The 230686-nt window shown below is 64.3% G+C and carries 183 protein-coding genes and 1 pseudogene (2 of these 184 cut by a window edge); 129 read left to right on the plus strand and 55 right to left on the minus strand.

The genetic code is table 11. From position 1 onward, the window contains the following. On the minus strand, positions 1-822 hold the 5' portion of the coding sequence (locus ELEN_RS01580; protein ID WP_015759912.1) for a helix-turn-helix domain-containing protein. Its footprint begins 153 nt before the window's first position; 822 of the gene's 975 nt are visible here — the first part of the coding sequence; it begins with the start codon at positions 820-822; its stop codon lies off the left edge, out of view. A gap of 203 nt (positions 823-1025) precedes the next feature. Here ELEN_RS01580 and ELEN_RS01585 point away from each other — a divergent pair, with 203 nt between their 5' ends. The 19 genes from ELEN_RS01585 (at position 1026) to ELEN_RS01675 (ending at position 21637) form a co-directional block, all read left to right on the plus strand. Beyond that, complete coding sequence (locus tag ELEN_RS01585; protein ID WP_009305892.1) at positions 1026-1673, plus strand: MptD family putative ECF transporter S component; 648 nt, start codon at positions 1026-1028, stop codon at positions 1671-1673. 7 nt (positions 1674-1680) lie between these two features. After that, positions 1681-2406 carry an energy-coupling factor transporter transmembrane component T family protein gene (locus ELEN_RS01590; protein WP_009305893.1) on the plus strand — a complete coding sequence of 242 codons (726 nt, stop codon included), beginning with the start codon at positions 1681-1683 and terminating at the stop codon, positions 2404-2406. Beyond that, entirely contained in the window at positions 2406-3878 is a 1473-nt protein-coding gene (locus tag ELEN_RS01595) for an ABC transporter ATP-binding protein (protein WP_009305894.1), read from the plus strand. The genes ELEN_RS01590 and ELEN_RS01595 overlap by 1 nt, the downstream gene beginning before the upstream one ends. A 157-nt stretch (positions 3879-4035) precedes the next feature. Beyond that, positions 4036-4647 (plus strand): TetR/AcrR family transcriptional regulator, encoded by a 612-nt coding sequence (locus ELEN_RS01600; RefSeq protein WP_009305895.1) that lies wholly within the window; start codon positions 4036-4038, stop codon positions 4645-4647. A 91-nt stretch (positions 4648-4738) separates the two neighbouring features. Continuing rightward, complete coding sequence (locus tag ELEN_RS01605) at positions 4739-5389, plus strand: MptD family putative ECF transporter S component (RefSeq protein WP_009305896.1); 651 nt, start codon at positions 4739-4741, stop codon at positions 5387-5389. Positions 5390-5405: 16 nt separating this feature from the next. After that, entirely contained in the window at positions 5406-6158 is a 753-nt protein-coding gene (locus tag ELEN_RS01610) for an energy-coupling factor transporter transmembrane component T (RefSeq protein ID WP_015759913.1), read from the plus strand. Further along, positions 6155-7630: an ABC transporter ATP-binding protein gene (locus ELEN_RS01615; protein WP_015759914.1), complete on the plus strand. Its 1476-nt coding sequence runs from the start codon at positions 6155-6157 to the stop codon at positions 7628-7630. The genes ELEN_RS01610 and ELEN_RS01615 overlap by 4 nt, the downstream gene beginning before the upstream one ends. A 108-nt stretch (positions 7631-7738) precedes the next feature. Further along, positions 7739-9598, plus strand: coding sequence for an ABC transporter ATP-binding protein (locus ELEN_RS01620; RefSeq protein WP_015759915.1), 1860 nt, complete (start codon positions 7739-7741; stop codon positions 9596-9598). A 1-nt stretch (position 9599) separates the two neighbouring features. Then, the gene (locus ELEN_RS01625; RefSeq protein ID WP_009305901.1) at positions 9600-11345 is read left to right on the plus strand and encodes an ABC transporter ATP-binding protein; all 1746 of its coding nucleotides are present in this window, start codon (positions 9600-9602) and stop codon (positions 11343-11345) included. Between the two features lie 151 nt (positions 11346-11496). Beyond that, the gene (locus ELEN_RS01630) at positions 11497-11868 is read left to right on the plus strand and encodes a metal-dependent transcriptional regulator (protein ID WP_009305903.1); all 372 of its coding nucleotides are present in this window, start codon (positions 11497-11499) and stop codon (positions 11866-11868) included. A gap of 348 nt (positions 11869-12216) precedes the next feature. After that, a complete protein-coding gene (locus tag ELEN_RS01635; protein ID WP_015759916.1) occupies positions 12217-12783 on the plus strand; it encodes a DUF1062 domain-containing protein in 567 nt (188 codons plus the stop codon). 195 nt (positions 12784-12978) lie between these two features. Beyond that, positions 12979-13404, plus strand: a complete 426-nt coding sequence (locus tag ELEN_RS01640) for a 6-pyruvoyl trahydropterin synthase family protein (RefSeq protein ID WP_009305907.1) — start codon at positions 12979-12981, stop codon at positions 13402-13404. Further along, positions 13401-14021, plus strand: a complete 621-nt coding sequence (locus tag ELEN_RS01645) for an NAD(P)H-dependent oxidoreductase (protein ID WP_009305909.1) — start codon at positions 13401-13403, stop codon at positions 14019-14021. Before ELEN_RS01640 ends, ELEN_RS01645 begins: the two co-directional genes overlap by 4 nt. Before the next feature lie 71 nt (positions 14022-14092). Then, positions 14093-14731, plus strand: coding sequence for an MptD family putative ECF transporter S component (locus tag ELEN_RS01650; protein WP_009608046.1), 639 nt, complete (start codon positions 14093-14095; stop codon positions 14729-14731). Then, positions 14731-15459: an energy-coupling factor transporter transmembrane component T gene (locus ELEN_RS01655; RefSeq protein WP_009305913.1), complete on the plus strand. Its 729-nt coding sequence runs from the start codon at positions 14731-14733 to the stop codon at positions 15457-15459. The genes ELEN_RS01650 and ELEN_RS01655 overlap by 1 nt, the downstream gene beginning before the upstream one ends. Continuing rightward, complete coding sequence (locus ELEN_RS01660; protein WP_009608148.1) at positions 15459-16940, plus strand: ABC transporter ATP-binding protein; 1482 nt, start codon at positions 15459-15461, stop codon at positions 16938-16940. Before ELEN_RS01655 ends, ELEN_RS01660 begins: the two co-directional genes overlap by 1 nt. A 3-nt stretch (positions 16941-16943) precedes the next feature. After that, positions 16944-17921, plus strand: coding sequence for a helix-turn-helix domain-containing protein (locus tag ELEN_RS01665; protein WP_009607963.1), 978 nt, complete (start codon positions 16944-16946; stop codon positions 17919-17921). A gap of 118 nt (positions 17922-18039) precedes the next feature. Then, positions 18040-19827, plus strand: coding sequence for an ABC transporter ATP-binding protein (locus ELEN_RS01670; RefSeq protein WP_009305919.1), 1788 nt, complete (start codon positions 18040-18042; stop codon positions 19825-19827). Continuing rightward, on the plus strand, positions 19820-21637 hold the full coding sequence (locus tag ELEN_RS01675) for an ABC transporter ATP-binding protein (RefSeq protein ID WP_009305920.1): 1818 nt from the start codon (positions 19820-19822) through the stop codon (positions 21635-21637). The genes ELEN_RS01670 and ELEN_RS01675 overlap by 8 nt, the downstream gene beginning before the upstream one ends. A 26-nt stretch (positions 21638-21663) precedes the next feature. Here the strand turns inward: ELEN_RS01675 and ELEN_RS01680 are convergent, their stop codons facing one another. Next, positions 21664-22635 (minus strand): helix-turn-helix domain-containing protein, encoded by a 972-nt coding sequence (locus ELEN_RS01680; RefSeq protein ID WP_009305923.1) that lies wholly within the window; start codon positions 22633-22635, stop codon positions 21664-21666. A 221-nt stretch (positions 22636-22856) separates the two neighbouring features. Between ELEN_RS01680 and ELEN_RS01685 the strand changes: the two genes are divergently transcribed. From ELEN_RS01685 to ELEN_RS01695, 3 genes are read left to right on the plus strand one after another with little or no spacing between them, the layout of a single operon-like run. Beyond that, positions 22857-23468 (plus strand): MptD family putative ECF transporter S component, encoded by a 612-nt coding sequence (locus ELEN_RS01685; RefSeq protein WP_009305925.1) that lies wholly within the window; start codon positions 22857-22859, stop codon positions 23466-23468. After that, positions 23465-24181: an energy-coupling factor transporter transmembrane component T gene (locus tag ELEN_RS01690; protein WP_009305927.1), complete on the plus strand. Its 717-nt coding sequence runs from the start codon at positions 23465-23467 to the stop codon at positions 24179-24181. Before ELEN_RS01685 ends, ELEN_RS01690 begins: the two co-directional genes overlap by 4 nt. Positions 24182-24191: 10 nt before the next feature. Continuing rightward, positions 24192-25685, plus strand: coding sequence for an ABC transporter ATP-binding protein (locus ELEN_RS01695; protein ID WP_009608063.1), 1494 nt, complete (start codon positions 24192-24194; stop codon positions 25683-25685). A gap of 54 nt (positions 25686-25739) precedes the next feature. Here ELEN_RS01695 and ELEN_RS01700 read toward each other — a convergent pair whose 3' ends face one another. From ELEN_RS01700 to ELEN_RS01725, 6 genes are all read right to left on the minus strand, one after another. Continuing rightward, complete coding sequence (locus ELEN_RS01700; protein WP_009607971.1) at positions 25740-27473, minus strand: ABC transporter ATP-binding protein; 1734 nt, start codon at positions 27471-27473, stop codon at positions 25740-25742. Next, positions 27470-29278, minus strand: coding sequence for an ABC transporter ATP-binding protein (locus ELEN_RS01705; protein ID WP_015759917.1), 1809 nt, complete (start codon positions 29276-29278; stop codon positions 27470-27472). Before ELEN_RS01705 ends, ELEN_RS01700 begins: the two co-directional genes overlap by 4 nt. 52 nt (positions 29279-29330) lie before the next feature. After that, positions 29331-30821, minus strand: coding sequence for an ABC transporter ATP-binding protein (locus ELEN_RS01710; protein WP_009305931.1), 1491 nt, complete (start codon positions 30819-30821; stop codon positions 29331-29333). Positions 30822-30826: 5 nt separating this feature from the next. Further along, a complete protein-coding gene (locus ELEN_RS01715; RefSeq protein WP_009608071.1) occupies positions 30827-31588 on the minus strand; it encodes an energy-coupling factor transporter transmembrane component T in 762 nt (253 codons plus the stop codon). Then, positions 31585-32235 carry an MptD family putative ECF transporter S component gene (locus ELEN_RS01720; protein WP_009305933.1) on the minus strand — a complete coding sequence of 217 codons (651 nt, stop codon included), beginning with the start codon at positions 32233-32235 and terminating at the stop codon, positions 31585-31587. Before ELEN_RS01720 ends, ELEN_RS01715 begins: the two co-directional genes overlap by 4 nt. A gap of 137 nt (positions 32236-32372) precedes the next feature. Next, positions 32373-32987 carry a TetR/AcrR family transcriptional regulator gene (locus tag ELEN_RS01725; protein ID WP_009305934.1) on the minus strand — a complete coding sequence of 205 codons (615 nt, stop codon included), beginning with the start codon at positions 32985-32987 and terminating at the stop codon, positions 32373-32375. A 261-nt stretch (positions 32988-33248) separates the two neighbouring features. Here ELEN_RS01725 and ELEN_RS01730 point away from each other — a divergent pair, with 261 nt between their 5' ends. From ELEN_RS01730 to ELEN_RS01740, 3 genes are all read left to right on the plus strand, one after another. Further along, entirely contained in the window at positions 33249-36833 is a 3585-nt protein-coding gene (locus ELEN_RS01730; protein ID WP_015759919.1) for an ABC transporter ATP-binding protein, read from the plus strand. A 172-nt stretch (positions 36834-37005) separates the two neighbouring features. Next, on the plus strand, positions 37006-38670 hold the full coding sequence (locus ELEN_RS01735; protein WP_015759920.1) for an MDR family MFS transporter: 1665 nt from the start codon (positions 37006-37008) through the stop codon (positions 38668-38670). A gap of 139 nt (positions 38671-38809) precedes the next feature. Beyond that, positions 38810-40045, plus strand: coding sequence for a sensor domain-containing diguanylate cyclase (locus ELEN_RS01740; RefSeq protein WP_227101023.1), 1236 nt, complete (start codon positions 38810-38812; stop codon positions 40043-40045). A 9-nt stretch (positions 40046-40054) separates the two neighbouring features. On the opposite strand, the gene ELEN_RS01745 is transcribed toward ELEN_RS01740, so the two are convergent. After that, positions 40055-41491 (minus strand): response regulator transcription factor, encoded by a 1437-nt coding sequence (locus ELEN_RS01745; protein WP_015759921.1) that lies wholly within the window; start codon positions 41489-41491, stop codon positions 40055-40057. Between the two features lie 217 nt (positions 41492-41708). Here ELEN_RS01745 and ELEN_RS01750 point away from each other — a divergent pair, with 217 nt between their 5' ends. Further along, on the plus strand, positions 41709-43382 hold the full coding sequence (locus ELEN_RS01750) for an FAD-dependent oxidoreductase (RefSeq protein WP_015759922.1): 1674 nt from the start codon (positions 41709-41711) through the stop codon (positions 43380-43382). A gap of 358 nt (positions 43383-43740) precedes the next feature. On the opposite strand, the gene ELEN_RS01755 is transcribed toward ELEN_RS01750, so the two are convergent. The 3 genes from ELEN_RS01755 to ELEN_RS16475 are packed head-to-tail and all read right to left on the minus strand — an operon-like array spanning position 43741 to position 44412. Beyond that, the gene (locus ELEN_RS01755) at positions 43741-44061 is read right to left on the minus strand and encodes a type II toxin-antitoxin system RelE/ParE family toxin (RefSeq protein WP_015759923.1); all 321 of its coding nucleotides are present in this window, start codon (positions 44059-44061) and stop codon (positions 43741-43743) included. Beyond that, entirely contained in the window at positions 44051-44209 is a 159-nt protein-coding gene (locus tag ELEN_RS16470; RefSeq protein ID WP_015759924.1) for a hypothetical protein, read from the minus strand. Before ELEN_RS16470 ends, ELEN_RS01755 begins: the two co-directional genes overlap by 11 nt. Before the next feature lie 2 nt (positions 44210-44211). Then, a complete protein-coding gene (locus tag ELEN_RS16475; protein WP_015759925.1) occupies positions 44212-44412 on the minus strand; it encodes a prevent-host-death family protein in 201 nt (66 codons plus the stop codon). 441 nt (positions 44413-44853) lie between these two features. On the opposite strand from ELEN_RS16475, the gene rplM reads away from it, so the two are divergent. From rplM to ELEN_RS01845, 17 genes are all read left to right on the plus strand, one after another. After that, positions 44854-45288 (plus strand): 50S ribosomal protein L13, encoded by a 435-nt coding sequence (gene rplM / locus ELEN_RS01765; RefSeq protein ID WP_015759926.1) that lies wholly within the window; start codon positions 44854-44856, stop codon positions 45286-45288. Positions 45289-45291: 3 nt separating this feature from the next. Continuing rightward, on the plus strand, positions 45292-45684 hold the full coding sequence (rpsI, locus tag ELEN_RS01770) for a 30S ribosomal protein S9 (protein ID WP_015759927.1): 393 nt from the start codon (positions 45292-45294) through the stop codon (positions 45682-45684). A 99-nt stretch (positions 45685-45783) separates the two neighbouring features. Beyond that, positions 45784-46353, plus strand: coding sequence for a GNAT family N-acetyltransferase (locus tag ELEN_RS01775; protein ID WP_015759928.1), 570 nt, complete (start codon positions 45784-45786; stop codon positions 46351-46353). A gap of 357 nt (positions 46354-46710) precedes the next feature. Continuing rightward, complete coding sequence (locus ELEN_RS01780; protein WP_256998789.1) at positions 46711-47220, plus strand: winged helix-turn-helix transcriptional regulator; 510 nt, start codon at positions 46711-46713, stop codon at positions 47218-47220. 236 nt (positions 47221-47456) lie between these two features. Continuing rightward, positions 47457-48152, plus strand: coding sequence for an EthD domain-containing protein (locus ELEN_RS01785; RefSeq protein ID WP_015759930.1), 696 nt, complete (start codon positions 47457-47459; stop codon positions 48150-48152). 185 nt (positions 48153-48337) lie between these two features. Continuing rightward, entirely contained in the window at positions 48338-49639 is a 1302-nt protein-coding gene (locus ELEN_RS01790) for an MFS transporter (RefSeq protein WP_015759931.1), read from the plus strand. A 139-nt stretch (positions 49640-49778) separates the two neighbouring features. After that, on the plus strand, positions 49779-51092 hold the full coding sequence (locus tag ELEN_RS01795; protein ID WP_229026872.1) for a C4-dicarboxylate ABC transporter: 1314 nt from the start codon (positions 49779-49781) through the stop codon (positions 51090-51092). 256 nt (positions 51093-51348) lie between these two features. Continuing rightward, positions 51349-52050, plus strand: coding sequence for an EthD family reductase (locus tag ELEN_RS01800; protein ID WP_015759933.1), 702 nt, complete (start codon positions 51349-51351; stop codon positions 52048-52050). A 70-nt stretch (positions 52051-52120) separates the two neighbouring features. Next, on the plus strand, positions 52121-54220 hold the full coding sequence (locus tag ELEN_RS01805) for an oxidoreductase (protein ID WP_015759934.1): 2100 nt from the start codon (positions 52121-52123) through the stop codon (positions 54218-54220). 27 nt (positions 54221-54247) lie between these two features. Continuing rightward, positions 54248-56308: an oxidoreductase gene (locus ELEN_RS01810; protein ID WP_015759935.1), complete on the plus strand. Its 2061-nt coding sequence runs from the start codon at positions 54248-54250 to the stop codon at positions 56306-56308. Between the two features lie 184 nt (positions 56309-56492). Beyond that, positions 56493-57728 (plus strand): L-lactate MFS transporter, encoded by a 1236-nt coding sequence (locus ELEN_RS01815; RefSeq protein WP_009305954.1) that lies wholly within the window; start codon positions 56493-56495, stop codon positions 57726-57728. Between the two features lie 127 nt (positions 57729-57855). Further along, positions 57856-58554 carry an EthD domain-containing protein gene (locus ELEN_RS01820; RefSeq protein ID WP_009305955.1) on the plus strand — a complete coding sequence of 233 codons (699 nt, stop codon included), beginning with the start codon at positions 57856-57858 and terminating at the stop codon, positions 58552-58554. Between the two features lie 64 nt (positions 58555-58618). Further along, complete coding sequence (locus ELEN_RS01825; RefSeq protein WP_009305956.1) at positions 58619-59515, plus strand: SDR family NAD(P)-dependent oxidoreductase; 897 nt, start codon at positions 58619-58621, stop codon at positions 59513-59515. A 100-nt stretch (positions 59516-59615) separates the two neighbouring features. Further along, positions 59616-60371 (plus strand): SDR family NAD(P)-dependent oxidoreductase, encoded by a 756-nt coding sequence (locus tag ELEN_RS01830; protein ID WP_009305957.1) that lies wholly within the window; start codon positions 59616-59618, stop codon positions 60369-60371. Between the two features lie 26 nt (positions 60372-60397). Further along, complete coding sequence (locus tag ELEN_RS01835) at positions 60398-61147, plus strand: SDR family NAD(P)-dependent oxidoreductase (protein WP_009305958.1); 750 nt, start codon at positions 60398-60400, stop codon at positions 61145-61147. A 12-nt stretch (positions 61148-61159) separates the two neighbouring features. Beyond that, positions 61160-61651 (plus strand): nuclear transport factor 2 family protein, encoded by a 492-nt coding sequence (locus ELEN_RS01840; RefSeq protein ID WP_015759936.1) that lies wholly within the window; start codon positions 61160-61162, stop codon positions 61649-61651. A 44-nt stretch (positions 61652-61695) separates the two neighbouring features. Then, on the plus strand, positions 61696-62430 hold the full coding sequence (locus ELEN_RS01845; protein WP_041691694.1) for an EthD domain-containing protein: 735 nt from the start codon (positions 61696-61698) through the stop codon (positions 62428-62430). A 373-nt stretch (positions 62431-62803) separates the two neighbouring features. On the opposite strand, the gene ELEN_RS01850 is transcribed toward ELEN_RS01845, so the two are convergent. Continuing rightward, positions 62804-64507 carry an FAD-dependent oxidoreductase gene (locus ELEN_RS01850; RefSeq protein ID WP_015759938.1) on the minus strand — a complete coding sequence of 568 codons (1704 nt, stop codon included), beginning with the start codon at positions 64505-64507 and terminating at the stop codon, positions 62804-62806. A gap of 241 nt (positions 64508-64748) precedes the next feature. On the opposite strand from ELEN_RS01850, the gene ELEN_RS01855 reads away from it, so the two are divergent. From ELEN_RS01855 to ELEN_RS01865, 3 genes are all read left to right on the plus strand, one after another. Continuing rightward, a complete protein-coding gene (locus ELEN_RS01855) occupies positions 64749-66233 on the plus strand; it encodes a helix-turn-helix transcriptional regulator (protein WP_015759939.1) in 1485 nt (494 codons plus the stop codon). A 70-nt stretch (positions 66234-66303) separates the two neighbouring features. After that, positions 66304-66588: a type II toxin-antitoxin system RelB/DinJ family antitoxin gene (locus tag ELEN_RS01860; RefSeq protein WP_015759940.1), complete on the plus strand. Its 285-nt coding sequence runs from the start codon at positions 66304-66306 to the stop codon at positions 66586-66588. Next, positions 66572-67015 carry a type II toxin-antitoxin system VapC family toxin gene (locus ELEN_RS01865; RefSeq protein ID WP_015759941.1) on the plus strand — a complete coding sequence of 148 codons (444 nt, stop codon included), beginning with the start codon at positions 66572-66574 and terminating at the stop codon, positions 67013-67015. The genes ELEN_RS01860 and ELEN_RS01865 overlap by 17 nt, the downstream gene beginning before the upstream one ends. Before the next feature lie 150 nt (positions 67016-67165). On the opposite strand, the gene ELEN_RS01870 is transcribed toward ELEN_RS01865, so the two are convergent. Next, a complete protein-coding gene (locus tag ELEN_RS01870) occupies positions 67166-68935 on the minus strand; it encodes an FAD-dependent oxidoreductase (RefSeq protein ID WP_015759942.1) in 1770 nt (589 codons plus the stop codon). Between the two features lie 173 nt (positions 68936-69108). Between ELEN_RS01870 and ELEN_RS01875 the strand changes: the two genes are divergently transcribed. From ELEN_RS01875 to ELEN_RS01885, 3 genes are all read left to right on the plus strand, one after another. Next, positions 69109-70659 (plus strand): LuxR C-terminal-related transcriptional regulator, encoded by a 1551-nt coding sequence (locus tag ELEN_RS01875; RefSeq protein ID WP_015759943.1) that lies wholly within the window; start codon positions 69109-69111, stop codon positions 70657-70659. After that, positions 70649-72943, plus strand: a complete 2295-nt coding sequence (locus ELEN_RS01880; protein ID WP_015759944.1) for an N-6 DNA methylase — start codon at positions 70649-70651, stop codon at positions 72941-72943. The genes ELEN_RS01875 and ELEN_RS01880 overlap by 11 nt, the downstream gene beginning before the upstream one ends. A 185-nt stretch (positions 72944-73128) precedes the next feature. After that, positions 73129-75219, plus strand: coding sequence for a glutamine synthetase III family protein (locus tag ELEN_RS01885; RefSeq protein ID WP_009305965.1), 2091 nt, complete (start codon positions 73129-73131; stop codon positions 75217-75219). 101 nt (positions 75220-75320) lie between these two features. Here the strand turns inward: ELEN_RS01885 and ELEN_RS01890 are convergent, their stop codons facing one another. The 3 genes from ELEN_RS01890 to ELEN_RS01900 all read right to left on the minus strand — a co-directional run bounded on the left by ELEN_RS01890 (position 75321) and on the right by ELEN_RS01900 (position 78675). Further along, entirely contained in the window at positions 75321-76598 is a 1278-nt protein-coding gene (locus ELEN_RS01890) for an MFS transporter (RefSeq protein ID WP_015759945.1), read from the minus strand. Positions 76599-76669: 71 nt separating this feature from the next. Then, positions 76670-77968, minus strand: a complete 1299-nt coding sequence (locus ELEN_RS01895; RefSeq protein WP_015759946.1) for a sensor histidine kinase — start codon at positions 77966-77968, stop codon at positions 76670-76672. After that, positions 77962-78675 carry a response regulator transcription factor gene (locus ELEN_RS01900; protein WP_009305970.1) on the minus strand — a complete coding sequence of 238 codons (714 nt, stop codon included), beginning with the start codon at positions 78673-78675 and terminating at the stop codon, positions 77962-77964. The genes ELEN_RS01895 and ELEN_RS01900 overlap by 7 nt, the downstream gene beginning before the upstream one ends. 196 nt (positions 78676-78871) lie before the next feature. Between ELEN_RS01900 and ELEN_RS01905 the strand changes: the two genes are divergently transcribed. The 3 genes from ELEN_RS01905 to ELEN_RS01915 all read left to right on the plus strand — a co-directional run bounded on the left by ELEN_RS01905 (position 78872) and on the right by ELEN_RS01915 (position 82791). Then, a complete protein-coding gene (locus ELEN_RS01905; RefSeq protein ID WP_015759947.1) occupies positions 78872-79816 on the plus strand; it encodes a polyphosphate polymerase domain-containing protein in 945 nt (314 codons plus the stop codon). A gap of 51 nt (positions 79817-79867) precedes the next feature. Continuing rightward, complete coding sequence (locus ELEN_RS01910) at positions 79868-80563, plus strand: DUF4956 domain-containing protein (RefSeq protein ID WP_015759948.1); 696 nt, start codon at positions 79868-79870, stop codon at positions 80561-80563. A gap of 338 nt (positions 80564-80901) precedes the next feature. Then, positions 80902-82791, plus strand: a complete 1890-nt coding sequence (locus tag ELEN_RS01915) for a carbohydrate-binding domain-containing protein (protein WP_256998778.1) — start codon at positions 80902-80904, stop codon at positions 82789-82791. Positions 82792-83405: 614 nt separating this feature from the next. Here the strand turns inward: ELEN_RS01915 and ELEN_RS01920 are convergent. Further along, on the minus strand, positions 83406-84794 hold the full coding sequence (locus tag ELEN_RS01920) for a helix-turn-helix domain-containing protein (protein WP_158539333.1): 1389 nt from the start codon (positions 84792-84794) through the stop codon (positions 83406-83408). Between the two features lie 291 nt (positions 84795-85085). Here ELEN_RS01920 and ELEN_RS01925 point away from each other — a divergent pair, with 291 nt between their 5' ends. The 3 genes from ELEN_RS01925 to ELEN_RS01935 all read left to right on the plus strand — a co-directional run bounded on the left by ELEN_RS01925 (position 85086) and on the right by ELEN_RS01935 (position 87985). Next, entirely contained in the window at positions 85086-86009 is a 924-nt protein-coding gene (locus tag ELEN_RS01925; RefSeq protein ID WP_015759951.1) for a branched-chain amino acid transaminase, read from the plus strand. Positions 86010-86097: 88 nt separating this feature from the next. Then, complete coding sequence (gene cimA, locus ELEN_RS01930; protein ID WP_015759952.1) at positions 86098-87681, plus strand: citramalate synthase; 1584 nt, start codon at positions 86098-86100, stop codon at positions 87679-87681. Between the two features lies 1 nt (position 87682). After that, positions 87683-87985, plus strand: coding sequence for a YerC/YecD family TrpR-related protein (locus ELEN_RS01935; RefSeq protein WP_009305977.1), 303 nt, complete (start codon positions 87683-87685; stop codon positions 87983-87985). A gap of 451 nt (positions 87986-88436) precedes the next feature. Here the strand turns inward: ELEN_RS01935 and ELEN_RS01940 are convergent, their stop codons facing one another. After that, the gene (locus ELEN_RS01940) at positions 88437-89408 is read right to left on the minus strand and encodes a hypothetical protein (RefSeq protein WP_009305980.1); all 972 of its coding nucleotides are present in this window, start codon (positions 89406-89408) and stop codon (positions 88437-88439) included. Between the two features lie 216 nt (positions 89409-89624). Here ELEN_RS01940 and ELEN_RS01945 point away from each other — a divergent pair, with 216 nt between their 5' ends. The 6 genes from ELEN_RS01945 to ELEN_RS01970 all read left to right on the plus strand — a co-directional run bounded on the left by ELEN_RS01945 (position 89625) and on the right by ELEN_RS01970 (position 95099). Then, positions 89625-90587, plus strand: coding sequence for a DUF5692 family protein (locus ELEN_RS01945; RefSeq protein ID WP_015759953.1), 963 nt, complete (start codon positions 89625-89627; stop codon positions 90585-90587). Positions 90588-90662: 75 nt separating this feature from the next. Further along, the gene (locus ELEN_RS01950; protein WP_009305982.1) at positions 90663-91340 is read left to right on the plus strand and encodes a TetR/AcrR family transcriptional regulator; all 678 of its coding nucleotides are present in this window, start codon (positions 90663-90665) and stop codon (positions 91338-91340) included. A gap of 199 nt (positions 91341-91539) precedes the next feature. After that, positions 91540-92622 (plus strand): C40 family peptidase, encoded by a 1083-nt coding sequence (locus ELEN_RS01955; RefSeq protein WP_009305983.1) that lies wholly within the window; start codon positions 91540-91542, stop codon positions 92620-92622. A 13-nt stretch (positions 92623-92635) separates the two neighbouring features. Further along, positions 92636-93196 carry an NAD(P)H-dependent oxidoreductase gene (locus ELEN_RS01960; protein WP_009305984.1) on the plus strand — a complete coding sequence of 187 codons (561 nt, stop codon included), beginning with the start codon at positions 92636-92638 and terminating at the stop codon, positions 93194-93196. A gap of 83 nt (positions 93197-93279) precedes the next feature. Continuing rightward, entirely contained in the window at positions 93280-94557 is a 1278-nt protein-coding gene (locus tag ELEN_RS01965; RefSeq protein ID WP_009608177.1) for an HD-GYP domain-containing protein, read from the plus strand. Next, positions 94554-95099 carry a cysteine hydrolase family protein gene (locus ELEN_RS01970; protein WP_015759955.1) on the plus strand — a complete coding sequence of 182 codons (546 nt, stop codon included), beginning with the start codon at positions 94554-94556 and terminating at the stop codon, positions 95097-95099. The genes ELEN_RS01965 and ELEN_RS01970 overlap by 4 nt, the downstream gene beginning before the upstream one ends. 30 nt (positions 95100-95129) lie before the next feature. Here the strand turns inward: ELEN_RS01970 and ELEN_RS01975 are convergent, their stop codons facing one another. The 4 genes from ELEN_RS01975 to ELEN_RS01990 form a co-directional block, all read right to left on the minus strand. Then, entirely contained in the window at positions 95130-95747 is a 618-nt protein-coding gene (locus ELEN_RS01975; RefSeq protein WP_015759956.1) for an NUDIX hydrolase, read from the minus strand. A gap of 45 nt (positions 95748-95792) precedes the next feature. Then, on the minus strand, positions 95793-96539 hold the full coding sequence (locus ELEN_RS01980) for an NAD-dependent protein deacylase (RefSeq protein ID WP_015759957.1): 747 nt from the start codon (positions 96537-96539) through the stop codon (positions 95793-95795). 199 nt (positions 96540-96738) lie between these two features. Beyond that, positions 96739-97194: an Hsp20/alpha crystallin family protein gene (locus ELEN_RS01985; protein WP_009305994.1), complete on the minus strand. Its 456-nt coding sequence runs from the start codon at positions 97192-97194 to the stop codon at positions 96739-96741. 126 nt (positions 97195-97320) lie between these two features. Beyond that, positions 97321-98910: a helix-turn-helix transcriptional regulator gene (locus ELEN_RS01990; protein ID WP_015759958.1), complete on the minus strand. Its 1590-nt coding sequence runs from the start codon at positions 98908-98910 to the stop codon at positions 97321-97323. Positions 98911-99216: 306 nt separating this feature from the next. On the opposite strand from ELEN_RS01990, the gene ELEN_RS01995 reads away from it, so the two are divergent. From ELEN_RS01995 to ELEN_RS15850, 4 genes and pseudogenes are all read left to right on the plus strand, one after another. Then, on the plus strand, positions 99217-100899 hold the full coding sequence (locus tag ELEN_RS01995) for a molybdopterin-dependent oxidoreductase (protein ID WP_015759959.1): 1683 nt from the start codon (positions 99217-99219) through the stop codon (positions 100897-100899). Between the two features lie 15 nt (positions 100900-100914). Continuing rightward, the gene (locus ELEN_RS02000) at positions 100915-101997 is read left to right on the plus strand and encodes a molybdopterin-dependent oxidoreductase (protein ID WP_015759960.1); all 1083 of its coding nucleotides are present in this window, start codon (positions 100915-100917) and stop codon (positions 101995-101997) included. A gap of 148 nt (positions 101998-102145) precedes the next feature. Next, positions 102146-102676 carry a metallophosphoesterase family protein gene (locus ELEN_RS02005; protein ID WP_015759961.1) on the plus strand — a complete coding sequence of 177 codons (531 nt, stop codon included), beginning with the start codon at positions 102146-102148 and terminating at the stop codon, positions 102674-102676. 237 nt (positions 102677-102913) lie between these two features. Continuing rightward, a pseudogene (locus ELEN_RS15850) lies at positions 102914-103198 on the plus strand (SPFH domain-containing protein); the annotation flags it as partial. 87 nt (positions 103199-103285) lie between these two features. On the opposite strand, the gene ELEN_RS02010 reads toward ELEN_RS15850, so the two are convergent. From ELEN_RS02010 to ELEN_RS02020, 3 genes are all read right to left on the minus strand, one after another. Then, complete coding sequence (locus ELEN_RS02010) at positions 103286-103858, minus strand: beta-class carbonic anhydrase (protein WP_015759962.1); 573 nt, start codon at positions 103856-103858, stop codon at positions 103286-103288. Between the two features lie 167 nt (positions 103859-104025). Beyond that, the gene (gene ngr, locus ELEN_RS02015; protein ID WP_009306007.1) at positions 104026-104628 is read right to left on the minus strand and encodes a nigerythrin; all 603 of its coding nucleotides are present in this window, start codon (positions 104626-104628) and stop codon (positions 104026-104028) included. Between the two features lie 268 nt (positions 104629-104896). Beyond that, positions 104897-108169 (minus strand): ABC transporter ATP-binding protein/permease, encoded by a 3273-nt coding sequence (locus tag ELEN_RS02020; RefSeq protein WP_015759963.1) that lies wholly within the window; start codon positions 108167-108169, stop codon positions 104897-104899. Between the two features lie 53 nt (positions 108170-108222). Here ELEN_RS02020 and ELEN_RS16115 point away from each other — a divergent pair, with 53 nt between their 5' ends. Together ELEN_RS16115 and ELEN_RS02025 are read left to right on the plus strand one after the other, a co-directional pair. After that, a complete protein-coding gene (locus ELEN_RS16115; protein WP_143924730.1) occupies positions 108223-108507 on the plus strand; it encodes a hypothetical protein in 285 nt (94 codons plus the stop codon). Between the two features lie 226 nt (positions 108508-108733). Beyond that, on the plus strand, positions 108734-110296 hold the full coding sequence (locus tag ELEN_RS02025) for an aminopeptidase 1 (protein ID WP_009608033.1): 1563 nt from the start codon (positions 108734-108736) through the stop codon (positions 110294-110296). A gap of 113 nt (positions 110297-110409) precedes the next feature. On the opposite strand, the gene ELEN_RS02030 is transcribed toward ELEN_RS02025, so the two are convergent. From ELEN_RS02030 to ELEN_RS02040, 3 genes are read right to left on the minus strand one after another with little or no spacing between them, the layout of a single operon-like run. After that, positions 110410-111078 (minus strand): methionine ABC transporter permease, encoded by a 669-nt coding sequence (locus ELEN_RS02030; protein ID WP_009306010.1) that lies wholly within the window; start codon positions 111076-111078, stop codon positions 110410-110412. After that, positions 111068-112081 (minus strand): methionine ABC transporter ATP-binding protein, encoded by a 1014-nt coding sequence (locus ELEN_RS02035; protein ID WP_009306011.1) that lies wholly within the window; start codon positions 112079-112081, stop codon positions 111068-111070. The genes ELEN_RS02030 and ELEN_RS02035 overlap by 11 nt, the downstream gene beginning before the upstream one ends. Positions 112082-112108: 27 nt before the next feature. Beyond that, positions 112109-112984 carry a MetQ/NlpA family ABC transporter substrate-binding protein gene (locus ELEN_RS02040; protein WP_009608184.1) on the minus strand — a complete coding sequence of 292 codons (876 nt, stop codon included), beginning with the start codon at positions 112982-112984 and terminating at the stop codon, positions 112109-112111. 464 nt (positions 112985-113448) lie between these two features. On the opposite strand from ELEN_RS02040, the gene ELEN_RS02045 reads away from it, so the two are divergent. Continuing rightward, complete coding sequence (locus ELEN_RS02045) at positions 113449-114840, plus strand: sodium-dependent transporter (RefSeq protein WP_009306013.1); 1392 nt, start codon at positions 113449-113451, stop codon at positions 114838-114840. A 71-nt stretch (positions 114841-114911) separates the two neighbouring features. On the opposite strand, the gene ELEN_RS02050 is transcribed toward ELEN_RS02045, so the two are convergent. Further along, positions 114912-116792, minus strand: a complete 1881-nt coding sequence (locus tag ELEN_RS02050; protein WP_009306014.1) for an FAD-binding protein — start codon at positions 116790-116792, stop codon at positions 114912-114914. Between the two features lie 276 nt (positions 116793-117068). Between ELEN_RS02050 and ELEN_RS02055 the strand changes: the two genes are divergently transcribed. Both ELEN_RS02055 and ELEN_RS02060 read left to right on the plus strand, forming a co-directional pair. After that, the gene (locus ELEN_RS02055; RefSeq protein WP_015759964.1) at positions 117069-118529 is read left to right on the plus strand and encodes a helix-turn-helix transcriptional regulator; all 1461 of its coding nucleotides are present in this window, start codon (positions 117069-117071) and stop codon (positions 118527-118529) included. 281 nt (positions 118530-118810) lie between these two features. Then, entirely contained in the window at positions 118811-120331 is a 1521-nt protein-coding gene (locus tag ELEN_RS02060; protein WP_009306016.1) for an IMP dehydrogenase, read from the plus strand. Positions 120332-120569: 238 nt separating this feature from the next. On the opposite strand, the gene ELEN_RS02065 is transcribed toward ELEN_RS02060, so the two are convergent. Next, a complete protein-coding gene (locus ELEN_RS02065; RefSeq protein ID WP_009608146.1) occupies positions 120570-121493 on the minus strand; it encodes a LysR family transcriptional regulator in 924 nt (307 codons plus the stop codon). Between the two features lie 275 nt (positions 121494-121768). On the opposite strand from ELEN_RS02065, the gene ELEN_RS02070 reads away from it, so the two are divergent. Together ELEN_RS02070 and ELEN_RS02075 are read left to right on the plus strand one after the other, a co-directional pair. Then, on the plus strand, positions 121769-123112 hold the full coding sequence (locus ELEN_RS02070) for a phenylacetate--CoA ligase family protein (RefSeq protein ID WP_009306018.1): 1344 nt from the start codon (positions 121769-121771) through the stop codon (positions 123110-123112). 67 nt (positions 123113-123179) lie between these two features. Further along, positions 123180-123839, plus strand: a complete 660-nt coding sequence (locus ELEN_RS02075) for a LysR family transcriptional regulator substrate-binding protein (protein ID WP_009608016.1) — start codon at positions 123180-123182, stop codon at positions 123837-123839. A gap of 288 nt (positions 123840-124127) precedes the next feature. On the opposite strand, the gene ELEN_RS02080 is transcribed toward ELEN_RS02075, so the two are convergent. Next, positions 124128-124718 carry a TetR/AcrR family transcriptional regulator gene (locus ELEN_RS02080; RefSeq protein WP_015759965.1) on the minus strand — a complete coding sequence of 197 codons (591 nt, stop codon included), beginning with the start codon at positions 124716-124718 and terminating at the stop codon, positions 124128-124130. A gap of 228 nt (positions 124719-124946) precedes the next feature. Between ELEN_RS02080 and ELEN_RS02085 the strand changes: the two genes are divergently transcribed. From ELEN_RS02085 to ELEN_RS02095, 3 genes are all read left to right on the plus strand, one after another. After that, a complete protein-coding gene (locus ELEN_RS02085; RefSeq protein ID WP_009306021.1) occupies positions 124947-126188 on the plus strand; it encodes an agmatine deiminase family protein in 1242 nt (413 codons plus the stop codon). Between the two features lie 106 nt (positions 126189-126294). Continuing rightward, positions 126295-127359 (plus strand): ornithine carbamoyltransferase, encoded by a 1065-nt coding sequence (locus ELEN_RS02090; RefSeq protein WP_009306022.1) that lies wholly within the window; start codon positions 126295-126297, stop codon positions 127357-127359. Between the two features lie 226 nt (positions 127360-127585). Further along, positions 127586-128767 carry an MFS transporter gene (locus tag ELEN_RS02095; RefSeq protein ID WP_226844269.1) on the plus strand — a complete coding sequence of 394 codons (1182 nt, stop codon included), beginning with the start codon at positions 127586-127588 and terminating at the stop codon, positions 128765-128767. 118 nt (positions 128768-128885) lie between these two features. Here ELEN_RS02095 and ELEN_RS02100 read toward each other — a convergent pair whose 3' ends face one another. Beyond that, a complete protein-coding gene (locus ELEN_RS02100) occupies positions 128886-130559 on the minus strand; it encodes a lipopolysaccharide biosynthesis protein (protein WP_009608163.1) in 1674 nt (557 codons plus the stop codon). Between the two features lie 297 nt (positions 130560-130856). Here ELEN_RS02100 and ELEN_RS02105 point away from each other — a divergent pair, with 297 nt between their 5' ends. The 5 genes from ELEN_RS02105 (at position 130857) to ELEN_RS02125 (ending at position 135619) form a co-directional block, all read left to right on the plus strand. Continuing rightward, positions 130857-132044, plus strand: coding sequence for a 2-oxoacid:acceptor oxidoreductase family protein (locus tag ELEN_RS02105; protein WP_009306025.1), 1188 nt, complete (start codon positions 130857-130859; stop codon positions 132042-132044). After that, the gene (locus ELEN_RS02110; RefSeq protein ID WP_009306026.1) at positions 132041-133249 is read left to right on the plus strand and encodes a transketolase C-terminal domain-containing protein; all 1209 of its coding nucleotides are present in this window, start codon (positions 132041-132043) and stop codon (positions 133247-133249) included. Before ELEN_RS02105 ends, ELEN_RS02110 begins: the two co-directional genes overlap by 4 nt. Positions 133250-133251: 2 nt before the next feature. After that, positions 133252-134145 (plus strand): thiamine pyrophosphate-dependent enzyme, encoded by an 894-nt coding sequence (locus tag ELEN_RS02115; protein ID WP_015759967.1) that lies wholly within the window; start codon positions 133252-133254, stop codon positions 134143-134145. Positions 134146-134277: 132 nt separating this feature from the next. Next, positions 134278-134847: a helix-turn-helix domain-containing protein gene (locus ELEN_RS02120; RefSeq protein WP_015759968.1), complete on the plus strand. Its 570-nt coding sequence runs from the start codon at positions 134278-134280 to the stop codon at positions 134845-134847. 1 nt (position 134848) lies between these two features. Beyond that, positions 134849-135619, plus strand: a complete 771-nt coding sequence (locus ELEN_RS02125; RefSeq protein ID WP_015759969.1) for a zeta toxin family protein — start codon at positions 134849-134851, stop codon at positions 135617-135619. On the opposite strand, the gene ELEN_RS02130 is transcribed toward ELEN_RS02125, so the two are convergent. Next, positions 135616-137166 carry a helix-turn-helix transcriptional regulator gene (locus ELEN_RS02130; protein WP_035584186.1) on the minus strand — a complete coding sequence of 517 codons (1551 nt, stop codon included), beginning with the start codon at positions 137164-137166 and terminating at the stop codon, positions 135616-135618. The two genes, ELEN_RS02125 and ELEN_RS02130, sit on opposite strands and share 4 nt — an antisense overlap. A 241-nt stretch (positions 137167-137407) precedes the next feature. On the opposite strand from ELEN_RS02130, the gene ELEN_RS02135 reads away from it, so the two are divergent. The 12 genes from ELEN_RS02135 to ELEN_RS02195 all read left to right on the plus strand — a co-directional run bounded on the left by ELEN_RS02135 (position 137408) and on the right by ELEN_RS02195 (position 152368). Beyond that, entirely contained in the window at positions 137408-139828 is a 2421-nt protein-coding gene (locus ELEN_RS02135; RefSeq protein ID WP_015759971.1) for a DMSO/selenate family reductase complex A subunit, read from the plus strand. A gap of 10 nt (positions 139829-139838) precedes the next feature. Then, on the plus strand, positions 139839-140459 hold the full coding sequence (locus tag ELEN_RS02140; RefSeq protein ID WP_015759972.1) for a DMSO/selenate family reductase complex B subunit: 621 nt from the start codon (positions 139839-139841) through the stop codon (positions 140457-140459). A 112-nt stretch (positions 140460-140571) separates the two neighbouring features. Beyond that, complete coding sequence (locus ELEN_RS02145) at positions 140572-141201, plus strand: 4Fe-4S dicluster domain-containing protein (RefSeq protein WP_015759973.1); 630 nt, start codon at positions 140572-140574, stop codon at positions 141199-141201. Between the two features lie 11 nt (positions 141202-141212). Beyond that, the gene (gene dmsD / locus ELEN_RS02150) at positions 141213-141866 is read left to right on the plus strand and encodes a Tat proofreading chaperone DmsD (RefSeq protein ID WP_015759974.1); all 654 of its coding nucleotides are present in this window, start codon (positions 141213-141215) and stop codon (positions 141864-141866) included. A 9-nt stretch (positions 141867-141875) separates the two neighbouring features. Continuing rightward, on the plus strand, positions 141876-142742 hold the full coding sequence (locus ELEN_RS02155; RefSeq protein ID WP_015759975.1) for a dimethyl sulfoxide reductase anchor subunit family protein: 867 nt from the start codon (positions 141876-141878) through the stop codon (positions 142740-142742). Between the two features lie 1112 nt (positions 142743-143854). Continuing rightward, positions 143855-144568, plus strand: a complete 714-nt coding sequence (locus ELEN_RS02165) for a LytR/AlgR family response regulator transcription factor (protein WP_015759976.1) — start codon at positions 143855-143857, stop codon at positions 144566-144568. Between the two features lie 17 nt (positions 144569-144585). Next, positions 144586-145473: a hypothetical protein gene (locus ELEN_RS02170; protein WP_015759977.1), complete on the plus strand. Its 888-nt coding sequence runs from the start codon at positions 144586-144588 to the stop codon at positions 145471-145473. 26 nt (positions 145474-145499) lie between these two features. After that, the gene (locus ELEN_RS02175; RefSeq protein ID WP_226844274.1) at positions 145500-146411 is read left to right on the plus strand and encodes an ATP-binding protein; all 912 of its coding nucleotides are present in this window, start codon (positions 145500-145502) and stop codon (positions 146409-146411) included. Positions 146412-146419: 8 nt separating this feature from the next. Continuing rightward, positions 146420-147172, plus strand: coding sequence for a peroxide stress protein YaaA (gene yaaA, locus ELEN_RS02180; RefSeq protein WP_015759978.1), 753 nt, complete (start codon positions 146420-146422; stop codon positions 147170-147172). 311 nt (positions 147173-147483) lie between these two features. After that, complete coding sequence (gene leuS, locus ELEN_RS02185; RefSeq protein WP_041691696.1) at positions 147484-150057, plus strand: leucine--tRNA ligase; 2574 nt, start codon at positions 147484-147486, stop codon at positions 150055-150057. 566 nt (positions 150058-150623) lie between these two features. After that, positions 150624-151310: a DUF559 domain-containing protein gene (locus ELEN_RS02190; protein ID WP_227791208.1), complete on the plus strand. Its 687-nt coding sequence runs from the start codon at positions 150624-150626 to the stop codon at positions 151308-151310. Then, complete coding sequence (locus ELEN_RS02195; RefSeq protein ID WP_015759981.1) at positions 151307-152368, plus strand: NADH:flavin oxidoreductase; 1062 nt, start codon at positions 151307-151309, stop codon at positions 152366-152368. Before ELEN_RS02190 ends, ELEN_RS02195 begins: the two co-directional genes overlap by 4 nt. Before the next feature lie 3 nt (positions 152369-152371). On the opposite strand, the gene ELEN_RS02200 is transcribed toward ELEN_RS02195, so the two are convergent. After that, on the minus strand, positions 152372-153877 hold the full coding sequence (locus ELEN_RS02200; RefSeq protein ID WP_015759982.1) for a response regulator transcription factor: 1506 nt from the start codon (positions 153875-153877) through the stop codon (positions 152372-152374). Positions 153878-154118: 241 nt separating this feature from the next. Between ELEN_RS02200 and ELEN_RS02205 the strand changes: the two genes are divergently transcribed. Both ELEN_RS02205 and ELEN_RS02210 read left to right on the plus strand, forming a co-directional pair. After that, positions 154119-155819, plus strand: a complete 1701-nt coding sequence (locus tag ELEN_RS02205; RefSeq protein WP_015759983.1) for an FAD-binding protein — start codon at positions 154119-154121, stop codon at positions 155817-155819. 241 nt (positions 155820-156060) lie between these two features. Further along, positions 156061-156708 (plus strand): SanA/YdcF family protein, encoded by a 648-nt coding sequence (locus ELEN_RS02210; protein ID WP_015759984.1) that lies wholly within the window; start codon positions 156061-156063, stop codon positions 156706-156708. Between the two features lie 37 nt (positions 156709-156745). On the opposite strand, the gene ELEN_RS02215 is transcribed toward ELEN_RS02210, so the two are convergent. Together ELEN_RS02215 and ELEN_RS16655 are read right to left on the minus strand one after the other, a co-directional pair. Beyond that, complete coding sequence (locus ELEN_RS02215) at positions 156746-157405, minus strand: aspartate/glutamate racemase family protein (protein ID WP_015759985.1); 660 nt, start codon at positions 157403-157405, stop codon at positions 156746-156748. A gap of 5 nt (positions 157406-157410) precedes the next feature. Continuing rightward, a complete protein-coding gene (locus ELEN_RS16655; RefSeq protein ID WP_009608078.1) occupies positions 157411-158991 on the minus strand; it encodes a response regulator transcription factor in 1581 nt (526 codons plus the stop codon). Between the two features lie 172 nt (positions 158992-159163). Here ELEN_RS16655 and ELEN_RS02225 point away from each other — a divergent pair, with 172 nt between their 5' ends. Genes ELEN_RS02225 through nrfD (ELEN_RS02240) form a run of 4 tightly spaced genes read left to right on the plus strand, consistent with a single transcriptional unit; the run spans position 159164 to position 163498 of the window. Then, complete coding sequence (locus ELEN_RS02225) at positions 159164-159895, plus strand: molecular chaperone TorD family protein (protein ID WP_009306060.1); 732 nt, start codon at positions 159164-159166, stop codon at positions 159893-159895. Further along, positions 159892-162087, plus strand: a complete 2196-nt coding sequence (locus ELEN_RS02230; RefSeq protein ID WP_009607965.1) for a molybdopterin-containing oxidoreductase family protein — start codon at positions 159892-159894, stop codon at positions 162085-162087. The genes ELEN_RS02225 and ELEN_RS02230 overlap by 4 nt, the downstream gene beginning before the upstream one ends. A gap of 1 nt (position 162088) precedes the next feature. Further along, positions 162089-162625 carry a 4Fe-4S dicluster domain-containing protein gene (locus ELEN_RS02235; RefSeq protein WP_015759986.1) on the plus strand — a complete coding sequence of 179 codons (537 nt, stop codon included), beginning with the start codon at positions 162089-162091 and terminating at the stop codon, positions 162623-162625. A gap of 6 nt (positions 162626-162631) precedes the next feature. Next, positions 162632-163498 carry an NrfD/PsrC family molybdoenzyme membrane anchor subunit gene (nrfD, locus tag ELEN_RS02240; RefSeq protein ID WP_009608086.1) on the plus strand — a complete coding sequence of 289 codons (867 nt, stop codon included), beginning with the start codon at positions 162632-162634 and terminating at the stop codon, positions 163496-163498. Positions 163499-163797: 299 nt separating this feature from the next. Here nrfD (ELEN_RS02240) and ELEN_RS02245 read toward each other — a convergent pair whose 3' ends face one another. Beyond that, on the minus strand, positions 163798-165402 hold the full coding sequence (locus ELEN_RS02245) for a helix-turn-helix domain-containing protein (protein WP_009608191.1): 1605 nt from the start codon (positions 165400-165402) through the stop codon (positions 163798-163800). A 252-nt stretch (positions 165403-165654) separates the two neighbouring features. Here ELEN_RS02245 and ELEN_RS02250 point away from each other — a divergent pair, with 252 nt between their 5' ends. From ELEN_RS02250 to dapB, 10 genes are all read left to right on the plus strand, one after another. Next, positions 165655-166239, plus strand: a complete 585-nt coding sequence (locus ELEN_RS02250; protein ID WP_229026908.1) for a molecular chaperone TorD family protein — start codon at positions 165655-165657, stop codon at positions 166237-166239. 87 nt (positions 166240-166326) lie between these two features. Beyond that, positions 166327-168522, plus strand: coding sequence for a molybdopterin-containing oxidoreductase family protein (locus tag ELEN_RS02255; RefSeq protein ID WP_015759988.1), 2196 nt, complete (start codon positions 166327-166329; stop codon positions 168520-168522). A 1-nt stretch (position 168523) separates the two neighbouring features. Beyond that, entirely contained in the window at positions 168524-169060 is a 537-nt protein-coding gene (locus ELEN_RS02260; RefSeq protein ID WP_009306074.1) for a 4Fe-4S dicluster domain-containing protein, read from the plus strand. Between the two features lie 6 nt (positions 169061-169066). Beyond that, the gene (nrfD, locus tag ELEN_RS02265) at positions 169067-169933 is read left to right on the plus strand and encodes an NrfD/PsrC family molybdoenzyme membrane anchor subunit (protein ID WP_009608189.1); all 867 of its coding nucleotides are present in this window, start codon (positions 169067-169069) and stop codon (positions 169931-169933) included. Positions 169934-170086: 153 nt separating this feature from the next. Beyond that, on the plus strand, positions 170087-170734 hold the full coding sequence (locus ELEN_RS02270; protein WP_009608127.1) for a 4Fe-4S dicluster domain-containing protein: 648 nt from the start codon (positions 170087-170089) through the stop codon (positions 170732-170734). 15 nt (positions 170735-170749) lie between these two features. Then, a complete protein-coding gene (gene nrfD / locus ELEN_RS02275) occupies positions 170750-172087 on the plus strand; it encodes an NrfD/PsrC family molybdoenzyme membrane anchor subunit (RefSeq protein WP_009607940.1) in 1338 nt (445 codons plus the stop codon). Beyond that, the gene (locus tag ELEN_RS02280) at positions 172071-175334 is read left to right on the plus strand and encodes a molybdopterin dinucleotide binding domain-containing protein (protein WP_009607978.1); all 3264 of its coding nucleotides are present in this window, start codon (positions 172071-172073) and stop codon (positions 175332-175334) included. The genes nrfD (ELEN_RS02275) and ELEN_RS02280 overlap by 17 nt, the downstream gene beginning before the upstream one ends. A gap of 560 nt (positions 175335-175894) precedes the next feature. Beyond that, entirely contained in the window at positions 175895-177388 is a 1494-nt protein-coding gene (locus ELEN_RS02285) for an MDR family MFS transporter (protein ID WP_229041097.1), read from the plus strand. Beyond that, complete coding sequence (locus ELEN_RS02290; RefSeq protein ID WP_009306086.1) at positions 177385-177873, plus strand: CBS domain-containing protein; 489 nt, start codon at positions 177385-177387, stop codon at positions 177871-177873. The genes ELEN_RS02285 and ELEN_RS02290 overlap by 4 nt, the downstream gene beginning before the upstream one ends. A 60-nt stretch (positions 177874-177933) precedes the next feature. After that, positions 177934-178734 (plus strand): 4-hydroxy-tetrahydrodipicolinate reductase, encoded by an 801-nt coding sequence (dapB, locus tag ELEN_RS02295; RefSeq protein ID WP_009306087.1) that lies wholly within the window; start codon positions 177934-177936, stop codon positions 178732-178734. A gap of 15 nt (positions 178735-178749) precedes the next feature. Here dapB and ELEN_RS16260 read toward each other — a convergent pair whose 3' ends face one another. After that, positions 178750-178923 carry a hypothetical protein gene (locus tag ELEN_RS16260; RefSeq protein WP_009306088.1) on the minus strand — a complete coding sequence of 58 codons (174 nt, stop codon included), beginning with the start codon at positions 178921-178923 and terminating at the stop codon, positions 178750-178752. A 206-nt stretch (positions 178924-179129) separates the two neighbouring features. Between ELEN_RS16260 and ELEN_RS02300 the strand changes: the two genes are divergently transcribed. Further along, a complete protein-coding gene (locus ELEN_RS02300) occupies positions 179130-180077 on the plus strand; it encodes a dimethyl sulfoxide reductase anchor subunit family protein (protein WP_009306089.1) in 948 nt (315 codons plus the stop codon). Between the two features lie 1353 nt (positions 180078-181430). Here ELEN_RS02300 and ELEN_RS02305 read toward each other — a convergent pair. Further along, entirely contained in the window at positions 181431-184643 is a 3213-nt protein-coding gene (locus tag ELEN_RS02305; RefSeq protein WP_015759990.1) for a peptidase, read from the minus strand. A 676-nt stretch (positions 184644-185319) separates the two neighbouring features. Continuing rightward, entirely contained in the window at positions 185320-186948 is a 1629-nt protein-coding gene (locus ELEN_RS02310; RefSeq protein WP_015759992.1) for a helix-turn-helix transcriptional regulator, read from the minus strand. Between the two features lie 247 nt (positions 186949-187195). On the opposite strand from ELEN_RS02310, the gene ELEN_RS02315 reads away from it, so the two are divergent. The 5 genes from ELEN_RS02315 to ELEN_RS02335 all read left to right on the plus strand — a co-directional run bounded on the left by ELEN_RS02315 (position 187196) and on the right by ELEN_RS02335 (position 192636). Next, complete coding sequence (locus tag ELEN_RS02315) at positions 187196-189625, plus strand: DMSO/selenate family reductase complex A subunit (RefSeq protein WP_015759993.1); 2430 nt, start codon at positions 187196-187198, stop codon at positions 189623-189625. 30 nt (positions 189626-189655) lie between these two features. Next, positions 189656-190270: a 4Fe-4S dicluster domain-containing protein gene (locus ELEN_RS02320; RefSeq protein ID WP_015759994.1), complete on the plus strand. Its 615-nt coding sequence runs from the start codon at positions 189656-189658 to the stop codon at positions 190268-190270. A 170-nt stretch (positions 190271-190440) separates the two neighbouring features. Further along, complete coding sequence (locus ELEN_RS02325) at positions 190441-191091, plus strand: 4Fe-4S dicluster domain-containing protein (protein ID WP_015759995.1); 651 nt, start codon at positions 190441-190443, stop codon at positions 191089-191091. Then, entirely contained in the window at positions 191088-191747 is a 660-nt protein-coding gene (gene dmsD / locus ELEN_RS02330; RefSeq protein ID WP_015759996.1) for a Tat proofreading chaperone DmsD, read from the plus strand. The genes ELEN_RS02325 and dmsD (ELEN_RS02330) overlap by 4 nt, the downstream gene beginning before the upstream one ends. A 10-nt stretch (positions 191748-191757) precedes the next feature. Then, entirely contained in the window at positions 191758-192636 is an 879-nt protein-coding gene (locus tag ELEN_RS02335; RefSeq protein WP_009607929.1) for a dimethyl sulfoxide reductase anchor subunit family protein, read from the plus strand. A gap of 2 nt (positions 192637-192638) precedes the next feature. Here the strand turns inward: ELEN_RS02335 and ELEN_RS02340 are convergent, their stop codons facing one another. The 4 genes from ELEN_RS02340 to ELEN_RS02355 all read right to left on the minus strand — a co-directional run bounded on the left by ELEN_RS02340 (position 192639) and on the right by ELEN_RS02355 (position 201399). After that, positions 192639-196430, minus strand: a complete 3792-nt coding sequence (locus tag ELEN_RS02340; RefSeq protein ID WP_015759997.1) for an EAL domain-containing protein — start codon at positions 196428-196430, stop codon at positions 192639-192641. Positions 196431-196840: 410 nt separating this feature from the next. Further along, on the minus strand, positions 196841-197710 hold the full coding sequence (locus tag ELEN_RS02345) for a dimethyl sulfoxide reductase anchor subunit family protein (protein ID WP_015759998.1): 870 nt from the start codon (positions 197708-197710) through the stop codon (positions 196841-196843). Then, entirely contained in the window at positions 197710-198342 is a 633-nt protein-coding gene (locus ELEN_RS02350) for a 4Fe-4S dicluster domain-containing protein (RefSeq protein ID WP_009306099.1), read from the minus strand. The genes ELEN_RS02345 and ELEN_RS02350 overlap by 1 nt, the downstream gene beginning before the upstream one ends. A gap of 3 nt (positions 198343-198345) precedes the next feature. After that, positions 198346-201399: a molybdopterin-containing oxidoreductase family protein gene (locus ELEN_RS02355; protein ID WP_015759999.1), complete on the minus strand. Its 3054-nt coding sequence runs from the start codon at positions 201397-201399 to the stop codon at positions 198346-198348. A gap of 387 nt (positions 201400-201786) precedes the next feature. Between ELEN_RS02355 and ELEN_RS02360 the strand changes: the two genes are divergently transcribed. The 7 genes from ELEN_RS02360 (at position 201787) to ELEN_RS02390 (ending at position 208424) form a co-directional block, all read left to right on the plus strand. Further along, entirely contained in the window at positions 201787-203253 is a 1467-nt protein-coding gene (locus ELEN_RS02360) for a response regulator transcription factor (RefSeq protein WP_015760001.1), read from the plus strand. Positions 203254-203257: 4 nt separating this feature from the next. Continuing rightward, a complete protein-coding gene (locus tag ELEN_RS02365; protein WP_009608208.1) occupies positions 203258-203824 on the plus strand; it encodes a LysR family transcriptional regulator in 567 nt (188 codons plus the stop codon). A gap of 109 nt (positions 203825-203933) precedes the next feature. After that, the gene (locus ELEN_RS02370) at positions 203934-205796 is read left to right on the plus strand and encodes a DEAD/DEAH box helicase (RefSeq protein ID WP_015760002.1); all 1863 of its coding nucleotides are present in this window, start codon (positions 203934-203936) and stop codon (positions 205794-205796) included. A 171-nt stretch (positions 205797-205967) separates the two neighbouring features. Further along, a complete protein-coding gene (locus ELEN_RS02375; protein WP_015760003.1) occupies positions 205968-206762 on the plus strand; it encodes a hypothetical protein in 795 nt (264 codons plus the stop codon). A 14-nt stretch (positions 206763-206776) separates the two neighbouring features. Continuing rightward, on the plus strand, positions 206777-207472 hold the full coding sequence (locus tag ELEN_RS02380; protein ID WP_009306105.1) for a TorD/DmsD family molecular chaperone: 696 nt from the start codon (positions 206777-206779) through the stop codon (positions 207470-207472). Next, positions 207472-208113, plus strand: a complete 642-nt coding sequence (locus tag ELEN_RS02385) for a 4Fe-4S dicluster domain-containing protein (protein WP_009306106.1) — start codon at positions 207472-207474, stop codon at positions 208111-208113. Before ELEN_RS02380 ends, ELEN_RS02385 begins: the two co-directional genes overlap by 1 nt. Positions 208114-208118: 5 nt before the next feature. Further along, on the plus strand, positions 208119-208424 hold the full coding sequence (locus ELEN_RS02390; RefSeq protein ID WP_009306107.1) for a 4Fe-4S binding protein: 306 nt from the start codon (positions 208119-208121) through the stop codon (positions 208422-208424). 138 nt (positions 208425-208562) lie between these two features. Here the strand turns inward: ELEN_RS02390 and ELEN_RS02395 are convergent, their stop codons facing one another. Continuing rightward, complete coding sequence (locus tag ELEN_RS02395; RefSeq protein WP_015760004.1) at positions 208563-209783, minus strand: IS110 family RNA-guided transposase; 1221 nt, start codon at positions 209781-209783, stop codon at positions 208563-208565. Between the two features lie 251 nt (positions 209784-210034). Between ELEN_RS02395 and ELEN_RS02400 the strand changes: the two genes are divergently transcribed. The 3 genes from ELEN_RS02400 to ELEN_RS02410 all read left to right on the plus strand — a co-directional run bounded on the left by ELEN_RS02400 (position 210035) and on the right by ELEN_RS02410 (position 212912). Continuing rightward, on the plus strand, positions 210035-210664 hold the full coding sequence (locus tag ELEN_RS02400; protein WP_015760005.1) for a 4Fe-4S binding protein: 630 nt from the start codon (positions 210035-210037) through the stop codon (positions 210662-210664). A gap of 3 nt (positions 210665-210667) precedes the next feature. Then, positions 210668-211864 carry a 4Fe-4S dicluster domain-containing protein gene (locus tag ELEN_RS02405; RefSeq protein WP_009306110.1) on the plus strand — a complete coding sequence of 399 codons (1197 nt, stop codon included), beginning with the start codon at positions 210668-210670 and terminating at the stop codon, positions 211862-211864. A gap of 190 nt (positions 211865-212054) precedes the next feature. Next, entirely contained in the window at positions 212055-212912 is an 858-nt protein-coding gene (locus tag ELEN_RS02410) for a hypothetical protein (protein ID WP_009306111.1), read from the plus strand. Positions 212913-213256: 344 nt separating this feature from the next. Here ELEN_RS02410 and ELEN_RS02415 read toward each other — a convergent pair whose 3' ends face one another. Then, on the minus strand, positions 213257-213751 hold the full coding sequence (locus ELEN_RS02415; protein ID WP_009306112.1) for a hypothetical protein: 495 nt from the start codon (positions 213749-213751) through the stop codon (positions 213257-213259). A 161-nt stretch (positions 213752-213912) separates the two neighbouring features. Here ELEN_RS02415 and ELEN_RS02420 point away from each other — a divergent pair, with 161 nt between their 5' ends. After that, positions 213913-215526 carry a helix-turn-helix transcriptional regulator gene (locus ELEN_RS02420; protein ID WP_015760007.1) on the plus strand — a complete coding sequence of 538 codons (1614 nt, stop codon included), beginning with the start codon at positions 213913-213915 and terminating at the stop codon, positions 215524-215526. Positions 215527-215619: 93 nt separating this feature from the next. Here ELEN_RS02420 and ELEN_RS02425 read toward each other — a convergent pair whose 3' ends face one another. Next, complete coding sequence (locus ELEN_RS02425; RefSeq protein WP_015760008.1) at positions 215620-217338, minus strand: FAD-dependent oxidoreductase; 1719 nt, start codon at positions 217336-217338, stop codon at positions 215620-215622. A gap of 234 nt (positions 217339-217572) precedes the next feature. On the opposite strand from ELEN_RS02425, the gene ELEN_RS02430 reads away from it, so the two are divergent. From ELEN_RS02430 to ELEN_RS02440, 3 genes are all read left to right on the plus strand, one after another. Continuing rightward, on the plus strand, positions 217573-218901 hold the full coding sequence (locus ELEN_RS02430; protein ID WP_015760009.1) for an L-cysteine desulfidase family protein: 1329 nt from the start codon (positions 217573-217575) through the stop codon (positions 218899-218901). Between the two features lie 532 nt (positions 218902-219433). Beyond that, positions 219434-221254, plus strand: a complete 1821-nt coding sequence (locus tag ELEN_RS02435) for a flavocytochrome c (RefSeq protein WP_015760010.1) — start codon at positions 219434-219436, stop codon at positions 221252-221254. Between the two features lie 171 nt (positions 221255-221425). After that, complete coding sequence (locus ELEN_RS02440; RefSeq protein WP_015760011.1) at positions 221426-222832, plus strand: helix-turn-helix transcriptional regulator; 1407 nt, start codon at positions 221426-221428, stop codon at positions 222830-222832. Positions 222833-222935: 103 nt separating this feature from the next. Here ELEN_RS02440 and ELEN_RS02445 read toward each other — a convergent pair whose 3' ends face one another. From ELEN_RS02445 to ELEN_RS02465, 5 genes are all read right to left on the minus strand, one after another. Further along, positions 222936-224774 (minus strand): UvrD-helicase domain-containing protein, encoded by a 1839-nt coding sequence (locus ELEN_RS02445; RefSeq protein ID WP_009608027.1) that lies wholly within the window; start codon positions 224772-224774, stop codon positions 222936-222938. A 218-nt stretch (positions 224775-224992) separates the two neighbouring features. After that, the gene (locus ELEN_RS02450; protein WP_009306119.1) at positions 224993-225991 is read right to left on the minus strand and encodes a 4Fe-4S binding protein; all 999 of its coding nucleotides are present in this window, start codon (positions 225989-225991) and stop codon (positions 224993-224995) included. A 9-nt stretch (positions 225992-226000) separates the two neighbouring features. Then, positions 226001-226642, minus strand: a complete 642-nt coding sequence (locus ELEN_RS02455; RefSeq protein ID WP_009306120.1) for a 4Fe-4S dicluster domain-containing protein — start codon at positions 226640-226642, stop codon at positions 226001-226003. Positions 226643-226667: 25 nt separating this feature from the next. After that, positions 226668-227378, minus strand: a complete 711-nt coding sequence (locus ELEN_RS02460; RefSeq protein WP_009306121.1) for a TorD/DmsD family molecular chaperone — start codon at positions 227376-227378, stop codon at positions 226668-226670. 2 nt (positions 227379-227380) lie between these two features. Then, on the minus strand, positions 227381-228271 hold the full coding sequence (locus ELEN_RS02465; protein ID WP_009306122.1) for a hypothetical protein: 891 nt from the start codon (positions 228269-228271) through the stop codon (positions 227381-227383). A 241-nt stretch (positions 228272-228512) separates the two neighbouring features. Between ELEN_RS02465 and ELEN_RS02470 the strand changes: the two genes are divergently transcribed. Further along, positions 228513-229697, plus strand: coding sequence for a 4Fe-4S binding protein (locus ELEN_RS02470; protein WP_009608142.1), 1185 nt, complete (start codon positions 228513-228515; stop codon positions 229695-229697). Here ELEN_RS02470 and ELEN_RS16265 read toward each other — a convergent pair. Further along, the gene (locus ELEN_RS16265) at positions 229694-229864 is read right to left on the minus strand and encodes a hypothetical protein (RefSeq protein ID WP_158539340.1); all 171 of its coding nucleotides are present in this window, start codon (positions 229862-229864) and stop codon (positions 229694-229696) included. The genes ELEN_RS02470 and ELEN_RS16265 overlap by 4 nt on opposite strands. A 134-nt stretch (positions 229865-229998) precedes the next feature. Beyond that, on the minus strand, positions 229999-230686 hold the final stretch of the coding sequence (locus ELEN_RS02475) for a helix-turn-helix transcriptional regulator (protein ID WP_015760012.1). It continues 845 nt past the right edge of the window; the window shows 688 of its 1533 coding nt (coding positions 846-1533); its start codon lies off the right edge, out of view; it ends in the stop codon at positions 229999-230001.

Consider the following 230686-nt stretch of genomic DNA (forward strand, 5'->3'; position numbering starts at 1 on the left):
GCGCGCGTCCGCGACGAACGCCGCGGGCGAGGTGCCGTACGCCGCCTTGAACGCGGCCTTCAGCTTCGTCTGCCCCATGCACGCGCGGCGTGCGAGCTCCTCGCAGGACAGGGCGCCCGCGAGATTGCCGTTGATGTGGGCGCTCAGGTCGTCGAGGGCCGCGCGATCCTCCTTCGACAGCGACGGCGCGCTCCCTTCGGCGCGCTCCGCCTCGATGGCCGCCGCGCGTTCGATGACCAGCGCGAGCGCCTCGGCCACGGCGCCCTCGTAGAACAGGGTGGCCGCCATGCCCGTGCCCTGATAGGCGCGCACCTGTTTGAACAGGGCGACCAGCTCGGGAAAGTCGGTGCGGCCGTCAACCAGCGCGAAGGCGCGCCGCACGTCGGGGATGTTCCCGAAGCGGGCCTGCAGGTAGTCGCGGTAGTAATCGGGCGAGATGGTGATGGAGGTCGCGCGGGTCGCCGAACCCGGCTGGTAGAGCGCCACGTACTCAGCGCCTTCCTCGGCGAGGTAGGTGGATATGGCCCCGGCGCGCAGCGTGCTGCCGCCGCTCTGCACGATGAGGTCGGCGGCTTCGTAGTATCCGATGGACAGGTGCTCGGCGTGGCGGTAGCGCATGACGCCGGCGTGCTCGAACGTCATGTCGAAGGCGTTGACGGCGAAGAGGTTGTCGTGGAAGTAGGCCCAGTATTCGCCGTGCCCGCAGCCGTTCGCGAACCGGTAGACGCTGCCCGCCGAACCGTATCCCGGCACCGTGCCGGCGGGCACCATGTCCCAGAGGCGGAACGCCTCGTCGTACATGTCGTCTTTGATGCTGCGCATTCGCTTCCTCCTCCGTCTGCCCCCGGGCTGCCGATCGCGTGCGTTCCGCACTGCCCGAAACGGTCGTTTCGCTACCGTGAATCGTCGCGCGCGCCCGTCGTCGCTGCTGCCGTCCGGCTGATTCGCTCATTATACCAAAAAGTTACCGAGGGTTAACAACGCGCTGCCGGTTGGCGGCGTTCGACGGGAAAGGAGCGTGCGCAATGGCATCGAACGTGGCAAACACGCAGGGGGAGAGGGCGGCTTCCGCGACGGCGAACCGGTGGACGACGCGGGATGTGCTCACGTTCGTCATCTTCAACATCGTCATCATCGTGGCGACGATGGTCGTGAAGCTGGCGGAGGACGCGGTGCTCTCGCCGCAGAACACCTTCTTCGTGGGATCGTGGCTGTTCCCGCTGGTATCCACTCCGTTCTACCTGGTCATGGCCGATCGCATCGGCAAACGCGGCGTGCTGGGCGGCTCCATCCTGCTGTTCGGCGTCCTGTACACGTTCATGGGCGGCCTGTACTGCGCGCCCGTGGCCGTGGTGGGCGCCGTGATCGGCGAGCTGGTGATGTGGGGGAAGGGGTCGTACCGCAGCATCGTGCGTTCGGCCGTGGGCTTCTTCGTGTACTGGGCGACGTTCGCCTGTTACGGCATTATCCCGTATCTCCTGTTCAAGGATGCGTACATGGAGCAGCTGGGCGCGTATTACAGCGCGAGCGACGTGGCCGCCATGGTGTCGCAGTACACGGAGCTGCCGTGGATCCTGCTCATGCTGGCGATGTTCGCCGCCGGCACGGCGCTCGGCGCGGTCATCGGCGCGAAGTTCCTGAAGAAGCACGTCCGCAAAGCGAAGATCGCGTAAGCGCCCGATGGAGACGAGCTCGCAAGCGCGCCCCTTCGCGCGCCCCGACCTGCGCGCGGGCCTGTTCGGCCTCGACCCGCGCACGCATCTGCTGGCCGTCGTGGCGTTCGGCGTTGCGTCCATCGTGCTCACCGGCTTGCTGGAGACGGCGTTGTTGCAGGTGGCTGCCGCGTTGTACCTGGCGGGCAACGGGCGCGCTCGCTTGGCGCTGCGCTCGTGCGCAAGCTTCGCCGTCGTCGCGGGCCTCAGCTTCCTGCCGCTGCCGGGGCTGTACGGGGTGCTGTTCGTGAGCCTGCTGCACATGGTGCCGCCGTTCACGGCGGGCTGCGCGTTGTTCTCGCTGTCTCCTTCGGCTATCATGTGCGCGCTCGCGCGGTGGCGCGTGCCGCAGCGCGTGCTCGTGGGCGTGTGCATGCTGTTCCGCTTCGCGTCGGTGCTCTCGTTCGAGGCGCGCTCCATCGTGCGCGGCATCCGGCTGCGCGGGGTGTTCCCGCGCGCGATCGACGTGGCGCTGCATCCCGCCCTCGCCTACGAGTGCTGCTACACGCCGCTTGTCATGCGCTGTTTGCGCCTGTCGGCCGAGCTGGCCGCGTCGGCGGAGCTGCGGGGCATCGAGGCCGACGGCGTGCGCACGTCGGTGCATCATGTGGGATTCGAGGCGCGCGACGCCCTTGCCGCCGTGGCGGTGCTGGCCGTGTGCGCGGGGCTGTGCGTGTGGGGGAAGGTGGCGTGATGGCGCAAGCGCAGGACAGCGAGCGGGCGGCGGCCGTGCTGCTCGACCGGGCTTCGTTTCGCTACGTGGACGAATCCGAGCGGGGGTTGGAAGCGGAAGCGGGTTCTGCCGCGCCCGCATCGGGCAGCCGCGTGGACGACGTGTCGCTGTCGGTGGCTCCCGGCCGCTGCCTCGTGCTGTGCGGGCGCTCGGGCGACGGCAAGTCCACCGTGTTGCGCCTGGTGGACGGGTTGGCGGGCACGTTCTTTCCCGGCGATCTGACGGGCGTCGTGGAGGTGTGCGGCGCCGACGTGCGCCGGCTCGCACCGCGGGAGCGCACCGAGCGCCTCGGCGTGGTGATGCAGGACCCGCGCAGCCAGTTCTTCATGGGGACGGTGGGTGACGAGATCGCGTTTTCGGCCGAGAACCTGGGGGTGGACCCCGCCGAAACCGTGCGCCGCGTGCATGCCGCCGCCGAGACGTGCGGCGTGGAAGGGCTTCTGGGCGAGAAGCTGTCCGAGCTGTCGAGCGGCCAGAAGCAGCGGGTGGCCCTCGCCGCCGCCATCGCGTGCGGTCCGGCCGTGCTCGTGCTGGACGAACCCACGTCCAACCTGGACGCGCAGGGCTCCGAGGCGCTCGTGCGCATCCTGGCCGAGCTCAAGCGCCGCGGCACCGCGGTGGTGGTATCCGAGCATCGGCTCCACCAGCTGCTGCCGGTGGCCGACGCCTACGTGTGCCTGCGCGCCGGCCGCGTCGTTGAGCGGTGGAGCGCCGACGCGTTCGCACGGCTCGGGCTGGAGGACGCGGCGGCATACGGCTTGCGGCATCCGGACATGGCCGCGCCCGCGCCGGGCGTCGGCGGCGTTGCGCCTGCAGCGAGCGGTTGGCGGGTCGAGGGGCTGACGTACCGCTACCCGTCCACGAAGCGGGGCATCCGCGACTTCGATGCCGCGTTCGCCTGCGGGGCGGTGACGGTGATCGAGGGCCCGAACGGGGCGGGCAAGACCACGCTCGCGAAGGTGCTGTGCGGCGCGACGCGCGAGCAGGCGGGGCGCGTGACGTTCGACGGCCGCCCCGTGCCGCGCCGCGAGCGACGGCGGCGCAGCTACTTCGTCATGCAGGACGCCGACTACCAGCTGTACGCCGGCAGCGTGGCCGACGAGGTGGTGCTGGGGCGGCGCGTGGACGAGGCGCTGAAGGCGCGCGCATGGGAGGCGCTCGAGGCGTTCGACCTGGTCGATCTGGCCGATCGACATCCTGCGAGCCTGTCGGGCGGTCAGAAGCAGCGCGTGACGCTGGCGGCGGCGTACTGCTCGGACGCCGACCTCATCGTGCTGGACGAGCCCACGAGCGGCCTCGACGGCCGCGGCGTGCGCGAGGTGTCCGCGTGGTGCCGCACCCTGGCCGCCGGCGGCAAGGCCGTGGCGATCATCACCCACGACAACCTGCTGGCCGCTCTCGCCGGCGATGCCGTCGTGGAGCTGAAAGGCTAGGCACCCGACGGGGAAGGCGGGCGAGCCGATTGCCCGTGCGCTGTCGATCGCGAACCGCGCCGCAAGTTCGGGCTTGCAATCCGCCCGGAGCGCCTCTATACTGATAATCACATTATCGATAATGAAATTATCAGTAGAGGGAAAGGCGGTTGGAAGCTTGTCGAAATCCGACGCGAGCATCGACCCTCGCATCCTCGACAGCGCACGGCGGGAGTTCCTCGCCCGCGGCTTCGAGGGAGCGTCCTTGCAGAGCATCTGCGCGGACGCCGGCGTGACGACGGGTGCGCTCTACAAACGCTACAAGGGGAAGGCCGATCTGTTCGAAGCCGTGGTAGCTCCCACGCTCGCCGACATCCGCGCGCTTGAGGAAGAGGCGAAGCGCCGCGATTACGCGCTCATGGACGATAAGAACCTTCGCGAGCTGTGGGCTCTGTCCGAAGATATCCATCGCCAGTGGATGATCTACTTCTACGAGCGCTACGAAGGGATGCGGCTCCTGTTGTGCTGTGCAGAGGGCACGGCCTATGCGAACTTCCTTCACGACTTCGTGGCGCGCAACACGGCGTTGTGCATGGAGTTCGTGAACGAGGCGCGTCGGCGCGATTTGCCGGTGAGCGACATCGACGCCGACGAGTTGCACATCCTGCTCACGGCGTACTGGTCCACCGTGTTCGAGCCCCTCGTCCACGGGTTCCCCCTGGAAAAGGCGCTCGGATACTGCAAGCGCATCGCCGGGTTCTTCAATTGGCAGGTGGTGTTCGGCTTCTAACATGCGGTGAGGAAACGGAAGACGAGGCGGACGGGATCCGCCTTTTCTCGAACCAAAGGTTACCCTAATCTAACATTTGAAAGGAAACGCCATGCAACAGAACGCAGGGCAGGCGCAAGCCATGCCCGAAACCGAGGCCGTGCCCGCGGGAAAGCGGCCGGGAGCGCGCAACGAGCGCCTGAACGTGCGCGACTTCGTGACCATCGCGGTGCTCACCGTGCTGGAACTGGTGGTGTATTTCAGCATCGGCATGATTGCGGGCTCGACGCCCATCGGCTGGTGTTTCACGCTGGGCATCCAGGCCATCCCGTTGGGCATCATCTTCATGCTGATGTACGCGAAGGTGAACAAGCGCGGCGTCGTGCTCATCTCGGGCGTGCTCGTGGGGCTGCTCGTGGGTATGAGTTTTTGGCTTACCGGCCTCGTCATCGCATTGGGCGCGCTGGCTGGCGAGGTTATCTGGAACGTCGCCAACCGCAAGCGCTTCGCCACCATGGCCGCCAGCTTCACGTCCATCATGGTGGGCTGGTATCTGGGCGCGTTCGCCCCGCTCGTGCTCATGAAGGACTTCTTTTTGAACTCGGTGCCCACGATGGCTGAGTTCTACGGCAGCGTGTTCGATATCGTGGCGGGCCCTCTGTTCTTCGTCTGCCTGGGCGTTACCGCGCTTGGCGGCGTTCTGGGCTCGCTGCTGGGACGCGCTGTGCTGAAGAAGCACTTCGAACGCGCGGGGATCGCCTGATATGGAGGCCGCGCGCATGCAGAACGCGACCGCCGTGCCTCGCGACGGGGGATCGGGCGTGCCGGCGGTGAGAAACCTCGACCCGCGGATGAAGCTGCTTATCGTCCTCGTGGTGGGGTCGGCCGCGCTGTTCAGCCCGCATCGTGCCCTGTTGCTGTGGTGCTATGCGATTATCGCGGCGCTGTGGCTGCTGTCGGGCGAGGCGCGTCGCGCGCTGGGATTCGTGGCCGTGCTCGCGGCGGTGGCGCTTGCCGAGTGGGGCGCGGGGTTCATCCCCAACGCCACGGTGGCGGGCATGGTGGGTTTTCTCTTCTTCATTTTCGCGCGCTCGCTGTCTACGTTTGCGCTGATCATGTGGATGTCGGTGGGGTTGCGCATCGATGATCTCATCGCGTCGCTGCAGCGCTTGCGCCTGCCGCGCGGCCTCGTCATCACCATCGCCGTGGTGTTTCGCTACCTTCCCACGGCTGCCGACGAGTTCCGGAAGATCAGCGCCACCATGCGGCTGCGCGGTGTGGAGCTCTCGGCGCGCAACCTGGTGCTGCATCCCGGCCGCTCGCTCGAGTACGTGCTGGTGCCGCTCATCATCCGCACCATCAAAATCGCCGACGATCTGGCCGCTTCCGCCATGACGCGCGGCCTCGACCTCGTGGGTGCGCGCACGACGTACCGCGACGTGCGCATCGGAGCGTCGGGGGCGCTCGTGACGGCGGCGGTGCTCGTCTGTACGGCGGCCGGTTATGTCGCGTGGGCGGTGAACGTGCTATGACGGCCAACGAGGTGGTGGTGGCAGGTGCGACGTTTCGTTACGCCCACGATGGCCAGCCTGCGCTGCGCGGCCTCGACCTGCGCGCGGGCGGCGGGAAGCTCGTGCTGCTGCTGGGCGCGAGCGGGTGCGGTAAAACCACTGCGACGCGCCTGCTGAACGGGCTGGTCCCCCATTTCTTCGAGGGAGGCGCGCTCGACGGCTCGGTGGACGTGTGCGGCATGGAGCCGGCTTCCGTCAGCGTGCAGCGGCTGGCCGGCGCGGTGGGGTCGGTGTTCCAGGATCCGCGCAGCCAGTTCTTCGCCACCGACGTGTCGTCCGAAATCGCGTTCTCGTGCGAGAACCTCGGCGTTCCCGCGCTCGAGATGCGCCGACGCGTGGCCGAAGCGGCCGGAGCGTGCGGCGTCGCGCACCTGATGGACCGCAGCATCTTCGACCTGTCGAGCGGCGAGAAGCAAGCGGTGGCGGTTGCGTCGGTGCTGGCGATGCGCCCGCGCGTGGTGGTGATGGACGAGCCGTCGGCGAACCTCGACGAGGTGGCCACCGCTCGGCTGCGCACCATCGTCGAGACGCTGCTGCACCGCGGCGTGACCGTGGTGGTGTCCGAGCATCGGGTTCACTATCTGGCCGACCTTGCCGACGAGGCGCTGCTGCTGCGTGCAGGGCGCGTGGAGCGGCGTTTCGCCGCGGGAGAATTGGCGCGTCTTACGCCCGAGGCATCGCACGAGCTGGGCTTGCGCGCGTCGAGCCTCGACGAGGTGCGCGCCGTGCCGCGCGCGGAGGCCCGGGGGCCTGCGGTCCTTGAAGTGCGCGACGTGAGCTTCGGCTATCGGGGCGCGCCGCCCGTGCTGAAGGGAACGTCGTTCTCGGTGCGGGAGGGCGAGGTCGTGGGCATCGTCGGACGCAACGGCGTGGGCAAAAGCACGCTGATCGACCTCGTGTGCGGTCTCAAGACGGAGTGTGCGGGCACGGTGTCCATCGGCGGCGTCGCGTTGCGGCCGAAGGAGCGCGTGCGGGCAAGCTACCTGGTCATGCAGGATTCGGATTGCCAGCTGTTCGCGGAAAGCGTCGAAGCCGAGCTGCTTCTGGGCGAGCGTGCCGACGAGGCGCGCACGGCGCGAGCGCGCGCAGCGCTTGCGCGCATGGGGCTTGCGGGGCTGGAGGACCGTCACCCGGCATCGCTGTCGGGAGGCCAGAAGCAGCGGCTGTCCATCGCGGTGGCCTACATGAAGGATGCGAAGGTCGTGTGCCTCGACGAGCCCACGAGCGGCTTGGACTGGGCGTCGATGATGGGCGTGGCGCAGCTGTTGCGGGACCTGGCCGAAGAAGGGCGCGGCATCGTGGTGATCACCCACGACTACGAGTTCTTGCTGGCGGCGTGCGACCGGGTGCTGCGCATCGGCGAGGGCGGGTCGGCGGTCGAGGTCGGCTTCGACGGCCCTGGCGATGCGAGTGCGCTCCGCAACCCCGAATAGTCGTTTCGGTGCCGCGATGCGGCGGGAGTCCCTCGATCCTGTGCCGGCGGGCGCGCGTTTCGGGCATTCTGAGCGAAGTTTGATAAAGCTAACTTGAGGAGTTGACCAATGGAAGTTTCTCCGGCGAACCGCGACGTGCGGCCAAGCGCGTTCGCGAAGCTGTACTACTTCATGCGGCCGGATCGCGGGCGCATGGTGTGCTCGCTCGTGCTGGCCTGTATCGGCGAGGCCGTGGGCATGGTGCCTTACGTGGTGATCGCGCTGTTGGCGGCGGGGCTCATCGAGGGCACGCTGACGTTCGAGCGCGCGGCCCTCCTGGCGGCCGTCGCCGCGCTCGCGCACGTCGCGCGCTTCTTCTGCACGTGGCGCTCGTCCATGATGAGCCACCGCATCGCGTTCAAGGCGCTGGCCACCATGCGCGACCAGATGGCGGAGAAGATGGAGCGCGTTCCCATGGGCACGATCATCGACACGCCCACCGGCACGTTCAAGAACCGCTTCGTCGACAACGTGAACCAGCTGGAAGACGCCATCGCCCACTTCATGCCCGAGCTGCCGTCGAACGTGTTCGGGCCGTTGCTGGCCATGGTCATCGTGTTCGCGCTCGACTGGCGCATGGGGCTGGCCGGGCTGGCCACCATCCCTCTGGGCGTGCTGTTCTATGCGGCCATGATGCGCGATTACAAGCCGAAGATGGCCCGCTACATCGGCAGCGAGCAGCGGATGAACTCGTCGCTCGTGGAGTACGTGAACGGCATCCAGGTGATCAAGGCGTTCGGGCGTACGGCCAGCTCGTACGGCGGATTCTCCACCGCGGTCGCCGAGTACCACGACTCGACGCTCGCGTGGTTCAAGCAGAGCTGGGTGTGGATGGCGGCCGTCAAGTCGGTGGTGCCGTGCACGCTGCTCGTGTCGCTGCCGCTGGGCGTGTGGCTCATGTCCGCAGGCCAGCTGACGCTGCCGATATTCCTGACGTGCATCGTCATCCCGCTGGGCTTCATCGCGCCGCTGCTGAAGTTCGCGCAGGCGGGCGGCCAGATCTCGCGCATGGACGTGTGCCTCAACGTCATCTGGGACTTCCTGGGCACGCCCGAGCTCGTGCGCCCCGCCGAGCGCGTGCGGCTGGACGGCGAGTCGTTCGCGTTCGAGAACGTGTCGTTCTCCTACCACGAGGGGGCCGAGGTGCTGCACGGCGTCAGCTTCGAGACGCATCCCGGGCAGATCACGGCCATCGTGGGGCCCAGCGGTTCGGGCAAATCGACCGTGGCGAAGCTCATGGCCGGGTTCTGGGATGCAACGGACGGGCGCGTCGCGTTCGACGGGGTCGATGTGCGGAACATCCCGTACCAGCAGCTCATGGAGCATATCTCCTACGTGGCGCAGGACACGTTCCTGTTCGACCGCACGCTTGCCGACAACATTCGCATGGGGCGTCCTGCCGCTTCGCAGGTCGACGTGGAGGCCGCCGCCCGCGCGGCGGGTTGCCACGAGTTCATCAGCCGCTTGCCGCAGGGCTACGACACGCGCGCCGGCGAGGCGGGCGAGAGGCTGAGCGGCGGCGAGAAGCAGCGCATCGCCATCGCACGCGCCATTTTGAAGAACGCGCCCATCGTCATCCTCGACGAGGCGACGGCCTACGCCGATCCCGAGAACGAGGCGCTCGTCGAGCGCGCCATCAGCAAGCTCGTGGTCGGGAAGACGCTCGTCACCATCGCGCACCGCCTGTCCACCGTGACGGGCGCCGACCAGATCCTCGTCATGGACACCGGCCGCATCGTCGCCCGCGGCACGCACGACAAGCTGCTGGAATGCTGCCCGCTGTACCGTCGCATGTGGGAGCAGCACAGAAGTTCCGCTGTTCTACGAACAGCGGAACTGGCCGACGCTGCGGCTTCCCCCGGTGGCACCGGGGAAACCCTCGCTGACGTTTCGACGACGGGCGACAACGATATCAAGGAGGCGATGTAGCATGTTCGCGCTCATCAAACGCGTGCTCGACCTGGCTGGCAGCTTCTCTCCGGCGGCGCGGCGCAGCCTGACGTGGGGCATGGTGTGCAACATCCTGAAAGCGTTCTTCATGGCCGGTATGCTGGGCGCGGTGTTCTGGGCGCTCGAGAACCGCGACCACCTCGACGCCGTCGTGGCGCTGCAATGCCTGGGCATCTTGGCTGTCAGCGTGATCGGGCAGTACGTGTTCCAGTACCTCGTGGACATCACGATGGACGCGCAGGGCTTCCACATCTTCCGCGACCTGCGCCTGCGCGTGGGCGACCGGCTGAAGGCCGCGCCCATGGGCTACTTCTCCGAGCAGCGCCTGTCGGCCGTCACCACGACGCTGACCACGACGGTGCACCAGCTGGAGGAGTTCATGACCATCTGCCTGACGGGTCTGACGGGCGGCGTGGCCATGGCGGTGATCATGAGCCTGTTCTTCCTCGCCGTGGCCTGGCCCATCGCGGCCATCACGTTCGCGGGCATCGCCGCGGGCCTGTGCGTGCTGAACGTGCTGCGCCGCCGCGCCACCAGCGTGACGCGCGAGGTGACCGCCGCGCAGGAGGCCATGGCTGACAAGGTGATCGAGTACGCTCGCGGCATGGCCGTGCTGCGCACGTTCGCCACGCCCGACGAATCGCTGGCCGCCGCGAAGGCGTCGTTCCAGCAGAAGCGCGCGGCCGATTACCATCAGGAGGCCGCCGCGCAGGGCATCCTCAAGCTGTACGCGCTCGTGTTCAACCTGGCCAGCTGCGCGGTGCTGTTCACCGCGTGCGCGCTGTACCTGAACGGCGCGCTGCCGCTGTCGTGGGCGCTCACGCTGCTCGTGGCCGCGTTCATGATCTACGGCGAGCTCATCCACGCGAACGATGCGGCGTTCCTCACGAAGAAGATCGAAGGCGAGCTCGACCGCGTCGACGAGGTGTGCGACATCCCGAAGCAGAACGCGACGGACGCGCCGCTCGCGCCCGCCGATTTCGGCATCGAGATGAACGGCGTCTCGTTCGGTTACGACGCCGACCGGCGCGTCATCGACGACGTGTCGCTGCGCATCCCGCAGGGCACGAGCTGCGCCATCGTGGGGCCCAGCGGCTCGGGCAAGACGACGCTCGTGAACCTCATGGCCCGATTCTGGGACGTGGACGCCGGCGCGGTGCTGCTCGGGGGCCAGGACGTGCGCAAGGGCACGGCCGAGAGCCTGCTCGCGCACGTGTCGATGGTGTTCCAGAACGTGTATCTGTTCAACGACACCGTGGAGAACAACATCAAGTTCGGCATGCCGAACGCCACCCATGCCGACGTGGAGGCCGCCGCCAGGCGCGCCCGCTGCCACGAGTTCATCATGCAGCTGCCGCAGGGCTACGACACGGTGCTCGAGGAGGGCGGCGCCAGCCTCTCGGGCGGGGAGCGCCAGCGCATCTCCATCGCGCGCGCCATCATGAAGGATGCGCCCATCGTCATCTTGGACGAGGCCACGAGCTCGGTCGATCCTGAGAACGAGCACGAGCTGATCGCCGCCATCGGCGAGCTCACGCGCGGCAAGACCCTCGTGTCCATCGCGCACCGCCTGAACACGGTGGCCGGCGCCGATCAGATCCTCGTGGTGGACGAGGGCCGCATCGTGCAGCGGGGCACGCACGACCAGCTCATGGGCGAGCAGGGGCTCTACCGCGACTTCGTGAACCTGCGACGCGAAGCCGCCGGCTGGCGCCTGGCGGGGTAGGGCGCGCGCCGTCGCGCGCCGCCTGCGAAATGTCCGATCGGAGTAGGCGCGCGGCTGTTTGGAGCGGAACGGGCGGCCCGTTTCTGCTATACCGGAGGGAAGGGAAACGCACTGCGCGCGCGGCGGCCGCCCGCGCGGAGAGGAGGTGCAGGTGAAGCAGCCTGTTCATGAGTCTGCCGAAGACTATCTGAAAGCCGTGTTGGCGCTGGAGCGCGAGCACGGCTACGTCCGCGCCGTGGACGTAGCCGGCCGGCTGGGCGTGTCGAAGGCGAGCGTGTCGAAGGCGCTGTCCAAGCTGGAGCGCCAGAAGCTCGTGCACGTGGTGGCCCACGACGTGCGGCTCACCGCCGAGGGGCGCGCCGTGGCCGAGCGCGTCAGCGAACGCCATGCGTTCTTCCGCGCTCTGCTGCGCGCTGCGGGCGTGGAGGCCGTCGTCGCCGACGAGGAGGCGTGCCGCCTCGAGCACTGCCTGTGCGAGGACTCGTTCCGGAAGCTGGTAACCGCGCTCGACGCGCGCGGCTGAGAGCGCTCGGTTGACGCGCGGCGGGTCGCCCGGTATGATGGCGGCCCGGGCCTCATGGCCCGCAACCCAACGAAAGGCTCTCCTCTCATGACTGTTCCTCCCAACCGCTAAACCACGCGACACATCCGTCCCATCCGCTGCCGCGCCGCGCGCGGCCGCTTCGTGATGGGCGCTGCCCGTCCGCCTGCCGCCGCTGCGAGCGGCCGTTTTGCGATGGGCCGTCCGGTTGAGATGCACAGACAATCAGAGAGGTTCCCTGTATGAAAAAGCTGAATAACGGCGTGGTGCCGCCCGTGCCCACCTTCCATTTCGAACGTATTCGGATTGCGAAGGAAGGCAACAACCATCATGAAAACGAGTATATGGCGCGTGGAGGCGACCGCCGCGCCGGTCGCGCTGCGCCCTTGTGGGACCTGCGGTGCTGACGCGGAGTTCGCGTCCACGGGCCTGTTTCGCGTGAACGCCCAGAAGAAACGTCTGGACGTGTGGCTCATCTACCGGTGCGCCACGTGCGGAAGCGTGTGGAACAGCGCCGTGATCAGCCGTGGGCGTCCGGGAAGCATCGACCGCGAAGAGCTCGAGCGGTTCACGGGCAACGATCCCGTGATGGCGCTGTGGTGCGCGCTCGACGTCGGCTTGCTCAGGCGCAACGGCGCGCGCCGGGGCAAGGTCGCCTTCGTCGTCGAAGGCGACCGGCCCGCCGGCGGCGAGGACTGTCGGGTTGAAATCGACGGCGGCGACCTTGCGGGCCTGCGCCTGGCCGAGGTGCTGCGGGCCAAGTTGGGCGTTTCGCGCAGCGGCTTGGAGCGCCTCGTGGAGGCGGGCGACGTGAGCGCCGCCGACGGAGCCGACGTCCTCGCCGCGAAGCTCCGTCCGCACCAGACGATCCTCGTGCGCGGGCGGCGCGAGCAGTAGGCGGGCAGGCGGCCCGGGACCACGCTCCCGGGCCGCTCCCGGCCCCCTGCCCCCCCACCGCGCCCGCCACCGCGGATGCCCGGCCCCTTTCCCGATGTTTCACGTGAAACATTCGTTCTATGCGCACAGGTGGGGTGCGACCGTGGGAGTGTGCTATCATGACGGCGAACACAGCGGCCATGCAAAGGAGCCATCATGTACGGATTGAAAACCGAGGCCAGCTTCGACTCGGCCCACTTCCTGACCGATTACTACGGCAAGTGCGAGAACCTGCACGGCCACCGGTGGAGAGCGGTGGTGTACCTCGAGGTCGCCGACCTGCAAGCCGACGGCACGATGAAGGACATGGTGGTTGATTTCGGCGTGTTCAAGCGCGCGGTGCGCGACCTGGCCGAAGAGCTGGACCACACCTTCCTCGTGGAAGAGGGCTCGCTGGCCGCGACGACGCTGGCCGCCCTCGAGGCCGAGGGCTTCAGCCTGACCGTCCTGCCCTTCCGCACCACCGCCGAAAACCTGGCGCGCTACGTCTGCGACCGGCTGACGGAGCAGGGTTTCCCCGTGTCCCAGGTGGACCTGTACGAAACCCCCAACAACTGCGCCATCTACCGGAGGACGGCATGAACGTTTCGGTCATCCTGGGGCATCCCTACGACGGCAGCTTCAACGCGGCCATCGCCCAGACCGTGGTGCAAACGCTGGAGGAGGACGGCCATGCGGTGGCGTTCCACGATTTGCACGCGGAGGGCTTCAACCCGGTGATTCCCCCGTCCGAGCTGGTCAGCGATGTGCCGGCCGACGATCTGACGGCCCTGCACCAACGCGAGATCAAGGAGGCCGACGGCATCGTCGTCGTGCATCCCAACTGGTGGGGACAGCCGCCCGCCATCCTCAAGGGATGGGTCGACCGCGTGCTGCGGGAGGGCGTGGCCTACGGGTTCGCCGAGGGCGATTCCGGCGGCGGCCTGCCCATCGGCCTGCTGAAAGCCCGCGCGGTGCTCGTGTTCAACACGTCGAACACGCCGGAAGCGCGCGAGCTCGAAGCTTTCGGCGATCCGCTGCAGCGGCTGTGGCGCGACTGCATCTGCGACTTCTGCGGCGTGACCACGTTCGATCGGGTTATGTTCCGCGTCGTTGCCGACAGCACGCCGGCCGACCGCCGCACGTGGCTTGAGCAGGCGCGCACCATGACGCGCGAAAGTTTCCCGTCCGAATGGAACAGCGCTGCCCGATCGGACTAGAACCGTCTGCCCCGTTGCCGCATACTGTCTCCGATATAAGTAACCCTTGGCTAACAAGTAAGGAGACCTTCATGGCAAGCAGCGTCGCATCGACGGCGAGCCCGGCACCTTCCCCGAGCGAGGGGAAGGTGCTCAAGGGCCGCGACCTCATCAACATCGGCATCTTCACGGCCATCTACTTCGTCATCCAGTTCGTGTTCATGCTGTGCGGTGGCATCCATCCGGCGCTGTGGGTGTTCATGCCGGCGCTCGACGGGTTGTTCGCGGGCATCCCGTTCATGCTCATGTGCGCGAAGGTGCAAAAGCCCGGCGCCGTCGTCATCATGGGGCTCATCGTGGCGCTCATCTACTTCGCGACGGGCATGTTCACGCCGCTCATCCTGGCCATGATGGCGGCATCTTGCGTTGTCGCCGAGGTCATCCGCGCGGTTGCGCGCTACCGCAGCTTCCTCGGCAACGCGGTGGCGTACGCGGTGTTCGGCCTGGGCATGTGCGGAAGCCCCCTGCCGCTGTGGGTGTTCCACGACTCGTTCGTCTCCCAGATCGCCGAGCAGGGTATGGGCGCCGACTACCTGGCGTCGCTTGACGCGCTGTCCACGACGCCGATGCTGATCGCCATGTTCGCCGTCACCATCGTGGCGGGCCTCGCGGGCGCGTATATCGCGCGCTGCCTGTTCAAGAAGCACTTCGAGAAGGCGGGGCTCGTCTAATGCAGGCCACCTACGCGCTCGAGGATCGTCGCGTGCTGGGCCGGGCGCCGCGCTCCGGCGTGCTCGACCTCGACCCGCGCACCATCATGGGCGTGCTGCTGGCGGCGTCGGTGGTGGCCTTCATGTCGAAGAGCCTCACGGTTGAGCTGGGCCTCGTGCTGGGCGTGGCGCTGCTGCAGGCGCTGACGGGGCACGTGAGGATGGCGCTTGCGTTCGCGGGCGGCTACGCGGTGCTGTGGGCGGTGCTCAACCTCGTGTTCCCGCACGTCGGAGGCGTTGCAGCCACCATGTTCACCATCAGCTTCACGTTCTCGCGCAAGATCTTCCTGTGCCTCATGGTGGGCTCGCTGCTGGTGGCCGAATGCTCGGTGCACCGTCTGACGGCCGCGCTCGAGCGCCTGCGCGTGCCGCAGGTGGTGCTCATCCCGCTCACGGTGACCATGCGCTACTTCCCGGCGCTCAAAGACGAGATGGCGCACATCCGCGACGCCATGCGCCTGCGCGACATCCCCGCTTCCGAGCGGCTGGAATGCTTCGTGGTGCCGCTCATCATGTCGGCCACCACCACGGCCGACGAGCTGTCGCGCGCCGCGACCTGCCGGGGCATCGAGAACCCGGTGCGCTCTACCGACACCGAGCGGCTGCGCATGCACGCCGCCGATTGGGCGGTGCTCGCGGCGTCCGCGGCGGCGGTCGTGGTCGTGGCGCTGTGGGGAGGGGCGTACTGATGGCGGCGGCTCGGCAGTGCGCTGAGGCGCGCGGCGGCGGGCGCGCCGCGGCGCGCGGCGACGAGGCGCCGGTCGTCGTCCGCCTGCGCGATGCGTCCTGCCGCGGGGCCGGCGACGCGCTCATCCTGGACGGCGTGGACCTCACCGTGCGCCGTGGCGAATGCGTGCTGCTGTGCGGGCGCTCGGGCATGGGAAAGACCACGGTGACGAAGCTGATCAACGGCCTCATCCCGCAATTCGAGCCCGGGGTCGAGCGCACGGGCGAGGTGGAGGTGTGCGGCTTCGATCCGGCGCGCTGCGCCATGCACGAGCTCGCGCGGCACGTGGGCAGCGTGTTCCAGAACCCGAAATCGCAGTTCTTCAACCTCACCTCCAACGATGAGCTGGCGTTCGGCCTGGAGGCGGCGGGGGTCGACGCCGACGCGATCGAGGAGCGCATCCGGGCGACGGTGGGGGCGCTGCACGTCGAGCACCTGCTCGACCGCGGCGTGACGAAGATGTCGGGCGGCGAGAAGCAGAGCCTCGTGTTCGCCTCGGTGGACGTGATGGACCCCGACGTGTACGTGCTGGACGAGCCCACCGCGAACCTCGACGCGCGCGCGATCCGCGTGCTGCACGACCAGATCGCCGCCATCCTCGCGCGCGGCAAGACGGTGATCGTCGCCGAGCACCGGCTGTACTTCGTGGCCGATCTCATCGATCGCGCGGTGCTCATCGAAGGGGGCCGCGTCGCGCGCGAGTTCTCGCCCGAGGACTTGCGCGCGCTGTCGGAGGAGGAGCGCGCCCGCCTGGGCCTGCGCGCAGTCGACCCCGCCGTCGCGATGGCCGTGACGTGCCCGGCGGCCCCCGCGTGCGCGACGGGTGCGCTCGAGCGCGGGCTGTCGCTGCGCGGTTTCGCCAGCCTGCGCAAGAAGCGACGCGTGTTCGCCCCGGTCAGCTTCGACGTCCCGCGCGGCGCGGTGGTGGGCGTGACGGGCGCGAACGGCGTGGGGAAGTCGACGCTCGTGCGCGCGATGGCGGGCCTCGAGCGCGCGACGGAGGGGGAGCTGCGCTTCGACGGCGCACCGCTCGATGCCCGCGCGCGCCGCCGCCGGTGCTCGCTCGTCATGCAGGACGTGAACCATCAGCTGTTCAGCGACAGCGTGCGCGGGGAGTGCGAGCTGTCGGCGGGCGGCGTCGACGCGGCTCGCGTGGACGAAGTGCTGGCGGCCCTCGACCTGGAGCATCTGGAGGCGTGCCACCCCATGGCGCTGTCCGGCGGCCAGAAGCAGCGGCTGGCCGTGGCCTGCGCCCTGCTCGCCGGGCGGGAGGTGCTGCTGTTGGACGAGCCGACGAGCGGGCTTGACTTCGGGCATATGGTTGAGGTAAGCCGGTTGGTGAAAGGGCTGGCTGAACGGAACATCTGCATCGTCGTGGTCACGCACGACTGCGAATTCCTCAGCCGCAGCTGCGATTTCGCGTACGAATTGGAGGCGGGCTGATCGATGGGCGAGGCGGGCGATGTGCTGTCGTGCGTGATGGCGGGTGGCGAAGGCGTCGTGGAGGAGCGGCCGGGAGGGGCCGTGCTCCGTGTGAAGAACGACACGGGCGAGGGATCCATGGCCTTCTGCCAGGTGTTCGACGGCGTGGGACTCTCGTTCAACGACTTCCGGCTGGACGCGTACGATTCGGGGTTCGTGGCCGGCCCGGACATGCTGTGCATCGACCACTGCCGCGAGGGGCGCATCGAGCAGCCCGTCGCGGGCGGCGCTTACTCCTACGTGGCGTCCGGCGACCTCAAGATAGACGACCGCTCCCGCCATACCGGCATGTTCGTCCTGCCGCTGGGTCACTACCGCGGCATCACCGTGTCCTTCGACCTCGCCCGCGCCGAGCGCTCCATCGCCCAAGCGCTCGGCGGGTTCCCGGTTGATCTGCGCGCGCTGCGCGATCGCTTCTGCCGCGGCGGCGACCCCTTCATCATGCACGACGCACCGGGCGCGGAGCACATCTTCTGCGAGCTGTACTCCGTGCCCGACGAGATCCGCGCGACGTACTTCCAGCTCAAAGTGCTGGAGCTGCTGCTGTTCCTGCAGGTGCTCGATCCCGGCCCCGTGCGCGAGCGTCGGCCGTACTTCTACCGCGCGCAGGTGGAGAAGGTGAAGGCGGCGCGCGACTTCATGGTGTCCGACCTCACCGTCGAGCACACCATCGACGAGCTGGCCGACCGCTTCGATCTGCCGCCCACGGCGTTCAAGACCTGCTTCAAGGGGGTGTACGGCCTGCCGCCGTACGCGTACCTGCGCACCTTCCGGATGGAGCGCGCCGCCGCGCTTCTGCGCGAAACCGACCTGCGCGTGGCCGACATCGGCCTGGCCGTGGGCTACGACAGCCCCTCCAAGTTCACCGCCGCCTTCAAGGCCGTGATCGGCCAAACCCCCACCGTCCACCGACGCGACCGCGCAAGGTACGTGCGACGTTAGTGAGCTGCGGCGAACTTCCCACCTGATTGGAACAGGGCTGGCTTGATGGAGCGGAACGTGCCTGCTGGGAGCCGTATAGTCAGGAGCGTTCGCATTCCCAACTGAGAAGGTGGTTTTGGTGGCTCCTGTGACAGAAACGCCCGCGAAGGCATCGTGGCTGGCCGTGCTGCTTTCGTACGCCGGCCGCTGCCGGGGGAAGATGGCGGTCTCGCTGCTGTGCTCGGTGGCCAGCGTGGCGGCCGGGCTCGTGCCGTTCTACGCGGTGTACCGCATCATCGACGAGGTGATCGCCCCCGCGCCCGACGGCGGTGCCGTGCTGGCTTGGGTGGGCGCGGCCGCGGCGGGCTACGTGGCGTCGAAGGTGCTGTTCGGCGCATCGACGCTGCTCTCGCACGTGTCCGCGTACACCATCCTCGAATCGCTGCGCGACGACGTGGTGGAGAAGCTCATGAAGACCTCCCTCGGCACCGCGGCGTCGAAAAGCATCGGCCAGATCAAAAACGTGTTCGTCGATCGCATCGAGGGCGTGGAAGTGCCGCTGGCGCACATGATCCCCGAGCTTTCGGGCAACGTGCTGCTGGCGGCTGCCATCGCGGTGTGGATGGCACTCATCGACTGGCGCATCGCGCTTGCGTGCCTGGTCACCGTGCCCATCGGGCTGGTCGTGTTCGCAAGCGGCCTGGGGGCGTACAACAGGATGTACGCCGCCTACATGGCCGAGGGCAACCATGTGAACAGCGTGATGGTGGAGTACGTGGAGGGCATCCAGGTGATCAAGGCGTTCAACCAGGGTTCGAACTCCTACCAGAAGTACGCCAACGCCGTCCGCTCGTTCAAGGACTTCACCCTGGGCTGGTTCAAGGCCACCTGGGTCAGCATGAACCTCGCGTTCTCCATCCTGCCGACCACGCTGCTGGGCGTGCTGCCCGTCGGGCTGGCGCTGTACCTGGCGGGAGACGTCACCCCGGCCGAGCTGGGGTTGGAGTTCGTGCTGGCGCTGGCGGTGGTGGCGCCGCTCATGAAGCTGTCATCGTTCCTCAACGAGGCGAAGGCGATGGAGTACGCCGTGGCCGACGCGAGCGAGTTTCTCGACCTGCCCGAGCTGCCGGAGCCTGCGCAGCGCGCGGCCGTGCGCGACGAGGGCGTGGAGTTGGCGAACGTGTCGTTCTCCTACGAGAGCGGGGAGGAGGTGCTCCACGACGTGAGCCTGCGCGTGCCGCGCGGGTCGTTCTGCGCGCTCGTGGGGCCGTCGGGCTCGGGCAAGTCCACTCTGGCGCGCCTGATCGCGCGGCATTGGGATGTGGGCGCGGGCGCCGTGCGCGTGGGCGGCGTGGACGTGCGCGACATGCCGCTGGACCAGTTGTCGCAGCTCGTGAGCTTCGTGGCGCAGGACAACTACCTGTTCGACTGCTCGCTTCGCGAGAACATCCGCATGGGCAAGCCCGACGCCACCGACGACGAGGTGCTGGCCGCCGCGCGCGCCGCTTGCTGCGACGACTTCATCGGCCGCCTGCCGCATGGCTACGACACGCCGGCCGGCGAGGCGGGGCACGCGCTGTCGGGCGGCGAGCGCCAGCGCATCTCCATCGCCCGCGCCATCCTCAAGGACGCGCCCATCGTGGTGCTCGACGAGGCCACGGCCTTCACCGACCCGGAGAACGAGGAGCGCATCCAGCAATCCATCGCCCGGCTGACGCGCGGCAAGACCCTGCTGGTCATCGCGCACCGCCTGTCCACCGTGGCGGCGGCCGACGACATCGCGGTGGTGGATCACGGGCGCATCGTCGCGCACGGCACGCACGACCGGCTGCTTGCCGCCTGCCCGCTCTACGCGTCCATGTGGCAGGCTCACGTGTGCGCGAAGGCGTGGTCTGCCGTTTCCCGAAAGGAGGCCCTCGATGCTTAAAGCGCTCAAGCGCATCATCGCGTGGACGGGACCGTACCGGCGCAACCTGTACCTGGGCTGCGTGTGCTCGTTCTTCATGACGTGGGCCACGGCGGCCCCCGTGATGCTGGCCGCGTGGATGCTCGCGCAGGTGGTGGACGACGCGCGCGGCGTCTCGACGCTCGACCCGTCGGCGGTGTGGCTGTCGCTGGCGGCCATCGTCGCGTGCATCGCCGCCCGGTTCGCGTTCTCGTACGGCAAGAACCGTCTGCAGGAGAGCATCGGCTACGAGGTGGCGCCCGAGGTGCGCATCCGCATCGGCACCATCCTCAAGCGCGTGCCGCTGGGCTACTTCTCCCGCATGAAGACGGGCGACATCCTCGCGACCACCACCACCGAGCTGGGCATGCTCGAGCTGAACGGCATGAAGATGATCGACGCCGTGGTGAACGGCTACGTGTCGGTGGCGGCCGTCATCGCGTTTCTGGCCGTGATGGACTGGCGCTGCGCGCTGGCGGCGCTGGCGGGCGTGGGGCTGTCGGCGCTCGCGCTGGCGGGCATCAACCGACGCAGCCGGAAGCTCACGCCGGCCACGCACGAGGCTTCCGAGCGCCTGTCCGGCGCCATCGTGGAGTTCGCGCGCGGGCTGGGCACGGCGAAGTCGTACGGCCGCGGCAGCTCCGCGCTGCAGCCGATGTACGCGGCGTGCGCCCAGGCGAAGAAGGCCCGCGTCGACGTGGAGTTCGGCTTCACGCCGTTCAACGTGGCGCACCTCGTGGCGCTCAAGCTGGCCAGCGTGGCCCTCGTGGGCTTCGCGGCCTGGGCGTGCCTCGGCGGGACGCTGCCGCTGTGGATGTTCTTGGCCATCGCCCTGCTCTCGTTCACCATCTTCGGCGGCGTGGAGGGCGTGGCCGACTCGGCGCACATGCTGGGCGACCTGAACGACGTGCTGGACCGCCTCGACAAGATCGAGCAGGCGCGCTTCATCGACGAGGACGGGCGCGCGCTCGACCTCGACCGCTTCGACATCGCGTTCGAGGACGTGGCGTTCTCCTACGACGAAGGTCCCGAGGCGCGCACGGTGCTGCACGACGTGAGCTTCGCCATACCCGAGGGCACCACGTGCGCCATCGTGGGCCCGTCCGGCTCGGGCAAGACCACCATCGCGAACCTCATGGCGCGCTTCTGGGACGTGAGCGCCGGCAGCGTGCGGGTGGGCGGCCACGACGTGCGCGAGTTCACCTGCGACAGCCTGCTGGCGAACTTCTCGATGGTGTTCCAGAACGTGTACCTGTTCAACGACACGGTGGAGGCGAACATCGCGTTCGGCTGCCCCGGCGCCTCGCACGACGAGGTGGTGGCCGCCGCGAAGCGCGCGTGCTGCCACGGCTTCATCGAGGAGCTGCCGCAGGGCTACGACACCGTGGTGGGCGAGGGCGGCAGCAGCCTGTCGGGCGGCCAGAAGCAGCGCATCTCCATCGCGCGGGCGCTGCTGAAGGACGCGCCCATCGTCGTCCTCGACGAGGCCACCGCCAGCGTCGACCCGGAGAACGAGCAGCTCATCCAGCAGGCCATCGGCCAGCTGACGGCGGGCAAGACCGTCGTGGTGATCGCGCACCGCCTGGCCACGGTGGAAGCGTCCGACCAGATCCTCGTGGTGGACGGCGGCACGGTGGCGCAGCGGGGCACGCACGACCAGCTCATGGCCGAGGGCGGCACGTACCGCCGCTTCGTGGAGATCCGCCGGCGCGCCGAGGGCTGGCGGATCGCGAGCGACGACGCGGTCGCTCCTGCGCCCGCGGAGGACGCGCCCATGCCCGCGGCGTCCTAGCGGCTCCGCCCCGGCCGCCGCGCCTCCTACCGCTCCAGTCCCCGGCGGTACTCGCTGGGCAGCAGGCCGGTCTCGCGGCGGAACAGCTCGCTGAAACGGCTGGCGCACGTGTAGCCCACCGCGTGCGCCACCTGCTCGATCGACAGGTCGGGCATCCGCAGCAGCCCCTCGGACTGGCTGATGCGGCGGCTCTGCACGTAGCGCGTGAGCGTGGAGCCGGTCACCGCCTTGAAGCACTCCTTGAACTTTGTGGGGCTCATGCATGCGGCCCGCGCGAGGTCGTCCACCGTGAGCGCGCTCGCGCAGTGGTCGTCGATGTACAGCGCCACGGCCTGGATGCGCTCGCGGTCCTCGGGCGCGACGGCGCGTCCCGACGTGTCCCGGCGCGCTTTCGTGCGCTCGACGATGAGCCCCATGGCCTCGAACACCTTGCCCTCGTAATACAGCTGGCTGCGATGCTCGTCGCCCGGGCGGGGCCACAGCCCGGCCAGCAGCGCGCGCAGCTCGGGGGAGTCGCCGTCGTCGCTCAGCGAGGCGAACGCGTCGCGCACGCGCTCGAACTGCCCGTCGTACTCGCGCTCCAGGTACGCGCGCGACATCTCGGGCCGCACCTCGATGGACACGGCCTTCACGGGCACGCCGCCGTGCACGAGCCCGCGCCAGCCCCCGTCGCCGCTGTAGAATCCCCAGATGCTTTTCGCCCGCAGCCGCCGATACGGCGTGAACTCCTCTCCCGAAATGGACTCGTACCAGGCCACGCTCAGGTATTCGGGCAGCTCGAACTCCATGACGGTGTCGTGGAGCAGCGTGAAGTCGTGGATGGCGATCTGCCAGCGATCGGAGGGTGCGAGGATGTGGAAGCTGCCGGACGTTTCGCCTTCGCCCCGGTACGAGCGCCACAGGGGGCAGAAGCCCTCCGGCGGCTCATATTCCTCGAAGCCGATCTGCTCGAGCGACGGGGCGTGGATGATGTCGTGCGAGGGCGGGCGGTGCTCCATGGGTTCTGCTCCTTCATGCGGTTGCTCGCGGCGGCGCGGCGGTCGGCCGCAGGGACGTGCGCCGCAGGGGCGTGCCGCGTGCGACGATCGGACGCGGCGGTGCGACGTTCGGACGCGCGGGCGCGCATGCGCGACGTCGTTTCCGCCCCTCCGCGTATGATACACCATTGTTAACCGAGGCTATCTTTTCCGCATGAAAATGAATCAGAAGGAGGTCTGTCATGCGTTCAGCCATGCAATCCGACAAGAAGGGGCTCACCGCCCGCGACCTGGTGACGTGCGGCGTGTTCATCGCCCTGTACTTCGTGTTCATGATGGTGGGCAGCATGCTGTTCGCCCCGAACCCCGTGCTGACGTTCCTCATGCCGGCGGGTGCGGCCCTGCTCACCGGCCCCATCTACCTGCTGCTGGTGGCGAAGGTGCCCAAGCACGGCCCCATCATCATCCTGGGCGTGGTGGAGGGGCTCATCATGTTCGTGACGGGCATGTACTGGCTGTGGGCGGTAGCGCTCGTCGTGCTGGGCGTGGTGGCCGACCTCATCGCCGGCGCGGGCCGGTTCCGCAACAAGAACCTCAACCTCGTGAGCTTCCTCGTGTTCTCGCTCAACCCCATGGGGTCCTACCTCATGCTGTGGATCGATCCGTCGGGCTACACCTCCTACCTGGCCGGGAAGGGCACCGAGCAGGCGTACCTCGACACGATGGTGTCCACGGGCGCGGGCTGGGTGCTGCCGGGCATGATCGCGCTGACGCTGGTGTGCGCCCTGGTGAGCGCGCTGGTGGGTCGCCGTCTGCTGAAGAAGCAGTTCGAGAAGGCGGGCGTCACCGCATGATCGATCGCGCGTTCCGGCCCGATCCGCGGGCCAAGCTTGCGCTGCTTCTGCTGTGGGCCGTCGCGGTGTTCCTGTCGCCCGGGCTGTGGTTCGAGGCGCTCCTGATGCTGCTGAGCGTGGCGCTGGGCATCGCGCTGGGGAAGGGGCGGCTCGCGCTGGGCATGCTGGGGCTGTACGCGGTGATGATGGCGTGCATGCTGGCCACGGCGCAGCTGGACACCGGCGTGCTGAAAACGATGCTGTCGTCGTTCTTCATGCTGGTGCGCAAGGTGTTCCCGTGCGGGCTTCTGGCGGCCGTCATCGTGTCCACGACGCACGTGAACGAGTTCATGAGCGCGTTCTCGCGCATGCGCGTGCCACGCCAGGTGACCATCCCGCTGGCCGTGATGCTGCGCTACGTGCCGGCCATCCGCGAGGACTGGCGCTTCATCTCGGACGCCATGCGCATGCGCGGCGTGAACGCCAGCCTGGCCGGATTCCTGCGTCGACCGGGCATGACGGTGGAGTGCCTGTACGTGCCGCTCATGATGAGCGCGTCGAACGTGGCCGACGAGCTGTCGATGGCCTCGGTGGCGCGCGGCATCGAGAACCCGGCGCAGCGCACGTGCTACACGCATATCGAGTTCCGCGCGTCCGACGGGCTGCTGGTGGCCGCCGGCGTGGCCGTGGTCGTGGCGGCGCTTGCGTGCAGCCTGTTGGGCGTGGGGAAGTGAGGTCGAGACGATGATCGAGTTTGACGATGTGAGCTTCGCGTACCGCGCGCCTGCGGAAGGCGCGGGCGCGCCCGAGGGGGTGCGCGGCATCGACCTGCGCGTGGAGGCGGGCCGGTGCGTGCTCGTGTGCGGCGCGTCCGGCTGCGGCAAGACCACGGTGACGAGGCTGGCGAACGGGTTGGCGCCCTCGTTCTTCCCGGGGACGCTCGAGGGACGCGTGCTGGTGGACGGGCGCGACGTGGCCGACCTCGAAAGCTGGGAGGTGGCCGCATGCGTGGGCTCGGTGTTCCAGAACCCGCGCACGCAGTTCTTCAACGTGGATTCCACGGGCGAGGTGGCGTTTTCGCTGGAGAGCATGGCGTGGCCCGAGGAGCGCATACGCGAGCGCACGCACGATACCATCCGCCAGCTGGGGTTGGAGGAGCTGGCCGACCGCAGCATCTTTTCGCTGTCGGGCGGCGAGAAGCAGCGCATCGCGTACGCCAGCTCGTGGGCGCCCCATCCGGCGAACCTCGTGCTGGACGAGCCGACGTCGAACTTGGACGAAGCGGCCATCGCGGCGCTGCGGCGCTACCTGCTGGACGCGAAGGCGCAGGGCGCGGCCGTGCTCGTGGCCGAGCATCGCCTGTGGTGGCTGGCCGACGTGGCCGACGAGGTGGTGGTCATGGAGGAGGGGCGCATCGCGCGGCGCTTCGACGGCGCGACGTTTCGGGCGCTGCCGTCGTCGGAGGTGCGCGACCTGGGGCTGCGGGTGCGCGCTTTGGCCGACGAGCGGGCGCGCGAGCGGCGGGCGCCGGGCGATGCGCGCGAGCCGCGGGCGCCCCTCGTGCGCCTGCGCGGCGTGCACGCCTCGTACGGCAAGCGCGAGGTGCTGCACGGCGTCGACCTCGACCTGCGCGAGGGCGAAGTGGCGGCGCTCGTGGGCGCCAACGGCGCGGGGAAGTCCACCCTGTGCCGCACCATCGTGGGGCTGCATCGGGAAAGCGCGGGCACGACGACGATCGACGGTGAACCCGCAGGGCCCAAGCAACGCCTGCGCGCCTGCTCGATGGTGTTCCAGGACGTGAACTACCAGCTGTTCGCCGACAGCGTGCGCACCGAAGTGAGCTTCGGGCTGACGGACGCTGAGGCGCCCGACGCCGCGCGCGTGGACGAGGTGCTCGACGGCCTGGGGCTGGCGGCGTACGCCGAGCGCCACCCCGCCACGCTGTCGGGCGGCCAGAAGCAGCGCCTCGCCGTGGCGGCCTGCATCGCCACCGGCAAGCGCCTCCTCGTGTTCGACGAGCCCACGAGCGGGCTCGACCTGGGCAGCATGCGCACGGTGGCGGCGCTCGTGCGCCGGTTGGCCGACGAGGGCCGCGCCGTGCTCGTGGTCACCCATGACCTGGAGTTCATCGGCCAAGCCTGCGACAAGGCCGTTCGCGTGGAAGCCGGCCGCATAGCCGCCGAAGCCGTCGTGGAGGGCGACCTGCAAGCGGTGAGAGAGCTGTTGGCGAAGGGGTGATACGAGGGTTGCCGAGGGAGCGCGGCGCTTTGCCCCCCCGCTTTCCTGTGCTTCTTATGCCGTCCAGCTGCGGGCTTTTTCCTGTTCGGCGATGGCGTGGGCGTACCAGCCGCCCTGCGCGAGCAGCTCGTCGTGGGTGCCCCGCTCGCGTACGCGACCGTCGTCCAGCACCAGTATCTGATCGGCGCGCTCCACGGTGTCCAGGCGGTGGGCGATGACGATGACGGTCTTGTCCGCCATGAGCACGTCGAGCGCCCGGTTGATCTCGTGCTCGTTGTCGGCGTCCAGGCTCGAGGTCGACTCGTCCAACAGCACGATGGGAGCGTTCTTGATGAGCGCTCGCGCGATGGAGATGCGCTGCTTCTCGCCGCCGGAAAGCGTGGAACCGCCTTCGCCCACCAGGGTGTCGTAGCCCTGCGGCAGCGCCTCGATGAAGTCGTGGCAGTGCGCGGCGCGGGCGGCCGCTTCCACTTCCTCCTGCGTCGCATCCGGCTTGCCCACGCGGATGTTGTTCGCCACGGTATCGGCGAGCAGGTACACGTCTTGGAACACGACGGCCACCTGCTCGGCCAGCGCGTCGGGCGCGATATCGCGCACCTCGTGCCCGCCTACGCGCACGCTGCCGCTGCTCGCATCCCAGAACCGCGAGATCAAGCTGATGACGGTGGTCTTCCCGCTGCCCGAAGGTCCGACGAGCGCGGTGCGCGTCCCGGGCTGCGCCGTGAACGTCACCCCGTGCAGCACCTCCTTGCCGTCGGCGTATCCGAACCGCACATCGTCGAACCGCACGTCGAAGCTCGTGAAACGGGGGTTGCCGTCGCGGTACGCAAGGGGGCGTTCGGCCTGTATTCGCTCGATGCCCTCCGCCGCTTTGGCCAGGTAGTTCAGCTCGGGGTAGATCACGCCGAGCGTGGTCATCATGCTGGAGATGGATACGGCGATCATGACCGCCGCGATGAGGCGGGGCGCGTCGAGCTGGCCGTCCATGAACATGAGCGTGCCCGCCACGAGCCCGAGCGGAACGATGAGCGAGGTGGCCACGGAGAACAGCACCGAGAACGGCATGATGGACAGCTCCATGCGAATGGATTCGCGCTTCAAATCGGCGAAGCTGCGGTCGAGCCGCTCGAAGCGCCGGCCGGTGAGATTGTAGAGCTTGAACGTCTTGATGCCGTTGATGTACTCGATGATGCGGGATATGACCGCGTGGACGCTTTCGCGATAGCGGACGCCGCCCTTGCTTGCCGCGCGCCCGCCCAGGCGCGCAAGCGGCAGGGAGGCGACGACGATCGCGAGGATGATCAGCCCGTAGAGCCAGTTGATGGCGAAGGCGAACGCGCATGCGAGCACGCTGAAGCAGACGACCTTGAAGAAGCTCGCCAGCGAGGTGGTGATGGTCTGCTCGAAGTCGCTCACGTCGGTGGTGAGAACCGATGCGAGCTGGCCGATGCTGTTCTTGTCGAAGTACCCCAGGTTCAGCCTGCGCAGGTGGTTGCCGATCGAGAGTCTCAGGTCGGCGGTGATGTCCGCGCCCCGGAACTGCGTTTGGGCGTAGTTCGTCACGTACAGCGCGGCGCGCACGACGAACAGCACGACGAGCGCGCCGCTGTAGAACGCAAGCAGCTCGGCGTTGAACGCGCCGGCGACGAGGTTGATGATGGCTGCGATCATGACGGCGAACATGCCCATGTGCAAAAGCGAGTCCGCGCAGGAAAGCGCGATGGGCAGCACGAGGGTCTTGGCTTTGTCGCCCGCTACGGTTCGGACGGTTTTGATGAGCGTTATCATGCCAGCGACTCCTTCTTCTCCGTGCGGTGCGTGTAGGCGTCCCACATGCGGGCGTAGGCGCCGTCTTGCTTGATCAGGGAATCGTGCGTTCCTCGTTCTCGCAGGCGGCCGTGGTCGAACACGCATATCTGGTCCGCATGCACGATGGTGTGCAGGCGGTGGGCGATCATGATGCAGGTCTTGTTCGTCAGCAGGTGCGAGAGCGCAAGCTGGATCCGGTGCTCGTTCTCGATGTCGGTGAAGCTGGTGGCTTCGTCGAACACGATGATGGGCGCATCCTTCAAGATGGCGCGAGCGATGCACACGCGCTGCCGCTCGCCGCCGGACAGCTTGACGCCGTTCTCTCCCAGCAACGTGTCGTAGCCGTTCGGCAGGCCCTCGATCGTGTCGTGGATCTGCGCGGCCCGCGCGGCGGCCTCCACCTGCTCGCGCGTGGCGTTCGGTCGGCCGAGCCTGATGTTCTCGTACAGGGTGTCGTCGAGCATGAAGGCTTCTTGGAACACGAAGGACACCAGATCCATGAGGTTGTCGGTGCGCAGTTCGGACAGGGCATGCCCGTCGATGCGCACCGCGCCTTGGCGCGTTTCCCAGAACTTGGGGATGAGCTGGGCTGCGGTCGTCTTGCCGGCGCCCGAGGGGCCCACGAACGCGGTCAGGCTGCCGGCGGGCAGATCGAGGCTGACGTCGGTGAGCGCGTTGGTCTCGGCGGCGCCGTAGCCGAACGTGACGTGATCGAACGCCACCGCGTGCGGTTTCGCCGGATCGAGCGCGAGCGTGCCTTCGGAAGCCTCGGGCAGGTCCATGATGTCCTGTATGCGCTCCATGCCGCTCATGATCTGGTTGAACGTCATGGCGAACGTGAGCAGGTTCAGGAGGCTGGACAGGAACACCATGCTCATGATCATGAAGAACAGGTAGTCGGCGGCCGAAAGGGAGCCCTGCAGGTACAGCACGCCGCCCAAAGGCAGCACGAACAGGATGCCGCTTTCCACGATGGCCACGAACACGCCGTAGGAGTAGCCCTGGCTCTTGGTGCACTGCTTCCAGAACTCGTTGTACTCGGTGACGGCGTCGGCGTACTCGCGGTAGCCTTTCGCGTCCAGACGGTAGGCCTTCATCACGGGCATGCCGTTGATGAACTGCATGATGGCCGCATTGAGCTTGGCGAGCAGCCGGTGGTACGTGGGCATCTGCTTGCCGGTGGCCGCCATGGCGAACAGCTGCACGGCAACGCCCAGCACCACGGGGACCAGCATGCCCAGAGCCATGGGCACGTTCAAGGTGAGCAGGTAGCAGAACATGATGGCGGGCGTGCAGGCGGCGGCGACGATGTCGGGGATCTGGTGGGCGAGAAACTTCTCGATGCGCTCGACGTCCTCGATGATCACCTTTTTGAGAGCGCCCGAGGTCGTTTGATCGAAGAACCCGAGGTTGACCTTCGCGATGTGCCGGCTGATCTGCGCACGCACCTGGTACAGGGTGTTGAAGGCCCCGATGTGCGAGCACGCGCCCGAGGCGATGGCGAACGCGAACTTGCCCACGATGGCCACGGCGGCGATGATGCCGTACTGGAGCGCCGCGCCCGCGTCGGCGTTCCCCTCGATGAGGAACAGCAGCACCTGGTACACCATGACGAACGGCACGAAGGAGCACAGGGCGCTCATCACGCTGAACAGCGCAGACAGCGCCAGATGAAGGCGGTAGCGTCCTGCCAGGTGGAGCAGGTAGGCCATGCCGGAGCGCCGCTTGGCGGGTTGCTCGGCTTCGGGGCGTTTCTGGGTGCGGGCGTTCTCTTCCGGGTGCATGGTCGCACCCCCTTTCTCGATGGGGTAGGGGCGTTGGAATCGGATGGCGCGGTCACCGCATGGCGGCGAGCAGCTCTTCGGCGTCGCGGAGGGGGACGTCCTGCGCGACCCGCCCGTCGCGCAGGTGCAGGACGCGGTCGCACGTGGCAACCGCGCACTCCACGTCGTGCGTGATCATGAGGATGACGCGGCCCTCGTGCGCGAGCTTCTCGATCTGCCTGCCGACGGAGCGCATGCTCTTTCCGTCCAAACCGCTCGTGGGCTCGTCGAGCACGATGACGGAGGCGTCGTGCATGAGCGCGACGCCCAGGGCGAGCCGCTGCTTCTGCCCTCCCGAAAGCGTTGCCGGGTGGCGGTCGGCAAGCGCGCCCAGGCCCAGCGCATCGAGCACCTCGTCGGCGCGGGCCGTCCGCTCGGGCGTTGCCTTCTGCCCGCACAGCAGCTCGTCGCGCACGCTTTCGCCGAACAGCTGGCTGTCCAGATCCTGCATGATGTACCATATGCGTCCTCGGCGCCGTCCGGACGCGAGCTTCTTCCCCTCCACGCGCACGGTGCCGCCGTCCTCTTTCACGAGGCCGGCGAGCAGCTTTCCCAGCGTGCTCTTCCCGGTGGCATTGGGGCCCACCACGGCGACGATCTCGCCGGGGCGGCAGGCGAAGCTCACACCGTCGGCCACGATCCGCTCGCCGAAGGACTTGCGCAGCCCCTCGACTTCGAGCAGCGGCGGCACGTGCGGGGCCGCGCAGGTCCGTTTCCTGGCAGGTGCGGTCAGGCCCTCGAGGTTCGCGCTGCGCAGCCCGAGGGCCTCGATGCGCGCGGGGTCGAGGGCGACGAGTTCCGCAGGCGTGAACGAGTCGGCGATGCGGCCGTTGGCGAGGTAGACGATGCGGTCGGCGATGCCGCGCAGATAGTACAGGCGATGCTCGGCCAGGAGCACGGTCTTTCCCTGCTGCTTGAGCGCGCGTATCAGGTTGCCGAGCTGCTCGGTGGCCTCGTGGTCGAGGTTGGCGGAGGGCTCGTCCATGACGTAGAGGGGCGGGTCGATGGCCTTCGCGGAGGCGATGGCCACGCGCTGGCGCATGCCGTACGACAGCAGGCGCACCTTCTCCTCGAGCAAGGGGGCGATGTCCAGCTCGCTTGCCGCCCCGTGCACGCGCTCGACGATCAGCTCGTGATCGAGCCCGTAGTTCTCGCACCCGAACGCGATCTCGCCCGCCACCTCGTTCGCGAAGAACTGGCTGCGGGGGTCTTGGAACACGTTGCCCGCCGCGAGCCCGCGTTCCCACGAAGGGATGTCGTCGACCTCGCGCCCGAACAGGCGCACCGTCCCGGTCAGCTCGCCTTCGTAGAAGGACGGCACCAGGCCGTTGACCACGCGGGTCAGCGTGCTCTTGCCTCCGCCCGAGGGCCCGGTGAGCACCACCACCTCGCCGGGTTGGACGGTCAGGTTCACGTCCTCGAGCTGGGGAGCGGAGCCTTCGTAGGCGAAGGTCAGGTGCGCGAGTTCGATGGCCGGCGCCTGCGGGTCGTGGTTCGGCATCATGTCGCTCACCCCACCACGATCAAGATCGAGGCGATCGCGAACCCCGCCATGAGCGCTCCGTCGCCGATCCGCATGCCGTGCGCATAGTAGCTCTGCTTCGCGCAGGGGCTCTCGATGCCGCGCACGATGCAGGATGAAGCCAGCTCGTCGGCGATGGTGAGCGAGCGGAACACCATGGGCACCACGCCGAACTCGAGCGTTGCGAGCGGATGCGCCAAGACGTGCGCCGGCGAGCGGAGGAAGCCGCGGGTGCGCATGGCGTCGCGCACGTCGGCCAGCTCGGACAGCATGGTGGGCATGAAGCGCAGGATGACGATGACGGCGAGCAGCACGGGGGAGGGGATGGGCAGCTGGCGCAAGCTTGCCATCAGCTTTCCCGAGGGAGCTTGCACGAGCAGGTACACCGGCATGAGGAGGGGTAGCATCTCCAGGACGAAGGTGAACGCCATGGGCGAGGGGAACCCGATGTCGAAACGCACGTTGAGGGCGAGCCATGCGTGCGTCACCGCGAACGCGAGCAGAAACCCGGCGCCGGCCCTTGCGAAGCCCATCGCGGCCATGAGCACGAAAAGGGCACAGGTGAACGCGACGTGCAGCATCGTGCTGGTGGACAGGAAGGTCACGGCGCACGTGCACACGATGATCGCGAGCAACGAGAGGACGTTGACCTCGCGGATGCGGGCGTGCTGCCGGGTTGCCCCGTCCCGACGGGTCGGCGCGCTCAGAGCGGCCTCGGCTGGCGCGGCAGGGTGCACGGCGCCGCTCATTTCACGATACCCGCCTTCTTGAAGTGCTTCCTGAGCAGGCGGTTGCCGAACAGGCATCCAAGCACGGCCAGCACGGCGGTGATGGCGCAGGCGCCCAGCAGGTGCAGCGGGTTCGACAGCAGGTCGAGCTGCATGGTCAGAACCGGGGCGGTGAAGCCGTCGGTCGTCGCTTTCGCCACGTAGGCGTCCCACGCAGCCCAGACGGGCACGGCATTGCCGATGACCATGCCGACCGCCCAGATGGTCCAGCCGACGGTGTTGCGCACGGGGCTGCGGTACGCATCCTTGCCGATCATGGCCAGCTCGCAGATCGCCGCGACGCCGGCGAAGTAGGGAAGCAGGAACACGTAGCCTGAAAGCGCGAGCACCGTGCCGTACACGATGCCCCACACGAGGAAGACGCCATGCTTGTTCAGGCGATTCGCCACGACGAGGTAGAACGTCGCGCAGAGGAACATCTGGATGCCGGCGCACAGGTACAGATACACGAACGGGAACGGCATGGTCAGGGGTCCCGTGACCATGCATACGAGGAACGTCAGCACCATCATGGCCGCGACGGTCATGACGTCGCGGGTTGCGATGCTCTTCTTGGAGGCGCGCCCGCGTGCGCCTCGGGTGGTGTCGATGGTTTTCTCGGTGCTCATGCTGCTCTCCTTTCGGGTGGGCCCGTCGGGCCGGGCTGGTGGAAATCGGGCGCACGAAGGAAGGCCCGTCGTGCGCGGGTGTTCGAGCGGACTGCTTTTGTTAGTTTGAGCTAACTAGTGGTCATGGAAAGACGGCATCACCCGCCGAAGAGGTTCTCCCAGCCGGGGCGGAAGAAGTCGACGATGAGTTTGATGCGCGCAACGGCGTCCTCTTTCGAGGTGTCGTGGCGAACGATTTCGAAGAATGCGTAGTATTCCGCGCTCACGAGCGCATGGAGGTCGTCGTGGGACGGGCTCGCGCAGGCAAGGCCGCGCTCGCGCATGGCGTCCAGGTAGGCGAGCGATTGGCTGACTTCTTCCTCTACGAGATCGTCGAGGAAATGCTCGTAGCCGCTTCCCGCCGCGTGGTTTATCAGCAGGTCGAACGGCTCCTTGTGCTCGAAGATGTAGTCGACGATGCGGGTGATCACGTCTTCGGAGGTGCTCCACATGTCTTCGGGGCGCCCTTCGTCCAGCTGCTCGAACCCCTGGTCGTTGCCCGTGCGGAAGAGCCCGAGCAGGTGCGCGGATACGGGCTCGACCAGCGCGGCGAACAGCGCGCTTTTGTTCGGGAAGCGCACGTACAGCGCGCCGGTGGTCACGCCGGCGTTCTGCGCGATGCTGCGCAGGCTCGCCTTCTCGTATCCCTTGTCCAGAAACTCTCGCTGCGCGCTTTGCAGCACGAGACCGCGCGTTTCCTCAACCTGCTTCACATCCTGATCCCTTCTCATCAATAACAATGTTATCGATAACGACGTTACGAATAATGTCATACACGGTTAACTCTGTCAAGGAAAAGATGGGCGATCGTCCTCGAATCGCGGCGTCTCCGTTGCCGGTGACGGAACGCTTCGGTACGACGATCGGACGGCGGTTGAGTTGCATCGGACGCGCGAAGTTGCAGTGGGCAAACTTCCTTTTCGCGTGTTCTATCCTTGCAGCCGAACGATATGTCACAGGTGCAAGGAGTCTGCATGAACAGTCCGATCAGATTGATATTGAAGTGGGCGGGACCCGACCGGAAGTACTTGATCGCGGCCGTCGTGTTCGCGTTCGTTTCGGGGCTTATGGCCATGGTGCCGTACTACGGCGTGTACGAGATCATGAAGGCGGCCTACGAAGGGACCTGCACGTGGGAGGTCATCACGTCGAACGCGCTCGTCGTAGCGGTGGGCGTGTGCATCCAGTACGCGTGCTTCGGATGCGCGGGCGCGCTGTCGCACAAGGGCGCGTACAACACGCTGTTCCGCGTGCGGTGCCGCGTCGTGGACCATCTGGCGCACGCGCCGCTCGGGCAGCTCGACGAGCGGTCGACCGGCTCCATCAAAACCGTCCTGTCGGACGACATCGAGAAGCTCGAGCTGTTCCTGGCCCACAACATCACCGAGGCGATCATGTACCTGACCGGCCCCGTCGCGGCGTTCATCTTCCTGTGCTCGGTGAACGTGCCGCTGGCGCTGGCGACGCTCGTGCCGTTCGCGGCGGCGTTCGTCGTGATGGGCGTCATCTTCAAGCGCATGGCCGGCGTGATGCCGCGCGCGAGCGCGGCGTTGTCGCGGATGAATGCGGTGATGGTGGAGTACGTGCGCGGCATGCGCGTCATCAAGGCGCTGAACATGGGCTCGAAGTCGTTTCGCCGCTTCCAGTCCGCCGTGGACGAGGAGCACGCCGTGTGGTGCGACATCGCGCGGAAAACGGGTCCGGGCTTCGCGGCGTTCGTCATCATCATCGAGTGCGGCATGCTCGTGATGGTGCCGCTCGGCGGCTTCCTGTTCTCCACGGGAGCCATCTCGGGCAGCACGTTTCTGCTGTTCGCGTTCGTCGGGTCGCTCTACCTGACCGAAATTCGCCTGCTTCAGGAAATCGGCAGCAAGTACGCCCAGGTGAAAAGCGGGGCGATCAAGGCGCAAGAGCTGCTGGACCTGCCCGCCTTCGCCGGCGGCGCGCCGTTTCCCGCCAAGAGCGACGTGCGGCTCGAGAACGTGCGCTTCAGCTACGACGGCACGCGCGAGGTGCTGCACGGCGTGAACCTCGCCGTGCAGCAGGGCGAGCGCCTGGCCGTGGTGGGGCCCAGCGGCGCGGGGAAGACCACCATCGTCGAGCTCGTGTCCCGCTTCTACGATGCGACCGAGGGCACGGTGCGTATCGGTGGCGTGGACGTGCGCGACCTCGATTACGACGACCTGCTGGCGCACGTGGCCGTGGTGTTCCAGAAGACGTTCCTCACGAGCGGCAGCATCCTCGAGAACATCCGGATGGGCAAGCGCGCCACGCTGGACGAGGTGCGCGAAGCGGCGCGGCAGGCGCGCATCGACGACTTCATCATGGGGCTCCCCCGCGACTACGACACCGAGATCGGCACGCTGGGCGAGCGCCTGTCGGGCGGGCAGCGCCAGCGCATCGCCATCGCCCGCGCCATCCTCAAGGACGCGCCCGTGCTCATCCTCGACGAGGCCACCAGCGCGGCCGACCCCGAGAACCAGGTGCAGATCGACGAGGCCATCGCCAACCTCTGCGCGGGCCGCACGGTGGTCATCGTGGCGCATCGCCTGGGCGTGGTGCGCACCTGCGACCGCGTGGCCGTGGTGGAGGACGGCGGCATCTCGGCCGTGGGGACGCACGACGAGGTGCTTGCCGCGTGCCCGTACTACCGCAAGGCATGGGCGGACTACGAGCGGACGCGCCGCATCACGTTCGGGTTCGGCGCCGCGGCGGCGGAAGCGGAGCCGCGGCAGCGCGCCGCAAGCGATTCCGTCCACCGTGCCGCCGCGCAGCCGCAGGGCGCATCGTCGGCGCCCGCGCAAGCGCCCTCGAGCCCGACCCTGGATCCGGCCCCGGCCCCGGCCTCCGCCTCCGCCTCGACCTCGGTGTTCGCGAAGAACCGCGACTTCTCCGTCTCGGTGGCGTGCACCGTCATCGAGGGACTGCTGTCGGGCTGCAACTTCGGCCTCATCTTCCTGGTGATGCAGCAGGTGTTCAGCGGCGCGGCCGACTTCGGCACCCTGCTGGGATTCACCGGCGCCCTTGCGCTCGTGTTCGTGCTGCGGCTCCTCATCTACGGCTACGGCTACGTGCGCGGGCAGATCGGCGGGGCGCAGGTCAGCCGCAACCTGCGCCAGTACCTGGGCGACAAGATCAAGCGCATCCCCCTCGCGCGGTTCACCGAGCGGTCGAGCGGCGACTACCTCAACGCGCTCACCGCGAACGTGAACGATTACGAGCAGATCCTCACCCACCGCACCGGATCCGTCGTCAAAGACATCACGCTGGCCGTGATGCTCACCGGCTTCGTCTGCTGGCTCTACCTGCCGGCCGGCGCGGTCGTGGCGCTCTCGTTCGCGCTCATCGTGCCCGCGATGGCGCTGTCGTGGCACCAGGTGCGACGCTACGGCACCCGCAAAAGCGACATCTGCGCCGCGAACACGAGCCGCACCGTCGAGCACGTGACCGGCATGCAGACGCTGCGCGCCTACGGCATCGGCGGCGTGAAGAACGAGGCCATCGTGGACAGCATGCGGGAGTACTCGGACGTCAGCTTCTGGTACGAGGCGGCCCTCATCCCCCTCGGCGCGGTCATGTCCATCATCGTGGGGCTGTGCCAGCCGCTGCTGTTCCTCATGTGCGGCGCGGCGTACCTCGACGGGGCGCTGGGCGCGGTTCCGTACCTGCTGATCATCATGCTGCCGCTGTTCATGAACAAGGTGTGGAACAGCATCTTCGTGAACCTGACGGCCTACAAGAACCTCATGATCGCGAAGCGCCGCATCCAGGCGGTGGTGGACGAGCCGGAGGAGGCGGGCAGCTTCGACGCGCTGCCGGCGACGGGATCGCGCATCGAGTTGGCCGACGTCGGGTTCGCCTACTGCAAGGGCGAGCCGGTGTTCGAGGGGCTGCGCCTGACGTGCGAAGACGGCAAGCTGACCGCGCTCGTGGGCGACTCGGGGTGCGGGAAGTCCACGGCGCTCAACCTCATCGCCCAGTACTACCGGCCCGCGCGCGGCACGGTGCGCATCGGCGGCGCGGACACCGCGGCCTACGCGCCGGAAAGCGTGCTGGCGGGCGTGTCCGTCGTCGATCAGAACGTGTTCCTGTTCGACGATTCGGTGATGGACAACATCCGCTACGCCCGGCCCGGCGCCACCGACGACGAGGTGCGGGAGGCGTGCCGTCTCGCGAACGCCGACGGGTTCGTGCGCGCCCTGCCCGAAGGCTACGCCTCGCGCATCGGGGAGAACGGCGGCCGGCTGTCGGGCGGCGAGCGCCAGCGCCTGTCCATCGCGCGCGCCATCCTGCGCGACGCGCCCATCGTGCTGCTGGACGAGGCGACGGCCTCGCTCGACATCGAGAACGAGCTGGCCGTGAAGGAGGCCATCGCCAACCTGCTGGCGAAGCGCAAGACCGTGGTGATGGTGGCGCACACGCTGGCCATCGTGCGCGGGGCCGATTCGATCGCGGTCGTCGGCGACGGCCGCGTGCTCGAGCAGGGCACGCACGACGAGCTGGTGGCCGCGGGCGGCAAGTACGCCCGCATGTGGGCGGCCGATCGCGAGCTGGCGTGATGCCGCCCGCTTCCCGCCCCGCGGGAGTCGCGCTGAACGGAACCGCTCACCTGCGGTAACGAGCGGGCAACAGCCCTTGACGCGCGTTCCTCCCCTCTGCAAAGCTTGCCCGACTGGATGGGCGCTCCGGCGCCGTGGACGAGGGCGCAGGCGAGCGAGGACGGAGCAGGCGATGGCGAACGACGGGCAGGCGGAGGAGGGGAGCGTCTCCGGCGGCGGCCGGCAACCCGCCGCGGGCGGCGGCTGTCCGACGGCTCTCCCGGCTTCCGATCCGCCGCTGTCGCGGCGCTCGGTCGCCGCCGTGTTCGCGGGGCTTCTGGTGGCGATGACCGTGGGGACCCTGAACCAGACCATCGTGGCCACCGTCCTGCCCACCATCGTGGGCGAGCTGGGCGGCGTGAACCGCATGCTGTGGGTGACCACGTCCTACGTGCTGGCCGCCACCGTCACCATGCCGTTGTACGGCAAGATGGGCGACCTCATCGGCCGCAAAGGGCTGTTCATCGGCGCGCTGGCCCTGTTCGTGGCGGGCTCGGCCGCGTGCGCGCTGGCCCCGTCGATGGAAGGGCTCGTGATCGGCCGCGCCGTGCAGGGCTTGGGCGGCGGCGGGCTCATGGTGCTCTCGCAGGCCATCGTGGCCGACGTGGTGCCGCCGCGCCGCCGCGCGCTCTACCTCAGCATCATGGGCGTGGCCTACGCCGTGCCCATGCTGGCCGGCCCGTTGCTGGGCGGATTCTTCGCCGACGCGGTGGGCTGGCGCTGGGCGTTCTGGTTCGACGTGCCGCTCGCGCTGGCCGCCATCGTCATCGCCGCCGTCTTCCTGCCGAAACCGCGCCGCACCGCGGAGAGGGCGCCGTTCGACGTCGGCGGCGCCGTGACGCTCGTGGCCGCCGTGACCGCGCTCACGCTGGCAACCTTGTGGGGCGGCAACGAGCACGCGTGGACCTCGCCGACCATCATCGGCCTGCTGGTTGCCACCGCGGTTGCGAGCGCGCTGTTCGTGCTGGCGGAGCGCCGCGCACGGGAACCGCTCATGGCGTTGTCGCTGTTCAAGAACAGGAACTTCGACATCTCCATCGTCGCAAGCTCCATCACGATGTTCGTCATGATCGGCGTGCTCACGTACCTGCCCACGTACTTCCAGATCGTCGACGACCTGAACGCCACCGCCGCCGGCTACCTGGTGGCGCCTATGAACGCGGCCTGGTTCGCCGCCTCGCTGCTGTCGGGCTACCTCGTGAACAAGCTGGGCACGTACAAGAAGCTCATGGTGGTCAGCTTCGCCGTGCTCGTGGCGGGCATGGTCGGGTTCATTGCCGTGGACCAGGACCCGTCGGCGGTCGTCGTCGGCGGCCTGCTGGCCGTCATGGGCTTCGGCGTGGGCCTGAACTTCGAGATCCTCGTGCTGGTGGTGCAGAACGAGTTCCCGGCCTCCGCCGTGGGCATGGCCACGGCGGCGACGGGCTTCTTCCGCAAGGTGGGGTCGGTGCTGGGAACCTCCGTCGTGGGCGCGCTGTTCACGAGCGGCCTCGCGCGCGCCCTGGCCGAGCGCCTCGCGCCGGTCGGCGGCGTCGGGGCGCTCGGCACGGACGCGAACTTGCTCACGCCGGCCATCGTGCACGCGCTGCCCCCGGACGTGCGCCATGCGGTGGGCGCCGCCTACAGCGACGCGCTCGCGCCCGTGCTCTGGCTCGCGTTGCCGCTGGCCGTGGCGGGCCTCGTGCTCATGCTGTTCCTGCGCGAGACGCGGCTGGCCACCACCGTGGACGGATCGGGGCATGGGGCCGACGAAGGCGCGGACGACCCCCGGCGGCGGCAGGGCGCGCGACGCCGCTAGCCCGCGCGGCCGGCGCGGGCGTCAACCTACGCTCACAGGTCAAGGTTGTGGTTGCTCCTGTGGCTTGGGGGGGGGGTATACTACTTTTATGAGCGAACTGTTTTTTGATACGATCGACGAATCCGAAATCCCCGCAGGGATGGCCCGCGTGCGATACGAGGCGGGCGCGGTCGAGCCGCTGTACGCCAACGACGAGTTCTTCAGCCTGCTGGGCTACCAGCGTCGATCCCCCGACGATTTCTACCCCCTCGACGTGCGGAACTCGCACGGTTGGCGCGCGTTCTGCGGCCAGCTGCGCGCGCATATCGAGGCAGGCGAGACGGACTTCGAGATCGAGGTGAACCAGGAGACGGCAACCGGCACGCTGCTGTGGACGATGGCGCGGTGCCGTCACGACGCGCGGCGCGGCACGGTCACCTGCCTCGTGCTGGACGTCAGCTCGTGGATGGACACCTCCGAGCGCCTGCGCATGAGCGAGGACGCGTTTCGCATCGCCGCGCAGATGAGCGGCAAGAACATCGCCACGTTCGACCTGGCCGACCGCGCGCTCACCATGCAGGGCGCGGTGGAGGGCTACCTGACGGCGCCCGCGCGCATGGTGAACGTGCCCGACAGCGCCATCGCCGCCGGCATGATCGCGCCTGAGCACGTGGAGCTGTACCGGTCGCTGTACCGCGACATGGAGACGGGCGTGCCGCGCGGGGGCGTCATGCTGCGCATGCGGGACTTCGACACGCGGCGGTTCCGCTGGTACCAGGTCGATTACTCGCTCGTGTTCGACGGCGAGAACCGTCCGGTGTACGCCGTCGTCGCGTTCGGCGACACCACCGAGCGGCACGAGCGCGAGCTGGTGCAAAAGGCGCGGGCCGAGCGCGACGCGCTCACGGGCGTGCTGAACCGCGCGACGTTCGAGGACGGTTGCACGCGCATCATCGAGCGGTCCGAAGTCGACCACGGGCACGCGCTCATCATGGCCGACCTCGACCGCTTCAAGACGACGAACGACCGCTACGGCCACGTGGCGGGCGACCGCGTGATCGTGGAGTCGGTGGCGGGCGTGGTCAGCGCGGTGCGCGACGACGACCTCGTGGGACGCGTGGGCGGCGACGAGTTCATGGTGTGCCTGCGGGGCATCTCGTCGCACCTCATGGTGGAGGCCGTCGCGCAACGCATGTGCGCGGCGGTGCGCGAGGCCGCCGAGGCCTCCGACGACGACCACGGGCCGGTGTCCATCAGCCTGGGCATCGCCCTGTATCCGCAGGACGGCGTCACGTACGAAGAGCTGTACCGCAAGGCCGACAAGGCCCTGTACTGCGCCAAGCGCGCGGGCGGCGGCACCTACGCGTTCTACCGCGACGAGCCGGCGGCGTCCTAGCGCCCGGCGCTACTCCCAGCCCGGCTTCCCCACGCCGCCCTGCTCGATGGTGTCGAGCAGCCCTTGGCGGTCGAACACGCCCACCTTGCGGTAGATGTTGCTCACGTGGTGCTTCGCGGTGCCCTGCGCGATGGACAGCTCGTCGCAGATATAGCGCACGGTGCGTCCGCGGGCCAGCAGCACGAGCACCTCGGCCTCGCGGTTCGTCAGGCGGCACATCCGCGCGATGGCGGCGCACTTCTGCTCGAGGCTGGCGTCGGCGGTTTCCTCGCGCGAGGTGGCGTAGAGCTTCTGCACGTCGGTTTGCGTGAAGAACAGCATGCCCACCAGCACGAGCGCCAGCACGCCCACGAGGAACACCTCGGAGCGCAGCGCCTCCGACCACAGCGCCGCGTTCAGCAGCTGGTCCGCGGCGAACGACCCGATGAGCGTGCTGGTGCGGGCGCAGAGGATGACCAGGCCGAACGACAGCGCCACGGGTATGCGTCCGCGAAACGCCACGTCGGTGGACACCAGCATCATGAACATGTCGAGGCAGTACACGCCCATGATGACCAGCCCCGCGCCCAGGAAGCGGTACGGCGCGGGCAGCAGCAGAAGCAGGATGAGCCCCGCCACCATCGCGGGGATGACCGGGCGGTACAGCGCGATGGGCTCGGCGGCCGAGGGCGCCACCACCATCGACAGCGTGATGGCGGCCAGCGCGCAGCCCGCCAGCAGCAGCGCCTTCGCGGTGAACGCGGCATCGCCCTCGGCGAACGTGTTCACCATGCCCTGCGAGGCCCCGTACACGATGCTGATCACGAGGATGCAGGCGAAAATGCGCCCCACGGGGATGGTGCGCACGTCGAGCGGCAGCACCGAGGGCTCGCGGCGCGGCTCGCGCTTGCAGGCCACCAGCACCGCGGCTGACACGATGGGCAGCGCCGCCGTGAACGCCACGGCCGCCGCCTCGGGCAGCGCGTACGCGACGAAGAACAGCACGAACGCGAACGTGTACGACACGTACAGGTGCCGCCCGACGCGCCCGGTGGCCAGCGCGCTCCACAGCTCGCCCCACATGATGAGCAGCAGCGCGTTGCCCAGCGACAGCGACACGGTGCCGGCAAGGAACCAAGCGAACCCCGCGGCTCCTGAGCCCAGCGTCAGCGCGATGGGCAGCGTCACGGTGCCCGCGGCGGTCAGGCCGCCCGCAGCGAGGAAGCTTGCGCGATGCGTGAGGAACGGCGAGAGGCGCCGCGCGAGCGCCACCACCACGAGGTAGCCCACGGTGGTCAGCACGAGCACCCACAGCGTGGTGTTGCCCGCGAACGGGAAGCGGTCGGTGGTGGGCAGCAGCACGTCGGTGCACATGCTGATCATCCACCAGGCTTGCCAGAATCCCAAACCCAGCAAGCGCCAGCCGGAGAAGCCAACGTGGTCGTCATCCTGCGGTTTCGTGCGCATCGCTCCCCATTCCCATCCCTCGTCGCGTCGCTTCAAACCTAGCAAAACAGGCGGGGGAGCGCAAGCGGGAACCCTGGTTGAGGCATGGGCCGCAACGGCCCATGTTGCGGGTTTCGGCGAAAATGGGCCGCTTCGCCAGATGCCCGCGCGCGGCCGTTCGGCCAGGATGGGGCTATGCGGAACAAGGGATTCCGCTCATCGAGGGAAGGGGTTTCCAATGACCGACATCATGAAGAACGGGCTGTCCCGCCGTGCGTTCCTGGGCCTGGGCGCCACCGCGGCCGTCGCCGCCGGCGCGGGCCTGGCCGGCTGCTCGCCCGCGGCGAGCGCAGGCGACGCGAAGGCCGGCGGCGACGCGGCCGGAAGCGCGGCGGCGAGCGCGGGCGAGACGCAGTACGCGTGGGAGGCAGTTCCCGATCCCATCACCGACATCACGTCGACGGTGGACACCGACATCCTCGTCATCGGCGCCGGTTTGGCCGGCTGCGCGTGCGCCGCGGCGGCGGCCGAGAAGGGCGGCAAGGTGACCGTCGTCGAGAAGACGTCCAGCTGGAACGGCCGCGGCGGCGGCTTCGGCGCCATCAACTCGCACTACATGGACGAGCTGGGCATCGAGGTGGACAAGGTGAACGCCAAGCAGCACTGGATCGCCCAGTGCGCGAGCCGCGCGAACGAGGACCTCATCGTGAAGTTCTTCAACAGCTCCGAAGAGGCGTCCAACTGGCTGCTGGCCAAGGCCGAGGCCGTGGGCGGCTCCGCGATGGTGGGCGCGTTCTACAGCCACGACGACGTGTACGCCGAGCAGCCGGGTTACCACATGCTCATGATCCCCGAGGAGGCCGGCCTCACCTCGACGGGCTTCGCCGGCGCCGAGCTGTGCTACAACGACGCCGTGAAGGACGGCGCGGAATTCGTGTTCGATTCGCCGGCCGTGCAGCTGGTGAAGGACGGCACGAAGGTGACCGGCTGCATCTGCGAGGGCAAGGACGGCTACGTGCAGTACAATGCCAGCAAGGGCGTGGTGCTGTGCACGGGCGACATCGGCGGCGACCTCGAGATGTGCAAGGCGTACGCCCCCATCTGCGCCGAGTACGGCCAGCCGCGCAGCCAGTACACGCCCGTGGGCGTGAACACGGGCGACGGCCACAAGATGGGCATGTGGGTTGGCGCGCAGCTGCAGGACCTGCCGCTGCCCACGATGATGCACCCGCAGGCGTTCTGCTGGTTCCACGGCCCGTTCCTGTTCGTGAACGACAACGGCGAGCGCTTCATGTGCGAGGACACCTGGGTGCAGGGCAAGTCGCTGGCCATCAATCGCCAGCCGAACGGCGAGGCGTGGTCCATCTTCGACGCCAACTGGAAGACCGACCTCGTGAACGGCCTGCCCTACGGCGGCGGCATGTTCTGGGACTCGTTCCGCCCCTACGGCAGCGACCTGGAGCTGGCGCCCCAGTACTTCGAGACGCAGATTCCCGAGTATATCAAGGCCGGCAACGCCTATCAGGCCGACACGCTCGATGAGCTGGCGAAGCAGATCGGCTGCGACGCTGCCACGTTCAAGGCCACGGTGGAGCGCTACAACGGCATGTGCGAGGCGGGCGAGGACACCGATTACTACAAGAAGCCCGTGTTCCTGACGCCGGTGAAAGAGGGGCCGTTCTACGCGCTCAAGGTGGGTCCCGCGCTGCTCGCCGTGCCCGGCGGCCTGCGCACGAACAACGACTTCCAGTGCCTCGACGCCGAGGGCGCGCCCATCGAGGGCCTGTACGCGCTCGGCAACGTGATGGGCGACATCTGCGCCGTGGACTATCCCATCAACGTGGCCGGCAACAGCCACGGCCGCTGCATCACCTACGGCTACCTGTTGGGCCACGAGCTGGCCGGCGCGTAAGCGCCCGGCGCTCGCGGGTGCGCTCAGCCTGCAACCCTCCCCGAGCCCTGCGCCACCTCCCTCCCGGCGCAGGGCTTTTTCGCGCCCGCCCGCCCCAGCGTCCCGCCCCAAATGTTTCACGTGAAACATTCGTTCTGATCTCCCGTTTGGAACGCTATGCCTGCTGCGCATCCCTCTGCCGCCGAAATGGCGAGAAATCACCGGATTCGGCAAAAGCAGCCCGCTCTACGGAGGCGAGGAACGCCTCCAGCGGGACAAGGTGTCACCACGACCAACCCTTATGCGAGAAGGGATCGTTCCCGACGTACTCGCTCCCCGCCCCGAATGTTTCACGTGAAACATTCGTTCGCTGGTGAGGCTAGTTTCCGAAATGGATGCGGTTGAAGTCGGCTTTCGAGTGGAGGATGCGCTCGACACACACGATGCCCTCGCCCTCGTCGATCCGGTAGAAAGCCGCATATTTTCCATCGATCGGCTTCCGGCGCAGCGCCTCGGTGAACCCGTACGGCTTTTCGGGATTGCGCGCGGGGAAGGTGCGAAGAGCCTGTTCGATTTCGTCGACGGCAGCGTCAAGTCGATCGTATGCCTTGTCGACGGAAAACGTGAATTGCACTTCGTAGAGTGCAAGATTCGAGACGTCTTCGGCAAAACTATCTTCAAACGAGATGTCATAGATCATGGCCGGCCAGCTTTTCTTCGGCTCGACGACGCATTTCCGCTTTCACTTCTTCCGCGGTATACGTTTTCGGATGCTGCTTGTTGTGCTCGATGGCCTCGTCGACGAGCAGGCCGACGTAGCGATCGTAGTCGAACGCGGCCGCGTCCATGACTACGAGCGATGCACGGCCGCCTCGTCGACGAGCAGGCCGACGTAGCGATCGTAGTCGAACGCGGCCGCGTCCATGACTACGAGCGATGCACGGCCGTTCTTCGTCAGATAGATGGGCTTGCCCGTTTCCTTTGCAAGCGCTTCGATGCTGTTGTAATCACGACGGATGTCGGTGGAGGAGCGGATGATGGGTGCAGACATGATGGTATCCTTTGCGTATATGCTGAAAATAAACATATTATAATATGTTCAAAAGCAAAGGAAAAGATGCGTCGAGAAATCGAATGTTTCACGTGAAACATTCGTTCGCTGGCGGGGCTTGGGAGGCTTGGGGACTTCGGACTCTTTGTGCAGATCGCGCGCAACGTGGAGGATTTCCGTTGACTTCTGGCGAAACACCCGTATACAATGCAAAGGTTCGCTTTCGAAAGCCCCGTGCATGCAGTGAGAAGCGGAAGCGCGAGCGAGGGAGTCCAGACCCAAGATCGTGCGTCGGCGTAGGAACCCGGCATCCGATCGACCTGCACTTTTGAAACCGATCATTCGCCGCATCGCGGTCGGCCCGTTATCGTTCGAGCCGCCAACAGGCGACGGAGACCCGCCCCGCACGGCGGGGTAGGACAGGATTTTTGGAGGAAGATAGTGAAGACGTATTACGCGAAGCCCAACGAAGTTGAGCGCGAATGGGTCTTGATCGACGCTGAGAACCAGGTTCTCGGTCGCGTCGCTGCCAAGGCCGCTCAGATTCTCAAGGGCAAGCACAAGCCGCAGTACACGCCGCACGTCGACACCGGCGACTTCGTGGTCATCATCAACGCGGACAAGATCCGCGTGACGGGCACGAAGGCCCAGTCGAAGAGCTACTACCGCCACAGCGGTTTCCCCGGCGGGCTGAAGTCCGAGACCTTCGAAGAGGCCATGGCCAAGCATCCTGAGCGCGTCATCGAGCATGCCGTGAAGGGCATGCTGCCGAAGAACACGCTCGGTCGCGCCATGGGCAAGAAGCTCAAGGTGTACACCGGTGCGGAGCATCCGCACATGGCTCAGCAGCCTCGCGAGATCAAGATGGAGGGTTAACCCATGGCAGGTGAAGCTTTGTACTACGGCACCGGCCGCCGCAAGAACGCCGTCGCTCGCGTGCGCCTCGTTCCCGGCACCGGCAAGGTTACGATCAACGGCCGCGACGCCCTTGCGTACTTCGGTCGCCAGGCGCTCGTGAACTACGCCTTGACCCCGTTCAAGGTGACGGACACGACGGATCATTTCGACGTCATCGCCACGCTCAACGGCGGCGGCATCTCGGGTCAGGCCGGCGCGCTGCGTCACGGCATCTCCCGTGCGCTGCTGGCTGCTGGCGACTACCGCGGCGAGCTCAAGAAGGCCGGCTACCTCACGCGCGACTCCCGTATGGTGGAGCGCAAGAAGTACGGTCTGAAGAAGGCCCGCAAGCGCCCGCAGTTCTCGAAGCGCTAGGATCGCGTTCGCGAACAGCACGTTTTCTGCAGAGCCCGCTTCCTTTGGAGGCGGGCTCTTTTTGCATAAGGAGCACGGACCCTACGAAGGGAGCTACGCATGGCGACGAAGGCGACGTTGACGATCAGGCAGGCGCGGGTCGACGAGTTCGACCAGGTGATGGACTTCTACACGAAGATGATCGACGAGATGCGCGACACCGACTTCGACGTGTGCTGGGAGCACGGCGTGCACCCGTCGCCGGCGTTCCTGCGCGCCTCGGTGGATGCGGGCGAGGCGTACGTGGGCCTCGTGGACGCGGGCGCGGACGGTGCGGGCGAGGACCGCGCGCCGCTCATCGCGTCGGCCATGGTGCTGAACGGCGAAGGCGATGCCGGCTACGAGCACGCGCCCTGGCGCGTGACGGCCGAACCCGATGAGGTGCTGGTGGTGCACGTGCTGGGCACGCTGCCGGCCTACCACGGCCGCGGGTTCGCGCGCGCCATGGTGGAGGCCTGCATCGACGTCGCGCGCGCAGCCAGCAAGAAGGCCGTGCGCCTCGACACGTTCACCACCAACGTGCGCGCCCAGAACCTCTACGAATCGTGCGGCTTCGTGAACTGCGGCATCTACGAGGGGTTCTACGACTTCCTCGGCCTCTCCGCCGTCATGTACGAGCACGCCCTGTAGGCTGCGCGCTTGCGGCGCGGTTCTTCTGAGCCCGTCTCCTCGGAGGCGGGTTTTTCGTATGCGAGGGGGAGAAACCGCCGAGGGAGGTTACTTTCAAGTGCGTTCTTGCATGACTCGTTTTCGCTGTGGATACTAAACTCAGGGGTCGCCTAAAATGGGGTGCTCACAAGGTGCTTTCCGGGGCGAACGCCGTGCGGCGGCAGCCGCGGGATTTTGAGGAGAGAGGACAACGCTTCTGGAACGCGTTCGCGTCATGCCGATGGAATCGCTAGCTTGGCGATCCTCCGTCTTCTCTATAATCAATCACGCTGTCCGTTGAATCGCTAGTTGAGGGAAGTAGGTTGTATGCTTGAGAGAATGGACGATTTAACTTCATGCTCCCTTTCGTATGTCGCTTCGATATTGGGAGGCAAGTGGAAACCCTTTATCGTGTGGTATCTGAGCATGGCTCCCGGCAAGAGGGCGCGTTACAGCGAGTTGAGAAAAAGCATTCCGTACGACATATCGCACAAGATGTTCAGCCAGCACCTCAGCGAGCTCGAGCAGGTGGGGATCATCGAGCGCGTTGTCGTCGAGGTCAAGCCCCTGCGCGTCGACTATCTGCTCACGGAAAAGGGCATCAGCTTCGCGAACGTCCTGTACTTCATCCGCGATTGGGGCGCGGCGTACGGCGGCTTTTCTGCGGAGACGCTGCAGCGCACGAAGGGCACGATGGGCGAGGGCGTGCTGGTGTACGGCAGCGCCGACGACGGCTCCGAGCAGGGGGCTGCGGAGCGTATCACCTGGCAATTCGATCCTTCGACGTTCGACGTGCGCACCGGCTCGCGCGAAGGCGACGCACGCGAAGGCGACGCGCCCGAAGCGTAGTCTTCGGGCGCTCAAGCGAGGGCCCTGCCAGGGCGCTCTCAGGGCTTGCCGACCGCCTTGCGGCCCCTCTCGGCTTTCTTTCGATTACCCGTCTGTCTCACTTTCAGGTAAGAAGCGCACTTATAAGTGCATTATTGCGCCAGTATTCCCGCGTCAACAGAATACGAGGTAAGAACCGCATCTCGAAATGATCTGCGGTGCAAGGACAGGGGTACGTTTCAGAAAGGATGATCGGCATGATTTCAAGAATCAACTTGCTCAAACGGAAAGAGGGACTGACTGCTGAGGAGTTCGCCGCGTATCTGACGCAGGCTCATGGGGAGCTTCTGGCCACGATGCCCTTCCTCAAAGGGTGCGAAACGAACGTGGTGGTGGACAACGAGCAGCGCTCGCCGTTCGACCGCGGCTCGACGGAAATCGACGGGTACACCGAGATGTTCTTCGACAGCTACGGCGACATGGTGCGCGGCATGGCCGCTCTCGAAGAGGCGCTTGCGACCGACTACGCCCAGTTCGCGGCTCCCGGCATCCCGGCTCTTGTGGCGGTGAAGAAGGTCGACACGCCGGTTCCCGCCTATCTGGACGACGTGAAGCTGATCAAGCGCATGTCGTTCCTCGGGCGAAAGGACGGCGTGAGCGCGGCGGTGTTCCAGGACGAGTGGTGGCAGATGCATTCCGCGCTGGTCAAGACTATGACGGGCTATGCGGGGTACAACCAGAACCTCGTCATCGACCGCATCGTGGACGGGGAATCGGTGCCGTTCGAAGAGCTGCCCATCGAGGGCGTGGTGGAATTCTGGTTCGAGAACATGAAGGCGTTCGACGAGTGCTACGGATCTCCGGCCTTCAAGCGCACGGGCGCGCACGGCACGGAGTTCATCGACAACATCACGACCTACTTGGTGGAGGCGCAGCCTATCGCGATGGCGTAGGCCGCCGCGCCGGGGGTTTCGAGAGCTGCAACCCGGAATCCCCGGCGCGCACGTTGTCCGGGGAGGGGTGCGAATCGATGTTGGATGGCAGGGGGCATGGGAGGTTCGAGAGCTACCGACTGAACGTCCGTGAACCCATTGCGAGCAACATGATCGTCTCAGGCTTTTTCGGGAGAGGATGAAACATGGTGGCAGCTACAAAGAAAAAAACTTCGTTAGCCAGGGCGGTGTTCTCGGGGAGCCTTGGGAATATGCTGGAATGGTTCGACTACGGGTTGTACGGGTACTTCGCAGCGATCATTTCCGCAGATTTCTTCGTTGCCGACGACCCGATCGTCGGGCTCTTGCTCAGCTTCCTGGTCTTCGGAACGGGCTTTCTCGTACGCCCCATCGGCGGTATTCTGATCGGCGCGTACGCCGACAAGCACGGAAGAATCAAGGCTTTGACGTTGACGATCCTGTGCATGGGCATCTGCACCATGCTCATGGGATGCTTGCCAACGTATTCCCAGGTGGGACTTTTGGCACCCATCCTGCTGACGGTGCTGCGCCTGCTGCAGGGCCTGGCAACGGGCGGCGAGTTCGGCTCTTCGCTGACGTTCATCTCGGAGTACGGAACGCCGAACAACAGGGCCTTCCTGTGCAGCTGGCAGCCGTTCAGCGTCGGTTGCGGCCTGCTCCTGGGGTCCACCGCGGGGCTGCTCGTCACCACGCTTCTGCCTGAAGCGGCGCTGTACGAGTGGGGATGGCGCGTGCCGTTCCTCTGCGGAATCCTGATCGCCTTCTACGGCGTGCACATGCGCAAGAACGTCCCCGATTCCCCTGAGTTCCTGAAGGCGAAGGCGGAAGTGAAGGAAGAGGACCATACGCCGGTCAAAGACCTGTTCCTGCGCTACAAGAAGTCCATCATCACGGTGATCGGGCTGCTCGTCGGCTCCAGCGCGACCTACTACATCCTGATCACCTATATGCCGACGTACATCTCGCAGTTCATGGGGACGTCGTTCTCGAGCGCGTTCGTCGTCAATACGTCGGTCATCGCGATCAACTTGCTGCTCTGTCCCATCGTGGGCCTGCTCATCGACAAGGTGGGAAGGCGGAAATGCCTGATCATCGGCTGTCTCGGGTTCCTTATCCTGTCTTATCCGGTGTTCTACGTGCTGATCCAGCAGACCAACGCTCTCTTGATGATCGGCTTGCTGGGAGTGCTGATCGTGTTCCAGACGATTCTCGCCGTCGCCATCGTGGTGGTTTCGGCCGAGGTGTTCCCCACCAAGCTCCGCAACAGCGGCATCGGCTTCTCCTACAATATCGCGGCGGCGGTCTTCGGCGGCTTGGCGCCCCTTGCGGCAACGGCGCTCATCGCGGCCACGGGCGATCGCCTGTCCATCACCTACTTGATGATAGGTTCCGTCCTCATAACGCTCTTGACCACGATCTTCCTTTTGAAGGGGTATTACGTCAAGGGAAAGAACGCGTCGAGCTAGCAAAGAAGCACGGGGGAGGCGATCCCCCGTGCTCCCTCGCGCGAGGATGGCGGATGGGGAAGAAGGGGGCATGGGCAGCGTAGGGAGACTCGCTCGCACTGCGAGAAGCGTGATCACCTTTTGCTTGGGCATAAGCTATATGGCGAACGTGCTCCTCGGATCGCCGCTGATCGACGATCTCAACCTGGTTTTGATGGCCGTTGTGATCGTCCTGAGCTTCGCGGCATCAACCGGGTCGGCAAGGACGATCGGAGCTCTGCTGTTCTCCTTGAGCATCGCTTTGCTGGTCTACTCGCAGGCGCCGCTCGATATCTGGAAGCAGGCGTTGCGGGAGAACGCGTACCTCATCGTCATGTTCATCATGGTGCCGCTGCTGGGGATTCCCGTGCAACATGGAGGATACAGCGAGTCGTTGCGCGGGATGTTCGCTCGTTACGCGAGCACCGGCAGCCGGTATTATGCGCTGGTGAGCATCATGTCCGCGTTCGTCGGCGTGCTGATCAGCATTGCGGCAGTTCCGCTGACCTACGAGATGTCCCGAGCGAGCCGCCACAGCGACGACAAAAAGCTTCTCAGCTCGGCGCTCAGCCGGGGGTTCGTCACCTGCATGATATGGGCGCCGACCTCGGCGACCATCGCCCTGGTCGTTCAGCTGACGGGCATCGATTGGGTGGACTTCTTTCCCTGCGCCCTTGCGTGCGCGCTCGTGGCGGGCACCGTCGGCTTCCTGATGACCCTCGCGAGGGAAAAGACGGCCGATGCCCCTTCCGGCAGGGTGGAAGAGCCCGTCGGCGCTTTCGATGCGAGGAAAGTCGTCGAGCTGGGCGCAGGCGCTTTGCTGCTGATCGCTTCCATTGCGACGGTGTCCCAGCTGGGCGGGCTTTCGATCATCATCGTCGTCGCCATGGCGTCGCTGGTTTGCCCCGTCGTGTGGATGGCGATCGTCAAGCGATTGCCGACGTACGTGAAGGAGTTCAAGGGTGACTATTTCAACAACAAGCTTCCGCAGGTCAAGAATCAGATACTGCTGTTCGCCGGAGCCGGGTTCCTCGCGCAGAGCATCGGCTACTCTCACGTGGGCGATGCCATGGCCGAGGTTCTCTTGCAGCTCACCGGGCAAAACGTGCTGTTGCTCACCATAGCGATAATCGCCGTCACCCTGGCGACCTCGGCCGCCGGCATCCACCCCATCGCGGTCGTCGCCGTGGTGGGAGGGGCAATCAGCGCTTCGGAGTGCGGCGTTACGCCCGTCTACCTGGCTCTCGTCTTGTCGATCAGCTGGGCCATGGGAAACGCGCTCAGCCCCGCATCGGCGAACGTCATAGCCGTTTCCGATATGGTCGGGCAGTCGCCAATCAAGGTTGGCTTGCGGTGGAACGGGCCTTACGTGCTGGTGACGACGACCGTGCTGATCTGCGTTCTCACGCTTTCGAGGGCGGTGGGACTGCTGTAGGCGGAGGCCCAAACATCGCCGCCCAACAGGGGTTTACCACTTACTTACAGGTGCCCTTATGACTTTAAAGTGCGTTATTGAGGCCGATTTCGAATCATCATAGTATGCGGGTATGCAGAGGTCGCGAGCCGCCCGAGCTCTTTGGACGGGCCCCGGCGCGGCAGCCGCCGCGATGCGGCGATGTTCATGCAGGCGAGGCGCTGGGGGCGCCGAAATTCGTAGCCGTTCGCACGTTCGATTCAGGGAGGATGATCGCATGATCAGCAGATGTGGATTGATGCAGAAAAAAGACGGAATGGGCATGGAAGAGTTCAAGGACTACTGGCTGAACGTCCATGGTCCCATCGCAAGCAAGATGGCGAATCTGCGCAAGTACGACCAGCACGTCGTAGTCGATGCCGAGCATCGCCATGCTATCGGACGGGGTTCGGTGGTTATCGACGGGTATTCCGAGCTGCAATTCGACAGTTACGGCGACATGGTCGAGGGCGTGGAGTCGCTGCACGGCGAAGGAGCGAACGATGTCCCGATGTTCGCCAACCCCCATTGCCAAATTCTCGTGCTGGCCAAGCGCGAAGTCATTCGGATCCCGGAGTACCTGCGCGGCAGGAAGCTCATCAAGCGCGTGTCGTTTCTCGGTCGCGCCGACGGCGTTACTTCCGAGCAATTCGTCAAAGAATGGTGGAACGTGCACGACCGCTTGGTGCAGACCGTTCCCGGGTGCGTGGGGTACAACCAGGATCTCGTCATCGACCGCATCGACGGCGGCGTATCCGTTCCGTACGAGGAGCTTCCTGTAGAAGGCGTCGTGGAGATGTGGTTCGAAACGAAAGAAGCGTTCGACGAGTACTACGCTTCCCCCGAATTCGCGCGCGCCTCTGCGCACAGCTCGGAGTTCATCGGGGCGATCAACACCTACCTGACCGAAACCTATCCGGTTGCCTTGCCGTCTGCATAGGAGCCTGCGATCTTCCGTCAAAAAAGCTGCGTTTCAGTAAAGAAGAAGCACGAGAAAAAGGATCAACGATATGAAAGCTTACGAGAAGTTGCTAGAGCCGATAACCATCGGTACCCACCAGTGGAGAAATCGCATGGTCAAAGCGCCGTCGTCCGCGATGTCGTGGGATCCGGGCCAGTTCTGCAACGAGAGGATCATCGGCCTGTACGATGCGATTTCCAAGGGCGGCGCTTCGGCGATCATCTTGGGCGGCATGATCTGCGACGATCCTGCCACCTTGATCGACGATGCCGACGGCGGCGTGTACACCGTGGAAACCTACCCGCTGGGCGGTTTGTACGATGACAAGTTCATTCCCGGCCTTTCTCAATTGGCCGACGCCGTGCACGGGAACGGATGCGAGCTCATCGCCCAGATATTCCAGAACGGTGCCGCCATCAAGACCAAGGGCGGAGCCTGGTGCTCTTCCACGTTGACCGCAGACGAGCTCCCGAGCCCCGAACCGTACTGCAACCCTACGCGCGGCCTTTCGCTCGAAGAGATCGAGGCGTTCAAAGATCGCTACTTCGCAGCGGCCGAGCGCGCCAAGAAGGCCGGTCTCGACGGCATCGAGGTGCACGCGGCGAACGGCTACTTCCTGCTGAGCTTCGTGTCGCGCGTATGGAACCATCGCGACGATCAGTACGGTTGCCAGTCCGTCGAGAACCGCACGCGTTTGGTATGCGAGATCATCCGCGGCGTGAAGGAGCGGTGCGGCGAGGACTTCATCGTGGGCGTTCGCACGAATGGCCAGGAATACGGGCATCCCGATGCCATCACCATCGAAGAGGGCGTGGAGATCGCGAAGTTCTACGATGCTGCCGGAGCCGACTACATCAGCGTGACGGGTTACGGCTACGGTCCGGTTCCCATGCAGTTCGCTCTGGACTACTGGATGTACCCGTCTCCCGACGAGGATATGAAGCAGTTCCTCGATCGTCTGGACGGCGAAGGCCTCTCCATTCCCCCCGCTGCCGCCATCAAGCAGGCCGTGTCGGCTCCGGTGTTCGGCGTCGGCTTCGCAACGCCTGAAAAGGCCGAGGCGGCGCTTGAGAAGGGCGAGATCGACCTGGCGATGTTCGCACGCGCTCTGTGGGCCGACCCCGACATGCCCAACAAGATCGCGGAAGGGGCACCCGAGGACATTCGCCGTTGCAACCATTGCGCAACGTGCGACGAGCTGCGCATGAACGAGACGCCGCACCGCCGTTGCCGCGTGAACCCGGCGTTCCTGCGCGAGCGGGAAATGGCCGTCGTGCCTGCGGAGACTAAGAAGAAGGTGCTGGTGGTAGGCGCTGGCGCCGCGGGTCTCGAGGCTGCCCGCGTCGCCGCCGAGCGCGGCCATGAAGTCACGCTGTGCGAGAAGGAATCCGTCCTGGCCCTCGAGCTCAACCTGGCCACCATGGTGAAGGGCACGGTGTGCGAGAACGTCCCTGCGCTCATCGATTGGCTGACGTCTCAGGCCAAGAAGACGCCGGGGCTTACCATCAAGACCAAAACGACGGTGACGCCCGATTTCGTGCGCGCCATGAAGCCCGATGCGGTCATCGTCGCGACGGGAGGCGTGTACGGCGCGCCCGACGTTCCGGGCATCGACTTGGGTATCGTCTCCACGGTTCCCCAGCTCACCCGCTTGGCCGAAAAGCCGCTCAAGCTCTTCGGCGCAAACGCCATCAACAAGCTCTCCCAGATCGCCCTGCCGGGCATCGGCAAGAACTGCGTCGTCCTCGGAGCTCAGATCGAAGGCGTGCAAGGCGCGATCTTCCTGCGCAAACGCGGAAAAAACGTCACGGTGCTCGAAGATTTGGACACGGTGGGAGAGGGGTTGCCGCCGCGGTACAAGAGCAGGTCGCTTAAGTGGCTGCGGGAAAACGACGTGGAGACGATCACCGGCGTCGAGTACCGCTCGATCGACAAGCGCGGCATCACGTACGTCAAGGACGGCGAAGAGCGCTATCTCAAGGCTGACAGCATCCTGGTGTTCAAGTCTCCCGGTTCCGGCCTGAGCTTGTACGACCAGCTGAAAGACCTGGCCCCCGAGGTGTATCCCATCGGCGCATGCCAGGGACCCGGATCCACGCTCATGGTCGACGCGGTGGGCCAGGGCCGAGCCGTCGCCCTGAAGCTGTAATCGCGAGACGAAGGGAGGGGAGTTTGCATGAAAGGCTTCGAGAAGCTTTTGTCTCCGATTGAGATAGCGCCGAATTTCGTGTTGAAGAACCGGATGATCAAGGCTCCTCAGTCGTCGTGGCGCTGGAACGAGGACTGCACCGCCGACGGCAGCGATGCCATCGCCATGTACGAGAACATGGCGGAAGGGGGAGTTGCGGCTATCGATGTCGCGGCCATACTGTGGGAACCTGCGGGAGGCATCTACCTGGGCGCTTACGACGACAGGTTCATTCCCGGCATGATCGAGCTCAACGAGGCCGTTCACAAGCACGGGTGCCTCACCATCGGTCAGTTGCATCATATCGGTCCTTCGGCCGGCCCGACCCCTGACGGGCCTCCCCCGATCTCGTCCTCTACGTTGTCCGAGGACGAGATGCCGGTTCCCAAGCCGTGGTGCCAAGCCCCTCGCGGCCTGACGGTCGAGGAGATCCACGAGAAGCAGCGCTTGCAGATCGAGGCTGCCGTGCGGCTGCAGAAGGGCGGGTTCGATGCCGTCGAGGTGCACGTGGCTCACGGGTACTTTCTCGACAGCTTCGTCAGCCCGCTTTGGAACAAGCGCGATGACGAATACGGTTGCCAGAACGTCGAGAACCGCACGCGCATCGTGCGCGAGATCATCGAAGGCATCCGCGAGGCGTGCGGCCCCGACTTCGTCATCGGCTGCCGTCTGAACGGGCGCGAATTCCATCCCACGAAGCAGGGTATCACGGCCGAGCAAGCTGCCGAGAACGCCCGAGCGTTCGTGGAGGCCGGCGCCCAGTACATCAGCATCGCCGGATACGGGTACGGTCCCACGCCGTTTCGCTACTGCCCCGACTACTTCCCGTACCCGGAACCCGATCCGTTCATGGAGCCCTTCATGGACGAGTACCGCGGGGTGGGTCTGTGGACGGCCGTTGCTCGGCGGATCAAGGATGCTGTGGACGTGCCGGTCATCACGGCGGGCCGCATGGACGAGAACTTGGCAGAGCGCGTGCTCGAAGCCGGCGATGCCGACGTCATCGCGCTCGGCCGCACGCTGTGGGCCGATCCGTGGTTCGCGCGCAAGGTGGACGAGGGGCGTATCGACGAGATCATGCGTTGCACGCGTTGCGCGAGCTGCGAAGATCCGGTCACGCAACCGCGCATCTGTCGCGTGAATCCCACCTTGGGTCAAGAGCGCCAACTAGCCGCCAAGCCGGTGGCGAAGAAGAAGCGCGTGATGGTGGTAGGCGGCGGTCCGGCGGGCATGGAATGCGCGTGCACGCTCTCCGAACGAGGGCACGAGGTGACCTTGTACGAGAAGGCGGGCGCTTTGGGCGGACGCATCAAGCTGGCGGCCATGATCAAGAGCGGCGGATGCGAAGAGGTCATGCATATCTTCAACCACTTGACCGCCATGATCGAGAAGTCTGACGTCGAGGTGAGGCTGAAAACCGAAGTTGACGAGCAGCTCATCCGCCAAGAAGCTCCTGATGCGGTGGTCGTGGCCACTTCGTCGCCGTATCGCATCCCCGATATTCCGGGCATACATCGCAAGAACGTGTTCACCATCCCGATGATGTCGAAGCTTGCGCAGGTACCGCTCAAGATGTTCGGTCCGGACAAGCTTGCTTCGATGAGCGAGAAGTTCTTCCCCGTAGGCAAGAGGATCGTGATTTGGGGTGCAGGCGCCGAGGGCGCTCAATGCGCCGAGTTCATGCGCAAGCGCGGCAAGGACATCGTGCTGGTCGCCGAAGATGGGGATGTGGGCGGTTTGATTCCGCTCAAGTACAAAGAACGTATCGAGCCGTGGTTCAATCGCGCAGGGGTTCGTGTTGTACGCGATGCCACGGTGGCTGAATTCGGCAAGCAAGGGGCGCTGCTGAGGTTCTCGCAGGGGGGAGAAGAGCTGGTGCCGTGCGATTCCATGATGGTCATGCTGCCTGAGCAGCGCGACCCGGCGTTTTTCGACATGGCCGCGTCGCTCGTCGACGAGGTGTACGAGATAGGCTCGACGCTCGGCGGCGAGAACGCGTTCCTCAAGCATGCGTTCGCCGACGGACGCCGCGTGGGCTGTCTTCTGTAAGGCATCATCCCGTGTCCCGTCGTGTCAATGCGCGCGACTCGGCGGGACACGGAGTGCATGAAGGGAAACCGGAAGCGACGCGAACCGAGGGAGGTGACTGCCGGGCGAAGCCAGGGTTTCGCACGAGACGGACCGCTGTTCGTTTCGGAATGCAATTTCGAAGGTAAACAAGGAGGAAAGAACAATGTCGGTTAAAACTTATCGTCGCGGGGTCATCCTGATCTGCGCGGCCTTGTGCGGTGCGCTGACGGCGTCGTTGAATATTTGGAGCATCTTCCAGAAGCCCCTGATGGAAGCTTATGGCTTCTCGCCTCAGTCGGTGTCGTTCGCCTACACCATCGTTATCGCTATGATCGGTTTGAGCGGTCCCATCGGCGGATGGCTGCAGCGCAAGGCGCCTGCGCATATCATCATGACCGTTGCCGGCATCGGCTTCGGCCTGGGCTGGTTCCTGACGGGCTTTGCCAGCACCATCCCGGTGCTATACATATCGTTCGGCCTGCTGGTAGGCGTGTGCGACGGTATTTGCTACAACCTTGCCCTCGCTATCGCTACGCGGTGGTACCCTGACAAGCGCGGTTTCGCCAACGGCGTGGCTCTGGCCATCATGGCCATCTACCCGTTGTTCACGGCTCCTATGGGCAACATGATCATCGAGAACTTCAACGTGAGCATCGCGTTCAACATCGTGGGCGTGTTCTGCATCGTCGGCTTCATCGTGTTGTCCCGCTTCCTCAAGATGCCTGCTGCTGATTTCAAGCCCGAGGGTTGGAATCCGCCGGCCGAGAGCGATACGAAGCGCGTGAAGAACTACACGTCCGGTCAGATGCTGAAGACCCCGTTCTTCTGGACGCTGCTGCTGTTCTTCGGCACCGTTGCCTGCACCGGTTGCGTGATGCTGTCCACGGTTTCGCTGGTGGGGCAGGTCCAAGCCGGCATGGATGCTGCGACGGGCGCGCTCATGGTGGGCATCTTCGCCATCGCCAACGGCACGGGCCGTTTGGGTCTCGGCGCCATTTCCGATAAGTTGGGGCGTTTCCAAACCATGTTCGTCGCCGTTGCGGTGACGGCGGTCATCCACCTGTTCCTGTTCGCTAATGCAACGAGCACCGCGATCTTCATCGTGGAGGCATGCATTCTGGGTATCTGCTTCGGCGGCATCATGGCCATCATGCCGTCGGTATGCGCCGATGCCTACGGTCCCGGCAATGCGGGCCAGAACTACGGCTTCATGTTCATCGGCTACACGCTGGCCTCGTTCATCGGCCCGGTGGTTTCCGCCAACGCGCTTGCCACCACGGGCAGCTACAGTTCTGCATTCCCGTTCCTCGGTGCCCTCTGCATCGTCGGTCTCGTGCTGCTGTCGCTGGCGTGGATGTTCTTCAAGAAGATGAAGGCTAAGGACGCCGCTGAAGCGTAAAACGCGTATGTGCTGGTCGGATGCATCTTACCAATAAGTGAGTTGCGCACTTTCAAGTGCGTTGTTGAAGGCGCCCAACAGCTGCCGGATACTAAAATTCCCGAACGATCTGAGGAAGGGGTAGGACATGATTTCCAGGATTAGCTTGCTGAAGTGCAAAGAAGGGGTTTCCGAAGAGGCGTTTCGCGAGGGCATGATGGGGGATGTGCGCGACGTGATCGCCCGCATGCCCCAGCTGCGGAAGTGCGAGATCGATTTCGTGACCGATCGCCAGCAGCGCTCTCATCTGGGTCGCGGCGCCATCGACATCGACGGCTTCATCGAGATGTTCTTCGACAGCTACGGCGACATGCAGCAGGCGATGGACGAAGCGGGGGATGCTCTGCTGGCTGCTCTGGAGCCGCTCGTGGAAGAGCCCGTTTCCACGCTGGTTGCGGTGAAGAAGGTGGACACGCCCGTTCCCGCCTACCTCGACGGCAAGGCTATCAAGCGCGTGTCTTTCTGCGATCGCGCGGAGGGCGTCGATGCCGCGACGTTCCATGACGAGTGGTGGTACACCCATTCCCTGCTGGTGAAGCTGATGAGCGGGTACTGCGGCTACAACCAGAACCTGGTCATCGACCGCATGGTCCAAGGCGCGTCCGTCCATTACGCCGACCTGCCGGTCGAAGGCATGGTGGAGTTCTGGTTCGAGGACATGGACGCGTTCGACGAGTGCTACAGCACGGTCGGTTTCAAGCTGCGCGCGAGCGTGCACGCAGCGGAGTTCATCGGCACCGTCACGACGTATTTCGTCGAAGCCGTGCCTGTGGAGCTGCAGAACTAGACGAAGTTCGGACTGCATCGCGAACTCGGCGTGATGCAGTCCTTTTTGGAAGGGGAGCGTTGCTATGAAGTCAAAGCGAGCAGAGTTTTTCGATGATGCCGTTGTCTCGGGTCCTGATCAAAAGGCTTTCGAGGAGAAGATCTACGCCGAAGCGCAGGCCAAACGTTGGCCGCGCGTAGCGGAAGGCACGGGTAAATTCGAAGGTCAGGTGGTCATCGTGACCGGCGCCGCGGGCGGCCAGGGCGAGATGGAAGCCAAGATGATCGCCCAGCAAGGTGCCAAGGTGTACATGGCCGACATCGAAGAAGAGGGATTGAAGCGGGTCGAGGCTGCCATCATTGCCGACGGCGGAGAAGCCGTGGCGTTTCCGATGGACGTTGCCGACGAAGGCTCCTGGCAGGAGCTGGTGAAGAAGGTCGTGGACGAGAGCGGTCGACTGGACGTGCTCGTCAACAATGCCGGGATGTGCCAGAACGGCACCGTCCTCACCGAGACCCGCGAGTCCCTGAACCGCATCATGGACGTGGATTGCTGGGGCGTGTACAACGGCATGCACTATTGCGCACCCGCCATCATCGAAGCGGGCGGCGGCACCATCGTCAACACGTGCTCCTACCAAGGCACGCATTTCGGACCCGGGAGCTTCATCGGCTATGCCATGGCCAAGGCCGCAGTCATGGGCATGACGCGCGCCGCCGCCACCGACCTCGGGACCTACGGCATACGCGTGAACGCCGTGAACCCCGGCCTTGTGCTTTCGGGGATGACCTTGCCGCGCGGCCAGAACCGCAAGGGTCTGGTGGACGCCTCGTCGATGAAGCGTTACGCGCTGCCCGAGGAGATTGCCTCAGTGGTCATGTTCCTTGCTTCGGACGATTCCAGCTTTATCAACGGCGAGTTCATTGCCGCCGATGGCGGTGCCACGACGTATCTTCATCTGGCGACGGCCGACGCAAAGTAACGGCGCGTTCTGCGTCGATGAAGGCGTGCGCCAAAGGGGGAGGGTTGGCGCACGCCGATCGGCGCGCTCGCGGTAACTCATTAAGGAGAAGGGGTGTGTCATGGCTCGGTTCGATAACAAGATCGTGCTGGTCACGGGTGCGGCGAACGGTATCGGGCGTTGCATGGTCAAGTGTTTCCTTGCGGAAGGCGCCGAGAAGCTGGTTGCCGTCGACATCGAGCACGATACGTTAGAGGATGCGTTCGGCGACGAGGATCGCGTTCATACCATACCGTGCGATATCACCGATTACGATGCCGTGCACCGCATGGTCGACGAGGCCGTCGAACGCTTCGGCCGCATCGACATCCTCATGAACAACGCGGGCATCAGCATCAAGGACGGGCAGAAGTACGGTATGCTCACCTGTCCTAAAGATGCTTGGGATCGTGTGATCGCCACCAACGTGAACGGGTCGTTCTACGTGGCGCAGGCCGTTGCCCAGGCCATGGTGGCGAAGAAGACGAAGGGCGTTATCGTGAACACGTCTTCGAACACCTTCCGTTTCATACCGAAGTACCTTGGCGCGTATCCCGCATCCAAGGCGGCCATCGCCGTGTTCACCAAGCAGTTCGCAAAAGAGCTTGCCGAATACGATATACGCGTCAACGCGTTTGGACCCGGTACGACGAAAACCCGCATGAGCGAGCCGACGCGTTTGAACCCGCACATGAACGAGCAGTTCTTGAACGATATTCCCATGCACCGCTACGGCGAAGTGAAGGAGGCCGTGGATGCGGCGCTGTTCCTCGCTTCGGAAGAGTCTTCCTTCATGTTGGGGGAGATCATCTTCGAGGATGGTGGGCAGAGCCTCTAGCTGTGCGTTAGATTAGGAGGACGACAATGGAAAGAGAGCGGTTTGTTGACAAGATAGCCCTGGTAACCGGCGGTGCCAACGGTCTTGGGCGCGGCATGGTCGAGCAACTCGTGAAGGAGGGTGCCCAGGTTGCCATCTTCGACATCGAGGACGATACGATGGAAGAGGTGTTCGGGGGCAACGATCACGTTTTCTGCGTGCACTGCGATGTGCGCGACTACGATCAGGTGCAGGAAAGCGTGCAGAAGGTCATCGATCGATACGGGCGTATCGACGTTTTGATGAACAATGCCGGCATCTGCCATCGGGAGCCGTTTCTGGAGTGCAGCAAGGAGGGATGGCTCGATGTGATGGCCACGAATCTGAACGGCGAATTCTACGTCGGCCAGGCTGTTGCGCGCACGATGGTCGAGCTTGGCGTGAAAGGCTACATCGTGAACACGAGCTCGAACAGCTCCCGCAAGACCATCGGCGGCATCACCCCCTATTGCCCCTCGAAAGCCGCCGTCAAAATGCTTACGCAGGTGATGGCGCTCGAGCTGGCGAAGTACGGCATTCATGTGAACGCGATAGCTCCCGGCACGTCGAAAACGCGCATAGCCGCCGGGACGATCAACGATCCTGAGCGGAGCGCTGCGTTCTTGGCGAAGATGCCCTTCGGACGCTACGGCGAAGTTCGCGAGACGGTCGACGTCGCGCTGTTCCTGGCTTCGGAAGACGCTTCGTTCATTACGGGCGAAACCATCTACAACGAAGGCGGTTTCAGCTTGACCTAGGAAGAGGGAGTTATGGCAACTGTTGAGGAGCTTGAGAAGCGCATCGGGGACTTGGAGGACATGAGGGCGATCGAGCGGTTGCAGGCCGAGTATTGGGATACCCTCGATGCCAAAGACTGGGATGGCCTGAGGGCATGCCTTGTGGAAGATTTCGTGTTCGTCAACAACACGACAGGAGGGCTCTACGAAGGACGAGAGGGGATGCTCGCCACGATGCGAGCCAAGTTCGCAGACGGCGTTACGTCGAGCCATCAAGGACACCATCATTGGATCGAGCTGACGGGCGAAGAAACGGCGCGTTCGCATTGGTCGCTCCAAGACGATCTGTACGACGCGCAGCGCGGAGGCGAGTTCGTGGGCCGTGCCCATTATGATAACGAGTACGTGAAGATCGACGGACGATGGTACTTCGCCAAGATGTCGCTGACGTATCTGCGGGGCGAGGCGAACATCAAAAAGCGCTACGAAGACTGCGCGAACGCCTACCAGGTTTTCATGATGTGAGGGTTGGCTTGATGAAGACCCTGTCCAACGAAGGGAGCGAGCACGTGATTGTTCGGTGCGGATTGCTTAAGAGGAACGACAAGTTCACCCAGGAATCGTTCTCGCATCATTGGCTGCATATCCACGGGCCGATTGCTGCGGGAATGAAGAACCTGCGCGTTTACAACCAGAATCTCGTCATTGACAACGAGCATCGTCACCCGATTATGGGAGGCGCCATCGATATCGACGGGTATTCGGAGCTTCATTTCGATACGTACAGCGAAATGCTCGAAGGGGTTCAGTCGTTGGATGCCGAAACCGGTAACGCCCTTCTCGACGACGCCGAGATCCTTTTGCAGAAGCGCTTGTGCGACATCCTGGTGTTTTCCCGCAACGTGGTGCGCGAAGTTCCTCCGTATCTGCGGGGAAAGAACCTGGTTCATCGCGTGTCGTTCTTGAATCGGGCGGAGGGGGTGAGCGTGGCCGAATTCCGTCGAGAGTGGTGTTATGCTCACGCGAAGCTGGTGGAGGCTGTTCCCGGCCATGCGGGCTACAATCAAAACCTCGTGATCGACCGATTCGTAGACGGGGCGAGTGTTTCCAGCGAGAAGCTTCCCTGCGATGGCATGGCCGAGTTCTATTTCGAGGACATGGATGCCTTCGAGTGCTTCTATGATTCCAAGGAATTCCAACGATTGACGGCTCATGGATCCGAGTTCATCGGCTCGGTTGACACCTACCTCGTCGAGACCCATCCCGTCGTGGCCGGGTCGGCGCGCGGAGGGTACTGCCTATAGGCTGATAATGCGAGACGGACCGACAGCCCGCTTCCTCGGAGGCGGGCTGTCGGTTTTTGAAGCGAAGCGAGGGGTTTGTCTCGCCTCGCTCCCGTTTCGACCGCTCCCTCGCTCCGAGTTGTCCCCGAATGGCAAGCTATGACAAAGTTTGTTTTGGAGAACTTGGCTTTTTGCGAGTGGTGGAATTCGTGACCTGGCCTTATAGGGAGGTCTTTTCCCCGCGGTCGGCTCGAGGCGCTCCAAACTGCGTCGAAGATCGTCACAGGCCCGGTTTTGCGTCCGCACGCTCAGCGAGCGCGGAGAGAAAACGACGAAGACTCCGCTGTTGGTGGCGGAGCCTTCGCGGGGAGGGGACGCGCGATGAAACGTGCGGTTACGCTTTGTCGCCCAGCACCTGGCCGACGGTGTAGCCCATAAGACAGTTTCGGGTGTGGCTCAGGCAGTTCAGGTTGTGCGGATACGTGTTGAAGAACATGCCGCCCGACGTGAGGCCGATGGCGAACAGGCCGTCGATGGGCTGGCGATCCTTGTCGAGCACGCGGCACTCGGTGTCCACCAGCAAGCCGCCTGCCGTGCACAGACCGTCGGCGAACTCCTTCGTAGCGTAGTAGGGCGGCGTGTCGATGGTCATCATCATCTCGCCAGGGAAGTTGAAGTCCTCGTCCTTGCCGGCGGCGGCCATCTCGTTCCAGCGCTCGATGGTGGCGACGAACTGGGCCTCGGGCACCTCCATGAGCTTCGCCAGTTCCTCCAGCGTGTCGGCCTTGAGAGCCTTCTCGCTCATGGCGGCCGCGGTCCACACTTCCTTCGGGCCGTAGCACGAGGAGCTGGGCGTCCAGATCTTGTCGATCTTCTCGCCGATGGCGCTGTCCACCACGTAGAAGTCGTACGTGCCCGGTTGCGCCTGGATGGCCAGCGCCAAATGCCCGTACGGCTCGTACTCGGGCGTGAAGCGCTCGCCCAGCTTGTTCACGCGCAGATACGGCATGAGCTGCTCGGGGTCCAGCATGATGGCGTGCGGGAACTCGTCTTCGGCGGCGCCCACCGCCAGGCCCATCTGATGGCCGTCGCCGGTGTTGCCGAACGCGCCCGTCAGCCAGCTGCCCGGCACGCCGCGCGGACGGCAGCGCTCCTTGAGCATCTGCTGGTTGAACTCGTAGCCGCCGGTTGCCAGCACCACGCCCTTCGCGCAGTTGTACTGCTCAAATCCCTGGTCGCTCTGCACGATGACGCCCGTCACCTTGCCCGAGTCGTCGGTGACCAGCTGGCAGGCGGGGCAGCTGTAGCGGATTTCCACGCCGGCCTGCTCGAGGATGCCGGCGAGGATGCCCGCCAGCTCGCCCGGAGGGTAGGGCAGGTTGAGCGACGTGTTCCACGAGCGCGACAGAGAGGTCTTGTCCCATTCGTCGCGGAAGTCGGGAAAGTCGCCCGCGGCGAACGTCAGCGGGTAGTCGTCGAGGTTCTGGTTGTCGAAGTGGCTGATGTACCAGTCCACGGCTTCGCCGTTCTTCTCCAGCCAGTGGCGGTACAGCTCCATGTCGCCCTGGAAAGCGCAGTCGATCATGGCGTCGCTGATCCAGGCATCGGTGTCGTAGGTCATGCCCCAATGCTCGTGCAGTTTGGAGTTCGTGCCGCCGATGGTGGCGGAATTGTAGTTGCCGGTGGTCTGCTTCTCCACGGCCACCGTCTTGAGGCCCTGTTCGGCGCAGGCCAGCGCCGCCGCGTCGCCGGCGGGGCCGAGGCCGCACACCACCACGTCCACGTCGTGCGTGGCCACGATATCGCTTGCTGCGATGGGCTCGGCCACGAAGGCGATCTTGCCCTCGCCGGCGGCGCCCACCTCCACCTCTTCCACCACGGGCCACACGGCCTGGGCGGGGTCGGTGGTCTGCATGGCGCCTGCCGAGGCGCTGCCGGACGCCGAGGCGCCGGATGCGGTTGCCGCGTTCGCGGCATCGCCCGTCGTGCTTTGCGGCGCGCAGCCGGAGAGTCCCGCGAAGGCGGCGAGGCCGGCCGTGGCGGCCGCTCCCGTCAAAAACGAACGGCGGCTGAGCGTGCTCTTGTCAGGCTGGTTCATGGTTCCTCCCTTGATCGATTGAAGCCGCAACGGCGGTCGACGTGTTCGGCCTCGTGCCCCTCGGCGTGGCTTCCTTGCATCACAGCATGGCAAACGACGGGTCGAGCCGCATCTGACGAAACGGTAGATTTTTGCATTTTCCCAGGTGAGCGTCAATTGTTGTCGCGTCCTGACGAGCATGCATGCGGTAGGATACCCGTAAGCGATCTGATGGGCATGCGCGAGGCTGGGGAGGGGGCGCATGATGCGCGCAAACAACATGAGGGTGGTTTTAGGCTCGGCGCTGCTGTGGGCGTGGGGGTTTCTCTGCTTTCTCAGCCCGGCGCTGTTTCCCGAGCGCGGCGGTCTCGATGCGAGCATCGGCTTGGAGTACGGGTTCTTCGCGTCGCAGGCCTCGGTGCTGGTATGCGCCGGCGTCGTGGTGCTTGTGTCGCGCTGGCGGCGCTTCATCGTGAAGCGTGGGGCGTTCTTCGTCGCGGCGCTGCTGGTTGCGCTGACTACGCTTGTGCTGACGTGGGCGGTGCGCGCGGATGCGCTGGCCGTGATCGTGGCTTGCGGGGTGATTGACGGCGGTGCCGTCATGCTGCTGGGCGTGGCGTGGGGCGCCCGCTACTCGCTGGGCTCTCAGCGCATGCGCTCGCTCGTGGTGCTGTCGTTCCTGGTGGCGTATCTGCTGTACCTCGTGGTGGCGCAGATTCCCGGTCCGACGAGCATCGCGCTCGTCTGCGCGCTGCCCCTGGCGTCTTGGGCCTTGTGGCGCAGCGATGCGGTCATGCGCCATGAGCTGTCGTCGGAGGTGTTCCCCTCGCGTGCGGCGGCCGGGGAAGCCGCGACGCCCGGCGAGTTGATGGCCGGCTCGTGGGAGGCGCGCGTGCTTCCGTGGCGTGCCGTCAGCGTGCTGATCGCGGCCACGTTCATCGGCAACCTCATGGCGTCGGTGCTGATGGGGCGCTCGTATGCGGGTGTGGACAGCCTGTTCTTCGGCGGCATCGTGGTGTGTGCGAGCATCGCGACCATGATGCTCGTGCCCCTGACCGCGCGCCGCGCGTCGATTTCGGTTGACGGTGTGTACCGCATCACTGTCACGTTCACGGCGGTGGGGCTTGTCGCCATCATGGTGTTTGGGACGGCGGCCGTGCCCGTGGGCGGAGCGCTCGTGCAGGGCAGCGCGTTCTTCCTCCAGGTGCTCGTGTTCCTCGTCATCACCCAGAGCACGCAGGAGCTGGGACTGTCGCCGCTGCTGTCGTTCAGCGTGGGGCAGGGGCTCGTTTCGGGAGTGGTGTTTGCCGGCAACGTAGTGGGCAAGCAGGTGTACGCCCTGTTCGGTTCCGGCGATTTCGTGCTGGACGTGATGTGCGGCCTGGGGCTGCTGGCGTTGTTCTTCATGCTGGTGCGGCGTGCGGGCGAAGCAGAATCGGCAGGCGTGCGCCTCTCGGCCGACTCGCCGGCGCTCGTCGAGCCCTCGGGCGACCCGGGCGAGCCTGTGGCCGCCGATCCGGAGTCCGTCGTGCTCGAGCGCGCGACTCGTTTCGCGCAGAGCTACGGCCTGACGAATCGCGAGACCGAGGTGCTGGGCTATTTGGCGCGCGGCCGGACGCTTCCCTACATCGCCGACGCCCTGTTCGTGACCACCGGTACGGTGAAGACCCACACTACCCACATCTACCGCAAGCTCGATGTGAACTCCCGCCAAGAACTCCTCGACCAACTGGACGCGTTCGGGTAGGGAGAGTTCTTGCGATCTACGACGTTTCCCTCAATACTGTAGTACATGTAATACGTCGAAGGGAGGCGCGATGGAGTCGGTTATGACCGTGCGGTTGAACGGCGATATGAAGGAGCGCGCTGCCGCGATCATGCGGCGTGAAGGCTACACGCCGTCCTCGGCCGTCAGGCGCCTGTTCGAATACACCGTGAAACACGACGGCCTTCCTTTCGAGAAGAGCGAGAAGCCCGATAGGGACGAGTTGCGCCGTCGCATCGAGGCGTTCGATCAGGTGCACACGAAGCGCCCCTTGACGATGTCCGACGAAGAGCTGCGGGAAGCGCGTTTGAAGGATCGCTATGGATTTGATGCTTGATACCAACATCATTCTCGACCATATCGGTCGACGCGAACCGTTTTACGAGCTGTCGCGCCGCGTATGCCTGCTGGGAGTGGTCCAGGAAGCGTCCACCTACATTAGCGTGAATATGCTGACCGACATCTACTATCTGCTGCGCAAGGACTACGGCAGCGATGCTGCCCAGGAGATGATCGAGCATAATCTGTCGTTCCTTCAGATCGTAGGGGTATCGCCGGAGGATGCAAGGCGGGCCCTCGGCTTGTGCTGGGCGGATTTCGAGGATTGCCTTGTCGCCCAATGCGCCGCGAAAATCAAAGCGGACTACATCGTCACGCGCAACGTCAAGGACTTCAAAGCGTCTCCTGTCGAAGCCGTCACCCCCGAAGAGCTGTTCGCCCGTCTGCGCGAGCAGGGCTTGGACTACGAAGAAGTGGAGTGGTAGCGCGTTCGAAAAGAAGCCCCGCGCGGTGGGAGAGCCAGCGATGCCCAGGTTTGGAGCGCGCTGGAGCCGAGGGAGGGAAGATGGCCCCAGCGCGTTCTGGGGAGAGCGCGGCCGGCGGGCATAAGCGCGAACCGGCCGCCGGGAATTCGGTTACGCTTCAGCGAGATCCTTGCCCAGCATGTAGGCGAAGGTGTTGCAGTTCATGCCCAGGTTGTGGCCGCAGATGGCGAAGTTGTAGCAGTTCGCGTAGCTGTCGCCCACCATGATGCCCAGGTTGTACAGGCCCTCGATCGGCTCGTTCTGCTCGTCGCACACCTGCATGTTTTCGTTGGTGCGCAAGCCGCCTGTCACGCAGAGGAAGTTAGCGGGGCTCATCTCGAGCTTGCAGCCGTAGAACGGTCCTTCCTTGATGGGCGCGAGGAGCGTCGCGCTTTTGTGGAAGTCGTCGTCATACTTGGCTTCGCACAACTCGTTGTAGCGCTCGACCGACTTCTTCGCGTTCTCGGGATCGAGCCCATCGAGTTGCGCGATAACCTCTTCGATGGTGTCGCCCTTGACGAACGTCCCTTTCTCCACATTGCTGTCCCACGAGGCGAGATACCCCTCGGGCGTAGTCGCGTTCTTGCCCTCGTTCTCCACGATGGTGGTGCCGAACGTTTCCCAGGTATCGAACCAGTTCGCGTAAGCGGTGTCCCAGATGCCGTAGCGCGTCATGTCGGGTTGCATCATCATGGCGTAGGTTCCGTACGAGAAGATGACGTCTTCGTTCGAGTAGCGCTCGCCCTTTTTGTTGAGCAGCAGTCCCGAGAAATCAGCGATAGACTGGCGGTAGGGCATGGGTCCCACGGCGTCGATCATCGGTGCGTTCGGAAGCGTTTGCTGCCAGGCGGCGCCCACCCACAGTCCCATCTTTTGGCCGTCGCCGGGGCCGAGGCCGCCGAACTGGAACATGGCGTCGTAATCAACTTCGTTGTACTGCAAAAGCGGTGCGACCCAGGAGCAGTACTTCGCCATCATGTCCTGGTTGGCGGAGAAGTCGCCCGTCGCCAGCACGATGGCCTTTCTGCCCACATATTTCACGTAGTTACCGTCGGGGTCCTTGGCGACGATAGCGGAAACGCGCCCGGTGTTGTTATCCTCTCGGATAAGGTATTGGCCGATAGTGCTGTAGTGTATCTGGCCGCCCTGCTCCTTGATCTTCTCTTCGTACATGGCGATGACGAGGTTCTCGCCCGTGGCAGCGCCCGACTCTTTGCCGTCGGCCTGCTCCACCCAGTTATGGGAGCCGGGGTGCGCCGTGAACACGCCCTCGGTGTCGGTGTAGCCGATCTCCATCGTAGTGGTGTAGCCCTTCGCTTCCATGAGATCGATGAGCCAGTTCATGGTGGAGGCGCTGTTGTTGATCCACTTGTACCATTTCTTCTGGTCCACGCGATAGCCGTTGCGCGCCAGCTCTTGGCGGATGAAGCCGTCGATGGTGTCCTTCGTGTAGTCGGTAATGCCCAAGCGCTCGTGGAACTTCGTGCCGATGCCGTGGTTGGAGCCGCCGCGCGCAACTGGTTGGGAACTGGCGGCGAACAGGATCACGTCGGCTCCCTCTTCCGTAGCGGATGCCGCGCAGGCCAAGCCGGAGACACCTGCGCCCACGACGATGATGTCGGCCTCGTAGGCTTGCGCGATCTCGCTGTCGGCTACGGGTTCGGGCGCGATCTCGAACGCCCAGGTCCCCTTGCTGATGGCCTCGGCGCTCAACTGCCCTGCGGTGCCGGAACTTGCCGAAGCGTTCGACGATGCGCCGCCGCTCGCGCCGCCCCCGTTCGCTGCGCAGCCTGCCAATCCGAATGCGGCGGTACCCGCACCTGCGAGCATCGCGCCTTTGAGGAAGCTGCGGCGGTCGAACGCCGTTCCCTTGGTGATCATACGGTCCTCCTTACCCCGAGCATGCGGTATTGCATGCTTGTTCAACGATTCGCAGTGTACGAATATCCCGTCGGCAAACCTCACATAGCATGGGTGAATTTCGCCGTTTTCACCCACGGAAGGGGGTGGGGAAGGTATGGTGGCATCATGGGAAGAGCATCGGGGAGGGTGCCATGTTGAGGAAGATCTCGCGCGCGTTCGACGCATACAGCGTCGGGTTCGCTATCTACCTGGTTTTGAGCTCCACGTCGGCTTGGGGTTTGCTTCATATCGCATCCATGACGTCGCTTTCGTTCAGCGGTATGAGCGGCGGCGAGACCGCACGGTCTATTGGCTACATCGGCATTTTGTTCGCGTTCGGGTTGGGGTGCCTCTACTTCCCGTCCCAATGCAAGCGCGATACCACCTACCATTCCACCGTGTGCCTTGCGCTGGGATATGCGGGGCTGTTCGCGACGGTATTCGTGCAGAACGCGGCGCTGCAGAACCTTTCGGCGTTTCTTGTCGGAGCGGGGTCGTCGCTGTCCTTCGTGATGTGGCAGCGGCTGTTCGCCGAACAGGGTGCGGACGATGCAGCGCGCCGGATCATCGTCGGATCCGCATTGTCGGCGGTGTTCTACCTTGTCGTGACATGCATCGCTTGGTTTTGGCTGTACGCGATCGTGGTGTTCTGCGTTGTTGCGCTCAACGCGCTGTTCCTGCGACGCTGCCGCGGCAACGTGTTTCAGCGGGAGCCTTCGGGCATCGTTGTCGGGCAGAGCGGTGGCACGACGCTTGCTAACATCGTGTCCAGCACATGGCGCTACATGCTGTGCATTGCCGCAATCGGGTATGTCGGCGGGGTTTCGCGTATGTTCGCCCAGCAAAGCGGAAGCGATTCGTCTGTCTTGAACGTGACGCTGGCTCTTGGCATGCTGGTTGCGGCCGGCGGCCTGGCTTTGGTGTGGGACAAGGTGCGAGGTCGTCTGTCGTTTCCAGCGGTGTACACCGCGGTGTTCCTTGCGGTGATGACCGGCTTTTTGTTTCTGCCGTTCTTCGATGCGGGCTATCGCATGTTGTTCGCCGGGATGGCGAACGCGGCATTCTCGCTCGTGTCTATCTTCATGATGGTGACCTGCATCAAGATCGCCCATTTGCGCCAGGTGGACCCTATAGCCGTGTTCGGCGTGTTCTCGAGTATTGTGTACGGCGGGGTGTTGATCGGTCGCGCGGTGGGCGACGCTTTGGGACGGACGTACGACATCTCCCAGATTCTCGTAATTGCGCTCATGTCGACCTACGTACTATCGTTCGCGGGGGTTGTGGTCAACATGCGGCGCAAAGGAAAGGTTGATCGGGAGTTCGACCCGATCGGGGGAGCCGCTGAATCCGAGCCTGAGGGCAAGGAGTTCTCGGGCGAAGGCGGCGCGGTTGCGCGCCCATCGGACGAGCGCCCTGCGCCCCGTCCTCTTGTGCGCAACGTCATCGTGGCGCAGGATATGGTTCCCGTGTACAGCCGTCTGCTAAAAAAGACCTACGGGCTGTCAAATCGCGAGACCGACGTGCTTGAGCTGATCATGCGCGGTCGCGATGTGGCGCGCATGTCGGAAACGCTGTTCGTGTCGGAGAACACCGTGCGCTCGCACTGCAAGAACCTGTACCGGAAGCTCGATGTGCACAATCGTCAGCAGGTTTTCGACCTGGTGGAAGAGTTCAGGAAGAGAGAGGAATGCGATGTCGATTAAGATGAAGCGCCTGGAAGAGGTTGCCTGCGTATTCGATGATCGGTGCGCGCCCGTGCGAGGGGCGCAGCGGTTGCTGCGGAAGGGGCCGTACCGGCTTTATGTCGAGACGGGTTTCATCCCCTTCGACGATTATGCTTTCGATGGACGGTTCCTCTTGCTGGGATCAGTGTGCAACGTGGAGGCTCCCAGCGGGTGTTTGCAGGTGACGGAAGCACGTGGAAAGTTTTCGGCGACCGATTTGTACCATGTGGTTGCATGCGACGACGATGCCGACACGGTTTATCTGCGTCACGTCCTATCGCGCATCCCAGCTGCCAAGCATGCGGACATGAGTGGGCATACCGTGCGGCTCACGGAGAGCAGTCTGCGACATATTTCCGTGCCGTGGCCTGATGCGGACGTTCGTCGCGCCGTGGCGCGGTATCTGGACGAGTGCGAATCGCGCTGCCGTGACCTTGCGGCACGTAATCGAAGCTTGTTCGAGGAGGGGGTCGAAGCTTATCGTGAAGCCGCGAGACGCTCTTCGAAGACGATGAAGCTGGGGAACGCGTGCGCTATGCGCGAGGGCTCGTTCCTTCCGGCTGAAAAGCGCAGTGCGAAGGGCGCGCTCCCGGCCGTCTCTTCGCAGGGCGTTATGGCGTACACCGACGAGGAGGGCGTACGAGAGCAGTGCGTAGTCGTAGGGCAGGCGGGGCAATACCTTGTGGCCCGCATGATGCCTGAAGGCGCGTATCCTTTGGTCGACACGATTGCCTTGACGACGGATGCGTCTGACCCTTTGACGGTGGATGCGCTCGTGTTCGCGCTCGCCTCGCTCGGTATTCGCCCGCGTCTTCGCGTTGTCGATCGTGCGGTGGAGGCGCTGGCGCTTCCGCTCGAGGAGCTTGTCGCGTTAGAGATCCCCTTGATCGAGGAGGGCGAGCGGGACGCGCGATATTCCGAGATGCGGGCGATTCTGGAATCGATCGAAAAAGGAGAGCGCGAGGCGAAAGAGGCGCACGCAGCCGCCAAGGTGCTGGTTGACGGCTTGTTTGCGGGACGCGAAGAGGCGCTCAAGCGCTTTGTGGAACCCGCGCCGCATGAGGTGCTTGAAGCGCTCGTTCAGGATGTGCGATCGGATCTCGCCCATGTCGAGGGCGTTGCGGCGTCGGCGTTCGATGCGGCGTGGGAGGTGCTGCCGTTGCTGTTCGTGCGCTTGGTTGACGACGGCGCGGCTTGGGCGCGCGTTATCGCAGCCGAGGATACGCCGGCTCAGATCGATGTGGAACTGGAGCGTTTTGCGGCCCAGGACGAGGGGCTGTCGTTCTTGAGCGGTTTCGCCTTGAGCGCATCGTCGTTGGACGAGTCTTCGCAACGACGCATGATCGATCGGATAGGCGATCTGCGGCTTGACGGCTATAACGGGGAATTGCTCCGTTGGCTCGCTCTTGGAAACGAACCCGAGCCGGACGCGCCGTGCCCCGCTGCCGTGAGCGATCTCATGGCGCGTATTGCGCTAGCGTTCAATCCCTCTGCTGCGCAAGCATACGATCCTTGCTTGGGTGTCGGTGATACGCTGGCGGCGCTTCGGCGTTTTGCCCCGACGATTCGCTGCGGCGGCCAGACCGTCCGTTTCCCCGATGCGCTTGTGGCGAAGCTGGCTGCGCGCTGCGAAGGGTGGTTCTTCGACGACGGTGCGTTGGCGGTGGGATCCGCGCTGGTCGAAGACGAACTCGCGGGTAAGCTCGCTGATGTGATCGTGTCGGTGCTGCCTCCCAATCAGGGAGAATGGACCGACCATGCACCCGATCCCAGCGACACGCGTTGGGCGTTCGGCGTTCCTCCGCGGAATAAGGCGAACCTTGCGTGGGTGCAGCAGGCGTTTGCCCATCGAGCACCGGGCGGCATCGCGGTTCTGGCGGCCAGTAATGCCGTGCTGCACGAATCGCGAGGCTGCGAGCCTGGAGTACGTGCCGCCCTGATCGAATCGGGATGCGTTCGTGCAGTCGTTTCACTTCCAGGGGGTCTGTTCAGCGACGGGAGGGTTCCTTTCAGCATCATCGTTTTGGGCGACAAGCGCTCAGTGCCTTTTGAAACCCTGTTCGTCAATGCCCTGGAATACGGCGTGCCGAACGTGACGAGGGCGGGGCGCGGGCTTCCGATGGATGCGCGCGATCGCGTCGTGTCGACGGTGGAGCGGTGGATTGCGACCGGGTCGAGCGTATTCATCCCTGGATTTGCGCGCAGCGTGCCGGAAAGTGAGATTGTTGCGCTGGGAGACCTGACGCCTTGGTCGTACGTATAGCTACGAAAGAGCTTGGAAGCCGCAGGTTCGAAAACTTCTTGAAACATTTCGCCGTTAGTTTGATTACGGCGTATTGATCATGCGGTTTGACCTGCGGCCGTGCTATCGTATGCGGGTGGTTCATCCGCGCGCGTCGCGGGAGGCCGCGCACCGCCTTGAACGCAACGAGTAAGGAGCTCATTCTCATGGCGAAGGTTTCGGAAATCTACGGCTCGATGGTATTCAACGAGCATACGATGCAGGAGCGTCTGCCGTCTGCCACGTACAAGAGCCTGATCAAAACCATGAAAGAGGGCAAGCCCCTCGAGATCGAGGTAGCGAACGTCGTGGCCCACGCCATGAAGGAATGGGCCATCGAGAAGGGCGCCACCCACTTCACGCATTGGTTCCAGCCCCTGACCGGCATCACGTCGGAGAAGCACGACAGCTTCCTCGACCCCTGCAGCGACGGCCGAGCCATCATGAGCTTCTCCGGAAAAGAGCTGATCCAGGGCGAGCCCGACGCCTCCAGCTTCCCGTCCGGCGGCCTGCGCGCCACGTTCGAGGCCCGCGGCTACACCGCTTGGGATCCCACGTCCTACGCGTTCATCAAGGACGAGGTGCTGTGCATCCCGACGGCCTTCTGCTCCTACACCGGCGAGGCCCTCGACAAGAAGACGCCGCTTTTGCGCTCGATGAGCGCGGTGGAGGAGCAGGCCAACCGCGTGTTGGCTCTGTTCGGCGAGCCGCGCCAGCGCATCGTGCCCACGCTGGGCGCCGAGCAGGAATACTTCCTCGTGTCCGAGAAGGCCTATGCCAAGCGCCAGGATCTCATCATGACGGGCCGCACCCTGTTCGGTTACGCCCCCTGCAAGGGCCAGGAGCTCGACGAGCATTACTTCGGCGCCATCCGCCCCACCGTCAACGAGTTCATGAAGGAACTGGACAACGAGCTGTGGGCGCTCGGCGTGCCGGCTCGCACGAAGCACAACGAGGTGGCTCCGGCGCAGCACGAGCTGGCTCCCATCTTCACGAACGTGAACCGCGGCGTGGATGAGAACCTTCTCACCATGGAGAAGATGCGCCTGCTGGCCAGCCATCACGGCCTCGTGTGCCTGCAACATGAAAAGCCGTTCGAGGGCATCAACGGCTCGGGCAAGCACAACAACTGGTCGCTGTCTGCCGGCAAGAAGAACCTGTTCGACCCCGGCGAGAGCCCCATGGACAATCTGCGCTTCCTCGTGTTCCTCGCGGGCGTCATCCAGGCGGTAGATGACTACCAGGAGCTGCTGCGCATGTCGGTGGCGTCCGCGGGCAACGATCATCGCCTCGGCGCCGACGAGGCGCCGCCGGCCATCATCTCCATCTTTCTGGGCGACGAGCTGGACGCCATCGTGGACGCGCTTATCGACGACCACGAGTACACGAACGCCGAGAAAGTCGCCATGGATCTGGGCGTGGCCGTGCTGCCGAACTTCCTCAAGGACAACACCGACCGCAACCGCACCTCGCCGTTCGCGTTCACCGGCAACAAGTTCGAGTTCCGCATGCCCGGCTCGGGCGTGAACCTGTCGGATTGCAACATGATCCTGAACACGGCCATGGCGAAGAGCCTCAAGGACTTCGCCGACGCGATGGAGGGCAAGGCCGGCGAGGAATTCGAAGCCGCCGCCATCGATTACATCCGCGACGTGCTGACGGCGCACCAGCGCATCATCTTCAACGGCAACGGCTATTCGGAAGAATGGACGCGGGAGGCGGAGCGCCGCGGCCTGGCGAACCATCCTACGACGGCCGACGCCCTGCCGTGCTTCGTCGAACCGAAGAGCATCGCGCTGTTCGAGGAGTTCGGCGTGCTCACGGAAACCGAAGTGCGCAGCCGCTACGAGGTGAAGCTGGAGAAGTACAACAAGCTGCTGAACATCGAGGCGCGCACGATGAAGCGCATGGTGCGCCGCGCCTACCTGCCCGCCATCAACAGCTACGCCGCCGAGGTGGCCGGCCACATCAACGCCATCCGGTCGGCTTGCGCCGGTGCCGACACCGACCAGCAGGAAGAGCTGCTGCGCCGTTTGCTGCTGGGCATCAAGGAGATCGACACGCAGCTGCGCGCCCTGGGCAAGCTGCACCACGAGACGCTGGAGATCGAGAGCGAGCAGGAGAAGGCGAACACCTACGCGCACGAGGTCATCCCCGTCATGGACAGGCTGCGCGCCGCCGTCGACGGGCTCGAAGTCCTCGTCGATCGCGACCACTGGCCCGTTCCCACGTACAACGACATCCTGTTCTACGTGTAAGCGAAACGCTTCCAGCGGCCCCGGCTATGCCGGGGCCGCTTGCACGCTCGCCCGAAAAACACGCTTTCGGGCATGATTCCGTGTTTTTCGGGCGAACATGCCTAGCGTTCTTGCGGGGCAAGGTCGCTGTCGGGTGCCGCTGTTGGTTCGTCTCCTGCATCTTTGATGCCTCGGAGCGGTACGTTCGAGCGCAGCAGAGCCACCCAGCCGGCGATGGCGACGCCCATCGAACCGACGATGATGACGCCCACGCCTACCACGTAGTTCGGCCACGGCAGTACGGCGGCAAGCATGCCGACGCAGCCGATGGCGGTGTGCGCGAAGTTGATCAGCGACGATGCGGCTCCGGTATCGCCTTCCTGCTGCGACAGCAGGACGTTGGTGCTGTACGGCCGAACGGCAGCCTCCGTCAGCGCGAACGCAAGGAACGTGATGCAGAACAGCTGCGGGCTCGCTTGGCCCACGGCCAGCATGGCCGCGCCGGACGCCAGCGCGATGCCCAGCAGGATGCTGGTGAACCGCCGCGCGGACATGAACCGCGAGGCCGCAAGCCAGATGAACGGCCCCGCAGCCGTCAGCAGCGCGGCGAACGCGAAGTACATGCTGTACTCCAGCTCGGTCAGCCCGAAGAACGTGATGTACACGTACGAACCGACGGCGATGTACGCCATGAACGGCAGGTTGTACAGCCCGACGATGCCCAGGAACGCCGAGAACCCCTTGTTGCGCGCCACCGCGCCCAGCTGCTTCACGCTTCCCAGCACGGTGCCCTCGTAGCGTTCGCTGACGGGAAGCGTCTCGTCGAACAGCAGCGCCAGCCCGGCGCACAGAAGGCCGATGCCCGCCAGTACCCAGAACGTCATGCGCCAGTCGGCGACCTGCAGGATGAGCGCGCCCGCCACCGGCGCCAGCACGGGCCCTACCACGAACATCACCTGCACGACGGACAGCAGAGCCTCGCGCCGTTCGGGGACGACGGCGTCCTTCACCACCGCCGTGGACACCGCGCTCACCGCCCCGGCGCCCAAGGCTTGCAGGATGCGCGTGGCGATGAGCATGACGATGTCCACTGACAGCGCGCATAAAGCGCTGGCCAGCGCATACGTGAGAATGCCTGCCAGCAGCACGGGTTTGCGTCCGTAGCGGTCGCTTGCGGGCCCGAACGCCAGCAGCCCGACGGCGAAGAACAGGAAGTAGCCCACCAGCGTGAGGTTCACCATGCTCTCCGACGTGTTGAAATGCTCGGTCATGTGCGGGACGGCCGGCGTGTACATGTCCAGCGAAAGCGGCGTGACCAGCGACGTGATGACCAGCAGCACGATGAGCCCCAGCGGCCCCAACCGCCGTTGAGGCCGTGCGAGCCACGAGTGTAGTGCCATGTGCGTAGATCTCCTTGCGAAGCAGATGCGTTCAGGTTGAGCTTCCAGTATAGAAGACTTCGCCAGCGTCGTCAGGCGGGCAAGGTGGGCAGCGTGAGGGTGAACGTGGTGCCGCGCTCGTCGTCGCTGGCGGCAGCGAGGTTGCCGCCGTGCTCCTCGGCGATGGCGTGCGCGATGGCCAGCCCCAGGCCGTAGCCGCTGTCGTCGCGCGTGCGCGCCTTGTCGGCGCGGTAGAAGCGGTCGAACACGTGGGGGAGATCCTCGGGCGCGATGGCGAAGCCGGTGTTGTGCACCGCCAGCTCGATGCGGCGCACGCTTTGGCGCAGCGATACGTTCACGCTGCCGCCGTCGTCGGCGTACTTGCATGCGTTGTCCAGCAGCGTGCCCACCAACTTGCGCAGCCTCATCGCATTGCCGCGCACCATGACGCTCTCGTCCAGCTGCGATTGCAAATCGACGGCGCGCTCGAACGCCACGGACTCGAACTGCAGCAGCTCGCCTTCCACCAGGTCGGTGAGGTCGAGCCGCTCCATGGGCGGCGGCGCGGCGCCCTCGTCGACCTGCGCGAGCAGCAACAGGTCGCCTACCAGGCCCTGCATCTGCTGCGCTTCGTGCTGGGTGCTCTCGATCCACTGGCTCTGGCTGGCGATGCTGCGCTCGGGATGCTCAAGCAGGATGGACGTGTTCGCGAGGATCACGGTGAGGGGCGTCTTCAAATCGTGCGAAGCGTCGGCTACGAACCGGCGCTGCTGGCGCCATGCGCGATCCACTGGCGCCAGCGCCCACCGCGAGAAGAACATGCTGATCACGAAGAACGCAGCCAACGCCGCCGCGCCCACGCCCGCCAGTGTGACGGCCAGGGTCTGCCAGCCGCTTGCGGCGCTCATGTCCGCGAACGCGAGGTACGCGGCGCCTCCCACGGTGCGCTTCTCGTAGAACAGCCCTAGGCCGACCAGGCTGCCGGAGCCGTCGGGCTGATCGGCCAGCGCGGCCGCGGCCTGCGCCAGCACGTCGTCGGCGATGGACGCCGTAGTGCGCGTTTGAACAGCTGCCAGCGAGCCGTCGGCCTCCACCGAGAACACCGCTACGGGAATGGCGGGATCCGATCCGCCGCGCTTGCCGCCGATCTCGGGGGGCATTCCGTTTGCACGGGCGGCGTCCGCTGGCACCTGGGCGCCGGGCTGGGTGCCGCTCGACGGGCCGCCGCCCGCGTCGCCTGCGTGGGCAAGAGCAGCGTCGAGCGTCTCGTGCACGCGCGCGACGCTCTGCTGGTAGTCGATGACGCAGATGGCGGTGAACACCACGGCCAACACCACGGCAACGGTGGCCATGTTGAGCGCGATGAACTTGACGCGCAGCTTCTTCAGCATGGAAGGCCCGCGCTTTCCGAGGCGTCGTCGGGCGCGGCATCGGCCACGAACCGGTAGCCCGCGCGCCGCAGCGTCTCGATGCGCGCCGTCGATCCCAGGAACTTCATCTTCTTGCGCAGAAACGACACGTAGGCCTCCACGTTGTTGTCTTCGGCGCTCGACTCCACGCCCCACACCTTCGCGATGAGCATGTCTTTCGACACCACCTGCCCGGCGTTCGCCATGAGCACCTTGGCCAGCGAGAACTCCTTGTAGCTGAGGTGTATGGACTTCGACCCGCACGCCAGGTCGTAGCTTTCCAGGTTCAGCACGAGGTCGCCGGCGGCCAGCTTCTCGAACAGCACTTCGCCCTGGCGGCGCGTGAGCGCGCGCAGGTGAGCCAGCAGCTCGGCGGGCGCGAACGGCTTGGTCATGTAGTCGTCGGCGCCGCTGTCGAGGCCGGTGATCTTGTCGGGCACGGCGTCGCGCGCGGTGAGCAGCAGCACCGGCACGCTGATGCTTTTGCGGCGCAGCTGGGCCACCACGGCGAAGCCGTCCATCTTCGGCAGCATCACGTCGAGGATGATCACGTCGTAGTCGCCGCATTCGGCGTAGGCGAGGCCGGAGGCGCCGTCGTGCACGACGTCCGTCTGGTAGCCGTTCTCGGCGAGTATGTGCGCCAGCGCCTGCGCCAGGCGCACGTCGTCTTCAACGATGAGGACTTGCATGGCGACCTGCTTTCTTTCGCGCGTCCTAGCTTCCATTGTACCGTCAGACCTGAAAAGCGTCTGAAAGAAACAGGCGAAGGCCCTTTTCGCGAGCGTGTTGCTTCTGCGCGAGCGCTCGGGCGGAGGCAGGCCCTTTCAGGGAACTTTCAGGCAGCGCGGCTAGGATGCGGTGTCTGATGGAAAGGACCGGTATCCCATGACAACGTTCACCGACGTATTCGAACGCAAGGAAGTGAAGTACCGCCTGGACGCGCGCCAGCACCGCGCGATGGCAGCCGCGTTACGCGGTCGCATGGCGCCCGACGCGTTCGGCCGGACGCGCATCGTCAGCCGCTACTTCGACACGCCCGAGCGCGCGCTCATCGAGCGGTCGTTGGACAAGCCGCTGTACAAGGAGAAGCTGCGCTTGCGCAGCTACGGGTCGCCGCAGGCTGGCGACCGCGTGTTCGTGGAGATCAAGAAGAAGTACAAGGGCATCGTGTACAAGCGACGGGTGGGCTGCTCGTTGGCTGCGGCCGAAGCCTACCTGGGCGGAGAGTCGTACGAGCAGGCCTGCGCGCGATTCCCGCTGCCCGACCCGGCGATGGCCGCCGAGTCGCTGTCGCCGCGCAGCGTGCAGATCGCACGCGAGGTCGACGAGTTCATTGCGCGGTACCGGCCTCTGCGGCCTTCGATGCTCATCGAGTGCGAGCGCGTTGCGTACGCGTCGATAGCGACGATCGCCGCGGCGGCAGGCGGCGGCGCAACCGGCTTGCGCGCGCTGGGCGATGTGCCGGACGACTTGCGCATCACCTTCGATGCCGGCATCGCCTACGGCGATCTGTTCGCAAGGGATGCCGGTGCTGCATCGCATCCGCTGCTCCCCGACGGCGATGCCGTGATGGAGATCAAGTCGTCCGGCCCGTTTCCGCTGTGGCTCGTTCGCGCGCTCGATGCGTGCGAGGCCTACCCGACGTCGTTCTCGAAGTACGGGGAAGCGTATCGGGCCTGCATGGCCGCTCATCGCGGTGCGTCGTCGTTTGCGACAGCGCGCGCGTCCCAAGCAGCCGCCGAGCAGAAGGCCGAGCGGTTCGCCGCAGCGTTGCGCGGCCGCCGCCCTCGTCGCTTCCGTGCGCCGTCGCACACGCCTACGCGCTGCTGAGGTGCCTGGCCGTTCGATAGCCCCTCCCTCTCTACCCGAAAGGAACCAACTGTGCTCGATACTGCATTGACCTCGATATTCGGATCGACGGAATCGCTCGTTGCGGGCGTGTCCACCGTCGATTTCCTGCTGTGCTGCCTCGCGTCCATCGTGCTGGGCGCGGCGGTGGCGCTCATCTACATGTTCCGCCACACGTACTCGAAGAACTTCGTGGTGACGCTGGCGCTGCTGCCGCTCATCGTGCAGATGGTGATCACGCTGGTGAACGGCAACCTGGGCGCAGGCATCGCGGTGATGGGCGTGTTCAACCTCGTGCGCTTCCGTTCCATCCCCGGCAGCGCGAAGGACATCGGCAGCGTGTTTCTGGCCATGGCCATCGGCCTGGCCACGGGCATGGGCTTCATCGTGCTGGCCGTGCTGTTCACCATCATCGTGGCTATCGTGAACGTGGGCTACATGCTGTCGCCCTTCGGCAAGCAGAAAGAGCCGGAGAAGACGCTGAAAATCACCATTCCCGACGACTTGGAGTACGACGGCGTGTTCGACGACGTGCTGAAGCGCTATACCGACGAGCACGAGCTGACGATGGTGCAAACCACCAACATGGGAAGCCTGTTTCTACTGGAATATGCGGTGCGGATGAAGCAGCCGGGAACGGAGAAGCGCATGATCGACGAACTGCGCTGCCGTAACGGCAACTTGAAGATCACCTGCGGGCGCGCTGCTGCGAGTAAGGACGTGTTGTAATGGAATGGACAGACGCTAAGTCGACTGGCGAGGGCTGGGGAGATACCCAGTCGCTCAAACAGTCCTCGCTTCGCTGCGGAACTCGCTTGGTGGGCATCACCCCAGCCCTCTTCGTTCGATTGTCTCTGTTGAAAAAAGGAGTTGTCGATGCCCTGATAGCCGGACTGTTCGCAGTGATGCTGACCTGCGGATTGGCGGGGTGTTCGTCGGATCTGGGGGGCGGGGGGTCGGCTGCTGGGGCGGCCGTTGATGGGGGTGGGGGGTCGGACTCTTCCGGGTCTGCTTCCGACTCTGGCGAGGCTGCTTCGTTTGCCGAGGTTGCGGCGGCTTTCGACGCGTTGGCGCTCGATCTCGACTACAGCAAGCGCGATGCGGATGCTTCTTACGACGATGCTTCCGCCGTGCATATCGTGTTGGGCGGAGGGTCGGCGAGCGTAGAGGGCGATGGCGCGACAGTTGACGGCTCTACAGTGACCATCTCTACCGAAGGCGTCTACGTCGTGTCGGGTTCGCTCGACGACGGGCAGCTGGCGGTGGAAGCGCCTGAGGACGCGAAGGTGCAGATCGTCCTTGCGGGCGCGACCATCCACAACGAGGACGGGCCCGCCGTGTACGTGAAGCAGGCCGACAAGTGCTTCATCACGCTGGCCGACGGGACGCAGAACGCGCTCACCGACGGCGCGGAATACGTGCTCGAAGACGGCTCCGACGAGCCGTACGCCACGCTGTTCAGCCGTGCCGACCTCACGTTGAACGGAACGGGAGCCTTGACGGTGACCAGCGCGTACCGCCATGCGGTGTGCTCGAAGGACGACCTTGTGATCACGGGCGGCACCTATGTGGTGAACGCGGTGGAAGACGCGCTGCGCGGACGCGACTGCGTCAAGATCGCGGACGGCGACTTCACGCTGATCGCAGGCGGCGACGGCATCAAGTCGAACAAGGATACGAAAGCCACGAAGGGATTCGTGTCCATCGACGGCGGCACGTTCGTCATCGAGGCCGGCGACGACGGCATCCATGCGCAAACCTACCTGCGTATCGCGGGTGGCGACATCTCCATCGCTGCGGTGGACGACGCGCTGCACTCCAACCTCGAGGGCCTGCTGGCGGGCGGCGCGCTCGATATCGAAGCGGGCGACGATGCCTTCCATGCCGAGACGAAGCTCGTTATCGACGACGGCACGGTGAACGTGAAGGCGTGCTACGAGGGCTACGAAGCTGAGAAGCTGTACATCAACGGCGGCGACACCCATATCGTGGCCAGCGACGACGCCATCAATGCGGCTGTCGCCGATCTCGGCGACGACGGTGCCGACGCTGCGGCCGATGCGTCGGCCGAGGCGCCCGGCTCCGAGGGCGGGACGCTGCCCGACGGCATGGAGGCGCCTGAAGGTGCTCCCGACGGGATGACGCCTCCGGACGGGGTGAACGGCATGGACGGCGAGGCTCCCGAACTGCCCGAAGGCGCGGAGACTCCCGATGCCACGGGCGGCACGCCGCCGTCCGGCGCTCCGCAGCGAAACGGCGAGGGCGCCAACGAGCGCGAGCTCAACGGCGGCGCGCCCGACAATGCATTCGCCGAAGGCGGCGCGGGCGGCATGGGCATGGGCGACGAAAACTGCCTCATCCAGATCAACGGCGGCTACACCGTGCTCGATGCTCAAGGGGACGGCGTGGACAGCAACGGCTCGGTGGAGATCACGGGCGGCGTGCTGCTGGTCTGCGGCCCCACGAGCAACGGCGACGGAGCGTTCGACTACGATCTGACGGCGACGGTGACCGGCGGAACGGTGCTCATGGTGGGTTCCAACGGCATGGCGCAGAACTTCACCAGCGGAGAGCAGCCTTTCGCGTTCGCCGCGGTCAGCGGCTCGGCCGGCCAGAACGTGGCCGTCGTAGACTCCGACGGCACGGTGGTCGCCTCGTTCACGGCGGCCAAGCAGTTCGGCATGGTGCTGGCCACCAGCCCCGCGTTCGTCGAAGGCGGCACGTATTCGCTGGTCATCGGAGGCACCGTGACCGGCGCGAACGCCGACGGCTACACCGACTCCGGCACGGTGGAGGGCGGCTCCACCACCGAGATCGCCGCGTCAACCACCGCATCCGGCGGCATGGGCGGCCTCGGCGCAGGAGGCGGCGGTATGCCCGCCGGCCAAGGCGGCGACGTCCAGCGCGGCATGCGCGGCGGCGCGGGTAGCGGCTTCGGCGGCGGAGCGGCGGCGTAGCCAGCACCCGTTCCAGCGGCGGCCCCGACGGAGTGTTCGTCGAGGTCGCCGTTTTTGGCGCGAGGTCGTCGGTCTGCCTCCTCGATTCTGGCACGAATTTACGGGTATGGCACAGATTTTGCAGAAAGAGTAAGGCCGTGAATCGCAAGCAATAGCAAAACGCCTGGTCGCGAAAACGTCTCCGCCCAATTTCCCCAATCGCTTCTGCCCAACCCGTAAATTTGTGCCAGATTTTTCAAGGTCGAACCGTTGGTAGCCGATTGCATTTGTCGTTCGCAGGTGTGTGAAATTCAGGAACAGCTGGCTCTTTGTCTGCGTTATCGCATATCGCTGGCTCATCTCTAGTAGTGCGGGATTTCGGAAATCCCGTGGGTTAGCCTTCGAACATCATGGCTTCGCGCATATCTGTTGCGTGATCGATTCGATGTGGTTTCGGGCCACCACCAGCAAGGCGATTATCGCCGCCGTCGAAGATGCCATGAGCAAGACGTAGGCCTATTCCGCGATAATCTTACGATCGGAACCTGCAAGGGCGTCGAAGCGGGCTTGCAGGTTCCGACCATGCATCCGCATCCTGGGCTTCGCCTCATGGTTCCGATCTCCTTGCGGAAGCGTTATCGTCCGGGAAACAGCAGCCGGCGTTCTGCGGCCAGATCGTTCACCGTTTCTATCTGCTTGGCGGTCTGACGTTGGACGGCTTCGATGAAGCGCTCGTCAAGCTGGGCGTTGAGACTCAACACGTCAGCTATGTCATCGAGGAACCCGTCGAGTGAGGACGAATCGTACCACGACAGGTCCTCCACGAGCGCCAGCTGCTGAGAAGGATAGGGGCGAAACGGATGGGCCTCCCACAAGTAGCGCCCATGCTCCAGCTCGTCCGTGGTCGCGCGGCTGTAAAACCCGCATCCGTTGTCGAACAGGGGTGCCACCCGATACCGATCGAGGGTTTCCACCTCGCGCATCAAACCGAAATTGTGCGTATGGCGGTCGAAGTTCGCCATAAGATGGTCGGCAACGATCATCTTGCTCACGGCGCGTCCGAGGTTCGACACGCCCAGCGCTTGCCCGGCTTCAAGGTATCCGCGATGGAGGTCGCGCCCCTCCGTCACTCCGAAGGCGGTAAGCACGTCGGCTGCGGGGATGAGCTCGGTTTCGGACGTTACGAAGGTTGGGCACGTCGAGTAGGCGCGCCCGTGCCGTTCGGTCAGTGAGTAGGCAACGAAGTCTTCGTCGTCCAGGAGCCGTGCGAGCAGCTTGGTTGCCAACAGCTCGTTGTACGGCTCGCGGTTCTCGTTGCCCGTTCCGCTTTTCACCAGGAGGTTCGTTCCGTCGCGGTGAATCCATGTCTTCGACAGCATGCCAGGCGTGGCGGTGTCGGGCGAGTGGGTTATGCGGGCGGTCGAGGTTCCTGCAGGGGCAGAGCCGCCGAGCAAGGTTTCGCCCAGTGCTTCTTCGTAACCGTTTTCGAAGTAATTGACGTCATGCCAGTCCACGTCGATATCAACGGGCTTGAACCAATACTGATCGGACAGATTGAGTCCCCAGGAATCGAACATGAGGTCGATGCCATGTCGGGCTGCCAGCTCGCGCAACACGGGGGCGAGGTTCGGACGCATATCGGGAATGGAGCGTGAGGCGATCCATGCAGCTAAATCGTATCGGTTCGGCGTTCGCTCTCGAAGGCCGATGCCTAATGGCTTCCAGGCGATTCCTTCGCGCGGCACGATATCGGCCGTTTCGCGCGTGCGTCGGTTGTACACGAAATCGAGCACCGGATGGTTGCGATTCATCAGCGTGAACGGGGCGAGGTTGCGCTCGTTCTTCTCGTTCATCTTCGGGCGGCCTGCGGTTCTGCCCCGCTCGGCTCGCTCGTGGACGGAGCGCTCGTCAAGCATCCAAGATCGTCCGAACCGCTGGGCCTCGAGATCTCCAGACGCTATAAGCGCGTTCACGCGCCTCATGCTGATGCCCAAACGCTGCGCCGCTTCCTTGGTCGTGTACATGGCTCCTCCCATCCGTTCATTTCCTAAAATTATACCAAACAAAGAATAAATAATTCTCAGATGCTGTAGAAAAAATATTCCTTAATCGGAACATTTTCTGGAGGTGCCTGACGGTCGTATGGAACACTTGCGCGGTTTTGTCCCGAAGGATTTGCTCCTTTCGTCGAATCGGTGACCCTTCGCCGGAAAGCTTCGCGCGCTTTAGCCGATTGGAGTACAATGGGCGAACGAATAAGGAACGAACCCGCACGTCAGGCTGGGGCCGGGCGCCATGCAAGAAGGGATGCGAACATGGCAGACATCACCGAAGTGGATTACATCTGGAAGAACGGGGAGATGATCCCCTGGGCCGAGGCTACCACGCATGTCTTGTCCCACTCGCTGCATTACGGCTCCGGCGTGTTCGAGGGCATCCGCTGCTACCAGAATCCCGAGACGAAGAAGAGCTACGTCTTCCGTCTGCGCGACCATATGGAGCGCCTGCATCGCAGCTGCAAGATCTCTCTGATCGACCTGCCGTACTCGGTGGACGAACTGTGCGACGCGACGATCGAGCTTATCCGCAAGAACAAGCTGCCGTCGTGCTACATCCGTCCGATCGTGTACCGCGGCTACGGCGTGATGGGCGTCGATCCCACCGGCGCCCCCACCGACGTGGCTATCGCCGTGTGGCCGTGGGACACCTACCTGGGAGACGGTGCGCTCGACAACGGCGTGGCCGTGGGCGTGTCGTCGTGGCGCCAGCGTACGAACAACTCCATTCCGCCTGCGGTTAAAGCCACCGCTTCCTACATGAACTCTATCCTGGCTAAGCTCGAGGCGAAAGAGCACGGCTATGTTGAGGCCATCATGCTGAACGAGGCGGGGCTCGTGTGTGAGGGCACCGGCGAGAACCTCTTCGTCGTGCGCGACGGCATCTTGTCCACGCCGCCGCTGTCCGACGGACTGCTGGAGGGCATCACGCGCGACACGGTGCTGTGCCTGGCCGACGACCTGGAGATCCCCGCCATCGAGGAAAGCCTCACGCGCAGCGACCTCTACATCGCCGACGAGGTGTTCATGACCGGCTCCGCCGCCGAGCTCACGCCCATCGGCAGCGTCGACGGCCGTGTGGTGGGCAAGCCGGGCGAGATCACTCGCTTGCTGCAGGATCGTTTCTTCGCCGTGTGCTATGGCAACATCGAAGAGTACTCGGAATGGCTGACTGAGATCTAAGTCATAGGTTGGTATGTCGCGAAGCCCCCACCGTCCGCTGCTTGCGGCCGGCCGGAGGGCTTCGCTTTTTGAGCGAAGGAGCGCCTCTGTGAATCGAATCCTCACGTATGACAGCACGCTGCGAGACGGAGAGCAGTGCGAGGGCATCACGTTGTCGCTTGAGGACAAGCTGCGCATTGTCGAGCGCTTGGACGCGTTCGGCGTCGATTTCATCGAGGGCGGGTTTCCGGCATCGAACCCGAAAGACATCGCGTTCTTCCAGCGCGTGCAGGAGATGCCGCTTAAGCATGCGCGCATCGTGGCGTTCGGCTCAACGTGCAAGAAGGACGTCGCCGCCGAGGACGACCGCGGGCTGGCCGACCTCGTGGCCAGCGGCGCCCCGGTGGTCACCATCGTGGGCAAAACGTGGGACGAGCAGGTCACGCGCGCGCTGCTGACCACGCTCGACGAGAACCTGCGCATGATCCGCGATTCCGTGGCCTACCTCAAGGCGCAGGGTCTCACGGTGGTGTTCGACGCCGAACACTTCTTCGACGGCTACAAGGCGAACGCCGACTACGCGATGGCCTGCGTGCGCGCGGCAAGCGAGGCGGGCGCCGACTCCATCGACCTATGCGAGACGAACGGCGGCGCGCTGCCTCACGAGGTGGATGCCGTCGTGGCCGCGGTCGCGCGCGAGCTGCCCGGCCAGCAGCTGGGCATCCATTGCCACAACGATTCGGGCTGCGCTGTGGCGAACTCGCTTGCCGCTGTGCGCGCCGGCGTAACCCAGGTGCAGGGCACGGTGAACGGGTTCGGCGAACGCGTGGGCAATACCGACCTGCTCACCGTCATCGCCGACCTCGAGCTGAAGATGGGCTGCACGTGCGTGGGCGAGGAGCGGCTGCGCGACCTGACCAGCGTGGCGCAGTTCGTGGCCGAAACGTGCAACCTGTCGGTGCCGAACCATCATCCCTACACGGGCGCGTCGGCGTTCGCGCACAAGGGCGGCCTGCACGCCAGCGCCATCGCGCGCTTCCCCGAGGCCTACGAGCACACGCGTCCCGAGGCGGTGGGCAACACGCAGCGCATGCTGGTCAGCGAGCTGGCCGGCAAGGCATCGCTCATCGCGAAGGCGAAGAACTTGGGCATCGATCTGGCCCAGCACCCCGACAAGACGCAGGAGATCCTGGACGACATCAAGCGCCGCGAAGCGGTGGGCTACTCCTACGAGGTGGCCGACGGGTCGCTTGCGCTGCTGCTGCAATGGCATCTCGGCGCGTACCGGCCGCACTTCACGCTGGAGAGCTTCCGCGTCATCGTGGACGACCACGAGGACACCGGCGCGCTGGCGAAGGACGCCATGTCGGAAGCCACCATCAAGATCCACGTGGGCGACCAGCGCTTCGTGGCCACGGGCGAGGGCGCGGGTCCTGTCGGCGCGCTGGACAACGCGCTGCGCATGGCCATCGTGGCGTTCTATCCTGAGGTGGCCGACATCGAACTGGTGGACTACAAGGTGCGCATCCTCGACGAGAACGTGGGCACCGACGCCATCACGCGAGTCGTCATCACCACGCGTGACAAGCGCGGCAGCTGGGGCACGGTGGGCGTGTCGGAGAACATCATCGAAGCATCATGGAATGCGCTGGTCGACTCCATCGAGTACGGCCTGATGCGGATTGGGGAGTAGCATGAGCGATCTCAGAACGCCCGAAGTCGAAGATCTCCTGCGCGTGTTCGCGGCGCTCGACGACGAAGACGTGATCTTCTCCCTGCTGGAGGACTTGTTCACCATTCGCGAGATCAAGGAAACGTCCCAGCGCCTGGCCGTTGCGCGCCAGTTGGATGCCGGCAAGTCCTACTCCGCCATCGAAGAGGCCACCGGCGCGTCGGCCACCACCATTGCCCGCGTGTCGAAGTGCCTGAGCTACGGTGCCGGCGGCTACAACGCCGCTCTGAACGTCCTGGACGACGCCGAGAAGAAGCGCCGCTAGCGCGGTCGCGTGCTTCCGGAATCCTGCCGCAAGCTCGATTCTGCCCGGTTCCCGCCACGGATTGCCTCACGCGTTCGGCAACCAGGTGAACTCGGGCCGCGAGGCTGCGAACAACGTTGCGGAGTTCCTGAAGGCGTAAATCCACTCTTTTCCGAAGCTGGGGCGCGGAATCTCTCCCTCCTCGCCGTCGTCCCGGCTTCGGAATTCTGCGTCTGGGCGCAAACGGGCACCCATGACAATTATGCGAGCAGAAAAGAGCCCCAGGCGGCGGAAGGATTTTCTGTCACCTGGGGTTTCTCTAGTTGCTCTGCGAGGGCGGCTGCCGTTTCGCCCTCCCGGATTGTCATGGGTGCCCGTTTGCGCCCACGACATGGGATTGCTGCGTCGGATTGTCATGGGTGCCGTTTTGCGTCCATGACATGGAACCTTGCGGCGCGCGGAATGGCTCGCGTCACCCGGCGACGGGCGCCGCGTCCTCGTCCGGCCTTGCGGGCGGTTTCGCGGCGCTTCCGTCGCTCGACCCGCTCGCCGGCAGCGCCACGGGATCGCCGTACTCGTCGATCGTCCCGTTCGCACGGCCCTCGATGTAGGCTGTGCGCGCCTTGCCGCGCCTAAACGTCACGGGCGCCTTCCCCGAGCTCAGCTGGTAGCAGTACCAGAACACGAACGGGATGCCGATGATGCCGTTCGCCATGCCCCACCAGTACATCACGTCGGGGCTGAACCATGCAGCCGAGTTCATGATGGTGGGGAACAGCAGCGGGAAGCAGCTGCGCAGCAAGAGGTGCGCGCCCAGCGTGTAGATGCGCCCGGTGATGTACAGCTCGGGACGGCGCATGATGATGGGGTACAGCTCGGCCGCAGCCAGGATGCAGCAGGTGGACGCGAAGAACTCGTGTCCTTCGGCGTACACGAAGCACGCGTTCCACGTGGTGTACAGGAAGTTCCACATGGGGACAGTGTAGGACAGGATCTCGCCGTGGCTGGACGTGTCGTACTTCCAGTACTTGTCGCCGAACGGCATGGTGACGCACAGGATGAAGCCGGCCAGCGCGTTCATCATGTTGCCCATCTGCATGTCGCGCAGCGTGGCCTCGGCAATGTTGCAGAACACGATGCCGTACAGCGTCCAGCGCACCCAGCGTTTACGCATGAGCCGCCAGAACGGCGTGTCCTTCTGCTGCACGGCGGCGATGCGGCCCAGACCTGCGAAGATGAGCGGCAGGATGACGGAGAGGTTTTTCGCCCACCGGAACCAATCGTCTCCGGGGATGTTGATGATCCATAGCGGAATGGTGACGAGCGACACCACCCACACCCACATGGACGTTCGATAGTGCCGTCGCATGAACTCGGTCAGCAGCATGAGCAGCACGGTGTACACGACCATCGATATGGGAGTGATCCAGACGGGCACGGTCATGAGAAACCCCTTTCCCCAGGTAGCGCTATTATTGTCAGTCTATCATCGGGGGTGGTGCCGCTTCTTTCACAAACGACCTCTTGATGTGAAAGACTTCCACGCCCGAGCTTCGTATACTCGCTTCAAGGCGCTGTGCGTCGTCGATGGGACGAGGGCCATGTGTCCGAACTGCCGCCAGGCAACGGCGGGAAACGAGGGAGCGAAGGGGGCTTCATCATGGGTATTCTGTACCAAGCGGCCGACCCGCTGTACTGGGTCATTTGGCTGTTCATTTTGTTCGCGCTTATGGCGTTCAACGAGTTGGGACGCACGTCGCTGTGGGCAGGCATCGCGCTGTTCGCGGTTGTTCCCATCGTGCTGACCGTCTTCGTGTGGCCCACCACGGCGGCTCCCGGCAACGAGTACGGCACGGGCACGTGGTTCAACTGGGTGAAGACATATTCGGCACTTGCCGGCTGCTTGGGCTTCATGGCGCTGCGCTTCGTGAAGTGGCGCGGCGCGGACGGCACGACGCACCACCTGTACGAGAAGCGCTGGGCGCTGTGCTTTCCGCCGCTCATCCTGGCCGTCAACATCGCCGAGGCCGTCGTTCGCGACTTCCAGGTGTTCAGCTTCGGCCTGTGGCAAGGCGGCGTGGTCGAGAACCTGTGGACTATGTCGGGTCCCTGGAACATCATGAACGGCATTGCCGGTATCCTCAACATCGTCACCATCTGCGGCTGGTTCGGCATCTTCATCTCGAAGGATTCGTCGAAGGACATGATCTGGCCCGACATGATCTGGGCGTGGATCATCGCCTACGACCTGTGGAACTTCGCCTATACGTACAACTGCATCTCCGACCACTCGGCCTACGCCGGCCTCGCGCTGCTGCTGGCGTGCACTATCCCCACGTTCTTCATCAAGAAGGGCGCCTGGTTGCAGCATCGCGCGCAGACGCTGGCGCTGTGGATCATGTTCGTGATGACCGTTCCGCAGTTCGCCGATGTGCTGGCGCCCATTCCCACCACGCACAACCCTACGGCGTTCTTCGCGGTCAGCTTCCTGGCGCTTGCGTCGAACGTGGCGTTGGCGGCGTACCAGTTCCGTAAGATCCGCAAGCTCAAGTTGAACCCGCTCAAGGACGAGCTGTACGCCGACACGAAGTCGTATCAGGAGCTCGAAGAGGCAAACCGCTAGAGAACCCCGTATAATGGACGCCAAGCGTAATCGTTGCGCGCGGCGTCCATGCGCGCCTGAACGCAGGAGGGCGCGATGCGGCTCGACAAAGAGAATCAGGGAATCCGCCCGCCGGGGCGCGAGCGTTCTGCGGTCGAAAGCAGGAGGCTCGGCGGCCCGGCGGGCGAGATCATGCTGGCGGCGCGCACGTTGTTCGAACGGCGCGGGGTGGGGAAGACCACGGTGAAGGACATCGCCGCCGAGGCGAACGTCACGCGCGAGCTGGTGTACTACTACTTCGAGAACAAGCAAGCCGTCATCGATGCGGTCATCGACGATTATGTGGAGGACCTCGTGGAAAGCGTGCTCGTGTGGAACGAGTCGCGCGTGTTCGGCGACACGGCAGGGTCGCTGCGGTCGTGCATCGCGGCGTTTCGCCGTGCACTGTACGACGCGAACGGGCTTCGGCCCATGATTCGCGTGTTGGAGGAGCTGGGCGTGCGCGACGCCTTCGACGTGCGCGCGGTGCGCGAGACGGTGGATTGCCTGAGCGGTCGGGTGCTGGTCGAATACGCCGAGTACCATCAGGTCGAGATCGAATTCGTATACGAGATGTTCTGCGTGGTGATCTTCGGGCTGGTAGGCCTCGTGAAGATCGACCCCGACATCAGCGACGAGGCTCTCATGAAGGTGGTGGAGCAGACGCTGCACCTCGACATGGAGCCGCTTGCGCTGGATGTCTCGGCCAAGCGGCAGGACAGCGCATCGGTTTAGGCACCTCCCCTGTTCTTTTAGATGACGCCAAAATCGTGTATTCATCTGCGACTACGTTCAGCGCGTGGAGATCGCGTGACCGTTACCCGGTCGTGCTATAGTTGTTGCGAATTCGTTGTTCGCTGCGGTGCCGAATCGTCAAAATACGAGCATGAGAGTCAAGCATGAGGCATACGCGGCGGATTCGAGGAGGTTTTGCATGACTGATTTCACGCGCGGCCTCGATCGCCGCACGTTTATATTTGGCGCGGCTGCCCTGGGTGCGGCCACGCTGTTGCGGCCGACGCTCGCTTTTGCCGAGCCCACGTCCGCAGACAAGTTCGCCGAGGCCGATTCCGTTCGCGCTCGCATCAACGAGATGCAGGAGCAGCTGACCATCGCCGGTGAGAACTATTACAAAGCGCTCGACGAGCACGAAGCGGCCGTCCAAGCCGTTGCCGACGCCCAGGCGCGCATCGACGAAGCGAACGCCCAGATCGCCGAGTTGCAGGACAAGCTGAGCAAGCGGGCGCGCAGTATGTATCGCAGCGGCCAGACCACGGCGCTCGACGTCATCTTGGGAGCCACGACGTTCGAGGAATTCGCCACAAGCTGGGATTTGCTGAACGATATCAACGACAACGATGCCGCGATGGTGCAGCAGACGAAAGACCTGCGCGCCGAGGTGGAGGCGGCGAAGATCGAACTCGAAAAGCAAGAGCGTATCGCTGCCGAAAAAGCCGAAGAGGCGGCGCGCATCAAAGCTGAGGCAGAGCAGACCATCCAAACGCTGGAAGCCACGCTGCAACAGCTTGACGCCGAGGCTCAGGCGCTGCTGGTCCAGGAACAGGAAGCGGCACGTGCTGCCGAAGCTGCCGCTGCGGCAGCCGAGGTCAAGCGCACGTACGCCTACAGCACGCCGAGCGCGTCCATCCCGTCCCAGGGCTCGGTGGTGGACTACGCGCTGTCGCGCATCGGCTGCCCCTACGTGTGGGGTGCCGCCGGTCCGAACGAATTCGACTGCTCCGGATTGGTGACGTGGGCATACGCTCAAGTGGGTATTTCGGTGCCCCATCAGACCGAGTCGATGTACTATGCCGCCGCCGCGCGTTTGCCGGTCTCCGAAGCGCAACCCGGCGATGTGCTGTGGATCAGCTACGGCGACGGGTACAACGGACATGCTGGCATCGCCTGCAATGCCGGGGGCACGCACTACGTTCACGCCCCCACGTTTGGCGCGCGCGTGCGCGATACCGATCCGCTGAGCTGGGCCGGGTTTACGCATGCGCTCCGATTCGCATAAGAAGGAGAACCAAGTGACCACGCTGTTTGTGAACGCGTGCATGCGCGGCGAGGCATCGCGCACGCTCGCGCTGTGCCGCGAATACCTGGAGCGCTTCGACGACGTCGTGGAGGTTGACGTTGCGGCGCTCGATCTCAAGCCGTTCGACGCCGATCGTGTGGCGTACCGTACGGAGAAGCAGAGGGCAGGGGAGTGGGACGATCCCATTTTCAGCCTATCGCGCCAGTTCGCGGAAGCCGACGACATCGTCATCGGTGTGCCGTACTGGGATCTTTCGTTTCCGGCTGCGTTTAAAACGTACCTTGAACATGTCAGCGTGTGCGAGTTGACGTTCCATTACACCGAGGACGCGCGCTGCGAGGGCATCTGCAAAGCGAAGCGCATCACGTACATCACCACGTGCGGCGGCTTCGTAGAGGGTGCAAACTTCGGTTACGAGTACATCGTTGGCATCGCCAAGATGTTCGGCATTCCCGAAGTCCGCTTCGTGGCGGCCGAGGGGCTGGACATCGTGGGCATCGACGTCCAGGAGCAGATGGACAAGGCTCGCGCCCAGATGGCGAAACTCGATTGAGCGAGTCCGGCAAAACCTATGCAGGGGGACCGACGGTTTCTCGTCGGTCCCGATTTTCGCATCCAGAGGGGTTCGATGACGGCTTGTCCATCATCGCGGTATCCATTATGGTGCAGCGCGCTCTCAACTGCGTGGATCCTCGACTTGTCGACCACGGGTTGCGGGTGGCCGCGGTGCTCGATGCCATGCTGGAAGCGAAGGGCGTGACCGATCCAACGCAGCGCCGCGCAGCGTACCTCGTGGCGTTGCTGCACGATGTAGGCGCCTATCGCACGGAGGAAATCGACCGTATGGTGGCGTTTGAAACGGAAAGCGTGTGGGAGCACTCGTTTTACGGATATCTGTTCTTCAAAGAGCTTACGCCGCTCGGCGCCTATGCGGACGTGATCCTGTACCACCACCTGCCTTACGATCGGTTCACCGACCAAGATCCGTACGTAAAATTCCTGGCCGGGGCCGTGCATGTGGCCGACCGGGTGGACGTGTTGCTGCTGGAGCGTCCTCAAGCGGATGTCGTCGAGGTAGAGCGTCTGCTGGCTGCATCGCGACCTGGCGCGTTCTCGCCCGAGGCGGTCGCCCTGTTTTTCGAGGCGCAGCGGCGTTTCGACGTGCTCGCTCGTCTGAGGAGCGGTGTGAAACAGCCTGACCGCTCGCATATCGTGGACGATCCGGACGGTACCGGTTCGGCGTCTTCGTTCCTCGACATGCTCGTGCATGTCATCGATTTTCGCAGCCGGCATACCGTCACCCATACGGTGACCACGGCATGGGTTGCCTATGAGTTGGCGTTGCGCCTGATCGGCGACCAGCGCGCGGCTGCTCGCGTGTACACGAGCGCGCTTGTGCACGATGTGGGCAAAATCGGCATTCCGCTGTCCATTTTGGAGAAGCCGGGGAAGCTCGATGACGAGGAAATGAAGGTCATGCGGACGCACGTGGAGCTGACCGAGGATATTCTCGAGGGTTGCATAGAGCCCGTGCTGTTGCAGGCGGCTGCCCGCCATCACGAGAAACTCGACGGATCGGGATATCCGCGCGGTCTTCATGCGGCTGAATTGTCCATGCCCGACCGCATCATAGCCGTGGCCGACATCGTGAGCGCGCTCGTGGGCACGCGTAGCTACAAGAAGGCGTATCCTAAGGAGAAGGTGCTCGAGCTGCTGGCCTGGCACGTCGAGACCGGCAAGATCGATTGCATCGTGGTCGAGACCATGACGCGCGACTACGATGCCATCATGTTGTCGGTCGCCGCAGCGTGCCAGCCAGTGGCTGCCGCGTATGAGCGCGTGCAGAGCGCTTATGCGCTGATGCTGGGAAAACTGAAAAGGTGGCAAGCTGAAAACGAGGGGAGAAGCGCATGAAGCGCCTGTTGATCGTAGTGGACTATCAGAACGATTTCGTGGACGGATCGCTGGGCTTTCCCGGTGCCGAGCTTCTGGAGGAGCCCATAGCCGCGAAAATCGAAGAGTACCGCAGCGCGGCCGACGTGATCGCGTTCACGTTCGACACGCATCGTTGCGACTATTTGGAAACCCAGGAAGGGCGCAACCTGCCGGTGGAGCACTGCATCGAGGGCGCGCCCGGACACGCGCTGTACGGGCGCATCGCCGAGCTCATCCGTCCGACGGACGAGGTGTTCGAGAAGCCTTCGTTCGGTTCGGCAGACTTGTTCGAATGGTTGCGCGCAGCGCAGCCGCCGTTCAAGAGCATCGAGCTGGTGGGCCTCGTGTCCAACATCTGCGTGATCTCGAACGCCGTGCTGGCGAAAGCGGCCTGCCCCGAGGTGCCCGTCATCGTGGACGCCGCCTGCACCGCTTCGTTCGACGACTCCCTCAACGAGAAGGCCCTCGACGTGCTGGAGGGCCTGCAGGTCCAAGTGACCAACCGGGTTTCGGCGGCCTAGCGGCCTGTTGAAGGCCTGAGCCCGGTTCGGCTAGCGGCGGCGGGCGAAGGCTTCCAGCACGAGCTGGGCGCGGATGCCGATGGGGGTTTCGTTCTCCGCGAGGAAACGGGGGACGTCGGCGATGGGCAGCAAGAACGGCTCGATGAACTCCGCCGGCTCAGGCTGCGCGTCGGCCACCTTCTCCACCTGGGCGAACACTACGTGCACGGTTTCATCCGTGAGGCCGGTGGACGAGTAACCCGCTTGCGGCAGCGGGTCGAGCGCGGGCGCGTCGGCGTCGGCGTCGGTGCGCAGGGCGTAGCCCGTCTCCTCGCGCAGTTCGCGGTCGACGCAGGTTGCGAGGTCCTCGCCCGGCTCCATGAGACCGGCCGGGAACGCGATGCACCAGCTGTTCAGAGGATAGCGGAACTCGCGGATGAGCAGCAGCTCGCCCGTCGCGGTTTGCGGCACGATGCACACGGCGTCGGCCGCGCACGCCCGACCTGCGGCATTGCCTTCCAGCTCGGCGCGGTAGGCGTCGAGGCTCTTGCGCGACGCGCTTTCGTATTCGTACGTCGAGCCGTCGGGCATAGTGTAGGCCAGCACGTACTTCTTGATCCATCCGTCGGAAACCTGGCGGATGTTGGAAAGCTGGGGAACGGCTTGCATGGGAAAGCTCCTGTTCTTGGGTGCTGATAGGCGGCGCGCGAGCGCTTAGAAGTCGAAGACGTCGCCGACGTTGGCGGCGATGCAGAGGTCGGCTTGGCGGTCGCGCGGGGTGGGGGTGCGGTTGACGATGACGAGGCGGCGCCCTGTGAAGAAGTCGATGAGGCCGGCCGCCGGGTACACGGCCAGCGACGTTCCCGCCACCACCAGCAGGTCGGCCTGCGCGATGGCATTCACGGCGCCGTGCACCGTGCGTTCGTTCAGGGGCTCCTCGTACAGCACGACGTCGGGTTTGACGATGCCGCCGCAGGCGGGGCATCGCGGCACGCTGTCGTCGGACTGCGCGCGAAGGGCCAGCAGGTTGTCTACCGAGTAGGCTGCGCCGCACGCCATGCAGAAGTTGCGCAGCACGCTGCCGTGCAGTTCGAGCACGTTCTTGCTGCCCGCTTTTTGATGGAGGCCGTCGATGTTCTGCGTCACCACGGCGGCCAGCGTGCCCGCTTGCTCGAGTTCGGCCAGCTTGCGATGCGTGCGGTTCGGCTGCGCGTCGAGCGCCAGCATGCGGTCGCAGTAGAAGTCGAAGAACGCGCTGGGGTTGGCGTCGAAGAAGCTGCGGCTGACCATCTGCTCGGGAGGATAGGGGTACTTCTGCGCGTACAGGCCGTCCGGGCTGCGGAAATCGGGGATGCCGCTCTCGGTGGACACGCCTGCGCCGCCGAAGAACACCAGGCCGCCCGGCGGCGTGTCGGCCACCCAGCTGCGGAACGTTTCGATAGCGCGCACGGTTTCGTCCATAGCTCCTCCTGTCGGTTTCGACCCATGATACCACGCTTCTTGCGTCCGGATGTTTCACGTGAAACATGCGTTCTGATCGGCCTGTTTTGCTCTTGAACGCCTGTCATCCCGAGCGCAGACGACGAAGCGTGCCTTTGGGTGAAAACAAGGAAGGCGGCCACGGTGGCCGCCTTCCGGTGCGCTTGCGTTTCGCGAAGGATTAACCCTCGATGGAGATGGTCTTCTTCTCCTCGAGCTTGGGCTGCTCCTGCTTCTTCGGCACGGCGATCTTCAGCACGCCGTCCTCGAACTTCGCCTTGATGTCGTCTTCCTCGATGTCGTCGCCCACGTAGAACGTGCGGCTGCACTTGCCGCTGAAGCGCTCCTTGCGGACGTACGTGCCCTCTTCGTCCTTGTCCTCGGACTCGGACTGGGTCTGCGCCGTGATGGTGAGGTAGCCGTCCTTCAGCTCGGCCTGGACGTCGTCCTTCTTGAAGCCCGGCAGGTCGATGGTCAGCTCGAATCCTGCGTCGGTCTCCTTGATGTCGGTGCGCATGAGCGTGGGCGACATCTTCTGCATGGGAGCCGAGGCGGCGTTGAAGAACGCGTCGAAGGGGTCGGTCATCAGCTCGCTCAACAGGTTGCGGTTCCTGCGCATGGGTACCATCATTGCCATGTTCGATCATCTCCTCTAGTCGTGCGGGGAGGCGGTGGTTCCGGGTGCGCCGAAACGCCGCCTTGCTTGGTATGCCTGGTATTCTACGACGCGTTTTAGCACTCTACAACCGAGAGTGCTAAATGGTTACTTTTTCGTTATGTAGGAGTGGGGGCTTGCCGCGCGGCCGGCCTCTTCGGTGGCGCCTAAGACGAGGTCCATCATCTCCTGACGATTGCCGATGCCGAGTTTCGCGTAGATGTGGGCGATGTGCGTTTTCACCGTGTTCTCGGCAAGCACCAGTTCTTCCTGGATGAGGGTTCGCGTTCTTCCCTGAGCGAGGAGGATGAATATCTCCGTTTCGCGGGGCGAAAGCTTGTTCGCGACGGCGATGTCTTCGCATCGAACCGCGATGGCGCGTGATACGTGCTCTCCCGTGAGATCGCCGCTTGAAGGGTGCGCAGTCGTGGGTTCGGGATTGCCCGCTGCGCTTTCCTTCTCCGTCGACTCCAGGCGCCTTGCCCCGATCCACTCGCTGAGAATGGCGGCGATCGTGAGGGAGTACGCGGCGCCCAGCATGATCATGCTGCTGAAAGCCACTCCGCTGCCCAGCAAGGCGACCCACAGCACGGAGCTGAGCGCGTAGACGGCTGCTGCAACGCCCATCACTCGGTACGAGGGCATGGTGAGCGCATCGATGGCGGTGACCACGACGATCCAGAACAGCACGTGCGCACACGAGTCGTCCAGCCGCATAAGGGCGTCCAGCAGGGCGGCGGGTATCCCCGGGGCGGCGTTTTGGGACACCACGAGAAACAGACCGCCGATGACGATGATGAACGCTGGCTGAAACCTCAAATCGAGGCGCCATCCGGTTATCTTCACCAGCGTGGCGAGTGCGAAGAGGGCAAGAAACGCTGTTGAGACGAGGGAGAAGACGACCTCTGCCGCGATCCCTTGCGCTGCGACGGCCTCGCTGCCCCATAATCCGATCGAACTGAACGACCGTACGGTCGCAAGCAGCAGCGCAGCTGCAGCGATAAGCACCAGCAGGCTTCTTCGACCCTCTCTTCCCGCCGGCAGCACGGCGCGCCGAGGTTGAGCCGCGAGCGCTTCCATCCTTGCTCCGGGGAGGTCGGCGCGCCGGGTTATATTCTGGGCGGATTCGGTAGGCGCAGAGCTCCGGGCGGCTTTGAATAGCGCGGCGAAAACGAGCGGCAGCGCGATGGTGACGGCGATCTGCCAGACGGGAGGCACCGCATAGCGGGCGATGGGAAGCACGAGCGTTTCCATACCCAATGCCGCCACGATGCACCAAGCGGTGCAGGCGAAAGTCTGCGTTCTGGCTAGCAGCAAATAGAATCGCGAGGCGATCCAGAAATAGCCCGCGCCGAACATGATCAGGCCGGCGATGGCAAGGAAAATAGGGTCGAAGAGGCTTTGATTGGAGGCGAGGGCGAAACTCGCGGTGCCTATCGAGGATGCAAGCGGTAGAACGTAGGAGAAAGGTTGGTCGCGTTCGCGGAGCCATCGGGGGCCTACTGCGAACGCAACTCCCACGATGAGTATGCCCAGCAGGAAGAAGATACGCGGATTGACGGCGGGATCGAGGTCGTGCAGGGAGGAGGGGAACCCTCCGGTATGCCCGGCCAGCGTGCACCAGAGCAGGTTCGTGCTTAGTCCCAAGGAGGCAAGAACTGCGCTGCGGTTGACGCGCACGCCGGCGGGTGTTTCCATGATCGATCCCCCTGTTTCTCTTCCCGGCGCGGTTGCGAGCAGATATTCGAAAGTCCTCTGAACAGCTGGCCATTATATACGATTCTCACGATAGGCGAAAACCCGGCGCGCCTCTATCAACCAAACCGGGGGATACCCGTTCGAGCCCTTCGTCATATTCACCCGGATACGTCGATGGCGGTGGGCATCCCGTGCTTCTACCATCTTCCGGGTGTGCGGCGTGCGCGCCTGTTCCAGGTTGGAAGGAGGGGCAAGCGATAAGGCGGAACTGCCGCACGCACGACAAGAGAGGATGGAGGAGAGATCATGAGAAACATGCGACTGAAGGCCGCGCTTGGAATGGCGGGGGTGTTGGCGATGACTGCAGCTTGCTGCGTGGTTGGTCCGGCGCTTGCGGCCGATTCTGCGTCGACTGCAGACGAAATAGTGCGCGGAGGGGAGCCGGACGGCGATGTTCAGTATCCCGGCAAAGAGTACATCGTCGAGAATTACGACAAGTGGGACAAGATCGCCGAGGAGTACGCGCCCGAGATCATTCGATATTCGAACGGGCAGCTGGTTCAGCGTACCCCGACCGAGTACGAGTGCCCCCATTGGATGCAGCAAAGCTGGACCATTTCGTACAACACGTACTACCTCGACGCGGACAACCGAGGGTGCAATTCGTGCCATGCTGATATGAATGCGATGATCGAGAACATGGAGTACAAGCATGCCACGATCGACAACAAAGCGCTCGAGACGTACAGCGACGTGAACCAGTGCATCTCGTGCCATCGTGACAACGGCGACGATTTCGGCCGCCTCATACATGCCATCCACTACAACGAGCGCAGCGGGAACAAGTTCGCCGAGGGCTCGAACGGCACGTGTCAATCGTGTCACGACGCGACTGCGGATGGCAACGGCATGCAGCTGTGGGACAACGTGAAGCATGAGGCGCTGCAAGGCATCAACAAGGTTGAAAACGTGCAGGGCGAGTTCGCATCCACCCAGGACAAGGTGCAGACGCAAGACGAGCTGTACAGCTACGACTTCGTTCATGGCTATTACGACCATATGCGTTACGCATGCGGGCCTAACGGGCTTGACATCGACCTGCCCCAGAGCATGTTCGACGAGTGGGAGTTCACGGTCGACGGGAACGTGAACGCGCCCTACACGAAGAAGCTGCCCGAGCTGGTGGCCGAAGCTGAAGCCGCTGGCGTGGTGGTCACGAAGCCCTCGAAGATGGTGTGCGAGCTGAATCCGATCGGCGGCGGCGGAATCGGCCAGGCCGAGATCACCGGTATCCCGGTCAGCTGGCTCATCGAGAAGGCTGGCGGCTACACCGAAGACACCAACAGCGTGCGCGTCATTCGCGCAGACGGGTCTTCGCGCAGCGGGTTCGACCTCTCGGTCTTGGACAAAGGGTATCTGGTGTACAAGATCGATGGCGAATACCTCAGCGCACGTCACGGCTTCCCGGTCATGCATTGGCAGGAGACCTACGATGCCCAGATCTTCTCGAAGCAGATCAACGGCTACCACGTGTCGTCCGATGTCATGGACGAGCGTGTGTGCGGCCAGGTCAACCAAGAGGATGCCCATGTGAACCGTCCCAACGTGACGGTGTGCGGCGTGCCCGAAGGTCTCATCATCCAGAACGGCAAGCCGTTCACGTTCAACGGCTATGCCGACGCGTTCGACCATCCCATGAAGACGGTGGAATTCTCCATGGACGGCGGCGAGACGTGGACGTCGTTCGACGTGGGAGACGTCGATCCGGCGAAGTGGCTGTGGTGGAGCTTCACGTTCACGCCCGAGAAAGAAGGAGCGTACGTGCTGAGCGTGCGCGGCACGGACATCGACGGCGAAGTGAGCTACCGCAACCACGAGGTGCTGGTGAACGCGAAGGACGAGATGCCGTCCGAAGACGAGATCACCGAGATAGGGAAGATCGTCGATCCGGCCATGGCCAACGGCGATGCTTCCGGCGATCAGCAGTAAGCGAGGATGATAGACATGACGCAACGAAATACCCGAATGTTCGCCGGTGTTGCCGGAGCTGCGCTGCTGCTCACCGGGTCGGGCTTGGCGCTGAACGCTTTGAATCCGAACAGCGCCGATGCATCCGATGCGGCGAGCGGGACGACGCACTCGTTCAACGAGAACGTGGTTGAGGCTTCGTGGGTGAACGTCGACGACGGCTCGTACGTACGGGTGCCGAACGTGCAGGGAAGCTTTGTATTTAACCAATTGGGAACGACCCCGAACGACGAGCTGTTCAACGTATTCGGTGCTGCTTTGACCTCGATGTGCTCTAAGCCTGCGGTCGAGTTCGAAGCGCAGACGGGCGGCGTGGCCAATTTCTACGTGAACGTAGGGGGCCATATCAAGAAGAACTTCACGGTGGATGTAAGCGAGTTGTCCGAAGATGCCAGCGAGGAGGCGCTCATGGCGTGCTCGTGCGCTACCGGCTCTCCGTTCGGACAGGCTGCGGTGCTCGGCGTGCCGCTGGCGTCCATCGTGGAAATGGCCGATTTGGAGGAAGGCGTGAACACCGTGACGGCGTATGGCGCCGACGGGTTCGGCCAGCCTTTGCCGCTGCGCTACGCTTTGGAGCATGATGCGATGCTCGTCTACCAGGTGAACGGCCAGGAGCTTACGTCGGCGACGGACGGTTCCAGCATGCAGCTGTGGATGCCCGAGACGGTAGCGCGGTACTTCACGCGCAACATCACCGACATCGAGCTGACGCGCGAAGACGCCGAACCCGATGTGCAGCAGGTCGATCCGTGCTACCGCAACAAGATCAACATCATGAACTACGCCGACGGATGCACGTTCGTCGCAGGCGACGAGATCACGTTCGAGGGCGTTGCCGACGATCTAGGAAGCCCGATCGAGGCTATCGAGTTTTCGTTCGACGGCGGCGCTACTTGGACGTCGTGCGCGACCGAGGGAGCAACCGCGGACAAATGGGTGAATTGGCAGTTCTCCACTTCGTTCGAAGATGCAGGAGACTATCGTATGACGGTGCGTGCCAAAACTGCAGACGGCATGGTTTCGCCGCTTGCGGCGACGCTGTTGTTCCAGGTCTCGTAAGAGGGCTTATCGGAGGGCGCGCAATCCGGGCGCGCCCTCTTTTTCGGGCGTCCGCTTGCAGTTTGGCAATGGTTTAATGGGTCGCGTGAAGGCCGGCGTATGATCTATACTTGCCATTCGATCGGTTGATGCAAAGAAGGAGCTCGTCATGACCGTTATCGGCCTCATATCCGACACGCATGGACAGTTGCCCGACGAGGCGCTCGCGGCCATGGCGGACGTCGACCATATCATCCATGCGGGCGACATCGGCGGCCCCGAGATTCTGCATGCGCTCGAGGCGTTGGCGCCGACCACGGCGGTGCTGGGCAACAACGACTTCGACGAGTACGGCTCGCGCGTGAGCCGTTTCGCGCATCCGGTGATCGACGGCGTGCGCTTCCTCGTGGCGCACTATCCGCGCGACGTGCAGATCGGGTTCAACGGCTGCGCGGGTCTGGCGGCGGGCGATCCCATCCCGCAGGTGTGCGTCCACGGGCACACGCATGTGCCCGAGCTGGTGTACGGACCCGAGGCGCGTCCGGCATCGTACGTCGTCTGCCCCGGCGCGCCGTTCCGGCCTCGCGGCGGGTTTCCGAAGTGCACGGGCCGCATGCTAGTGGACGACGGGCGCGTGCTGGGCGTGCGCATCGCGTCGTTGGACGGGCAGACCGTGTTCGAAGCGGGCGAGGGCGCGTAAGGCGAAAGCCCGGTGCATTCCATGCGCATTGTCGCCCGAAGGCCTCGTTTTCAGGCGCGATTCCGCGGCTTTCGGGCGACAATGCGTGCAGGGGCGCGCAAGGCGACCGAAGCGGCGTGCTTGGCGGTGTCGCTTTGCATGAGGGCTTGGGGCTGTTGGTTCCCTTGGCCGTCGAAGCGTTCGTCACGGCGACGAAGCGGCTGGTGCGCGCGCTGCCGGTGGACCTGTTGTGCATCGCGGGAGCTGCAAGAGGTCATGTCCACCGAGGCCCAGGCCGAGCGCGAGAAGAACGCCCGCAGGTGCTGGCCGAGGTGGAGAAGGACGTCTCGTCCATGCGTCGTGGACGCGGCGCACGTGTACGAGCAGAACGAGGTGGCCCTGCGCCTGCGCACGATGCACCTCTTGTACGAGAGCGTGAAGGGTTCCGGCGGCACCGTGGTCATCCCGAGCGCCTAAAGCGAAGGCTTCAGCGACGCCGCCCTGAAGAACATGGCCGACTCCCTGAAAACCCCGAAGGGGTAGCGAAGGCCGAAGTTCGCGGGCCCAGAAAAGCAAATGACGGTCAAATGAAAAGCAAGGACGACGGTGAGTCTGGACGACGTCGCCTGCTTAGCAGATCACCGAAAGCTCACCGGTGTCGGAGTCCATGATGAATCCGATCACGCGCACGTGGGGCGGCATGACGGGGTGGTTCGCCACCATGTCGACGCTTTTGCGCACGGCTTCCTCGGTGTCGCCGAAGCCGGCCAGCCATTTGTCGAAGTCGATGCCGCAGTGCCGCGCGAACTCGATGCGCTCGGCCGATACGCCGAGGCGCTCCATGTTCGCTACCATCTCCTTGCCGCTCATGTGCTGTGCGCCGCAGTTCGTGTGCGCCACGATCATGATGTCCTCCACGCCCAGCTCGCATACTGCGATCAGCAGCGAGCGCATGACGCTGCCGAAGGGGTGGGCCACCTCGGCGCCGGCCACCTTGATGATTTTCGCGTCGCCGTTCTTCAACCCCAGCGCCGCCAGCAGCAGCGCGGTGAGGCGCGTGTCCATGCACGAGACGATGGCCAGCTTCTTGTCGGGGTACTTGTCGGTGGTGTAACGTTCGAAGTCGCGGCGCTCCACGAACGCGCGGTTGTGCGCGAGGATGCCGTCGATGGTGGGGGAGATGGTCGCCTGCTGCTGATCCATAAGAGCCTTCTTTCGTCCGAAGCCCTTATGATAGCGCAACCTGCTCCCGCGCAATGTGCGAACGAATGTTTCACGTGAAACATTCGGTGAAGATGCAGGTCGCAGACGTGGAAACGGCCGCCCGAGGGCGGCCGTTTCTGGCAGATGGAAAAGCTGGGTGCGACGGTTTAGAACGCGCGGAAGGAGGCCTTCGGGCAGAAGCAGATGGGGCACTTCTCGAAGTTCTCGCCCTTGTGGATGTAACCGCAGATGGGGCACAGGTAGAACTTGTCGTCGTCGGGAGCGTCGATGTCGTTGTACGCCGCCAGGTAGCGCTCGGCGTGCACGGACTCGGCCAGCTTGGCGCGGGTGAACACCTGCACGGCCTTCGTGTTGCCCTCTTCCTGAGCCTTCTTGATGAAGGCCGGGTACATGTCGGACGTCTCGAAGATCTCGCCCTGAGCGCCCATGATGAGGTTCAGGTCGGTCTGGATGCCCTCGGCCTCAGGGGCGGCCGGCTTCTCGAAGCCCGGCTCCATCTCGGCGACGAGCGCGTACTCGAGGCCGATGTGGATCTGCTCGGCAGCGGACGTTGCCTCGAACAGGCGAGCGATCTGCTCGTAGCCCTGCTCCTTGGCAGCCTGGGCGAACGCGGCGTACTTGGCGGAAGCGCCGGTCTCGCCGCCGATGGCGGCCTTCAGGTTCTCGAGCGTGGTGCCGACTTCGCAGGTGCCGAAGCCGTCCATGTTCGTGGTGTTCTCGGCGGTGGGGATCTCGGAACGTACCTTCATGGGTGATACTCCTTCTCGTCTTACGTTTTCGTCTGTGCACTCTTATTGAGAATTAATCTCAATAAGTAGAATACTCCGAAGCCGAACGAGACGCAAGGGGGTAATCGATGGCCGTCGGGTATTTCGCGAAACGTCCACAAAAGCGTCCGCGGCAAGCGAGAGGGGCGATGGAAGACGCCGCCCCTCTCGTCTTGGCGAGGAAAAGAGGCGCTCTTGCAAAACAGGAGCGCCTCTTCGGTTTGCTCGGGCTTGTGCGGTGCAGCTTCGCTTACTCGCTTCTCAGCGCTTCCACCGGGTCTTTCCTGCTGGCGGCGCTGGAGGGGATGAGGCCGGCCAGGAACGTGAGGAACACGCTGATGGCCACCAGGATGACGGCGGCCTGCCACGGCAGCGAGGCCACGTTCGCCACGTCGAACAGCGAGTAGACGATGGCGTTGGCGGGTATGCAGGCCAGCATGGTCAGGCCGATGCCGATGACGCCGGCCGTGAAGCCCACGATGATGGTCTCGGCGTTGAACACGCGGCTGATGTCGCCCTTGCTGGCGCCGATGGAGCGCAGGATGCCGATCTCCTTCTTGCGTTCCAGCACCGAAATGTAGGTGATGACGCCGATCATGATGGACGACACCACCAGCGAGATGGCCACGAACGCCACCAGCACGTAGCTGATCATGTTCACGATGTCGGTGACCGAGGCCATGAGCGTGCCCACGAAGTCGGTGTAGGTGATCACCTTGTCGTCTTCGCCGTCGGCGGTCATGCGGTCGTTGTAGGCGTCGAGGATGCCGATGACCTTCTCTTTGCTCTCGAAGTCGATGGGGTAGATGTCGATGCCGCTCGGCTTGTTGAAGTCGGCGTAGCCCAGCTTCTTCAGGTTGTTGTCGTAGGAGGCGTCCTCCTTGCCCATCATCGACATCATGAGCTCGGTGAGGTCGTTCTCGTCCATGTTCATCTGGAACGCGTTGGCGAAGGCCGACTCATCGATGCTCATGGCGTTAGACATGTTCGCGGCGATCTGGTTCATGGACTGCTGCATGGCAGCGGACACCTGCGTTTCCAGCGCGGTCTGCATCTGCTGCATGTACGCGCCCAGCACGTTTTGCATGTACGAGCTCATGGCCGTGGTGATGGACGCCTGCAGCTGGCTCTCAAGCGCCTGCGCCATGGCGGGGACGGCTTGCTGCATCTTTGCCGACAGCTGCTGCTGTAGCTGGGTTTGCAGGGCTTCGGTGGCCTGCTTCATGTCGATGGATCCCATGATGGCATCGGCGATCTTCTTCTGGACCTCCTCGCTTTCGAGGTAGGCTTTCGCTCCGTCTTCCATGGTGGGAACCTTACCTTGCGCGACCTGTTCCTGCGCCCAGTTCGCGTACCACGGGTTGAACCCTGCCATGATGTCTTCCATGGCCGCCTGCATCTTCGCCGAATCCATGGTCGGCTGCACATCGCCCAGATCCAGCTTGATGTCGCTGAAATCGACCAGGTTGCTCATGTCGATGCTGCTGGGATCAAGCGCGATGGACGAGCCGTCGAACGCCGGCAGCGATCCCATGTCCAGCGACAGCCCCGACAGGTCCAGCGACATGCCTGACAATCCGCTGGTCAGCGCGCTCTCGTCGAACTTGAACGCCGCCTGGATGGCATCGCCGTCGATAGTGAACAGCGACTGCATATCGAAGCCCTCGCCGTCGTCTTCCTCGCCGAACGGCTTGTCGGTGAACACGTTGGTGTCGGGATGAGCCAGCTGGTCCTTCACGATGGTGCTGCTGGCGGCCTGCTCGATCACGTAGTCGGTCAGCGTGGAGGGGTAGTTGATGCCCGAGCTCAGCATGGTGGCGGTGGCGTCTTCGCGCGGCTGCACGATGCCGACGATCTTCACGTCCTCGCCGTTGTTCACCAGGTTGCGCATGTAGTCGGTGTCGTCCGTCTTGTCTTTCCACACGTTGAACTCGTCGTCGTGCACGTAGTAGTCCGTGGCCTGCACCAGCTTGAACGTGATGCCCAGGATGTCGTCGTAGGTGGGCTGCTCGATGTTGTCGGGCGTGGTCACCTCTTCTTCGGCCGCGAACTTCTTAACCATGTCGTCGAACTCGTTGGCGTCGCGCAGACCCAGCGTGTACAGCATGAAATCGCTGATGTTGCCGTTGCCTGTGAGCACGAGCACCACCTCGTTGTGGTTCTCGGGCCAGTGTCCTGCTTTCACGTCGTACTGGCTCTCGTACAGGTTCGGGTCGCTGGGCATCTCGTAGAACACGTCGGTGCTCATCGACATGGACATGAGGCTGTTCGAGGATGCCGTTGAGCCCAGGCCCAGCGCGGACAGCGACTTGTCGGGGTTCACCTGGCGAAGCTTATCGGTGTTGGAGCTGTATATCTGCGGAGCCACGTTGTAGGTGTATTCGATGGCGTTCGTGTACTGGTCGATGTCGCTCTGACCGCTGTCCAGGTACTCCTTCAGCGACGCCAGATCGTTCGAGCCGATGCTGGAGAACATGTTGGTGACCATCTCGGTGACGCCTACTTTGTCCTGGTTGCCGTCGCCTTCGGTTTCCCCCGTGTTGCCGCCTGCCCCGGTGGCCGCGCCCAGCATCATGGAGGTCATGTCGAAGCCGGTGCTCTGGATTTGCAGCGGGTACTCCGATAGCGTCTCCTCTTCGACGGACTTGATATAGTTGTTCACGCCGTTGGCCAACGACAGGATGGAGGCGATGCCGATGATGCCGATAGAGCCCGCGAACGCCGTCATCAGCGTGCGGCCCTTCTTCGTCATGAGGTTCTTGAACGACAGCGAAAGCGCCGTGAGGAACGACATCTTCGTACGGCGCGCGGGCTTCTCGCTCACGCGCATGTCCTCGGCGGTGGGCTCGTAGGGGTCGGTGTCGGAGCGGATGACGCCGTCGGTGAGCGTGACGATGCGCGTTGCGTAGTCTTCGGCCAGCTCGGGGTTGTGCGTGACCATGATGACCAGGCGGTCGTTCGCGATCTCGGTGAGCAGGTCCATGATCTGGACGCTGGTTTTGGAGTCGAGGGCGCCGGTGGGCTCGTCGGCCAGCAGGATCTCGGGATCGTTGATCAGGGCGCGCGCGATGGCGACGCGCTGCATCTGGCCGCCGGACAGCTGGCTGGGCTTCTTGTTCACGTGATCGCCCAGGCCCACCTTCTGCAGCGCGGCCACCGCGCGGTCGTGGCGTTCGGCGCGCGACACGCCCGACAGCGTCAGCGCCAGCTCCACGTTGGACAGCACCGTCTGGTGGGGGATGAGGTTGTAGCTTTGGAACACGAAGCCGATGCGGTTGTTGCGGTAGGCGTCCCAGTCCTTGTCTTTATACTGTTCGGTGGAGATGCCATCGATGATGAGGTTCCCCGAGTCGTAGTGGTCGAGGCCGCCCACGATGTTGAGCAGCGTGGTCTTGCCCGAGCCGGAGGGCCCCAGGATGGCCACGAACTCGTTGTCGCGGAACGACACCGACACGTTGTCGAGCGCGGTCTGGGTGAAGTCGGCCGTCGTGTACGACTTGCAGATGTTGAGCAGTTGCAGCATGGGGTGCCTTTCGGTGCGTTCCTCGCGAGGAGGCGAAACGCAGGTGTTACGCAATGGTTGATGCTTCGTTAATCATGGTTGATTTTCCTGCTTTCCCTTCTTGGGAAAGAGCAATCTTCACCGAGTTTACCGAACGGTTACTTTTGTGGCGGGAAGCGGGCGCGATGCTGCTGGAAGGCGGGGCGGCGTTGGCGTTTGGAGCGCGTTTTCCTACGGGTGCACCGATTCGCAGCCGTTTTGCACAAAAATCGGCGACGTTTGATGCGGGCGGGTGCCGTCTTCGGTTGGTCTTTGGTTGTTCCGATGGTGGCACCGGCGAAATCCCAGGTCGCAAATAGCACTTGCGCGATATCGTCCGAGAGGTGCCTTCCGTGAAGCGATGCGAGGCGTTTCGAATGTCGTGCGTCGCGGGTTTTTGTGCATCGGAAGGAGTTTTTCGTGCAGCGCGCCTCCCACGCCCGCTTGCTTACGATTTGCGGGAGATTGCGCTTTCGGGGTTTCGCTGGCGCTGGGCTTGGCGATAATGGGGCGGAATAAGAAAACGGCGGCGAAAGGACGCATGACATGGAACGCGACGTGGCATGGAAGAAATACGACGAAGCCGACCTCGAGGCGCTGGAGCATCTGGCTGCCGAGTACATCGACTTCATCTCGGACAACAAGACCGAGCGCGAGTGCGCGGCTTCGGCCGTCGCGCTGGCGGAAGAGCACGGCTACCTGCCGCTTGACCAGGCGGTGCGCGAAGGGCGCGCGCTCAAGGCCGGCGACAAGGTGTGGGCGCAGGCGCACGGCAAGGCGCTCATCCTGGCGCACCTCGGGCAGCGGCCGCTGGAGCAGGGGCTCAACATCCTGGGCGCGCACATCGACAGCCCGCGTCTCGACCTCAAGCAGAACCCGCTGTACGAGTCGAACGGGTTCACGCTGTTCGACACGCATTATTACGGCGGCATCAAGAACTACCAGTGGGTCACGCTGCCGCTGGCGCTGCACGGCGTGATCGCGAAGAAAGACGGCACCGTGGTGGACGTCAAGGTGGGCGACGACCCGGACGATCCGGTGTTCTGCGTCACCGACCTGCTGATCCACCTGGCCGGCAAGCAGATGGCGAAGAAGGCCAACGAGGTGGTGGAGGGCGAGGACCTGGACATCCTCATGGGCAACCGGCCTTTGACCTGCGGGAGCGGGAGCCTCGACGGCACCCAGTCGCTCGGCAGTCCTGGCTCGCACGGACAGTCCGCTGGACTGTCCGGCTCGTGCGGAACTCGCTTGGTGGGCACCGCCGAGGCTCCCGGGGAATCTGCAGCAAGCGTAGCGACAAGCGAGGATGTTCAGGCTCCTGCTGATGGAGAAAAGGAAGAAGAGAAGGAGCCCGTCAAGGCGTTCGCGCTTAAGCTGTTGGCTGAGAAGTACGGCATCGAGGAAGAGGACTTCTTGTCGGCCGAGATCGAGGTCGTGCCCGCTGGACGCGCCCGCGACCTGGGATTCGACCGCAGCATGGTGATCGGCTACGGGCAGGACGATCGCGTGTGCGCCTACACGTCGCTCGTGGCGCAGCTCGCGCTCGCCGAGACGCCGGAGAAGACGGCCGTGTGCGTGCTGGTGGACAAGGAAGAGATCGGCAGCGTGGGCGCAACCGGCATGGCGTCGCAGTTCTTCGAGAACGCCATGGCCGAGATCATGGAGCTTGCCGGCGAGGGCGGCCCGCTGCCGCTGCGCCGCGCGCTGGCGGCGTCCAGCATGCTGTCGTCCGACGTGTCGGCCGGCTTCGACCCCGCCTACGCCAGCGCGTTCGAGGCGAAGAACTCCGCGTTTTTGGGGCGCGGCCTGGTGTTCAACAAGTACACGGGCAGCCGCGGCAAGAGCGGCTCCAACGATGCGAACGCCGAGTACGTGGCGCGCATCCGCCGCGTCATGGATGACGCCGGCGTGTCGTTCCAGACCGCTGAGCTGGGCAAGGTCGACGTGGGAGGCGGCGGGACCATCGCCTATATTCCTGCCAAGTACGGTATGGACGTCATCGACTCGGGCGTGGCCGTGCTGTCGATGCACTCTCCGTGGGAGGTCACCAGCAAGGCCGACATCTACGAGGCCTTCAAAGGCTACGAGGCGTTCCTGAAGAACGCGTAGGGGCAGCCTGCGGGCAATGAAGCATCAGAATCGCGAACGGGGGCGGGGACGCATCGAGCGTCCCCGCCCCCGTTCCGTCCGCGCACCCGCCGCCCGTCTCGCTATGCTTGCTCTTACGAGCGTCTCCGCTCGATGCGGTTGACGTACCAGTCTCCTGCTGCCTGGATGATCTGAACCAGCACCACCAGCACCGCGATGCACGCGATCATGATTCCCATGTTGTAACGCTGGTAGCCGTAGCGATACGCGAGGTCGCCCAGGCCTCCGCCTCCCACAAGACCTGCCATGGCCGAGAATCCCAGCAGCGAGATGGCGGTGATCGTAATGTCTTTCACCAGCGGCACGTGCGCTTCCGGCAGCACGATGCAGAACATCGTTCTCAGCTTGCCGGCTCCGCTGGCGAACGCGGCCTCGATCATGCCCTTGTCGACTTCGGCCAACGACGCCTCGCTCAGCCGCGCGAAGAAGGCCACCGCCGCGACGGCCAAGGGGATCACCACCGCCTCGGTGCCGATTTTGGTGCCCACTACCAAGGCCGACAGCGGCAGCAGGAAGATGAGCAGAATCAAAAACGGGATGGAGCGCACCACGTTCACCGTCGCGCCCAGCACCTTGTTGAGCAAGGGGCTGTTTATGAACAGGTGCGTGCTGGAAGCGTAGAGCAAAATGCCCAGCGCGCCGCCAGCCACGATGGCGATGACCAGCGCGATGCTGCACATGAACGCGGTCTCTCCCAGCGTTTTGCCCACCTCGAGTAGAATCTCGCTGATGTTATCCGGCATGCTTCAACACCTCCAGATGCTCGACCTGCCCTCTCAGATGCGCGGTCGCTCGGTCGATTTGGTCGTTGGCGCCCTCGGCTCGCACGTACAAAATGCCGAAGGGCTTCTCGTTGATGTACTCGATCTTGCCGTGCAGGATGGAAAGGCGCACGTCGAACAGCTTCCCTGCATCGAATAGCACGGGTTCGGTGGCGTTTTCTCCCGCGTAGGTGAGCTTGATGATAGAGCCGTTTTGCTCGAACGCGCCGCTTGGCAGGGCGAAGTTCTGGGAGTGCCGCACCAGGCCTCGCAGCATCTCGGACTGCGGGTTGGAGAACACCTCGTAGGTTTCGCCTTGCTCCACCACGCGTCCGCCGTCCATCACTGCGATGCGGTCGCAGATGCCTTTCACCACGTCAAGCTCGTGGGTGATGACCACGATGGTCACGCCAAGTTGCTGGTTCACGCGTTTCAGCACGTCGAGCACCGATTTTGTGGTTTCGAGATCGAGCGCGCTGGTGGGCTCGTCGCACAGGAGGATGCGCGTGTTGGCGGCCAGTGCGCGTGCGATGGCCACGCGCTGCTTCTGTCCGCCGCTCAGCGTTTGGGGGTACGCGTCGCGCTTCTCCTCCAGGTTCACGAACTCCAGCAGCTCGACGACGCGCTCCTCGATGTCCTGCTTGCTCCAACGGGCGCACTTCAAAGGAAAGGCAACGTTGTCGTAGACGGTCTTGGCATTCCATAGGTTGAAGTGCTGGAAGATCATGCCGATGCCGCAGCGCGTTTCGCGCAAACGGGCGCCGGTCTGCCCTACGATGGATGCGCCGTCGATCACGATATCTCCCGACGTGGGCTTTTGCAGGAGGTTGATGGTGCGCACAAGCGTCGACTTGCCGGCACCGCTCGACCCGATGATGCCGAACACCTCGCCTTCCAGGATGGTCAGGCTCACGTCGTCGACGGCCGCGGTGGCGGAAGCCCCGTCTCGGGAAAACTCGACCTGGATGTTCTTCAGCTCTATCATGGAACGACCTTCCTTTGCGACGATTGCCTAGTACGAGCTGGGCTTGCCGAAGCCGGCGAAGATGTTGTCGGGGTCGTCGATGACGCTTTTGAACGCATCGGATTGCACGATTCCTTTCACAGCCTGGGCGAATTCGGCGTCGGCATCGGCGCCCTGCACGGCGATGACGTTGTAGTATCCCTCGGACAGCTGCTCGACGTAAGCCGCGTCGGCAAGGTCGAGGCCGGCGCCGATGGCGTAGTTGCCGTTGATCACCGCGACGTCCACGCTGTCCAGCACGGTGGGCAGCACTTCAGCGTTGACCTGCTGGAAGGAAAGGCCACGCGGGTTCTCCGCGATGTTGTTCACCCCTGCTTTCGCGGGGTCGACGGAGGCATCCAGCGTGATGAGGCCCGCCTGCTGCAGCACGCGCAGCGCTCGCGACAGGTTGGTGTCGTCATTGGGAATGGCGACGGTTGCGTTCGGGGGCAGTTGATCGAGCGAGCCGGCTTTGCCCAGGAACACGCCCATGGCGGCGGTGGGCACCTCGACGATGGATGCGAGGTCGAGGTTGTGCTGTTTGGAGAAGCTCTCCAAATAGGTCGCATGCTGGAACAGGTTGAGGTCGATCTCGCCGTCGGCCAGAGCATTGTTCGGCTGCACGTAGTCGGAGAATTCGACGTACTTAACCGAGTAGCCCTGCTCGGTCAGAGAGGGTTCGATGGCCTGCTCGAACATGTCTTGATAGGGTCCTGCGCACACGCCGACTCGGATAGTTTCGGCATTGGAGCCGCCGGTCGACGTACAGCCGGGCAGGATGAGCAGGGCGACGGCCAAGCAGGCGACAAGGGCTGCGGCGGCGCGGCGGGCTCGCGACGAGCGCGATCCGGCGGGGGTTTCATGTGAAGCGGTGCGGATAGTCATGGGTTTGGTCCTTTGTCTCGATGAGGGGTGCTAAGGGTAAAAAAAGAAGCCATAGGCTTCCCGTCTTCGCATGCAATGCTCTCGGCGCGCTTATGGCAGCGGGAGAACTGAATGCAGATGAAGGCAGGCACCAGGGCGCGTGGGTTGGGGCGATTGCATTCGCATGAGCACGGGCTCTCCTCTCTTCAGTGGGGTGAAAGCATTATCAACGGATGCCTAGATTGAAACAAGGGGTTTGGTCATTCGTAGTTTTGGACAGCAGTCATCTGATAAACAGATAACTCGGTTAACGGTAAAGTCGTCTACGCAGGTAAAGGGCGGGCAGGTGCACGGTTAGGGCAGGCCGTGCACCGTGCGCTGCCGAACTGCCAATTGGCTTCATTGCCGTCTTCCGCTACACTGCTCGCATTGTTTTTTGCGCGTCCGGACTGTTCAGTCTGGGCGCTTTCGATAAGCGAGGACGTATGGTACGTGAGAAATTCGGATCCCGTTTAGGGTTCATCCTGATCAGCGCGGGATGCGCCATCGGGCTGGGGAACGTGTGGCGCTTCCCTTACATCGTGGGGCAGTACGGGGGCGCGGCATTCGTGCTTTTGTATTTGCTGTTCTTGGTGGTGTTCGCGCTGCCCATTCTCGTGATGGAGTTCGCGGTGGGCCGGGCGAGCCAGAAGGGCGTCGCGCGCAGCTTCGACGAGCTGGAGCCGGCCGGGTCGAAATGGCATCGGTTCAAGTGGGCGGCCCTTGCGGGCAATTACCTGCTGATGATGTTCTACACCACGGTTGCCGGATGGATGCTGGCGTTCATGGCGTTCAGCGGCGCGGGCACGTTCGAGGGCCTGGACGCCGGCGCCGTCGAAGGGGTGTTCAACGGGCTTCTGGCCGACCCGCTTATGATGGTCGCGTTCATGCTGGTCGTAGTGCTGATAGGCGTGTTAGTGACGCGGGCCGGCTTGCGCAACGGCGTGGAGCGCATTACGAAGACGATGATGGCCGCCCTGTTCGCCGTCCTTGCCGTGCTGGTGGTGCGCGCGGTCACGCTTCCGGGCGCCGAAGAGGGCCTGTCGTTCTATCTCATGCCCGATTTCGCGAAGCTGTTCGAAGGCGGGTGGGGGACGTTCGTCGATGCCGTGTTCGCGGCTATGGGCCAGGCGTTCTTCACGGTGTCGGTGGGCGTGGGGTCCATGTCCATCTTCGGCAGCTACATCGATAAACGCTACCGCCTTACGGGCGAGGCGCTGCGCGTCGCGGGGCTGGACACGCTCGTGGCCATCATGGCGGGCCTCATCATCTTCCCGGCGTGCTTCGCGTTCGGGGTGGAGCCGGGCAGCGGCCCCGGCCTGGTGTTCATCACGCTTCCCAGCGTGTTCAGCCAGATGCCGGTGGGGCAGCTGTGGGGCACGCTGTTCTTCCTGTTCATGAGCTTCGCCGCGCTGTCCACGGTGGTGGCGGTGTTCGAGAACATCATGAGCTTCAGCATGGACGAGTGGGGCTGGTCGCGCAACCGCGCTTGCCTGGTGAACGGCATCGCGCTGGCGCTGTTGTCGCTGCCGTGCGTACTGGGCTTCAACGTGTGGGCGGGCGTGGAGGTGCCGGGTATCGGCAATATCCAGGCCATCGAGGACTTCCTCATGTCGAACAACGTGCTGCCGCTGGGCGCTCTGGTGTTCCTGCTGTTCTGCACGTCCAAGCGGGGCTGGGGTTGGGATGCGTTTCTGCGCGAGGCCGACACGGGCGAGGGCACGCGCTTTCCTCGCTGGGCTCGCGGCTACGTGCGCTTCGCGCTGCCCGTGCTCATCCTGGCGGTGTTCGTGGCCGGCTACGTACCCATCGTGCAAACCTGGCTGGGGCTGGGGTAGGCCCGCGGCGCCGGAGGGAGGGCGCCGCGGGCCGAGCGGAGCGGGGAGAAGTCTAAAGGTTTCGGTGCAACTTAGATCTCGCCCTTCACGGTTTCTGCCATGAGGTAGCCGTAGTTCATGGCGGCGTCGAAGCCCATCGCGTAGGGTCGGCCGTCCTTCTCCTCGATGGATCCGCATACGTCGCCCGCCGCGTACAGTCCGGCGACGGCTTCGCCCGAGTCGCTCAGCACGTGTCCTTCGGTGTCGATGGCCAAACCACCCGTGGTCAAGTAGAACGTGGGGATGCAGGACACTACCCAAACGCCATCATGCGTGTCGAGGTAGGGCAGCTTCTTGCGTCCGAACTCGTCTTCCTCGCCGGCGAGCGCGTGGGCGTTATGCGTATCGAGAGTGGCAGCGAGGTCGGTCAGCCCCAGCTCCTCGGCAGCAGCCTCCACGGAATCGTAGTGCACCATGTCGCCACGGTGCTCGAGGCATTTGTAGGTATCCATGGCGTACAGCTCGTTCTTGTTCGTGGTGATGCGGCCCGCTTCGTCGGTGACGTAGAAGAACTTCCCCCCGTTCGTTTCATCGAGAAGCGCCCGCCCAAGCACGCCGTGGTTATCCGACATGATATTGCCGAACTGCTTGCCCGACGCGTTCACGAGGATGCCTGGCGTGGTCTGGTACAAGAAGGCGATCTCGAAGTTCGATCCGGCCTGGTTCGTGGTGGACAGGAATGCGCCTAGGTCGCGACCCATGCACTCGATAGCGCCTCCCGCCTTCTGTCCCAGCTCGATGCCATCGCCGGTGGAGCCGGGTGCGCAATTGAACTTGAAGTCGGCGTACTGAGGGTAGTGCTCCTTGATCATGTCCGGGTTGGCCGCGAACCCTCCCGACGTGAGGCATACGGCCTTCGCCGTGACGGTCCAGGTAGAGCCGTCACGCCCTTCAGCTTTGAGCCCGGTCACGCGACCGTCGGCATCCTGCACGAGTTCGGTCACCTTCGTCGCGTATACGATCTGTCCGCCAAGCGCACCGATGCGATCGACCAGGTAGTCCTTCGCGTATCCGCAGCCGCCCATGTAGCAGCCGGGAGCCAAATACGGCGTCACGCCGTACGCCTTGTTCACGCCCAAGCTGTAGAAGCCCACGCCGATGCCGTGCATCCAATCCACCAGTTGTCCGGAGTTCGAGTACATGGCCGTTTGGTACGGCATCGCGCCGTCGAAGCGGTCGTTTTCGGGAACGAGGTACTTCTGCATGACTGCCAACATAGCTTGCTTGTTGTACATGGGATTGTCGTCGGCCCTGCCGAGCGCGTAGTTCGCTTGCAGCTGCGATTCGGCGGCGGCGACGCCCGAGTACGTCATGGGCATGGAGCCGCCGGCAATGTCCTGCTTCTCGAAGAGCACCACCGTTTTCCCGGCTTCCAGCAGTCGCGTCGCTGCAACGAGGCCTGCGGTGCCGGCGCCCATGAACGCCACGTCCACGTCGGCGGTCTGCGCGGCGCCGCCGCTGGGGGTTGCGGCGCCTAGGCGGAAGTCCTTCGGATTACCGCCGGCGTTCGTGATGGCGTCGGCTACAGCGCTTTGCACGGCCATCGATGTGGTGGTGGCACCGGTGACTGTGTCCACGTCGATGTTCTTGGCTTCGAGAATCCTCGTTGCCATCATCGGAGCGGCCGTGGATCCGATGCCGATGGTGTCGTCGCAGCGCAGCACGCTGATGCCTGCGATGTCGCCGCCCGCGACGGTCACCTGCACGAACAGGTCGTCGTCGTGGCCCATAGCCGAGCCTATCCATTTGCCGTCGGTGAAGCTGTCGGGCACGCTTTTCTTCTCCGGTTTGGCGTCTTTCGCCGAGTCGTTGCTCGCCTGTTGCGGCGTCGCGCATCCCGCTAGACCGCCCAGTGCGGCGACGCCGCCGAATGCGAGCGACCCCTTGAGAAAGTCCCTGCGATTGAGTTCCATAGTGTTGCTCCCTCCTCGATTGGTCGGCGTGGCTTCGTGATCGCCGTGCCTCGCCGAAATGAACAACGCGAGTATCGCCAGGCGAGGTTGTCGGAGTCGACCCCGATTATCGGTGCATGTATCGAAACGGACGGTTTCCGCCTCGCCCATTTTCGGTTATTTTTTGCATCGTGCCTGGTCAATGTCATTCGTATATGAAGGCTGCAGACGGTTTTCCATTCGACGCCCCCGTCGCCGCGCGCAAGATAAGGTACAATGCGTTCGGGAGGAAATCGCGTGACAAGCAAGCATGCAGGCATAGCCCTTGGGGCGCTCGGTTTCGGTCTGTGCAAGACCGCGATTTCGGTTGCCTACATTACGGCGATGGGCTCGGTGTCCTCTACTGTCGGATTCGTGTCCGAGCTTGATTTCATGTTCGCGATGAACGCGATTTCGTTTGCGACGGCGCTTGCGATCATCGCGCTCGTGCGCGCAGGACGGCTTCGTCCGGGTGCGCTATCGCAAGTTCCGGCTGTGATCGCGTTGCTCGTCGGGTTCTTTTTGAGCGCTACCGGCGTAATGGCGGGGCTGCCGTTCGCGGCGACGGCCGTGTTCTACGGCGTGCTGTGCGGGTTCGCGCTCACGGTGCTCAATGCTGCATGGCTCGAGGCGTTCGTTGCGGAGCCCGATGCCGCTTACGGCGTCTACCAAATCGTGGGTGGGCTGATCGTTCAATGCGTGCTGGTGTCGGTGCTACCGCTTTTGGGGTCGCTTGCGGCAAGCGTGCTCTCCATTGTGGCGGTGGTCGTTTCGGCCTGCCTGCTCGTGCGACTCAAGCGCATGCTCTCGTTTGCCGAGCGCGACGAGCTTCTTCCGGCGAACCGCGGCGATCGCCTCTCGTTGCTGCAGGCGTTCTTATGCCTGTTCGTGCTCGTGGGCGTTGTGGGCATCCTGCACACCACGGTACTGGGCTCGCAGTCCGAGAGCATCGTAGGCGATGTGAACATGTGGATGCCGCTGGTGGCGGCCACGGCGATCACCGCGTTGGTGGCAGGGCTCACCATGCGACATCCCGATCCCACGGCCGTCTACAAGGGTTGTCTGCCCGCGATGCTGGCGATCCTCTCGTTGCTGCCGTTTTTCGGCGAAGCGCTCGGCGGGCTGGCCGGTCTCGTCATGATCACGTGCTACGACGTGTGCGGCATGGTGTTCCTGCTGTTCATAGTCGATCGTGCACGCACGTTGCGCATGTCGAGCTATGTGCTGTCAAGCGTGTACCTGGGCGGCTCGGGTCTGTTCTTGGTGATCGGCCTGTCCATAGGCGGCGTTCTGGGCGCGCTCAGCGCCGATTACGGGCTGTCGTTGTTGACGCTGCTCGCGTTCGCGGCCATCTACCCGTTGGCCATCGTGCTGGTGGTCGCGTTGCGCCGCGCGCATCCGCAAAGCGCTTCCCATGCTACGGCGAGCGAACGCGAGGCGGGTGCGCCAAGCGCGGGCTCCGTTCCTACCGTCGATGACGCGCTGGGTGCTGGCGTCGATGCCGTTGCGGCGCGGTTCGAGCTGACGCCGCGCGAACGCGAGATATTGGGCTACTTAGCGCGCGGTCGCTCGGCCAGGTTCATCGCCGAGACGTTGATCATTTCGGAGAACACCGTATGGGCACACATCAAGCGCGTCTACGCGAAAACAGGCGTCCATTCCAAGCAAGAGCTTATGAGCGTCGTCGAGCGACAAGGGAGAAACGGGAAAGACGGGTAGAAAGCCTCAAGGACGACGGAGAGGGGCCGGCGTTGGCGTCAAGCCGTGCGCGCAAAGCGTCGCATCGGCAACGGAACGCTCTGAGTGAAGGCGCAAGAAGCGCGGCCGCGTCGGCTCGAGCAACGTACCGCATATTTTTCTCCATATTCCTTGGGGATTGCTCGCGTGAGCGGGGTTTGCGTGGCTATAATAGCGGGTAACACCTGAGTAACGGATGCACGGCGAAGCGATATGCGCCTCGCGGCACCCCGACACCGCACCGACCGCAGATGGAGGAGTTCATGGCATACTATTTCGACGAGCCGTCCCGAACCTTTAACGAGTACCTGCTCGTTCCCGGCTATTCTTCGGCCCAGTGCATTCCCGCCGAAGTCAGCCTGAAGACGCCGCTCGTGAAGTTCAAGCGCGGCGAAGAGCCCGCCATCTCGTTGAACATCCCCATGGTGTCCGCCATCATGCAGGCTGTGTCCGACGACGGCATGGCCATCGCGCTTGCTACCGAAGGCGGCCTGTCGTTCGTGTACGGCTCCCAGACCATCGAGGACCAGGCCGCTATGGTCGCTCGCGTCAAGGACTACAAGGCCGGCTTCGTCACCAGCGACGCGAACCTCTCTCCCGAGATGACGCTGGCCGACGTGGTAGCCCTCAAGGAGGAGCACGGTCACTCCACCATGCCCGTCACCGCCGACGGTTCGGCGCACGGCAAGCTGGTGGGCGTGGTCACCGATCGCGACTACCGTTTGTCCCGTATGTCCATGGACGCGAAGGTGGCCGACTTCATGACCCCGCGCGAGAAGATGATCGTGGCTCCGGCCGACACCAGCCTCAAGGTTGCCAACGACATCATCTGGGACAACAAGCTGAACTCCCTGCCCGTGGTGGACGACGACGATTGCCTCATGTACCTGGTGTTCCGCAAGGACTACGACTCTCATAAGTCGAATCCCAACGAGATGTTGGACGCGCACAAGCGCTACATGGTGGGCGCGGGCATCAACACGCGCGACTACGCCGAGCGCGTGCCGGCGCTGGTGGAGGCCGGTGCCGACGTGCTGTGCATCGACAGCTCCGAGGGTTATTCCGACTGGCAGAAGTTCACCATCGAGTGGATCCGCGAGCACTATGGCGACGACGTGAAGGTGGGCGCGGGCAACGTGGTGGACGCCGAGGGCTTCCGCTTCCTGGCCGATGCGGGCGCCGACTTCATCAAGGTGGGCATCGGCGGCGGCTCCATCTGCATCACGCGTGAGCAGAAGGGCATCGGCCGCGGCCAGGCCACCGCTACCATCGAAGTGGCGAAGGCACGCGACGAGTACTTCGAGGAGACGGGCGTGTACATTCCCATCTGCTCCGACGGCGGCATCGTGTACGATCATCATCTGACGCTTGCTCTGGCCATGGGCTCCGACTTCGTCATGCTGGGCCGCTACTTCGCCCGTTTCGACGAGAGCCCCACGAACAAGGTGAACATCAACGGCTCCTACATGAAGGAGTACTGGGGCGAGGGTTCGGCTCGCGCGCGCAACTGGCAGCGCTACGACCTGGGCGGCGACAAGAAGGGCATGTCGTTCGAGGAGGGCGTCGACAGCTACGTGCCGTACGCCGGCTCGCTGAAGGACAACGTCGACCTCACGCTGTCGAAGGTGAAGTCCACGATGTGCAACTGCGGCGCGCTGACCATCCCCGAGCTGCAGGAGAAGGCGAAGCTGACCATCGTCTCGTCCACGTCCATCGTCGAGGGCGGCGCCCACGACGTGGTGCTGAAGGACAAGACCCCCTACGTGAGCAGCAGCATCCACTAAACCTGTCTGCTTGGAACACGCACTGGAAACGCCGCCCGGACGAACGGGCGGCGTTTTTTTTGCGTGCCGAGAGGGATGGGGGCTTCGAGGGTGCCCGAGCTCGTTGGGCCGTGAGGGGCGGGAGCGCACGCGAGTCGCGATGGGAGCGCGCCCAGCTGCGATGCTCCGGGGCTTCGAGGACGGGCGTGCGCACGGGCCGCGAGGGGGCGTAACAAGAGTTTCATGTGGAACACTTGTGCTAAAGGTGCGGCTCTACGGTGGGGTCGGCGCCGATGATGGCGTGCAGCTCGTCGATGTAGCGCAGCAGCAGGTCGCTCGGGCGGCGCTCGTTGTGCATGATGTAGCCCACCTGCATTGTCTCGTCCACGTCCAACGGGATGCTGGCGATGCCCGAGTGCATCTCGGCCGACAGCACGCCGGTGGACAGGGTGTATCCGTTGTAGCTGGTCAGCAGGTTGGTGAGCGTGCCGCGGTCGGAGATGCGGATGTTGCGCTTGTGCGGCAGGTGGCTGAGCGGCTCTTCGGAATAGTAGAACGAATTCGTAGTGCCCTGCTCGAACGAGTAGCGCGGGTAGTCGGCCAGGTCGTCGGGTCGCAGCAGCGTGGCGCCCGCCAGCGGGTGGTGCTCGCCCACGAACACGTGCACGCGCGCGTCGAACAGGGGAGCGTAGGCCACGTCGGCGTCGTCGAACGCCTTCTGCAGCACGCGCCGGTTGAAGTCGTCGGTGTACAGGATGCCCACTTCGCTGCGGAACGTGCGCACGTCGTCGATGATCTCGGCCGTGGTGCTTTCGCGCAGGATGAACTCGTACTCCTCGCCCTTGCAGCCTTCCACCACGTTCACGAACGCCTGCACGCTGAACGCGTAGTGCTGCGTGGACACGGCCAGCCGCAGGTGGGTGGAGCCTTTATCGGCGTAGCGCATCTCCAGCATGTCGGCCTGCTCGATCACCTGGCGCGCGTAGCCTAGAAGCTCGGTGCCGTCGTTCGTCAGCGTCACGCCGCGGTTGCTGCGCGTGAACACGGTGATGCCCAGCTCCTGCTCAAGCTCCTTGATGGCGGTCGAGAGGTTCGACTGCGACGCGTACAGGTTCTGCGCCGCCGCGTTGATGGAGCCGTACTCCGCGATGGCGATGAGGTAGCGCAGCTGCTGCAAGGTCATTGAAGATGCCTTCCGAGTTGGGACGTCAGGTGGTTCGATCTACGTTCTTTCTCTCATTGTACCCAGCTATCTGCTGAATCGATAGCAAACCATCAAAACATCGAATGACCCGAAAGGTTGTGTTTGAGCCGCGTTCGTGGTTTCATGCAATACGCTGCATTGCGCGCATATGTCCTGGTAGCGAACGAATGTTTCACGTGAAACATTCCGAAGCTCAACTCGGCGGGGCGAACGCGCTGGCAGCGACGAAACCGCATGACGAACAAGGAGTAACCATGGCGAAGGACATCCCCTACGATCAGAAGTACTATGATCCGGAGATCGAATGCATGCCGCGGCCGGAGCTTGAGGCGCTGCAGCTTGAGCGCCTGAAGGACATGGTGGCCTACGCATACGACAACACGGTGTACTACAAGCGCGCGTTCGACGAGGCCGGCGTGAAGCCGGGCGACATCGAATCGCTCGACGACATCGCGAAGTTCCCCTTCTGCGACAAGAAGACGGAACGCGAGACGCAGCATGTGGGCAGCTTCTTCGGTGAGATGTGCTCCGTGCCCGAGGAAGAGGTCATCTTCATGGCCACCTCGTCCGGCTCGACGGGCGTGCCCACGGTCAGCCCCTTCACGCAGGAGGACTTCGACCTATGGCAGGACACCGAGGCTCGTTTGTTCTGGCAGGCGGGCATGCGCCCGAACGACCGCTACGTGCACGGCCTGAACTTCGCCCTGTACGTGGGCGGCCCCGACGTCATCGGCGCGCAGCGCCTGGGCGCGCTGGCCATCTGGGTGGGTGCCGTGCCGTCCGACCGCCTGCTGTTCGTGCTCAAGCAGTACCAGCCCACCATCATCTGGACGTCGCCGTCCTACGCGTGGCACCTCGGCGAGATCGCCAAGGAGAAGGGCTTCGACCCCAAGGAAGACTTCAACATCCACACCATCATCGTGGCCGGCGAGGCGGGTGGCTCCATCAAGTCCACGCGCGAGGCCATCGAGAACCTCTGGGGCGCGAAGGTGGTCGACTTCTACGGCCTGTCCGATATCTACGGTGCCTGCGCCGCTGCGTGCGAGGCGCACGACGGCCTGCACATCGTGGAGGACCAGATCCTCGTGGAGACGGTGGATCCGACGACCGGCGAAGTGCTGGCTCCGGGTGAGACGGGCGAGCTGGTGTACACGACGCTGTGCAAGAAGGCTCGCCCGATGATCCGTTTCCGCACGGGCGACATCGGCTACGTGAGCACTGACACCTGCGAATGCGGCCGCACGCTGGCGCGCATTCACGTGACCGGCCGCAAGGACGAGATGTTCATCGTGGGCGCCGTCAACGTGTTCCCCAGCGACATCGAGTACGTGGTGCGCGGTCTGGACGGTCTCACGGGCGAGTACTCCATCCGTGTGTACGAGAAGAACTTCACCTGCAAGTACGAAGTGTCCGTGGAGCGCTCGCTGGGCAGCGACGAGCCGTACGACGAGGTGGCAAGCCGCACGGAAGCTGCGCTCAAGGCGCACACCGGCGTGCGTCCTGCCAAGGTTATTGTGTATGATGCAGGCAAGCTGGGCACGTCGTCCGAACACAAGGCCTCCAGGTTCATTGATGAACGTGGCTGCGTTACGCGATAACCCCCCGTCATCCTGAGCGGAGCGCCGTAGGCGCGGAGTCGAAGGATCTTGCTGAAAGGAACCACTTATGACTGTTGAAACCACCTTCGCCGTTTCCGGGCAGCACTACCTGTTCAACGTGCAGACGTTCGCCCACACCGTGCTAGCGCTGGGCGGCGACGCGTACGCCTACGCGCTGCGCGACCGCACTACGCAGGGCGTCATCGACGACGTCGCCGGCGGGAAGAGCGACTTGGGCGTGCTGTTTCAGACTTCGGCCACGGCTGACGAGGTGAACGCTGCACTGGATGCCGCGGGTCTCGAATTCGTCGAGCTCATCCAGTCGGCGCCGCGCGTGGCGCTGCCGAAGAGCCACCCGATGGTGAACGCCTCCAGTCTCTCGCTGGAGGATATGGAGGATTTCCCGTACCTGTATTTCGAGCAGGACGAGGATTCGCCGGTCGCGTTCGCCGAGGAAGCGCTGGCCAGCGTGCCGCGCGCCAAGAGCATCGCCTGCACCGACCGCGCGTCGCTGTCCGAGCTGATCGTGGCGCTGAACGGCTACACCGTGACCAGCGGCATCCTCGTGGGCATCTCCGACGGCGCGGGCCTGAACACCGTGCCGCTGGACACCGACGTGAAGCTGCACCTGGGCTACGTGGTGCGCAAGGGCGAAGCGCTCAGCGACATCGGCCAGCGCTTCGTCGACACCCTCAAGAAGAACCTCGAGAAGTACGCGCGGTTCTAGGGTTTCGGCGGCCTGCCGGCCGCCGAAACAAGCCGACGCTGCGGGCCGCTCTGGCACCCCATCTTCGCGCGATCCCGCAAGCTCGCGTACCGAAGCATCCCCTGCGGGGACTTCCTGCGGGGCGCGTGTCGTCTGCGATCCGCAGGTCGAGCAACAGCGAACGGATGTTTCACGTGAAACATCCGCGGGTTGCGCTCTCGTTCGCGGCGCGTGAACCCTCTTGCCTGCGCTTGTCCTAAAAGGGGACAGCCCCTTTTAGGACAAGCGCGCGTCGCATCTCGGCGTTTGCTATTGCCGCTTCGCGTCCAGAAGGAGCAGGTCGACTGCTTTGTTCCACACGGCGACAGCGTCGACGTCCGCATTCTGCGCCACGAGCGTGCTGAAACCCGAAGTGATGACGTACAGGTATTGCGCCGCGTTCTCGACATCGAAGCGCGGGGGGAGCGCTCCGATGTCCGCGCCGTGCTTCAAAACGGCGGCGAACGCTTCGATCGTGGTCTTCGTGAGCCGTTGCTGATGCTGGGCTACGGCGGGTATTCTCGTCGCCTGCATGTCGATTTCCGCGAGAACGCGTCGGCGCTCTTCGTCCCCGTGGTAGCTTGCGAGGATCGATCGGCCCATCGCATGCAGATACGAATAGTACTCTCCCCGGTCGTCGATCGAGGCGAATTCCGTATCGTCCGGATCGAGCACCGGATGCAGGCTTTTCACCATGTCCAAGAACAGCTCTTCTTTCGATGCGAAATAGTAGTACAACGCCGGTTTGGAGACGCCGACGGCGGCACATACCTGGTTCATGGATGCCTTGTCGTAGCCTTTTTCGGCTACCAAGGCGTACATGGCGCTCACTATCTTGTCTCGAGTGCTAGGTTCGCTCACAGCTCAAGCCTTTCTTCAAAAGGGGCTGGTACAACAATAGCATATACGTGAGCAGGACGGATATAGTTGCTCGCCTGCTCGCCCGGCTGCCGCGCATCTCCTGTTTTTCATGTTGACGAAGGGATCTTCAGTTGCTATAGTACTACTTACTTACCGGTAGGTAAACACTATACGAAGTGTTGGAAGAGGACGAACTCGTTCGCTTCCCATGGCACGGAGGAGGAACCCGTGTTGGAAAACTATCGGCATCCAGGGGAATTCGAACCCCAATCAGACGTTTTCATGGAATGGATTCCCGACGCGTATCAGATGAAGGGCTACGACAACAGCCGGTCGTGCGCCGAGATCGTCAAAGCGCTGCAGGAGTTCGGGGGCGTGACGCTCCATATCAACTGCGGTGCGGAAGGCGTTCTCGAACGTGCCAAGTCGAGCTTGGCGGAGAAGGGGGTCGATACGGCCGACATCCGCTTCGTGCAATTCGCCGATCCGAACTTCTATGTGCGGGACAACGGCCCGACGGTTATGGTGGACGATCGAGGCGGCAGAATCCTGATCAACCCGAATTGGAGCTACTACGGCACGCTGCCGCCCGACGACCCGTACTGCGTGCAGTCGCGCATCGCCGCCGTGCAGATGGGGGTGTCCTTGGGCATCTTCGACGTGGTGAATTCCGATGTGGTGTCCGAAGGAGGGGATCGGGAGTTCAACGGTCAGGGCGTCATGATGTGCATCGAGGACACGGAAGTGCGCAAACGTAATCCGGGTCTTACGAAAGAGCAGGTAGAAGCCGAATTCAAGAGACTCTACAACGTGGAGAAGATCATCTGGATCCCACAGCCTTTGCTAGAAGACGACGATTTCAGGATGGGGCCGTTGGAATACCGCGACGGCGTGCCGTACCTCGGCTCCAGCTTCGCGGCCCATATCGACGAGCTGTGCCGCTTCGTGGATGCGAACACCGTCGTGCTTGCCGAGGTGACCGACGATGAGGCGGCGGAAAGCGCGATCGGCGCAGAGAACAAACGACGCATCGAAGCCGCCTACGATGTGCTCTCGAAGGCGACGGACGTCCATGGCAACCCGTTCGCCATCAAGCGCATGCCCGTGCCTATCTCCATCGATTACGTCTTGACCGAGGACGACGAGAACTACGGGCTGTACGAGGGGCCCGTGATGGAGATGGGCGGCGCCTTCGCCGACGGCACGCCGTGGCCCGGCGGCCCCATCCATCTCATAGCCTCGACGGGGTACTGCAATTTCCTCATCTGCAACGGCGTGGTCATCGGCCAGCGCTACTGGCATGAGGGGATGGATCCGGCAATCAAGGGGAAGGACGAAGCCGCCCAAGCGGTTCTCGAGGAGTGCTTCCCGGATCGCACGGTGGTGATGGTGGACAGCTTGGCGCTGAACATGACCGGCGGCGGCGTGCATTGCTGGACGAAGAACGTTGCGGCGTCCGAGCCGCGATGAGACGGGCGCGAACCCGTATGACAAGGCAAGCCGCGCGGGTGTTCTTGGCAGAAGCCGCGCGACCTGCACGTAAAGCAAACCTATAGTATCAGAAAGGCTCGAAACTATGAACAGCAACCTTGTTGGACGCGATATCCTGAACCTACGCGATCTTACGCCCGATCAGTTCCGCTATCTGATCAATTTGTCATGGGAGCTGAAGGCCCAGAAGAAGTCGGGCGTCGACCAGCGTCATTTCTGCGGCAAGAACGTCGTCGCGAACTTCATGTGGAGTTCCACCCGCACGCGATGCGCCTTCGAGACGTCGTGCAACGATCTGGGCATGGGCTTCACGTACCTCACCAACTCCCATATGGGCTACGATGAGAGCATGAAGGACGCGATCCGCGTGCTGTCCGGCATGTACGATCTGCTGGTCATCCGAGCTCAGCTGCGCGAGGAGTTCCTGTACGAAATCGCCGATTATTGCGATATTCCCGTCATCAACGCCCTGACGCTCGACGACCATCCGACGCAGATGCTGGCCGACGCCCTTACGATGGAAGAGCAGTGGGGCGGTTTGGGCTCGAGCCGCCATAAGACGATGGCCTACGTGGGCAATTGCTCCGGCATGCCGTATTTCTACGGCCGCCTGTGCGCCATCCTGGGCATGAACCTGCGCGTGATCGGACCTGAGAACCCGCGTTACCGCCTTCGCCAGCCTTGGGTCGACGAGATCGCCGAGCTTTACAAGCGTTGGAGCCCTGATTGCGAGTTCACGGTGACGACCGACGCGTCCGCTGTCGAGGGCGTCGACGTCATCACCACGGAAGTTTGGCGCTATCGCAGCCCTGATGTAAGCGATCAGGTTCTCGATCCGGAGGCGTACGATTCTTGGATGGGCGACGTGAACGATCTGCTTCCGTACCGCGTTTCAAGCGAATTGTGCGAGCGCACGGGGAACAGGGACGTGTTCTGCATGCACGAGCTTCCTTCCGTGCACAACGCGGAGCACGAGATAGGCCGAAAATTGCTCGCCCAGGCGCCGAACGATTTTGAGCGCACGGTCATCGAGGAGGGGCTCGAGATCACCGACGAGTGCTTCGAAAAGAACGCCTCGGTGATCTTCCGCGAGGCGGAAAACCGTCAGCATACCATCAAGGCGATCATGGCCGCTGTGCTGGGATTGTAAAAGCGCATGCCGAAGCCGTTTTGCGCGCCGTGTCCCTGTGCGGTCCCAAGCAAGGGCCGGCGCGCAGAACAGCGGTTTCGACGCTATCGTTTGAAGGGAAACGATACTTATGGAAAGCTCGCATGCTCTGAAGAACTCAGGAAAGTTCGCTTGGATCTTGGTGCTCGGCCTTGGACTCATGTCGGCGGGCACAACCGGTTCCTATAGCGTCGTCGCAGGCTGTTTCATGACGCCGGTCTGCGAGGATCTGGGAATCGACTACAACATGTTCTCCTACTATTTCACGGCAACGCTGGTGGGGGTCGCCGTCGGCATGATGTGCGTCGGCAAGATCTTGCCGAAAGTGGTCGGTCGGTGGACCCATGTCGCGGTGGCAGCGGTTCTACTGGCGGCTGGCGCGGCCATGGCGTTTTACTCGAATGTCTGGCTGTTCCTGCTTTCGGGGCTCATCATCGGATTCGGCATGTCCTTCACCACGGGGCTTTGCATGTCAGCCGTCATCGATCAATGGTTCAGGAAGAAGGCGGGCCTCGCCATCGGCTTGGCTTGGACGGTCAACTCGGTGTACATGGTCGTCATGAGCCCGGTCATCACCGCCGTCATCGAATCTGTGGGTTGGAGGAACGGGTACCTGGTGCTCGCTGCCGTCTCGGCCCTCGTAGTCATACCGTCTATCGTGTTCATCATCCGGTTCAAGCCCGCGGATAAAGGCATGCTTCCCTACGGTTACAGCGAAGCCGAATCGATCGGTCAAGATGCAGGGGTGGAAATCGCGGCCACGCGAGGCGTGCCGTTCAAGGTTGCGGTGAAGTCGCCCGCGTTCATCGCCTGCGTCTTGTTCCTCTGCCTCGTGCAGATCACCGTGTGCATGAACCAGCTTTTCCCAACATATGCAGTGGAGGTCGGCCTTGGCGCGATGACGGGCGGAATCATGGTTTCAGCTGCGTCCATGTTCGATATCTTCCTCAACCCTGCCGTAGGGTCCTCATGCGACAAGCTCGGCTCGTTCATAGCCCTGGTGCTGTGGGTAGTCGTGAGCATCCTGTCGTTCGTGATGCTCATATTCGCAGCTGGCCAACCGTGGCTCGCCATTCTGGGAGCAGGCGTGAACGACGTTATGTACGTGGTGGCCGGAGCTGGCCTTACGTGCCTGCTCATGAGCGTGTTCGGCTCTCGCGATTACGGTCGGATCTTCGGTATCGTCTGCGGCGTGGCTTATATCGCCGGGGCGTTCGGCATGCCCATCATGACCGCTGTCTACTCGGCAACTGGAACGTTCAATGCGGTGTTCGGGCTGTGCATCGTCATGAATGTCGCCATAATCGGATTGATCTTGGTCATCAAGGCTACCAGCAAGAAGCTGCAGTGGGTCGAGGGAGAGGACGAAACGCCTGTCGCTCTGCATTGAGCGCTAACCTGGGGCGGTGCGCCTTCGAATTAGAGGTGCACCGCTCTGCGCGCTACTCTTGTGCAAGTCCTCCGTCGTCCATAAAGACATCCGCACATTCCTGCTTGAAACCGACAGGCTACTGAAGTAACGGGTCGTCGTCCTCGTCGAGCGCGCGATGCCTGCCGGCCAAGTCGAGGGCGTCGTCGCTGATGGGCGGCGCGCCGTGAGCGCCCCACTTCGCGCGCACCTGCTCGCGGCGGGCGCGCTCGGCACGCGCCTCGCTGGGACGCATTGGCCGGGGCATCTCGGCCGTTGCCGTCTTTTCGTGCGACAGCGCCATGCGGATGCGCATGTATTCCCAGATCAGCAGCACGAGCAGGATGCACATCACGATGAGGTAGCCGATCACGGCACCGGGCAGCCCGGTGAAGTTCACTAGCAGGATGGGCACGAACAACGCGAATCCGAACGTGATCACGTACAGCTTCGTGACGGAGCGCTGCTGGCGCAGCACGGTGATCACTTGGTACAGGAAGTCGATCGCCGCCGTCACGCCGCCCGCTGCCAGCATGATGTAGCATAGCCCGCGGAATTGCTCGAAGTCCACGCCGTACAAGAAGCTCATCACGGGAATGCCGATCCATGCCATGGCAAGCGCCGTGACGCCGGTGACCGCGACGATGACCGCCATGATCACGACGATGATCAGGTCGAACCGCTTGCGCTTCGCAGGGTCGGCCCACACGTTCGCCATCTTCACGAGCAGCGGCTTGTAGATGAACCCGACGGTCAGCAGGATGCCCTGCGCGGGGAAGTACAGCGCGTTGAAGTACAGCTGGTTGTCGTAGCTCAGTACGCCTTCCATTACGAACTTCGGCATGTTGTCGATGAATGCGTACAAGAACAGCGCGATGAACAGGGGGAAGCACTGTTTGAACAACTCGACGATGCTGCCGACGTTCCAACGTTTCGACCTTGGCGTCTCGAACATGGCCAGCGGGAACGTGAGCACGATGAAGGTGGCGAACGCCGCGACGGCCATGACCACGCACGACACGGCCAGGTTGCGGGTGATCAGCAGGCACAGCGAGAACGCCACGAGCACCACGACGGAGCGGAACGCCTGCGACACGCCCGACAGATACAGCTTGTCCACCTGTTGCAGCCGCCCCTCGTACACGTCGGCCAGGCCGTCTACCATCTTGTAGAGGTACACGCCCAGGCTGATGGTGAACATCTGGCTCTCGTAGCCGCGCACCGTGCAGTACACCACGCCGACGAGCACCATGAACGCGCAGGTAATCCACCGGTTGATCTGATAATCCGAGAACGAATGCTCCTCGGTCACGTCGGACACCTGGTAGGTGCGCACGCCGTAGTTGGCCAGGATCATGAGCAGCGTGCCGGTGACGAACGCGAGCGAGAACATGCCCGCCTGCTCCACGCCCACGAGCTGCGTGACCACGACGGTGAGAATGGGGAACACCATGCCCCATGCGCCCACGCCCACCGTATTCCACACGTAGTCGCGCGTGGTGCGGTGCGCGGCGTACTCTTCCTCCTGGTCGGCAAGCGAGCGCTCGGATACCGCGCCCAGCAAGCGGTTGCACCAGCGGTTGACGCCTTTCGTGATGAAGTTGGGCTTACGCCGCTTGCTGGTTGCCTGGCGCTCACGCGAAGAAGCGCCGAGGAACGGCGTCGTGTCAGATGGCGCGGGCGTTTCATCGATCACGGTGTCGTCGTGCAAGGGCTCCGTCGGTTGTTTTGCGTGCGAACCGTGTTTGGTGTCGTTGCGCGTAATGCGATCCATGATGTCGCGTCAGGCTCCTTCGCTGCGTCGCATGCCCATTCTCTCTCAAGGAGCATTATAAGTTCGCATGTGGGCGCTACGCCAAGATTCATACCAGCAGCAAACGGAAGCGCTCCGCTTAGCGAATCCATGGCGCGCTCACGTGGATGCGGAAAGAGACGGAAAGCGCGAGGGGCGAGAGGCGCTCTGCCCAATTGGGGGAGTTTGACGGCATGTGGGCGAGCGCGAAGCCGTCCGCGCTCGTGCGCAGCGGTATACTTGCATGACCAACGTGCAAAGATGCGAAGGGGAGAGTCCATGATCGAAATACTGTGGCACGGTCGCGGCGGCCAAGGCGCCTTCACGGCTGCGCGGCTGCTGGGCGCGGCGGCATCGCTCGACGACGGTCGGCATGCTTTGGCGTTTCCGTCGTTCGGGCCCGAGCGGCGCGGCGCGCCGATGCGGGCGTTCACGAAGCTGTCTGACGAGCCCATCGGCGACCGCAGCGCCGTGGCGAAGGCCGACTACGTGATCTACCTCGACGATACGCTGCTGGGCGAGGGCTGGGAAACCGAGCTGAAGCCCGGTGGCGTCGTGCTGGTGAACAGCGTGCGTATGTTCGACGACGAGCGCATCGCGGCGCTCGATGCCGACGGCATCTCGGCGGCCGTTCTGGGCCGACCGATTCCGAACACGGTGTTCCTCGGCGCGCTGTCGGCGCTGTGCGATCGGGTGAGCGTCGAGAACGTGCAGGAAGCCATCCGCCAGTACATGCCGGCGAAGCTGCATGCGAAGAACATCGCGATCGTGGATGCGGCACGGGAGGCGATGGGCGAAGCCCAGGAGCCGCGTGAAGAGGCCCCTGGTCATCCTGAGCGCGCGCAGCATGAAGACGAAGGCTCCCGCGCGACGCCAGCTGAAAGCGCTCCGAGTCTGACCGCCTGCGGCGGCTCCGCTCAGGACGACGTCGTCGTATCTCCGCGTCCTGCGTCTCGCATCCCCGCCCTTCGCTCCGCCAATCTCGACCCTGCTGACTTCGCGCATTCCACGTGCTTCGACGCAGGCTACCTTACGGTGAAGAACGCCGGCTGGCGCAACATGCGTCCCGTGATCGACGCGGCGTCGTGCACGGGATGCCTCCAGTGCTACCTCTACTGTCCCGACGGCACGGTGTACAAGGTTCCGTCGGCTTGCCAGCCGACGGAAGCAGCCGACGCTGCGGCTTCCCCCGGCACCCGATCTCGCGGCGATGCCGAAGGCTCGCGTACCGAAGTATCCCCTGAGGGGACTTCCTGCGGGGCGCGCTTCGCCTCCGCCATCCCCACGATCTCGGACACCGGGGAAACGCTCGCTGACTCACTGGGCGAACCTGCGTGCGCGTCCATGCAGCCCACGGCTCCCGTCGCCATCGACCTCGACTTCTGCAAGGGCTGCGGCATCTGCGCGAAGGCGTGCAAGTTCAACTCGATCACGATGATCCTTGAAAGCGAGGCGGATGCCCGATGAAACGGTTCCTTTCCGGCGACGAAGCGTTCGCCGAAGGCGTGCGCTTGGCGCGCCCGCAGGTGATTTCCGCGTATCCCATCACACCGCAGACGGTGGTGGTGGAGCGACTGAGCGAGATGGTCGAGGACGGCTCGCTGGCCGCCGAGTACGTGCACGTTGAAAGCGAGCATTCGGCGCTGTCGTGCGCCATCGGCGCGTCGGCTACGGGTGCGCGCACGTTCACGGCCACGTCGAGCCAGGGTTTGCTGTACATGGCCGAGTGCCTGACCTACGCGGCGGGCGGACGGTTCCCCATCGTGATGATGAACGCGAACCGCGCAACCGCGCTGCCGTGGAACATCTACGGCGACCAGCGCGACTCGCTGGCGCTGCTCGACCATGGATGGATCCAGGTGTACGCCGAAGACAACCAGGAGGCGCTCGACCTGGCGCTCATGGCGTACGCGGTGGCCGAGAACCCTGCGGTGGCAACGCCCGTTATGGTGAACCTCGACGGGTTCGCGCTCACGCACACCTACGAGACGGTTGACGTGCCCGAACCCGCCGAGGCCGACGCGTTCCTGCCACCCTACGAGCCTGCGGGCAACCGGTTCGACTTCGAGCATCCCGTGAACATCGGCTTCTCGGCCGGTCCCGAGTACAACCGCTACTTCAAGTACTGGGAGCATCGCGACATGCTGGACGCGCCCGCTGTGGTCACCCAGGTGGAGCAGCGGTTCGCCGAGGTGTTCGGTCGGCAGTATCCCGGCATGATCGAGACGCTGGACTGCGACGATGCCGATGTGATACTGGTCACGCTGGGATCGGCGGCCGGGCTGGTGCGCTCGGTGGTGCGGCAGCTGCGCGACCAGGGCGTGCGCGCGGGCATGCTGCGCATCCGCTACCTGCGTCCCATGCCGAGCGCGCTCATCGCCGAGGCGCTGCGCGGCGCGAAGGCTGTGGGAGTGCTGGAGAAGGACGTGTCGTTCGGCGCCGAGGGCACCGTGTTCACGAATGTGAACTCCGCGCTGCAGCAAGCGGCCGTGGGCGTGCCCACGTACAACTTCGTGGGCGGCTTGGGCGGCGACGATATATCGGAAGCGCAAGTGCATGGCATGTACCGCATGCTCGTACAGGCGGCCGAGGGGACGGGCGAGCTGCCGCGCGTATCGTTCCTCGGGATCGATTCTCCGGCGGATGCGCTCGGTGCGGAAAGGGGGCGGTAGCCATGGCCGTCAACGCCAAGAACATCACGGACGACGAGTTCTTCTTCGGTCATAAGGCGTGCGCCGGATGCGGCGGGTCGTTGGCCGTGCGCGCGGCACTCAAGGTTCTGGGGCCGAACGCGGTGTGCGCGCTGCCTGCGGGTTGCATGAGCGCCGTCGGCTTCAACTTCCCGCAGCTCAGCTTCGCCAACAACGCGATGATCACGCCGTTCGCAGCCACGGCCAGCGTGCTCACCGGCATCGAGGCCGGCCTGCGCGCGCAGGGCAAGAAACCCGACGATTGCACGGTGGTGGGCTTCGCCGGCGACGGCGGCACCGCCGACATCGGCATCCAGGCGCTGTCGGGCGCCATCGACCGCAACGACGACGTGCTGTACATCTGTTACGACAACGAGGCGTACATGAACACGGGCATCCAGAAAAGCTCGCTCACGCCGTTCGGCGCCAAGACCACCACCACGCCTGCCGGGTCGAACATGCGCGGCTGCCTGACGCAGAAGAAGAACATGTTCGAGATCGTGGCCGCGCACGGCATTCCCTATGCGGCCACGGCGTCCATCGGCTACCTCAACGACTTCATGCGCAAGGTGGAGCACGCCGCCTCCATTCGCGGGACGAAGTACATCCACGTGATGGCGCCGTGCCCGACGGGCTGGGGCTGCGGCGTGGACGAGACGGTGGACATCTCGAAGGACATCGTCGACTGCGGCCTGTGGTACCTCGCCGAGTACGAGGGCGGGGCGTTCAAGCTCAACCGCAACCCGCGCGAGTTCGCCAGCGTCGAAGCCTACCTGCGCCGTCAAGGCCGCTTCAAGGCTCTTACCGACGAGGATGTCGCCAGCGTGGTTGCCGCGCGCGACGCGAAATGGGAGGTCATGCGGAGAGACTGGGCGTAGCGAGACCCAATATCGGCACGAGCAAGATGAAGGGCGTCGTTTGCAGCGGCGCCCTTCATTTTTATATTCTATCGGATACAAAACAAATCATATGATATACTCCTACCAATCAAACGATTGATAGGAGGACTCATGTCGAAGGATTTGACGGCTCAAGACATCAAGCGCATTCGAAGGAAGTACGGCTTGACGCAGCAGGGTTTCGCTCGTTTGCTTGGATTGGGTGAGGCGAGCGTCGTGCGCTACGAGAACGGGCAGACGCCCAGCAAGGCGAACGCGAACCTCATTCGCGCAGCCGACAACCCGGCCTTCATGCGGGATTGCTTCGAACGCGACGGAGATTTGCTGTCGCACGAGCAGCGCGGCAAGGCCGAGCAGATCATCTACGCTCTGGTAACCTTCGACGAGGACGGGGACATCATGGATATTAACGAAATGTACGAAATCACGCTGCAACAAGAAGTGCTGAACGAACAGGCTGCGCAACTCATGGGCGATACGATCAATTTGCTTCTTGCCGCACGTGAGCAAGAGGATGCGATTGCTGAAGCGGTGTACGAAGATGTACTTAAGCAGATTTCTCACATCAAGCCACGCATCATTTCAGAAGGGCACTTGAATACAGTGAGGCTTTCAGAAATCAGAGGGCAAATCGAATGTTTGAAGAATATGGTGGATAGTCGTCAAGCTAAGGCAGCTTAGTATGACGGATCTCGAAAGCTATTCGGATAGAGAATTTCTTGCAGCGCTTAAGCCGCTTATCGGTACTCTTGTTATCGACAAACGGCTAGCTCCGTCAGATAACCCGCGTGCGGTTTTGCTAGGAGGCCAGAGCGGTGCGGGCAAAACAACGCTGCACGATGTCTTTCTCGCACTTGAGGAAAGCAATGCTATTGTGATTAACGGTGATGACTACCGCTCCGTCCACCCGCGGTTTCGTCAGATCTGCGCCCAATACGGCATCGACTCGCCTGCACATACGGCGGCGTGGGCCGGTCGGATGGTCGAGGCGATTGTCGATGCGCTCTCCATCATGGGATACAACCTCATTATCGAAGGGACGTTGCGCACGTCCGAAGTCCCCCTGAAGACTGCGCGGCTCCTACGTGATCGCGGGTATAGCGTATCGCTGGCGCTCATGGCGGTTAAGCCGGAGATATCGCTCATCAGCTGCCAGTTGCGATACGAGCAGATGCGCATCGCCGGAACGGAGCCGCGCGCGGTCGATCCTGCCCATCACCTTTCCATCGTCAAGAGCATCGTCGGCAACTTGAAGGTGCTGGAAGAGTCGGGCATGTTCGACGATATCGGCCTGTACTCGCGCAGCGAGCAGCGCCTCTTCTCTAGCGCGGACGATGGTGGGCAAGCGAGCGAAGCGCTCGAGCGGATCCTCTTCGGAGCATGGACCGCCGAAGAAAGCGCTCACTACGAATATCTCAAGCAACGCCTCGAACAAGCAAGAGCCCTCGGCTAGCTTCCTGGTTCGGGGTCGAACGAGTCTACGAGGTCGATGAGGTCCTGCTTTTTGTGGATGTCGAGCTTGGCGTAGATGCGCTTCGAATGCATGCGCACGGTGTTCTCGGAGATCACCAGCTCCTCGGCGATGCGCACCACGGTCTTGCCGCGCACGATGTGCTCCATGACCTCGGCTTCTCGTGCGCTCAGGCGGAACTCCTGGCAGATGCGGGCCGCCTGCTTGGAGATGCGGTCCTGGTAAACAGGCTCGCCATCGGCATGTTTGCGAGCTGGTCGGACGGTTCCCTCTCGCTTTGCGGAACCGTCGGGCGTCGGTCCCAGTGACACGAGCTCGACGTCCGGAACCGATCGATGTGCGCCGCGCAAGGCGCTATGGAAGCCGCCCTGGCCGAAGAAGTACATGAATCCCAGCAGGTACCCGGCGCCGAGCGCAACCACAGCGTGCGACGACAGCCCCGGAATGGCCACCTGTCCCGCAAGCGTTCCGCCGATGAACCCTGCATCGTGCAAGGCGTACACCACGCCGCCGAAGAACCCGTACACGAACACGGGGTTCGTCCCGTGGTCGCGCGACGACTGGGCACATTGGATCATCATGAGCATGATGGTGACGCTGTACGCCGCGTACAAGACGGCCGCGAGCCAACGGGCGTAGACGTCGCCCAGAAACGGGAGCAGCACGAATCCGGTGATGATCACCGGAAACACGATGCGGAACAGCGAAACTACGTTGAGCCGCACGCTCTTGAACTGCCACAGCACCATGAACGCGACGGCGGTAACCAGCGATGCGCCCATAGACAACGCGTTCACCAGCGATCCGATGGCCGGATCGTCGATGGCCAGCGCGCGGATGAGCCCCGCGCACAACCCGAGTGAGCCCACGCACAGCGCCGGGCGCGCAAGGGTGGAGATTGCCTGGCGGTACACGCCTCTGTTCTTCTTCGGCACGTCCTCGAACATGGGCTGGTCGAAATTGATCTCGCGGCTCTTCAACGATATCGCCAGAGCGAAAAACGGTGTGATAACCAGAGGAATCAGGTACACGGTGACTGCGCGGGGGATGAGGTGCAGCGCGAAGTATAGCACCGAAGCGTACGCGGTGCCGAGGATGAGGTCATGGTTGCCCGCGTCCGAGTCCTGGCTTGCGAACAGTCGTTGCCACAGCATGTAGAAACCGGCCGATCCCACGCCGATGAACCCGCCGCCCGCGATGACGAGGGGCAGCGTCCATGCGTCCAGATACATGGCGCCGATAAGGCAGAACCATCCCAGCAGATACGGCACGGCCGACAACCTGACGATGAACAAGCGCGTGGGCCCCGGCAGATGGTACGAGCCTACTACGCTCAAAAAGAAGCAGGCGGCGAACACGAGCGACTGCACGAGGAAGAACCAGAACAGCGTCTGCGGTTCTTGAAGCTTCATCGGCAAGAACGGGAACACGCCGCCCCACGCTCCGGCGGCATTCACGGCAAGGAACGACGCATAGCCGAACAGCGTGGTATTCGGTTTGAAAGCGCGCAGTACGGTCGTCGCGTTCACTACGATCCTCCCCTGGATGATAGCCTTCGACGGGTAGAATATCCCCTGCATCAGTATAGCGGGGGCGCTGGCGCGAATGCGGGGGAATCCGATAGCGGTTTCGCACATCGTGAGCTTCTGAACAGGCTAAACGTAAAATGTACATATTTCATGTAACACGCGATTGCGCCGATCGGCCTACAATGCGCGGTGTTTCGTCCCGACGGAACGCATGAGCAGACGAGGGAATCAAGGAGGGATCATGACGAAAACGAAAGAGCATGCCGTTTCTCGCCGCACGTTCGTGAAAGGCTCGGCCCTGGCCGGCCTGGGCGCCGCCGCACTGGGCACCGGCACGCTGTTCGCGTGCTCGCCGCAAGGAACCGATGAAGTTTCTGGCGGGGCATCGGAGACGGTCGACGAGAAGGTGGTTTGGGGCCATTGTTCCGTCAACTGCGAAGGTCGCTGCGCGCTGCGCCTGCATGTGACGAACGACGAAGTTGCGTGGGTGGAGAGCGACAACACGGGCGATGACGTGTACGGCGATCATCAGATTCGCGCATGTCTGCGCGGTCGTTCCATCCGGCGTTGGATTAATCATCCCGACCGCTTGTCTTACCCTATGAAGCGCGTCGGCAAACGCGGCGAAGGCAAGTTCGAGCAGATTTCCTGGGACGAGGCCTACGACCTCATTGCCGATAACTATCAGCGTATCCTCGACGAATACGGTCCTGAAGCCATCTGGAATCACTATGCTTCGGGCGTCAACGCCAGCAACATCGGGTCGTTCCTTTCTCGTTTCATCAACATGAACGGCGGATGCCTGGGGCGCTACGGCAGCTACAGCTCGGCTCAGATATCCGCCGCCCTTCCGTATCTGTACGGCAAGCGTGCCGCCAACTCGAACTCCGACATCGTGAACGCGAAGCTCGTCGTGATGTTCGGCGAGAACTCCGTCGAAACGAAGGCTGGCGGTGCCGGGCCTACGTACCACTTGGAACAGGCGCTCGAGCAGGGCGGTGCAAAGGTCATCGTCATCGATCCGCGCTACAGCGACACGGTGGCGACGCGGGCCGACCAGTGGATCCCCATTCGTCCCGGCACTGATGCGGCGCTCGTCGATGCCGTAGCCCATACCCTCATCGAGGAAGATCTAGTGGATCACGACTTTCTGGCCACCTACTGCATCGGTTACGACGAGGATACCATGCCGGAATCGGCGCAGGGGCAGAACAAGTCGTACAAAGCCTACATCATGGGTCAAGGCGTAGACGGCGTCGAGAAAACGCCCGCATGGGCCGAAGGTATTACGGGGATTCCCGCCGATACCATTGTCGAGCTGGCACGCGAGATCGGCACTGCGAAACCCTGCGCCATCTACCAAGGCAAGGGTCCGCAGCGCCAATCGAATGGCGAGCAGACGGCACGCGCCATCTGCATGCTGCCGGTTCTCACGGGCAACGTAGGCATCAACGGCGGCAACACGGGTTCCGACCTTGACGGATTCTATTTCTCGTCGTTCTCGGTGCCGTCGGACAAAAACCCGGTGCAAACGTCGATCGCTACCTTCACCTGGACTGATGCCATCGATCACGGCACCGAGATGACGAAACTCGCCCATGGCGTGCGCGGCAAGGACAAGCTCGATGTGCCCATCAAGATGATCTTCAACTACGCGGGCAACACGATCACGAACCAGCACAGCGACATCAATCGCACGCACGAGATCCTGCAAGACGAAAGCAAGTGCGAGTTCATCGTGGTGTGGGAAACGTTCATGACCGATTCCGCCAAGTACGCCGACGTGCTGCTGCCCGATCTTATGCCGGTCGAGCAGCCGAACTTCGTCTCGAACGACTATGCCGGCAACATGGGCTTTATCATCATGGGCGAGCCGGTCACCTCGCCGAAGTTCGAACGGCGCACGCTGTACGCCGATCTGCGTGAAATCGCCAAGCGCATGGGCAAGGAGGAAGCGTTCACCGAGGGCCGCGATGAGGAGGCTTGGCTTCAGTTCTGCTACGAGGAAGCTCGCAAGGAGGACGCAGATCTTCCAACGTACGACGAGATGAAGGAAATGGGCGTTTATCGTCGTAAGGATCCGGACGGTCATCAGGTTGCGCTCAAGGATTTCCGCGATGATCCGGTAGCGAACCCGCTCAAAACCCCATCGGGCAAGATCGAGATATACTCCGAGCAGTTGGCGGAGATCGCCGAAACATGGGAGCTGGCCAAAGGCGACATCATCGACCCGTTGCCCGTATACGCGCCGGGCGTAGAGGGTTGGGACGATCCGCTTCGCGAAACGTATCCTCTCCAGATGCCAGGCTATCACTATAAGGCGCGTGCTCATTCGTCTTACGGCTGCATCGACGTGCTCAAGCAGGCGAACCCGCAAGAGCTGTGGATGAACCCGCTGGACGCCAGCGAGCGCAGCATTAAAGATGGCGACAAGGTTCAAGTGTTCAATGATCGCGGTACCGTCGAGATCGTGGCGAAGGTCACGCCGCGCATCATGCCCGGCGTGGTGTCGATGGGCCAGGGAGCTTGGCACGACGCCGACATGTCCGGAAACAAGGTGGACAAGGGCGGCTGCATCAACACGCTGACCTCTCCTCGCCCGACGCCTTTGGCGAAGGCTAACCCGCAACACACGAACCTCGTCGAAGTCAAGAAGGCCTAGGGGGTAGACCATGACTCAGTATGGATTTCATTTCGATGGCAAGCGCTGCACGGGATGTAAGACCTGCGTGCTGGCCTGCAAGGACAACAAAGACCTGTCGGCCGAGATCTCGTTCCGGAAGGTGTATGAATACGGCGGCGGCACGTGGAGCCAGAGCGATGGATTGTGGTCCAACGACGCGTTCGGCTATTACGTCTCCGTCGCGTGCAACCATTGCGATAGCCCGGCTTGTATGGCGAAGTGCCCGCAGGGGGCCATCTCGAAGGACCCCGACACGGGCATCGTGAACAACGATCCCGAGAAGTGCATCGGGTGCGGTACGTGCGCCATCGCGTGCCCGTACAGCGCGCCGAAGGTGGACGAGGAGATAAAGAAGGCGGTACGGTGCGACATGTGCGCCGATCGCGTGGCCGAGGGCAAGCAGCCCATCTGCGTGGAGGCGTGCCCGCTGCGCGCGCTCGACTTCGGCGAGATCTCCGAGCTGCGCCAGAAGTACGGCGAGATGGCCGACATCGCCCCGCTGCCCAGCGCCGACGAGACGAAGCCGAACATCGTGATCACCGAGCCGGTGAACGCGAAGCCGGCTGGAGATGCGACGGGGTCGGTGCTCAACGAGCGCGAGATCGCGTAGAATCTTCTGAGCAGTATCAAGCGGGTGCCGCGCGGTCTGACGGCGCGGCACCCGGTGCGCTGCAGGGGGACGCGCGGCGCGTCGGCATGGCCGACGATCGGGGGAGGACACGGTGGAGCAATTCGGTTTCTACTTCAACGCGAAACGATGCACGGGCTGCAAAACGTGCATGCTCGCGTGCAAAGACTACCGCAATCTGGACGCCTCCGTGTCGTTTCGCCAGGTGTATGAGTTTGTCGGCGGCAGCTGGTCGAAGGACGAGCGCGGGTGCTGGGCGCAGGATTGCTTCGCGTTCTACGTGTCTTCGGCGTGCAATCATTGCGCGAGCCCCGCCTGTATGGAAGTATGCCCCACGGGTGCCATGGGCAAGAACGAGCTGGGACTCGTGAGCGTGGACGAGCATCGGTGCATCGGCTGCGGCTACTGTGCGCTGTCGTGTCCGTACCATGCGCCCAAGGTCGATCGGACCGTGGGGCACAGCGTGAAATGCGACGGATGCTCTCAACGTGCGCGAGAAGGGAGCGCTCCCGTCTGCGTGGAAGCTTGTCCGCTGCGGGCGCTTGAGTTCGGGCCTATCTCCGATTTGCGGGCGCGTCACGGTCGTGTCGCCGACATGCCCCCGCTTCCCGATTCATCGAAAACCGCACCTAATTTGGTGTTGAGCCTTCCTGTGCGCTTGGAAGAGGACGAGAGCCGCGTGCTTGCGGAAGGCGCGGTTTGCAATATTCGCGAACTAGTGTGAGGGGAGCACCTATGGACGATCGCATGGATGCCGTCAAGGCGGAACTCGAGGCCGTGTCTTTCGTGGGCGAGACGCTCGCCCCGTTTTTCTTGCAAGATCCCCGCACCGGCACGGCGGGCGCTGCGTTTCAGGCGGTGGCGCAGCTCCGTGCACAGGAAGCGGCTGATGCGTGGCCTTTCGCCGACGGGGCTGAAGCGCGTCACGCTTTGAGCTTGATGGTGAACGGTTTGGCCGACGGCATCGACGCCGACGACCTCGTGTGGGAGTACCGCCGTCTGTTCGTCGGTCCCGCTCCGAAGCCGGCCCCGCCCTGGGGCTCGGTGTACACCGACCGCGAATGCGTGGTGTTCGGCGAGGGCACGTTGGAGCTGCGCGCGTGGATGCGCGCGCACGGCGTGAGGCGCACGACCGATGAGCGAACCCCCGAGGATCACATCGGCCTCATGCTGGCGCTCATGTCCTACCTTGCGCGCAACCAGCCCGACGACCTGGACGAATTCTTGCAAATCCATCTGCTTACCTGGTCGTCGCACTTCCTCGACCAGCTGGTCGAGGCGGCGGATCACCCGTTCTATGAAGGGCTCGCCCGGCTTGCGAAGGCCTCGCTCGAAGGCATTCAGCAAGCACGCGACATCGACGTGACGTATCCGCGCTTCTATCGGTAGGCTTTGGCGATGACCGGCTTTGCCACCGCGCTCAACGAGATCACGCTCGTGTTGTTCACCACGCTGGCCCCGTCGGGCGCGGTGGCGTACGTCATCATGGGCATGGCGGCGCTGCGCGCGCAGGGCGACGAGCGCAAGCGGCTGAGCGGTGCGCTTCTCATCCCGTTTCTCGTGACGCTGGTGGGGCTCGTCGCCTCGGCTACGCATTTGGGCAATCCCGATAACGCGCTGTACGTGTTCTCGCGTGTAGGTGCGAGCCCGCTATCGAACGAAGTGTGCGCGGCCGTGTTGTTCCTGGGCATATCGGGTCTTCATTGGCTCTACCAGTTCGCCGAGCATGCGCGCCAGCGGGTGCTGAACGTGCTGCTGGGAGCGGCCATGGTCGCATCGCTCGCGTTCCTGATCTCGGTGGCGTTCGCCTACGCCAGCAGGACGGTGGTCACCTGGGACACGCCCTTCGTTCCCGTCGCGTTGTGCTTGAACGCGCTGGTGGGCGGCCCGGTTCTGACTCTTTTCTGCTTGCGGTTCTCGCGGTGGTCGCCGTTAGAAAGCCGGGTGGGCGGGATGCTGCTCGCCCTCTCGTCCGCAGCTCTCCTAGCGAATGCGGGCGTGTACGTCGCCCAAGGCATGAGCGTACTTACGATGAGAAACTACCTTGTGTCCGCAGAACAGCTTGTACCGACGTATGGCGCGATGGCGACGGTTTTCTTCCTGCTTGCGGTAGCCGGGGTTGCAGTGGACGCTCTTCCGCTCATGCGCGGGCGCGGCATCTCGGTTGCATCGGCCGCCATCGCGTCTGCGCTGGTGTTCGCCGGCATCTTCGTGATGCGTTTCGCGTTCTACATGATGCATATGACCTACGGCATCAGTTTATAGCGCTGTTGGCGTGGTACCCTGCTGGGGACAGACCCGGTTGAAGGAGTTTCGATGATCGCGGATGCATCCGCCAAAGCCGCCCACCTGCGAACAATGAGCACCCTCGTCGTGCCTTGTGTTGTCGCCTCTCTGGAGGCTTAGAGGGTATGCATCTGTCGAACACGATGCTCGACGTACTGGGCACTGCTCCGGTGGAAGCGGTCATCATCTACACCTGGAGCCGCGTGCTGCATATGCGCAACAGGGCCGCATTCTACCTTCTTATGTCAAGCTGCATGCTCGTGGTAGTGTTGACGCGCGGCGATGCGGGAACAGGGATGCGCTTCGCCTACCTCGTGTTCACGGGAGGCGTGCTGCCCTTCCTCATGGCAGACGAGCGTCCTGCGCGAAAAGTGTTCGTCATTGCGCTCATGAACGTGGCAATCATGATCGCCGAAGTGCTGGGGACGGCGTTGTGGTACGGCATGACGGGAATCGACATCATCGATTACGACAATACGCGGGCGCATCTCGGAGAGTTCGCGATTATGCACGCGGCCCATCTCGTCTTGATGATAGCGCTGTTCGCCGCGCTGCGCCTCGCTCTACAACGCGGCGAGTCTGCGGGATCGATGAATTTGCGGCTGTTCCTCTGGTTTCCGGTCGTGCAGGCTCTTCTGCTGACGGTTCCCCTGATTGCAGGGTGTATGCCCGCCTGGGTTCCAGCATGCTCTTCTACGGCATGTCGGTGCTTGCGATCGGGTGCTTCGTCGTGGATGCGATGCTGTTCGCTTCGATGGACCGCTACGCTCGCAAGCGGCATGAGGATCAGCGAGCCGCGCTGTTGCAGGGTCAGCTGGATGCGTGTCTTGCGCAGTGCAATGCGTTCGTCTTGGAGGTCGAGCAGACGGCGAGGATGCGCCACGACGTGCGAAACCAGGCTCATGCGGCTATGGTGCTTGCCGAGAGAGGCGACTATGCGCGCGCCCGTGATCATATATCATCGTTTCGGTCATTATATTTGCCGAAGTGACCGAAAAACCCGGAAGGGGCAAAAGGCTTCATCGTATATAATCTCGTGGAGCGCAGCACGCTTATCCCCTCCATGCAAACCAGAGACGTTAGCCGATGCCATGTACCAGGTCGTAATAGTAGAAGACGATGCCGCCCAAGCCGAGATCATCCGGAGCATGATCGAATGCTCCCCGCGTGGCGGCGAGCTCGCCATCGAGCATGTTGTCGACGCCGAATCTTTGACGGCGCGTCTTGCGGAGGAACCGGCCATTGACGTTCTCGTGATGGATATCGAGCTGGGCTCGGAAGACGCGAACGGCATCGACCTCGTGAAGCGGTATTTCCCCGCAGGGTGCGGCACGCAGGTGATCTACGTCACCGGCTTCGTCGAATACTGCACGAGCGTGTACCGCACAGAGCATCTGTATTTTCTGGTAAAGCCGTTCGCGCAGGACGACTTGGACGACGCGCTGAGCCGCGCGCTCGAGCGGCTCGAGGCCGACTCGAGCAAGCCCCTGAGCGTTCGGCTTGGAAGCAGGGTAGTGCTTGTCGAGCCGAGCAGGATCAGCTATATCGAAAGCGATCGGCGCAAAGTACGCATCCATGCGGGAGCCGAGGAGATCGAAGCGTACGCGTCGTTGTCCGACCTCGCTGCCGAGCTGCCCGCTTCGTTCATCCAATGCCATAAGAGCTTCCTGGTAAACATGGATCACGTCAAGGAGCTCAAAGCGGACAGCGTGGTGCTCTCGTCGAACCAGGTTGTGCCTGTGAGCCAGAAGCGCCGCAAATTCGTGCGCGAAGCTGTCTTCTCGCGCGTGCAATCCAAGCTGTAGGACGGCGAGGCTCTCGTATGCCCGATGCTCTCCTCGACATCATCGGGGTCGTTCCCGTGCAATTGGTGTTCGCCTATGCGCTCACCAAGATGCTCAATATTCGCAGGCTCTACCTGTTCTGGGTGCTGGAACTTGTTTTCGTGCTGCTTATCTCCTCGTTTCGTTCAAGCATGAGCGTCGAGTTCAGATTGGCGGCCTCCGTGCCGCTCGCCCTCATTCCCATATTCCTATCGCAGGGAAGCCTCGCGCGCAGGATTCTCGTCGTGACGCTGGCGCATCTGGTGCTTTTCTTTGCGGAGCTGCCCGGCGGCGCCCTGTGGATGTCGATGACCGGCACGCCGGTCGCCGATTACGAGGCCGTTCGAACGCATCTTGGCGCTTTTTTCCTGACTCATGCGGCTCATATGGCTCTGCTCGTTCCGCTTCTCGCGATGCTCTGCATGCTGCTGAACCGTTTCGGCAGCGCTCAGGAACGGGGAATGGGCGAATGGCTGCCCGTGCTTTTTTCCTTGGTACAGCTTGTTCTGGTGAACGTGATGATCCTTTTACCGCTCGGCTACATCCAGGAATCGATGACGTATTACGGCGCAAGCGTGGTGCTGGCGCTTGTCGGTTTCGCGGTCGATCTGCTGCTGTTTGAGGCTATGGGTCGCTTCGCCCAAAAGCGGCGCGACGATGTCCGTGCGACGATGCTCGAAGAGCAGCTGGATCGGTATCTCGCGCGTTGCGGGGAGTTCGTTTCGGACATTGAGCATACCTTGAAGGTGCGGCACGATATGGGCAACCACGTACAGGTGGTGCTTGCCCTGTCGGAACGCGGCAACTTTCAAGAGGCCCACGAACATCTTGCCTGCATGGCCGAGGTGCTTAACGATACCCGCCGAAGCGAGGAGGCAGTCTTATGATCGTGCGGATGATCATCGCGGTAGGCGTGCTGCTGCTGATGTGCGCGATTATGGCGGTGCTGGCGCGCCGGCTGCGCGGCGTGCCCCCGACGCGTCTTTTGATTAACCTTTTGTTCCCGTTCAGCCAGCTGTGCATCGTTGCGTTCCTCTTTTATTATGCGATTGCCTACGAGCTGCCTTTTTGGATGTTCGCGCTGGTCGCGGTCGTGGGCGCCCTGTGCGGACCGGTCGATCTCGTGCTGTTCAAAGCGTTGGAGGAGTCCGAGAAGCGCGAGCTGTCCCGCGAGCGTGTGCGTCTGCTGGAAGAGCAGTTGCAAGCGCAGGAACAGTATTTGCGGCGTTTATCGGCGGACATCGATGAAGCGCGCCGCGTTCGCGAAGACGTCGCACGCGAGCTAGCGGCGGTGGACGATCTGCTGCAACGGCAAGAGGCCGAACAGGCATCGCGGGGGCTGATGAAGGCGGTCGGCATCATGGATTCGTCCTGCAAGCGCTCGTGCGAGCACCAGGTGGTCGATGCCCTCGTCTCGATGAAGGCTGCCGTATGTGCGGAGCGAGGCATTCGACTCGAGCTCGATCTGGCGCTGGCCGACGATGTCTCTCTGCCGAGCGTGGAGCTGTGCGCGGTGTTCTCGAACCTGCTGGACAACGCTGTCAGCGCATGCGGCAAGGTGCCGGAGGGCGCGCGGTTCATCAAGCTGAAAGCACGTGTGGATGCCGGCTATCTGGCAGTGCGGATGGAGAACAGTTGCGCGCCGGCTGAACCTGGCGAGGCCCGTCGCGCTCCGCGCCGTTCGCGCGGCGACCGCCTTCCCGAGCACGGCTGGGGCCTGAACATCCTCAAAACCCTCGCCGACCGTCACGACGGCACGTTGGAAACCGTGCAGGAAGATGGCGTGTACCGCACAACGGTGTTGCTGAAACTGGATGCAAGGTGAGGTGGGATATGAGGTTCATCGTTTCTCCTGCTAAGAAGATGAACGTGGTCGACGATGCGTTTGGATGGCGCGATCTGCCGATGTTCGCGGATCGGGCTGCGCGTCTGGCCGATGCGGTGCGGGCGCTCTCGTACGACGAGGCGAAGGCGCTGTGGCAGTGCAGCGACGCGCTGGCCGAACTCAACTTCGAACGCTTCCGCACGCTCGACGTGCGCTCCGGCGCGTTGACGCCGGCGGTGCTGGCCTACGAGGGCATCCAGTACCAGAACCTTGCGCCGCAGGTGATGACGATGGAGCAGTTGGATTACCTGCAGGAGCATCTGCGCATCCTCTCGGGGCTCTACGGCGTGGTGCGCCCGCTCGACGGCGTGGCGCCGTACCGCCTGGAAATGCAGGCGAAGCTCGCGGTGGACGGCGCGCGCAATCTCTACGAGTTCTGGGGCGACAGCCTGAGCCGCGTGCTCGCGGCCGAAACGGACGTCATCGTGAACCTGGCATCGGTGGAATACGCGAAGGCCGTCGTTCCCTCTGCGGATCGCTGCGGGGCAAGAGTGCTCACCTGCCTGTTCGGCACCGTCGACGCGCGCGATCGCCTCGTGCAGCGCTCCACCGCCGCGAAAGCCGCGCGCGGTACCATGGTGCGCTGGTGCGCCGAGAACGCCATTAAAGAACCTGCCGACCTGCAAGCCTTCGATGCGCTCGGCTACGCGTTCGATCCCGCTCGGTCGACCGACGATTGCTATGTATTCGTTCAGAAATAGCCATGCATAACCTCAAATAATCAAACAAACGGTTTTGACTCGAATTGATGACTCCTCTGAGCGCAAAGCTTTGCGAGAAGTTCTCGTGAATCGCCTGACGAATGCGGACCACCATGGACGACGAGGTCTTGTCGTGTTGCGCACGCCGGAGTGCATCGAGCTTTCGAATCCCGGCGGTTTTCGGGTGGATGTGAAAGCCGCCATTTCGCGCATCGGACAATATCACTATAATAGGAACATTCGCGAACAATTGGCCCACCCGTGCGGACGCGCATGGGCGGGCGACGGCCTGACGAGGAAAACCAATGACCATGAAACCGTACAACCCGCACGAGATCGAACCCCGCTGGCAAAAGGAGTGGGACGATGCCGACCTGTACAAGGTGACCGAGGATCCCTCGAAGTCGAAGAAGTACGTGCTCGAGATGTTCCCGTACCCCTCGGGCGACATCCACATGGGACACGTGCGCAACTACACCATCGGCGACGTCGTCGCGCGCTACTACAAGATGCGCGGCTTCGACGTGCTGCATCCCATGGGTTGGGACGCGTTCGGCCTGCCGGCCGAGAACGCGGCCATCAAGTGCAACAGCCATCCGGCCAAATGGACCTACGCCAACATCGACACGCAGAAGGCCAGCTTCAAGCGCATGGGCTTCTCGTACGACTGGGACCGCACCGTGGTGGCGTGCGACCCCGAGTACTACCGCTGGGGCCAGTGGATCTTCCTGCAGTTCTGGAAGCGCGGTTTGGTCGAGCGCCGCAACAGCCCGGTGAACTGGTGCCCGAACTGCGCGACGGTGCTCGCGAACGAGCAGGTCACCGAGGGCGAGTGCTGGCGTTGCCACGGCGCGGTGGAGAAGCGCGACCTCACGCAGTGGTACTTCAAGATCACCGACTACGCCCAGGAGCTGCTGGACGACCTCGACCAGCTGGACGGTTGGCCCGAGCGCGTCAAGCAGATGCAGGCGAACTGGATCGGCCGCTCCGAAGGCGCCGAAATCGACTTCGTGCTGTGCGGGCCCGACGGCGAGGCTCCTGCCGAGCCGACGGCCGACGACGTGATCACCGTGTTCACCACGCGTCCCGACACCTTGTTCGGCTGCTCGTTCTTCCTGCTGGCGCCCGAGTACAAGGGTCTTATGGAGCTGGTGGAGGGCACTGAATACGAAGCCGCCGTGCGCGAGGTGGTGGAAGGCGTCGCCAAGGTGAGCGCCGTCGAGCGCGCCCAGGGCGACCGCGAGAAGCACGGCGCGTTCACCGGTCGCTATATGGTGAACCCGGTGAACGGGGAGAAGGTGCCCGTATGGGTGGCCGACTACATCGTCAGCGACTACGGCACCGGCGCGGTCATGGCCGTGCCGTGCGGCGACCAGCGCGACTTCGAGTTCGCGCGCAAGTACGACCTGCCCATCATCCCCATCATCCTCGGCGAGGACGATCCGCTGTATCCCCAGCTCAACGGCGTGCAGGAGCGCCGCGTGACGTCGGTCGATTGGGAAGCGGCCTACGATGCCGAGGGCGTGCTGGTGCAGTCCGGCAAGTACACCGGCATGGTGGGCGGCAAGCATTCGCCCGCCGTCGATGCGATCATCGGCGACCTCGCGGCCGAGGGCAAGGGCAAGAAGACCGTGCAGTTCCGCCTGCGCGATTGGCTGATCAGCCGTCAGCGCTACTGGGGCAACCCCATCCCGGCCGTGCACTGCCCGGAATGCGGCCTCGTGCCCGTGCCGGAGGAGGACCTTCCGGTGCGCCTGCCCGAGGACATCGACCTGGCCGCAGGCGAGACGCTTGCCACGCACGAGGCGTTCGTGAACACGACGTGCCCGGTATGCGGCGGCCCGGCGAAGCGCGAGACGGACACGATGGACACGTTCACATGCTCCAGCTGGTACTACCTGCGCTACACCGATCCGCACAACGAGGAGCTGCCGTTCGCGCCCGAGAAGGCGAACCGTTGGATGCCCGTCGACCAGTACATCGGCGGCATCGAGCATGCCATCCTGCACCTGCTGTACAGCCGCTTCTACACGAAAGTGCTGCGCGACCTGGGGCTGCTTGAGTTCGACGAGCCGTTCTCGAACCTGTTGTGCCAGGGCATGGTGAAGGACGAGCACGGCGAGACGATGTCGAAGTCGAAGGGCAACGTCATCGCCCCCGAGGACATGATCGCCGAGTACGGCGCCGACGCCGTGCGCGCCTACATCCTGTTCATGGCCCCGCCCGACAAGGACCTGCTGTGGGACGAGGGCGGCCTGGCGGGCATCTACAAGTTCATGAACCGCGCATGGCGCATCGTGAACGACCTGATGGGAGCCGCCGACGAGGAAACGCTGTACCAGCCGGGCGCGTCCGAGGACGAGGGCATCAAAGCGCTCGAACAGCTGGTGCGCGAGCGCCATCGCGTGGTGGGCAAAGTCGTTGACGATTTCGACCGCAACAACTTCAACACGGCGCTTGCCGCCATCATGGAGCTGACGAACGCGGCGAGCGACTATCTGCGCAAGTGCTCGCCTGAAGAGCGTGCCGGTTGCGAGGGGTCGCGGGCGGTCGATGCCGAGGTGGCCGAGGTGTTGGTGAAGCTGCTGGCTCCGTTCGCGCCGCATTGGGCCGAGGAACTGTGGCATGCGGTGCTGGGCAAGGACGGTTCGGTGCACACGCAGCCGTGGCCTGAATTCGATCCCGAGCAGGCCAAGGCTGACGAGGTCGAGCTGGCTGTGCAGGTGAACGGCAAGGTGAAGGCCAAGATCATGGTGGCCGCCGATGCTGCCGAGGACGACATCAAGGCCGTAGGCCTTGCAGCCGTCGAAGCGGCGCTCGAGGGCAAGGACGTTAAGAAGGTCGTCGTGGTGCCCGGCCGCCTGGTGAACATCGTCGCGAAGTAGAGGACGGGCGGCGCGCCTGCGGGTGCGCGCGTTGTGACATAGGAATGCGAGGGCGGCTCGGGTATTCGGGCCGCCCTCGCTGCATTCGGAACGCGGGCTGGCTGATTTTGGCACAAATTCACGGGTAGGGGAATGATAGGGGCCGAATCGGCCAGGTTTGAGCGAGTGGGACGAGCGTATGGCCAGGTCGGCCCCTCGCGCCCGGCAACCTGGCGGCCGGATGATTCCCCTACCCGCAAATTCGTGCCAGAATGTGGTATCGTGCGTTCATGGATATGCTTATCGGACATATATCGGCGCTTGAATATTGGCGCACGGTGGGCGAACGTTTCTTGCGAACGGGTCGCCAGCGCCGAGCCGCTACGAGACAGGCCCGCGCCGTGATGGCGGCGAAGGAGAAGCCCCGCATAGGCGAAGGGAATCGGCGTCCTGCAGGATGCGCCCTTCCCTTGCACGTGCTGATTGCCGATGCATGCGTTCGCACCGAAACCGAGGGAGTGGTCACGCATACCTGGGGAAGCCCGTTTCCCGACACCGCATTCGCCGAAGCGGGGGAGGGGTTTTTGATGAGCACGCCGGAATTCTGCTTCTTGCAGATGGCGGGCTGCTTGTCGCTCGTCCAACTGATTCAGCTGGGATTCGAGCTGTGCGGCACGTACGCCCTCGTCGGGGGCGCCCCGGCGGTTCGCCGTGCCGCCCCGTTGACGACGAAGGTCAAGCTAGCTGCTTTTGTCGAGCAGTCATCCGGGGCGCGCGGTTGCAAGAAGGCGGCTCGTGCCGTGCGGTACGTCCAGGACGGCGCAGCCTCGCCGATGGAGACCATGCTTGCCATGATGCTGTGCCTGCCCTACGGTCTGGGCGGTTACGGTTTGGAGAAGCCGCTGATCAACCATCGTGTCGACGTGCCTTCCAGCTCTAAAAGGCTGGCCGATCGCGCGTACTGCGTATGCGATCTTTGCTGGCCGGAGGCGAAGCTGTGCGTCGAGTACGATAGCGCGCGGTACCACGTCGACCCCGATCGGCAAGACAGCGACGCGCGAAGGCGCAGCACGCTGATCGCGTTGGGCTACACCGTGGTCACGGTGACGCGCGGCCAGGTGATGGACGCCGGCGCGTTCAATCGCTTGGCGCATCAGCTGGCCAAGCAGACGGGCAAACGGCTTCGGTACAGCGACCCGGATTTCACGCGCAAGCACCGCGCATTGCGGTCGGAGTTGTTGCAGACATTCGCACTCAAGGAGGATGCGCGATGAGCGTGTTGTTCGAGGAGATGGAAATAGGCTCGTTGCGGGCGAAAAACCGACTGGTGCGAGCAGCCACCTACGAGGCGTTAGCCGATGACGGTGGGCATATGACTCCTGAGCTGACGGCGATCTACGAGGAGCTTGCCGATGGCGGGATAGGTACGATCATCGTGGGGTATGCACGCGTTATGCGAAACGAACAGCCGAATCCTCGGATGCTGGGCATCTACGACGACTCGTTCGTTCCCGAATTCCGGGCATTGACGGACATGGCTCACGCGCATGGGACGGCTATCGTATCGCAGATCGTATACGGCGGCTCGGCGACGAAGCTCCAGCCGCCCAGCAGGCGCATCCTCGGGCCGTCGGCCGTCGCCAACCCGAAGACCGGCATCGTGCCGGTGGAGGCCACGGTTGCCGATCTGCATGAGCTCGCCCAAGCATTCGCCGACGCGGCGGCCCGTGCTCAAACTGCCGGATTCGATGGCGTCGAGCTGCATGCGGCGCACGGCTACCTGCTCAGCCAGTTCTTGAGCCCCTTGCTCAACAGGCGCCGCGACGAGTACGGCGGTGCCCTGCGGAACCGTGCCCGCTTCCTTGTCGAGGTCGTCGACGCTGTGCGCTTGCGAGTGGGTGCGACGTTCCCGCTGATCGTGAAGCTGAACAGCTCCGACGGCGTGGAGGGCGGCCTGACTGAGGACGACAGCATTGAAGCGGCGAAGCTGCTGGCGGCTCACGGCGCGTCGGCTATAGAAGTGAGCGGGAACTGGCGGAACTGCCGTGTGCGCGACTTCGATGGAGAGCCGTTCTTCGCCGCCTACGCGCAGCGGCTTGCCCGCGCGATCGACGTTCCCGTCATTCTGACGGGCGGCAATCGCAGTTTCGAAGCGATGGATCGCCTTGCGGTGGAAAGCGAGGGTCGCATTGCGGGATTCGGCCTGTGCCGTCCGCTTATCTGCGAACCGCGACTGGCGCGACGCTGGCGGGTCGATCCGCAGGCGAAGCCCCGCTGCGTTTCGTGCGATAAGTGCAGCACGATGCCGGGCCATCGCTGCATTCTCCCCTAGGCGCTACGCGTCCGCGCCTTCCACGATGTCGATGAGCTCCTGCTGGGAGTGAATGTCCATCTTGGCGTAAATGTGGCGGACGTGGGTTTTCACGGTGTTGTGCGACAGGAACAGCTTCTCCTGGATCACCGGGCTCGTTCTGCCGCGCGCCAGCAGGCGTAACACGTCGCCTTCGCGCGGGGTCAGCCCGAACCGCCTGATCACGTTCTCGCATGACTCTTCAAGCTGCGACGTGTCGGGGTCTTCGCCAGCTTCGTCCGCCGCTGCGCGCGCCGGTGTCGGATGCGCCGGGCGCACCCCTTTGATGGCATCCTCGAAACTGAATCCCCGCATAGCCACGAAGTTGTACGTCATGAACAAAAACGTGACGATGGCCGACGACCAGAGTAGCGTGCTGCCGTCGAGCGCGCCGAGCGCTTCGATGCTTTGCACCAGCAGCGCGCCGCAGCCGATGCCCAGCCAACCGGCCGCAATCGCAAAAGCCGAGGTAGACAACGCGCCGGCGGGGTTGCGCGACCCGACGGCGGCGATCAGGTAGTAGGTGAGCACGCTGAAGCAGTCCGACCCGGCATACAGCAGCATGCTTGACATGTGGAACCCGGCGGGCCTGTCGAGACCGTTGAACGATAGCGGCACCAACAGAAATCCCGCGAACACGAGCAGCGCCGAAACGCGGTACAGCGCATCGGCGACAAGACGGGCGCGCGCAGCCACCACGATGAAGAACACCACGACGACCGGGACGAACGACAGCAGCGTGGCAGCTTGCGGCATCATCTGCCCTTGGCTTCCGAACGCATACCCGCATGCGGCGTTGAACAGGAAGACGGACACGTACACGAGGCTGGAGAACGGCAGGAACGACGAGGGGTTCGTCGCGTCCAGCACGGTTGGCGAAGCGCTTTCGCGAATGGCGGTGATCATGCGGTGCACTCGCGGGCGAATGAGCAAGTACGATGCAGTCGTGCACGCGAAATACAGCACGAGCGCCGCCAAAAGGTCCAGCGCGTCGCCCATGAGCACCAGTCCGAACTGCACGGCGTACTTCGCCACGAAGGCGGTGGGGATCACCACCATGCTGCGCTTCGTCCCCAGCTTGACAAGCGCCAGACCCACAAGCACCGAGAACCATACCGATCCGATGCCGCCGAACGGGCTGCCCAACGCGACAAGCAGAGGGCTGTCAGCCATCAGCCCGGCGCCCAACATGGCCAATCCTACGGCGAACAGCCCGAGACACGTGAGCGACCAAGGGTTCTCGCGAAACACCGCCGGCTGTCGATACGACGCGACCGCGACTACGACGGAGAACCCCACCCCGCAGTACGTGGAAATCTCGCGCCCGGCAGGGAAGAGGAAGGCGACGCTGGGGAAGATGTACGCGTTCAGCAAATAAGCCGCAATCAGCAGCAGCGCGAGCGATCCGCAGGTTGCGAGGTCGTCGGATCCCAGCCGAAGACCGGCCTCCTCCTCGCCGGATGCGGTATCGCGTGCTTCGACGTGCCTCATGCTTCTCCTTTCGACTCTTCGTAGTGTACCGGAATCGGTTTTCGAGCACATCATCCGTTCGGAAATCGCCTCACCCTCAGAAGGCGAGATTTGCCGTTGACGATGAAGAACCGCCAGATCGCACGGGGGAAAAGAAAGCTCGCGCCCGCAGGGTGAAGCCAGAGGGGCGACCGGGGGGTAAGGTTCGCTCATCAAAACGGCGGCCGGAGGGGCCGTCGGAGGACGAATGCAGGAGGGAACGATGAACGAACAAACGAAGCGTGCGGGATTGTCGCGTCGCGGTTTCTTGGGCCTGGGCGCGCTTGCGGCCGCGGGCTCGGTTATGGGGCTGGCGGGTTGCGCGCCGCAGGGGCAGGGCGCTCAGGCGGTCGCCGAAGAGGGCTCGCAGGGCGCAGCGGTCGACTGGCTGGGCGCCGAACCGGAAATCGCCGCGGGTGACATCGTCAAAACGGAAGACACCGACTTCCTCATCGTCGGCGCGGGCGCGGCGGGTATGTGCGCGGCCGGCACGGCAAGCGATTTGGGAATGGATTTCATCCTGTGCGAGAAGAACGATTCGGTTCAGGAAACCCGCGAGTACCTGGGCGTGGTGAACTCGAAGGCGGCTCTGGCGCAAGGCGGCGAAGTCGACACGATGAAGCTGCTCAACGAGTTGACGCGCTATGCGTCCGGCAAATGCCGTCAGGACGTCATCAAGGTTTGGATCGACGAAAGCGCCGAGCTGCTGGACTGGGTCGATGCGAAAATGCAGGTTACGGGCAAGCAGCTGGTGGTGGACATGCCGCTCGCGCATGCCACCGGCGGCACCGACTACTACCTGCCCGTGCTTCAGCACGTATGGCTTACGCCTTACGAGCCTCCCACCCGCAACGAGGTGCTGCAGGCCTCCATCGAGGAAGCCGGCAACCAGATCCGCTTCAGGCACGCGCTGGTGAAGCTGGTGCACGACGACGGCAAGGTGACGGGTGCCATCTTCGACACTGACGACGGCTACGTGCAGATCAACGCCAAGAGCACGCTGCTGGCAACCGGCGGCTATCCGGCGAATCCCGCGATGATGCGCGCGCTGCAGCCGTCCGCGCTGGCGTGCTGCACGGCGTCGAGCTACGCCATCAACGACGACGGCTACGGTCTGAAGGCCGGCATGTGGGCTGGCGGGGCGAAAGACCCCGATGCCGCGCCGATGATCTTCGACCGCGGCGCCGTGGCTCCGGGCGTGGATGCCGGCTACGTGGGCGAGGGCGACAAGGCTGCGCTGCCGGGCACCATCTTCCAGGAGAACATTGGCAGTCAGCCGTTCATGAAGGTGAACCGCAACGGCGTGCGTTTCGCGAACGAGTCCACGCCCTACGACTTCCTGTGCTTCCAGGCTGCCCAGCAGCCCGGTGGCGTATGGTGCCAGGTGTTCGACGGCAACGCGTCCGAGGACATCCTGCGCTTCTCCACCATCGGCTGCGCGGCGTTCGCCAACCAGATGATGGCTTTGGGCATGCCGGTGGAGGAGTTCTGCAAGGCGGCGCTCGGGCAGGGCATCATGCAGAAGGCCGAAACGCTTGAAGAGCTGGCAGACAAGCTGGGCTTCGAGGGCGAGGCCAAGCGGGCCTTCCTCGACCAAGTGGAACGTTACAACGCGCAGTTCGATGCGCAGAAGGACGACGACTTCGGCAAAGAGGCCTACCGTCTGTCCGCGCTGCGCACGCCTCCGTTCTACGGTTGCTGGTTCGGCGGGTCGATGTTGACCACGCTCGATGGTCTGCGCATCAACAAGGACTGCCAGGTGCTTGACGCCGACGACCAGGTGATCGACGGTTTGTATGCGGCGGGCGACGTGTCCGGCAGCTTCTTCAGCGGCAACTACCCCGAATACATTGTAGGATGCGCCTCGGGCCGCACGTCCACCCAGGGTCGCCACGTCGCGCGTTTTCTGGCCGGCGATCTGTAAGCGCTTGCTTTCCAACCTGCCCTCCCTCCCTGTGAAGCGCCGCCCCGTGCGGCGCTTCGCGCGCATGGGCGGCGAGCAAACCTCGTTCCCTTGTCTCCCTTGTCTCCTCGAACCCGCGCAATTCTCATGTAATCGGCTTCAAGTTTCGATGACGGCCGCGGAATGCGTAGCGGGTTCGGTGCGGGATTTGCTATCATCGACGCTTATGACGCGACGCAAGAAACATGGATGGTTGAAGACGATGCTGGGTTTGATGCTCGGATGCATGCTCGTGGTCGTCGCCGTGTTCGCGGCGACGAACGTGGCGACCATCGCCACGACCAAAGATCGTATCGTCGAGCCGCAAGCGGCGGTCGGCTTCGATGCCGACGCGATCGTTGTGCTGGGCGCATCCGTGTTCGCCGACGGCACGCCGTCGGGCATCTTGCGGGATCGGCTGGACGACGGCATCGCGCTCTACAAGGAAGGTGTGGCGCCGAAGCTCATCATGAGCGGTGACAACAGCACCGTGTCGTACAACGAGGTGCAGGTTATGAAGGATTACGCCATTTCCCAAGGCGTGCCGAGCTACGACATCTTCTGCGACCATGCAGGCTTCTCCACGTACGAGAGCATGTATCGTGCGAAGCACGTGTTCGGCGCCGAGCGCATCGTGGTGGCCACCCAGACCTATCATCTGTATCGTGCGCTGTACGCCGCGCAGGGTCTTGGCCTCGATTCCCTCGGCGTGGCCAGCGACTACCATGACTACTCCAAGCAGCTCCAGTACGATCTGCGCGAGATCCCCGCGCGCACGAAGGACTTCTTCAAGACGCTGTTCAAGGTACCTTCGACGTTCGTGGGCGACCCCATCAGCCTCGATCAGTCCGGCGACGTCACCGAGGGCTGACGGGGAGTGTCAGAGGTGCGTCAGGCGCGCGCGATTCTTACGCTAGCAGCGCCAACAGCGCCTGCGCTTCGCAGGTCACCGGGTCGAGGACGGGGATGCCGGCGGCTCGTTCGAGCTGCGGCGCCAAGCCGATAGTCGAAAACCCCGTGCAGGCGAGCGCGATGACCGCTGCGCCTTCTTCGCGCAGGCGTCGAGCCGTCGTGATAGCGGCGTGTTGACCTGCGGGCGTGTTCAGATCGCGCGTGTCGCGAACGCCGTCGGGCACGAGGTTCGCCAACAGACGCTCGCCCAAGATGCGCGGGAACGCGGGCGGCGCGTCCGGCGTGATGCCGATGACGCCTACCGGCCCCTCGTGAAGCGCCGCGGCGGTGGCCATGCTTTCGCCCGCGCCCACCACCGGCACGCCCACGATGGCGCGCGCTTCGGCTACGCCGGGGTCGTCGGCGCAGCTCACTATGATGCCGTCCGCGTCCTGTTCGACCAGCTGACAGGCAAGCGCAATCACTTTAGGTTCGGCAGTGCGCTTCGTAGCGGCATCGTGCACGCCCTCGGGTTGATCGGGAATGCAGCGCGACACGACGCGCACCTGAGGAAACGCACGCTCGATGAGCAGCCCATGCGCGTCAGCCTGTTCTTGATCCTGCGTGATGACGCGGATGACTCCTACAGTCCAGGTGGGGTGAAAAACGGTATCCATGGCGATCACTCGTACTTTTCGATAAGGTCGATGAGATCCTGCTTCGAATGCAGGGCGGTCTTTTCCAGGATGCGCCGCGTGTGCGTGCGCACGGTGCTCTCGGACACGAACAGCGCCTCGGCGATCACCTTGGCCGAGCGCCCGCGCGCCAGGTAGGGGAGCACCTCGGCTTCGCGGCGGGTCAGCCCGTAGTACGAGGCTATCTGCTCGAGCACGTCGCCGTCGGGCTCGGAGGCGGATTCGTCGCCTCGCGCTTCGTCGGCGGAGGCGATCTGCTGGCGGGGGCAGGCGGCTCCGCATCCCGCTGCGCACGAAACGGCCGCGGCTTTCCCTTCGGCGTCTTTCGCCTTGCTGGCGCCGAAGCTCAAAAACGAGAACCGATTGCCGCCCTGCTGGAACAGCGCCAGCATGGCCAGCACGTAGACCGCGCCCACCGACACGCCGATGACCAGCATGGATGGGCTTTCGGGGATGAGCATCACCACGTAGCCGATGCCGATGCCCACCAGTCGTGCGATGATGGACACCCCTCGCACGATGCCGCCTACCACGAAGCCCGACACGCTGAAGTCGTATGCGGTCGACGCCACCATATACCAGATGATCACGTCGAATACGCCGTAGCACGCGCTCATTACCGTGTTGAGCTCCACCGGGTACGTACTCCAGAACATCGGCATGAGCGCGAACAGCACCACGAGAATGGGCACGATCACCTTGAACGTAAGCGCCAGATCGGTGCGGCGTCGCGCGAACAGCACGAGCCCGATGAGCGCCACGGCGGCCACGATGTTGGCGATAAGCGGCAGCCGGTGAGCCTCGTAAGCCGAGTCGACTGAAGCCACGGTCATCTGCCACACGTAGCCGAACAGGCACGACAGCACGAGGCTGGCCACGATGAGACTGACCAGCGAGCCGAGCGCCGTGCGGTAACGCCCCGAGTCGGCCGTGATTGCGGGCCGATCGTCGGTTTCTTCGCGGTTGCAGCGCGTCAAGCACAGCTGCGAGAGCACGGGCAGCGGCAACATGAGCAGCAGCGCCGGAACCCCCAGCTCCTCCGAGCAGAACGAGAACGCGACGAACAACAGCGCGGTCAACAACAGCACAACGGGCAGATAGAACGAAGTGCGCGACGGATGCATGCGCCCGAGGCACTCGGCCCAGCTTCCCCAGAAGTAGCCGTATCCCACGCCGGCTAGAACGGAGCCCAGCACGAGCGGGACGACGGCCATCGTCTCCGTCAGCAATCCGGCGCTTCCGGCCATGCCCGAGCCTGTCATCAGCACGAGCCCTGTCACGATGCTCACCGTGAACGCCGAAGCGGGCAGTTTGTCGTAGAAGGAGTGGTCGCGTTCCGTGCGCGAGGCCACCAGGAACAGCGTGGTCATGTTCGCGACGAACGAGATGATCACGACGAGCGTCTGATATCCCGTGGTGTTCATCGGCCCCGACAGCAGGATGGAGCTGCGGAACGTGAGCATGCTGCATGCCCAGAAGAAAGCGAGGCCGAGGTGGCGTATACGAAGCGTTTTCCACACCATGCGCATGCTGCGTCGATCGCGCGGGCGCGACAGGCGTTCAGGCATGAACAATCCCTCCTCGTCCTTGGCGCCGCCTGTTTCTCTGAGAACGGCGCATGGCTCCCTTTCATCTTGGAAAAGCTTATCATCAGCGCAAACAATCAAATCATCAATAATTGATGATACTGTCCCGAGACCCTCATCATAGCATTGCCCACGCCGAAGGAAGGGGGCTGCGATGATCGACGGGCAAAATGATACCATAGTAATAGGATTACAGGCGTGCGCTCCGGTTTTCGCGACCGGCTCGATTGACGACGCAGCGGAGGCCGGCGAAGAGGGCTCGTGCTGCAACGGGTTCCAAGTCGATTGGCTGTCCGAAGACGTTCGCCGCTTGCTCGCTGCTCACGGCTTTACCGCCCCCGATCCAGTGGATAGCGTCGCGCGCCGCATGGTGGAGCGCGAGGTGCTCACGCCGGGCATGCCGCTTGCGGCCATGCCGGTGGAATCGCTCTACAAGCCGTGGACGTCTTTGCCGGGCTCGCAGTTCGGCGGAGCGCGAGGGCTGTACTTGGGCGATGCGGCGCGCCATGTGCAGGCGCTCTACGAAGCGCTTAAGGTGGAGATTCCGAAGCGTTTCGCGGCGATGCCCGACCACCTGTCTCTTCTGTGCGAGCTGCTTGCGCTCTACATGGAAGCCGGCAACAAGGAGGCTGCCCGCCTGCTTGCACAGGATCACTTCGACTGGCTCGACGCCTACGACGCGGCGCTCGACGAGCGCGCGGAGCGGGCGGCCTCGGCTTCGGCCTTCGACGAGGAGGAGCGCGCCGCTCTGGCGCGCGGCATCGGCCAGGTGCGCGCGTACGTTGCGCTTCTGGGCGAGCTCGCGCGACATGCGGGGCAGGGCGCACCGACGCCGAACGAGGCGAAAACGGCACCAACAAGGGAGGAAAGAAAGGAAGCGAAATGAACTCATCCGTAACACGGCGGACGTTCCTCAAGGGGTCGGCGGCCACGGCGGCGCTGGCTGCGACGGGCGCGGGCGTGTGCTCTCTCGGCGCATGGCAGGCCGAGGTGGCTCACGCCGAAGGCTCGTACGAGCGCAAAGAAGGCGCATCGCTCTGCAACGGCTGCTCCAGCAAGTGCGGCCTCGTGGCCACCACGCTGGGCGGCCAGCTGTTCACGCTGCGCGGCAGCGACGTGCATCCCTACGCCAAGGGCACCATCTGCGGTCGAGGTCACGGCGTGGCGCAGATCGCCTATTCCGACGAGCGCCTGACCCAGCCCATGCGCCGCGCGGCCGACGGTTCGTTCGAAGCTATCGACTGGGACACCGCGTTTTCCGAAATCGGCGCCAAGGTGAAGGACATTCTGGCCAAGAACGGCCCCGAAGCCCTGGCAATCGTCCAGGATCCGCGCCCTTCGGGCAAGGAGTACTCCAAGCGCTTCATCAACGCGCTCGGTTCGGCCAACATCTACACGCACGGCGCGGCCTGCAACTCCTCGAAGGAGGCGGGCTTCGCGCAGACCATCGGCACGGGCAACTTCTCGGTCGATTTCGGCAACTCCAAGATGGTCGTGTTCATCGGTCGCAGCTACGGCGACGGCATTCGCCCCTCGTCGGTGCAGAGCCTGGCCGCCGCGGCCGACAAGGGCACGCGCATCGTCATCGTGGATCCGCGCCTCAACAACTCGGGCATCTTCGCCACCGACTGGGTGTCCATCAAGCCCGGAACCGACCTGGCGTTTCTGCTGGGTATCTGCAACGTGCTCATCGAAGAGGACCTGTACGACCATGAGTTCGTCGAGCAGAACGCCGTGGGCTTCGACGAGTTCGCCGCGCAGGCCAAGGAGTACACCCCCGCGTGGGCCGAGCAGCAGTGCGGCGTGCCGGCGGCCACCATCGAGGAGATCGCCCGGGCGCTTGCCAAGGCCGCTCCGGCCGCGGCCGTCGAGGCTTCGTGGCGCGCGGCGTTCGGATGCGCGCATCAGAACTCGTTCGACACCGCCCGCGCGGTGACGGCGGTGAACGCGCTTCTGGGCAGCTGGGGCGCGAAGGGAGGCGCGCTGCTCACGTCCTCGCCGAAGGCGGGCGACATCGACAAGCAGAAGTTCCCCTCCGCTCCGAAGCCCGAGGCCAAGCGCGTGGGCGACAAGGAGTACCCGCTCGCTCCCAGCGGCATGGGATCGAACCTGGCCGTGCTGCAGGCGGCGCTCGACGGCGCTATGAAGGGCGTGTTCTTCTACAACTCCAACGCCGTGCAGGGCTACGCCCAGCCGAAGGTGTGGCGCGAGGGGTTGGAGAAGACCGATCTCGTGGTCACCATCGACGTGCAGATGTCCGAGACGGCGCTCGCGTCCGACTACGTGCTGCCCGAGTGCACCTACCTCGAGCGCATGGAGCTGCCCGAGTTCATCGGCGGCAAGAAACACTACGTGGCCATGCGCACGCAGGTGCTCGAGCCCATCCACCCCGAGACGAAACCGTGCGATGAGATCTTCGCCGGCCTGGCCGAGGCGTGCGGCGTGGGCGAGTACTTCCCGTTCACGGTGGAGGAGCTTGCAGCCGCCCAGCTCGAGACGGTGGGCGTGAGCCTGGACGAGCTCAAGGAGAAGGGCATCGTGGAGCTTCCCGATCCCGGCTTCGAGTACAAGACCCCCAAGTTCAAAACCCCGACGGAGAAGTTCCAGTTCTCGTCCGAGGCGGTGGGCGAGGCGGGCCTCAACCCGGTCATCGGTTGGATGCCGCGCCTCGTGGAGCCCAAGCAGGGCGAGTTCTACCTGGTGGGCGGCAAGCAGGGCATCCACTCGCACACGATGACCCAGAACGTGGCCACAATGAACGCCATCTCGCGCGAGTACGGCTTGGAGCGCGCGTGGATCTCGGCGCAGGATGCCGCCGACCTGGGCATCGCCGACGGCGATATGATCGAGATCGCCTCGAGCGAGCATACCGGCCAGGTGGCGGCGCGCGTGACGCAGCGCATGCGCCCGGGCGTGGTGTTCCTGCCCACGCACTACGGCGGATCGTCGCCGTACCAGAGCCGCGCCTACGAGTTCGGCTTGAACATGACCGATTTCGTGCCGTTCCACATGGAGCCCGGCACGGGTGCCACCATGAGCCAGGAAGTGGCCGTCACGGTGAGGAAGGTGGAGGCGTAACATGACCCGCTACGGAATGCTCATCAACACCAAGAAATGCGTGGGCTGCTACGCCTGCCGCATGGCGTGCCAGATGATCAATAAGCTGGAACCCGAAGAGGCGTTCATCAGCTACAAGGAGATCGAGCAGGGAACGTATCCCAGCGTGTACGCCGAGACCGTGCCCGTGCAGTGCATGCACTGCGAGAACGCCCCCTGCCAGCAGGTGTGCCCGACGCACGCCACCTACACCACCGATTCCGGCGTGGTGCTGGTAGACGAGGAGAAGTGCATCGGCTGCAAGTACTGCATGGCGGCGTGCCCCTACGGCGTGCGCATCCAGATCGAGAAGACCGGCGTCATCGAGAAGTGCCGCTTCTGCTGGTACGAGGGCGAGCCGGGCAACCCGCCGGCGTGCGGGGGCACCTGCATCTCGGGCGCGCGCGTGTTCGGCGACCTCGACGATCCCGACAGCGACATCTCGCGCGAGATCGCCCGCACGAACGCCCAGCCTATCGCGGGCGACCTGACCGAATCCAAGATCTATTACGTGAGGTGATGAACCATGGTTTGGGGACCTATGATCGCATGGTACCTGTTTCTGGCCGGCGCGTCGGCAGGTGCCTTCCTGACCTCGGCTTTCGTTGAGGTGAAATATCCCGAGAGCGTGAAGATGCGCGTGGCCGGCCGTATCATCGCCCCAATTTTCCTGGGGATCGGCCTGGTCATGTTGATGCTGGACGCCGAAGCCGGCCTGCACAACCCGCTGCGCTTCTTCTGGCTCATCGCTAACCCCGGTTCCGTGATGACGCTGGGCGTGTACTTCATCTGCGTGTTCATGCCGGTGGCGCTGGTTTCCGCGCTGCTGGAGGTGCTGAAGAAGCCCGTGCCGAAGTGGCTCACGTGGATCGGCATCGTGTTCGCGTTCGCCGTGGCGGCCTACACCGGCTTCCTGCTGGGCGTGGTGAAGGCGTTCCCGCTGTGGAACAACGCGGTGCTGCCCATCCTGTTCGTGGTGTCGGCGCTGTCGGCGGGCCTTGCGGCCACGTCGCTGGTGGGCCTGCTGGTGGATCGCGAGCGCTTCGAGCAGATGTGGCTGATCAAGAAGTCGCACGTCATCCTGTCGGCCATCGAGATGGTGGTGCTGGCCACGATGCTGGTCATCGTGAGCGCCGGCAGCGTCGAAGGTGCGGCGTCGGTCTACTCGCTCGTGGCCGGGCAGTACGCTCCGGCGTTCTGGGGAGGCATCGTCCTTCTGGGCCTCGTGGCACCGTTCATCATCGAAGGCTACCCGGTGTTCATCACGAAGCGCGTCGAGACGTCGATGACCTCGATGGTGGTCAGCGTCATCGGCGAGGCGGGCGTGCTGGTGGGCGGCTTCATGCTGCGCCTGCTGGTGGTTCTGTCGGCGCTTCCGGTGCTGTACCTGTAAGCTTTGCCTATTCCGACAGGCGCCGCAACCCCCTCTGCGGCGCCTTGCACGAAGCGGGCCCTCGCACGATGCGAGGGCCCGTCGTGCGTGAAGGGCTTGGCATGCGGCGCAGGGAGGCCTCTTCCGCAGAGCGCCCGGCGGCGCCCTCGGTCCGCCGGGGCTCGGGAGGACTCGCATATCGGCGCGATCTCTGCCAACACTCGCGGGTTCTTGCGCGGGTGCAGCAAAGGTGTGACAAAGGGACGGGTGATTCGACACCCTTTACAGTGTGTCGAATCACCCGTCCCTTTGTCACGCGGCTACCGGTATTTCTCGATGAGGTCGATGACCTGCTGTTTGGAGTGCAGGTCGGTTTTCTCCAGAATGCGGCGGGTGTGGGTGCGGATGGTGTTCTCGGACACGAACAGGGCATCGGCGATGACGCGCGCCGAACGGCCGCGCGCGATGAAAGGCAGCAGCTCGGCCTCGCGTCGCGTCAGGCTGAAGTCCTCGGCGATCTGCTCGAACACGGCTTCTTCGCTGAGGGGCGCGTCGTCCGGCCGGGTTTCGGGAGCTGCAGGGGCAATGGAGGCTGCGGGAGCTTCAGCCGCCTGCACGACGGGGGCGATGACGGCGGCCGGCGCGTTCGCCGGCTCTGCGGGCGGTGCGTTCGTCGCAGGTGCGGCCGCCTTCTTTTCGATCGGCTCGTCCTCCACCACGATCGGCATGCCCTTGCGACGCGTGCGGTAGAACAGTCCCAGCATGGCAAGCACGTACACTGCGCCCACCGATATACCAACGATCAGCAACGACGGGCTTCCCGGCACGAGCATGAGCAGATAGCCGATGCCGATTCCCAGCAGGCGCGCCAGGATTGACAATCCGCGCACCAGAGCGCCGATGACGAAGCCCGAAACGGCGAAGTCGTAGGAGGCCGACACCACCATGTACCAGATGATCACGTCGAACGTCCCGTAGCATGCGCTCATCACGGCGTTGAGCACCACGGGGCTCGTCTCCCAGAAGAACGGAAGCACGGCGAACAGGATGACGATGACGGGCACGATGACACGGTATGCCAAGGCCAGGTCAAGACGCTTGTGGGCGTATAGCACAAGCCCGATCAGGCATACGGCCACCACGAGGTTCGCAACGAGCGGCGCCTGGTGCGCCTCGTTCACCGATCCCACCGACAACACCGTCATCTCCCACACGAGCCCGAACAGCAGCGATAGCACGAGGCTGGCCACGATGAGCGTGACCAGCGAGGCGAGCGCCGTCAGGTAGCGTTTCGAATCCACGGTGCGCGCGTAGCGCCCGTCGGGAACCTCTGCATGGCACCGGCGCAGGCAGACGAGCGACAGCACGGGAAGCGGCAGCATCAACAGCAGCGGCGGGGCGCTTTCGTATTCGGCCGAGAGCGAGATGATCAGGAACAGCGCAGCTGTCAGCAAAAACGCCATCGGCACGTAGAACGACGTGCGCGAGGGGTGCATGCGCCCGAGGTACTCCGCCCAGCTTCCCCAGTAATAGCCGTAACCCACACCCGTCAGCACCGATCCTCCCACCAGCAGCGCCATCATCGTCGCGTCGCTTCCCAGGCGTCCGGCGACGTCGATGACCACGAGACCGATCATGATGAGCGCGCAGAACAGCCATCCGGGAAGGCGGTCGAACGTATGCGGATCGCGTTCCATGAACGCGGCGATGGCGAACAAGGTGGTCATGTTCGCGATGAACGAGACCAGCACGACGAGCGTCTCGAGCTCGGGCGTGTTCGCGGGCCCCTGCAGCAGGATGGAACTGCGGAACGTGAGCATGCTGCACGCCCAGAAGAAGGCGAGGCCGACGTGACGGAATCGCAACGTCTTCCAAACCATCCGCATGCTGCGGCGGTCGCGCGCGACCGCGATCCGAGTGCTCACATTCCTCCCTTTCCCGGTCGACGAACGGGTAGCCGTTCCGTGTCGAAGCCGCTTAACAACCGTGCTGATGACCCTATTCATCAGGTAAAACGTTCAAATCACCAGAAACTGATTACCCGACCCGTTCCGGTCGCGCCTAGGATTGGCGATGACGAGAAAGGACGGATCGTGTCCGTTATGACGAACGTAGCCTACATATTATCGCTCATTGCACCGCTTTTTTCCTACCTGAAAGAAGAGGATTACGTCTCCATGCAGCAAAACCTTGCATGGCTGGACGTGCGCGCGGCGGCAGGCGCTCCGCTGCAAGAGGCACTGTCGCTTCCGACATGGCCCGCTCGCTCGTCGTTTCAGAATGAACTGCTGGTGCCAGGCATGCCGCTGGCCGCTATGCCGGTGGAGTCGCTGTACAAGGCGTGGTCCACGCAGCAGGGCAACGCGTTCGGCGCTACGCGCGGGCTGTACTTAGGCGATCCTGCGCGGCATTTGTCCCAGGTGTATCGAGAGCTGGCCATCGAAGTCCCCGCGGAGTTCGCCTCGATGCCGGACCATCTGACGCTGGAGCTGGAGCTGCTGGCGCTGCTGCTGGACGCGGGCAACGGAGAAGCCGCCCGCCAGCTGGCTGCCGACCATCTCGATTGGCTTGACGAGTACGACGCTGCGTTGGCCGACCGCGCCGACATAGTGGCGCATAACGAAGCGCTCCCGTCGGTGCGCCGCCGGAACCTGCTGGACGGCATCGCGTTTTTGCGGGCTCTCGCGGCGCTCGCGCAGCGGACGGTGGGCGAAGCGCTCGCCTTCGCGAACGCCGCCGAAGGAGAGGCCGTCGCCGTATGACCTACCCGGCGTCCGCTGCTGCAAGCAGGCGCCGTGCCCATAGGTGAACAAGCAAGACGAGTGAACGATAAGAAAGGGAGGAAAGGAATGAGGGAGACAACGGTATCGCGTAGAACGTTTCTCAAGGGTTCGGCCGCTACGGCTGCGCTCGCCTGCGCCGCGGGTTCCATCTCGCTTGGCTCATGGCAGGCCGAGCGCGCGGCAGCGGCCGAACCGGCGGTCACGGCCACGGCCCCGTCGCTGTGCAACGGTTGTTCCAGCAAGTGCGGGCTTATCGCCACGACGGTGGACGGCCAGCTCTGGACGCTCAAGGGCAACGAGGTCCATCCGTACTCGAAGGGACGCATCTGCGGGCGCGGCCACGGTCTTGCCCAGATGGCGTACTCCGACGAGCGGGTCACGCAGCCTTTGCGTCGCAAGGACGACGGCACCTTCGAGCCCATCGACTGGGACACCGCGTTCAAGGAGATCGGCGCGAAGGTGCAGGACATCATCGCCAAGAACGGGCCTGAATCGCTGGCTATCATCCAGGATCCGCGTCCGTCGGGCAAGCAGTACTCCGCCCGCTTCATGAACGCGCTGGGTTCGGCGAACGTGTACGCGCACTCTTCTTCGTGCAACCTGTCGAAGGAGAGCGCCTACCAGCTGACCATCGGCGCCACCGGCTATTCGAACGACTTCGCCAATGCGAAGATGGTCATGTTCATCGGCCGCAGCTACGGCGACGGCATCCGTCCCTCGTCGGTGCAGAGCCTGGCCGACGCCGCCGAGCACGGCACCCGCGTGGTCATCGTCGACCCGCGCCTCAACAACTCCGGCATCTTCGCCAGCGACTGGGTGCCCATCAACCCCGGCACCGACCTGGCGCTGCTCATGGCAATGGCGAACGTGCTCATCGAGGAAGACCTCTACGACCACGATTTCGTGGAGCAGAACACGTACGGCTTCGAGGAGTTCGCCGAGCAAGCCAAGGAGTACACGCCCGAGTGGGCCGAGAAGATCACCGACGTCCCGGCCGAGACCATCCAGGAGCTTGCCCGCTCCATGGCGAAAGCGGCTCCGGCGGCTTCCATCGAGTCGGGTTGGCGCTCGGTCATCGGCTGTTCGTACAAGAACTCGTTCGAGACGGCGCGCGCCATCACGGCCATCAACTCGCTTCTGGGCTGCTGGGGCGCGAAGGGCGGCGCGCTGATCACGTCCTCGCCGAAGGCCGGCGCTATCGAGGACGCCCGCTTCAAGGCGCCCGCGAAGCCCGCTGCCAAGCGCATCGGCGATGCGGAGTACCCGCTGGTCCTGGCCAGCGCCGGCACCAACGTGGCTGCGTTGCAGGCGACGCTCGAGGGTGAGATCAAGGGCCTGTTCTTCTACAACTCGAACGCGGCGAAGGGCTACGCGCAGCCGAAGAAGTGGACCGAGGCTCTGGAAAAGACCGACCTCGTGGTCACCATCGACGTGCAGATGTCCGAGACGGCTCAGCAGTCCGACTACGTGCTGCCCGAGGTCACGTACCTGGAGCGCCTGGAGCTTCCGGAGTTCGTGGGAGGTAAGAAGCACTACGTCGGCATGCGAACAGTGGCCTTGGAGAAGATCCATCCCGAAACGAGGACGTGCGACGAGATCTTCAACGGCCTGGCGGAAGCGTGCGGCGTGGGCGAGTATTTCCAGTTCACCGCCGAGGATTGGGCTGAGGCGCAGCTGGCAACCGTGGGCGTGTCGCTTGACCAGATGAAGAAGGAAGGCGTGGTGGAGCTGCCTGACCCGCACTTCGAGTACGGCGTGCCCACGTTCAAAACGGCGTCGGGCAAGTTCGAGTTCAAAACCGACAAGGTGGGCGAGGCCGGCCTCAATCCGGTGATCGGCTGGATTCCGCGCAAGGTGACGCCCCAGAGCGGCGAGTTCGCCATCGTGGGCGGCAAGCAGGGCATCCACTCCCATACCATGACCCAGAACATCGAAGCCCTGCACGCCATCTCGCGCGAATACCACATGGAGCGCCTCTGGATGGCCGCCAAAGACGCTGCCGACCTGGGCGTGCAGACAGGCGACACCGTGGAGGTGTCGTCGAGCGAGCACACCGGCCAGGTGGAAGTGCGTGTGACGCAGCGCCTCAAGCCCGGCGTCGTGTTCCTTCCCACGCACTACGGCGGCGACGCGCCTGCACAAACCCGCGCATACCATTACGGCATCAGCCTGACCGACTTCATCCCGCTGGACGCGGAGCCGGGCGTCGGCTCCATGATGAGCCAGGAAGTTGCAGTCACGGTGAAGAAAGTGGAGGCGTAACATGACCCGCTACGGAATGCTGATCAACACGAAGAAGTGCGTCGGCTGCTCGGCCTGCCGCATTGCTTGTCAGATGAAGAACCATCTGGATCCCGAAGAATCGTTCATCAAGTACCACGAGATCGAGACGGGGGAATACCCCAACGTGTACAACGAGATCGTCCCCACCCAGTGCATGCACTGCGAGGACGCGCCTTGCGCTGCCGTGTGTCCGACGCATGCCACCTACATCACCGATTCCGGCGTGGTGCTGGTGGACGAGGAAAAGTGCATCGGCTGCAAGTACTGCATGGCTGCGTGTCCTTACGGCGCCCGCATCGTGCAGGAGAAGACCGGTGTGGTGGAGAAGTGCCGCTTCTGCTGGGACGGCGAAAAACCGGGCAATCCGCCGGCGTGCGTGGGAACCTGCATTTCGGGTGCGCGCATCTTCGGCGATCTGGACGACCCGGATAGCGAGATCAACCAGGCTATCGCGAAATACCACGCACAGCCGCTCGCTGACAACCTGACCGTTTCGAAAATCTACTACGTGAGGTGATGAACCATGGTTTGGGGACCTATGATCGCATGGTACCTGTTTTTGGCCGGCGCGTCGGCGGGAGCGTTCCTGACGTCCGCGTTCGTCGAAGCCAAGTACCCCGAGAGCGTGAAGATGCGCGTCGCTGGCCGCATCATCGCTCCCATCTTCGTCGGCATCGGCCTGCTCATGCTCATGTTGGACGCCGAAGCCGGTCTGCACAACCCGCTGCGCTTCTTCTGGCTCATCTCGAACCCCGGTTCCGTGATGACGCTGGGCGTGTACTTCATCTGCGTGTACATGCCGGTGGCGCTTGCCGTGGCCGTTCTCGAGATACTCAAGAAGCGCGTGCCGAAGTGGCTCACGTGGATAGGCATCGTCGCGGCGTTCGCCGTGGCGGCCTACACCGGCTTCCTGCTGGGCGTGGTCAAGGCGTACCCGCTGTGGAACAACGCCATATTGCCCATCCTGTTCGTGGTGTCGGCGCTGTCGGCGGGCCTCGCTGCCACGTCGCTCGTGGGGCTGATCGTGGATCGCGAGCGCTTCGAGCAGATGTGGCTGATCAAGAAGAGCCACGTCATCCTGTCCGCCGTTGAAATGGTCGTGCTGGCCACGATGCTGATCATCGTGAGCGCCGGCAGCTTCGAAGGCGCCGCGTCGGTCTACTCGCTCGTGGCCGGGCAGTACGCTCCGGCGTTCTGGGGCGGCATCGTCCTTCTGGGTCTTGTCGCGCCGTTCCTTATCGAGGGCTACCCGGTGTTCATCGCCAAGCGCGTGGAAACGTCGACGACCTCGATGGTGGTCAGCGTCATCGGCGAGGCCGGCGTGCTGGTGGGCGGCTTCATGCTGCGCCTGCTGGTGATTTTGGCCGCCCTGCCCGTGCTGTTCCTCTAGCTCACCCGTGCGCCCCGCCCACCCCCTGGCGGGGCGCTGGCGGCCGGATTCCCCCTCCCTTTCTCTTCCGGCCGCTTTTCCTCTTTCATGGGCGCTGCGCACTCCCCCTCCGCGCAGCGCCCGTCTGTATTCCGACGAATCGAGGTGGCATCTATGGAAGAATCCCACGTTCCGCATTGGGGCATGGTCATCGATCTTGCGAAGTGCGTCGGGTGCGATTCGTGCACCGTGGCGTGCAAGGCCGAGAACCGCACGCCTCCGGGCGTCACGTACAACGTGGTGCTGGAACAGGAGACGGGCGCGTATCCCAACGTGCGTATCGAGGCGATCCCCCGTCCCTGCATGCAGTGCGAGAACCCCGCCTGCGTGTCGGTATGCCCGGTGAGCGCGACGTACCGCGGCGATGACGGCATCGTGGTCATCGACGCCGACCGTTGCATAGGCTGCAAATACTGCATCGCCGCGTGCCCGTACGGCGCGCGCTCGGCCGACGAGGGTTCGTCGTACGCAGTCGAGATGCAGGCGGCCGATCAGGTGACGGCGCCCGAGTACGGCGTGGACCACGGCGCGCGCGGGAAGTACCGGGGCACGTACGGCACCGTGCGCAAGTGCACGTTCTGCGCGCACCGCATCGCCGAGGGCGAGGCGCCCGCGTGCTGCGAGACGTGCATCGGCGACGCGCGCTACTTCGGCGATCTGAACGATCCGTCGTCGAAGGTGGCGCAGCTGGCCGCTTCGCCGCGGGCGTTCCGCCTGCGCGAGGAGCTGGGCACGAACCCGTCCGTCTACTATCTGAAATGAGCGAGGTGAGCATCTATGGCATCTGAAACGAAGCGCAGGCGCTGGCTGCCGGCACCGTTCTCGCGCCGTGCTACCATCGTGTGGGCGGTGATCGTAGCCGTGCTGCTGGTTGCGGGCGCGTACTTCATGTACGACCGCTTGGCGAACGGACTGGGCATGGCGGGAGCCACGAATTCCGTGCCCTGGGGCTTGTGGGTGGTCGTCTACATCTGGTTCTCCGGTTTGGCGGGCGGCTTGTACCTCCTTTCGGCGCTGGTCTACCTGCTGAGGATTCCCCGCTTCGCGCCCGTCGCGCGCATGGCGCTGGGTTTGAGCGTGGTGTCGCTTGTCGTGTCGATGATATTCATCGGCATCGACCTGGGCGCCATCCGGCATTCGCTGGGAACGCTGCTGTTCTTCCATTGGTCGTCGCCGTTGGCCTGGGAGATCAAGGCGTATATGTTCTTCATGGTCGTGGCCGTCGCACAGTTCGTGCTCGTGCTGCTGAACGACAAGCGAGCTGCCGAGGCTGCTGGCGAGCCCAGCATGGAATCGCTTCGGCGGCGCGGCAACGTGAACCTGGCCATCCGCGTGCTGGCCGGGGTGGGCGTGGCCACGTCGTTCGTGGGCCCTCCGGGCGGTACGGGCATGTTCTTCGCTGCGGTGAAGACGCGCGGGCTGTGGGAGGGCGGCATCACGTCGGTGCTGTTCTACGTCATGGCCGTGGTGACGGCTGCCGCGTTCCTGATCGTCGCATATCGGCTGCTCGCGCGGCTGCGCGGGGCGCGGCCGGACGGTAGCGCGCTCGTGGGTCTGAACCGCGTGCTGGCGGCGTCGCTGTTCGCGCTGGCGTTCTGCGTGTTCTTCCAGATCGCCCCGCCGTTGCTGTCGGGCGATCCGGCGTCGGCGACGGCCGTGGGCGTGATGGTGTCGGGTTCTTTGGCGCCGCTGTTCTGGATCGGCGAGATCGGCCTGGGACTGGCGGTGCCCGCGGCGCTGTTGGCCGTGGGGGCGTTTCGTTCGCGCTGCGCGGCCGGCGGCGTTTGGACGGTCGCTGCTGCCGTCTCCGCCATGGCGGGCATCCTGGCGCTGCGCTACGTGCTGGTGGTGGCAGGGTTCTCGGTTCCGCTTCTGGGCGGCATGCCCCTGCCTGCGTACGTGCCCACTTTGGGCGAGGCGATGGTGACGCTGTTCGTTCTGGGATTGGCCGTCGGCTGCTACGGACTGGCTGTGCGCCTGCTGCCGCTCGAGCGCAGGAGCGCGAGCGAGGGCGAGGCGCGGTTGGAAAGCTCCTACGAGGGCGCAGGTTCGGCCGCCGTGTCGTGCGGCGGGGTTTCGACGGGCAAGGAGGTGCGCGATGGAAGCGCAGCATAAAGACGGACGGCGATGCGATGCCGCAAGCGAGCCTCAGCGTTCGAGCTTGTTCGGAACGCCTTCGCGGCGCGCCGTGGTCGGCGCCGGTTGCGCGGTCGCCGCAGGCGCCTTGGTCGCCGGAGGCGGGCTGGGCGCGTACATGGCCGCTGATGACCCGCTGACCGACGAGCCTCACGGGCGCGGCAACGCCACCGGCGCGTGCGCGGCCGACGACGTCATCCTGTCCATGTGCAACAACTGCAACAGCTACTGCACCATCAAGGTGCGCGTGACCGATGCGGCCGACGGCAAGCAGGCGAACGACGGCGCCACCGCGCTGGTGCGCAAGATCGCGGGCAATCCGTACTCGCCGCTCAACTCGCAGCCCTACGCGCCGATCCCCTACGCTACGCGGCCCGAGGAAGCGCTCGCCCCCGGCGACGACATGGCCGTGGCCGGTCGCGCTTCGAACGGGGGCATGATATGCCTCAAGGGCCAGGCGGGCATTCAGCTCGTGCACGACCGGTTCCGCATCACGCAGCCTTTGCGCCGCGTGGGGGAGCGCGGGTCGGACGAGTGGGAGACGGTCAGCTGGGACACGGCCCTCGACGAGATCGTGAACGGGTCGCCCGCGCTGGGCACGCCGGGCATCGCCGAATGGTACGCCTACGCGCCGAAGAAGCAGGTGGAGGCCGATGTCGCGCTTGTGGAGTCGGGCGAGATGACCAAGGACGCCTTCGCGGCGAAATGGGCCGACAAGCTGATCGACGTGGAGCATCCCGACCTGGGCCCCAAGTCCAACCTGTTCTGCTCGGCCGGCGGCGACCGCATGTTCCTCATCGGGGACCGCTTGACGCAGCTGGGGTTCGGCTCGGTCAACAACTTCAACCACGGCGGCGTGTGCGGCATGACGGGCGTCATGGCCAACGTGCGCACGCACCCCACGACGAACCATAAGCGCATGTACGCCGACATCGACCATTGCGAATGCCTTATCATCTGGGGCACCGAGCCCATGACGGCGAACAAGGGTCCGTCGTGGCTGGCTCCGCGCCTGTCGGTGGCGCGCGAGCGCGGCATGAAGCTGTACGTGGTCGACCCGCGCCAGGGGCGTAGCGCCTCGAAGGCCGACGTGTGGCTGCCCGTGATTCCCGGCAAGGACGCCGAGCTGGCGTTCGCCATGATGTCGTGGATCATCGCGAACGAGCGCTACGATGCGGCCTACCTGTCGGCGCCTTCGAAGAAGGCAGCCGCGGCGCTGGGCGAGCCCACCTGGTCCGATGCGACGCACCTCGTGGCCGTCGACCTGCCGAACCGGCCCATCGTCACGGCCAAGGCGCTGGGGCGCGCGGGCGAGGTCGGCGCGAACGGCGAGGCGCTGGCCGACGACGCGCGCTTCGTGCTGGTGGACGGCGAGCTGACTCTCGCCGATGCCGCCGAGGGCGCCGCCGATCTGCTAGTGGACGCAGAGATCGACATCAAGGGAAAGCCTGCGCGCGTGAAGAGCGTGTTCCAGCTTTTGAAAGAGCGCGTCGAGGAGCGAACGCTGGAGGAGTACGCCGCCGATGCGGGCATCGAGCCCTCCGTGGTGGAAGAGGTGGCGCGCGAGTTCACGTCGCACGGCAAACGTGCCTGCGTCATGAGCTACCGCGGCCCGGCTATGCACGCCAACGGCTTCGATGCGGTGCGCGCCGTGGGGTATCTCAACTTCCTCATCGGCAACCACGATTGGAAGGGCGGTCACATCGCCGCCGCGGCGAAGTTCGCGCCGTTCGAGGGCCGCTACGACTTGAAGACCGTGCCGGACGCGCATGCCGGATGGGGCATTCCCATCACGCGCCAGAAGACCGAGTACGAGAAGACCAGCTACTTCAAGCAGGACGGCTATCCGGCGCCGCGTCCGTGGTACCCGCTGCCGGGCAACCTGTCGCACGAGATCGTGCCCACCTTGCGCGCGGGCTACGTGTACGATCATTTGGGCGCGCTGTTCATCCATCGCCATTCGCTGGTGGACTCCACGCCCGGCGGGCGGCGACTGGCCGACGTGCTGGGCGACCAGGACAAGATCAACCTGCTGGTGTCGTTCGACGTGGAGATAGGCGACACGTCGCGCTTTGCCGACTTCGTGTTACCGGACAAGGTGTACCTCGAGCGCTTCAGCCAGGAATCCATCTATCCGAACCAGCAGTACCAGCTCATCCAGCTGGGGCAGCCGGCGGTGCGCGCCTTCGACGGCCCGCGCTCGGTGGAGGACGTGTACTTCGACATCATGCAACGCCTCGGGCTGCCGGGCGTCGGCGAGCATGCCGTGCCGGTGGGCAAGGACGGCGACGGCGGCACGGCGGCCCTTTCGACCGAGTACGACTACTGGTTGAAGATGGCCGCGAACATCGCCTACGCCGGCGAGAAGCCGGTGCCGGACGCCGACGACGACGAGCTCGCCCTGTTCGAGCGCGCCCGCAAGCGCGCGCTGGGCGAGGCGTTCGATCTGGAGGCGTGGAAAGCCGCCGTCACCGAAGAGGAATGGCCGAAGGTGGTGTACGTGCTGAACCGCGGCGGGCGGTTCGCGTCGGCCGACCCTGCGAAGGGCGACGGTTACGACGGAGATCTGATCAAGACGAAGTACGCCGGCTTGTGCGCGTTCTACGACCCGAAGACGGCTTCGCTGAAAGACGCGTTGACCGGTGAGAACTTCGACGGATTGGCCCATACGGCGCCGATCGCCTTCGCCGACGGCACGCCGATGGCGCGGCCGGCCGACCGACCGTTCGCGTTCATCAACTGGAAAGCGCGCACGAACGGCACGCACCGCACCATCGCCGCGTCGTGGCTGCGCGAGACGACCACCGAGAACTTCGTATGGATGTCGCCGTCCGACGCTGCCGAGCGCGGCTTGAAGAACGGCGATGCCGTGGAGGTCGTGGGGCCTGAAGGCACGCTTTCCGGTCACGTGCGCGTGACCGAGGGCATTCGTCCCGGCGTGGTGGGGGCCAACTACTCGTTCGGCCAGCAGGGCTACGCCGCGCGCGCGGTCACCATCGACGGCATGTTGACGGGCCCGGCTCCCGATTACCTCGAAGAAGAGGGCATCCTCGACGGCGACGAGCCCGGCAAGCAGAAGACCGGCTTCGCCGGCGGGCGGGGGCGCGGCTTCTGCATGAACGAGCTGCTGCCCGAGGAAACGCTTGCCGGAGGCGGTGGCGTGACCGATCCTATTGGAGGCGGCGCCGCCCAGTTCGACCTCTGGGTGGACGTGCGGAAGGTGTAGGAATTCGGCGCACTCTAGGGCGCGGGGAAGGCCATGCGGTCCAGCGATCTTCCCCGCGCCGATTCGTGATGGGCGCGGCGTGCGGTCGGCGCGGCGTGCGACGTTCGGTTCCCCGGAACCTCTGCCGCTGCCGTGGAGGGGGATGCGCTATGAGGGAGGGCGCGGCAGCCGCGCGCTGGGCGCGAGCTGGTTTGTGAATTTCGCTTGGAGCGGGCCACTTTCTCGAAGATACGGGGGTTTCGGCTTCCGCTATACTTGCCCGCTGTGAAATCGCTTCTGTACATATTCGAGCGCTACACCAGCCTTCGCCAGCTTTCGCGGCGACGCTCGCGCACGGCTGCGTTCCGCGCGCCGGGCGAAGTGGGTCCTGGCGTGTGGCAAGGCCATCGATGAGCGGACTCTCGTAAGCGGACGACCTCGTTCGACGGCCTCCGCGTTTTCGCTTTCCTCATTCATATTCCCCGATCGATCGCCGGCCGTTCTCTTTGTGCGCTTACCTGCGCGCGAGCGAGGGGATGGGCTCGGTTGTCGACGCGTCCGCAAAGGAAGTCGATGCGCTCTTGAACGAACAACAATTGGTTGCTGAACAGCACAAAGTAACCCGCAAGGAAATCACCGTCATCGGCATCGTGCTGGCAGGTGCGTTCCTTGCCATCCTGAACCAGACCGTCCTGTCGCCCGCGCTGCCGAAGCTGATGGACGCGTTCTCCATCTCGGCCGGCACCGCGCAGTGGGTGACGTCCATCTACATGCTGGTCAACGGCATCATGGTGCCCATCACCGGGTTCCTCATCGACCGCTTCTCCACGCGCAAGCTCTTCTTCGTCTCGCTGATGTCGTTCATCGTGGGCACGGCGCTGTGCGCGGGGGCCCCGACGTTCGAGCTGCTCATCGTAGGCCGCGTGCTGCAGGCGGCCGGCGCGGGCGTGCAGCTGCCGCTCGTGGGCGTGGTTCCCATGCTCATCTTCCCGCCCGAGAAGCGCGGCACGGCCATGGGCATGGCCGGCATCGTGATGAGCTGCGCGCCTGCGGCCGGCCCGGTGCTGGCCGGGGGCATCATCGACGCGTGGGGCTGGCGCATGATGTTCTGGGCGATGATCCCGCTGGCCATCCTCGTGCTGGCGGTGAGCTTCTTCCTACTTACGAACGTGGGGGAGCTCAAGCGCCCGCACCTCGACGTGCCGTCCATCGTCCTGTCCACGTTCGCGTTCGGCGGCCTGCTGTACGGTTTCTCCAGTGCAAGCACGCTGGGCTGGGGCAACGCCGTGGTCGTCGGCAGCATCGTCGTGGGCGTGGTCGCGCTCGCGTGGTTCATCCATCGCCAGCTGCATATCGAGGAGCCGCTGCTGCAGCTGCGGGCCCTCAAAACCCCCACGTTCGCGTACTCGGCCGTCATCGTGACGGTGGTCAACTCGGCGCTGGCCGTGGGCAGCGTCATCCTGCCCATCTACCTGCAGAACGTGCTGGGGCTGACGGCGTTCGAAACCGGCATCCTCATGACGCCCGGCGCGGTGGCCACCATCTTCCTGAGCCCGGTCAGCGGCATGCTGTTCGACCGGTTCGGGCCGCGCGTCATAGCCATCATGGGCTTGACGGGGCTCACCGCTTCGCTGGCGGCGCTGTCCCTCGTCGACGACAAGACGATGGTCGCGTACCTCGTAGCGTTCTACGTCATCCAGTCCTCCGGTCTGACGCTGGCGAACATGCCGGTCACCACCTGGGGCATCAACGCGCTGCCGAACGACATGATCGCGCACGGCAACGCCATCAGCAACACGGGCCGCCAGGTGGGCGGCGCAGTGAGCACGGCGCTCATCGTGACGGTGATGACCATGGTGACCGCGGCGAACGCCGAGGCAGGCCCCGTGCTGTCCACGGCGGCGGGCATCGACGTGGCGTACGGGATCTCCGCGGCCGTGGCGTCTGTCGCGCTGGTCATAGCCGTCTTGAAGGTGCGCAACGTCAAGAAGCAGGCGGTCGCCTCGCCTGCATCCCGGGCCGAAGCGCCGCTTGAGATCGAAATGGAAGAAGCTCGGGAAGGAGCTGCACGATGAATCGGACGATCGGCGACATCATGGAGCGGGACGCGTACACGTGCCGCTACGACCAGAACCTCGGCGAGGTGGTAACCCTGTTCAACGAGCTGGGCACGAGCGGGCTCGTGGTGATCGACGAGGATCGCCATGTGGTGGGATTCATCAGCGACGGCGACATCATGAAAGCGGTCGCCGCGCAGAAGACGCGCTCCATCTTCAGCGGTGGGTACTCCAACATGGTGCTGTACGACAGCGAGTCCTTCGAGGAGAAGGCCCGCGCGCTCAAGCGCCGCAACGTCATGGAGCTGGCCGTGCAGCGGGTGCTGTGCGCCACGGCCGACCAGACCATCGGCGAGATCGCCGACGTGCTGGCGAAGAAGAAGTTCAAGAAGGTGCCGGTCATCGATGAGGACGGCAGGCTCATCGGCATGGTGCGCCGCGCCACCATCACCCGCTACCTGTTCGATGTGCTGTTCGGCGAGGAAGAGCCGAGCGCCGAGTAGCGCCGGGGCTTATACTGGCGGCATCAACCGCATCGGTGCGCGTCGAGAAGGGAGAACGTCATGAAGGTGATCGTCGTCGGATGCCACGGGCAGATGGGGCAGCCCATCAGCCGATTCGTCGCCGAGCGCGAGGGTATGGAGCTGGTGGGAGGCGTGGGCCCTGCGGGACGCGACTACATCGGCCGCGACCTCGGCCAGGTGGTGGGCCTCGGACGCGATCTGGGCATCCCCGTGGCGGACGACCTCTCGTCCGTCATCGACGCGTGCGACGCGCTCATTGACGTTTCCAGCGTGGAGCAGTGCCTCGAAACGCTCGACTTGGCCGTGGCGCATGGGAAAGCTCTCGTCACGGCCAGCACGGGGTTCTCGCCCGAACAGTTCGAACGATTCGAAGCGGCCGGCCGGCACATCCCGATCATCTTCAAATGCAACACCTCGAAGATGGTGAACGTGATGCTGAAGTTGGTGGAGATCGCGGCGCGGGCGCTCGTGGACGAGACGGATATCGAGATCATCGACCAGCACGACCGCGATAAGCTGGACGCGCCCAGCGGCACCGCCGTCATCATCGGCAACATGATCGCGGAGCTCAAGGGCACCACGCTCGACGAGCTGGCCGAGTACGGCCGCGAGGGCCACGGCGCGCGCAAGCCGGGCGGCGTGGGCTTCCATTCGCTGCGCGCCGGCGATATCACGAGCGACCACAAGGTGTACTTCGGAGGCATGGGCGAGCGTTTGGAGATCACCCACTACTCCTACAGCGACGACTGCTTCGCCCGCGGCGCCGTGGACTGCGCCGCGTATCTCCAAGGAAAGCCCGCGGGCGTTTACAGCATTAAAGACGTGTTCGACCTGCGTTAGCGTACCGCCCGCCTTCTAGGGGCGGCGGGCTTGGCGGGCGGCCGTCACGAAGAGGGCGCAGGCGATGAGCGCGAGCGCCGCCGCGGGCGCAAGCGGCATCGTGCCACCGAGGAACAGGGCGATCGTGCAGGCGAACAGGGCGCCGGCCAGCACGGCGGCCACCGCCCAGCCTCTTTGGATGCGGGTCATGGCGGCCCTCCTTTCGTCGAAGCATCTACGGTACCAGCTTGCCTTGCAGGGGTGGGGGCGACGCGCTGACATCGAAGTCACGATCGGGCAACACCTTCTCAAACGGGGCGGCGGGTCAGCTGCCCTGCCTGTGCGCGCTCCTAGGATGAGGGCTGTTTATATGACAGCTAGGGGATTCGTCGTGAATCCTGAGGAGGTGAAATCGTATGGATCTCGCATTGCTTCAAATGCCGATGGTTCTGTTCACCACGCTCGTGCCGATGGCTTCGGGCGCGTTCATCGGCCTGGCGCTGGCGTTTCTGACCACGCGTTTCAGCAAGGAGCGCCTCGCCCGCATCGACCGCTGGACGCTGCTTCCGATGGCGATCCTCGCCGTGGGCTACATCGCGTCGTTCGTGGCGCTCTCGTCGCCGCAGTATTCGATGAGCTTGTTCCAAGGCGTCGACATCGCGCCGTTGTCCTTCGTGGGCATCGCTGGCATGCTGTTAATCGCGCTGGCCGTGGTGTACTGGATCATCGCGATGACGGGCAATCTGGACGGGCGTCCGCGCAAGGTGTTCGCCACTGTGGTGGGCGCGGCTTCGCTGCTGCTGTCGCTTAGCATCGGGGTGATGTACATGGGCTCCGCGGTGCTCACCTGGAACTCTCCGCTCGTGCCGCTCGGCATCATCGGGTTCTGCATCGCAGGCGGCGTGCCGCTCGGCGTGCTGGTCGTCGCTCTCGCGGGTGGGATGCCCGAAGCGCGCTTGACGCGGTTGCCAACGGTAGCGCTGGTCACGGCCTTTATCGGCGTGGTGGCGGCCATCGTCGCCGTCAGCGCGCAGCTGCTGTTCGCCCAGTCCACGTTCAACGCGTTCTTTCCGGGCTCCGACGTGCTTCCCGGTTCGTGGGTGTACCTCGTGATATCCATCGTGGGGTTCGTTGTTATGCTGGCGACTCTGCGCGCCACGCTCATGCCCGGCGGCCGCAATGTGGCGGCGATGGGAAGGACGGCGGGTGCTGCGGCGGCCATCCCGCTGCGCGATCGCGAGGACGTCGATGCTGATGCTCCCGTGGGCGTCCGTTCGGCCATCCCGCTGCTCGTGGCCGGCAACGCGGCCGTGCTCATCGGCATCTTCGTGGCGCGCCTCATGTTCTACGCGCTGCAGGTGTAGAGGCTTCGGCCCTCGAGGACCTTCAAGCCGCCGACGCCGGAAAGGCCGTCGGCGGCTTTTTTGTTTTTGTCGCACGCCTGAGCTTGTCGCGTGGCGGCGCGTGTCGCGCGGCGGCACGCGCAGTGGCGGTGGGGGCGCGCGAAGGGGGCAGGCGCGCTGGTGATGCAAATTGTCCCGCGGAGCGGTAAAAACAAGTCAGTTTGGCAATTATGATCGATATAATCATTAAATAGCACATCGCGCTGATCAGGCATTTTGAAAGCACGCCTGACATTTCAGCCCAAGATAGGTGCCAACCGGGCTGAAATCGCGCTCTCGAAATTGCCAAACCGGCTTAGTTTTACCCTCGGAAACGAAATTTCGCCTCATCGGGCGTCGGCGGCGACCCTTCGCTCGCGCTAGCCCTTCGACCGCATGTTGTCCGCTGCTTCGGCGTTTGATCGGCGCTGGATTGGGATGTGACACGCGTGGAAACGACGTTGGAAACGGCGGCAAGGCGCGTGGAATCCGCGTTGGAACGACGTGGGAAACGCGCTTGATTTGGCGGCAACGCGCGTTGGATCTGCGCAAACGAAACGTGAGACCGCGTCGCTATACTGAGAAGCACGGATTCGATCCGGCGGCTTGGTGCCTCGCCCTCTCATTATTCTAGAAGGATGGAGGTGAAGACCATGACCGTTTTGGGGATTGCTTCGTTGGCGATTTTGCTCTTGGAGTTCGCTACCCGCGTCATCGAGCTGTTTCTGGTGATAAGGAGCGCGCTCCTAACCCGCAGGGGAAAGGAGCGCCACAAGTAAACCCAAACCGCCGAAGCGATCCGAGAGCCGTGGGGAGCACCACCTCCCTGCGGCTCGCCCTTATTATACAAAAACGACCGTGCTCCGCCAAGAGGATCGTTGCGCAACGATCGGGACGCAACAGACAGGTGAAAAACGCGCATTCCGGAGCCGGGCGAGGATGGCGGGAGGGAGATCTCCCCGTTCCTTCGTCTCTTTCCCACGCTTTCGCCTTGCGCGCGGCCTTGGCTCGGCGCGTCCGAAACGGTGTAATCATGTGGTAACATGGAACCATCTTCTACATCGGCTTCCCCGCGCCGTGCAGGTGGGGTGGCTCCTCTGATGCAAAGGCGGTACGAGCATGGAGCGTTTGGCGGCGGCCTCGAACACGGTGCCGGGCAAGTCCGTGACCGTCTCCATGAAGAACGGCCGAACGACTACCGACTGCATCGTCGTGCCCGAAGACGGCGACCTGTGACGCTCGTCGCGCCGCTTGCGCCCGGAAGCCCTGCCGCGCCCGCAGAGGCGATGCTCCCTCTGCGGGCGCGGTGTCTCGCGCGAGCGGCAGGAGCTCCGATCAGGACAGCGACCTGCGATGACGGGCGCGCGACGCAAGAACCAGCGCGCCGCTTGCGAGGGCTGCGCCCAGGGCGATGGCGAAAGCCGGGCTGTCGCCGGTAGAGGCGAGCGCCTTCGCAGGGGGCGCAGCCTCGCGTTCCTCATGCCCGGCGGAAGGCTTCTCGCCGATGAGCCCCGGCTGGCTTTGGCCGTCTTTCACCAGGTACGCGTACTCGGTCGCGCTGGCCTCGCCGGTCGTGGGCGTCGCTCCCGCAGGAAGTATCGCCACCTGGAACGCCTTGACGGGGTAGCCGTATCCCGACGTGCCGTTGGCGGTGCCGTCATGCGCCCAAGCCATCCAGCCGACGCCTTTCACGTACAGGCGGTAGTAGACGGTGTAGCGCGCAGCCTCGTCGCCCGACAGGCTGACGCGCAGCGCCTGCACGGGCTGCTCCATCTCGCCCGCGATGTCGCCGTTCTCAACCGCCGGGCTCCACCCGCTTCCGTTGTCGACCGCGTAGGAAACGTTCAAGCCGCCGATGGACGTCTCGATGCGCAGCGCGGTCACGTCGTGGCCGGCGGCGTTTCCGCTCGTCTGCCCGTCGATGCTCCAATCGACGCCGGCGTCCTCGTAGGCCCAGCCGTCCTCGAAGCTGTGCCACTGGTAGTACACGGCGGCCTCGGTGGGGGCGAGTGCGATGGCGAAGGTTCCGTCCAGGTTCCTCTCGCTCAGCCCGCTGTAATTGCGGCCGTTCCACGAGGCGACGACCAGCTTGTCCGTCGCCTCGAGCGGCGTGAGGTGCAGGTAGAGCGCGCCTTGGTCGTCGGTCTGGACGTCGCGCATGCCGTAGGTGCTGCCGCCGGTCGGCTCTTCCACGAATTCCGTGTCGAGCAGGCGCATCTGCAAGGAGGAGATGGGCGTGTTCGCCGGAAGCCCGTGTATCGTTACAAGCGAGAGGTCGTCGTTGTTTTCGTTGACGAAGCGCTGCTCGTCCTCGGAGGCAAGAGACGTTGCTTCCTCGTCCAGGTCGGACGCGAGCGCGACGGGGGAGGCGAGCAGGAAGTTCAACGCTGCCGGAGCCGGCGAAGCTGATGCCGACGCCAAAGACGCCGCCCTCGTTGAAACCGCCTCGTTGCATTTTACCGTCCCGCCGGTGATGACGGGCGCCTTGACGGAGCTTGTGATAGCCGCGACCCGGCCGGCTCCATGAGTGCCCAGCCCGCCGACGGCGTTGACGGTGCCCCCGCTGATCTTGATTTCCCCGCACGAGCCGCCGACGCTGCAACCTATGGCTGCAGACAGGTCGCCGCCGTGCGCGTTCACTATGCCGCCGCTGATGGTGATGGAGCCGCACGAGCCGTAATGATCCGACCCGATGCCAGCGACGAACTTGGAGCCTTTGGCGGTAACCGACCCGCCGCTGACGGCGATGGACTTGCTCGCCGTGATCGCTGCGCTTCCACTCGACTGACTGAGCGCTTCGACAGTGCCTCCGGAAACAACGAGCTTGCCTGCAGTAATGCCATTACCGCCCGTTACTCCCGAATGAGCGAGAACCGTGCCGCCCGCTATCGAGATGGTCGTGTTCGGCTCTCCCAGGATGCAAGGCTGACGACCTGTGCCTGCTCCCACGGTATTCAAGGTTCCCTTGCCGTTGATGGTAAGAGACGAGGTGCCTCGAACCGCCACCCCCGGCGACGCCTCCAGTCTGTGGCCGCATATGTAATTACTTCCCACCAGCGTGAGCGTCGCGTTCGAGGATCCCTCGATTGAAACCGCAACGCCGCTCAGATCCTGAAAGCGCAGTGCGTGAGTGCCTTTCCTTACGATCACCTGATTGCTTACGGGGAAGGAGGTAAAATCTGCGGCTCCCGTGACAGCCAGGTACCCGCTGTAGCGCGTCCAACTCACTCCCCCGTCGAGGGTGTACTGCGGAATGCCCTCCGAACTCACATCGACGATGAGCTTGCAGCCCTTTTTTTCGTGCATGCTGACGACGGGGTTTTCAACAGGCGGGTCGGGAATGGCCAGATGAAGCGTGTATCCGGCTTCGGCAGAACCCTTGATCGTGCCTTCGTACACGTTGCCGGATTCGCTAAAGCTCATCTTGACGGAGCTGCCGTCCTTAAGCAGGTTTCTGTCGAGAAAAAGTCCCAGATCGCCGTCGTCCATCCAAGTGGCGAAGCCGTCTACGATGTAATGCTTGGCATCCACCCACCGATCGCCTCTGACAAAGACAGGGCCTTTCTCACCAAAACTGGCTCCGAGCAGATTCTCACCTGCCGCCAAGCCCGACACCAGAACATACGCGGAACTGGGGAAGGAGCCGCCCTGATCGACGGCGAGCGTCGTGTTGGCGGGCGGGCGCTGCGAGAGGTGAATGTTGCCGCCGCCGGTGACGATGCTTTTCGCGGTAATGTCGCAAGTGCCTGAGGACTGCAAGGTCACCGTTCCCGAAAAGAAGGACACCGACCCCGTTGCATCCACAGCGCTCGAGGTCGGGTCGCCGAGGGCAGGGGCGCCGTTGCCGCTTCGCGCGGTTACGTTGCCGGGTTGCCAAAACTCGATGGTGCCGCAACTTGAAACCGCGCTGTCCGCACCGATGGCGGGAGCCTCGTATCCTCCCTGCGCTTCCAGACTGCCGTAGAGATCGCCTTTGAAAATCAGATGAGCCTTACCAGGTGCGAAAATTGCGGGATACCCGCTCGAACCGGAAAGCTTGTTCGAGCCATACAGCCAGAGCGTAAGCTGCGCAGCCTGCGTGTCGCTGCCGATTTCAATCGCCGCGTGATTGGCGCGCGGCTCGTTGATGGTAACGCCGTTGAGAAGTATCGCATGGGTTCCGTTGAGCACTTGCACGTTCGTGCCGCTGCCTGCCGTTCCACCGATCGTCACGTTGCCGGAATAGGACGTCCACGTTGCCTCGTTGTCCTGGCTGTATTGGAGGTTCGAGCCGGAGTCCTTCAAGAGGATGGAACCGTCCTTCAGGTCGAGGTGCGGCGCATTCTCTATGGGCGCCAAGGCTGCCACCTCGGGCGGGGCTTCCTCGAGTGGGGCCGCGTCAGGGAGGGTCGCATCCGCCTGAGCCGTTGCCGCCGGCTCGTCTTCAGCCCAGGCGTAATGCGCGGGAACGAACTGTGCTCCCGCCATGAGCGCAAGCGCCGCGGCGAGTGCGAATGCGCACAGCTTCCGTCCGGATATTGGCGATTCGACATGCGATGCAGCGTTCATGGCAGCTCCGATCAGGGAAACGTGCGGCGAACCAAGATGGCAAGAAGTATAGCATGCGATCAGGTGAGACTTTGCTGAGGGACGGTCTTGATTACGTCGCGAGAGCTCGCCCGGTGCGTTTTCGCGCGTTCGTCCCGCTGCGTGGAAACGGCGTTGGAACCGCGTGCAAGGCGTGTGGAATCCGCGTTGGAAACGATGGCAAGGCGCGTGGAATTTGCGTGGGAGCGGCGTTGGAAAAGGGCAAGGTCGGGAAGGTTTTCCATGGTGATGCGTGCCATGGAAACGTGGAACGGGCTCGCTATACTTATAGATACGGATTCGGTCCGGCGGCTTGGTGCCTCTCCCTCTCATATTCTAGATGAACGGAGGTGATGACCATGACCGTTTTGGATTTGCTGGTGTTGGCTGAAGTGCTTATGAGGCTGATGTCCCGAATCATCGAGATTTTCCTGATGATAAGAGACGCGCTCCAAACCCGCAAGGGAAAGGAGCGCTCACAGTAAACCCAAACCGCCGAAGCGATCCGAGAGCCGTGGGGAGTTAGCGCTCCCTGCGGCTCGCCCTTATTATACAAAAACGGCCGTGCTCCGCAAGGAGAATCGATGTACAACAATCGGGGTCGCGCGCGACCTTAGGCAAAGGGTCTCGAAGCGGGCTTCCGCGCACTGCAGCGTTTCTATTCCTGCAAGTCGTTGGGGTCGAAGGACTCGATGAGGTCGAGCAGCTCCTGCTTCTTGTGGATGTCCAGCTTCGCGTAGATGCGCTTCGAGTGCGTGCGGATGGTGTTCTCGGTGACCACGAGATCCTCGGCGATGCGCGCCACGGTGTTGCCGCGCGCGATGAGCTCCATGACCTCCGTCTCGCGCTCGCTCAGACGGTAATGCTGCTGCAACAGCGCCGCCTGCTTCGAGATGCGGTCGAGGTACACGCGCTCCTCGCGCTTGCGTTCGCGCTGCGGCTTGCGGCTCGCGCGAGGCGGCCGATCGCCGCGCTTGCCCGCCTTCTTCGGCACCGCGTCGTCGGGCTTTTCGCCCTCCGCGTTCGCCCCTGCAGGCTTCTTCTCGGGCGCATGCGCGCGTAGGGCGACCAGCTCGATGCTGGCCGCGGCATCGCTGTCGTGTTTGAAGATGCGGCGGAACCCGCCCTGTCCGATGAAGTACATGAGCCCCAGCAGGTACACGGCCACGAGCGCCACCACGGCGAGCGGCGCGATGCCGATGATCATGGTCTGCTCGGCGAACGTGCCGCCGATGAAGCCCACGTCGTGCAGCGCGTACACGATGCCGCCGAAGAACCCGTAGATGAACACGGGGTTGATGCCGCGGTCGCGCGAAGCTTGCGCGCATTGAATCATCATGAGCATGATAGCCACGCTGTACACGGCGTACAGGCCGCCGGCCAGCCAGCGCGCGTACTCCTCGGGCAGAAACGGCAGCAGCAGAAACGAGGTGATGACGAACGGGAAGAAGACGCGGTAGGCGCCCACCACGTTCACGCTGAGGTTCTTGAACTGCCACAGCACCAGCAGCGATATAGCCGCGGTCAACGATCCGCCCATCGACAGCACGTTCACGAGTGATCCCACCGCCGGCTCGCCGATGGCCAGGGAGCGCATGATGCCCGTGCAGAACCCCAGCGCGCCCACGCATAGCGCGCTTCGCCAGTAGTCGTTCACCAGGCGCTGGTACACGAGCGGATGGTCGCGCGGCACGTCCTGGAACATGGCTTGATCGAGGTCGATCTCGCGGCTTTTCAGCACAATGGTCAACCCGAATAGCGGCAGGAACACGAGCGGGATGAGAAACGCCGTCACCGCTTGCGGAATAAGGTACAGCGAGAAGTACAGCACCGCCGCGTATAGGGTACCCTTGATGAGGTCGCGGTTGCCGGTGTCGGAATCCTGGCTGGCGAACAGGCGTTGCCACAGCATGTAGAAACCGGCCGACCCCAGGCCCAGGAGCGCGCCGCCGCTGACGACGAGCGGCAGCGCCCATGCGTCCAGATAGATGGCCGCGATGAGGCAGCACCATCCCAAAAGGTAGGGCATGGTGGCCAGCCGTACGATGAATGTGCGCGTGGGGCCGGGGAAGAAGTACGATCCCAGGGCGCTGGCGAAGTAGCTGAACGAGAACACGAGCGATTGCGCGAGGAAGAACCAGAACACGATCTCGGTGGTTTGGAACTCCATCGGAAGAAACGGGAACACGCCGCCCCATACGCCCGCGGCGTTGATGGCCAAGAACAAGCCGTAGCCGAGCGAGGTGATGTTCGGCTTCATGATGCTGACGATGGTGGCTGCGTTCAAAGATCCTCCCCCGAGACCGCGCGCATATGCGGTTTTTCCGTTCCCGCACACTGTTCCCGTTGCATCAGTATAACGGTATTGTCAGAAGTATCGTGCGACGCATTACCCAAAGTGCTGTCTTGTGACCTGGGGAAACGATAAGTTCGCATATTTTATGTGACACGGCGGTCGCGGGGGAGTGCCACAATGCGAAGCGTTCCGCCTGGGAAGCGGAGCACAGGACGAGAGAGTGAAAGAGGGAGGGACCATGACGAACATGTTGGAGAATGCTCAGGTGTCTCGCCGCACGTTCATGAAGGGCTCGGCGCTGGCCGGCCTGGGTGCGGCTGCGATGGGCACGGGTGCCGTGTCGCTGTTCGGCTGCTCGCCGAGCGCCGACGGCGCGAAGGGCGGCGACGCCGCTGCGACGCAGGCCGTCGAGGAGACCACGACGTGGGGCCACTGCGCCATCAACTGTCCCGGCCGTTGCAGCCTGAAGTTCCACGTGCAGGACGACGAGGTCGCCTGGGTGGAAACCTACACGAGCAAGGACGCCGGCTTCGACGAGGTGCAGCCTCGCGCCTGCCTGCGCGGTCGTACGTACCGCCGCTGGCTCGCGAACCCCGACCGCATCAACTACCCCATGAAGCGCGTCGGCAAGCGCGGCGAAGGCAAGTTCGAGCAAATCTCGTGGGACGAGGCCGTTGACACGATCGCCAGCGAGCTCAAGCGCATCATCGACGAGTACGGCAACGAGTCCGTGTACATCCCCTACGCGACGGGCGTGAGCTCCACGACGGCTCGCTCGCTGCCGCGTTTCATGAACTGCATCGGCGGTTGCCTGGGATCGTACGGCGACTACAGCGCCATGCAGATGGAAATGATCGTGCCTCACACCTACGGCGCATCGGGCTTCAGCGGCAGCACGCTCAACGCCGCCGAGGACGCCGCGCTCATCCTCGCGTTCGGCACGAGCCCGACCGAGACGCGCCAGGGCGGCGCCGTGTCGCACTACGACTGGGTGCATCTGCGCGAAACCACGAAGGGCAAGATGATCTACATCGACCCCCGCATGAACGATTCCGTCATGGGCCGTTCCGCCGAGTGGCAGCCCATCAACCCCGGCACCGACGCCGCGCTCTGCTCCGCCATCGCGCACGAGCTGATCGCGAACGACCTGGTGGACAAGGAGTTCCTGGACACCTACTGCGTCGGCTACGACGAGGACACCATGCCCGAGAGCGCCAAGGGCCAGAGCAAGTCCTACAAGGACTACATCATGGGCACCGGCTACGACATGGTGGAGAAGACCCCCGAGTGGGCCGCCCCCATCTGCGGCATCTCCGCCGACCGCATCAAGGAGCTGGCGGCCGAGATCGGCGCTGCCAAGCCGCTGTACGTCGTGCAGGGCTGGGGCCCGCAGCGCCGCAGCAACGGCGAGCTGAACTGCTGGTCCATCATGATGCTGCCGCTGCTGACCGGCCAGGTCGGTCTGCCGGGCACGAGCAACGGCTGCCGCGAGGGTTCGTACTCCATCAGCCTGCAGTCCCTGCCGGCCGGTGACAACCCCATCAAGGCGAAGATCCCCGTGTTCCTGTTCACCGAGGCCATCGACCATGGCACCGAGATGACGGCGCTCAACTCCGCCGTGACGGGCGCCGACAAGCTCAACCAGAACATCAAGTGCATGCTGAACTACGCCGGCAACTGCCTGACGAACCAGCATGGCGACATCAACTACGCGCACGACATCCTTGCCGACGAGAGCAAGTGCGAGTTCATCGTGGTGTGGGAGACGGCCATGACGGACTCCGCCAAATACGCCGACATCCTGCTGCCCGACCTGTTCCGCTTCGAGCAGGTGTCGCAGATCGGCACCGGCGGCGACAACGCGTACATGATCAGCGGCCAGCCGTGCACCACGCCGAAGTTCGAGCGCAAGACCCTCTACGATGCCCTGACCCTCATCGCCGACAAGATGGGCGTGAAGGAGCAGTTCACCGAGGGCAAGACGCAGGAAGAGTGGATCAAGGAGCTCTACGAGAAGACGCGCGAGAAGGACACCGAGCTGCCGACGTACGACGAGGCCATGGAGATGGGCGTCTACACGCGCAAGAACCCGAAGGGCGCGACCATCGCGTTCGAGGCGTTCCGCAACGATCCGGCGGCCAACCCGCTGGACACCCCTACCGGCAAGATCGAGATCTACTCCGAGACGCTGGCCGGCATCGCCGCCACCTGGGAGCTTGGCGAGGAAGATCTCATTTCGCCCATCCCGGTGTACACGCACGGCTTCACCGAGACCGACGTGCCCACCGACGAGTTCCCCTTGCGTTGCAGCGGCTTCCACTATCGCGGTCGCACGCACTCCTCTTGGGGCGGCATTGAGCTGCTCAAGGAAGTCAACCCGCAGGAGGCGTGGATCAACCCCGCCGACGCGAAGGAGCGCAGCATCAAGCAGGGCGACAAGATCCGCGTGAAGAACGCGTTCGGCGAAATCGAGCTGCTGGCGAAGGTCACGCCGCGCGTGGTTCCCGGCACGGTGTGCATCTCGCAGGGCGCATGGCACGACGCCGACATGTACGGCGATCGCGTCGACAAGGGCGGCTGCATCAACACGCTGACGACCCATCGCCCGTCTCCGCTGGCGAAGGGCAACCCTCAGCACAGCAACATCTGCCAGGTTACCAAGGCGTAGGGCGACGAGCCGCAGAAAGGGTGATATACCATGTCTCAACAGGCATTCTACTTTGACGGCACGCGCTGCACCGGGTGCAAGACCTGCCAGATGGCGTGCAAGGATTACAAGAACATCGATCTGGGCATCTCGTTCCGCCACGTGTACGAGGTGACCATCGGCGACACCGTGAAGGACGCCGACGGCATCCTGACCACCACGTGCGTCAGCTATCCGCTGTCCATGTCGTGCAACCACTGCGATTCGCCGATCTGCTTCGAGAAGTGCCCGCAGAGCGCCATCATCAAGGACGCCGACACGGGCCTCATGTCCATCGACGAGGAGAAGTGCATCGGCTGCGGCACGTGCGCCATCGTGTGCCCGTACAACGCGCCGAAGGTGGACGAGGAGAAGAAGAAGGCCGTGCGCTGCAACGGCTGCGCCGAGCGCGTGGCCGCGGGCGAGAAGCCGGTGTGCGTGGAGGCCTGCCCGGCCCGCGCCCTGGACTTCGGCACGGCCGAGGAGATGGCGAAGATGGGCGAGCGCGGCAACATCGCTCCGCTTCCCGACCCGTCCGAAACCACCCCGAACATCTTTATCAAGGCATCCGCGGACGCTCAGCCGGTGGGCGCGGCGGAAATCGCCAACCCGCTCGAGGTCGCGTAGCAGGACTGTTCGCGTACGACGCCACGGCCCCTCTTCCCTCCGTGAGGGGCTCGTGGCAATCTGCGGCGCGAGGCGCACGTCTTGGCGGGGTACGCTAAAATACAGCGTACCCCGCTTTTTGGGATAGGGGGAGCGCTTGCGGTTCCGTGTTGACGAGAGGAGGTCGCCACATGTCCCAGCAGGCTTTTTTCTTCGATGGAACGCGTTGCTCAGGGTGCAAAACGTGCATGTTCGCCTGCAAAGACGCCTACGACCTCGACGTCGGCACCGCCTACCGCCGCGTGCTCGAATACACGGGAGGCGATACGGTTCGCAACGGCGACGGCACCTTCGGCTCCACCTGCTTCTCGTACAACGTGTCGGTGGCGTGCAACCATTGCGACGATCCGGTGTGCGTGCGCGTGTGTCCCACCGAGGCCATGCACAAAGACGAGCAGACCGGGCTGGTCAGCGTCAACGACCGGCACTGCATCGGCTGCGGATACTGTCATCTGTCGTGCCCGTATAGCGCTCCGCGCGTCGATCGCGTAAAGGGGCACTCGGTGAAGTGCGACGGCTGTATCGAACGCGTGGCCGTGGGCGAGAAGCCGGTGTGCGTCGAGGCCTGCCCGGCTCGCGCGCTGGACTTCGGGCCGGTCGGCGATATGGAGAAGCTCGGCGAGCGCGCGGCCATCGCGCCGTTTCCCCGGCCCGAGGCGACCGTGCCGAACCTGTTCGTCAAACCGTCCGCCGATGCCCGTCCTGCGGAATCGAAGGACGGCGTCGTGGCGAACCTGTTGGAAGTTGGATTTCGGGCAACCGATAAGGAGATCATGGAATGAGCGAAGAAGCAACCGTGCCGCTGTCCGAGGATGTGCGCGAGGCCATCGCGTTCGTCGGCGAGACGCTGGGGCCGTTCTACCTGCAAGACCCGGTGAAGGGCGATGCCGGCCCGGCCTTCGCGGCCATGGCCGCGATCGACGTTGCGCAGGCCGCCGTGGAGTGGCCGTTCGTCGACGAAGCCGAGGCGCGGTGCGACCTCGATCTCATGCGCTCGGGGTTGGCGGAAGGCATCGACGCCGACGGCCTGGTGTGGGAATACCGCCGCCTGTTCATCGGTCCCGCGCCGAAGCCCGCGCCGCCTTGGGGCTCGGTGTACACGGATCGCGAATGCGTCGTGTTCGGTGCGACCACGTTGGAGCTGCGCGCGTGGATGCGCTCTCACGGCATCGCGCGTCAGACGGACGACAAGACGCCCGAGGATCATGTGGGCCTCATGCTGGTGCTCATGGCCTGGATCGCGCGCAACCAGCCGCAGGATCTAGGCGAGTTTCTGCGGCTGCATCTGCTCACCTGGTCGTCGCACTTCCTCGACCAGCTGATCGAGGCGGCCGGCCAGCCCTTCTATGAAGGTCTCGCGCGTCTCACGAAGGCTTCGCTCGAAGGCATTCAGGCCGAGTTGGGCCTGGACGTCGTCTACCCGAGGTTCTACCGCTAGGATAGCCTGCATGATTTCAGGATTCGATACCGCGCTCGGCGAGATTACGCTCGTGCTGTTCACGACGTTGGCACCGTCGGGCGTGGTTGCGTTCATCTGCATGGGGCTTCCCGTGCTGGGGCGCGGCGCGTCCGTTGCCCTGCGTCAGCGGCTCAACGTGTTCTTGGGGTTGCCCCTCGTGGTTGCCATGGTGGGTCTCGTCGCCTCGGCCACCCACCTGGGCAACCCCGCTAACGCGCTGTACGTGTTCCTTGGGGTGGGACGCAGCCCCTTGTCCACCGAGGTGTTCTGTGCGGTGGTGTTTCTGGCGCTGGCCGGATTGTATTGGCTGTACAACTTCGTCGAGCATCCCAAACCGCAGTTACAGCGAGCGTGGCTCGTTCTGGCCATGCTGGCGGGCGCGGTGTTCGTGGCTGCGGTGGGCTGCGCCTATGCCGCCGACACCATAGTGTCGTGGCACACGGTGTACGTGCCGCTCAATTTGATGCTGAACGCGCTGGTGGGCGGCCCCATACTCGCCATCGCGGGGCTGCGCGCCGCGGGTTACGAGCCGGTTGAAGGCCGTATGGGACGCGTGCTGACGATGGTGGCCGCTGCGGCGTTGGCCGTGAACGTGGTGACGTTCGGCGTGCAGGGTGCGGATTTGGCCTCGATCGAGAACTCGTATCTTACGGCGGCGGAACTGGTGCCCTCGTACGGTTTGATGGTATGCGCGTTCGGCGTGCTTGGCATGGCGGGCATTGGCCTGGACGCCGTCGAATTGTGGCCTCGACGGGTTCGGCTGTCGGTCGGGCGCGCGGCGGGAGCTGCCGTGCTCGTGCTGGCCGGCATCTTCGTCATGCGGTTCGCGTTCTACATGATGCACATGACGGTGGGTCTGGGCGTATAAGCCTAGGAGTCCTTGTCCGCCTCGAAGAAGCAGAAGTGCGCCTTGCCCTTCGATTTCGCTCGATACAGCGCGCGATCGGCGCGCTCGTACACCGTCTTGAACGCGATGCCGTCCTGCGGCACCATGGCGATGCCGGTCGACACCGACAGCTCGATCACGCGGTTGTCGGGCAGCGTCGCGTTCCAAGGGCCTTCCGACAGCTCGACCAGGCGCCTCTCGATATCGTCGCGCTCCATGTCCTCGCAGTACACGACGAACTTGTCGCCGCCCCAGCGGCAGATAAGGTCGCCCTTCCTGAACGCACCGCACAAATGCTGCGCCACGTCGGCCAGCACCGTGTCACCCGACAGGTGGCCGTAGCGGTCGTTCACCTGCTTGAAGTCGTCGAGGTCGATGATGGCGAACGCGCCGCGGTAACCGCGCTGCAGCGTGCGCTCCAGCGCGTTGGCCATGCGCACCGAGGCGCTTTGGCGGTTCAGCAGGCCGGTCAGCGCGTCGTGCTCGGCCTTGTCCTCCAGATCGAGCTCGCGACGCTTGCGCTCGTCGATGTCGGTGACCGACAGATAGGCGTACACGTAGCCGTCTTCCTCGAGCTGCACCATGCGGTAGCTCAGCTCCATCCAGCGTTCATCGTCGTTTTCGCCGAGTCGGTACTCGAGGGAGTCGTTGCGCTCTCCGTCGGCGAAACGCTGCAGCATGTCGTCGAAATCGAGGAAGTTCTCGATGGCTTCTGCGTCCTGGCTTGGGCCGATGTATTTGCCAAGGCGGTCTTCGAGCATGCTGCTCGACCAGTCGTCCAGCGAGATTCCGGCCCAATAGCGCCATGCGCGGCGATCGGCCGAGTTGAGGAAGCTCTTCGTGTTCACGTTGATATACCAGTGATCCACCGCGGCGCCCTTGAGGATGTCGAGCAGCCGGTTGTCGTCCGAGCGCGTCAGTTTCGCCCGCGAATCGTTCAAAGGATCTTCCAGGTAGCCGATGACGCGGGCGGGCTTGCCGTTCGCGTCTGGCACGATCTCGCGTTCTATATGCAGCGTCAGCGGCTCTCCCGTATTCGACCATACCTTGATCGTGCGAGAGGCAGGTCTGCCCCATAACGTTTCGCGCGACAGCCTCCGCAGGACATTGCTCACGTCGTCGCCCAGGCTGGCGGTGTCCTCCTCGTCCGCCGAGGCGGCCAAAAGGGAGGCGATGCCGTTCGACGAGAGGTTCTGGAACGACAGTCGGTCGGAAGCGATGTCGTACACCCACACGTTCAGATCCGATTGCTGAATGATGCGATGCAGGACCTCGTCTTCCAATTCGAGCACCGCCTGCGACTCGCGCAGCTCGTCTTCCTGCTGTTTCTGCTCGGTCACGTCCGCCAGCGAGGCGAAGAAGATGGTGCGGTCTTGCTCGCGGCGCAGGAAGAAGGCGCGCATGCGCATCCACATGATCTCGCCGTTCAGTCGGTACCGACGAAAGGTGGCTTCGGCTCCCGTGACGGGGCGCTCGTACGCTTCGGCGAACATGCTTTGTACGAGGGGCAGATCGTCGGGGTGCACTTGGCGTGAGATCCGGTTCTGTCGTTCGCGCAGATCGATCGAGTTGCATCCGGTGACGTGGTAGTACTCGTTGTTCACTTGCAGCAGCTCGAAACGGTCGGCGTACACGGCGTACACGGCTAAGCCGCCGATCAGGTTGTTTACAGCAGCGCGGCTTACCATGTCGTCGTGCAGCAGCGCGTTCACGTCGATGAGCTCCATGCTGGGGTTCAACACGCCTCGGTAGTCCACGATGCCGTCCTGCGACAGCAGTTGCTCGAGCGCCTCGGTAGACATGGGACGGTAAAAGTAGTAGCCCTGCGCGTAATCGCAACCTATGCCTTGCAGGAAGTCCACCTGCTCCTTCGTCTCGGCGCCCTCGGCGATGATGCGCAGATCCATGAATCGAGCCATGGACACGATGGCCTCAAGGATGCTTTCGCTGCGTTGAGACTGATCCTGTCGAGCGAGGAAGCCCATGTCGATTTTCAAGATGTCGACCGTGATGTCCTTCAGCATGTTGAGCGAGGAATAACCGCTGCCGAAATCGTCCATGAGGATGGTGAAGCCGAGTCCTTTGAGACGGGCGACCGCATCGGCCATTTTCTCGTCTTCTGCGTACGCGCTTTCGGTGATCTCGAGCTCTAGCAGGCGATGGTCGAGGTCGTATCTTGAGACCAGGCCTTCCAGCGCTTCGACCACGTCGATGGCGTACAGGTCGGCCCGGGAGATGTTCACCGATACGGGAATGGGCACACCGCCGCGATCAATCCATGAACGGATATGGCGGCACGCTTCCTCCCATACGTACAGATCGAGGCTGGCGATGAAGTTGTTGCGCTCGAGCACGGGGATGAACGCGCCCGGCATGACGATGCCGCGCGAAGGGTGCTGCCAGCGCACGAGGGCTTCGAGGCCCACGATGCGCTCGGTGCGCGTGTTGCATTGCGGTTGCCAGTGCAGCACGAACTCATGGTTCGTCAGCGCGCGCTTCACCTCGAGCAGGATCTTCGCCTCGGTCTCCATCTCCTCGGTCATCTCGGCTTCGTACCAGGCGATGCGCTTGGTGTAGGCGCCTTTGACGGAGTTCATGGCGATCATCGCATGGTCGCAGGCGGTGACTACGGACACGTCCGGGCTGTCGATGGCGCACACTCCGAAAGCGGGCTGGAACCCGATGGTGTCCTCGGAATCGAACGGCTCCTTCTTCAGCTCGCTTTCCACGCGTTTTTCGTCGATCAGGCCGTGAGGCAGCAGCAGCGTGAAATCGTCGCCGCCCAGGTAGCCGGCTATGCCGCCGTGCTTACGGGCGATCTCCCCGATACGTGAGGCGATGGCGCGCAAGATGGCGTCGCCTGCTTCGCGCCCATGCCACTCGTTGTATATTTTGAAGTGCTCGATGTCGATGTACGCTGCATCGTACGCGATGTCGGGCATGTCGGCTACCAGGTGTTCGGCTTTGTCGTAAAACGTAGCCGCATTGTACAGGCCGGTCAGCTGCTCGCGTTCGCGCAATAGCTGGATTTGCGAGCGTTCTGCCTGATCCGTGCGTCGCTGCATCTCTTCTTCGATGTCCGCGATGAAGCACATGACCACGCGCTCGCCGCTTCCGCCGCGCTTGACGGGTGCCACGGTCAGCGACGTCCAGCTCCATGCCCCCGATTCGAGGTGCTTGCGGAACTCTCCGCGCAGTGCGCCGCCTGCTTGTTCGATGCGGTCGAGCAACGTGTCGAAATCCCAGAACGCATGGAAGCGATCGCGGTCTTCGGGGTGGATCATGCGGTCGCGCACGTCGGGGAACATGTCGCTGATGCGTCCCTCGAGCGGAGGCGTCGTGAATTTTCCGGGCTCATGGTAGAGAATCTTGTATGCATCGTCGGTGAGGTTGAGTTCGAACAGCTCATCGTAAGATGACGGCTCGCTCAACGACGTGAACAAGCTGCGGCTGTGCTCGTCGACGGGATGGCCGGAGAACAGCACGCAGGGGCCTTCGTTGAACCAGTCCAGCTCGAGGCAGGTTATCTCGTACCAACTTCCCGTGCGCGCGCTGTAGATGACGCTTTGCGTCGCGTGCTCGTTCGACTCGGCGTTCCAGGGGCAGTCCTTGCACGGTTCGCTTTGCCCGCGGAAGCATTCGTAGCAGAGTTCGCCCACTCGTCCACCGGGGAATACACGACGGGCCGCACGGTCGAGATACACGACGCGATACGATTGGTCGATGACATACGTATGGCCTTGCGTCGAGGCGCTTTTTCGTCGGCTGCCCGGCATCGGATCTCCTGTCTCAAGCTCTTTGATCCATTGTAGGGCTTCGGCGACGGGTTGGGTTCGGCAGGCGCAAAATGATGCCATGGTCTCCGGTTGTTCGTCCGTGTGCGGACGCCCACGAGGCGTCCGCGCCGGCTTTTCCGACGACGTGAACGGGAAAAGAGGAGATGGTCGGGATCGGGGCATGAAGATGCCCGGCGGTCCGCGATAGGGGGAGGGGCGGACGGCCGGGCCGATGGGTCGATCTGGTTCGCCGCATGAGGGGAGGGGCGGCGGCGCAAGATCGAGGCAAGCGGGGCCGGGGGAGGGGGATCGCCCCGCTTGCCTCGATCGGTTCCGGGAAGGCTGCAGTTTCCTTCCCGGAACGCGACCGGGGTGCCGCCCGGCATCCGAAGATGCCGGGCGTCGTGCGGTTAGTACATCAGGACCACTGGGTAGCCCAGCTGGTAGATCAGCACGCGAAACATCACGGAGGTGGCCAGCGCGCCGATGGCGGCGACGACCATGAGCGTCTTGGAGGCGCCCACCTTCTTCTTCGCCACGAAGGCGCAGGCCGCAGCCACGATCACGGAGACGATGGAGCCCCAGAACATGGGCGCTCCCGCGCCGGACACCATGACGGTCATCAGGCTGTCGACGTGCGTGGGGGCCGTGGTCATCGATGTCGGGTCGGCGTAGTAGCCGAATTGCGCGATCTTCGCCATGGCGCAGGCGATGACGAACACCACGTCGGCCACGATCTGCACGAGGGCCGCGATGAACGTCAGCTGGATGCCCGTCGCCTCGACGGCCTCGTCCTTCTTCAGGATGGAGATCAGCCAGACGGCCGCGGCGCCCAGGAGGCACGCGTTGCCCAGATAGAACGCCACGAGCGCCAGGCCCCACGCGGGACGGGCCGGCATGAGGTAGGAGTGCGCGGTGGCGACCATCATGAGCACGGCAACCGCGAGGGTCGCCCAGGCCAGCGCCTTGGGAACGGGCTTGCCGCCTCGAAGGACCACGAACCATGCGACGATGACGATGGCCAGCGCCACGCATCCGATGAGCTCCTGGGTGATGCCCGACGTGATGTGCCCGAAGCCGTTGAAGATGCGCTCCCAGTGCTCGAGGTGCAGGAAGGCTCCGATGCCGCCTACCACCAGCGAGACGGCGGACGTGATGAGCGCGGTCATCTGCAGGTTCCTGCCCTGGCCCTTGAGCGCCAGGATGGACATGCCGCCCAGCGTGCCGCAGGTCAAGCATACGAACAGCGTGAAGATGACGAGAGGCCACTGCGTTTCCATTACTCATCACCTCCTTCCCAGTGATGGTCGCGTAGGATGTAGGAGTACGACGGCTTGTTGCCCACGTCGGGCAGCTTGTGCACGTCGGCGTCGGTGAACGGCTCCAGGAACTCCACCATCTTGCGGCGCTTGCCCAGCGGGTCCTCGGAGCCCTCGAACGACTCGTAGCCGGCCTCGGTGTCGCCGATCCAGCGGGCGTTGCCGCCGCACTGGCTGACGCACTGGGGCAGCTCGCCCTGCGACAGCTTCTGCTCGCACAGCGTGCACTTCTCGACGACCTTCTCCTCCTCGTTGAGGTAGCGGACGCCGTAGGGGCAGGCCATGACGCAGAACTGGCAGCCGATGCACTTCTCCTTGTCGATCTGGATGGAGCCGTCCTCGGCCACGTGCGACGCCTCGGTGGGGCACACCTTCACGCACTCGGGGTTCTCGCAGTGCTGGCAGCTGATGGGCAGGAAGTACATGTACACGTCGGGGTACTGCCCTGATCCGCCCGGGATGGGGTTCGGCCCCACGCGCACCACTTTGTTCCAGTAGCTGCCGATGGGCACGTTGTTGACCGCCTTGCAGGCGACCGAGCACGCCAGGCAGCCCACGCACCGGTTGAGGTCGGTGATGATAGCCTTCGTCATGGTTTACTCCCTCCCTTCGTAGGTAGGCAGCCATTCCTTCAGACGGGGGTCGTCGGAGGTATGGATGATGGGCGTGCCGGTGGAGTCGCACGGCACGGGGTTGTTGAACGGCGAGTTCTCGGGCGTGGCCTTGTAGATCTTCACCTGGTAGGCGCGCAGGTTGGATGTGCCGGAGTGCGGATCCTGGGCGTAGTGGTCGATCAGCTGGTTCACCTGGGAGAACTGCCAGCCGTGGCCGGCGTCCTTCACCTCGGGGTACCACCACGTGTGCTCGAGGTTGATGACGTCTTCCTTCACGCCGTAGTACAGGTCGGCCACTTCGCGGATCTTGCCCCATTCGGTTTCGATCCACACCCAGTCGCCCTGCTCGATGCCGTACTCGGCGGCCGTCTTCGGGTTGATCTCCACGCGCGGCACGGGCCACAGCTCGCGGCACCAGGGCAGCTGACGATGCTCGGAGTGGAAGTACACCGGGATGCGACGGCCGGTGGTGGCGGTCAGCGGGTACTCCTTGATGCGGTCGCCGTCCTTCGGGCCGTGAGGCGGCTCGGTGTAGGTGGGAAGCCTCCACTCGGGATGGTCGGGATGGTGCGATTCCATGACGGTGGACCAGATCTCCTGCTTCATCGTCGGGGTGAACCAGCCCGGCTTCCAGTCGCCGATGCCCTTGCCGGCCGTGTAGTCGAGGCGGCCCCACACGCGGTCGCGTGCGCGCATCGCGCCGGTCTGGTAGCGGCGGTACGTGCCCCAGTTGCGCGGCTCGATGTCCTTCGCCTGCCACCAGCCGTGCTCCTGGAAGGCCTTGACGTACTCGTCCCACGTCTTGTACTTGGGCGTGACCTCGGCCATCGGAACGCCGTGGCGCTCGAACGTGGGCTTGCCGTTCTCGACGTGCCACGTGGTGTAGGTCAGCTCGTCGTCGGTGAGCAGCTTGATGGAGTCGTCCAGCTGCCAGTTGATGTCGGGCCACTCGTTGCCCGGCTCGTCGGTCCACTTCCAGTTCATGCGGCGGGCGAGGTCCATGACGATCTCGGGATCGTACTTGGCTTCCGCGGGCGGCTGCACGCACTTGACCGTGGCGCCCATGGCGCCGGCGGAACCTTGGCTGGCGCGCGGCGAGTTGAGCTCGATCCAATGGGCCACCGGCAGGATGATGTCGGCGGTGTCGTTCTGCGGCGTGTGCCACAGGTTGAGGTCCACGTAGAAGTCAAGCGAGCACAGGGCCTCCCAGGCGCGCGTGGTGTTCGTCTGGCTCATGAAGTTGCCGGACTCGTTCCAGAGGGCGCGCACCGGGTAGGGGTCGCCCGTGATGACGGCGTCCCACAGCGAATGGCTGTCGCACCAGTACTGCCACCAGCCCAGAAGCGGGAACTTGTCGATGCCGATCTGCTTGCGGTTGACTTCCTCCGGCGGGGTGGTGGCGCCGGGGGCCCAGGCGCTGAAGCCCTGGAGGTCGCCGTCGATGGGGACGATGGTCGGGCCGCGGTTGCCGCCCGGGGTGTCCATGTTGCCGGTGATGCCCACGAGGTTGTCGAAGGCGCTGCAGTTCTGGATGGCGCTGCAGAAGTGCTCGACCGCCAGCATGTACTGGATGCCGCCGTTGCCGTAGCCGGTGGACGGGTCGATGCGCGTGCCGTAGGCCGTGGCCGCCGCCTCGATCTCGGAGGCGGGGATGCCGGTGATCTCGGCCGCCACCTCGGGCTTGTACTCGGCGGCGCGGGCCTTGTAGTGCTCCCACACCGGCTTGACCTTCACGGTCTTGCCGTCCTTCAGCGTGATCTCGAACTCGCCTTCCAGCGCGGGGTCGATGGCGGGGTCGAACGGCATGGGATCGGGCAGCCAGCCCTGCGTCTGGCCCGGCAGCAGGTTGTCCTGCGCGGCCTCGCGGCCTTGGCGCGCCTTCTCGGAGTCGTAGTTCTCGCCCTCCCAGAAGCCGCCGGTCTCGTCGATGACGCCTTCCTGGTCGGCGTTGAACCAGGTGAACGCGCCGTACTCGTGCTCGACGCCCTCGGCCTTCAGCTTCTCCCAGTTGTTGTCGTACACGAGGAACTTATAGGGGCTGCCGCCCTCCTTGATGTCGCTTTCCTTGAGCAGCGCGGTTTTCACGTCCCAGTAGGAACCGTCGGTGCGCACGGTGGGGAAGCCGGAGGGCTCCATGTCCTCGCACACGAGGAACGGGGCGTTCGTCCACTTCTTCACGTACAGCTCGTCGTAGAGCTTCTTCTCGATGATGACGTTCGTCCAGGCCAGGGCCAGGGCGCCGTCGGTGCCGGGGCGCAGGTGCTGCCAGTAGTCGGCTTCCTTGCCCATGTTGGCCATGCGGGGGTCGACGCTGATGTGCACGTCGGCGCGCGATGCCACGTCCACCGTGGTGCGGCAGGAGTCGTCGTAGTTGGACAGCTCGGACGCGCCGCCCCACTGCACGTACACTTTCGGGCGCGTGATGGTTTCCATCCACGACATGGCGAACTGCGACACCATGGTGGTGGCGAAGTGGCGCGGGCCCTTGCAGATCTGCCAGGCCTCAACGTTGTTCGGCGTTTCCAGCATGTTCTTCAGGATGGACTCCGAGTGCATGCACCAGATGCGCGACGTGCCCACCTGGCAGGCGATGGCCTCGCCGCCGTGCTTCGCCTTGATGTCCATGAAGTTGTCCACGATGGACTGCATGGCCTCGTCCCACGAGATGCGCTGCCAGCCGGGCTCCTCGCCCTTCGGGTTCGTGCGCTTCATGGGATAGTGCAGACGGTCGGGGTGGTACGCCGCCTGGATGGACGACTGCGACTTCGTGCAGCAGTTGCCCATGGACTGGAACGCTCCCTCGTCGCCCTCGACGCGTATGGCCCGCCCGTTCTGGACGATGACCTTGACGCCGCACTCCATCTTGCCGCAGCCGCGGCAGCACGTTTTCACGGCCACGGTGTCGTTGCCGGACACGCTGCTGTACGTCTCTTCGGCCAGCGCGGTGTGCGTCGAAGCGCCGAACGCCGCGGCTGCCGCACCGGTGATGGCGGCGGTCTTGACGAACGTGCGTCGTGACATGGTCAGGTTACCCATACTCCTCCTCCTTCTTTCTCCTCGTTCTCGTCTTGCTCGTCTTCGTTCGGGCGATCGGGGAGGGGGGCTTCCGGGCGAAGCCTCGGGCTCCGGACCGGTGCAAAGTCCCCGTGTCGCTTGGGTTGACCATACGGATGCGAGGGGATGCAGAGCATCGTTCAAAGGTTGGAAAGCGGGTTCGACCGCATCATAAATTCTTATGATCTTGTGATCATGAAAAAATCGATGACGATTTGAACTGGAAAAACATCAAACGAAGGTCATAAACTATTCTGAAACTAGAATAACTTCCTCAAAGAGGGATGCTCATCTTTTCCGTATAATCGAACCCGTCGACAGAGGGGTCGGCGCGAGCGACGTTCCGTACGGGCTCACAGGGGGTGGGGCATGGAAAAGCTTCGGAGTGCATGGGATACTGCGTTGGGGACGAGCCTTTCCCTCACGCGCATCGCGGGTGCGGCCTTGCAATGGCTTTGGATGCTCATGATGTTCTACAGCATCGTGCCGTACGGCTTCTCGTCGGACGTGCGCGGCTCGCTGTACGTCAGCCTGATCATATCGCTGGTGGCCATGGTGGTGACCATGCTGTTCGTCTCCGTCATCGTGCGGCGCGAGCGGGTGAGCGGCAACCGCTCCATCGTGCTGGGATCGGCCATCATGATGAGCGCGGGCAGCGTGCTCACGCCGTTCTCCGATCCTACCACGCCCGTCGGCATGCTGGTGCTGGGCCTGAGCGCGGTCATGACCGGCACGGGCTCGGCCGTGCTGTTCTTGTGCTGGATCGAGCTCGAGTCGGGGCTGGGAGGCCGCTTGGCGCTTGTGGAGCTTGCCTCGTCGCTGTGCATCGCGTTCGTCGTGGGGTTCTTGCTGATCGTAGGGCCGGCGATACCCGTCATCGTGCTCATCGTTGTCATGCCCGTGCTTTCGGCGGCAGCTCTCAGGCGCAGCGCGCCCGATACGCCGCAGCTGCCGCGCGAGCCCGAGCAGCCTTTGTCGCGCCATACGGCGACCCTGTTCGCGAAGGCGCTTCTGGGCGCGGTGCTCATCGGCATGTTGATGGGGTTCTTCGACGTGGTGTCGGGGTTCAAAACCTACGAGGTGCAGGACATCTTCGGCACGTACCTGTTTCTGGCGGGCTTCATCGGAGCGTTGGCCGTCTGCCTGATAGCCGTGTTCCTGCAGCGCGACAGCGTGTTCTTCTCGTACCGCGTCTCCATGCTGATGCTGTGCTTGGGGTGCTTGTCCACGCCGTTTATGGCCGACAACAACACGTATTCGAGCGCGCTTATCTTCGGCGGCTACCACTGCTTCGTGCTGGTGCTGTGCGTGGTGTGCATCGACGTGGCGTCCAGCTTCCGTGTGAGCCCGGCGCGGACGATCGGCCTGGGGTTCGTGGCGCTGTACGGCGGCGAGACTGCAGGCCAGCTGTTCGCCCATTCGCTGGAGGCGACCGGGGTCAGCATGTTCGACCTTACGCTGGTCACGCTGGTGGCCGTGTCGCTGCTGTTCATCGCGCATTTGTTCCTGTTCACGGAGACCGACCTCATCAAAATCGGCATCGGCGAGGTCAGCCTGATGGGCACGGTGCCCGAAGAGGCCGCCGACGACCCGGCCGACCCGGTGGATCCGTGTGCGCTGATCGCGGAGCGCTTCGCCCTGTCGCCGCGCGAGACCGATGTGCTTCCGCTGCTGCTGGAGGGGCGCACCATCTCGCGCATCCAGGAGACGCTGTTCATCTCGGCGGGTACGGTGAGCACGCACATCCGCCACATCTACCAGAAGACGGGCGTGGACAACCGCCAAGAGCTCATCGACCTGGCCCACGAGACGGCCGCGCAGGACGAGGCGGTCTGAGGCGATGGAGACGGCGTATCTGCACGAGTTCGCGAAGGTGGCCGAGTGCGGCAGCTTCACGGCGGCTGCGCGCGAGCTGCATCTGACGCAGTCGACGCTGAGCAAGCACGTGGCCTTGTTGGAGCGCGAATTCGGGGCCGACCTGTTCGTACGCGACCGCAGCGGCGTGAGCCTGACCGAGGCGGGCGGCGTGCTGTACGCGCAGGCGCGGCAGATGGAGAAGCTGCTGCGCGCCACCGAGCTGCTGGTGCGCGCGGCGCGCGACGGGCAGGCTGCGGGCTCGACTGCCGGTGTCGCGGCGGGCGAGGGTGCTGTCGACGGCTCGCCCGCGGCCGCGGGGGACATGGCGCTGCGCTGCAAGTGCCGGCTCGCGGCCGAGCGCTGCGGGCTCGACCGGCGCGAGCTGGGCGCGCTCATCCTGTACGTGGAGGAGCACGGCTTCGAGACGATCCAGGGCGAGCTGGCGCTGACGCGCGACGAGGTGGCCGACGTGCTGGGCAGCGTGTACCGCAAGCTGGGCGTGGGCGACAAGCAGGAGGCGCTCGATTTCATCCATTCCGTTTCGGAATGATGGTAGACGCGCCCGCGGCGGTTGGGCATACTGCGTAGAAGTGAAAGCGCTATGAAGCTGGGGGGCTTCGAGCAAAGGGCTTCATCCGAAGAATGGATGGAGACCGAATATGAGTGCTTGTACTGCTGCGTCCGTCGAAGACGCGGCGAACAATCTTCTTGAGGAACTGAATAGCGGCGCGAAGTGCTTGTGCGTGGAGCACGATGCGTCCGACGACGTTGCGCCGGCGTTGCTGCGCGCGGCTCGCGCTCGCGTCGAGGCGGGGTCGAACGTGCGCGTCGTGTGCGCCGACGCCGTTGCAGCCGCGCGCTTTCGGGCGCTTGCGGCCGACGATCCGCTGCTGGGCGCGCTCGACGTGGTGTCGGTGCGCGAGCTGGCCCTCTCGATTCTGGGCGATGCGCGGGTCGGCGACGCCGTGGGACGCGACGCGCGCGTGCTGGACGAGAACGAGCTGGCCGTGCTCATGGAGGACGTGAAGGTGAGCGGCCTCAAGCCGGGCCGGCTGCGCGAGATGCTCAAGTTCTTCTACAAGAGCATCAGCGACTGCGCCGACGATGACGAGCGCTGGCTGATCACCGCCGAAGAGCAGACCGTGCACGCCATCCTCACCGAGAACCTGGAGGCGCGCCGCGCGCTGCTGCCGTGCGAGGTTTCGTCGCTGGCGTATCGCGGCCTTGTGAAAGCCGAGGTCGAGCGCGAGCCGCTGACGCTGGTGGCAGACGACTTTGGGTCGCTCAGCAAGGCGTCGCAGCGCCTCGTGCGCCATCTGGCGACGGACGGCCTCGTGGCGGCCGGCCGCACGCTGGCCTCGTCCAGCTCCGAGGAGCCGTACCCGTGCTTCGACGGGTTCCGCGCGCTTGCCGACGAGGCCGACTGCCTGGTGACGCTGGCGTGCGAGCGGCCGGCCGCGGCGCGCGAGTCCCGCGCGCTGGACGACCCGGCGGCCGAGTTCGCGTTCGCGGCGGCGTCCGTGGGGGAGTGCCTGGTCGATGGCTTCCGGCCAGGCGACGTGGCTGTGGCCGTGCCGAACGCCGCTTGGGGCGAGCGCATCGCCGCCGAGCTGGAAGGGCGCGGCATCGCCGTGGAGCGCGGGTTCGACAGCGGGAAGATAAAGGGCGACCCGCGCACCGAGGGCCGTTACGCCGACCTCAAGCTGGCCGCGTTCCTGCGGTTGTACCTCGATCCGCACGATTTCACGTCGCTGCGCTCGTGGCTGGGGTTCGGCGATTGGCTGCTGCGCTCCGATGCGTTTTTGGAGCTGATGGCGTACGCGCGCGACCATGAGACGACCGTGCCCGAAGCCGTGGCGCAGCTGCGCACGCAGCGCGACGCCGACCGCTCCTCGACGATCTTCGGGAAGTTCGACGGCCCGCTGGACGAGCTGGACGAGCTGCTGCGCGCCTGCGCTGGCGGGTTGTCGCGCGATGCTGCCGTAGCGCTGTTCGAAGCGCACGGAATGCCGTTGTCCCCGCGCCACGTGGAGCTGCTGGGCGACGACCCTGCGCATGCGGACATCGAGCGCCTGGCGCGCTGCGGGTTCGCGAAGCCGGTGGAGAACGTCGCGCGCGACGCCGTGCATGTGGTCTCCTATGCGCGCTGCCACGGGCGCCATGTGCGCACGGTGTTCGTCACCGGCCTGGTGAACGGCTTCTTGCCGGCGAACGACGCCGTGGACGACAAGTTCACCATCGACCATCGGCGCGTGGCGCTCGAACGCGAGCGCGCGCTGTTCCTGGACGTGCTGTCCTGCGCGAGCGAACGAGCGGTATGCACGCGCTTCGTGCGCGACCTTTTAGAGAACACCGCGCTCACCAAAGTGCAGACCTCGCGCGTGTTCGTGCGCGACGGCGAGCGCTTCGCGCGCGTGACGCCGTCGGAGTTCGCGTCGCTGACCGACGAGGTGCTCTCTCCTGCGCCCGACGCGCCCCGCGAGCTGCCGACAAAGGTGCTGTATAACGTTTCGACGGTCTGACGACCGTCGAACCTGCTCGACGCTGCGACTTCGCGGGGCGCCCGTCCTTGGCACGATCCCGAAAGCTCGCGTACCGAAGTACGCTTCGCCTTCGCGATCCCGCCAATGTCGGGCACCGCGCGAACCCTCGCTGACTTTATCTGACAAGTGAGCTTGAAAGGACTGATAGATATGAGCGATGTCGATGTATTCGTGATCGATGACGATTTCGATCCCCTGGCCGACCTGAGCCTGGACGACGGCGAGCGGGACGATGCCGAGGCCGACTACCTGCCGCCCATCCCCGATGCCGACAAGAGCGTGGTGCCTCCCGTGGTGCCGTTGTCTGCGACCGAGCGCATCGAGAAGCTGCTGGCGGGCATTCCCGGCCAGCAGTTCCGCCTGCTGCACGCCGTGGAATTCTGCACCGAGCCGAAGACGATGGACGAGGCCGTGGCCGATTTGGACGCGGCGTATCCGAACACGACGAGCGTGTACGGCTCGGCGCAGGTGGTGCAGCTGCTCGAGCGCGACGGCGCGCTGGAGCGCATCGTGGACGAGGACGCCGCCCATGCGGCCGCCGGCGACGCTGCCGATACGCCCGCCGAGGACGAGGGCTTCATCTCGGTGACGCCCGCTCCGCCGTGTCGCTACCGTGCCACGCAAGCGGGCCTCGATGCCGTCGCGGCGCACGTCAACGAGGGCCTCGTGGCGGAGCGGATCAGCGAAGACGAGCGCTATCTGCCCATCTTCCAGCGCGTGCTTGAGATGTGCGCGCGCGAAGGAGGCTGCCCCACCAAGGAGCTGGACCAGGCGGTGGACGGCGACCCGCTGTGCCAAGAGCCGCGCCGCTTCTGCGGGTTCTTCCGCGGCAAGCTGGAAGAAACAGGCGCCATCGAATGGCGCGACGCCTGGACCATCACCGATCTGGGGCGCAGCGTGCTCGCGTCCGGCTTGTTCGCCGCTGCCTCCCCGTCCGAACGCTAGAGAAGGAGCCACCCATGTCCCACGATCAGGAAACCACCATCGCCGACGTGCTGCGCGGCCGCATGGCAACCTACCAGTTCCTCTCGCGCCTGTTCCGTGTGGAGGTGGATCAGGAGCTGTACGACACGCTGGTGTCCATGCGCTTCCCGACGAACACCGGCAACGCGCTGGTGGACGAGGGCTACCGGATGATCTGCGGCTATCTGAGCCAGGCCGACGGCACGGTGCTTACCGAGCTGGCGGTGGACTACGTGCGCGCGTTCATCGGGTCGGGCAACGACGGCTTTTCGGCCGCGTACCCGTACGAGTCGGTGTACACGAGCCCGAAGCGCCTCATGATGCAGGACGCTCGCGACGAGGTGCTGGTGCTGTACCGCGCCTTCGGCTTGGACAAGCAGGAAAGCTGGAAGGAGGGCGAGGATCACATCGCTCTTGAGCTGGAGTTCGAGCAGATCCTATGCGAGCGCGCTATCAGGGCGTACGAGGCCGGCGACGAGGACGAGTGCCTGAAGCTGCTGCTGTCGCAGCGCAACTTTCTGGAGGACCACCTGCTGGCGTGGTACCCCATGATGGCGGCCGACTTGCAGAAGTTCCCGCAGACCGACTTCTACAAGGGCCTGGGCAAGCTGACCGACGGCTTCCTGCGCAACGACCGCGAGTTTTTGGACGCCGCGCTGTCCGAGAACGAAGCGGAAGTCGAGGTTGCATGATGGACGAGCACGGCATCGAGCCCAAGCGCGATGCGGGCCCCCGCGTGTCGCGCCGCACGTTCGCCCTGGGAGCCGTGGGAGCGTGCGCCGTCATCGGGCTGGGCGGCGTGAAGTACCTGCCCAGCGCAACGTTGCTGCGCCCGCCGGGCGGGCAGGACGAGGAGCAGCTGGTGCGCGGCTGCCTGCATTGCGAGAAGTGCCGCGAGGTGTGCCCGAAGCATGCCATCGCCCCCGCTCATATCGAGGACGGCATCTTGAACGCGCGCACGCCGCGCATGGACTTCAAAAGCGGCTGGTGCGATTTCTGCGAGAACGAGCCAGGCGGGCCGAAGTGCGTCGCGGCGTGCCCGACGCATGCGCTTTCGTGCCCCGATCCGTCGCAGGCGATCATCGGCAAGGCGGAGATCAACCGCGACTGGTGCCTTGCCGCGAAGGGCATGGGCTGCCACGAGTGCGTCGACGTGTGCAACTACGAGGCGCTCGAGCTGGGCGCCGACAACGTGCCGGTGGTGGACGTGGATGCGTGCAACGGCTGCGGCGCCTGCGAGCTGGCGTGCATCTCGCTGTCGGCAGGTTCCATCACGGCCGGCGCCACCGATCGCGCCATCGTCGTCCGTCCGACCGAAGAAGTGGAGGCGTGAGCAGGATGAAGAAGCTCAAAACCTATCGGCTGCGGTTCCTGATCATGCTGGCCCTGCTGGCCGTGGTGGCCGTGGGGTACTTCACGGCCGGCGGCATCGGCAACTTCTGCGGCATCGGCTTCGAGTCCATCACGCTGCTGTGCCCCCTGGGCGCGCTGCTGGCCATGATCGCCGAGCGCACAGCCATCCCGATGGCCGTGATCAGCGTTGCGGTCGTGCTGCTGGTGTGTATCGTGCTAGGCAAGGTGTTCTGCGCCTGGGCGTGCCCCGTGCATTTTATGTCGCGAGGTAGGAAGAAGACCTGCTATTAGGAGTCAAGGGGGAATCCGAGACTTTTTGATAGGAACCTTGAAAAGTGAATGCGAGATAAGAAAGCGCACGCCAACACCCGGCCCCATGCAGGGTGCCGGGCATTGGCGAAGTTCGGTTTTTGCGATCGACGTGGGCTTTCACGCCTCCTTCAGGTGGCCGGGGCGGTGGTTGCGGGGAGGGGCCGGCTCGTAGGGCCGCCCTTCCTTCATCACCGCCAGCGCCACGCCCATGAGCTTGCGGGCGACGCCCGAGAGGGCGACGTAGTGGTGCTTCCCGTCCACGCCCCTCTTCCTGTCGTAATAGTCTCCGAAGTAGGGGTCGTTCTTCCTGGCGCAGTCGGCGGCCTGCATGAACGCCCATCGCAGCGCCCCGGGCCCTCGCTTGGACATGCGCCCGTCGGACCTCACGGTCTCGCCGGACTCGCTTCTCGTGGGGTCCATGCCGGCATAACCCATGAGCCTGTGGGGGTCGTCGAAGGCGTTCGGGTCGCCGATCTCGCCCGCGATGACGGAGGCGAGGGCGACGTCTATGCCGGGGATGGTGACGAGCCACTTGCCCTGCGTCCGCTCCAGCAGGCGGGCCAGCTCCCTTTCGACCTCCTTGACCTGGTCCTGCACGAAGTCGAGCTCCTCCATCAAAAGCCTCGCCTCGAAGGCGAGCGTCTTGGAGCCGAACCCGACGCCCACGGATTCCTTGGCAAGCGCTTTGAGCCTCTCGGCCTTGGCTCGCCCGCACCTCCCGCGCGAAGCCTCCCTGAGGATGCGCTCGAGCGTCCCGACGTCGGTTCCGAGCACCTGGTCGGGCGTGGCGCAGTGCTGCAGCAGCTCGCGGCGGGTCGGACAGTACGCGTTGCTGAACAGGCCTGCAAGCTCGGGGAACGTCCTATCGAGGATGGCCGTCGCCCTGTTCTTCAAGGCTGTGGAGCGCTCCACGAGCGACATCCTGTAGCGGGCGAGGTTGCGCAGCTCCTCGGTCGCCTCGTCGCCGAGCGCCGAGGGCGAGTAGCGCTTGTAGCGGACGAGGTCGGCGATCATCGCGGCGTCAAGGGCGTCGGTCTTGACCTTGCGGACCGTCCAGACGTCGCGGAAGGCGTCGGTCTGGACGGGGTTGATCACCGCGGCCTCGTAGCCGTGGGAGGAGAGGAAGTCGAACAGGGCCACCCAGTAGCGCCCCGTGGCTTCCATTCCGACCAAGCTGTTCTCCGGGGTCGCGTCAGCCTTGCGAAGCCTCTTCAGCATCTTCGCGAAGCCGCTCGCCGTGTTGTTGAACTTGAACGACTCGACGACGGTGCCCCCGTCCTCGTCGACGGCGCTTGCGACGTGGCTTCTCTTGGCGATGTCTATCCCGATGCAGATCATGGCGTCCTCCGATCCCTCGCTTTATGGTGAGGCAGAGGATCTTCCTCTGGCAACCGCAGGCGCAACCTCATTGGATATACGGCGCCGCGCGCCATCCTGCCTAATTCGCGTCCACCTGCGGGCCGGAGGCGCCAGCCTTTTTTGAAGAGCCTGGCTCCTGGGGGGGGGTGCGGCAAGCGCCCTCCGCCCCATACGCATCCCTTATCTCACATTCGCGTCTGCAAGAAAAGAGCGCGGCCACTGCGCGAGAAGTGGCAAGAACAATATATGAGGGGGACAAGGAGGGTAAAGGGGGCAAGGTTGCTTCCCCTTGCTCCGCGTGCGCTTCCCCCTGCGGCAAAGCCAAGGGCATCAAGATCGACAGCCGCCATGGCATCCTTGCGGCGGCGTTGGGCTCCTCGCTCGTCTTCGGCTTTCCGGTGTTCTGCCTCGTCTGCCCGATCGGCCTCACGTTTGCCACGGTGCTGCTGGTCATGCGCCTGTTCGCGTTCGGCGACGCCACGTGGACGGTCGTCGCCTTCCCGGTCATCATCGCGTTGGAGGTCCTGCTGCTGCCGAAGTGGTGTCAGCGCTTCTGCCCCCTGGGCGCGCTGCTTTCGCTGTTCAGCGGGCTGAACCGGACGTTCCGCCCCCAGATGGACGCCGAGAAGTGCCTGCGCGAGGGTCGCGGCAAGGCCTGCAACCTGTGCGAGCAGGCATGCCCCGAGGGCATCAACCTGCACGATGTCGCGGCGGGCGAGACCACGCTCAACGATTGCAGCAAGTGCCGCGCGTGTGCCGACGTGTGCCCCGAGCACGCCATCACGTTCCCGTTGCTGCCGAAGAAGCAGGCGCAGGCGACGCCGCTGCCCGTCGACGACGAGATCCCGGAAAGGGGGTAGGTCATGTCCCTGATCAACGGCCTGCTGGCCCTGCTGGGCGAGATCGAGAGCGATGCCATCGCCGTGCACGAGGAGCGCTGCATCTCGGTGCGCAACCGCAATGCCGACTGCCTGCGCTGCGTGGAGGCGTGCACGTCGGGCGCGCTGGCGTACCGCGCGGGCGAGCTGCTCGTAGAGCCCGAGCGCTGCATCGGATGCGGCACGTGCGCCACGGCGTGCCCCACCTGCGCCATCGAGCTGCGCAACCCGACGGATGCCGAGCTGACGGCGCAGCTCAAGCACTCCATCGTGGCGACGAAAGGCCATCCGGTCATCGTGTGCGAGCAGGCGCTCGAGGCGGCCAACGTCGCGGCCGACGATGCGTCGGCCGCGTGCGCGGTGCCGTGCCTGGGGCGCATGGACGAGTCGGCGCTCGTGGGGTTGGCGGCGTACCGCGCCTTCGACGCGACGCTGGCCTGCGGTTCGTGCGAGACGTGCCCACATGCTCCGGGCGGCGCGCTCGTGCGCGAGGTGGTGGAGGGCGCGCGCAACCTGCTTGAGGCGTTCGGATCCTCCATGCCCATCGACCTGGAGGAATGCGTGCCCGAGCGCGTGTTGGAGCCCGGCGGGTCGCACGGCCAGGCAGGCAGCGACGGGGTGGGGCGGCGCGACTTCTTCCGCTCGGCCAAGGACGCATCGACCCGCGCAGCTGGCGCGGCGGTGGCCGAGGAGTTGGGGATGGTCGAGGCCGAGCCCGTTCCTGCGGCGTATCGCAAAGTGGGCGCAGATGGGACGCTGTCGCAGTTCGTCCCCACGCGCCGCGTGCGGCTGTACAACTACCTGCAGCACGTGGGGCAACCGACGGCCGACGAGGTGGAGACGCGTGTCATCGGCGCCGTGTCCATCGATGCCCAGAAGTGCAGTTCGTGCCGCATGTGCGCGGTGTTCTGTCCCACGGGCGCCATCAAGAAGCTCGACGAGGGCGGCGTGTTCGGCATCGTGCACCGTCCGAGCGCCTGCATGCAGTGCCGCCTGTGCGAGCACATCTGTCCCGAGCAGGCCATCGCGGTGAGCGGGCGCGTGCCTATCAAGCAGTTCATGGGCAAGGAAGCCGTGTGCTTCGCTATGAAGCGTCCAACCTGGACCCCGAACAAGCCCTCATCGATGTACGATAAACTGCACGCGACGCTCGGCGAACACTTGGAGATGTGCATGTTCTAGGGAAGTTCCGGCGGTTTGTCGGCCGCCGGAACTGCTCGACGCTGCGGAGCTCCCTGGCACCCGATCTCGCGTCGAGGCCGAGGACTCGCGTACCGAAGTACGCTTCGCCCTCGCCCTCCCCACGATCTCGGGCACCAGGGAGCCCCTCGCTGACGCTACGAACGACCGGTGATTTTGGAGGAACGAACGCATGATCAACTACACGCTGCCGGATTTCACGGTGGGGCTGGGGCTCAACCTGTTCTTCATCCGCTTGCTGGAGCAGCGCCCGGCGCTGTTCCAGGACGGCGTGCGCATCGACAGCGTGTACGGCTGCTTTCCCGCGTGCGACCTGAACGGCGGCCGCGCGTTCTTGCGCGAGCGAGCCACGCCCCGGCAGATGGAGGAGGCGTTCTCGCTCTTGGCCGAGCACGGCGTAAAGGCGCGTCTCACGCTGACGAACATGCTGGCCGACGAGGACGACCTGCGCGACGAGTACCTGAACGCGATGCTCGCCATCGCCGGCCGCTACGATGCCGAGGCCATCGTGTACGCCGACCTCGTGGGCAACTACGTGCGCGAGCGCTACGGCATGCGCTGCGTGCTGTCCACCACGCGCGCGCTGGCGGACGCAGCCGAGGTCAACCGCATGACGAAGCGCTACGACTACGTGGTGCTCGACTACAACCGCCACAAGGATCCGGCGTTTCTCGCGGCGCTCGAAGACCGCGACAAGGTGGAGGTCATGGTGAACGAGTTCTGCGCCTACCAGTGCCCGCATCGTGCACAGCACTACCTCCACAACAGCGAGGATCAGCGGTCGGGCGCGATGCGCCCCTTCGAGTGCGTTGCGAAGCGCGCCGATTTCTTCGACCACGAGCCGGGCCACCCGGTGATCTTCACCGATCAGGAGGTGCGCGACCTGCACGACGAGTACGGCATCGGGTACTTCAAAATCGTCGGCCGCGGCGTGGCCTTCCAAACCGTGCTCGAGGCCTACGCGTACTACCTCGTGCGCCCCAAGTACCGCGAAGACGTCAAGCGCATGGTCATGCGCGCCGCAGGGTAGGGGCGGCGGGGAAGAGCTGCTGGTTTTGCATGGGGTCAGGCGTCTGTTGCACAAAAACCCGTGACGTGCGATCTGAACCGATGTTTTCTTGTCGCCCACTCTGATCGGTTTTGAAGAATCCCCAGGTCGTTGAATCGCCCTCGATTGCAGTGCGCGGTGCATTCGCGAGAGACGGCCGTTCAACGGCCTTCAAGTCTCGTACGTCGCCAATTTTTGTGCGCTGAAGGGCGAATCACGTGCAGATGCCGTTCGCCGAAACGCTTTCGCGCTTTAAGCGTGGGACTTAGGCAGTTGTTCGCTTCTTGTGGAAACGCATTCGCGTCCACGCAGGCAAATCCGCGGCATCAGCTTTCAATCGGTTCGAGATCCACTGCCTGGTCGTCGTCGAACGCGTCACCCGTGGCAACGGCGGTGACGCCTTCGCTCGCTTGCAGTTCGAAGGCGATTTCGGCACTCGCATGCGCCCCGACGGCTTTGAGGGCGTACCCTCCCCGGTCGAGCGTGAAGACGCGGCTTCCGCGAGCCGTTCCTTCGCAGACGGTATCAACGTTCTTCTCATCGACGAATACGATCTTGAAGTCGCCGTCCGATACGGTCGCATCGTAGTCGACGCGAAACTCCCCGCCTTCGTTGGGGACGGAGATCCGAAGCCATGTTTCCAGGCCGGTCAGTCCGCCGATCTTTCTGTCGAACAGGGAGCCGGTTCTGTTCGCAACTGTGTACGTGTCGAATCCTTGGGCGATGCGGGCATCGTCGCAGTAGATCGATTCCTGCATCAGATTGAGGGGTCCTGCGCAACCGGCCAGAACCAGACACGCCGCCGCGAACGCCGTCGCCATGCCGCGTTTCCTGGTCATACGGCACCTCCTTTGCCGGGATCTGCCACTGTCTGGCATTCTAGCAGCTCGAAACGCGTCGGGGGGGGGGGGGCACTTTTTGCCAAGCGGGGCTTCCTGTGGTACAAATGGCCGAATGGGATGACGGTGGAAGGGACGGGCGGATGACCGGGAAGACGACGAGCGCGCAGCGCGATCGCGAGCGGGCCGTGCTGGCGGCGGTCGAGCGGTTCGCGCCGCTGCGGCGCTTGGGCTGGGCGTTTCTGCTGGCCTGGGTGTTCTGCGTGTTCTACACCAACGCGGTGAGCGGCTACACGGGCGCGAAGGCCTCGACGTTGGCGGTTGGTGCGGGCTGGGATCTGTTCTTCACGGGGCTGCCGGTGTCCATGTCGGTGGTCATGCTCGTGCTCATCGTGGTGTTGGAGAAGCGGCTGGGCTCGCCCGCCCAGCATGCGGCGCTGTTCTGGATCGCGCCGCTGGCCACCGCGGTTTCCACGCCGCTGCTGTTCTGTGAGCTGCCCGATTTCGGCGCGACGGCTGCGCTGTTCGTGATAGGTGCGGTGCTCACGGGATTTGGCAGCGGCTTCATGTGGGTGATGTGGGGCGAGTACTACGCGAAGGTGACGCAGGAGGAAGTGGAGTTTCTCGCGCCGTCGTCGGCTGTGGCGGCCGCCGTTCTGGTGCTGGTGGTGTCGGCGATGCAGGGATGGATGGCGCTCGTGGTGGTGACGGCGTTTCCCCTGATGTCGGGCTTGTGCCTGCTGCTGTCGTGGCGGGATGCGCAAGGGCGCGACGCGACCGCCGAGTACCGGGGCGCCGCCGAGCAGCGCGCGTTCGCCGAGGCTCACGACAGCGCGCGGAAGGGGCTGCCGCGCGTGCTGAAGTCGATGGGGCGCGCCGGGTTCGGCATCCTCGCGGCGTGCCTGTTCGTGTGCGTGGAGGGGTCGTTCTGGTCGGGGTCGTCAGGGCAGGATGCGACGGCCGCCCAGGTGGCGCTCGTGGTGAGCATCGCGTTCATGCTGATGGTGGGTCTTTCGGCCACGGCGGGGCCGCGTCGGGTGTCGCTGTCGTTTCTGTACCGATGGATGTGCCCGACGCTCGTGGTGGGCTTCGCGGCGTTCATCGTGCTGGGGGAAACCGCGGGCGCGTACGTCGCCTACGTGGTGGCCATCGCCGCGCGCTTCGCGTTCTGCCTGATCACGCAGATGTATTTCGCGCGCTACGCTGTGCAGGGCGCGGCCACGCCCGTGCAGTCGTACGGTTTGGGATGGATCTTCGTGCACTTGGGCGATCTGCTGGGCGTGGTGACGCTCGTGCTGGTGGAGTCCGGCATGGCGGCCGGGGTGTTCTCGCTCGACCAGGTGGCGGTCGTGTCCATCGCGCTGCTGGTGGGCGCCACCATGTTCGTGCTCAGCGACGGCCGCGCGTTCGCGTTCGGCGCGCGCAACGAGGATGGCGTGCTGCACGATGCCGCTTCGAAGCGGTCGATGCCGGCGGGCGCGGATGCGGGCGGCGCGAACGCCGACGAAGCTGCATCCGCGCCCGCGCCTGCAGCCGATATCGACGAGCTGACCGCCCGCATCCTCGAGCTTGCCGAACGCGGCGGCCTCACCCCGCGCGAGACCGAGGTGTTCGACCTCCTGGCGCGCGGCCGATCGATACCGTACGTGCGCGACGCTCTCGTCATCTCGCGCGAGACGGCCGCCACCCACGCCAAGCACGTCTACGCCAAACTCGACGTGCACTCCCGCCAAGAGCTCATCGACCTCGTGCATTAGCTCGCACGTTGCCTTGCCGTCCTGAGCAAGCGCATGGAAAGCCCCGCGTGCGGGGCTTTCCGTTAAGGGAGGGAGGGTTGGCTCGGGTGGTGCTTACGCTGCGCCGAGGGCGTGCTTGGCGGCGATGCGGGCGAAGGTGGCGGTGCGGCCCGCGTTGATGCCCGTGAAGTTGCTGGGATAGTTGTGCGGGTAGAAGCCGCCCTGGTCGTTGCCGCAAACGTAGAGGCCCTCGATGACGCTGCCGTCCTTGCGCAGCGGCTGCGAGTCGGCGTTCGTGATCACGCCGTGGATGGTGACCAACAGCTCGCCGGCGATGCGCGCGGCGTAGAACGGCGGCTCGTCGACGGCGCTCAGGCGGTAGGCAGGCTTGCCGAAGTCGACGTCCTCGCCTGCAGCGACCAGTTCGTTATAGCGTTCGATGGTGGCCTTGAACGTGGCGGTCTGGTCGGCGTCGAACTTCATCTCCTTCGCCAGCTCGTCGAGCGTGTCGCACTTCTTCAGCGCGCCGCTCTCGATGCGCGGCTCCAGCCAGAATGAGTCGAGGTGCTCCTTCGTGATGGCCTCGCAGTCGTACACGTCGGCGTTGAACGCGGTGCCCGACGGCGCGGGGAACAGGCGCGAGCAGCCGCAGGTGTCGAACCGCTCGATGTCTTCCCAGTAGCTGCCGTCCCAAACGATCCACGAGAAGTGGCCGGGCTGGTTCGCGCCGCCGGCGTAGCTCATGGGGTAGCACTGGTCCTCGTTCATGAAGCGCTCGCCGTTCGCGTTCACATGGAGGAACGGCTGGCTGCCGGGAAGGAAGATGTCGCCGCCCTGGTAGGAGCCGTCGAACTCGGTATCGTCGAACATGATGCCGCGGTTCCAGATCATGCAGGCGCCGCCCGCTTCCAGCTCGGCTCCCGCCCACAGCGCCATGCGGATGCCGTCGCCCTCCTCGGTGACGCTGTCGCGCAGCACGCACCAGTTGGAGTTGCCGGGGCACAGGTCCTGCAGCATCTCGTCGTTCGCGCCGTAGCCGCCCGTGCACACGATGACGCCGTTCTTCGCGTTGATTTGGATGACGCCCTTGTCCTTGCTCTCGGCGATGACGCCGCACACTTTGCCCGACTCGTCCTGCACGAGCATCTTCGCGGGCGTCATGAGCATGACTTCGCCGCCCAGCTCGCCCAGCACCTCGTTCATCACTTCAAGGTGGGCGTACGCGCCGTAGTTCGGGCCGTCGGGGTTGTACTCGCCCATGCAGGGGTTATAGCACATGGCCGGGTAGTAGGCGTGAGGGTCGTCGGGCTTGTGCCATTCGAACGGGAACAGCATGCCCTTGGGCTCAAGCGTCTCCTTCATCCATTCGATCATCTCGCCAGACTTCTCGGCCCAGGTTTTGTACAGCAGCATGTTGGCATCGCCCGCTTGGGTCTGGTTCGCATGGTTTAGCAGTGTGGGGACGTCTTCGACATGGTCGGGCTCCAGCGCGGAGTTGAGCGCGCCGATAGCCTCGCGTGCGGCGGCGATGTTGCCGCCCTTTTCCAGCACGATGACCTTCGCGCCGTTCTGCGCGGCCGTGGTGGCGGCCACGAGCCCGCCGTTGCCGGCGCCTACCACCACGAGGTCGGCTTCCAGCGTCTCGGCGATGTCGGCGGGCATCTCCGGCTTGTCGCGCCAACTGCCCTGAGCGTCGGCGTCGGCCTTGCCGCTCTTTCCGCCTTCGGCCTGCGCTTGCGGCGCGCATCCGGCCAGCGCCCCTGCTGCGGCCAGCGCGCCCGTCGCGGTGATTCCCGCCAGGAAGTTGCGGCGGCTGATGGTTCGTTCTCCCATGATTCCCTCCTCGGTCGTTTGGTTTCAACGAGGTGCATGCTACGCGGGGCGCGGGGCCGCGTCATCGCGCGGATCCGGGTATATTCGTCCATGTCCAGGCAAAACGACGAAGATACCCGAAAACGGGGGAGGGCTGCCGAACGCGGTTTACGAGGTCGGGCGGCGCGTGGCGCCATGCGCGAGGTGCTATCATGATGCGTTGCATGCGACGGGCGGGGCGAAAGGGAGTGCTTCATGGAGCGGACGGACGAGCGATACGGGCGGTACGTGGCCATCCTCGAAGAGGAGCTCGTCGCCGCGATGGGATGCACCGAGCCCATCGCCATCGCGCTGGCAGCCGCGCGGGCGCGCGAACTGCTGGACGCGGAGCCTGCTCGCGTGGAGGTGAAGGCCAGCGGCAGCATCATCAAGAACGCGAAGAGCGTGGTGGTGCCCCACACCGGAGGCCTGAAGGGGATCGAGGCCGCTGCGGCGGCGGGCATCGTGGCGGGGCGCGCCGAGCGCAGCCTCGAAGTGATCGCCGAGGTTTCTCCCGAGGAGATTGCGGGTATCGCGGCCTATGTGGAGCGCGCGCCCATCGCGGTTGAGCGCGCCGCATCGGAGCTGGACTTCGACATCGTCGTGCGTGTGTTCTCGGACGCGGAGGCGCAGGCGGCGGCCGCGGCTGATGCCTGCGCCTCTCCCGCTCGCAGCGCGCTCGTGCGCATCGCCGACTTCCATACGAACATCGTGCGCGAGGAGCGCGACGTGAAGGTGCTGCGCGACGTGGCGGTGCCCTCCGTTGGCGGCTCGGGCGACGGGATGACCGATCGCGGCGTGCTGTCGATGGAGGGCATCTGGGACTTCGCCATGACCGTGGAGCTGGACGACGTGCGCGACCTGCTGGATCGCCAGATCGCCTGCAACGGCGCCATCGCCGACGAGGGGCTGGCGGGCGACTGGGGCGCGAACATCGGCAGCGTCATGCTGGGCGCCTACGGCGACGACGTGAAGGTGCGCGCGTGCGCGTGCGCCGCGGCGGCGTCCGACGCGCGCATGAGCGGCTGCGAGCTGCCCGTGGTCATCAACTCCGGCAGCGGCAATCAGGGCATCACGGTGTCGGTTCCGCTCATCGTGTACGCGCGCCACCTGGGCTCTTCCGACGAGCAGCTCTACCGTGCGCTCGTGCTGTCGAACCTCGTGGCTATCCATCAGAAGACGGGCATCGGACGGCTGTCGGCGTTCTGCGGCGCAGTGTGCGCGGGCGCGGCTGCGGGCGCGGGCATCGCGTATTTGGATGGCGGCGGCTACTGCGAGGCCTGTCATGCCGTGGTGAATGCGCTGTCTATCGTGGCCGGCATGGTGTGCGACGGCGCGAAGCCATCGTGCGCCGGCAAGATCGCGTTCTCGGTGAACGCGGGCATCCTGGGTTACGTCATGTACCGTGACGGCCAGCAGTTCTACGGCGGCGACGGCATCGTGAAGAAGGGCGTCGAGAACACCATCGACAGCATCGCCCGCCTCGGCCGCGACGGCATGCGCGCCACCAACGACGAGATCATCAGGATCATGCTGGGAGCGTGAATCGCGGGACGAGCGAAGGGAGGTAATGAACTGTCAACCCCGTCCCTTCGTCTCGTCACTGGGAGTCAACGGGAATGAGTCAACGTCTCGTCTCGAACCGGCGAACTTCGCTCGAATTCCTCGAACGTGGGCGTGAATCGGGAGCCATGGCAATTACGCCCTCGCCTGAAGCCGCATATCGTCGTAGGTTCGAAATGCGACCAGGCCTTTTGCGTGTGCTTCCAGCGAGAAGCGCGTTTCGAGCGCTTGAGAATTGACATGGCTACCGATTTGCGTCCACCCGGGACGAGGCCGGAGCGGCCGAAGCGAGGGGAAGAGGTGTCGACCCCGTCCGTCCCCTCGGCTCACCTCTGTTTTTCTTCGTATTCCCAGATCAGCGGCATCACCCCTGAGGTTTGATGCGCGTTTTCGGAAGATTGCGCTCGGTTCAAACCTCTGCGGCGATGCGGTGGGCGTCCTTCTCGATGCAGCATCGGCCTACCGAATCGGGATATTCGGGAGAAGCGAGCACCATCACAACAAGGAGGGCGTCATGTCGAATCTTTCACGCAGAAATTTCATTACCGGTGGAGCTATTGCTGCTTTGGGCGGGACGCTGGCGATAGCAGGTTGCGCTCCGAAAGGCGAAAGCTCGTCGACGGTCGCAGGCGCTGCGGGCGAGGGTGCGCAGGCATGGACCGGCACGGCCAACGGCAAGGGCGGCGAGCTTACCGTCGAGGTCATCACCGAGGGCGATTCCATCGCCCGCATCAACCCGTTGAAGTCGCGCGAGTCCTACGGCGTGGGCACCGCCGGCATCGACGTGCTTTCCGATCTCATCGTGAAGAACCAGACGCTCAACGTGGATATGGTGACGGGCGCCACGGTTTCGTCCATGGCCTTCCTCACGGCCGTCTCCGACGCCGTCGACGCCTCGGGCATGAAATCGAGCGAATGGAAGAAGCGCGAAAAGGCCGTGCCGCAGGCTCCCGAGGGCCTGACGACCGATGTGGATGTCGTCGTAGTGGGTGCCGGAGGCGCGGGCTATGCGGCCGCGCTGACCGCGGCCGAGGCCGGCAAGAACGTCGTGCTGTTGGAGAAACTGGGCATCGTCGGCGGCGATACCATCCTGTCCGGCGGCGCCATGGCCGTGCCGAACAACTGGTTCCAGAAGCGGGACGGCATCGAGGACAGCGTGGAGAAGATGGCCGAGGACATGATCGTCGGCGGCGATCATGTGGGCGACCCCGACCTGGTCAACGTCATCTGCGAAGGCGCGTACGGCGCCATGGAGTGGCTCATCTTCAACGGAGGCGTGGCATGGCAGCCCTACGAGCGCTTCTTCGGCGGCCACTCGGTCATCCGCTCGCTCATCCCCGAAGGCAACGAGGGAAGCGGCATCATCTGCAAGCTGGACAAGCGCGCCGAGGGTCTCAAGAACCTCAAGGTGTGCCGCAACACGAAGGCCGACGAGCTGGTTCAGGACGCCTCGGGCGCGGTCGTGGGACTGAAGGCCACGAACACGGCCACGGGCGAAACCTACGACTTCAAGGCGAAGGCCGTCATCCTCGCGGCCGGCGGCTTCGGCTCCAACGTCGAGATGCGCATGAAGTACAACCCCGAGATGGACGAGAAGATACTCTCCACCGACTCGGTGGGCGCGACGGGCGACTGCCACGTCATGGCCGAGAAGATCGGTGCGAACCTCATCGACATGCAGTACATCCAGACGTATCCCACCTGCGACACGCAGACGGGCGCCCTCTTGTACGTGGGCAACATGCGCCTGGAGAATCGAGCCATCTGCATCAACAAGGAAGGCGACCGCTTCGTCGAGGAGATGGAGCGCCGCGACGTCATCTCCAACGCCATCAAGGAGCAGACGGACGGCATCGGCTACATGATCTTCAACCAGGACGGCCTCGACCACACCGACATCGCCACGGTGAACGCGGCCGAGATGGACGGCTTGTTCGGGCGCGGCCAGCTGGCGAAGGGCGAGACCATCGCCGAGGCGTGCGAACCTTTCGGCATCGATGCCGCTGAGCTGCAAAAGACCGTGGAGAAGTGGAACGGCTACTGCAAGGACGGCGCCGACCCCGACTTCAACTACCGCGCGGCGCTCAATCCCATCGAGGGCGGCCCTTACTACATCTTGGCGTACAAGCCGTCGGTGCACTACACCATGGGCGGCCTGCACATCAATACCGACGCGCAGGTGCTCGATAGCGACGCCGCGCCCATCCCCGGCCTGTTCGCGGCCGGCGAGCAGGCAGGCCATAAGATGGGTACGAACCGCCTGGGCTCTTGCTCCATCACCGACGTGTTCGTGTTCGGCCGCGTGGCCGGTGCGAACGCGGCGGCGCTCGCATAACGCTCGCCAGCCTTGACGTTCCTCCCTCTCCCAGAACCCGTTCGACGGCTTTGCGCTTCGGACGGGTTCGCCTTGTGCGAACGCGTTCCATCGGCTAGTATGTGCCGCATGCGCAGCAACGCTTCCATAGCGGACGATACGACGAAAAAGACCTCCCGGTCAGGCGGTGCCGTGCCGTTCCCCAAACCCAATCGCGCGATGCTGTTCGATAGCGCGGGGCTGGCTTGCTACATCGCTTGGAGCTTCGTGTTCTGGAACGGATCGGTGCTGTTCGGCGACCTGCGCCATGAGGCGCCCGTGGGCGAGGCGCAAATCGTGCAGGCGGCGCTGACGGCCTTGGCCGCGCTCGTGCTCGTGCTGCTAGCGCGCAGGACGGCTCCTCTTAGGCGACGCACCGTGCTGTTGGCGGTGTTCGCCGCCGTGTCGAGCCTGGCCATCGTAGTTGCCGCGCTTGCCGGTTTCGGGCGGGCGCCGATGGGCTGGATGCTGATCGCCTTCGCGCTGAGCGGCTTGGGAAGCACGCTGCGTCTCGGATGGGAAGAGCGCATGAGCGTGCAGGGCGTGGAGCGCACCGCCGTGTGCGCAGGGACGGCGTACTTGCTCGGATTCCTCTTGTTCGCCCTGATCTCGCTGTTGCCCGCCCTGTCGGTGCTCGCGGTCTCCGTGCTGCTGCCGTTCGGCGCGTTCGGGCTGCTCGAAATCGCGGTGCGGGGCGAACGGGAACGGGGCGCATCGGAGGTGCGGATGCTGCCCGCTTCTTTGGACGGCGACAGTCTGCGCGTATCGTTGTCGCGCGTTCCCTGGAAGCCGATGGCGGCTATTTCGCTCGCGTTCTTCGGCTACGGGGCGACGCGGGCGAACGGCGTGATCGGCGGTTTCGAGGTGTCTTCCGAGTTCCACGGCGCGCTGGCCGGCGTGCCTGCGCTTGCGTCGTTCGTCGCTATCCTGTTGGCGTACCTCTTTTATCGCAAGAACGCCATGTTGGCTTTCTACCTGGCGTTTCCTTTGATGGCTATGGCTTCGCTGCTCCCGGCATCGCTTGATCCTTTCGGGGGCGGCACTACGTTCAGTGTGGCGCTGGTGGGGGCGGAGCTGGTTAAGTACCTGGTATGGTTTCTGCTCATCGATTCCTTCTTCAAGGACGGCCTGTCGGCGCTGCTGTGCCTGGCGCTTATGCGATTCGCCCAATGGGGCGGCAGCTGTCTGGGCCAGATCATGACCGATGTGCTGCCCACGTCCGAATCGGTGGCCATCGCCATCTTGCTGTCGCTTATGGCGGCGTTGCTGGTCATCATGGGATCGCCTCTGTCTCTCAAATCGCCTGCCGTCGTCGAAGAGGACGCGGTCGACGCCCTTGCCCTCCGCGTGAAGCGCGTGGCCGTGCAATGCGGCTTATCGCCGCGCGAGCAGGAGGTGTTGGCCATCTGGGCAACCGGCCACACGGGCGCCTACATCGAGAAACAGCTGTTCATCTCCAAGAACACCGTGAAGACCCACCTCAACCACATTTATGCGAAAACGAAGACCGCTAACCGGGAGGAGCTGTTGGAGCTGCTGGAGAGTGTGGACGCCGGATAGCTCGCCCCGACCGATCCTCGCTCGAAAAACACGCCTCGTTCGCTGAGGCGTGCTTTTCGAGATCGTCAAATCGGCGGGTCTGCGAAAGCCACCCCAGTCGCGGCTACTCCTGCGCTGCGATTTGCTCCAGGAATAGGCTGGGCTCTATAGTGCAGGTGCGGATACCGTTCTTGAGGCGGATGCGACTGATCTTGAGCTTCAGCTTGCCGGCGCTTTCGAGGTCGGTGGACGTGAAGTACGACAGCGCCACCGCGCGGCCGGCCTTTCCTGTGAGCGCGCGCACGCGTCGTTCGTCGACGGCGCGCATCTTCTCCTGGCGCTCGGGCGGGGTCACCGTGGCGTCGAAATAGTCGCGGGAGGGGATGAAACCGTTCACGAAGCCGGCGACGATCAGCAGGTCGGGCGAGAAGCCGCAGGCGAAGTCGTAGGGGACGACGGCTACCGCGTCGGCAACCTCCAGCGTGGGCGCGAGCAGGCGCTCGGCCATGCGCCGCGCCATCGCCGCAGCATCGGCATCGTAAAGGCTTTCCGGGTTTTCATCGGCTGCGTTGCCGTGCTCGAGGCAGAGCTCGCGCAGAACGGCGGGCGCTTGGGATTCCGCTCCGTCGGTGACGATGCGCGTCAGCTCGTCCAGCAGTGCCGTGCCCCGCAATCCTCGTACCTGCTCGATGAGCGCGCGACCGTCCTTGTAGGCGGTCGCCACGCGTTGCGCGCCCACTACGTGCTCGCAGTCGTTTTCGCTTAGCATCTCCAAAGCGTCCACGAGGCCGATACTGCGCTCCTTCGCGCAAGTCCGCAGGCTGGCGAAAGCCGCGCTGTTCACCAGGTAGTCGCCGAATCCACACCAGCACCGCCAAGCCGCGGTGTCGTCTGGGTTCGCCACGAGGTTGAGGGCCGTGGCGATGCGCGCAGGCGTGCAGCGGGCGTTGTCCCGCACGTCGCCGCGCAGGGGCTGCGAGATGGCGAGCGCTTCGGTTGGCACGCCTCGTGCGTGCAAAGCGGTTGCGATGTTGCGCGACCACACGCTGTTCGGTACGGCCACGACGATCTGCCGTGCGGGCGTTCCTGCGGCGACGGCTTCGGCCACCGTGCGCGCCACCTGTTCGAACTCGGCTTCGGGCGTGTCGCTTGCCAGAGCGACCCGTTCGACGGCATCGGGCGCGTCGGCATCCAGGTGCTCGCAAGCAGCATCGGGATGCGTTGCGAGGAATTCGTCGATTCCGGCGGCATAGGGGTACGAATCGTATGTCTCGATGCAGGTTTCCGCGTCGCCCGCCACGGTGATCGAGCAGGTTGCGACGAGATTCGCCAGCGTCTGCGAGGCACGGCTTGCGCAGGCGTAGTCGTCCATCAGCACGTGCGCGTAGGAATGCGCCGCCCGCGCTTCGTCGTGTTCTCGGAGGTAGCGTGCAGCAAGGTTCGCCGCTTCGGGTTCTATGACGGCGCGCATGAAGACCAGGTTCTCTTTCAACAGCGTATGGACATCGGCCTCCTCGCCCGGTAGCAGCCAATCGGGATCGTCGTCCGCCAGCTCGGTCCACGAGCGGTAGAAGAACTTGAGCATCTCGCGCAGCCGCTTCGGCCGCAGCCCGCTCACCTTCATGTCCTCCATGAGGAACGTCTCTTCGAAGGCGGTCAGTAGTCGCGGCTCGCGCCCCGACCAGCGGCGCGCGCCGTCGTCGGCCAGCACGTCGAGCGCTAAGGCGCGTGCGGTGGCGACGGTTGCGCCGGCAGCGCGCTTGGCACCGACGCGGGCTGTCAACCGCTCCGAGAACAGGCGTGCGGCCTGGGGCGTCGCGCACAGCACGAGCACGTTGCCCGCGGCGGCGTTTTCGGCCAGCAGCGCGGCAGCGCGCTCGACGAGACGTTGCGTTTTGCCGGTGCCGACGCCTCCGGTGACGAGCAGGGCCTCGGTCGATTCGCTTGTCGTTTCGTATGCCATGGGTTTTCGTCCTCCCACGTCGTGGTTGTCAGATGAAGGCCGGAAGCGGCATCCCTCTTTTCGCAGGGAGGGGGAGCGGGGATGTCGCTCCCGGGCAAAAGGCGGCTCGTCCCCCAAAGCCCTTGCCAAGCCGCCTTTTGCCCGGGGTCGGGCTCGGCCCGATTCCGGATGCGCGACCAGACCGCTGCAGCTGCGAGCCGGGTCGCGCAGGAGGGGCTTTACGGAACGGGGCGCGCATTCTCCGCGTCGATCTTCTCGGCGTTCGTTGGCACGGCGACAGGTTCTGCGGTAGACGGCGTTCGCCGCGGCAGCAGCGGCATGGTGATCGCGTTCGCAGGGCATGCGTCCACGCAGGCGCGGCACTTGGTGCACTCGCTCCATGCCGCCTGCGAAAGCTGCGGGTGGCGCGGGTCGATGCCCTCCTCGCAGACGCGGCCGCAGGCCCCGCACGCGCCGCCCTTCGCCGTTTCCAGGCACTTCGCATCGTCGATCGTGGGCACGAAGGTCTTGTTCGCCTTCGCGATCAGGCTCATGAACGCCGAAAGCGGGCACAGCTTATGGCACCACTTCTTGAACAGCAGCACCTCGGCGATAAGCAGCGCGGGCACCACGATGAGCGACCAGGTGACATCGCCGTGTGAGAACAGGTTGATGACCAGCAGGATGGTGGCGAACGTGAGTCCGATGGGGCAGACGAGGCAGAACACCGGGAATCCAAAGATGAAGGTGGACGCCAGCGCGCCGCCCAGCACGAAGTGGCGAGCATCGAGCGCGGCTCCGCGCTTGGAGGCGCAGGACGCGCATCCGCTGCCATTCTTCGACCCCTTCGAGCATGAAACGCCCAGCGCGTCGATCTCGACTTTCGTGAGCGGCGCCGCGGCAGGATCGGCATCGTCGCCGCGTTCGACGGGTTGCTTCTTCGCGAACAAGCCGCGCAACTTCTGCACGAGCGGCACGGGGCAAATCCATCCGCAGAACGCGCGGGCGAACAGAACGATGAGCAGCACCATCACGATCAGCGAGATTACGGCGCGCGGCACCATCATCTTGGAGGCGAGCATCGTTCCCAAGGCGCCCAGCGGGCATAGGATGGAGATGTCCCAGATGCCCGGTGCCGACATGGTGCCGATCCCGACGTTCGTGACGAAGCCGACGGCGACGACGGCCACGATGGCCAGTGCGACGAGGGTGCGCAGCTTCTTGGAGTTCTTCTTCATGAGGGCACCTTATCCTTCAACTTCGTCAAGCGGGTGGACGACGATGGCGCGCGCGGTGGCTCCTTCGGAGATGGAGCCGTTCTGCAGCGAGACGCACACGCTCTCGCACGCGCCGCAGCCGTTGCACTTGTCCTCGATCACGACGGGGCGGTTGTTCTCGTCGAGCTCCATGGCCTCGTAGGGACAGGCGTCGTAGCAAAACCGGCATCCGATCAGCTTGTACGCCAAGCACCAGTCCGTGTTGATAACGGCTTTGCCGATGATGGTGTTCTCGGCCGTGGCGTCGTCGGGCAGCTTGAGCGCTTCGGTGGGGCAGGCGCTCACGCACAACGGGGTGCCGTCGTGCTCTTCGGCGCACCAGTCGCACCAGTTGGCCGAGAAGTCGAACGTGGGGGTGCGCATGTTCAGCACACCGTCCTCGAGGTGGGCGGGCGCGATGACGTCGCGCGGGCAGATCTCGTAGCACTTCTCGCAGCGGATGCAGGCCGAGATGAGCCGTTCCTCGTCCTGGCCTCCCGGCGGGCGCACGAGCGGTTGCGATCCCGCGTACTTCAATCCGCCTAGACCTAGCATGACCGCAGCGCCGCCTGCGCCCAGGCACAGCGTGCGTCGCGTCATGCCGGCGTAGGTTTTCTCCTGCTTGTTGTCCATCGCTCCTTCTTTCGATCCTGTGCAGTTAGTCTTCGGCCAGCACGTCGTCGAGGAACGTTTGGTCGGTTTGGAGGAACCCGTCCGTCAAGTACGCCAAGCCCCGGTAGAAGTCGGTTTGCGCGAATCGCTTCATGTCGGAGGTCATCATGGGAGCCCATGCCGCCAGATGGTCTTCGAGAAAGTTCTTCTGCGTGGTCAGCAGCGCGACGGCCTCGTCTTCGTCGCCTTTGCGCAGCGCTTCGACCGTGCGCGTGGCCATGATCTGCTCGAATTCCAGCTCGAGCGCGATATGATCCTCGCCCTCTTTCCATGTGTCCTGCTTGTCGAGGCCTGCGCTGCGGTAGATGGCCAGCACCTCGTCGCGTGCTTCCTGCATGAGCAGGCGCTTCTCGGAGGTGTACACCGATTCGAACGGGTAGGCGGCCGAGAACGCGTCGATGCCGTGTCCGATGAACACGCGCACGTAGTCGATGGCGAGGTCGGTGACGCTGTTGTCCCAGGTGTTGCTCAGGTACGTGGCCAGCAGGCGGTAGCCCTCGTCCACGTTCTCGTTGCCCGTCTTGGCGGGGAAGCGCATGCTGCGCAGCTCGTCGAGAAGGGGCTGGTCCACCTCCACGCGGTACAGGCGCGACAGCAGGCCGTACGTGGCGGCGCGCTGCTCGTTCAGTTTGACGAGCTCCTGCATGGTCGCTTCGTCGGCGAGGGTCTCGGTTGCGGGCGCGGTTGCTTCGGTCATGGTTAGTCCTCCTTGGATGCGGCGGGATCAGGGGTTGCGGGGGTTTCGGGCTGGGTGGCGGGCGCGTTCTCGTCTACGACGTCTGCCAGCATATCGAGGCCGGCGCGTCCGATGTCGGTGATGCACCACGCCTTCTTCCAGGCCAGCGCGTCGCATTTCTCCAGGCGGTCGACGAAGTGGGGCGCGTAGAAGCGCGGCTTCTGCACCAGCGGGTTGTGGTCGACCGCGTTGTTGATGGCGGGTGTCGTGGCGCCGCCGTCTGCTGTGCACAAGCGGAGGATGCGCTGGTAGATGGGCGCGTAGGCGGCATCTTCGTCCAGGAGGGCGCGCAGGCGCTCGAGCGGTTTGTCGGCCTCAAGCGCCGCGCGGCCCGGCTCGGTGATGTGCCAGTAGATCTCGACGGGTTCGCGGGCTTCCAGGTATTCGACGCCGTCGACGACGACGGTCTGTGGCTCGATTTCGATGTCCTCCGCGGGTTCGCCCTCGGCCGTGACGCGCTCGATGGCGCCCGCCTTCTCCAGCAAGGAGCACAGGTTGGCCGCGCTGTACACCGAGAAGTTGTTCTCCTGCAGCTCGTCGACGCGAGCGTTCACGGCGGATGCCGGCTGCGGCTCGGCGCAGGCGGCCAGGATGCCCAGCAGCACCGTGCGGCGCGGCGCCATGGCCTCCAACAAGTCGGCGATGCGCTCTTCAGCGGGCTTTTCGCAGATGGCGGGCGTGGCGGGTGCCATCGCGTCGTGAGCGAGCGCGTCTTCGGCGGCGCTCACCGTGGCGACGAACTCGTCGGCACGGCCTTCGACCTCGGTCGCATCGTCTTCGAAATCTTCAAGTGGATCGAACCCGTCGTAGTCGGGCTCAAGAGAAAGATGCTGGTTCGTGGAATCGTGAGTCATGTTCCGCCCCTCGTCAGACATTGTTTGCACTTACGGCGCACAGCACCGCGAAACCTCACCCCTGAGGTTCCCACTTTTGCAAACAATGTCCGCTTCGCACGCGATCAGCGTGCCGGCGGACTCCCCAAGGCCACATGATAGGGAGGCCTGTCGAAGGTGTCAAGCGCGTTTTTTCTCGCGTGAGACGGCGAAAGTGGTTATACTGTGCGGTGCAAGGGGGTAGACGAGAAAGGGTGAAGTCATGGCTCACGTGACGAATTTCCTCGGTCTGCTCGAACAACTTCAGAGCGCCGACATTACGGTTCATCAGGGTCGTTGCGCTATTGTGCGCAATCGCAACGCAACGTGCATGAAGTGCGCCGACGTGTGCACGAGCGGTTGCATCTCCTATGACGACAACGAGCTGGTCATCGAACCCGAGCGGTGCATCGGGTGCGGAACCTGCGCCACCGTGTGTCCCACCTGCGCGCTTGAAGCGCATCGTCCGAACGATGCCGAGCTTCTGCAAGCATGCCGCGCGGCGGCTGACGTGGCCGACGGACAGGTGGTTATCGCCTGCGATCAGCTGCTTGCCGCGGCCGACGGGTTGTACGACCCCGAGAAGGTGGTGGGCGTCACGTGCCTGGGGCGCGTGGAGGAGAGCCTGCTGGTCACGCTGGCGGCGTTGGGCGTGCGCCGCGTGAGCCTCGTGCAGGCGCGCTGCGCGCAATGCGAGCATGTCTCGGGTTTCGAGATGGCGCGGGTTGTGTGCGACACGGCAAGCGCGCTGCTTGCAACCTGGAACAACGATATGCGCATCGACCTGGCGGAAAAGCTTCCCTCATCCGTGCGCCGGGCGGGCGACGAGGGCTACGACGCGAGCCGTCGGAGCTTCTTCTCCAGCATGAAGGACGAGGCTAAGAACGTTGCGGCGGTGACGGCTGACTACGCCGTCAAGGACGCATTGGGTGTGGAGGAGCGGCGGGAGCCGAGGTTCGTGAAGGTGGGCAAGGACGGCACGCTGCCTCACTTCATTCCCGACCGCCGCGAACGTTTGCTGGCCGCGCTCGATTCGTTGGGGCAGCCGCAGGATGTGCTCATGGACACGCGCTTGTGGGGCCATGTGATCATCGATCCCGAGAAGTGCTCGTCGTGCCAGATGTGCGCCACGTTCTGCCCCACCGGGGCCATCGCGAAGTACGCGGGTGAGGACGGCTCGATCGGCGTGACGCATCGTCCGGTCGATTGCGTGAAGTGCCGCTGCTGCACCGACATCTGCCCGGAAGGCGCGCTCGAGCTGTCCGACGAAGTGTTCGCCGTCGATCTGCTGTCGGGCGCGCAGGAGCGCTATCCGATGAAGCCGCTCAAGAACCCGCCGGGCAACCCGCACCAGATCTGGCACTCCATGAAGGATCTGCTCAACTGCGACCAGGTGTACGAGCGCTAACCCTCGTGCGCGATGTCGGGGCCGAAGCGTCGGGCTTCTTCCTCGAGAGCGTCGGGGAAGAAGCCGATGGCGCTGGTGCGCTCATCGGCTCGGAACAACGCGTAGTAGGGAAAGCGCGCCTCGGCGTCCGCGAAGGGGAGCGCGCAGCTTCCTTCCGACTGCGCCAAGGCGACGCATCTAAGACTTCTCTACGCTCGACATCGCGGACAACATCCTGGTGGTGGAGGAGCCCATCCGGAAGCGGCAGCCGCAGTCGGGCGCCCGGCTCGGTACGCCCTTGGATCTCTGGCGGCCGCCTCGCTTACGCGACTTCTTCCTCTGAGCCCTCCACCAGGTCCATCAGCTCTTGCTGGGTGTGGATGTCGAGCTTTTTGTAGATGTGGCGCATATGGGTGCGGGCGGTGCCCTCGGAGATGTAGAGCTGCTCCTGGATGTAGGCGGCGTTGCGGCCTTTCGCCAGCAGGAACAGGACTTCTGTTTCCTTCTTCGACAGGAGGTAGCGGTTAGCCACCAGCTCGCACTTGCGCTTGAACCGCCCGGCGCGCGCTTTTTCGGGGGACTCGGCGCGCTCGCGCCCGCGGAGCATCTCGCCTGCCGGGTTGTCCGATTCACCCACGATGAGGGCGCGCAGCTCGCTGCCGCGCGGCAGGGCGCCGAAGCCGAAAATGATGCATGCGAACACGATGATCAGCGTGTTCGCCGGATTGGTTGCGGAGTCGAGCGCGGGGATGGCGAAGGAGGCCGTCATCCCGATGAGCGCGCCCAGCGCGAGTGCCCCGCGTCCGAACCCGAACACCACGAACGACGTCAGGCGGAAACGCTGGGTGATGTCGGCGTAGCTCACCCACATGGTGCCCTCGAACAGGAGGTAGCACAGCAGCAGCGCGAACGTGGTGAAGGGCGTCGCGTCGGCGATAAAGTAGACCGCGACCAGCGCGATCGCGATAAGGGGCAGCAGGGGGCGGAACATGAAGTTGATGTGCTGGCGC

Source organism: Eggerthella lenta DSM 2243, assembly GCF_000024265.1.
GTDB classification, from domain to species: Bacteria; Actinomycetota; Coriobacteriia; order Coriobacteriales; family Eggerthellaceae; genus Eggerthella; species Eggerthella lenta.

Bases quoted from the DNA above. Each gene is read 5' to 3' on its own strand.
- ELEN_RS02435 (WP_015760010.1), top strand. From the start codon at position 219,434: ATGTCGAATCTTTCACGCAGAAATTTCATTACCGGTGGAGCTATTGCT.
- ELEN_RS02255 (WP_015759988.1), top strand. From the start codon at position 166,327: ATGAGGGAGACAACGGTATCGCGTAGAACGTTTCTCAAGGGTTCGGCC.
- ELEN_RS02465 (WP_009306122.1), bottom strand. From the start codon at position 228,271: ATGACTCACGATTCCACGAACCAGCATCTTTCTCTTGAGCCCGACTAC.
- ELEN_RS01805 (WP_015759934.1), top strand. From the start codon at position 52,121: ATGAAAGCTTACGAGAAGTTGCTAGAGCCGATAACCATCGGTACCCAC.
- ELEN_RS01955 (WP_009305983.1), top strand. From the start codon at position 91,540: ATGACTGATTTCACGCGCGGCCTCGATCGCCGCACGTTTATATTTGGC.
- ELEN_RS02360 (WP_015760001.1), top strand. From the start codon at position 201,787: ATGGAAAAGCTTCGGAGTGCATGGGATACTGCGTTGGGGACGAGCCTT.
- ELEN_RS02010 (WP_015759962.1), bottom strand. From the start codon at position 103,858: ATGGATCAGCAGCAGGCGACCATCTCCCCCACCATCGACGGCATCCTC.
- ELEN_RS02345 (WP_015759998.1), bottom strand. From the start codon at position 197,710: ATGGAAACGCAGTGGCCTCTCGTCATCTTCACGCTGTTCGTATGCTTG.
- ELEN_RS02095 (WP_226844269.1), top strand. From the start codon at position 127,586: ATGACGCCGGTCTGCGAGGATCTGGGAATCGACTACAACATGTTCTCC.
- ELEN_RS01940 (WP_009305980.1), bottom strand. From the start codon at position 89,408: ATGACCGTGCCCGTCTGGATCACTCCCATATCGATGGTCGTGTACACC.
- ELEN_RS02250 (WP_229026908.1), top strand. From the start codon at position 165,655: ATGCAGCAAAACCTTGCATGGCTGGACGTGCGCGCGGCGGCAGGCGCT.
- dmsD (WP_015759974.1), top strand. From the start codon at position 141,213: ATGGACGATCGCATGGATGCCGTCAAGGCGGAACTCGAGGCCGTGTCT.
- ELEN_RS02450 (WP_009306119.1), bottom strand. From the start codon at position 225,991: ATGAAGAAGAACTCCAAGAAGCTGCGCACCCTCGTCGCACTGGCCATC.
- ELEN_RS02415 (WP_009306112.1), bottom strand. From the start codon at position 213,751: ATGGCGACGGCGTTCGCGGCGGCGTGTCTGGTTCTGGCCGGTTGCGCA.
- ELEN_RS01585 (WP_009305892.1), top strand. From the start codon at position 1,026: ATGGCATCGAACGTGGCAAACACGCAGGGGGAGAGGGCGGCTTCCGCG.
- ELEN_RS01650 (WP_009608046.1), top strand. From the start codon at position 14,093: ATGGCAAGCAGCGTCGCATCGACGGCGAGCCCGGCACCTTCCCCGAGC.
- ELEN_RS02190 (WP_227791208.1), top strand. From the start codon at position 150,624: ATGAGCACGCCGGAATTCTGCTTCTTGCAGATGGCGGGCTGCTTGTCG.
- ELEN_RS01795 (WP_229026872.1), top strand. From the start codon at position 49,779: ATGGCGAACGTGCTCCTCGGATCGCCGCTGATCGACGATCTCAACCTG.
- ELEN_RS01610 (WP_015759913.1), top strand. From the start codon at position 5,406: ATGCAGAACGCGACCGCCGTGCCTCGCGACGGGGGATCGGGCGTGCCG.
- ELEN_RS02215 (WP_015759985.1), bottom strand. From the start codon at position 157,405: ATGGATACCGTTTTTCACCCCACCTGGACTGTAGGAGTCATCCGCGTC.
- ELEN_RS02135 (WP_015759971.1), top strand. From the start codon at position 137,408: ATGACGAAAACGAAAGAGCATGCCGTTTCTCGCCGCACGTTCGTGAAA.
- rpsI (WP_015759927.1), top strand. From the start codon at position 45,292: ATGGCAGGTGAAGCTTTGTACTACGGCACCGGCCGCCGCAAGAACGCC.
- ELEN_RS01660 (WP_009608148.1), top strand. From the start codon at position 15,459: ATGGCGGCGGCTCGGCAGTGCGCTGAGGCGCGCGGCGGCGGGCGCGCC.
- ELEN_RS01850 (WP_015759938.1), bottom strand. From the start codon at position 64,507: ATGAACCAGCCTGACAAGAGCACGCTCAGCCGCCGTTCGTTTTTGACG.
- ELEN_RS01855 (WP_015759939.1), top strand. From the start codon at position 64,749: ATGATGCGCGCAAACAACATGAGGGTGGTTTTAGGCTCGGCGCTGCTG.
- ELEN_RS16260 (WP_009306088.1), bottom strand. From the start codon at position 178,923: ATGACCCGCATCCAAAGAGGCTGGGCGGTGGCCGCCGTGCTGGCCGGC.
- nrfD (WP_009608086.1), top strand. From the start codon at position 162,632: ATGGTTTGGGGACCTATGATCGCATGGTACCTGTTTCTGGCCGGCGCG.
- ELEN_RS02020 (WP_015759963.1), bottom strand. From the start codon at position 108,169: ATGCTGCAACTGCTCAACATCTGCAAGTCGTACACGACGGCCGACTTC.
- ELEN_RS01710 (WP_009305931.1), bottom strand. From the start codon at position 30,821: ATGATGCCGAACCACGACCCGCAGGCGCCGGCCATCGAACTCGCGCAC.
- ELEN_RS02205 (WP_015759983.1), top strand. From the start codon at position 154,119: ATGAACGAACAAACGAAGCGTGCGGGATTGTCGCGTCGCGGTTTCTTG.
- ELEN_RS01785 (WP_015759930.1), top strand. From the start codon at position 47,457: ATGATTTCAAGAATCAACTTGCTCAAACGGAAAGAGGGACTGACTGCT.
- ELEN_RS02165 (WP_015759976.1), top strand. From the start codon at position 143,855: ATGTACCAGGTCGTAATAGTAGAAGACGATGCCGCCCAAGCCGAGATC.
- ELEN_RS02030 (WP_009306010.1), bottom strand. From the start codon at position 111,078: ATGCCGGATAACATCAGCGAGATTCTACTCGAGGTGGGCAAAACGCTG.
- ELEN_RS02375 (WP_015760003.1), top strand. From the start codon at position 205,968: ATGAGCGATGTCGATGTATTCGTGATCGATGACGATTTCGATCCCCTG.
- ELEN_RS02110 (WP_009306026.1), top strand. From the start codon at position 132,041: ATGAAACGGTTCCTTTCCGGCGACGAAGCGTTCGCCGAAGGCGTGCGC.
- ELEN_RS01775 (WP_015759928.1), top strand. From the start codon at position 45,784: ATGGCGACGAAGGCGACGTTGACGATCAGGCAGGCGCGGGTCGACGAG.
- ELEN_RS01905 (WP_015759947.1), top strand. From the start codon at position 78,872: ATGACAACGTTCACCGACGTATTCGAACGCAAGGAAGTGAAGTACCGC.
- ELEN_RS02355 (WP_015759999.1), bottom strand. From the start codon at position 201,399: ATGGGTAACCTGACCATGTCACGACGCACGTTCGTCAAGACCGCCGCC.
- ELEN_RS02170 (WP_015759977.1), top strand. From the start codon at position 144,586: ATGCCCGATGCTCTCCTCGACATCATCGGGGTCGTTCCCGTGCAATTG.
- ELEN_RS02340 (WP_015759997.1), bottom strand. From the start codon at position 196,430: ATGCCGGGCAGCCGACGAAAAAGCGCCTCGACGCAAGGCCATACGTAT.
- ELEN_RS01640 (WP_009305907.1), top strand. From the start codon at position 12,979: ATGTACGGATTGAAAACCGAGGCCAGCTTCGACTCGGCCCACTTCCTG.
- ELEN_RS02210 (WP_015759984.1), top strand. From the start codon at position 156,061: ATGCTGGGTTTGATGCTCGGATGCATGCTCGTGGTCGTCGCCGTGTTC.
- ELEN_RS01815 (WP_009305954.1), top strand. From the start codon at position 56,493: ATGTCGGTTAAAACTTATCGTCGCGGGGTCATCCTGATCTGCGCGGCC.
- ELEN_RS01705 (WP_015759917.1), bottom strand. From the start codon at position 29,278: ATGCACCCGGAAGAGAACGCCCGCACCCAGAAACGCCCCGAAGCCGAG.
- ELEN_RS02070 (WP_009306018.1), top strand. From the start codon at position 121,769: ATGGCGAAGGACATCCCCTACGATCAGAAGTACTATGATCCGGAGATC.
- ELEN_RS01990 (WP_015759958.1), bottom strand. From the start codon at position 98,910: ATGGAAACACCCGCCGGCGTGCGCGTCAACCGCAGCGCAGTTCTTGCC.
- ELEN_RS02405 (WP_009306110.1), top strand. From the start codon at position 210,668: ATGTCCCTGATCAACGGCCTGCTGGCCCTGCTGGGCGAGATCGAGAGC.
- ELEN_RS02300 (WP_009306089.1), top strand. From the start codon at position 179,130: ATGGATCTCGCATTGCTTCAAATGCCGATGGTTCTGTTCACCACGCTC.
- ELEN_RS01700 (WP_009607971.1), bottom strand. From the start codon at position 27,473: ATGATAACGCTCATCAAAACCGTCCGAACCGTAGCGGGCGACAAAGCC.
- ELEN_RS01790 (WP_015759931.1), top strand. From the start codon at position 48,338: ATGGTGGCAGCTACAAAGAAAAAAACTTCGTTAGCCAGGGCGGTGTTC.
- ELEN_RS01865 (WP_015759941.1), top strand. From the start codon at position 66,572: ATGGATTTGATGCTTGATACCAACATCATTCTCGACCATATCGGTCGA.
- ELEN_RS01895 (WP_015759946.1), bottom strand. From the start codon at position 77,968: ATGCTGAAGAAGCTGCGCGTCAAGTTCATCGCGCTCAACATGGCCACC.
- ELEN_RS02140 (WP_015759972.1), top strand. From the start codon at position 139,839: ATGACTCAGTATGGATTTCATTTCGATGGCAAGCGCTGCACGGGATGT.
- ELEN_RS01870 (WP_015759942.1), bottom strand. From the start codon at position 68,935: ATGATCACCAAGGGAACGGCGTTCGACCGCCGCAGCTTCCTCAAAGGC.
- ELEN_RS01595 (WP_009305894.1), top strand. From the start codon at position 2,406: ATGGCGCAAGCGCAGGACAGCGAGCGGGCGGCGGCCGTGCTGCTCGAC.
- ELEN_RS02335 (WP_009607929.1), top strand. From the start codon at position 191,758: ATGATTTCAGGATTCGATACCGCGCTCGGCGAGATTACGCTCGTGCTG.
- ELEN_RS02225 (WP_009306060.1), top strand. From the start codon at position 159,164: ATGATCGACGGGCAAAATGATACCATAGTAATAGGATTACAGGCGTGC.
- dapB (WP_009306087.1), top strand. From the start codon at position 177,934: ATGAAGGTGATCGTCGTCGGATGCCACGGGCAGATGGGGCAGCCCATC.
- ELEN_RS01830 (WP_009305957.1), top strand. From the start codon at position 59,616: ATGGCTCGGTTCGATAACAAGATCGTGCTGGTCACGGGTGCGGCGAAC.
- ELEN_RS01605 (WP_009305896.1), top strand. From the start codon at position 4,739: ATGCAACAGAACGCAGGGCAGGCGCAAGCCATGCCCGAAACCGAGGCC.
- ELEN_RS01925 (WP_015759951.1), top strand. From the start codon at position 85,086: ATGGCAGACATCACCGAAGTGGATTACATCTGGAAGAACGGGGAGATG.
- ELEN_RS02045 (WP_009306013.1), top strand. From the start codon at position 113,449: ATGGTACGTGAGAAATTCGGATCCCGTTTAGGGTTCATCCTGATCAGC.
- ELEN_RS16475 (WP_015759925.1), bottom strand. From the start codon at position 44,412: ATGTCTGCACCCATCATCCGCTCCTCCACCGACATCCGTCGTGATTAC.
- ELEN_RS02235 (WP_015759986.1), top strand. From the start codon at position 162,089: ATGACCCGCTACGGAATGCTCATCAACACCAAGAAATGCGTGGGCTGC.
- ELEN_RS02025 (WP_009608033.1), top strand. From the start codon at position 108,734: ATGGAACGCGACGTGGCATGGAAGAAATACGACGAAGCCGACCTCGAG.
- ELEN_RS01935 (WP_009305977.1), top strand. From the start codon at position 87,683: ATGAGCGATCTCAGAACGCCCGAAGTCGAAGATCTCCTGCGCGTGTTC.
- ELEN_RS02385 (WP_009306106.1), top strand. From the start codon at position 207,472: ATGGACGAGCACGGCATCGAGCCCAAGCGCGATGCGGGCCCCCGCGTG.
- ELEN_RS02380 (WP_009306105.1), top strand. From the start codon at position 206,777: ATGTCCCACGATCAGGAAACCACCATCGCCGACGTGCTGCGCGGCCGC.
- ELEN_RS16115 (WP_143924730.1), top strand. From the start codon at position 108,223: ATGGTTGATGCTTCGTTAATCATGGTTGATTTTCCTGCTTTCCCTTCT.
- ELEN_RS02005 (WP_015759961.1), top strand. From the start codon at position 102,146: ATGACCGTTATCGGCCTCATATCCGACACGCATGGACAGTTGCCCGAC.
- leuS (WP_041691696.1), top strand. From the start codon at position 147,484: ATGAAACCGTACAACCCGCACGAGATCGAACCCCGCTGGCAAAAGGAG.
- ELEN_RS01835 (WP_009305958.1), top strand. From the start codon at position 60,398: ATGGAAAGAGAGCGGTTTGTTGACAAGATAGCCCTGGTAACCGGCGGT.
- ELEN_RS02100 (WP_009608163.1), bottom strand. From the start codon at position 130,559: ATGGATCGCATTACGCGCAACGACACCAAACACGGTTCGCACGCAAAA.
- ELEN_RS01860 (WP_015759940.1), top strand. From the start codon at position 66,304: ATGGAGTCGGTTATGACCGTGCGGTTGAACGGCGATATGAAGGAGCGC.
- ELEN_RS02270 (WP_009608127.1), top strand. From the start codon at position 170,087: ATGGAAGAATCCCACGTTCCGCATTGGGGCATGGTCATCGATCTTGCG.
- ELEN_RS02430 (WP_015760009.1), top strand. From the start codon at position 217,573: ATGGAGCGGACGGACGAGCGATACGGGCGGTACGTGGCCATCCTCGAA.
- ELEN_RS01685 (WP_009305925.1), top strand. From the start codon at position 22,857: ATGCGTTCAGCCATGCAATCCGACAAGAAGGGGCTCACCGCCCGCGAC.
- ELEN_RS01750 (WP_015759922.1), top strand. From the start codon at position 41,709: ATGACCGACATCATGAAGAACGGGCTGTCCCGCCGTGCGTTCCTGGGC.
- ELEN_RS01840 (WP_015759936.1), top strand. From the start codon at position 61,160: ATGGCAACTGTTGAGGAGCTTGAGAAGCGCATCGGGGACTTGGAGGAC.
- ELEN_RS01740 (WP_227101023.1), top strand. From the start codon at position 38,810: ATGGCCCGCGTGCGATACGAGGCGGGCGCGGTCGAGCCGCTGTACGCC.
- ELEN_RS01885 (WP_009305965.1), top strand. From the start codon at position 73,129: ATGGCGAAGGTTTCGGAAATCTACGGCTCGATGGTATTCAACGAGCAT.
- ELEN_RS02115 (WP_015759967.1), top strand. From the start codon at position 133,252: ATGGCCGTCAACGCCAAGAACATCACGGACGACGAGTTCTTCTTCGGT.
- ELEN_RS01590 (WP_009305893.1), top strand. From the start codon at position 1,681: ATGGAGACGAGCTCGCAAGCGCGCCCCTTCGCGCGCCCCGACCTGCGC.
- ELEN_RS02000 (WP_015759960.1), top strand. From the start codon at position 100,915: ATGACGCAACGAAATACCCGAATGTTCGCCGGTGTTGCCGGAGCTGCG.
- yaaA (WP_015759978.1), top strand. From the start codon at position 146,420: ATGAGGTTCATCGTTTCTCCTGCTAAGAAGATGAACGTGGTCGACGAT.
- ELEN_RS02390 (WP_009306107.1), top strand. From the start codon at position 208,119: ATGAAGAAGCTCAAAACCTATCGGCTGCGGTTCCTGATCATGCTGGCC.
- ELEN_RS02460 (WP_009306121.1), bottom strand. From the start codon at position 227,378: ATGACCGAAGCAACCGCGCCCGCAACCGAGACCCTCGCCGACGAAGCG.
- ELEN_RS01655 (WP_009305913.1), top strand. From the start codon at position 14,731: ATGCAGGCCACCTACGCGCTCGAGGATCGTCGCGTGCTGGGCCGGGCG.
- ELEN_RS01695 (WP_009608063.1), top strand. From the start codon at position 24,192: ATGATCGAGTTTGACGATGTGAGCTTCGCGTACCGCGCGCCTGCGGAA.
- ELEN_RS02075 (WP_009608016.1), top strand. From the start codon at position 123,180: ATGACTGTTGAAACCACCTTCGCCGTTTCCGGGCAGCACTACCTGTTC.
- ELEN_RS02305 (WP_015759990.1), bottom strand. From the start codon at position 184,643: ATGAACGCTGCATCGCATGTCGAATCGCCAATATCCGGACGGAAGCTG.
- ELEN_RS01920 (WP_158539333.1), bottom strand. From the start codon at position 84,794: ATGTACACGACCAAGGAAGCGGCGCAGCGTTTGGGCATCAGCATGAGG.
- ELEN_RS01715 (WP_009608071.1), bottom strand. From the start codon at position 31,588: ATGAGCGGCGCCGTGCACCCTGCCGCGCCAGCCGAGGCCGCTCTGAGC.
- ELEN_RS02445 (WP_009608027.1), bottom strand. From the start codon at position 224,774: ATGGCATACGAAACGACAAGCGAATCGACCGAGGCCCTGCTCGTCACC.
- ELEN_RS01675 (WP_009305920.1), top strand. From the start codon at position 19,820: ATGCTTAAAGCGCTCAAGCGCATCATCGCGTGGACGGGACCGTACCGG.
- ELEN_RS01890 (WP_015759945.1), bottom strand. From the start codon at position 76,598: ATGGCACTACACTCGTGGCTCGCACGGCCTCAACGGCGGTTGGGGCCG.
- ELEN_RS01730 (WP_015759919.1), top strand. From the start codon at position 33,249: ATGAACAGTCCGATCAGATTGATATTGAAGTGGGCGGGACCCGACCGG.
- ELEN_RS02090 (WP_009306022.1), top strand. From the start codon at position 126,295: ATGAACAGCAACCTTGTTGGACGCGATATCCTGAACCTACGCGATCTT.
- ELEN_RS02105 (WP_009306025.1), top strand. From the start codon at position 130,857: ATGATCGAAATACTGTGGCACGGTCGCGGCGGCCAAGGCGCCTTCACG.
- ELEN_RS02230 (WP_009607965.1), top strand. From the start codon at position 159,892: ATGAACTCATCCGTAACACGGCGGACGTTCCTCAAGGGGTCGGCGGCC.
- ELEN_RS01665 (WP_009607963.1), top strand. From the start codon at position 16,944: ATGGGCGAGGCGGGCGATGTGCTGTCGTGCGTGATGGCGGGTGGCGAA.
- ELEN_RS01745 (WP_015759921.1), bottom strand. From the start codon at position 41,491: ATGCGCACGAAACCGCAGGATGACGACCACGTTGGCTTCTCCGGCTGG.
- ELEN_RS01620 (WP_015759915.1), top strand. From the start codon at position 7,739: ATGGAAGTTTCTCCGGCGAACCGCGACGTGCGGCCAAGCGCGTTCGCG.
- ELEN_RS02060 (WP_009306016.1), top strand. From the start codon at position 118,811: ATGGCATACTATTTCGACGAGCCGTCCCGAACCTTTAACGAGTACCTG.
- ELEN_RS02425 (WP_015760008.1), bottom strand. From the start codon at position 217,338: ATGGGAGAACGAACCATCAGCCGCCGCAACTTCCTGGCGGGAATCACC.
- ELEN_RS01800 (WP_015759933.1), top strand. From the start codon at position 51,349: ATGATCAGCAGATGTGGATTGATGCAGAAAAAAGACGGAATGGGCATG.
- ELEN_RS02455 (WP_009306120.1), bottom strand. From the start codon at position 226,642: ATGGACAACAAGCAGGAGAAAACCTACGCCGGCATGACGCGACGCACG.
- ELEN_RS02365 (WP_009608208.1), top strand. From the start codon at position 203,258: ATGGAGACGGCGTATCTGCACGAGTTCGCGAAGGTGGCCGAGTGCGGC.
- ELEN_RS02155 (WP_015759975.1), top strand. From the start codon at position 141,876: ATGACCGGCTTTGCCACCGCGCTCAACGAGATCACGCTCGTGTTGTTC.
- ELEN_RS01995 (WP_015759959.1), top strand. From the start codon at position 99,217: ATGAGAAACATGCGACTGAAGGCCGCGCTTGGAATGGCGGGGGTGTTG.
- ELEN_RS01900 (WP_009305970.1), bottom strand. From the start codon at position 78,675: ATGCAAGTCCTCATCGTTGAAGACGACGTGCGCCTGGCGCAGGCGCTG.
- ELEN_RS02065 (WP_009608146.1), bottom strand. From the start codon at position 121,493: ATGACCTTGCAGCAGCTGCGCTACCTCATCGCCATCGCGGAGTACGGC.
- ELEN_RS01950 (WP_009305982.1), top strand. From the start codon at position 90,663: ATGCGGCTCGACAAAGAGAATCAGGGAATCCGCCCGCCGGGGCGCGAG.
- ELEN_RS02470 (WP_009608142.1), top strand. From the start codon at position 228,513: ATGGCTCACGTGACGAATTTCCTCGGTCTGCTCGAACAACTTCAGAGC.
- ELEN_RS02315 (WP_015759993.1), top strand. From the start codon at position 187,196: ATGACGAACATGTTGGAGAATGCTCAGGTGTCTCGCCGCACGTTCATG.
- ELEN_RS02370 (WP_015760002.1), top strand. From the start codon at position 203,934: ATGAGTGCTTGTACTGCTGCGTCCGTCGAAGACGCGGCGAACAATCTT.
- ELEN_RS01820 (WP_009305955.1), top strand. From the start codon at position 57,856: ATGATTTCCAGGATTAGCTTGCTGAAGTGCAAAGAAGGGGTTTCCGAA.
- ELEN_RS02320 (WP_015759994.1), top strand. From the start codon at position 189,656: ATGTCTCAACAGGCATTCTACTTTGACGGCACGCGCTGCACCGGGTGC.
- ELEN_RS01680 (WP_009305923.1), bottom strand. From the start codon at position 22,635: ATGGAGCACCGCCCGCCCTCGCACGACATCATCCACGCCCCGTCGCTC.
- ELEN_RS02200 (WP_015759982.1), bottom strand. From the start codon at position 153,877: ATGAGGCACGTCGAAGCACGCGATACCGCATCCGGCGAGGAGGAGGCC.
- ELEN_RS02325 (WP_015759995.1), top strand. From the start codon at position 190,441: ATGTCCCAGCAGGCTTTTTTCTTCGATGGAACGCGTTGCTCAGGGTGC.
- ELEN_RS02280 (WP_009607978.1), top strand. From the start codon at position 172,071: ATGGAAGCGCAGCATAAAGACGGACGGCGATGCGATGCCGCAAGCGAG.
- ELEN_RS02040 (WP_009608184.1), bottom strand. From the start codon at position 112,984: ATGACTATCCGCACCGCTTCACATGAAACCCCCGCCGGATCGCGCTCG.
- ELEN_RS01985 (WP_009305994.1), bottom strand. From the start codon at position 97,194: ATGGCAATGATGGTACCCATGCGCAGGAACCGCAACCTGTTGAGCGAG.
- ELEN_RS02420 (WP_015760007.1), top strand. From the start codon at position 213,913: ATGACCGGGAAGACGACGAGCGCGCAGCGCGATCGCGAGCGGGCCGTG.
- ELEN_RS01645 (WP_009305909.1), top strand. From the start codon at position 13,401: ATGAACGTTTCGGTCATCCTGGGGCATCCCTACGACGGCAGCTTCAAC.
- ELEN_RS02050 (WP_009306014.1), bottom strand. From the start codon at position 116,792: ATGGAACTCAATCGCAGGGACTTTCTCAAGGGGTCGCTCGCATTCGGC.
- ELEN_RS01635 (WP_015759916.1), top strand. From the start codon at position 12,217: ATGAAAACGAGTATATGGCGCGTGGAGGCGACCGCCGCGCCGGTCGCG.
- ELEN_RS01780 (WP_256998789.1), top strand. From the start codon at position 46,711: ATGGACGATTTAACTTCATGCTCCCTTTCGTATGTCGCTTCGATATTG.
- ELEN_RS01720 (WP_009305933.1), bottom strand. From the start codon at position 32,235: ATGAGCACCGAGAAAACCATCGACACCACCCGAGGCGCACGCGGGCGC.
- ELEN_RS01970 (WP_015759955.1), top strand. From the start codon at position 94,554: ATGAAGCGCCTGTTGATCGTAGTGGACTATCAGAACGATTTCGTGGAC.
- ELEN_RS02120 (WP_015759968.1), top strand. From the start codon at position 134,278: ATGTCGAAGGATTTGACGGCTCAAGACATCAAGCGCATTCGAAGGAAG.
- ELEN_RS02290 (WP_009306086.1), top strand. From the start codon at position 177,385: ATGAATCGGACGATCGGCGACATCATGGAGCGGGACGCGTACACGTGC.
- ELEN_RS01825 (WP_009305956.1), top strand. From the start codon at position 58,619: ATGAAGTCAAAGCGAGCAGAGTTTTTCGATGATGCCGTTGTCTCGGGT.
- nrfD (WP_009608189.1), top strand. From the start codon at position 169,067: ATGGTTTGGGGACCTATGATCGCATGGTACCTGTTTTTGGCCGGCGCG.
- ELEN_RS01810 (WP_015759935.1), top strand. From the start codon at position 54,248: ATGAAAGGCTTCGAGAAGCTTTTGTCTCCGATTGAGATAGCGCCGAAT.
- ELEN_RS02260 (WP_009306074.1), top strand. From the start codon at position 168,524: ATGACCCGCTACGGAATGCTGATCAACACGAAGAAGTGCGTCGGCTGC.
- ngr (WP_009306007.1), bottom strand. From the start codon at position 104,628: ATGAAGGTACGTTCCGAGATCCCCACCGCCGAGAACACCACGAACATG.
- ELEN_RS01875 (WP_015759943.1), top strand. From the start codon at position 69,109: ATGTTGAGGAAGATCTCGCGCGCGTTCGACGCATACAGCGTCGGGTTC.
- ELEN_RS01755 (WP_015759923.1), bottom strand. From the start codon at position 44,061: ATGATCTATGACATCTCGTTTGAAGATAGTTTTGCCGAAGACGTCTCG.
- ELEN_RS01625 (WP_009305901.1), top strand. From the start codon at position 9,600: ATGTTCGCGCTCATCAAACGCGTGCTCGACCTGGCTGGCAGCTTCTCT.
- ELEN_RS16470 (WP_015759924.1), bottom strand. From the start codon at position 44,209: ATGGACGCGGCCGCGTTCGACTACGATCGCTACGTCGGCCTGCTCGTC.
- ELEN_RS01690 (WP_009305927.1), top strand. From the start codon at position 23,465: ATGATCGATCGCGCGTTCCGGCCCGATCCGCGGGCCAAGCTTGCGCTG.
- ELEN_RS02350 (WP_009306099.1), bottom strand. From the start codon at position 198,342: ATGACGAAGGCTATCATCACCGACCTCAACCGGTGCGTGGGCTGCCTG.
- ELEN_RS01735 (WP_015759920.1), top strand. From the start codon at position 37,006: ATGGCGAACGACGGGCAGGCGGAGGAGGGGAGCGTCTCCGGCGGCGGC.
- ELEN_RS02395 (WP_015760004.1), bottom strand. From the start codon at position 209,783: ATGATCTGCATCGGGATAGACATCGCCAAGAGAAGCCACGTCGCAAGC.
- ELEN_RS02195 (WP_015759981.1), top strand. From the start codon at position 151,307: ATGAGCGTGTTGTTCGAGGAGATGGAAATAGGCTCGTTGCGGGCGAAA.
- ELEN_RS01980 (WP_015759957.1), bottom strand. From the start codon at position 96,539: ATGGACGAAACCGTGCGCGCTATCGAAACGTTCCGCAGCTGGGTGGCC.
- dmsD (WP_015759996.1), top strand. From the start codon at position 191,088: ATGAGCGAAGAAGCAACCGTGCCGCTGTCCGAGGATGTGCGCGAGGCC.
- ELEN_RS01880 (WP_015759944.1), top strand. From the start codon at position 70,649: ATGTCGATTAAGATGAAGCGCCTGGAAGAGGTTGCCTGCGTATTCGAT.
- ELEN_RS01945 (WP_015759953.1), top strand. From the start codon at position 89,625: ATGGGTATTCTGTACCAAGCGGCCGACCCGCTGTACTGGGTCATTTGG.
- ELEN_RS02125 (WP_015759969.1), top strand. From the start codon at position 134,849: ATGACGGATCTCGAAAGCTATTCGGATAGAGAATTTCTTGCAGCGCTT.
- ELEN_RS02035 (WP_009306011.1), bottom strand. From the start codon at position 112,081: ATGATAGAGCTGAAGAACATCCAGGTCGAGTTTTCCCGAGACGGGGCT.
- ELEN_RS01615 (WP_015759914.1), top strand. From the start codon at position 6,155: ATGACGGCCAACGAGGTGGTGGTGGCAGGTGCGACGTTTCGTTACGCC.
- nrfD (WP_009607940.1), top strand. From the start codon at position 170,750: ATGGCATCTGAAACGAAGCGCAGGCGCTGGCTGCCGGCACCGTTCTCG.
- ELEN_RS16655 (WP_009608078.1), bottom strand. From the start codon at position 158,991: ATGCCTGAACGCCTGTCGCGCCCGCGCGATCGACGCAGCATGCGCATG.
- ELEN_RS01975 (WP_015759956.1), bottom strand. From the start codon at position 95,747: ATGCAAGCCGTTCCCCAGCTTTCCAACATCCGCCAGGTTTCCGACGGA.
- ELEN_RS02410 (WP_009306111.1), top strand. From the start codon at position 212,055: ATGATCAACTACACGCTGCCGGATTTCACGGTGGGGCTGGGGCTCAAC.